The following is a 230,686-nucleotide window of genomic DNA, read 5'->3' as shown; positions in this document are numbered from 1 at the left end:
CATCGAAGAGAAACGCTGCCCTGCACTTGTTCAATGCGCACCTCAAGCAGCGATCACCACTGCCGTATTCCTTGAGAATGCGATGCCGCGAATCGTCTAGTCAGCAATGTCAACGAATGGCAAATCGCACTCGGCAACCGCGCTTCGATAGTCCGCCCTATGACGCACCAGAACATCGTCAATCCTGGCAACACTCTGCTTAGCAGGCGCATCCACACGTGCCCAGCCAATCACCCAGACATCATCGTGCGCCTAGCATTGACGCAAATGCAGCAACACGTCCCCCAAACTGAGCAAACCACTATCTACCTCGCTGCCAAGCGTGATGACACGGTTCAAATGAAGCTGCAACGCACCATGAAATACGAGATACGCCATATTGCTCGACACGGCGTCATAGAAACGGCAGACAGCAGAATCCAGCCAGGGTCGCCTGCCCCTGCCAGCCGATCCACCAGAGACGACACTGCTTCTGAAATTCGCAGATAAACAGCACTCCAACCCGGCAACGGACACCTGAATCCAATGAAGCGATATCAGCGCCCGTTAGAGCGCTGTAGCATCCGATTGAGCACGGGCATTCACCCCACACCCGCCTCTTTCGCTTGACGGTCCGCGTGATAGGAAGAACGCACCATAGGGCCTGAAGCAACGTGGCTGAAACCCAGCGCGGTACCGTAGTCCTCCAGCGCCTGATACTCATCCGGGGTCCAATAGCGCAACACCGGATGATGATGCGAGGTCGGCTGCAGGTACTGGCCAATCGTGACCATGTCCACGTCATGGGCACGCAAGTCGCGCAACGTCGCCTGTACCTGATCCAGCGTCTCCCCCAAACCGAGCATGATGCCGGACTTGGTGGGTCGCTGCGGATGCTGTGCTTTGAAGCGTTTCAAGAGAGTCAGCGACCATTGGTAATCCGCTCCCGGTCGCACGTTGGGATACAAAGCGGGCACAGTTTCGACGTTATGGTTGAACACATCTGGCGGACAGGCCGCCAAAACTTCCAGCGCACGATCCATACGCCCTTTGCCCCGGAAATCCGGAGTCAGAATCTCGATGCGAGTGTGCGGCGCGCTATGGCGGATCGCAGCGATGCAATCGACAAAATGTTGGGCGCCACCGTCGCGCAGGTCATCACGGTCCACACTGGTGACTACCACGTACTTCAAGCCCATATCAGCCACGGTGCGGGCCAGGTTGGTTGGCTCATGCGGGTCCGGCGGCTTGGGGCGACCATGCGCCACATCGCAAAATGAACAGCGACGCGTGCACACCTCACCCAGAATCATGAAGGTCGCCGTACCATGGCTAAAGCACTCGTGGATATTAGGACAGCTCGCCTCTTCACACACCGTAACCAAACGATTCTCACGCAGTTTGGTTTTAAGAGTTTGCACCACGTTACCCGATGGAATACGGACCCGGATCCACGATGGTTTACGCAACACCGGCACGTCTGCAAACTGCACAGGCGAGCGACCAATCTTATCCTCACCCCACTGCTTTGCTCCAGGCTGCAATGGAGAAGATGGAGGATGATCAATGGAGACAACATGCAATGGGATAGAACGGACAGTAGGTTGAGTCATCGCAATACCAAATCGGCTAGACCGCACATAAAAAACCAGAAGATCCGGAGGTGGGTTGCAACACGAAGCCAAACTGTCGGGCCAACTCAGCCAGCAACGCAGACGTCACCACGTCCATTCCAGAAGGACCACCCAAGTCTAACACCGAGGTCACCCGCAGCCCCCGGTAACCGCAAGGATTAATGCGTTGGAACGGCTTCAGATCCATCGCAACATTGAACGACACACCGTGGAAGCTGCAACCACGGCGCACACGAATACCAAGCGCAGCAATTTTGGCACCACCAACATAGACACCGGGCGCATGCTCACGCCGCTCACCCAGAATATTCCACCCAGCCAGCGTATCGATCACCACCTGCTCAATCGCGTATACATAATCACGCACGCCAAGCCCCAGACGACGTAGATCCAGCAATGGATAAACCACCAACTGACCAGGGCCGTGGTAAGTGACCTGACCGCCGCGGTCCACATGTACCACTGGGATCTCTCCAGGATCAAGCACGTGCTCAAGCTTCCCAGCCTGTCCGAGCGTGAACACCGGGTCGTGCTCAACCACCCACAGCTCGTCAACGCTGGCATCATCACGTACATCCGTAAAGCGCTGCATCGCATGCCACACCGGCACATAAGGCTGGCTACCTAACATACGCAGCAGCACAGAACGCTCAACATGAGAAGGCGCAAAGGCGCCACATGCATTCACAGCGTCCACTTGACTTCTGGATGGTCACGCAACACTTGGTGAGCAGCCGCGTACTGCCCCCGGTCTAATGCACGGAAGCTAATCCGCACCAACACATACTTGCCGGTTGAGGAATGCTTCCAACTGATACTCTCCTGCACCAGTGCCACGCCAGCCACCGCAAGCAAACGTGGCAATTCAGTCTCCAACGCCTTGCCAGCCGTCCCTACCGCGCTCAATGTGAAGGTGCCGGGGAACTGAAAACCATGCTCAGGATTATCGGACTTGATCTCCATAGCGCCATTATCAGGGCAACTCCGCACAAACCCAAGACCAGCAACACCTGTGGAAAAACAGCAATCCAACCTATCGCACACTCAGAGTCAGTGATGCGAGCCATCGCACTCACCAATGTCTGAAACGCCATATTGTCCGAATCAAGGCACCCAAACAAAACATGCTGCTGCCGCGAGTGATCAGCTCATCAAATGCTCCAAAGTACCCTGCTATTTTTTTGAATGCCCAGAATCTCACCCGTTGGATGTGCATTGAAATCGCTAGTGGTCACTGCGTATCTTCGACCACGCTGCCGTTCTACTCCGGAGCATGCCCAAAGATCACGTTTCCACAGCTGGACAAGCCGGTGCCACTCAGCTGTTCGATGCCGCCATACTGAGCCGGCTTCACCCGTTGGTAATAACCCAACGCAACCGCATGGTTCTCTCGTGTGTTCCAAAGCAGTTCTGATAAACGACAGACCGTTGCATTGCAACGCTGCAAAGAGAACTACAGCACCAAATGCAACACGTCCAATGTCTGCTCAACAGCGTGAGTAATTCATCTGTTTTAGTTTACTTTTCAGCTGAATTGTTCTTCCTTCATGATCAGGATGATCTGCATTCTTACGGAACTTTGCATTTCCCATGCGTATGTCCTAAGAAATTGCATTCTTCGCGAATCACCACCGTATGCAGCCTCCCCAACACTCCCGATGATCTGGAATGATTAACGCACGTCAAACCATAACAACGCGCTAAGCGCTGCCGCCAGCAATAACGCACTAAGCAACAACCACGGCCAACGGGCAGCACGATGCGGCGTTAGAACAGACACAGCCGCCGGTGCCAGCGGAACGGCGACTTCCTCTGGCATCGAACCCAGCATTGGCGACAACAAAAAACGCGGGCTCTCCAGCACAAAACGGTGCTGACCGTCGAACACAACTTGATCACCCGCCTGCAACCAAGCATCGCGGACCTTGCAACCATTGACCATGCTACCGTCCTCCGAACCAAGATCACGCAAGAGCACCCGGTCACCATGCCGCTCTAACTGGGCATGACGAGCCGCGAAAACCGGATCATCGATCAAGATATCAACACCTCGCTCCTGCCCGACGATACATGGTGTCTCCAGAGTGAAACTGCGCCCATAGTGACGTCCACCAACACCACGCAACACCAAGCAGTTCCCATCAAGCGTGGCGGTGTCGTCATCGGGTGGTCCAGCTTGAACACCAAGCACGAGCATTTCCACACCGTCGGCATAGACTGCATCGCCGGGACGCAACCAGGCCATACGCCGCACCGGACGGCCATTGACATGAATGCCACGAATGCCCTTGGCCACTTGTAACCAAAGACCACGGTTATCCAAGGAGAACTGCGCCAACACAACCCCTCCCCCCGGTGCGTCATCGGCAAAGGCAACGATTCCGGACGCATGCCTGACGATACGATGCACTCCCGGAGAGAGAGCATGATCAGGCTGTTGCTGCTGAGAAAAATGAATTTGCAGGATATTCACCGCCGGGAGCCTAGCAGTTTGAACTCACTTGCTGAAGCACAAGCCTCTTGGAGTACATGCCACTGGCGGCATCAAGACTGGTCAGACACATACACTCACCTGGATGAACCCGATACTGCCATGCCCTGGATCACGATGACCAATATCCACTCCCTGACGACGGCACACATCTGCCTCAGCATCGCCGCATGAGCTACAAAGCTCATCTCGCACTTTCACATACACTCATTAAAAAACGGAGCCGCATTACCCTTCTCCGGAACGATGGTATCCAGGGCAATCACACCGCAACCAGGACCGATCCGGGTTCATGTCAAGCTCCATTCTCTGTTGACCTGATCACAAAGCGTCATCAACACCAAGGACACACTATCCTCGCCGTAACGCCCTGCAGAATCGCCACAAAGACACCACGCAAGATATTCCACCTGACACTTGACATTATGTCCCTTGGAAATGCTGCTAGCAGCGTATATTTGGGTATCCCGCTTTTATCCCGGACGAGGAGAGTCACCATGATCCATACCAATCACCATGAACACACCTCCCACCAAGACCCAAACAAGCAGACAGACGGTCATGACAACGAAGAGTTCACGCAGCGCTTGGGCAAATCTGCGGAGCAGATCTGGCTTGCAGGGCTCGGTGCCCTCGGGCGTGTGCAGTCCGAAGGTGCCCGCGTCTTTGAAGCACTTGTGCATGAAGGCGAAGCAATCAAGCAACGCAACCGCGAAAGTGTGCGTCACGGCGCAGAAAACATACGTGAACAAGTCGAAGTCAAACTCGAAGAAACATTAGAAAACACGCAACGCAACTGGCGGCGGATGAACCAGCTATTCGATGAAAGGATCCAAGGTATCCTGCATACCCTCAAGATACCAAGCCGCGATGAGATTGAGGCATTACGCCACGAGATCGAGATGCTGCGTACTGAACTACGGAACGAGAAGAAAACACGCGCCCCGTCATCAGGCACGCCAGACAACGCCAAACCGCATATAGACGACTGAGTGCATACGTCGCATCGACGCAAAGCCTACATCACCACACAGCGGTCTTGGTTTTTGGAACTGACACGCGGACCACCAGACATCCATGTATTGCTTTTCGTTCTTTGCTGATGCTGAAAGCAACGCGACTCACAACATGCATGCCCATCTTCTAGGCATGATCCGCATACTGCTGCTCCTGCCAGCGCACAGTCACTCCAGTGACCCAACGATTCCAGGTAATGTATCGGCCAGCAACGAAAATGCCCCAGAACAGCCTTTCACATGCGTCTGTGCTACACAGCAAAGCCAGGACAGATCATTGCAATCGCCCATCAGGTGCCAGTGCGGAACGCAGGCAATGAATTTTAAGCCAAGCGAGCACATAGGCACCGATGGTTTTCTGGAGAGTGATTTACAAGCAGCATGTCCAACAAGGCATGAGCTTTTGCAGTACACACTTCATCCAGATTGATGCACGGACACCGCCACACACTCCTACGCTGGAAACACGGCTCACCTGCAACACCATCGCACGTGTTAAGACGTTGGATGTTGATGAGTCCGATCTTGAAATGCAATCCGTTGGAGATAGCTAACACGTCCGTTCACCGACCAAAACCAATCAACCCTTGCACCGGGGACGCGTTGCTTGACCGCATGATCCAGACTGGCCCATCTACCAACTTGATCACTCAGGGGAAGCGCTGTATCCCAGGACCTCTTCGAGGAGCTCCTAACATCGATTAGACGTGAGCACCACACACCTGGAGCTGTTGACATCCGTATTTTGCGAGCAGACTCAGCATGGCCGTTACGTTGCTGAATCATGACGTATTGATGTAGGCCAAAGGATGCATCTCTCACCAGGTAGGTGACAGCACCAATAACACTCACCACCACAGCCTCCTCCACGCCGGCTCCGGTATCCGTGGTGAAGCGTGCCGATGGAATTGAGTCGCTAATACACCGTTGACATACATTTTCCCGATAGCGGCCAAACGATGTTTTGCACCGGATGACGCTTTAAATGACAAGGGTCGTGAAAGCCCAACACATTTCGATCGACACGACGATGACGCACCCATATCACCATGGTCGCTTACACCTCAAACACAGCCAAGCGCAATGGAGCGAAGATGCCAAAAGCGCTGCAAATCCTAGTGCACCTCTTGGAGTGGACATTGAGGACAAACAACTGTGATTGATGGTGACCCCAGCAGCAGCGCACAACACTGGCATGCAAGTGAAAACGTGATTGAGTGCGTATTCAACCGTATCACGTCTGTTGACCGCATCTCCACGCATGACAATGACAATAAACGCACCAACCATGATCTGGTGTTCGCATTACTCCCTGATGCGTTTGGAGCATACGTGAAAATGTAACCACGGCCGCACAGCCTCATCACCAGCATCACTCAAGAACCGCTCACGGTATGACAGCGCCTCCAGCATCCCCGCATCATGCGGATTGGCGCCCCACTTACTTACACTTGGAGGATGCCCGACTCCCAACACGCTCCTCCAGCCATTGATTCTCGCTTACGCCAGCTACGTTTCATGAAAGTGATGGCGCTGCTGCTGCTGCTGATCATGCTCGGCGGCTTCGTGCTGGCCCATACCCAAGGCAATCGTGGTATCTGGCCCTGGATTGGTGCTTTCTGCGAGGCCGCCATGATAGGTGCACTGGCCGATTGGTTTGCGGTGGTGGCGCTATTCAGGCATCCGATGGGACTACCCATCCCTCACACGGCCATCCTGCCACGTAACAAGGATCGCTTGGCCGATGGTCTGGCACACTTCGTGCGTGACCATTTTTTAGCGCCGCAGTCCCTTCTTGAAAAATTGCGCCTCTTCAATCCCGCAGCACGCCTGGGCCAATGGCTGTCAACACCTAAGCAGGCGCATGTGCTGACGCAGATGACGCGTGGCTGGGCCATCCAGACACTGAATCTACTCAACGAAACAACGGTCCGGCATGCGATCGAAAACCTGGTCATCACACATCTGCGTGAATGGAATGCCGCAACTACCACCGGCGACCTCATGACGCTACTCACCACCGATAGACGCCACCAACGCCTGTTCGACGAAGCGTTGCTGCGTTTAGCGCGTTGGTTAGACAACGACAAGGTCAAAGCACAGGCCTCTGCATTAATCGTGCGCTATGCGCGCCGTGAATGGCCAACACTGATGGGAACCGTGAATTGGATCACCTCAGTGGATGACATCGGCGACCGTCTCGCCGAGCGCATCGCACGCGCTGGACTGGAGGAACTGCAACTGATCCTGACCACGCCCAAACATCCACTGCGCCAAGAGTACGAGACGTGGTTGCGGGATTACATACATCGCCTGCGCGACGATCCTGCATTAGCCAAGCACGTCGAGGAATTCAAACAGCACGTGATCAACCACTCAACCATACAAACCTACGTGCGGGATCTGTGGACACAGATCAATACCGCATTACGCACCGACCTAGAAAGTGCCGACTCGACATTGGCTGGACATTTGGAAGGTGTGCTGCAATCACTAGGCAAGGCGCTCTCCGCAGATCCAACGCTGTGCGAAACATTGAACACGCACCTTCTCGATGCCAGTGAACGTCTCAGCGAACAATTACGCGACACTGTCACCCATCACATCGCCTCGACCATGAGAGGCTGGGACGAACATCACCTAACACGGCAACTGGAACTGAGTGTGGGCCGCGACCTGCAATACATCCGCTTCAACGGCACATTGGTCGGCGGGCTCATCGGACTGCTCCTGCACGCATTGCTCAGATACATCGCACCATCAAGCTGACATCAGCAGACGATCGCCCAGGCGACCGCATGTGCACCTGCTTTGCATCATGCCGCACACCATATCTAACCGGCATAAACCCATCAAATCAGAAAATCTCAAAGAAATCGCATGATGTCAGGGATATGCACGATGGCAGCTGATGCACTTCACAGATGGCAACACTCCGATATCCAGATACATGTCAGCCAACGGTCGCTTGAGTCAGTGGTTCCCCACTGCCACCGCCTTCAACCATTTGTCCGCATCCTTCATCTTTATGTGTGCCCTCAAGAAGGGTAAACACCGTTGCGCCCTATCGACGTGCTGGGGATGCAGCACTGTTTTCCATATCCCCTTTAATGAATTGAAAGACTTGATAACGTCCATGAATGCGCTCTCCAGCGGCACGCATTTCACAACATGCTCTACCTACCGCTCCCCCTTCAAGCAGCGCATCAGCAGTGCCATATCCAGCCTGACAGCCATCAGGCACAACGTAAGCTCACTGTGAGACGGGTCATATCAACAGTGCAACTCATCAACACCGAGTAAGCACACTGGCATCAAATGTGCAGCAATAGCATGGCGCTCACAAAGAGGCTGCCGCGCGTCCGCATGCGTCAACATCACCGCAGCAATGTGGGTACCACAGAAAAATCAGTGCATCCCCGATCAAAACGAACTCACTGAAGGATCGAAGTAACATCATCATCAAAAACATAAACAACAGTAGCGTCGGCAGCAAATAGCATCATGCAGACTCAATCCAAATACTGTGTGCAAGTATCAACCCTCAGGGGTGTACCCAGCATCGTCAACGCGAATACCGCACTCCACTCCCGCATCACAATAAAAAAATCAGGATCGCAACCGCCAGCATCACATTAACCCGCCATGCCACACTGCCATCGCTGCATTCAGATGGTCATATCAACGGCACCTGTGAAGTCAGGGATACTGTAAAACGCGTAGAGCGCAACAAATCGATCGTTTCCCAACGTCCATACCGAGCCATGATGGCTGTATCTTCATGACACCTTCCATTGTCATAGCGCTGCACCAAACAAAAATAAAAAGCACACCACCACAGCACATCACGAAAACAACGTAATCAGAAGAAAAAATGGCAATTCGCCAGCAACGCTCATCCAATCTCTTCTGATCAGCGACATTTCGCAGCATGGTGTTGACTGTAGAAGAACATGCGCATTCGCTTTTCATGCCATCTATATCAAAGGAACAGCCCAGCTAGAAGGATCTCACCCAAGACAACAACCGCAACACCTCCATCATCTCCAGGCAGATCCATACAAACGGTATGCACTGCAAGCAGATATGCTGAATCCATACCCAGCATCCCTCCACCGAGGTCTGCAGAGAATGTCAACGCTTTGACGGCCAAGCACGGTGTGGTATCAGGACATCACCCATCCGAGAACACGAATAACGCGACATTAAACAACCTCACACAATAGAGACAGCCGGAATCACGCCACATGGATAACGGCGGGCTCGCACACTCTGGGCAGAATGCACCGCGTGCTATTGAATGTACCGGCTCAAACCACCTGTTGCAGCGACTTGACCATGAGCGTCCGAATATATGCTTCAAGATATATTCGGACCAACGCTCCATCACATTTTTGCAATATGTTTGAAGCGGTATCATCACATTTGAATCGCACCGTATTTCGAATGAGCACATGATCAAAATACTATTGTGATCTTCAGGCACCACGTTCAAATGGCTGCTTATGACTTGAATGCGCAACAGCTTGTGTAAGAGAGCATGACGTAACGCAAGCGCGCCTGCATCTTTCATCTCGAATGCATCTCGCTCCAATGGTTAGACAAATCGCACTGCCGCGTCCCGCAAGGCATACATCGCGTTGCCATCCAGGCGATCAGAGAACACACATTCATATAAAATATGATGGAAGTTGCAAAAATTTGGACTATTATGGAGTCTCAGTCATCAGAATGAGTCATAGATACGACTTTAGTCATTCCTTAGGATCGCTGACTGACAATCGCAAAAAACTCAAGGATATTTTATGGAAAGAAAGAGTCATAAAAAAACAACGTTAGCCACGCTCATCTCCGTTCTACTGATGGGAAGCGCAGGTGCCGCCTATGCAGCATCCATATCAGAAAAACTAGATCTGTCGACACAACATCTTGATGGTGCTGAAGCCGCAGGCAAGACCATCTCCTCCGATGGAAAAACCATAGGAATAATAAGCAATAATCGTTCAACCCTATTATCCGGCGACAACTGGGCAACAAAAACCGACCTCGAAACATTAAAAAGCGATCATTCGGGTGCCTCTTTCGTTTTCGCGCTTTCCGCCGATGGGAAAATCGCCGCGGGGCTTTCGGACTCTGATTTGAGTTCTACATACATGCGCGCCACCATTTGGTCAGGCGACAACTGGGCAACAAAAACCGAGCTCGGAACATTAAAAAGCGATCATTCGGGTCTCTCTAAGGTTACCGCGCTCTCCGCCGATGGGAAAATCGCCGGCGGATATTCCGAAAACGACTTTAGCGATACGCGTGCAACCATGTGGTCAGGCGACAACTGGGCAACAAAAACTGACCTCGGAACAATAAGAAAAGACGGCTCAGATTATTCTGCAGTTTACGCACTCTCCGCCGATGGGAAAATCGCCGCTGGCTCTGCCTACTCTGATATCATCACCCCTGTTCCTGGTATCACTCCAGGACTAACATCTAGGCGCGCCATCATCTGGTCAGGCGAAAACTGGGCAGCAAAAACCGACCTCGGGACGTTAAGAAGCGATAATTTGGGGCAAGCAGGTGCCACCGCGATCTCCGCCGATGGGAAAGTTGTCGGGGGATTTTCTGACATTGACAATACGTTGAACGGCTACTCAACGGAAAATCGACAAGGAATCATCTGGTCAGGCGAAAACTGGGCAACGAAAACGCGCTTAGGATCACTCAAAAGCGATAGCTCATCAGGAGGATCCAACGTTACAGCACTCTCCGCTGATGGAAAAATCGCAGCCGGAAGTACTGTCAACGACTCTAACACCACGCGTGCCATCATCTGGTCAGGCAATCGCTGGGCAACAAAAACGGATTTAGGAACACTCAAAAGCGATAACTCAGGAGCATCTGCGGTTGCCGCACTCTCCGCCGATGGCAGCGTCGCCGTGGGAACGGCTGCCACTGATTCAGGTCAGTCCCATGCCACCGTCTGGAAAATGACCTATCCAGCACAATCAGAAAGCGAATCAGACACCCACACCCAAACGCCGTCTCAGCCTCAGCCTCAGCCTTCGCAACCGGGAGTCATCGCGGTCGATGCGGTCAACACGGCAAGCGCTTTATCGCGGTTGGGTGCAGAAACCTTCTCCGTCATGGACTTACAGCGTCAAGGGCTGAGCCGCCTGCAACAACACTGCCAGATAAACACGGCGGGGCAATCCTGCTGGGCGGTACAAACTGCTCTCACCTCCATAGACGGCAACCGGGATAAAGTCGCCGGTTTCAGGGTGGGCCATGGATTCACCGAAACGCTGTCTGCCGGCCTCTCGCTGGACCGTTCGCTGTCACGTTCCATGCCGGATAGCTACCTTAAGAATAATGGCAATTTGGGCGCGGGCCTTTATGCGCAATGGAATACTTCTTTCAAAGGTGGGGAATGGTATGTACGTCCAGCAGTGGCGTTTAATCGATACAACGTCACCGTGCAACGTCCAGTCCTTGAAAATACAGAGGCAGGCATCGGCAACAGCCGTATGAAGGGCCGTGGCGCTTCGCTGGAAGGAGGGCAAACATTTAACTCCGATCATGGCGTTTCGTTGGGCTGGCATCTAGGAGGACGTTACAGCAACGTCTCCCGTGTCGGATACAGCGAGCAAAATACTGCGTTCCCAGCCACTTACGGCGAAGTGAGTTTCAAAAGGACGTCCGCTTATATTGGCGCAGACGTAACAGTGCCATTAACCACGAATCTAAAATGGATGGCCGGTATTGAAATAGACCGAGCACTGAAAAGCCGTGACCCCGCGTACAACGCACATGCCGATTACATTGGCAGCTTTAACCATAGTGCGGGGATAAAAAGCACCATAGCGGCACTGACAAGCGGATTACAATACACGCTGAGTGAAAAAGTATTCCTTGGATTAACGCTGGACGTTAATCAAACGGCGTTAGGAGATATAGCACGTGGTGGAGTGTTGAGTCTAGGCGGACGTTTCTAATAGCCACAATTCAAATTATCATTCTTCACATTGAATACAACTTAAGAGCCACGCATGTGGCTCTTTTTTTATCTTTGATATGATCAAGAAAAATTTAACTAAGGCGTATTAAGAGAACGCACATCACAATGCATACAACCCTCATACCGATAGATATCAGTCACTAACAAAGCAGGTATAAAATTACTTGATAAAATTAAAAGAGCGACATAATCATTTGTAAGTTCCCCTAACACCTCGTAAAAAACCAATCACAGCAATAGCATGTATTCAATCGCCCAGCACTGCCGCTCACCATCAAAAAAATAACAACGCAAAAAATGCACTATGAAACCTTGCTCATTCCGTCAGTCACTAACGCCCAGTCAGCCTGGGGCTGGATAATAAACAATGCTGTTTTATCCCGTTCGCCAGCCATCAGTAGTACATACAGCCAGTAGGCGGACATTCGCTTGATCGCTACACCACCGTGAAATCCATTCGCGACCAACTGAAGAAGTGTAGATACACTGTCGCGCCGATTGAGCAAACAAGATGCAATGCCAACGTATTCATCATGAATACAATGAATTCTCTATCTCGTCGATCATTCTCAGATCATGCCAATACCCTTTAGAGGCGAGAAAACGACCAAGACTGCATACGCCCCTCGCAGTAGGGCATCACCCCATGGAACGGACGTGGATCGTCGTCGAACACCAACGGCAGGAACTTGGCATCCCCCTCCCACATAGGCAATTCGAGTAAACGCTGGCGCTCGATCCATTCCAGAGTACCTTCAGCATTGTGAGTCTTAGGCTCGCCCTCAAACGAGTCAATCACAAACACAAAACCAAACCAATCATCGCCCTGCTTGCTGAAGCCCGGCCAACTGATCGTGCCACGCAAACGGATTGATAGGCAATGAATCCCTGCTTCCTCATATAGCTCACGGCGCATACCAGCCAGGACGTCCTCGCCTGGCTCGATCTTGCCACCCAGCCCGTTGTACTTGCCCAGATGCAGATCTCCAGAACGCGCATTACGGTGAATCATCAACACACGGCATCGGTCCGGTGACAGCACATAACCGAGGGTGGCAATAATTGGGGTATAAGCCATATGCACGTTCAACAGCAAGATGAGGAGGCGAGTATGCCTGCTTTCACAAGAGCAGCCGTCTTAGCCGTTAGTCACGCACAACACACGATGCCGATTGTACCGACCGGCCAATAGCACACAAGGTCGCCACGCCGTGGCCGCGTTCGGCCAAATAGTCCAACCACTTGCCAAGAAAAATATTCATGCGCATACGATGATGCATCAGCTGCCCCGGAGGGGGGGATAAACCAATCACATCTTGCCAGCGACGTCCAACGTAGCAATGAGTGGTTTCGACCTGTAATGCGTCACGATATAAGCGCACGTAAGCTGAGGGATCCGGCACACCGGTAAGGGGGTCACATAACTCGTAGGTTAAACGAAGATCGACCGTATATCGGTGACGTTCGATCACATCCAGACGCAGGTCCAAGCCGTCACCAATCACCGACAAGTAACTCCCCTCCTCCAAGTCACCCGGTGCGAACAGCCTGTTCAAATGCCGATAATTTTCCGCGTACAGCGCCATGAGCCAACTGAAACGGCTCAGCGGGGTATGCATTGATGGAGCATCATGACGTTCAGCATCGGCAGATGCTACACGGTTCACTGCACCAAAAGCAGCATCACCATGCCGGCAATAACGATCCGGAATACCGGCATATGACTGACTTCAGAACATCTCTCGCTGTAACCCCAGGGTTGCCAACACCTTGCTGGAAATTTCTTCGATCGAGGTATGCGTCGTACTCAGCGTCGGAATATGCTCTGTAGAAAATATCTGCTCAGCCGCTGCCACCTCACGTCTGCAAGTATCCAGTGCCGCATAACGTGAATTCGGCCGCCGTTCTTGACGAATCTGCTGCAATCGGTCCGGATTGATCGTTAAGCCAAACAGCTTTCTCCGATACGGGCGTAAGCATAACGGCAATCGATCACTGTTCAGATCCTCATCAACAAGAGGATAGTTGGCAGCCCGTATCCCGTAGTGCAGGGCCAAATAGATGCAGGTTGGAGTCTTGCCAGCACGCGAAACAGCCACCAGAATCACTTCCGCTTCACCATAACTCGCCGCAGCCCCGTCGTCGTGAGTCAGGGCAAAATTCATCGCATTGATACGGCGGTGATAGGTTTCAAAATCGACCATACCATGCGCCCGACCAACACGTGAATGACGGGATGTGTTGAGCTCACGCTCCAACAGCCCGATGAACGGGGCAAACACATCCAACATCAGCGCTCCGCTCTCGGCCAGAATCACACTCAGATATGGATTCACACAGGAATTGACTACAATCGGGCGGACTTGATACCGCTCACTTGCCGTTAAAATGCGTTGGCTAGCATCGCGTGCCTTGTTTGGATCATCAATGAACACCATACGCTCGGTGACGAAAGTAAAACCGCTGAATTGGGTAAGCAAGGAATGCCCGATGGTTTCAGCGGTAATACCCGTTCCATCGGACACATAGAACACTGGCCGGATTGTCGACATGCAAACCCCCTCAATTGACTGGCACCGACAAACCCCACCAATTCAAGCTTGTGCAGGCTCGTCCGTGCACTGCATCATACGAGCACTTTATACGGACGCGGCCATGCAGCCCTCCTCCAGGCGATGGCCCCAAACGGAGCATCGTACTTGAACGAAAACATCCTTTGGTTGCATGAACTGCGCTTGGCCGATCTGGCCCGCGTCGGCGGTAAGAATTCATCGCTAGGCGAAATGATCGGCAACCTCACCGGCCTTGGAGTCTCTGTTCCAGGTGGCTATGCCACCACCGCCGCAGCGTTCAAAGCATTCATCGCTTACAACAACCTGTCCAAGCGGATCTACGACAAACTGGCCACCCTTAATGTCGAGGACGTCAAAGCGTTGACCGCCGCCGGCAAAGAAATCCGCAGTTGGGTCACTGACGCTCCATTACAACCAGACTTGGACAAAGACATTCGCGACGCCTACGACAGACTGTCAAAAACCAATGGCAGTGGCGACGTGGCGGTGGCGGTGCGCTCTTCAGCGACCGCCGAAGACTTGCCAGACGCTTCATTCGCTGGCCAACAAGAAACCTTCCTTAATGTCACCGGCGCCAACCAGGTCGTACACAAGATTAAAGAAGTATTCGCCAGTCTTTACAACGACCGTGCCATTGCCTATCGCGTCCATCACGGCTTCAAGCACGAGGACGTCTTCCTCTCGGCCGGAGTACAACTGATGGTGCGCTCGGATATCAGTGCCTCTGGCGTGCTGTTCACTCTGGACACTGAATCCGGCTTCCGCAATGTGGTGTTCGTCACCGCCAGCTTCGGCCTTGGCGAAATGGTTGTGCAGGGCGCCGTCAACCCAGACGAATTCTATGTCTACAAGCCTACGCTCAAGACTGGAAAACCAGCCATCCTGCGCCGTACACTCGGCAGTAAGTTGATGCGCATGGTTTACTCAGACATCCCCGGAGAGCGCGTCAAGACCGAAAACACTCCAACCGAATTACGCAACTGCTTCGCAATCAGCGACGCTGACGTACAGGAGTTGGCTAAGCAGGCACTGATCATTGAGGAACACTACGGCCGCCCGATGGACATCGAGTGGGCCAAGGATGGAGTCAGCGGCAAGCTGTTTATTGTGCAGGCACGTCCCGAGACAGTGAAATCACGCAGTCAGACCACCCAAATCGAACGCTTCGCACTGCAGCAACACGGCGAGGTACTGACAGAGGGGCGTGCGATTGGCCAGAAAATCGGCAGCGGCACCGCCCGCGTCGTGCACTCACTCGACGACATGCACAAGATGCAACTCGGCGACGTCCTAGTCGCAGACATGACCGATCCAGACTGGGAACCTGTGATGAAACGCGCCAGCGCGATTGTCACTAATCGTGGCGGACGTACCTGCCACGCCGCCATTATCGCCCGCGAGCTGGGTGTGCCAGCGGTGGTTGGCACCGGCAATGCGCTGTCAGTGATCAAAGAGGGCCAAGAAATCACGGTGAGCTGCGCCGAAGGTGACACTGGCTATATCTACGCCGGCAAGCTGTCGTTCGAACGCACCACAACCGACCTCGGCGACATGCCACCAGCACCGCTGAAAATCATGATGAATGTCGCTAATCCGGAACGCGCGTTCGACTTTGGGCAACTCCCGAACGCCGGTATCGGCCTAGCGCGCCTGGAAATGATCATCGCCGCACACATCGGCGTGCATCCCAACGCACTGCTGGAATACCACAAACAAGATGCCAACACGAAGCAGAAGATCGACGCCAAGATCGCCGGTTATCCTGATCCGGTGAGCTTCTACGTCAATCGCCTCGCCGAAGGTATTGCGACCCTGACCGCCTCAGTCGCACCCCATCCGGTCATCGTGCGCCTGTCCGACTTCAAATCCAACGAGTACGCACACCTGATTGGTGGCCAGCACTACGAGCCACAAGAAGAAAACCCGATGCTCGGCTTCCGCGGCGCCAGTCGTTACGTCGATCCTTCATTCAGCGATGCCTTCGCGTTAGAGTGCAAAGCCGTCTTGAAGGTCCGCGATGAGATGGGTCTGGACAATCTCTGGGTAATGATTCCATTCGTACGTACCCTGGAAGAAGGTCACAAAGTAATCGATGTACTACGGCAAAACGGCCTGAAACAAGGAGAAAATGGTTTAAAAGTAATCATGATGTGCGAAGTACCCTCCAATGCGCTGCTCGCTGATGAGTTCTTGGATATCTTCGATGGTTTCTCGATCGGCTCCAACGACCTCACCCAACTCTCGCTGGGTCTGGACCGTGATTCCTCAATCGTCGCCCATCTATTTGACGAGCGGAATCCAGCCGTCAAGAAACTCCTGTCAATGGCGATTAAAGCGGCCCGCTCCAAGGGCAAATATGTCGGCATCTGCGGTCAAGGCCCATCCGACCATCCAGACTTGGCCGAGTGGCTAATGCAAGAGGGCATTGAATCACTGTCACTGAACCCCGATACCGTCGTTGATACCTGGCTACGCTTGGCTAAACTGAAAACGGTGTGCTGATGGACTGGATAAAACTGCTATCAAACATGGCATCGCCCGCAACAGCAACTGCGATGCACGGTAAATTCGACTGGACAAGGATCGATTGGATCCACATCCTGATGAACCTGACCGCAGCGGCGGCCATCGCCATCCTCGGAACATGGCTAAGCAAACGACTGAGCAACGGACTGCATCGCGTCCTGATCCGCGCGGGAGTCGAGATCACACTTGCCAACTTCCTAAGAAATATCGCATACGCGCTGCTTTTAGTCGTTGTATCGGTCAGTGTGCTCCAACGCATCGGTGTTCCAGCAACCTCCCTGGCCGCAGTGATCGGTGCGACCGGATTGGCAGTCGGCCTTGCACTGAAAGACTCGCTGTCCAACATCGCCGCAGGAGTGATGCTCATCGTGCTGGGCCCAGTCCGTGATGGTGACCACGTTATCATCGCAGGCCAAGAGGGCGTGATCGACGAAATCCGGATATTCCAAACCCGGCTGCGTACCTTTGACCAGCGCATGATCACCTTACCTAACAGCACGATCACCACTGTACCCATCATCAACTACAGCACCTTGCCAACCCGACGGCTCGAAATTATTGTCGGCGTCGGCTACCAAGACAACTTGAAAAAGGCACAGGAAGTGCTTCTAAAGGTTGCCCGTGACAATCCCAAGATCCTGGATGACCCGGCACCTTCCGTGTATGTCCATAACCTTGGTGAAAGCACGGTAGACCTCATGCTGTTCGCCTACACGGAAAACGGTAACTTCAACACTGCTAAGAGCGAGACGCTGGAGCACATTCGCAATCAGTTGCTCGAAAACGGGGTGAATATCCCCTATCCACAACGTGACCTGCACTTATACCACCACGACGCCGACGGCCGCCCAATCGCCGAACTGCTATTGCGTGGCGTGGCCGAGGAAGGCAACACCAACAAAGGACCGTCGCTAGCAAGCTAAGGCTGGGAGGGTGTAACCACGCCCACTCTAGCGAGTGTCAACCCGCCTCCAACCCCACAAGGCCACTTGAACGAAACTAACATGCCCTCCCTAAAGTATGCTCAAGGCCAATAGGTCTGTTGTCTCCTCCTATAGATGCAAGGCCAGTAGAACCCCTACTGTTGCCCGGGTTGTTAGACTGCGGGCAAGCCTCCGAATGCCCCCATCGATTTCCTGTAGTGACGCAATTCAGCGATTGAATCATAGATGTCGCTGAGCGCCGTGTGGCTGGAAATCTTGACCACACCTTCCAGGATACTGGGAGCCCAACACCGTGCAAGTTCCTTAAGTGTGGACACATCCAGATTACGGTAGTGGAAATAGCGTTCCAAACATGGCATCTGGCGATGGAGAAAACGCCGATCCTGACAGATCGAATTACCACACATCGGTGAGGCACCGGTGTCGACCCATTGTTGCAAGAAAGCAATTGTGTTTGCTTCAGCCTCGGCATGTTGAATCTCACTATGAAGCACACGCTGCCATAAGCCGGAACGGCGGTGCTGATTGCGGTTCCACTCATCCATCGCTTCCAACATCTGCAACGGATGGGTGATGGCAAAGTCCGGGCCTTCTGCAAGCACATTGAGCTGGGCGTCAGTCACCACCGTAGCGATCTCAATAATGGAATCTCGATCGGTATCCAGCCCGGTCATCTCCAAATCAATCCAAATCAACCTCTTATCGCCTTCGACTACGGGGAACTCCGATGCCATATCACCATCCTACGCACTTCAATCACGCATACCGATTGTATGAGCCAAATATGATACGCCTGACCGTCCACCGCAAATCTGATGTAAACAGCAAATCAGCGACTCCAACAAGATCAGATAAACATCATTGACGACACGTCAATTTAAGTATTTCCCTGACCGAACTACTGCCAGACTCGTGTGAGGATCCTTCGCCACGCATTGCAGAAAAAGGCAAGGCACCAAACGAACGGAAGCCCAAGAACACCGAGGTCTCACTCAAGAAGGAGATTCGGATTCAAGATACATCTGGAACGCTCCCAATCATCTACCATTGCAAAGTTCACTGATACGACTCACACACTTCACTGCTCAGCTTCAGAAAAAAAGCCAGGCACTCCATGCCGATCTGAACTTGACTGCGAAACACTGCAACACCTTATTAAAGCAGCCAAATCAATAAGCAACTCACGCTTTTCCATGATTTGAACATAAGAAACAGGAAATCTCAGGAAACATTCCATGTTGATAACAGCACTGAGAAATCATTCGGTTCATACTGAACATGAGCAATGAGCGACTCAATCAGATGTCTCCGATCTGAGAGGCGACAAAATCAACCTCCTCGGCCTCAAGGTGCTGGTATACATGACGATGACTACCGGATTTCATATCCCCATGCGTGTACTTGAAGCTACTTGAAAATGTTTGATTTCTTTAAGTATTGCTCAAATTCATGATCATCCCTTTGCTTCACGTCTTTCATGCAGTGTAAGGTCAACGTGTCGGTGAGATGAATGGTGAGCTCATATGCATTTTTAGTATCAAATATGAAGATAGCCTCTTTCGAAGTTTCTCCATAGAAACATTAAGAAGAATCCGCAGATTCATCCTGGTAGTATTTTAAAAACACCTAAAAAAGAAGCGCTTGCTGAAATTGATCTCTCTTTAAACTGTGCCTAATGCCGATTTTATCCGACATACACATTTTCTCATGGCACTTACACTCTCTAAACGTTGACCTGTAACCAAGGAACTAAGCTGATGAGCTACGGTATCATCCCCCCGTATATCTTGCGCAACATCATCGATAATGGTTCCGGCAACCAGCAAAGCTGCGCCCGCAACACATTAGCGCATGTGCAGATGTTGATGACCAACACCAAAACAAAATCAGAAGATTCACAGACCGCCACTGCTGGTAAGGTACAGCGTGAAATTTACGATGCTCAGCAGACTCAAAACCTTCCAGGCACGATGGTGCGCAGCGAAGGTCAGCCAGCCCTTGATGATGTCGCAGTCAACGAAGCTTACGATTATCTTGGGGTAACCCATGATTTCTTCTGGCAGGCTTATCATCGTGACTCGCTTGACAACAAAGGGCTGTTACTGAAAAGCACTGTCCATTATGGCAAAGACTATCAGAACGCTTTCTGGGACGGTCAGCAAATGGTCTTTGGTGACGGCGATGGCGAGATTTTTAATCGCTTTACAATTGCCCTTGATGTGATCGGTCATGAGCTGTCACACGGCGTGACCGAAAGCGAAGCAGGACTCATTTATTTTAAACAAGCCGGGGCACTGAATGAATCTCTTTCCGATGTATTTGGCTCACTTGTCAAACAGTTTAGCAAGAAACAAACCGCCGACCAGGCTGACTGGATTATTGGTGAAGGGCTGCTAGCGAAAGGAATCAATGGCAAAGGACTTCGCTCCATGTCCGAGCCTGGCACCGCCTATGACGATCCATTGTTAGGTAAAGACCCGCAGCCCGCAGATATGAACGGCTATGTGCAAACACGCCATGACAACGGCGGTGTTCACCTCAACTCTGGCATCCCTAACCGCGCTTTCTATCTTGCGGCCATTAGACTGGGCGGTTATGCTTGGGAGCAAGCAGGTTATGCCTGGTACGATACAGTGTGCGATAAAACGCTGCCACAGGATGCAGATTTCAAAACATTTGCCGATTTTACGATAAAGCATGGCGAAGCTCGGTTTAATACATCGGTAAGTCAGGCTATCGAAGCTGCCTGGAAACAGGTTGGTGTGTTGTTATGACAACCATTCCGGAACTGACAGATGACGCAGTCATTTACGTTGCACGCGAAGGTGGCTTTGCCTGGATTCCCAAACAGGCCAAGCCAAGGCGCATTCCGCTGGACCAAATGAGTCCGCCACAGCGGGAACGCATCTGTCACATACTGCGTCAGGCATTACCGCTGGGCGTAACCCCGGCCGCGCAAAGCCCCATCGGGCGAGGCGATCAACGCTATTACTGCATTGAAATCAGCGATGCCACGCAGAACCAAGCCGAGAACACTGTCATTTTGATTCCAGAGAATCAAGCTCCACCCGAGGTGATACAACTCTGGCAGGAAGCGGAGTAACACCAAGTCAGTAAACTCCGCCCTCACCCAATAAATGAAAGCTAATAAACAAAGCAACTTCCATCATGAAGGAGCTTTTTTTATTATCTGTTAAACGCCAAACTGCTTTAGGAAGATACACGCCAATCCAAACGATTCAATAACCGATATTTCCAGGATTTCAAGCATTTCCCACTCAACATCTTACCAATGAAGTAACCGGGTACTGACATTTTCACTTCGAAGAAATCCTATTACTTAAAAAAAAAGCAATGACCTCCAGGAGATTCCTCTACTTTACTTGGCTGACCACCTGGAAATACTTGTTGATCAACCCCATGCGCATGAATGGCTAAACAGCACTGGTACGCAACACCTAAAAGAAATTCTGGAATTTCCTAGTATTCACCCTGTATCAATGGACACAAAGCGCGTGCCTGATATTCTCCAGCACATCATCCGATGGGTGCACCACCAGCCCAGAAATAAGCCATTCATGATTGTGCCTCCCAAGGATTCGAGAGGATGACGCTAGCAACACCTTCCAAGTGATGCGTAACAACAGCCATACCATGCATCAATAAGCACATCCCTTTCGGAACACCAATCTGGTACGTGTATTACTTGAAGTCAGTCATTCGAGTTTGAATATCGATGCACAATGGATTGAACGCAACGTTTTCGATGCTTGGCATTTCGAGTGTGTCTGAAATATTGCGATGCTGGTGAGTGCAGCTTTCGATATCCATCGGGACTCAACAGCATACGAGCCGATTTACCACGATCTGTGATAAACACTGGAGCGTTATTTCCAGTCATCTTCTTGGCTTGCATCCCATCCTGATCGCGCCCGTCGGCTTTATAAAGTAGTGTCATCACCATGATGAAACCTTTGCTGCTTTATCACAAAGACAATTGAAACGCTCTTTTGACAGACACGCACACACTCTGCAACGTAGCGTGGTCAGAAAATATGGAAGTTAATGAAGCGCTTCAGATAAAACCAAAGCATTTGGAAAAAATAATTTTCCCCATTCCAAAGAAAATGCATTGGCACACCATGCCACGAAAAAATCTTGAGGTAAACTCTAATAACCTGCATAGGTTTACTTTTAATAGGTTGAAACTATCTTGGAACACTCCATCAATGAAATCAGTCATGCAAATCACTGATACATCACCTGCTCCAGTTGGAAAGATCAAGTGCTTTAAAGCATTCAGGCCGAATGCGCTACTCTGATGACAAGGGGATGGTTGCAGTCACGACGATGCAAAAAAATGAGAAGAAAAAGTACTGTCTAAATCGCCTGATCGACGCTAAAGAAACTTGTGGTTTTCTCATAAAAGATACATAGAAATATGATCCTCATGGAATCAAACAGTAGAATGACTTCACGTCGGTGATGAAGGAATTATCCGAATCAGTGGACGAAATCTAATTGAATCTATCGAATGCATCTATCTCATTCCTGATTGTTTTTTTATATAAAAAGATCATATTAATCAGTGAAAAATACTTTGGCGCGCCACAAAAAAGAAATTTTAATGAAAAAAGCATAAGTAGATCACTACACATTGACATAGAACTAATGGTGCGTTTGGTAAATCAAGACTTGCCGGTCGATGATAGATCGGTCCCTTTCCCCCCAATAACGCTGGGAGATTTTTAATGAGAACTACAGCAATGACCAAAGAACTGGCAAGCGAATTTGCATCTGACCAGATGCGCGAGCTGACCGAAACCGAGCTGAACTCTGTTGGCGGTGGATACGAAGACGCTTATAAAAATTACTTCGATGACAAAAACCCTCTAAAACCTATGTTCGAGGACTATGTCAAAAGCTGACATGAAAATCAAAGTGACCAACGGCAACTGAGTGCCACGGACGCCACACCATCTCTCGTGTGGCGTCCTGTATCCAATAAAGGGAACGGCGTCATCATTGTTGTTTCTTCGGATGTTGATCTACCTGCCGCAGCAACTGTTTGCTCCTTGCACGAAGACAGAGATTCCAGCAACCATCGTAGAGACCTTCTTTGGGTTGAATCAGCATGACGAAGATACCGTGCGATGCGAAGAAAATCCCATTGATCGTGGTCAATACAGACCAAGCTAAGATGACAAGGGAACACGGCTGACATACTTTTTTTAACGAATACACGCCGCACGTAGATCTTGACAATAACGACGAAAACTTTGCTCCCCTGCATCGTGAAAAGGCGCTATATCAAAGGTTACTGTTCCACACGATAAAAAATGAGCCTTTAAGACGTTTCATCAAGCAAGCCATCGCATACCATACGCGCCGACAACAAGATCATTCGGTCGTGCGCCACACACCACTCTGGATGTGTTGTCCCTACTACTTACTTTGGAGTCTGTTCCGAGCAGGTTGCAGACATTTTCCAGGCCCTGAAGAACATTGGGGTCAAGCCATTGGAACCCCTTACCTGAAGGTATGCAGAAAGGCGGCATGCCGTCACGGCCATCTATAGGGTCGTACACCAGGAGATTCATGCCGGCTGCTGCAATTTCCCAAGCAGAGATCCGGAAGAAACACAACCTTCGCGTGTTGGTAGGCGGTAAGAAAATCCATGCCTGCAAAATCACGCAAACATCCGGATGTCTGACCTTCCAGTTCCGACCGTCACCTTGATTAAGTACAGGGACTTGCCGGTGCAGGATCGCAGATCAAGTGTTCAACCTAATATGAGAGATGAGTATCGATGTCTCCTGCATGGACATCATCCCAAACCTGGGGAGAAGCTTGCATTTTGCAGATTTAAATCCTTCTGGACACTGGATGTTCCTAGAAGCTCATGCACTGGAGTTTCGGCTTTCGAGATGGTGTACCCGTCTCGCTCGTCAGGCGGGTATGGCGTTTCAGGCAGACCCACCCTGCCACTTTAAGCCGGTATTGCGCTTGCCGATCAGCGACCACCGAATGCTCCTAAGACCGACAACACATACCATCTATCTCATGCAATGCAGCGGGCAAATTTTAATGCGCGATCTGGACCAATATTGCCTGCGTACCAACACATTTCCTTCCAAAAGCCCTGTCACACCTGTTGGCTTGAGTCGCCGTCCCGCATCTGCCGCCACTCACGAGGCGTCATACCACATTGCGCTTTAAATGCACGGGACAATGCAGCTTCACTACCGTAACCGACCTCAACTGCAATCGTCTTTAACTGCCGTCCTTGCTGTAAGGCAAGTTGCGCCAGTCTGACACGCCAACCTTGCAGATAGACACCAGGCGTACAACCGACAACACGGCGGAAGGTACCAGCGAACACACTCCGAGACATCCCTGCGAGATCGGCTAATACCTCCAGTGACCACCCCCATCCCGGCTGCTCGTGCATGGCAACCAGCACCTTGCGCAGCTTGGGATGCGACAAACCGGCCAACATGCCACCGGCAATCTGACCGGTTTCCATCAGGTGTCGCAACATCTGAATCAACACAACCTCGAACAATCGGTCAAGCAACGCACGCCGACCACAATGGTCGCCGAACGCTTCATTAAACAGCAGTGTCAACACCTGGCCAGCGCCATCGATGTTCTCCAAGGGTAAACAGATGACATCTGGTAACGACCCTGCCACCTGATTTGCACTCCCCCCCTCGAAGTGAAGTTCCGCACACACCAGGTCAGCACCATGTTGAGGGTCAGCGACAAAGCAGCGGGGCATGGATCGCGGATAGAACAGCAAGCTGGGAACGTTCACCCGAAGCGCGGCCCTCCCGGGATGGATGACATCCAGCTCCCCCCTCCTGACCAGATGTATCTGGCCACCTTCCCCCGGAGCGGAGACATCCGTGATACCGCACAAAGCGCCCGCATGGAACATGCGCGCACGGACCGGAAAGTGATTCAGTAGCGCCTCCAGGCGATCCGTGCATGCACTCGCCAATTCGATACTCATTATCAAATTTTAACTACTATAAGTGACTTTAAGTACTAATTTTAGCCATAAAATTCATCTTACCAAACGGTTCCAAGCAAACCCATCAAGTCACTAGGAATACCTCAAATCAAAGACCCATCTCGTCTGCCCGCACTCCAATGTCACCCGCAACAACATCGACGTGCGTTTGAACATCGCTTGAATGTCCCAGCTATATCCAGCTTCAACCAAGGATCAATACTATGAAATTCACCCACACACTCGCCGCCGCTTCCACCCTGGCTCTGGCATCCACCCTGTGCCAGGCGGCTGGCAGCCCCGGTGTCGAACGCAACACCCAAGCCTTCCTCGAAGCCCTGGCCAAAGGAGCGGGCGCACCCATCGAAACCCTATCACCTGCCGACGCACGTCAGGTACTTGTGAACGCACAAAAGGGAGCCAAGCTGCCACCTGCCGACGTGAGCGACAAGACGATTACCGTTGATGGCAAGCAGATTGTGCTGACCATCGTGCGTCCAGCCGGTGTCAAGGGGATCCTACCTGGCTGCATCTTCGTACATGGTGGTGGCTGGATTCTTGGCGATTTCGCCACGCACGAACGCTTCGTACGTGATCTGGTCTCCGATTCCGGTGTAGTGGCGATCTTTGTGAACTACACACGATCGCCAGAAGTGCACTACCCGGTCGCCATCAACGAAATCTACGCAGCCACCAAGTGGGTCGCCGAACACGGCGCGCAGATCAACGTTGACGGTAAGCGACTGGCCATCGCGGGAAACAGCGTGGGCGGCAATATGGCCACAGTAGTGGCACAGATGGCCAAAGCCAAAGGCACCCCAGCACTACGTGCACAAGTGCTGTTCTGGCCAGTCACCAATGCAAACTTCGAGAATGCGTCTTACGACGAATTCGCAAACGGTCACTTCCTCACAAAAAATATGATGAAGTGGTTCTGGGATGCCTATACCACCGATGCGAAACAGCGTCAGGAGATCTACGCATCACCGCTGCTCGCCACGTCCGAACAATTAAAGGGCCTGCCACCCACACTGATCCAGACGGCTGAGAAGGATGTGCTGCGCGATGAGGGTGAAGCGTATGCGCGTAACCTCGACGCCGCCGGCGTGGACGTCGTCGTCACCCGCTACAACGGCATGATTCACGACTTCGGCATGCTCAATGTACTCGCCGATTTACCTGCCACTCGCGCCGCGTTGCACCAAGCCAGCGCAACACTGAAATTGCACCTGCGTTAACGTCTTACGCTGGCCCGACATGTGATTACTGTTGGGCCAGCCCCCCTGAATGTTTTAAAGACGCTGCGATCAGCATTTCAATTGAAAGTGCTGAACATGAACGACTTGAAGCAGTGCTTGCTCCCCAACACGGCACCAAGCGAATCAATCAGCGGCTTCACCGCAACAATCCGACATGACTTGTCTGGGCTCCGCCGACTTCAGCAAGGATTACATTGCGCCATGCGACGTGATCGGATCCTTCAAAAAATAGCACGTGCATCGCCGCAGCTGATGACACCATGCCGATATTGAGAATACAAATCGCCTTACCCACAACACAGCCACATCCTTATTGCTGTCGTCGGTTGCAACCGACACCGGACACACTGCTGTCCTGCGTACCCCTGAAAAACTTAGCGAGTGACATCACCCCGGACATCACGAGTGCAACGTCCCTTACGCGGCAGCATGGCGAAGATTCCCAGTTTTCTGCGAGATCCCCCCCACACACAACCCCATCCAATGTCACAAAGCTCATGAGCATTGCGGCCACGTACACCATCGAACCAGCGACACTTTGAAAACCTCTTATACAAAGATTGAGACATCGACAAACTCCTTGCCGATGCCAGTGACTCACGTCTTGGCAGAAAATGCGCAAGCCACACTCCAGCCCACCCCGAAACGACACTGCGTACACGTCTCTCTCCTTTGTACATGGCATAAACACCGAGAAGCACCGGAAGTTGCACTGCAACCATCATCGGAAAACCCACACCAAACGCATGAGCCCACCTGAAAAACGGCGTGACCTTGACCGAGATTGCACCGCAACCAGCTAAAGCCGCGACCAACGCTCGAAATGAATATCTAACGTCCTGCGATGACTGCAAAGACGACGCTTCGCGTTGCAATCCGACAAGCGACATGTGCCATCAAAGCACTTCCCCCTGGAGTTCAGTCCTCGCTTTTTTTGTCACATGCTATATCCTATAGTGGAGGATAGGATATAGAACGATATGATTCCGCTCACTGAACTTCTCCAACAAAGCGCAGCACATACTTGGCTTTTCATCCCTGCCGCCATCATGCTTGGTGCATTGCATGGGTTAGAACCTGGCCATTCGAAAACAATGATGGCCGCCTTTATCATCGCCATCCGTGGCACCGTCCGGCAGGCCGTGCTACTAGGAATTGCTGCAACCGTTTCACATACCGCTATCGTTTGGATCGTTGCACTTGGCGGAATGTGGTTATTCGGCGGATTGAATGCCGAAGCGACCGAACCCTATTTTCAATGCATCTCTGGACTGCTGATTGTGAGCATTGCCGCATGGATGCTTTGGCGAACTTGGCGTGAACAACACACCCATGACCATGATGAACATCACCATCATCACAGCGATTCGCCGGATGAATTGAACGTCATTAACGACGGATATGCCGATGCACATGAACGTTCCCACGGCGAAAACATTCGGCGTCGCTTTAAGCATCGTCACGTCACAACATGGCACATCGTGATGTTTGGCTTGACGGGTGGACTCATTCCATGTCCTGGCGCAATCACCGTCCTATTGCTTTGCCTGCAATCGAATCGATTGGTCCTTGGCGCGGCCCTTGTCGTATCGTTCAGTATCGGGTTAGCAATCACGATGGTCGCATCAGGCGTCATCGCCGCACTGAGTGTTCGGCACATGTCGAAGCATTGGTCTGGCTACGGCGTAGTCGTTAGAAAGGCCCCCTACATTTCAGGCATCATGATCCTGATGGTCGGAACCTATGTTGCACTTCACGGATGGACAGCAATCCCACACTAGAGGACTCACCGCATGAGCCACAGCGTCCACCCAGACTTGATGAAACGGTTGAAACGAGCCCAAGGCCATCTGGCAACGATCATCGACATGATCGAAGCCAACCGGGATGCACTGGACATCGCGCAACAGCTTCAAGCCGTCATTGGTGCACTCGACAAAGCAAAATCAATCCTCGTCACAGATCATATTGAACATCACCTTGAAGACGTCGTTGGCCCCCTGTCACGTGAAGCGCGAGAAAAACTAACCAGGTTAGGCGATTTGGCAAAATATCTTTGATCAACCACCGATCCACCCCATACATTAAGCAATACCCACAGACAGCTACACCTATGTACCCTCGTTTAGCACATTCGCCATGAGTAAACACATGAACGGCGTGAGTGAAAAATGAAGATGAGATCGCAGCTCGAGTGATTGAGACTGACGCAAAGGACAGCATGACCGGTTGGACCGGGATGATGATAGATGCAGCAACTCTTGCGCCACCCCCGTATCCCTGAGCGTGCATTGCGTCCTGCACAACACGCAACGCCACACAATCAATATTGACCTCACATACGGTGAGTCATCAATCACACGCCACCACAGCACGCCTGAAGCGAGCAAGAGAAGACCCTTTCCTGCCCGCCGCAGGTAGATCCCCACAGATAGATCCCCACAGATAGATCCCCATATGCTGCAACAGCCACAACACTCGCCCTGCCACAAACACCCTGTGGATCTCTCCTGCGCGTGCCGCAAACCAAACACACGCCAAGCCAACAGCGCTGCAACATAGCTTCCAGCGCGCGGCTGACCTATCCACACCGCGCTCCCAACCTGCTACTAAGGCTGTGACACCGTGATCGTTGCAGGAGCGACCCGCCCGATACCACGCAACGCCGGTCGGTACATATCCTCCACCAAAGAGGGCGGCACGTTGTAAGACCCCGGAGTCACCGCCCGAACCAAATAGAAGAGATGGGCCGTATTACCGCGCGTCAACTGCAACACCGCAACATAACGATCCTCGCGGAACTCCTCGTGCTTGATATCCGCAGCAGCAGTACGCTCACTGAGCGCAATGCCATCCACCATCACATCAGCCCAATGCTTGGTATCGCCAAGATTGAAATTCTCGATCTCCAGACCCGCCGGTAACAGATCGGTCAGCAATGCATCCGGCATATCTTGCTTCGAAGTGATACTCACACGCACGATCAACGCCTCCCCTTCCTTCAGCGGGCCTGGTGTCCACGGCTTGCCAGCGACGGTGTACCAACGACGCACCACTGACAGTTGACTATCATCTGATGCAGGCGCCTGACGCGGGATACCCGCAACCTCAAAACTGGCGTACAGGGGCATGTCCCCCTGAGGTACGAAACGCACGCCACGCGCCAAAGCAGCTGCATCGAAACTGCGCCCAACCAGCGTGGTTGGAGCAATCGCCTCGCGCTGCTTGCCCACATGCAATGTCCCGGACACTTGCTTTTTCTGATCCACCAACAGCGCCCTGCCCAGTTGCGCCAGCGCCACCTGCTCCTGCGTGCTCAACCACAACCAACCGCTACGCCGGCGCACCTCCACATCGCGCCCCAACACCATCACGCGGGCGTCATAAGCCGGCTTCGCCAAGCCATGGGCATGCACCAATGCAAGCATCAGCGCGTTGTCCCGAATCGCACTGCCGTAATCATCAAACATCTGCGGCGACTCGGCCCCAGATTTGGCAAAGCCCGCTTGAATGGCCGCTTCGCCACGCTTGCGGTCCCCCTGCAGACTCAGTGCAACACCCAAATGCACCAACGCCAGACCGCTGCCTGCCTTGCCACGCTCATTGTCATACAGCGTACGCAACGTCCCCAACGGAGCGCGGTTGACTCGTGCCAGCACATAACCCGACCACGCTTGGTAAGCAAACTTCCGTGCCTCGCTCTGGTCATCGCCGTAGAACATGTTGCTCCCAGACAGCAGATCCTCACTCAGCCGGTTCAATGCCTTCTGGAGTACTGCCTCGGACACCGCAAAACCAGCCTCCTTGGCATCCAGTAAAAAACCGGCAATGTAAGGAGTCAGGACCGGATTGACATCGCCGTTACTCCCCCACATCGAGAAATGGCCGTTCGTGGTCTGCATCGACGCCAACCGCCCCAAAGCGCCTTCCAAGCGTTCGCGGCGCTGCACCGAAGTCACCCCCTGAATACCTAGCGACTTGATGGTGGCATCGTCCAACCACAGTGCAGCATAGCCCTTACTGGCCGTCTGTTCGGCACAGCCATATGGGTACTCAAACGCCCCCTGCAACACACTGGCAAACGGGATCGGTGCCACTGCACTGACCGACAAGCGCGCATTGACTGAATCAGACATCAGCCCCTTGGCCAACGCCGGATCGAAATCGATCGGCGCTAGAACGTTCAGCACGCGCGTCTGCATGCGCAATCCCTGTGGCCAAGCCGCACGCACCGGCAGGTCATAGCGGTGTTCAGCCTTGAAACCATTCCCATCCACCCGCACCCGTACCTGCGCCACACCATGCCCCTCCAATGCACGCAGCGGAAAATTAAGCGTGGTCTTGCCATCCATGCCAAGCGTGACACTGCGGCCCGCTTTACCCATCTCCAACGGACCGATCCCCTCGACCTTGACCGCAAATACGCCCTGCTTACCCGTGAAGTTCTGCACATCTAATGTCACCGTACTGCGATCACCCGGCGCCATCACCCGCGGCATGCTGGCTTCGGCCAGAATGGGCGCACGCACCACTGTCTCAGCATCGCGGTGACCGTAGCGGGTGTCGCCATAGACCAACGCCGACACACGCAAGGCACCGTTGAAGTCAGGCACTGGCAATTGGACATGCGCATTCCCTTTGGCATCCAACTTGACCGCACCGGAAAACAAGTCCACGGTCTGTGACCGCGCTGTCGGACGTTTGGCCTGCAACAATGGGGGCAGTGCCATGTCGCCACCGAACTTAAGCCTGCCGGTGCTGCCCTCGAAGCTCTCAATCACCCGTCCGTAAATGTCATACGCGTCCACACCCAAACGGCGCTGCGCAAAGAAATGCGCCGCCGCATCCGGCACCGGGAAGCCGGTCATGTTGAGGATGCCGGCGTCCACCGCAGAAATCGTCACATGCGCCTGTTGCCCAGCCAGCTCCGGGACGCTGACAGTCACCGGCAACGGCTGTGCCGGGCGCATCTGCTTAGGCACCACAAGACCAACCGCCACACGCCGCTCCTTGCGCTCCATCGGCACATAGGCCACGCCAACCGCACGTGCCGGAGTGATATTGCTCGAAGGGCTGCCGCCACGGAATACCAATGCGGTGACGTAGACATCATGACGCTCCCAGTCGGCGGTCACCGGAATCTCGAAAGTGCTGCCCGGGTTGGCGTCGATCGCCTGCACGTACAAAGGCTTGTCGCTCTCCACCAGCAACAGCCCCTTACCAGAGTGCGGCGGAGTCACCGTGACCTTGAGCGTATCGCCGGCACGGTAACTGGTTTTATCCAGGGCCAGCTTGATCTTGTCCGGACGCGCATCCACACCGCGGTTGTCATCTCCCCAGCTCCAGCCGGCGCGGAATGGATAGCGCATCGTCAAACCGGTCGCCGGGTCGAATACCTCCAACCGGTAATCTCCCCATTCCACCTGCAACGCTAACTTGGTGGTGCTCCCCGCCGGAATGTCGACAACCCGTGTGTCCTTGTTCTCGAAACGCCGCGTAAAGTCATAATCCCAACGACCGTCGCCGTAACGCCAATGGTAGTCACGCAACTCACGGACCAACGTCGCCTTCAGCCCCTTGGCGGATTGAGGCTTACCGTCAACATCAACCCGAGTCAGCTCAAAGCGCGCCATGCCGTTGGCATCAGCGCCCGCCGTGGCATCAAAGAGCGGACGCACCCCCACCAATGCGTCAGCCGGCCACAGGACACGTTTGATACTCCGGGTGACGGTGCGCCCACCGCTCTCGTAGACACTCCCTGAGACGACCACGGCCATCGGGCTGACCGGCTTGGCCTCTTCAGGGAGCACCAGGTCCCGGACCAAATGGCCATCAGCGCCTAGCGTCATGTCGATGGCCTCCTTAGCCCCGCGCGGCAGCTCCAGCGTGGCATCGCCGAAAAACCAGCCGGGCATGCTATCCAACGGATGTTGTTCGACCGCCACGGCAAGGTTTGCAGTGAAACGATTGCCTGCCGCCGGCGCGCCGTACAAGTACGCCGCATCAGCCTGCAGCGTGAATGGTTGCTGCGCTCGCAGTACCCGCGGCGCACTAGACAGTTCCAGCTTCATCCGCTCGGGCAGGAATTCCTCGACCCGCACAGCTAACCCCTGTACCGCCTCCTTGCTGCCCGGATCGGTACGGAACTCAACCCGCCAACGCCCGGTCGGGACATCGGACGGGATCGTCTGTGAGAACTCCAGATAACCCTGCTCGGCGGGCTGCAACTTGGTTTCCCGGAAGGTTTTACCGTCTGGTTGCTTCAACCGCAGGAAAACGGGCTGCAGCTTCACTGGCTTGCCATCGCTGTCACGTAACAACGCCGATATACGCAACGTCTCCCCCGGACGGTATACATCGCGCCCGGACCAAGCAAAGACATCAAACCAGGGGTTCTCACGCCCGGCCACCGCAAACTCACTCAGGTCCAGCGCCGGCTGGTTAAATGGCAAAATCGATACGTCGCTCCCATTGCGTGATACCAGCACATGGCCAGCATCCAAGGTGTAATTGAGCAACGCGTTGCCATTATCGTCGGTGGCCCCCTTCAGCACGGTCTCACCTTTGGCGTCAAGGATGAGGAGTTCGACCTGCTTATACGGATTGCCGCTCCGCAACGAGGCGGTATGCACAAACAGCTTATCTTTGTAAGCACGCGTATGCAGACCAATATTGCTGACACTGAAGAAGGCCGTTGCAAACGCATCGTTGAAGCTGCCGGTACGCTTCATCACCGCGAAATACAACCCCGGCTCCCGCAGCTCCTTGATGTTCTGGATGGGCAGATAGGTCAGAGTGCGTTCGTTCTTCTTGCCATCGAGTATGAAACGGGTCACGTAGACAGGATCGGCCAGCTCCGATAACCGCTTCCTGGCATCGCCTTGACTACTCAGCTCCCAACTGCTGCGCTGCCCGCCACGCCGGTATTGGGCCAGAAACGCCGGCAGCGCCTTTTCGCGCACACGCAGAAACTCAACATCCACCTCGGGAACATTGATCGAGACAACTGGCACACCGCGGCTCGCCCGCGCCGGCAAAATACTTCCCTGAGAAGCAAAACCAACCACCGGCTCCAGCTCGCCGGTATAGACCGTCTCCTTCCGATCCTTGCCCAAACGGCTGCCGGCCGCAGCAAGTAAGTCAGCAGAGATCAGCACGGTATAGTGCTTGTCTGCCTCAACATAAGGATAACGGAGTGTCTTGGCGTCATCGGACAGTGACCAACCACCATCGTGATGGCCGGTACTCTGCTCGAAACGCACCAGAGTGTCGAATTCCTGAGTCCCTGCCAACGGCTGCGAAAATTCCAAGACCAGCGCCAATTCACCGTCACGCTGATCCGGATAGGCACGCACCAGGGTAAACCCCTTGACCGGCTCTTTGGCCACAACAACCGGCTCGCCGCTGCTCTCAGGCAACTGGCCGCTGTGATTGCGGTTACAGCCGAATGACAAGAGAGCCATCAACAACAACACGGCTCGCGGGATCCAGACACGGCTCAACGGACGCAGCAGCATTGCAGCACGGTCTCTCATACCAGACACTCCACAGATAATCGCCTGGAGTATAGCGATACCGATCACGTATCTGTGTCGTAGAACCCGAGATTGGCAGATCAGCACCCACTAACAGACATGACACGTTCAATCCAGCACATCATGCCTGCTCAACCCATCAACAGGCTCCCGTACCCATCCGCCACACCACCGCGTTTATATGGACCGCCTGATGCATCGCGCTCAATGCACATGCCCTGAGTTGCCTACAGCACCGGCAGCCCTCCAGGCAACCGAAAGCACACCGTACAGCGCCACACTGAGACTGACCCAAGCGGCAAGCAGGTCACGCGAATCAAGACCATCGTCATGCGCCTGCCTCCGTCCATCACAGCAACACCTGACGGAGCAGACCACCCAGCGGATACAACAGCGACGCAGACACAATCGCAGCGCGTGATGCCAACACACCTCCCATCCAGCGTCCGCCACGCTCACGGGATGAGACAGCACCACCGCGACACTCTGGACACCACACTGCAAGCTGTGATTGCAGCACCTCACCACACCCCAGCATCCACCAACCCCCGATACCCCTACTCCTAGAACAACGCCGGCAAAAAAACCGCCCGCACCATACGCACCGCTCATACCTGCACATACCTCATGCCCAAGGCTGAATCGGCACACCCCACGATGCATGACGAGCGCAACAGCAGCCGCAGTGGACACACCGCCCGCACCACACGCACCGACGGCCCATCCAGCCGGCCTGACACCGTGACATCGCTCACATATGCCGGATACCGATCAAGCGATCTTCACTCACCAGCCCCCCTGGCATCCTCCCCCCTCCGTATCACGCTGGCCACTCCCGGACAGCCAACACTTCCTGCACAACCAACCCATCCACGCCGCCCTCTATCGCCACGACCTTGAGCACAACCGCCACTTGGGCGCGGGTCGCAAGAGCAGCTAACTTAGGTTAGGCTCCTACCCTAGTGCTTGTCTCTTATATGCAACCATTGATCAGCAAGCACTATTTAATTCACCCGGAGGGAAACATTTTAATGAGGCATATCCACATTGGTTTAAAAGGTATTTACGCGCTTTTACTGTGTTTAATGATGACCCAGGCATGGGCCGGCCCCGCCAAACCTGCACACCCGACACTCTTTGAAGAAATCATTCTTGAAGCAGGTATTGAAAATGATTTAAGGCAAATTCTCGGGGAGCATTACCAAACATTCAAAAACAACTTTGAAATGGTCGCCAACCCGGCTCAGCTCAAAGATGGCGGTATATTTTTAGATGGCTGGAAAACCGGACAACCGGATAAACAGGCCGCCGCCTTTGTATATTACCCTGGGCAAACAGGCAGAGTGTCTGCGGCCTATTATGACGGACGCCAAATAGTCCATTTTGGTGTCCAAGGGTCACAGATCCATCCTGCGATACAAATCTGGGCAAAACGGTTCTTACCTCCCTCCAAAGTGATATCGCAAGCCAGAGAGCGCGCTGCTCCCGCACCGCGTTCTTTCATCAAGCCGCGTGCCATGTCGAATGAGCCCTCTCCGCAAGATCAGTACAAATTGCGTCAAGTGGCCACCTCTATCTGGCACCCATGGATCGTCAGCAATTGGGAGATGAACGCCGCGGTCGGCGATATTTTAGCCACGGTGACGGGAGAAATTTTGAAATGTTCAAAACCATACGTCGTCGTACAGGCAATATATGGGCTACTATTCCCTTATAATAAACCTGAAATTACTTGGAGAGTTTTAAATACCTTCTTTAAGGATATTAAGAATACCATGCTGGAAATATCACAGAACCAACGCTATAAATCATGTATCGACACGGCCGCGGTGAACTGGCGCAGCCCGATTGAAATGGCTTCCGCAGGGATATAAACAAGCCCGTCCGTGTCAATTTTGGAATCGGAGCCGGTGCGTTATACATTCTCCTCCGAGTGCATTGCACTCGGAGGAGATAATACAACCCACTCCCTTGACCGACTCAGACACCTTGAAACCATAGACCACGACATAGCCACCCAACAAGCACCCTTCCTTTTATGGCTGATATAAGCGAGCCGCTACCTGATTGGACGGACAAAGCCCCATTAAAATGGCTTGCGCACGCATCCACATTCTTTTGAACAACATACTCCATGACATTCTCAAAAGTAATTGAAGCATTGTTTTATTTATTTGAAATTACGTTAAATGCAATCTCATACGCACTAGGAGATAAGCGCTTAAGTCATCAGATGGTTCATTTTATTATTGTCCTGATCATTTGCGGCCTGATATTTCACTTCGGCAAGCGGGATCGCTCCGCCATACATTCACCTCCAAGTGCGATTCACTCGGAAACGAATCATACAACCCACCCCACCCGATCCCCAGATGGGACACCTTGAAATCATCACATGACTACCCCACAGGCGCCCCTGCTTTTTTCGCTTATATTAAGCATAAACATATGCATAAAAATATGTGGACACTGCCACACTAAACAGGAAAAGCTCTATTTTAATGGCTTCTGTAATCATCCAAATGCTTTCGGAAAATATTTATGCTATTCGAAAAATTAATCAATGCAATTGTTTCTTTATTTTTAACGTACTCCGATTTAACCAGCCATAGGGATAACTTACTTGAATATGTCATCCGAACTATTATTATTATTATCATGTGCGGTCTTGTTTACGGACTTGTATATTATTTTAAAAGATAAGACTCATTCACCTCTGAGTAAAACTCACTCGGAAACAAGTGATGCCACTCACTTCAACAAGCCGGACACCTTGAGCCACTAACCATGACATAGCTACCAAACCAACGCCCCTCTTGCGGCTTATATCAGCTGGACCTATTAATAAAAATACCTGGACGCTGCCGCACTGAACGGGCAAAACATCAAAATATCGCTGAAATCACTTCCGCAGAAATCTAATCATCCATTTAGAGATCAACATAGTAATGGTATTTGGAATCCTTATTTTTTCATCCTGGTTTACATCTTCGTTTCACCTAGCAGCAGCGCTTTCTCTCGGCTGACACTGTTTGGCCCGATCCTGGCCTGTATTGGATCCAGCTGTATATTCCACAGCGGCGGTCGGGAAGATGTCACCGTGGATTCGCCTGCAAGTGCAACTGACGCTGCAGCAAGCCATACCACCCACTCCACCAGATCACCAGACACAGCCGATTAACAGCACACGTCCTTTCTGCACTGATACTGATACTGATACTGATACTGATACTACCTGAGAGTATCCAGCGGACCCCGGATCACACCGCATGATCGATATCACAGCGGTCGTGCACCGACATTGCCGCACTGCACTGGCAAAGCGTCATGCGCTGGAATACACGATAAGCCTGCGTCATTGAAACAACTCCATCGCCCCCATAGGCATTTAAAAACATCGTGCTGCTATCCGGTCTTTTCGCTTCGCGGTCCGGATGTGCACAGCCACTGATCTACACGCGCCTCCCACCCAGAGCAGCAACGACGACAGGCACGCCAGATGAGCAGACACCCCAAAGAGATCGCATCGCAAACAGCGTCAGCCATACTAACCAAAAACAGTGGAGTGATTATGGCAAGCACCAGCAATCCATCACGGCCATGACACAACCGCTGCACCGCTGCACCGCTGCCCACGCTCACCTCACAACACGCTGCACACATTGAGCGTAGTGATCGGGCCGTGCCAAACATCCGCATGGCAACGCTCAGCTCCCCTGCAATGGCTGCAAGCACAGACGCGGGCGCGCCCACCCACGTCATCTAGCGCCTGACTCTACCGATGCAACAGCTCAATCAATGCTCCAACCATCATCGACACCAACCGACGCGATCACTGCCAGCCGCAGGCACGCTGACAGCGCACCGACCTGATGCACCGCATATCGGGCACGGGTACCGCATACGGAACAACGCGACACAGACGGTACGCAGTTGGCCGTTACCCGCGAAGATGCCGTGACACCACGCTGCTATCGACAGACCATTGACCGCCCAAGGCAAAAAATAGCGCGCAGTCAGGAATCACGCCAACACGCCAACACGCCAACACGCCAACACGCCAACACGCCAACACGCCAACAACACCAAGGATGGCCCCGCAATACACCATGCATCTCTGCATTCAGTACAACCGGCAACGGGGCAGCAACGCGCGCTACCGCATCTCAGCACTCAAGCGACGTTCTGCACACTCTCTGCCGGCACCCGCACCCAACCTTCCATCAGCACCCGCGCACTACGGCTCATCAGCACGTTGGTCACACACCATTGCCCGTCCACCTGGTGTACCTCAGCGCCCACCTGCAACGTACCGGACGGATGGCCGAAACACACCACACGGCGCATACCGCCGCCCGCCGCACGATTGACGACAGTGCCGGGGATGGCCGCCGCCGTCCCCATCGCCACGGCGGCAGTGCCCATCATTGCGTGATGCAATTTGCCCATCGACATCGCCCGGACCAGCACATCAATCTCTGTGGCATACACCCGTCGGCCACTCGACGCGACGTAGTCCGCCGGCGGGGCAACAAAAGCAAGTTTAGGGGTGTGCTGCCGCTGGGCAATGTCTTCCACATGCCCGATCAATCCCATACGCAACGCGCCGTAGGCACGTAAAACCTCCAGACGTGCCAACGCTTCTGGATCACCGTTGATCGCCTCCTGCGGCTCCGTGCCGGTGTAGCCCAAAACATGCGCATCCACACAGAGGATCGGAATACCCGCATTGATCAAGGTGACCTCGATCTGCCCCAGCCCTGGCACCTCCAATGTATCGACCACGTGCCCGGTTGGAAACATCACCTCATGTTCCCCCGCATCGGCAGGATCGAGAAACTCTAGGTGCACTTCAGCCCCCGGGAAAGCAACGCCATCCATCATGAAATCACCGTCCTCCTGCACGTGCCCATCGACGATCGGCACATGCGCAACGATGGTCTTACCGATATTGGCCTGCCAGATCCGCACACTGCAGGTCCCGTGGCGTGGCACCCGCGCCGCATCGACAACACCAGCAGCAATCGCGAATGGCCCCACCGCCGCGGACAAATTGCCGCAATTGCCCGTCCAATCGACATAGGCACAGTCAATCGCCACCTGGCCAAACAGATAGTCCACATCGTGGTTAGGATGCGTACTCGGCGCGATGATCACCGCTTTACTGGTACTTGAGATGCCCCCTCCCATGCCATCAATCTGCTTGCCATAGGGATCTGGACTGCCGATCACCCGCAGCAGCAACGCATCGCGCGCCGGGCCCGGCACGCGGCACGCCGCAGGCAAATCCTCCAAGCGAAAGAACACGCCCTTGCTGGTGCCACCACGCAGATAAGTGGCAGGGATACGACATTGGGGAAGAGATGACATGACAAGACTCAAACACGGTACGGGAAAAGGGAAAAGACAGCGCCACTCCGTCAGCCTCTGTCAGACATATTCACATCGACAAGATGCAAGAGTAAGGACTCCTCCCTAACAAAGGTAGCCACACCGGCATGGCCACCAGAACAAGCAAGACGCAGCCGCCCGGCGCGGCGCGCGGATCCAGCCCTCAGTACCCGTCGGACTCATGGACGCACTGATCAAGGGGAATCGCATACGGCATGACCACCTCCACAGCCGCCACATGCAACACCTGCCGCAGGCGAAACAAGCGACACCCTGATCAATTATGAGGATTTCATATGACATGAGGATCTCCTACGCCGTGCACTGGATCAGGACAGCGCGCGGATCAAGCGCGTTGCGACGTGTCGGACGTAGTCGCCAGCCTATCCTGCGCAAAACGCTGCAACACGCCACCGGCCGCATAGATCGATACCTCCTCAGCCGTATCGAGCCGACACGTGACCGGCACCTCTGCAACACGGCCATCGCGCCGCTGGATGCGCAGCGTCAACACCGCACCGACACTCGGCACGCCGCGCACCTCGAACACCTCAGTGCCGTCAATACCCAACGTGATACGGGTCGCACCGGGGTGAAACGTCAGCGGTAACACGCCCATGCCGATTAAATTGCTGCGGTGGATCCGCTCGAATCCTTCAGCCACGATCACCTCGACCCCCGCCAGGCGCACGCCCTTGGCCGCCCAGTCACGCGAGGAACCCTGCCCATAATCAGCGCCCGCAAAGATGATCAACGGCTGTCTACGCTGCATGTAGATGTCGATGGCTTCCCACATACGCATCACGGTGCCATCCGGCTCAAGCCGCGTCAGCGCACCTTGACACACGGTGCCATCGGCACCACGCACCATCTCGTTTAACAGCATCGGATTTGCCAAGGTGGCCCGCTGCGCGGTCAAGTGGTCGCCGCGGTGTGTCGCATAGCTATTGAAGTCCTCCTCAGGCACACCCATGCTCGTCAGATATTCGCCCGCCGCGCTATCAGGCAGGATCGCATTAGAAGGGGACAGATGATCGGTGGTGATGTGATCGCCCAACACCGCTAACGGGCGCAGCCCCCGCAGGGTACGCGCACCCGCCAATGCCCCCTCCCAGTAAGGCGGACGGCGGATGTAAGTACTCTGCGGACGCCATGCGTACAACGGCGACACACCCTCACGCCGCGCCGTAGACGCTTGCAACATCGGCGCGTATACCCGACGGAATTGCTCAGGATGCACACTGCTGCGCACCAGCGCATCAATCTCCGTATCACTGGGCCAAAGATCTTTGAGCATCACCGGGCGGCCATCAGCATCATGGCCGAGCGTGTCCCGCTCGATATCCACACGGATCGTGCCGGCGATCGCATACGCAATCACCAGGGGCGGTGAAGCCAGAAACGCGTGTTTGGCGTAAGGATGAATGCGTCCATCGAAGTTACGGTTACCCGACAACACCGCCACCGTGTATAGATCACGGTCAATGATGTCTTGCTGGATCAGTGGATCCAGTGCCCCGCTCATGCCATTACAGGTGGTGCAGGCAAAACCGACGATACCGAAGCCAAGCTGCTCCAGTGCCGGCAGTAGCCCAGCCGCCTCCAGATACAACGGCACCGCTTTGGAACCCGGCGCCAATGAGGTCTTGACCCAGGGCTTGCACCGCAATCCGCGGGCATGGGCGTTACGCGCCAACACACCAGCCGCGATGAGGTTACGCGGGTTGGAGGTATTGGTGCACGAGGTAATCGCCGCAATGATCACCGCTCCATCCGGCAAACGCCCGGCCGCTTCATCGGCCCGCGCCTGGGCCAAGTCGCCTGCAATGCCGCGCTCAGTCAAAGCACATGTCGGCAATCGGTGGTGCGGGCTGGATGGGCCGGCCATGGTGCGCCCAACGCTGGAGAGATCAAAGTGCAACAGACGCGCGTACTGCGCATTTTCAAGGGCGTCGGCCCACAGTCCGGCATGCTTGGCGTAGGTTTCGACCAGGTCCACCTGCGCTTTGTCGCGTCCGGTCAGGCGCAAATAGTCCAAGGTCTGCGCATCAATACAGAACATCGCTGCCGTCGCCCCATATTCCGGGGCCATGTTGGCCATCGTGGCGCGGTCGCCCACCGTGAGCGCACGGGCGCCTTCGCCACAGAATTCCAGATAAGCACCCACCACACGCGCTTGGCGTAGAAACGCCGTCAGCGCCAGCACCATATCGGTCGCCGTGATCCCGGGACGTGGTTGGCCGTGCAGTGCCACCCCCACACTATCCGGACAGCGCATCCACACGGCACGACCCAGCATCACGCTCTCCGCCTCCAACCCACCCACACCGATCGCAACCACCCCCAGCGCATTCACATGCGGGGTATGGCTATCCGTGCCAATACAGGTATCTGGGAACGCTACACCGTCCTGGACAGCCACCACGGGCGACAACGCCTCCAAATTGATTTGGTGCATGATGCCGTTACCCGGCGGAATCACGGTCACATTGTCAAATGCGTGCCGCGTCCACTCGATAAAATGAAACCGATCCGCATTGCGGCGCGCTTCAATCGCACGGTTTTTGGCGAACGCTTCCGGATCGCGACCACTGCACTCCACAGCCAACGAGTGGTCCACGATCAACTGTACCGGCACCACGGGGTTGACTTGGGCTGGCTCCCCTCCCTGCGCCGCAATCGCGTCACGCAATCCGGCCAAATCGACCAGCGCCGTCTGACCAAGGATGTCATGGCACACCACACGTGCTGGAAACCACGGAACATCGGTATCGCGCCGCCGACCAACCAGCTGGCCGAGATACTCCTGCAACCGATCCGGAGCGGCGCACCGCACCACATTTTCGGCATACGCGCGCGCGGTGTACGGCAACGCGGCGTAAGCCCCAGGGTATATCGCATCAATGGCGGCACGGGCATCGTAGTAATCGAACTCAGTGCCCGGCAGGCGTTTACGATACTGGCTGTTCATGGGAGGGCAATGTTGATGCGCATGGCGCGGTATGCACGATGGCGATACGGATGCAATACCCCTGACAGCATCCACGGCGAACCACTGGCTCTATTGGCTCCCATCAAGCGCGGGACCGACATGCTTAAGTCCTTTGATCCAGAGGCACAACAGCGCGCGCCTCCGAACCCGTGTCATGCGCGGCTGGGGGGATCATCTTGTCATTGATGCACTGTGCGATGTTGGGTGCACTCCAGCCGGCCGTGGATGCGATCACGAACAACGGTGTGAACCTCGTGGTCGGTAGGTCCATCGGGTGATCGCTGGCCGCACTGAATCCATCCAGGTTAGGGAACATCTTGTTAAGATCTCCCATCACCGTCCCCAGACGCTCAGTAAGCGCATCCATCTTCATGCAACCTTGCTCCTCGGAGCGCTGTCGTACCACCTGCTTGATGACCTGGTGACGCGGATCGGACACGATGTAGACCGCATGGCCACAGCCGATCATCACTGCTTTGCACTCCATACGCACCTTGATATCGCGGGGTGCTGTCGCGGGTCTGCACCTTGAAAGCAAGCGCATGAGCAGCGCCATGCTTGGATCCACGTCACGCACCACTGCCCCCGCGATACAGGAATACGGATCGCTTCCTGTTCCGGCAATCACAGGGCAGGCACACATACGTGTGCTCGGCCTCCAGGAGCAACGCGGTATGCAGGGCGGTGTTGCCGACGACAGTAGCGGACAGGGCGACGGATTTTTTCAGCTTGATCCCGGTGACGGTGCCATTCATACCAAGATCTCCCAGGTGCCGCATGGCTGTCGTGCTGGCCACAGCACTAGCAACACGGGCCAACAGGTGTTGCAGCCCGTCATCCTGGAGGTGCTGCTGTCCCGCCCCGCACGATCCAGTTTTGCTCGCGCAACAGATTGAACATGTTTCCGGCGTACTTCCAGCACCACCGTCACCTGGGATATGCCTGGAGAAGCTCCTGACATGCGGAATGGGAACGCCGCAACCATCATGGGCGCTTATGTGCGGACAGCGCATCCAAGCGCTGCTCGAACGCATGGTAGCCAATCCGCTCGTACAGCTCTTCGCGGGTTTGCATCTGCTCTAACACGGCCTGTTGATGGCCATCGCGGCGGATGGCCACATACACGGCTTCAGCGGCTTTGTTGGCGGCACGGAATGCCGATAACGGAAAGAGTTGGATCGCCACGCCAACCGAATCCAATTGTTCACGGGTCAACAGTGGGGTTTGACCGAATTCGGTCATGTTGGCGAGCACCGGCACGCCTACCTTGTCGACAAAATGCCGGTACGTCTCCACATCGGACACGGCCTCGGCAAAAATACCGTCGGCACCCGCCTCCACATAAGCCAGCGCGCGCTCAATCGCTGCCTCCACACCTTCGACCTGAATGGCATCGGTGCGTGCGATCAAAAAGAAGGCCGCATCGGTACGGGCAGCGGCGGCCGCCTGCACTCGGTCTGCCATTTCACTCAAGGACACGATGTCCTTGCCGGGACGATGACCACAGCGTTTGGCACCCACCTGATCCTCAATGTGACAAGCGGCCGCACCCGCCTTGATCAGCGACCTGATCGTCCGCTCGATATTGAGTGCACTGGGGCCAAAACCAGTATCGATATCCACCAGTAGGGGGAGATCGCAGACATCGGTGATGCGGCGTACGTCGATCAGGACGTCCTCCAAAGTATTCATGCCCAAATCCGGCATCCCCAGTGAACCGGCAGCCACTCCGCCTCCAGACAGGTACAGGGCACGGTAACCGGCACGCTGGGCCAATCGTGCGTGATGGGCGTTCGTCGCACCGATCGCCTGCAAGGGTCTCTCAGCAACCAAAGCGGCGCGGAAACGTTGGCCTGGTGTCTGCATGAGGAGAGATTCGGACATGAGGCCATTCCTATTCGGTAGAAAACATGGGCAGGCGAGCACCATCAAGGTGCCAAACCGAAGCCCTCAATCATAGGGAACACCACGTTGCACCGTGATAACGCATGCAACAGGGCAACAGCACTGCCATGAAACGGTCGCTCGTACAGTCTGCCTGATGTCGCGTTCCATTCGTAGACAGGACAAACAATAAATATCCCAATCCCAAGCCTCGCGGAGTCTACTCAGCCGCGTGGTACCGGATGCCGGATTTGAATGCATGTTGGCAACACTTACAGAGCAATCCAGGTTGCACCGCAGGATATGGACATGAGCAACCAGTAGTTGCGCTCCCGCGTGTTGCAACGTATCACTGACGGCCCCACAGCTGCCTACTTACGCTGATACCTGAATTGCTGCGTGTGCTGATTCAGGCAAGCGGCTTGGATCTGTTGGAAACGCGGAACCAACACAGCGCATGGGCACATGTATGACGGGGCCACCCGCAGCAATGTGAGGTTCCTTGCGAATCAACGCCGCAACACCCTGGGCCGATGGAGATCGCACCCTGCCGCTGCAGCGCCGCCAAAGACACACAACACGATGGCATCGCTCATTGACGCGCACGCAGCATCACGGGCAGCCGCAGCCGTATGGTGATCGGCTGCGGCAATCCGTTGATCACATCAGGCAGACGCTTATTGGCCCTGGCCCTTTTCTGAAACACCTTGCACACCAGATGGTGTGTCACCTGTCCCTGTAAGCATCCGCCCGTTTGAACGCCAACCCCTAGAGTGAAGCCCAAAGGTGGATGTGGCGTGATCCGGCAACAATGGATGTATTAAGCAACGGCACGATGTCAAGCCAGCAGTGACGCTCTGCCGACATGTCCTCCACCTCGACACTATCTCTATAACACTCACCGTCTGCACATCTGTCTCTGTGATCGATCAGCCACCGTTTATCGGAAAGGCTATGTGCTGCAAGCCTCACCGGGTCCGCTGACATGTTTGGCCTTCACCAGAAGGCTGCATCAACAATGGATGAGCAACGCGCTGCACGGTGAAGCAACCCCACACACGCGAGATATGACAGCTATTTTTCCTTACGCCAATTGACCGACCCCTTGGTCTCTACCGTGCTCGATTCCACTTCCAGATCAAAGCCGCGGCTCAACAAGTACTTGAGGGTCAGCACTGAACCACTGCCGACCATTGAAACACCGTAGCCTACATAGAGTTTAGGCGAGAGATATTTTCCGAAACCCAGAACAGAGCCGCCCAGCGTGCTGGATTGGCTGATACCGGCGTCATCCAAACCCAATTTGGCGCCAAGCTGGGAGGCAATCAAACCGCCGCCTGCCGAAAGTGCCGCCGCCGCGGATGCCACCTGCTGGCTCTCATCGCTGCTGGCCGTGGACAGCTTACGTCCAAGGACTAGATAGGATAACGCCTCGGACTGCGACATCGCCGGATCCGACCAGACTTGGGCACGTGGTGATTGGGCGCGGCCACTGACATTGATCCCCGCAGTGACATCGCCTACACGGCGCTCGGCACGGATATTCACTCGTGGATCAGAAATAATATTGTTGTTCCAGACCAGTTGACCACGCGTAATAGTCAAGTCCTGACCGTAGGCTTTGTAGCGGCCACGCACATCCAGGCCACCATTGGCGGTCATCTCACGGCCAGGGCGCGCGCGGATCTGCATCTGTCCGGCAAGCCCTCCCTTCAAACCAAAACCGCTCATGTTGACTTTGTCGCCAAGCACGATGCGTAAATCCATATCCAGCGGTGAAACTGGGGTTTGCTCCGGATCCACCGGATCGAGTACGACGACATCTTCAGACACCGAGGTGCCACGCTCCAAACGCTCCAAATCAATGTCAGCCTGGGGCACTTCAACCTGACCGCGCAGTTGCATGGTGTTATTGATGAGGCCAAATCGCAAATCCGGGTTAGCGATGACACGCAGCTCACTCGTGTTATAGGCAAGCACGTTTTGGCCACGGATATCGAGCTGCAATGGCGTGCTCTCTCCGAACCAGGATAGACCGCCATTGACATTCAGGGTGCCATCCCCGGATTTGACAGAGGCCAGAATCCGCGCCGATCCGTCAGGCTGCGCGGTGAAGCGCCCCTGGCCCTGGCTTAAGGTCAGTCCCATTGACGGATATTCAGCCGTAAAATCCCGCAGGGTGGCTTCACCGCCGAGCAGCGGCCCGCTACGCGTACCACGCAAACTGATATGGCCTTCAACCAGGCCACGTGGATTAACAATGTCAGCGACAAACATTTCCAGCCAATACAAGCGCGACATATTCATATACAGATCCCCAGTCAGGGGCGCGTAGGGATCCCAGCCGGTGTTGAACTTGGCATCGACGAAGCCGTTACCCTGAAAACCGATGCCGAGTTTACCGACGATCGTCTGCGAGGTTAGATCGACCTGGACGCTAAACTGGTCGTAACGCAGCAATTCACCACGATCCTGGACACCAAGCACGTCAGCGTAGCGCGGCTCGCCTAGGCGAATACCGCCTTCCAGGGAGGAAGCGCGGAAGCTGCCTTCCCAGGCATCACCATGCGGTCGCAAGTGACCATCCACAGTGAGTTCACCACGCAGGTTGATCAAGCGGCCATTTTTCCTAGGCAGCCACGGATGAACCAGGGTCAGCGGAAGTGCCCGGCCCTTGAGTACCAGCCCTTCGTGCGGCCAGTCAGCATGCACACACAGCGCGCCGCCGCCTTGTGCATCTAAACACGTGTCGGACAGGCTGAAAGCAGGGCCGTTCACTGCAAACTGTGCTGGTGCACGCAGCGCCCACACGGCGCCCTTGACTGGTTCAATGCGCAATTGTGAAAGATCCCCCTGCCAACGTACACCGTCGCGACGGACGCCACCATGCAGGGCAAACAGAGCCATTGCGTTGCGCACCTCGGCCTGAAGATTCAGATGCTCGACCGCACCACCGGCCTGGATCCGAACACTGTCAAATCCAGTACCGATCTCAAGTGCCTGTGCCTGCAGAGTGAGCTTGCCGCCGCTGCCACGCCACGGCAAATGTCCATGCAGTGCCAACTGCTTGGCACGATAGTCATTCCAGCGTAGGTCGCTGCCACTCAGATCGACAACCAAATCCGGGGTCTGCGCCGGCCCTCTCAACAGCAGGCTACCCTTCAGGCTACCCTCCTCCCCAGGCAACAGGTCGTTCAAGTGCAACGACTGCAACTGCACTGCCAGATCCACATGCGGCCCGAGCTTGCCTTTAGCACTCACGTGGCTATCGCCGATGCCTAGTTGGAGTGCTCCTTCACCCTGATTGCCTTTCAGCACGAAGCGACCACTGGCTTTAAGCGGCCGCTGCCGCAGCTGTCCATGCAGTCCCGGCACGGCCACGATGGCCTCGACGCCAGGCGATACACCACCAGCTGGCGCCGGTCGTTGCCGGCCTTGAGAAGTCAATTGACCAGAGACACGACCATTCCAACCGGGCATGAAATAGCCCGGATCGAACTGTGCCAATTCTGCCTTCAGGTCCCAGCGCAACGCAGGCGCCCAAGCCACACTCCCAGCGAAATCAAGCACACCGCCTGGAGTAGCGGCCTGCACTTGTTTGAAGGTGGCATGTTCAGCATCCCCGCGGACATCGAACATCAAACGGGCCTGCTGGCTCTCGCGCGTCAGCCGTGCACGGCCAACCGCAGCCCAGGCACGGGGCGTACCAGTCACACTCAGTTGCGCATCTTCGAGAACGACGGGGACGGCTTGCGTCTTAGTCTTCCCAGGTTCTGGAGAAGGTTTGAAGCTTAATCCACGCGCGTTGGCTGAGAAACGGAAGCGAGTATTACCAGGATCACGCAGGTCAACACTGCCACGTACATCGGTACGCCCTCCAAATGCATCAATCACCAGCGGTTCGACCATCAACATTTGACTGGCCAGTTGCACGCGTGAAGGCTGCAGCACGATCGTGCGCTCTCCCTGTTTGAACTGTCCCTTGAGGTCAGCGTGACCGCCGCGTCCCTGCACTTGCACGTCGAACGCCAACGATGCAGCTGACGCAGCCGTGGTCAAGTCACCAGGGAACAACAACCCAGGCTCCAAGTGCTCACTGACAGCACTGAAAGTCCAGCGAGGATCGCTGCGGCCGTTAATGACCAAGTCTGCACGCAAGGGGGCCGGGGCACGTCCGGCAAGTGCGACCTGCATCCGATCCAGATCACCACGGATCACCAATCCCAGACTGGCTGGGGTGCGACCACGCAACGCCGGCAACACCGCGGTACCCGTCAAGTCGGTGGAGTAAGCCTGACGCGGGCGGTAGTAACCGTCGACACGGATATTGCCGCGATCACTGTCCACGGCAAAGTGTTGCATCTGCAACTCGCCATGAGTGACTTTGACAGCCCCCCGTATGCGGTGCAGATGAATGAGTGGCTGCTGTAACTTGGCAATGCGCAGGTTATCAACCGCGATGGTATCGACCTGCAAGGCTAATGGCACTTTTATCGGCGGCAATACGTCCGGCCAACTCGGTAACTTGAAGGGTTCCTCGCTTTTACCCAGGTTGAGGGTGGCATTGCTCATCTCCAGAACATCAAGACGCAACCGAAGTATGAGCAGCGGCCAGATGTCCGGGTCCAAACGCAAGCGCACTGCACGGAAATGAATGTCTTGGTAGCGGAAGTCGACATTATGTAAGGTCAGCGGCCCAGCCACAGTCCCTTCAGCGCTGTCCCAGGTAAATGCAGCTGCAGCCGGTAGACGGGCAACGACCTGAGTCAGCAACATGTCCCGCCCAGACGCTGTCTGCAATAACCAGTAAAGCACCGCGAACAATGCGAGGAACAAGCCAGATACAATCAGCCCCATGCTGCCCCCAAAGCGAGGTCGACGCAGGGTAGCCATAGACTGAGGAGCATTCACAGATTTGCTCCAATATCGATATACAGTTGAATCTTGGAATCTGGGTTATTCAGGCCACGCGCAATATCCACACGTACCGGCCCCACCGGGGAGCGGTAACGCAAGCCAATACCAACGCCGGTATGCCAATCCGCCCGGCGATTGAAAGCGCTGCCGCTATCCACGAACACGGCGCCGCCAAACGGACCACCCTTGTAATAGTGCTCATACTCAGCGCTAGCAGTGAACACATGCTTGGCGCCGAGTGCGAATGTATCCGGCTTGGGAGTGCGCGGACCAACCTCGCGGAAAGCGTAGCCACGAATACTGTTCACACCTCCAGCGAAGAAACGCAAGCTCGGCGGCATCGCCACCAAATCGCTGGCCCAGGTGGCACCTGCCTCACCACGCAGAATCATGCGGCTACTAGTCCCCAGTCCGTGAAACCAACGCAGTTGGCCATACACTTGGGTAAAGTTACTTTTTGAACCCAGGGCACTGGCACCACCACGCACGAGCAGTGTGGCGGCACTCCCATTGCGGGGGAAGGTGGCATCGTCAACATCGACATAGCTCGCTTCTAACTGCGGGTAGATCAGCGTGGAATGCTGGTACTCCACAGTGTTGGAGCCCTCCTCAGTGCCATAACGCCAGCGTTCACGCAGCGCGTTCAGCGAAGCCGTGGCGGTCAAATGCTTGTTGATCTGACCACTGCGTGCCGCTGACAGCCTCACGTTACGCAGGTCGATGTACTTGGTTTGCTCATCATAGGCACGTGCGGAAAACATGTACCAACCATCCAGCCATGTGAACGCGGGGATTTGATAGGCCGTGATCAGGCTCTTGCGATTCTGCGCATAGTCCAATCGTGCGTTCATTTTGTGGCCACGTGCATTCATGTAACGCCGCTCCACACCAGCACGCATACCGGCACCACTTTCGCTGCCATAGCTGATGCCAGCGGTGTAGAGCCTGCTCTTAGCACGCTCGAGCTTGACATCAACCGGCACCTTCCCTTCAGGGTCGGCTTCCTCGGGCTTGGGTTGGATATCGATGCTGCTGAAATAGTCTAACTTGGTCAGGGACTCACGCAGGCGATCAAGCTTGCCCTCGTGGTAATAGCTGCCTTCGTCCCAGTACACCAGTGGGTCAAACAGCCCCTCGTGAAAATAGTCGTAATGGAAACGGACCGGCCCCATGTCGTAACGGCGTCCGCTGTCCCAAAGCAAATCGATGTCTGCTGCATACGCCGCACGGGTCACCTCGACCCGGCGACGGGTGAAATCGGCATCGAAATAGCCACGCTCAGCCAAGCGCCGGGTGATGCGAACCTTACTCGCTTCGTAAGTTGGATGGTTGAATATCTCGCCAAGCTTAGGCTTGAAGTCCTCCAAGTCACGCTGCAGATAATGGTCCTGGGCGGCTGCGCCTGTCATCGCAACGTGCGCCTGGCGCACTCGGACTGGTTCTCCTTTGTCCACGTGAATGACCACGGTAATGTGATCATTCTGGCGCGGCGCGTCGATGCGAATGGTCGGAGCATAGTAGCCAAACGGCTCCAACGCTTGGCGGGTCTGGAACTCGGCTTGGCTGAGCAAGTATTCCAACCGGGATTCGCCCTGCTCCTTGCCAACCACACTATAAAGTGATAGTGAGACATTAATGTTCTTCCTCATCTCGACGTCATCACCTTTATCCAGACCCTTGATCTGAATTTCGTCTACGGTTGCGCCAGCGTGAGCCAAGGGACCTAAGACCAACCATAAGCTCAACGTCGGCGAGATAAAGCGTCTTAACATTTTCGCAGTATACCCAGGCGATACACGATAGAGTGATAAATTTCACATTTTAAGAACATCTTAGAACTTTCAAATCCTGCAACGGCAGCGACAATGTCAAACAGCATGCCAGCCCACGAGTAGTAAAACTTCACCTCCACTTTCAACTTAGACGGAATCTGATGCTTGGAGTTGGACAAACACCGGCACCGATCCAGAACCATGTAACACCCTCAATGCACTCCTCACTCATACTTCTTTTTTAGGCAGGAGACGTGGGGCTCTGATCCATTCCGAATGAAAAATCAAAAAATAAATCACGCATCGCAAGTAAGCATGCGTGCCAGATCTCATCCAACAAGATGAAGAAAGATGTTGATTCAGGTGCACCAACAATTCGACCTAAGGGCATGGCACATTGAGGACTGAGTGGAAGACAGGATAGGGATAGAGACCGCTGTAAAAACAAGACATGGGACCCAGGTAGCAGCCGTACAAACGGCCAGTTAAACCGCTACGTGAGTCTCCAGTGAAACGCTGTTTGGACAGCTCAGCAGAACAAAGAACAGTCATCATGCTGCAAGGAATAATGTCAGCTTACAAAGTAAAGAAAATGGATTCCGCATGTCGATGGTGAAGCATCAATGCCGTTCGCATCATATGGCACGGCGCAACGTTTTTTAGACACCTAAGGCAGCAACGAAGATTGAAGAGAGAACCAGGAAGCTACGGTACTGAGCCTTCGATCAAGATAGAAAAATAATACCTCCAACATGTATAACAGCCCAAGATATATGCAAAGCAGCCACCGCATGAAACACGGAACAATGTATATTGACTGAAATAAACCAAGGCCACTTTGGCCTTTATAAAAACATACTTGATGATCCCAACAAGTATGTATTGAGATACCGGTGAATTCACCGATAAGGTATCCGTTTCATCAACGCAACCCCACTCATGACACACTATAGGATGCGTACTTTAACTTGATCGTTTTCCATCCTATAAAGCACGAGAGCTTCAAGAAATCTACATTCCTTGCATCATACTTATCCGACTGAAGCATGTTATTCGCTTCACGCCTATCATTAAATGTATATAAGGATCGATATTTTAATTCCACCGTGCATTAGCTTTTTAAAGCATGAAGCTTGACACGCTTACAAAAGCGCCGACTCACACCCATCACACACTCTAAAGGCTTTGCTGATGTTGGCTCCTTGCATACTCACCGGCAATAAACCAGAGCAGTACGCCCAACTCGAGGTCCAGGCCAAGGCACTGATACACGGTGAGACCGACCGGATTGCGAATGCCGCTAATCTTGCAGCACTCATATTCCATAGCCTGCCTGCGCTGAATTGGGTCGGCTTCTATTTTTACGACGGCCGCGAATTGGTCGTTGGTCCATTCCAAGGACAACCCGCTTGTATACGCATCCCACTCGACAAAGGTGTATGCGGTGCTGCCGCACGTACTCGGCACACTCACCGCATTGACAACGTGGATACATTCCCTGGACACATCGCTTGCGATTCGGCTTCACGCTCTGAACTGGTGGTTCCACTCCTCAAAGACGACATGCTGATCGGTGTACTCGACCTGGACAGTCCAACATTGGCTCGCTTCGATATCGAAGACCAGAGCGGGATTGAATCACTAGCACGCGTGTTCGTCAGCAGCTTAAGATGACTGCCATGAAATGGGGGAACATCGCTCCAAAAGAAGACTCCCCCACCTGGTCAAGTCAGCTAGCACACGGCGACCTAGACATACCAAGTGTGATCAGCATCTTCGTTAACATCCGCCATGCTGACCCCAAGCCCCACCTGACCTTACCGTTGCCTGCTGGAGGCAAGAGAAAAATGCGCTCCACTGTCCTCTGAAAAAAGCTGCAAACACAGCTCAGAACAGCAGCCATGATCGCCGTAGGAATCTGCCCCAAAATCAATCCGCCACGCTTATCGGATATCGGACTGAAACCGTACAAATCGGCATCAGCCATATGCCAAGCACCGCCGCAGCATGGCTCGCTGCGCCTCAGGCGATCAGACATCACATCGGCGCATCTCTGCAGCGCATCTTCACACTGAACCTGCACTCGTGCAGAAAATCACCATAGAGTGCAGTCAGCAACGATCACATCGAGTCCAGATCAAGCACCTGTGACGCATGAACCAGCCGCAAGAGAGTGCTCACGCAGTGTTGCACCACCCGTAAGGATGAACTGTCCAACAGATGCAGACCAAAGCAGGACATCAATGCTGGTGACGATCACTGCGTTACCACAAGAGACAGACACTACGTCGCACGTCCCGTCTTCGACACGTTAAGAATGGGCGCGGCCATCGTGACTGTAACGCCCCTACCACCGGAAGCAGGCTACCCATTACCCCACTAAGAACGGACCTCAACCAGCGCTGATCAATCAAGCCAACGGCGATGCTGCCGCTGTTGATTTGCATCATGACGCAAGACGTACCTGCAACGTGACCACCACAGACAACACGGTACTCTTGTCGCTCGTTTGACACAGATAGGCTGATCTTCCTCCCATGTGGAAACCATACCGACGCATGCTGCCATCTGTTTTGTGTGACCGCTTGCGTACCATCGTACCGATGGACTTGGATCCGTTTTGATTCGTCCATGGTAAGCGTCCGCAGACGCCGGAATTGCCTGTCCACTGTAGGCGTTGCGCCTGGATTGGGGTGGTCACATGGGTCAATATGATGCGGCTGGCAGTACTGAAGACACAGGCGCGGGGAAAAGGTGATGACACCTTGTAAGCAATCAGTGTCATGCAAGGCATGGATATAAGAACGTTCACGCTGGTTTGAGTGGCCAGTCCACATGGGCCGTGGGGCGCTTCACTTGGCAATGCAACCGCTCAAGTCAACGCCCTCCTTTGATTCTCTTCATCACTTGATGTGATGGGATCAAACATTGAATCCGCCCCATGATTCCTAACTACATCGGACAGAACCACACATGAGGATTGGGTCGTGAAGCGATGTCTATCATGAGTCCTCTCGGGCACTCCCTTCTATCAAAGGATACTTGCAGGGCATGTCGTGCTGTGAAAGACGTTTCAGTTAAACATCCGTTTGCAATGCGATGTTGCGGCCAGCGAAACCCCGAACGTCATTTAATGTTTCGCACTGCAACTTGCATAACGGCAATATGATTTCAAAATCAACATCGATACCGCATACAGCCCACTGCAAAGCCAGTTCTAGTGAATCAGCGTGCTCAACCAAGCAGCACACATTATTGCCGATTTAACGTTAGACATCACCTGTGTCTGCTGTCATTGACATGCGAAAATCCCCATGTTGGCGACAAACGGCATACTGATTGCACTCGGCATATCACACCCATTGGCCAGTCCCCACTTCTTCAAATCACTACACGTGTTGTTCTGATGTGATGGGCAAGGCAATCCCGCACCACATCGCCACAACTCCCATATCCGTTGCACCGCATGAATAGCTACGCCTTCCCAATTGCTACGCTGCTGCCAGCGATCACAACTAGCTTGTCCAATCATCCGCGCCTGATTTTAGAAGCACCGCCCGGGGCCGGAAAAACCACCCAGGTGCCGCTGGCCTTGCTCGATGCACCGTGGCTTGATGGGCGCAACATCATACTTTTAGAACCACGCCGGGTCGCCGCACGCAATGCTGCACTGTTCATGGCGCGCCAATGTGGTGAAGACGTCGGTGGGCTTGTCGGCTATCGCATCCGTTTTGAAAATAAAGTCTCTGCACGCACCCGCATTCACGTCGTCACCGAAGGCATCCTGACCCGGATCATCCAGGAGGATCCGCTACTGGATGGCATCGACGCGCTGCTATTCGATGAATTCCACGAGCGTCATCTGACCAGCGACCTTAGCTTGGCGTTGGCGCTGGATGTGCAGGCACAGCTACGTGGGGATCTGCGTATTGTCGTGATGTCAGCGACGCTGCAGGGTGAACGCTTAGCGCAATTCCTCGATGCACCACGGCTGACCAGCGAGGGGCGTGGCTATCCTGTTGAGATCACCCACTTTCCTGCGCGCCGTGATGAATCACTGGAACCACACGCACGTCGCGCCATCGAGCACGCTTTGACCACGCACCAAGGTGACGTGCTGATCTTCCTGCCCGGCCAGCGAGAGATCACCCGGTTACAAGCCACACTGGAGAAAACACTCGACCCGGCGTTGCAAGTGCTGCCACTACACGGGGAACTGCCGCTGGAACAACAAGCACACGTGCTACAACCGGATCCCAATGGACGGCGGCGCATCGTGCTGGCCACCAATGTGGCTGAATCCTCAATCACCCTACCCGGGATATCGGTAGTGATCGACAGCGGATTAGCGCGTGAGCCTGTCTACGATCCGAATACCGGCTTCACACGGCTGGACGTGGTGAGCATCGCGCAGAGTTCGGCTGACCAACGTGCTGGGCGGGCGGGCCGCGTCGCCGCGGGTTGGGCCTATCGGCTGTGGCCTCAATCACAGCGACTGGAAGCACAACGCCGGCCGGAAATGACCCAGATCGAATTATCTGGTCTGGCACTAGAACTGGCCGCCTGGGGCAGTACCACGCTGCGCTTCATCGACCCACCGCCAGCCGGTGCGCTGAGCGCCGCACGTGAACTGCTACAACGACTGGGTGCTATCAGTGACACGGCCACCCTGACGCCCCTGGGGCAACGCATGCTGACACTGGGCATCCATCCACGCCTGGCAGCCATGCTGTTGGCCCCACACGATCCGCAAGAGCAGGCACTGGCGTGCGACTTGGCCGCATTACTCGAGGCGCGCGATCCACTGCGCGGCAGCAGCGACGCGTTGATCACGCGCTGGCGCGCGTTAGCAGGATTACGCAGTGGCCGGATCTCTCACGACGCCAGACGCAACACACTGAGCACCATTGACGTCGCAGCGAAACAATGGCGACGGCGCATACGCTGTGAGGTCACACCACCGGATGAGGTCGAAGCACACACGCTCGGCAACCTGCTCACACATGCTTTCCCTGAACGCATCGCCGCGCGCCACTCCAGTGACCCACTGTATTACGTACTGGCCAACGGCCGCCGTATGCGCCTGTTCGACAACAGCGACCTGCATGGCGAACCTTGGGTCATCGCCAGCGAGCTGCATCACGGTATCAAAGACGTCCAACTGCGATGCGGTGCCCCTCTGGACGAGGGACGGTTGCACGCTAACTTCCCCGAACGCTTCACCCAACACGATGTAGTACGCTGGGAAATAGATAAACGCGCCTTGGTGGCGCAGCGTGAATGCTGCTTCGACCGCATCGTGCTCGACGTACGCCCCGCCGGGCACGTAGATCCGGCACAGGCTGCAAACGCATTAACCGGAGCCATACGCACACTCGGCTTAGATACGCTGTCGTGGACAAAGCACCTACGCCAGTGGCAGGCACGTGCCGTGGCACTGCGTCAGTGGATGCCGGAACTTGAACTCCCAGACCTGTCCGACACAGCGTTACTAGCAACACTGGACACTTGGTTAACACCAGCCTTAGCCGGGAAAACCAGATTGGATGCACTGGACCAAACGGCACTCGAGGAAGCACTGAAATCGCTACTGTCATGGGCACAGCACCCACTGATCGACCGTCACGCGCCCGCACGCATCATCGTACCCTCCGGGATGGAACGCCACGTTGACTATAGGTTGGCCGACGATGACACGCCGCAACCGCCTGTCCTTGCCGTCAAACTACAGGAATTGTTTGGTCTGCCCGATACCCCGCGCATCGCCAGAAACCGTATACCTCTCACTCTACACCTGCTCTCACCCGGCGGCCGGCCGCTGCAAGTAACTCAGGATTTGAAAAGCTTTTGGACTAACACGTATCCGGAAGTGAAGAAAGAAATGAAAGGGCGCTATCCAAAACACCCATGGCCAGACGATCCATGGACAGCAATCGCCACCTACCGCACGAAATCACAGGGAAGGTGATATAGCTGCCATGGTAACGGTGCCACCGCACTCCATATAGACTCTCACTGGATAATTCCATCTAAGACCACACCAAATCTCCGCAGCGATCGTTTAGCATACGTAGAATGGCATTTCCGCTGTTACCCTGCCATACACGGGTGTAGAGCATGCTTGACTTAGCGTCAGCTAAAGATATAGGCACCCGCTAGCATGATATGACCTATATATTGCAGCACACACACACTAGCCGCTTTTCACTGGACAAGGAACCCATTAATGAACAAGCTCACCACCATGACCGACCGTGCTCTGAAACACACCATGGATCTAGCTCAGCATGCCAATAACCGCCTCCGCTCCACTACACCGCATGCTAGCAACTGGTTGAAAAGCGGTGCTGCCTTGGGTGCAGTCAAAACCAGCGGAAAAATGACCGGTAAGTTCATCAAGCGCAACCCTAGCATCGCCGTTGCTGTTGCAGTGGTAGGCATCGGGGTGGCTGGCTATATGCTCTACCGTAAATATAAGATCAAGAACAAAAAGAACATCGTCATCAATGGCCAAGCCGAGCATCTGCTCAATGAGCATGCTGACAACGTTGAAGTACGACGCAGCACTCACCACAACCGCAGTGCAGTCGCTCCTAGCGATACCAACGGCGAGTAAACCTCGCAGCATGCAAATTCGCTGTACACACAAAAACACCTCACTATGTATCATTACAGCTCTACCAGAGGGTGTTGTTCGCATTCAAGAATGAGTGAGATAGAACCGGCCTTCATAAAAGATCTGTCTTTTCCAGATGATGGCTCGGTCGTACTCCATTTTCTATTGAAGTTAGTTTCAATTTATTCCCAGATACCGGACTTTGTTGCACACATAGGCATACACGTTGCTGGACTGGACATGTGTGCTCGAATAGACCTGATAAAGCCGACAGAAAAGAAGTACCGAACGACGGACTGATGAGCGGATAACACAGCACTCAAATCCCGAAGCTTGCAAGGTCTCTGACAAGACAAGAGACCGCATGGTTTGCCGGTAGTGACAGCACACGTGGCCAGTCACCACCGCATAACGCTGAAGTGTTTGTTTGGCCTGTCATGACATCGAAGCATTGGCTGGCAGACAGTCTGCCGAGATTGGCAAGCCTGGATTGGCCGGCACCGGATTTCAACACGATCTCTTGGCGATAAAAGTACTTGCAGCTCGCCATACCCTAGGTGGCAGGAGCGATGTTTGGGAACGGCTGGTGGATAGCACGGGTGTCAAGATACCCAGTGAAAGAAAAATAAAAAACAAAGCAGTGCGGTACTGACTACTGCCGTCAGTGGCGCAAGGTACATCTGAGATGTGACGTCCAGACCATAGGAAATACGCGCCATCGAGACCACCAACAGAAGAAATGCCGGGCGATGGAAAACATATCCTCCGAGTGCCCACAGGCCATGAAACCCTCGGGAATCATCAAGGCAACACCGGGCCTGGGTCGGAGGATAAGCGTTGACCATCAATGCTACATCGTTGCAACCATAAGTGTGGTATTTGGAATGGCTGGGCACGCACATGATGTCTGGTGACTTTGCCCATCAGATTACAGAGCTTCAGGAACAAGCTGCATTGCTCGACCGTTTCACCCAACTCTGAACCCCTAGTGATCATCACCAAGCCATCAATCCGTCCTGGATTGGTTAGGCTGACTTTTCGCTCAATTTGTGTAACAAAACCAAATCAGCTAGTCAATTAACTAAATTTAATCTCACCGCATAGGAAGCTGGGGAAGTGCAAATCCTGTTCAAGCACGATTTTCAAATCAAATGACTGCATGTCCCAAGTGATGAGGCTAAATTATAATCTGGCTCGATAAATGATTTTTTAACTTAATATTGAGAATAACCTAACGCCCCCTTTAGACAGAGATTTAATATCTAAGCAAGCTGCCAGCTTAGATTTCAAATCGGAACACACTTTAGTTAGTACATATTCGAATGCAATGTTAAGATTCTCTCATTTTATTCATATCTCAATTAAAATTGGTTGAAAGCGTAGCAACCGCAGTCTAAACTGCAATGACTTTCAATCCAGCGGATAAACTTCACTATGCTGCGTTTCGCTACAGCTGGTTTTTTGTATCTCTTAGTGACTTCTGTCGTAGAGGCTTCCACGCCTCAGTATTCTGTCAACACCCCTTTTAATCAATTGGTTCCAGCGACGGTGGTTACACAAGTAAACACTGTGTTCTACAACCCAAACATCGCATTAGGCATACCCAGCAGAGTACTGTCAAAAACTTACAACAGCGAGTATTTAATAGACCCCGTGTTGCTACACTTGCGGGTAAATAGTCACCAAAGCATTGCCAAAGCGCCTTCACTCGAAAGTGCAGTCAAGTTAAATAACAATACCGATTACAAGCAGCAAACCATTTACGACAACACGCCCTGGCGCTTCAACATGAGCCAAGAAGGTAAGCGCATGACAGCGGATGAGTTCGACGCATGGATGAAAGCGCGTGGAGTGCATGTTATCCCGAGTCAACCTAATAACAGCGTGCAATCGGTATCTGAAGCCAAGTAAGCGATGCTGTGCGGCAGACTTTGCCCTTCCCATACCAAAGCCAGGCTAAGTTGTGCGCTGTTTCTTTTTTGCCCCCGGTGACAGGCGGTTTTTTCACTCAAGTAAGCACAATAGCGCTGTGCTACTTGAAAAAAGGAAGAATGAAAATTTCATTCGCAAATGAAAAGGATTTCAGTAAACATAATCAAAGTAAGAGATCATAATTAAGCTTCATGGATTGCGGCTTGTAGTCATGCATCTTAAGAGGGCAGACCTGCTGCATCTCAATACAACATATTGAGATGCAGCTTGGTCATGACCGTAAAGATAACTGATACGACATAGCAACAACTAAGTAATCTTTATTGAACTCGGCACACGAAATCACCCGGCATACCATCATTTGCCCCTATCGCCATGTGCTGGATTCGCCCCTGTGTAACCCTGGGCAATGTTAGAGCAGTAGTTGATTATCCATCCAGCCTCAAGGGGTGTAGTAAATAGCCCGTTACGTACTACATTTGCTAGATCCTGTGAATGCACCTGGAAGTATTTTTCTCCTTGGTGAGCCTAATCTGCACGGTTGGTCACTGCCGCTGAGGGGATAATACGCTCTTTAAGAGCTTCCAAGCATTGTAGAAATAATCCAGATGATGGAGCACCTCTATCCATTATTTTTTCGTAAATTCAGACCTCAGGATTTCACGCCATGAGACACGGCTCATGTTGTAGCCACCGCTGGAAGGCGGTGTCTTGAGCGACGTGACCGTGCCATCATCAGTCCCCACCTGCATGATGTGCCCGGTAAACACCGGACTATTCGGCGCACTGTCCACACCCACCCCGGATACCGGATTGCCATTGAGCGTACTACCACTGCCCGCACCACCGGTGTTGCCTAAATCGAAAAACCATTGACGCAATCGCCCACCTGTGAACGGATTAATCGCCATCACAAAACCCTTGCCACTGGGCTTGCAGACATTGCTGTTATCCGGGATTCGGGTGGTCCCGATCAGCACCCCTCCACGGAACATGTTGGATACGATCATCCGTTCTCCCTGCTTGCCGGACTGCGGCGAGATCAAATCCATGTACCAGCCATCAGCACCAACATTGCCAGGATCGGCCACCACACGAACGGCATCATGATTGACTTCGCCCTCATCAAGAATCTGCACCTGGCTGAGCGTGCTGCGCCCTTTGATCGTCGTCCCCTGGTCAATCAAGCCATACCAGCTCTGGACCTCCTTGTTACCCAGATCATGCGAAGACAACGCACGGCCCGTCCCAAAGAAGATCCACGTGCGTCCAGTGGATCGCTCGATGGCCCCCAGCGGCGTTGCGGTGATCGGCTGCGCCTTTCCCTGATACTCGGCATTGAACATCGGCTCCGCCTTCCACACGCGATCGGTAAGACTGAAGCGCCACAGCGTGCCCAGCAGGTCCCCGGCATACACGCGATCCGTGATGCCGTTGCCCTGACTGGACCAAGGCAGCACACCCGACAGTCCATTGCTTGAAGCCTTGCTCACAGCTATTTGGGTTGCTTGGCCAGTCAGCAGGTTGATCACGATCAGTTGGGCGTTGTCTGCGGTGCTGTTGGGACCATTGCCAAGCAAAACGGACCATGTCCCATCAGACGTCTGAACAATCATGGGTTTGTTTAGGATATTTCCCAGACCGCTGATGTCCGTAGACGTTTTGTCCCATAGCACACCAATATTGGAAGGGTCGGTCACATCCAAGGCGAACACGCCTGTCCCGCCACGGCCCAGGGTCCCCACCAGCACCGAACGCCACGTCCGTAAAGTCGTGTCGTAAATATCGGCCGCGGTCAGCTCCCCATCAACGTAATACTGGTGTACGTAGTTCTGATCGGTGTACTCAAGCAATCTGGGCATCGCCGCTTGAGGGACAAAGGCAAAGATCTCTGTACCGTTATTGGCATTGAAGGCATGCAGCATGCCGTCATTGGCCCCCACGTAGATCACCGGCACGCGGTTGGCCTGCACGGCGGCGAACGCTGCATAAGCCGACGCCCCGCTGAAGCGCGCCGCTGTGTATAGCCGGGGGTTGGGCGCGCCCACATACAACGGCTGGGAGTTGACAATATCCCCCATGAGGCCGCTGCGTACCCGGAGCTTGCCCGGCCCGCTGCCCTCCTGGCTACGATTACCGCGCAGGTAATCAATCTGCGCGGCACTGGCCGATGCCAGTGGCGTTTGGCTTAGGTTGTTTTTGGTGAAGTCTTTCAGTGTGGCGGCACTAGAAAACTTGATGACGCGCCGGTCCCACGCCGGGAAGTTCGCGTTCGCGCTCCAAAACGGAGTGAGCGCACCGGTCACTTTGTCCACGTGATAGGCGCTCAGATCGCCACGCCAGGTGCCGCTGAAAAACTGTGTCTGGTAGGTGACGGCGCCGGTTTCAAGCCTGGCACCATTACTGGACAATCCGGTGCCTGAGCCCTTTGTCTCGGCCACGATCCGCGAGAATGCTTTGTTCAGGCTGGACACCATCTTTTCTGCGTCAGCAGCAATGTAGAAATTGTCCGCACGCTTGAAGGTACGATTGTTTTTATCGTCAGTGAAGTACTCGCGGCTACTCCACCAGGTAGCCTCTGGCAGAGCTTTGAGCGTCTTATCCGGATCGTAACCGGCAGGCACTTGAAATCCGCCATATTTCGCGGCCAACCAGTATTGGTTAGTTTCTACTGGATTTTTGTAGTCCTCAGCCTCCACCACGTCGACCCAGTAGGTCGTTAAAAACTGATCCCCTTCAAGATCAGGACGCATGTCCTTGGTATGGGCATCGTAAGCCAGCGCTGCAATATAAGCCGAATTTTTATTATGAAAGTTGAAAGTAGATGCCCGGGCCGCCGCCAGCGCATCAGCCCGGCTCCTGCCCTCCATCTGGAAGATCTGCGCCATACGTTTAACCACGTCAACGCTTGTATCGTTTCTGACCAATTGCGGTTTGGCAGGCTCTCCCTCGGTGTTGGTATCACCGGGCAGATTCTTGTCAAAATTGGTGTGAGTGTCACCAATTCCAAGGACAACATTGCTCTGGCAGGCATAACGGATAGGATCATCCCAGGTCGTAATCACCGGGAAGGCATCGGCCTGCTGGTACTTTTCGTTTACCGAACCGGTCAATACTGAATATTCTGGAATATCGCCCAACCCTTTGAAATAGCGAACTACCGTGTAGTAGAGCTCACTGACAGGGTCATACCCTTTTGCGCTCTTACCGGTATTCATCTGAGAAAATCTATTCAAATAGTTGATCACACCGGAATGAGCGATCGTACGGCCCACCCGCTGGGTGGTCGCCGCGGCATCAGCAGGATTGGGATTGGGATAGAAGATGCCGGTCTGCGCATCCCATTCCGCATAGGGATTGGTTTTCTCGCCTTCATTCGGATAGTAGGTCTTGGGTCCGACAAACTTCTGATTGGCACGCAACACGCCTCCGTCCACCACAGTACTGTCATCATTTTTATAACCGAAAATGCTATATCGGATGCGCTTGGAATATTGCTGGATCAGCCCCTCGGGCTTGTAGGAGCCACTGGGATAGGCCACACAGTTGGGCTCCAGGCCGACCAATGGATCACACACCTTGACCCGGACGCTGACTTCGTAAATGCCATTATCATTCCAGTTCAATGCGTGCTTGGAAGGATCGTAAAATTGACCGTCCTTCTCTAAAGGTTCTTGCCACCAATTGGAGAAGGCGGGGGTCGCCTGAGTAAACCGCATTGTGTTGCCGAGGCCATCGATGCGGATACGGAATCTGCCCCACTGCGCAGGCACTGAAGCGGCGAGCAAATTCCGGCCTTCGAGCGTGCGACGCGGGTAATTCACCTGATACGGGCGATCCATGTCTGCTTTTTCCAGAATTGTCTCGTTGGTCGTGTCGCGCACGCGATAACCGCCGGTCAATGCGGAGCGGAACGGATCGATCGTCTGGGTGGCGGCCCAGTTCAGAAAATTCCCGGCCCACGCACCCCGGGAGGTATCGCAACTGTAATCGGCTTTAGGCCTTGGAGACGCAACGGGATAGAAGTAACGCTGGCGCTCATCAGCACTGTAATTGTATTGGTAGCACTTGTTGGAATCGAAGTACCCAACATACCTAACTCCTTGCGTGTAGGTGCTGGCAAGGTTAGCCACACTGACCAACGTGGGATACTCGACAGACGCAACAATGGCAAGATTGCCAGGCACTTCGCTGCCAACATACAACGGGGACTGAGAGATCTCCACTCCCGCCTGCACCGCACCGCTTATACCAGCGAGTGTACCGATGCATACCGTGGCCACACACCTCAAAAATAAGACGTTGTTAAGAATCATCTTGCTCATGCCTACTCCTTGATTCCCTCCCTTGGATAAATTCAATCCGCTAGTTAATCACGCACCATCGCACACCAATGAACCGTAAAAGTTCATATAAGACATGCAATGAAAGTCTTTAAATCAATGAATAATTGAATAAAAAATTTTATTGCCGCGATTTAACGGCGCACAGTAGTATCTAACGTACCATTATTTTTAGCGCCATGAAATTTTGAAATTGCATTAATATCTCTAACAACCCATACCTGATGAAAATAAGAAGTATCATGATCCAAATTAAAAATTCATTTATAAATAAATGCAAGAAATAAAATAAAAATGAATTTAATTTATAGTTAAAACATTAATCAAGCTCAATATCAACCCTAACAGTAATGGTACAAAAAAGAAAGAATTACTAACAATCTGTTTGAGTCTCGTTAAAACATATGATCAACACTGGATCGAATACCTCAAGAATCGAAACTTAACAGACGTTTCACACGTCACGATCTACACAAAAAATGATTTCGAAATGCATCGCACGCTCCAGTGACAGATTCAAATGGGTGCGGCAGGCTTGTGAGACCGAAATATATTCACAGAGAAAATCCCTTGTACGTCGAAAAGACACACCACTTTTCTTGCTGAGATCAACCTATTAAGAAAATACTCATTGAAGCGTGTCGTCACAAATGACCACCAACGAATAGCCAGCCGTGCTTAGCCCCAGTACCATCAACATGCACACAATAAACCTGCACGCACTCACCATCGCTGAAAATCCAGGAATGAGCCGTTATCCCATATAAAACGGCAGTAAGCCAAGGTAGGCACAAATCATGCAAAGATCGGGAAAACAAGTGATTCAGGAGACATTGAACAGTCATGTACGATTTTGAAACAGTCCATGATCGGACAAGCCCCGCACGTCTTCTATAATTAGCGCCGCAATCTTCGTCATGCTGCCACTCAGGCACTCAAGGAATTCCACTTGAACTCAACTGTCCCTCATGCACCCGCTCTGCACGTGCATCATCTGCACAAGACCTACAGCAATGGTACGCAGGCCCTGAAAGGGATCAGTCTGGACATTAACCCAGGTGATTTCTTCGCTCTACTTGGTCCCAACGGCGCCGGCAAGTCCACTTTAATCGGCATCGTCAGTTCGCTAGTCAATCTGAGCAGCGGTAACGTCGAAGTGTTCGGCATTGACTTGGTACACGAACGTAGTGCGGCAATGCGACTGATCGGCCTAGTACCACAGGAGATCAACTTCAACCTGTTCGAAAAACCTTTAGACATTCTGATCAACTACGCCGGCTTCTACGGCATACCGCACGCTGAAGCTGAAGCACTGGCAGAGGTTGAGCTCAAGCGCGCGTACCTGTGGGAGAAGGCACAGGTGATGAGCCGTACCCTGTCCGGTGGGATGAAACGGCGTTTGATGATTGCCCGTGCGATGATGACCCAACCGCGTTTGCTTATCCTGGATGAACCTACTGCTGGTGTGGACGTCGAGATCCGCCGCGATATGTGGCGCGTCCTACAGGAGATCAATGCCAGTGGCACCACAATCATGCTCACCACGCATTACCTTGAAGAAGCCGAAAGCCTCTGTCGTAATTTGGCCATCATCGACCGTGGTCAGATCATCGAGAAGGGACCTATGCGTACACTGCTCGCCAAACTAGACGTGGAAGGCTTTCTTCTCGACATCGACGGAACACTACCGATGCAACTTCCAACAATTGAGAACACTACGCTAAGCGCGTTGGACGATCACACATTGGACTTGAACATGCCACGCGCAATGGACCTGAATCGCGTGTTCGCTGCGCTGAGTGCCGCCAACATCCAAGTACGCTCGATGCGTACCAAGAGTAATCGTCTGGAAGAGCTGTTTATACGCTTGACCAGTACAGAGAACCGTAACATCACTGAAAGCCTGCCAGCGTACGCTGCCACACCCTAATCATTCTCCCACCGTCGCATCCCGATCCTTACCGTGACCAATACACCAAGCAACACCCAGCGTAACCTGACCGCTCTGGGCACCATCGTACGCCGCGAAGTGCAACGCATCTTGCGCATCTGGATCCAAACACTGGTGCCACCAGCCATCACCATGGCCTTATATTTTTTGATCTTCGGCCAGTTGATCGGCACACGCGTGGGCTCAATGGACGACTTTGACTATATACACTTCATCGTACCTGGCTTGGTCATGATGAGTGTGATCCAGAACAGTTACGGCAACATCAGTTCTTCGTTCTTCGGTGCCAAGTTCGGCCGACACATTGAGGAACTGCTGGTGAGTCCGATGCCAAACTGGGTGATTCTATGGGGCTACGTCACCGGAGCAGTGCTACGAGGACTAATGGTCGGCACTATCGTGATGGCAATCGCGATGTGCTTTACTCCAGTACGGCTACCGTACCCATTGGTCACGTTGAGCACAGCGGTACTGGCTGCAATCATTTTCTCACTGGCCGGCTTCATTAACGCTGTCTACGCCAAAAAGTTCGACGACATCACGATCATACCGACGTTCATTCTGACTCCGTTGACTTACCTCGGAGGAGTGTTTTACTCAGTGAAGCTGCTACCCGGCTGGGCTGAAACCGCCACTTACGCGAACCCGATTTTCTACATGGTCAACGCCTTTCGCTACGGTTTGCTCGGCCATAGCGACGTCCCACTATGGATAGCATACGTACTGATGCTCACGTTCATCGCAGGGCTCAGTGCATTATCACTCTGGTTACTACGGCGGGAAATAGAATAGGTCAGGATTGCAAGGCTGAAATCCTCTTGAATTGATTGCTTTGTACCAAGCCTAGACTCTGTGAGAGTTTAATAATCACTACGTACTTGGGAGACCAAACATGCAGATTGTTATACCCCTCTGAATTTATGCGCAGATGTAACTTCCAAAAGGAAACACGAATAAACAACGAAGTGACGAACAAAAAAATAGATCAAACGCCGAATTGCTGTTGGGGATATCCATCCATCATGAACAACCATGACACAAACACAGCCTATAGTTCGGGTTTGTTCTTGTCGACATCGGCATCTGAATCAATGAAGCCCAGAGCACGGGCTATGGGCCAAACATGAGCATTCAGCGTAACGTGTATGACAAACCCCACTGATCTGGTCCAATAGATCCCGGGGGTGATCGAAACCAAGCTATCATCCGACTATCACACGGTACCCTGATGACTGCAATTAACAACCACAGGAGTACAGTAACGCTTCCGTGTTAAAGGTTGGCATCTCGGTCAATCATAATCACCGCTAACGGCAAGATTCAGGTAAGCACAATATCGACATGCCACAATCACCTGATTTTGTAAATCAAGCGAGTCAAGGAGCCGCTTTTGCTGTGCTTAGATAATCAGCCGATCTTCGTCAAAAAAAGTTAACCCATCATCCACACATAAAACAAATACCCTGAAGAAACAGTCATTTTCCAGACAGATTCTTTCTCAATCAAAATATCCTGATTCACTGGCAACCCAAGCATAGATGCCAGCAAGCGGGGCACAACCAGATGAACGATAGCGGCGTTATTACACTGACACGGCATCAATATAGCCACGTTCTACACTTAGCAGCCCAATGAGACGCCTCATAAACAAGCGCAATTCTCCATCCAAGCTTTCAAGGCTTTCAAATGAGCCAGATATGCTATGGCGATGAAACGCAACACAATGCTGAAAACGATAAGATGATCAAGCATTTAATGATTGGACCGCTGCATATCACAGCAATCGCCATCATCATTGTCACGTGTTCTGCACCATTTCGATTGACTCTTGATGATCTGTTGGCATTGCCACTGTTTGCACGATCCGTCCATGATCCAAAATGACGACACGATCCGTACTAGCAATGGTCTCCGGGCGGTGTGCCACAATCACTTTGGTCAGTTTTAACTGGTGTACCGCCTCGTTGACTAAGCGCTCTCGCGTGACGTCCAAATGGCTGGTTGCCTCGTCCAGGCACAGCAACTTGGGGTGGCGGTAAAGCGCACGGGCCAAGATAACACGTTGCTTCTGTCCGCCGGATAGCGCACTGCCCATATCGCCGATCAACGCGTGATACCCCATTGGCATCGCGGCGATATCGTCATGGATTGCGGCTAACTTCGCTGCCGCTTCAATACGCTCCAGGTCGAAGTCCGGATCAAAAAAACTGATGTTATCAGCGACGCTACCCGCAAAGAGTTGATCATCTTGCATCACCGCACCAACAACCGAACGCACATTACGTGCGCCGAATTTATGTAAATCCCGCCCACCAATACGTATCGTACCTGTGGTAGGTTTCAGCAACCCAAGCAGCAACTTCATCAGTGTCGTTTTACCGCAGCCCGAGGCACCAATGATTGCCACCGATTCGCCCGCTGCGATTTTGAAGCTGCAATCTTTCAATATCCATGGTTCACCTTCACCATAGCGGAACGACAATCCATCCACTTCGATATCTGGTTCTTTTTTCGGTAGCTGCATTTCCGGCAATTCGTAGTCCTCCTCCGGAGAGGTCAAGACGATATCAGCCAACCGTTCGCCATGTAGGCGCAACATGCGGAACTCAACCCACTTATCAATCAAGCTAGAGATCCGCGAAGTGAACTGATCTTTGTAGGATAAATAGGCGATCAACATGCCGACCGAGAATACGTTGTCCAACGCCAATTTCGCACCTAACCAGATCACTCCGATGCGCTCCAGTCCGAACACAAGTTGGCTAGCGCTCGAGAAACCCAATGACATGCGTGCCAATCGCACTTCTTGGTTGACCGTGTTGTTGAGTAGGTTGTCGTAAGTAGAACGGCGTAGCGACTCTTCACCTGCCACTTTCAAACTTTGAATGCCACGTAGTGATTCCAGCAAATGGCTCTGCTGTTTTGCACCAACAACTAATTGCTGCTCGGTACAGTCGCGTACTGGCCAGTATGAAATGGCACGGATGAGCAGGTACAACACCACCGCTACCAATGTGACCAATGCCAGCTTCCAACTGTAAACGAGCATCAAACCCAGTGTGACGATCGTCATCAGCCCGTCAATAATCGCTTCAACGAAACTGGTGGTCAACGTTTTCTGGATCGATTGCACCGAAGACATGCGAGAAGTCAAGTCTCCAAGATGGCGCTTTTCGAAGTACTCCAATGGCAGCTTCAACAGATGTGCGAACACGTTAGCCATCCATTGCAGGCCAAGCCTTGACGACAGGTAGACCACTGACCAGCCACGAAACAAACCGATGGCGATCTGAAGCAACAGCGCCAATCCGAAGCCCAATCCCAGTACCACCAGCAGATCGCGATCAGCCGAGACCAATACCTGATCCACGACCCATTGCATGTAGAAAGGCGACAGCACTGCAAAGACCTGTAAAGCTAGCGACAATAACAGAATCTGGGCCAAAGCCCTCCACAATCCTCGGATCGGACCGGTCAACTGACGTGCTGAGATCGAAGGAGGTGCTTTCTGTTGCTTGAATTCGGTCGTAGGTGTCAATTCAAGGGCTATACCAGTGAAGTATTTTGACACTTCATTGAGTGAAAGCTTTCGCTTGCCGATGGCTGGGTCATAAATGGTGGCCTTAGTGGTACCGACTTTTGCCAGCACCACAAAGTGGTTGAGATCCCAGTGCAGAACGCAAGGCAGTTTAAGCTTATTCAGATCTTCCATATCCAGGCGCAGTGGACGAGTAGAAAAGCCAAGCTGTTGTGCAATATGAACCAGATGAGTCAGTTTGGCGCCTTTAAGGGATGAAGGAAAACGCTGACGAAGCTGGGATAGGCTCAGATGCTTGCCATGAGCGTTCGCTAGCATCACCAGCGAAGCCAAGCCACATTCACTGACCTCAGATTGCAAAACAGGTCTCATTTTAGATCCATTATGGTAAATTGACGCCTCAATGACATTTGAACAGCATCATCAAACATGATGAAAAATTTTTGTTAAAATGCAATCGAGTACATTTCAGGCGATTCATGTTAAAGCTTCATCTTAATATGTTGCAAGTTAAGTAATAGAATATAAAGAAATTTTCAAATTAAAAAGAAGAGGCGGCATCAGTTCTTAATACAGCCCCGCAAAATTCCAAAGAAAATCAACGCTCCTTATGATGGTTGATTTTTTCTAAGTCATTAAAATTTATATTTAAATTAGTAGTGTTAGTATTGAAAGTACAGTGTTTTTTTATGTTTCTATAATCCCTACATACCCTTTAGTATTCACCACCTTCACCGATTTTAACTAGGAACGACCATAAAACCAACACACCAAATCTTCAGGTTGGTTAATTTAGTCCTCGGGTGACACTATTTACATTCATATTTGACAACATTTTGACTGCAACCATTATTGGAAGCACAAGGTTGGAGATTGAACGCAACGTTTCCCCAATTCCAATAAAGAGCTATAACTCTAATAGCAACAGTTGTAACAACAGCTGCTCCTACAACTACGGCTCCACCAATTGCGCATCCAATAATAATTCCACAGCAACCATCCTCAACGTTTTCGATTTCCTGGAAAGAAAGTTCACGCATTTAATTAATACCAACAGTAAATATTAAGACAATGAAAATTAAGGGGAGATTGCAGGAAGCGATAAAGAGTCACTCCATTAACAACAGGAAGTTTTCATCTTAATTATGCTTAGATTACCCCGCATACCCCTTAATAATTCATCATCTCTGTCTATTTTGACTGAGAAAAACTATAAAACCAATACTTCGCTGAATTACTTCTTGAGTGATGTTATTTATTTATTACTTGAGTGATGTTATAAACATTTACACGTCGCACAAAAAACTCTTGTACGACGAGTTTTCCAAGATTATATCCCAAAAGGCTTGCACTGGATCCATCAGATTTAAAAGGAAACCCCCCAGACGACGGATAAGGGCTGAACGCAACAGGTGAAACAGGCGAAATAATTTCAGGGGAAGATATACCTGAGGAAACAAAGAATAAAAAGCCGCCATCAACGTTTTTTACTTCTTGGACAGAAAGTTCGCGCATTTGATTCATTTCCATGATCGATTATTATGAAAATAAGGAGGAAAGTTGCAGAAAGCTTTCATTTCATCTTCTTCCTTTGCTTGGATCATTCTGCATGCTCCTTAATGATTCATCATTTTTACTCAGATTTAGCAAGAACTGTTATAAAATAACGGCTCCAATTTTAAAATTCGCTGAGTTATTCCTTGAATAAGGTGATGTTATAGAGTGATCTGTTGGTCAATATTGTAAATATTTACGGTGCCGATAGAAACATGTCGGCTGGAAGTCCTTAGAAATCCAGTGCCAGTTCCAAAAATGCCTATTCCGGAGGAAATAGGTCCGGAGACAACAGGTTCTGGTATCGAAAGAGATTCAAACGGACGAGTTCTACTCGGAATAGATCCAAACGTAACAGATGAAATAGTCGCGTTTGAAAAACTCTCAGGAAAAAGAACAAAGAAAAAGCCACCACCAACGTTTTTGATTTCTTGGACAGAAAGTTCATGCATTTGATTCATTTCCATAGTCAGTTATTATGGAGATAATGAAAATAAGGAGGAGGATTGCAGAAAATAATAAAAAGCAACCCCATCAGGAGTAGGAAGTTTTCATCTTCCTTGCTTCAATCGCTTCTGCATGTTCCTTAACAATTCATCATCTTCCCCAGATTTAGCGAACGGCTATAAAACAACGCCCCAATCTTCAGACTGGTTGATGTATTTCCTGAGTGACGTTAATAACATTTACATTGTCGATATTAAGTGTTGGCCTGCTGTAAAAGGAAGATCCACCTCGACCAAAGTTTACCGCAATCGCCGTATTTCCGATCCCCAAAAATGCTAAAAAAGGATTTCTTGAAAAACCTCCATAATTTAAATTCAATATGTAAACGCCACCATCAACGTTTCCAATTTCTTGTGCAGCGAGTTCACGCATTTGATCCATTCCTATAAGTTGGTCTAACACAGCTTAATTTTGAAGAGTTGAAATTACATAAGAAAATAAAAAGGAAATAAATAAAATTAATTTATTCTTAGAAAATATCTCCTTACTTTCGAAGCTCAGCATCTTACGCATTTGCGTATAACAAAATAATACCTAAAAAACATACCCATTTATATATTCAAACCCATTTCATATTATTATTTGAAAAATCAATTATTACTAACCTTTCCTCGCAACGAGTACAATGGTTCGAATATCCATTCGATTAATCGACGTTTTTCGCTAAGAATATCAGCATCAATCAACATTCCAGGTTTTAAAGGTTCCTGCCGACCATAGGCTGTGATGGACTGTTGGGGAATCTTCACTATAACTCGGTAATACGGTTCGGCTTGTCGGGTATCACCGATTAATGCTCCAAGCTCACCTGAAGTCAATGCACTACGACTAATTCTAGACACTCGACCACGTTGATGACCGAATTTCTGATACGGATAAGCTTGGTAACGTAAACGAACCTCATCACCTTGCTCAATAAAACCAATGGCGCGACTCGGCAAGAGGAGTTCTGCTTCCAACTCACCATTTACTGGTAACAAACTCAACATTGGTTGCCCTGCCTGCACTGTTTGCTGAGGCTTGACAATCTGGGTAGCAATGACTCCATCGATTGGGGAAACTACAGAAAGCGCACCACGAGCCTCGGTTTCTACCTGTTCCTGCTCCAGTTGCGCCAGTTCGCGTCGGTAGTTTGCCTCGGAATTCTGATACTGCCCCGGCAATTCCCTTAAGGATTGTTGCAACTGAGCAATAGACCGTCGAGTCATGATGGCTTGGCGTTGCATTGCCTGCATTTGGCTGGTGTAGTCCAGTACGGTGGACTCCTGTTGTTTGATTTGCAGTGTGCCCACGTAACGCGCATCCTCCAACTGCTTCAAGCGCTGTAAAGTTTCGTTGGCAATCTGTATCTGTTTCTGACGAGTCGCAATCTCAATTTCGATCTGTGCCAACTCACGTTGTGCGGCACTCAGTTGCGCTTCAATGCCTGATGTTTGCGCGGATAGCACTTGCATCTGAGCTTGTTGACTCATCGACAACCCCTGCCTCCGCTCCTGTAACCGCTGTTCCAAGGCCCTGGTGGCATCACCACTGGTAACAGTAGTCCGCGGCACTGTCACCAATGCAAGTATCTGCCCAGAAAGTGCATTAGTTCCCTCGGACACTTTGATCTGGCTTACTGTACCCGTAGCAGGTGCTACTACCGTCACCAGTCCTTTAGATGACACGAGTTGCCCCGTTACGCTGGACCTACGGGTGTAAGTCCCTAAGCAGAGAAACAGCACAACTAACAGCGCCATCATGCTGGATGCCAGCACTAACAACCATGCTTTAATTGGTTGGATCAAAGAGATACCACCAAGCCAACTTGTGCGCTTTGCCTCAAGTACTTCTTTGCGGAACAGATCCTTCACTATTGATGGCTGTCACATTTTTATTGGAAGAGTTATATCAACTTCTCAATAAAAAATGCAAATCATATTTTCGTTAATTTCATTTATATTTTCTTCGCTATTACGCATATTGATTAGCAATTCAAATGGATTAACAGTTGATAGCCCATTCAGATGATGTGGATAGCAAGAATTTCTAACCTTCCAGTTCAGAGAACTTACAAAATAACCATTACGTCGTTCAATATTGATTTCATCTTTGCCCCCAACAGGTTGAACTACTTGTTGTACGGTCATTGATACACATCAATTGTCTGAATTTTTCAACGGTACGCGGCTTGACATTCCCCATCTGAGCCGGAATGTAAACACAGGTGCGTGCTACGAGATCAGGCTACGGCATCACGTGCTCCCTATCATCAGGCAAAGCGCTCTAGCACGTATGTTTTAACATCACTCCAAAGAACAGGGTTGATTTCATCATACCCTTGATTATCTCTACACTTCGAAAAATCGTGCCACGGACAATAAGCGGCTTATAGACAAAGATCCTTCAAACTTGAATGTGATGATGAGAAGTGAATCAGATTGCATATCAGCTAACGCAGCGCTGAGGCAGGCGACGCCGAATCAAGTCACGAGTTAAGACTCCAACCACTAACAGGTTGATCGCTAGGACGCTCCAAGAGGGCCACCCGGGATGATGGACAATCGCGTAGATGTCAAATGGCAAGTAGATCGCTGCCGACACGCAACCCAGGAGCGAGGCCCAAGCCTTAACCCGCCACAGCCCCCAGGATTCGATCAGGTGCAGCACGCCGTAGGCTAACATTGCGGCTGCGGCCAAATGCACCGCGTTGGGGTCGATCATCTTCAACAACGAAGGTAAAGCACCATGCTCTGGATCGAGATGGAGAAGCCGAATCAAATTGGATACGATGTTCTGCAGCGGCAACGGACCAAGTAGTTCTAGACCAGTAGCGCCAACCAACGTAAGCAAACCCTTAAATGCTTCCAATAGGGCGATGGCGTGAAGCCCCGGATGTGCGTGCGCATCGGGATTATAGGGTTTGTCAGTCATACTCGATGACCTCACTTTTTCAGCCAGTGCGACTGGCACGCTTACGATCGTTTTCGCTGAGATATTTTTTCCGCAAACGGATTGCCTGCGGTGTAACTTCGACCAGCTCGTCATCTTCGATGAACTCTAGCGCCTGCTCCAGGGACATCTTGATTGGGGGGGTCAGCGAGATCGCGTCGTCCTTGCCAGCAGCACGGATGTTGGTCAATTGCTTCTCGCGAAGGGCATTGACGGTCAGGTCATTATCCTTGGCATGGATGCCAACCAACATGCCTTCGTAAATGTCCTCACCAGCATCGATCAGCAAGCGCCCACGTTCTTGCAAGCCCATCAACGCATATCCAGGTGCTTTTCCATGTCCATTGGAGATCATGACGCCGTTGGGACGTTTGGCAATCGCACCATCCGCCTTCGGACCATAGTGGTCAAAGATGTGAAACAGTAGACCACTCCCAGAGGTCAGGGTCTTGAACTCAGTCTGAAAACCAATCAAACCACGCGCTGGGATGATGTAATCCAAACGTACGCGACCCTTGCCATCCAATTCCATGTTCGACAACTGAGCCTTGCGCGTGCCAAGACGTTCCATGACACCGCCTTGGTGCTCCTCTTCCACGTCAACCACTAACTGCTCATAAGGCTCCTGGAGTATGCCGTCGATTTCCTTGATGATCACTTCCGGGCGGGACACGCCCAATTCATAGCCCTCACGGCGCATGGTCTCAATCAACACCGACAAATGCAGCTCGCCTCGGCCGGAGACTTTGAATTTGTCAGGATCTTCGGTGTCCTCCACGCGCAACGCAACGTTGTGTAAGGTTTCGCGGGTCAAGCGTTCGCGGAGCTGACGGCTTGTCAGGAATTTCCCCCCTGAATACTCCTTCTGTCCGGCGAATGGCGAATTGTTGACCTGAAAGGTCATACTGATTGTCGGTTCGTCCACACTTAATGCTGGCAAAGACTCTGGAGCCGTTGGGTCAGTCAAGGTATCGGAAATACTGAGTGCCTCAATGCCAGAAATTGCAACGATATCACCCGCTTTGGCCTCTGCAACCTCATGACGCTCTAAGCCAAGGAAACCAAGCACCTGGAGAATTTTACCGTTGTGCTTATTGCCCATGCGGTCAATGACCGTCACCGGCATGTTGGTACGTACCTTGCCACGTTGAATACGGCCAATCCCAATGAGACCAACGTAACTGTTGTAATCCAATTGGCTAATACGCATCTGAAATGGGCCATGCAGATCCACTTGCGGTGGCTGGACGTGCTGCATGATCGCTTCATACAGCGGAGTCATATCGCCTACCCGTACATTCGGCTCCAAGCTGGCATAACCATTCAGTGCCGAGGCATAGACTATCGGGAAGTCCATCTGCTCCGACGTGGCACCGAGACGATCGAATAAGTCCCAGACCTGCTCAACAACCCAATCTGGACGCGCACCAGGACGGTCAATCTTGTTGACCACCACAATCGGTTTGAATCCCATCGCAAAGGCCTTCTGGGTCACAAAGCGCGTCTGCGGCATTGGCCCATCCATTGCATCCACCAACAGCAGGACTGAATCAACCATCGACAACACGCGTTCAACCTCACCACCAAAATCAGCGTGCCCAGGAGTATCAACAATGTTGATGCGGTTGCCATTCCAATTGATTGCCGTGTTCTTAGCAAGAATCGTGATGCCGCGTTCCTTTTCTTGGTCATTGCTGTCCATCACGCGCTCACCCATTTGGGTACGTTCGCTGAAGGTCCCAGATTGCTTAAGCAACTGATCAACAAGAGTGGTCTTGCCATGGTCAACGTGAGCAACGATGGCGATATTGCGGAGATTTTCTATGGACATGCGAAACGACCCGGGTCTGGCGCCCGTCGTGAGGAAGCTAGGAAAGGCGAGGATTATACCGGTTTAGATTAAATTCGCGTTGGACAATCACTCGTACAAGCAAACTAAAGCTATTCCAGACTTGCTACCGGCGTTGGTAAGGGGATCTGGACGAAGAAGCAACAATTGGTCCCCAGGTGTATTCTTATGCCCTTACTTCATGCGAAACCACTCATTTTAAGGAAAGGATCTGCATGCATCTCATTGCTCATTTCGATACTGCCCGCGGTCCGATCAAGATCAATCTATTCGCTGACAAAGCCCCTTTAGCCGTCGCTAATTTCGTCAATTTAGCCAAACGTGGCTTCTACGACCGCTTAAACTTCCACCGTGTGATTGCCAATTTCATGATTCAGGGCGGTTGCCCCGAGGGTTCCGGCCGCGGTGGTCCAGGCTACCGTTTCGAGGATGAAACCAACAATGGCGTGCGCCATGAGCGCGGCTCCCTGTCGATGGCCAATGCGGGTCCTAACACAAACGGCAGCCAGTTTTTCATCACTCATGTCCCAACCCCATGGCTGGACGGCAAGCACACGGTATTCGGGAAAGTACTCGATGGCCAGGACGTGGTCGACACGATTGCCCAGGGCGACATCATCAACAAGATCACGATTGAAGGCGATGTTGATGGTGCACTAGCCCTTAAAGCCGATCGCGTCATCGAGTGGAACACGATTCTTGCTACCTGATGTTGAACGTCCTTCTCGCCACGGGCAGCCTTATTCCACTTGTGTGGACATTCCCTCCCACAGTAATTGCCGTGTTCCCAAAGCATCCCCCCCCCCCCCCAGCTCTAAATCACTTCATTCAGCACAGAGAAACATCCTATGAAAGCACTTATTCGTGTTGCTGTGACCGGCGCTGCAGGCCAGATCGGCTACGCATTGCTGTTTCGCATCGCTGCTGGAGAAATGTTTGGCAAAGACAGGCCCGTGATACTCCAGATGCTGGAACTACCCAACGATACAGCACAGGCCGCACTTAAGGGCGTGATGATGGAGCTTGAGGACTGTGCGTTCCCGTTACTAGCCGGCATGGTCAGTACCGATAATCCAGAAGTCGCATTCAAGGACGCCGACGTGGCGTTGCTAGTAGGTGCCCGCCCCCGTGGCCCAGGGATGGAACGCAAAGACCTGCTACTGGAGAACGCCAAGATTTTTACCACCCAAGGTGCAGCCTTGAACAAAGTCGCTCGACGTGATGTCAAGGTACTGGTCGTTGGTAATCCAGCCAACACCAACGCCTACATCGCAATGAAGTCGGCCCCAGATCTGAATTCGAAGCACTTTACCGCGATGCTACGCCTAGACCACAATCGCGCATTGAGTCAGTTATCGACCAAGCTGGGTAAGCCTGTCGCCAAAATTGAAAAACTCATTGTGTGGGGCAATCACAGCCCGACTATGTATCCGGATTACCGTTTCGCCACCGCCGATGGCACTCTGGTCGCCGAGACGATTAACGACCAAGCATGGAACGCTAACAGCTTCATTCCCACTGTCGGCAAGCGTGGCGCCGCGATCATAGAAGCGCGCGGCTTGTCTTCAGCAGCTTCGGCAGCCAATGCAGCCATTGACCACATGCGTGATTGGGTGCTGGGCAGCAACGGCAAGTGGGTCACGATGGGAGTGCCATCGGACGGTTCCTACGGCATTCCTGAAGAGATGATATTTGGTTTCCCAGTCATGACAATCAATGGTGAATACACCATCGTCAAAGATCTGCCCATCGACCCCTTCAGCCAAACGTGCATCGACAAAACGCGAGCCGAATTGGAAGAAGAGCGTGCCAGTGTCGCCCATTTGCTGCGTTAATTGAGCTGTAGCAGCTACTGGGCGCCGACTGATATCCGGCGCCCATCGCTTCCTAATTTACTTGGAACATTGGCTTCCCTGGATTGAAACTGCTCAAGACATTCCGTCCTGACTTGGCAACCACACTGGCCGCAAGGCACCCACGCACGAAGACGTACCTTGCTATTAACAGTCAGATCAGCCCTTCCGCCTGTAAAGCAGCATGTACCCCAGGATCCGTCTCCATGCGCTGAAAGAACGCCTCTAACGCATCCAAATTAGAAAGATCTACACCGACCTTTTTAGCCCATCGCAGTGTCACGTAGAGATACGCATCGGCACCGGAACGCTGTCCGTTAGCAAGCCACTTGTGATGTTTTAAATGTGTATCAGCACGCTGGTACAACACGCGTAATTTCTGCCGAGCATTGTCCTGAGTGCGTGCGATCAGTTGTTGATCCTGCAAATAGGCAGTCCCCCCAAAGAGTGGCCAAAACGTGGGATGTACATCCGCATTGGCGAAAGCGATCCAGCGGTTGATCTCCGCCCTCGCCTGCGGACTACCATCGCCAGCCAACCCACACTCGGCAGGAGCAAGATCAGTAATGTAATTGAGAATAGCTGCATTTTGAGTCAGTACCCAGTCGTCCACTTGTAACGCTGGCACCGCACCTGCGGGATTCAATGCAAGGTATTCGGGTTCCTTCATACCTTTATGGTCGAGAACCTGCAGGTCGAACGAAAAACCAGCCCACCGCAGCAGAATATGGTCGGCCAAAGAGCAAGCGCCTGGCGAGATGTACAGCTTCATTAAAAGACTCCGTAGTAACAATAGAATTCAATTATGCGCGCTTATTTAAACCCGGAACGGACTTTTGATGAGGCGTGATGCTTTTCAGTCACTGTGTCAGTGCAACACCTGCAATCAAGAAAACATGGTCACCGCTCACGTTCATTTGGCAGGCATTGCATGAGTGTTAACTTAGGAATGGTCACAAAGCACTATCACCGCACATGATCTACTTACCGACTGTCGATGGGTCATCCTCAATGACACTCACGCAAACGCAAAGCGGGGCCAGACATCGTTTCGTTATCATTGGACAATGCTCATGTACACGGTGTATCAGGGATCCAATTCAGCTGGTGAGTGGCGCCACGCACCGCCTTTACGAGCGACCCATCACAGGACTTTGGAGACCACCAACAATGGTTGATTGGCATTGAACCTGGGCCGGACTGGCACACGCCTTCGCCCCACTTTCACACTTCATCACTCAACAGCATAACGATCATCCTGACTCATTCGCTCCCAATGCAGTATGTCAATATCAGCGAATACAAACGAAATCTGACATACCCTGGGTTGCACGTTGCCGCCATCGCTCAGCAGCAGCAAAGATAAACCCGTTGGCCTCACCGTCAGCGGTGGCACATCCTTCAAGATGTGGCTATCTGGCTAACGATGACCATCTCATCCAGAAGCAACACGCTGAGGCATCCAGCCTGCTTACATCGCCCATGAACTTCTGAATCGTCCAACGTATTGAATAAATCCGGCAAACCGATCAGAGAATCGGTCCGCAAAAACAAGTGCAGCAGTGGATGATGATGTATTAGGAGCAATCACTAGCGAACAGTATCGAAAAGAACACGATAATCCCGAATTCGACCAGGCATACGCACCGACAACGGATTAAAATTACTCGGCTTGGCATGATGGCAGGGTTCTGAAAGATATGTCGACCACACAATCTACACACTCACATTGGCATCCAAGCGGGGGGCATTATTAGCACGGGCACCCAAGCAACGAACGCAGCAGCCTGAACACACAGTTAGAGGATCACCCGATTCTCACTCAGCCGCCAGTGTGCTGGTTATCAAGCGCACACCGTTGTCGATCAGGACGACTACCCAGGCCGATCGTTACCTCATTCGAATCGGTATCCAAACCAATTTCATACCGGCGAGATAACATGTACCGGCCATTGAGTCACTGCATAAAGAAGCTCACGCATCACCTGCACACATCGCTCCACATCCGTTGATTCACCACCGTGTGCGCCCCATGATGCTGAGCCGTGACACGTATCGACCATCAGGCAGACACCGGCACCGGATCCAGGCGACTGCACTACATACCCAGTTAACCACTGGTAATGCACCAAGTGCTGCATGGGACGACGTTGATCCAGAATAACAGCCAATACCACCTGTCCGAGCAGATGCAACCAGTCCTGCACTACCAGCCAAAGCAAGCCCGCAGCCACAGGTGTTTAGGCAGATGATGCCTGCAAGTATGCGCATAACAGCAACATCCGTCAGAACTGCAGATATAGAATCCGACCACGGCTGTACCAACATCGGCATGCAACAACAAGGCATACCATGAATCAGCGACGATGCTGGACATACACGGTATCGACCAGTTCCGGAACACCACGCGCCCAGGTCACGCCCTGGATGCACGCGCCTGGAATCGCGCCGCTGCCCATGTCCGTTTTTACGTCCCGTCCTAGCAAGATGCGCTGCACGCCGCGGCGGGTGAGTTCTCCTGTTTCAGATCCAGCCAGCCCATGATTAGCGCGGGCAAACCGTTTACCCGTCCACCACGGCGGATAGCGTCCCGTCAGGTGCATTGCCACTTCATGCCCAGCGCACAGCGTCTTGCCCAGCTGATTACCCGCCGCCAGCAGCCGTTCGCGTACGGCGGCGCCCATCGCGTGAAACTGGCGCTGTTTCGGATAGGGCCGGTAGTCGGTCAGGCGATCGGTGCGGCGGCGGCGGGCGCGTTCCTCCAGCAGCAAGGCTAACGCCTGCTTCGGCGGCCAGTGCTGCAATGGCGGCATCAAGTTCAGCGTCATCGGTCTCTTTAAACGTGGAGTGCTCCGGTGACATGGGTTTCAGTGGGGATCAGCCGCGCCGCCAGCTTGTAAAACTCTGTCTTGCTCTTCTCACCCCAGGCCACCAGTGCGGGAACGCCACCGAGCATGTCGAATGCTTCTAGAAAGGCATGCTTCATCGCGGCGGTGTGCTTGTTCTTACTACCCACCGTCCTGCCGCTTGGATTGCCTGATTGCCCCTTTTTCCAAGCCATCACTCCGTCTCCAATGCGGCCAGTCGTTTTCGGGCCACCTGGCAATAGCCCGGTGATAGTTCCATCCCGATAAAGCGGTGCCCGGTGCGTAAGGCGGCCACGCCCGTTGTCGCACTTCCGGCGAACGGATCCAGCACCGTCGAGCCCGGCGGCACGATCCGCAGCAAATGCTCCATTAATGCCAGCGGCTTACCCACCTGATGCTGTTTCTCATGTGCGGTAACGTTAACGCTGAACACGCCGTCCAGAATCACGGGATGCGCTTTGGTATTTAGATGCCCGCGCGACGCCCACACCACATACTCGGCTTGGCTGCGGAACCGGCCCACATGAGGACGGCAGGCAGGCGTCTTGTCCCACACCACAATGCCTTGCCACACCCAACCGGCACTTTGCACCGCGTCGGTCAGCGTCGGCAACATGCGCCAGTCGATAAAGACTAACAACACGCCGCCAGGGCGGGTCACGCGATGGCACTCAGACAGCCATTGACTGGACCAAGCCAGGAAACCGCGATGGTCGCGGAAGTCACATTCAAAGTCTGGAAACCTACGTTGAGTATCGGAGTTGAGGTATTTGTCGCCCGTCGATTTAAATCGATCCGCCATTCGCATCCCCCCGGAGCAATACGGTGGGTCGGTCATCACCGCATCGACACTGGCGCTCTCCAGTTCGCACAGCAATCGCAGCGCGTCTCCCTCGTGAAGGGTATAGGCCGCCGCTGGCGTGGTGCTCATGTCCATGCGTTCACTCCGGCTCCAATGCGCCGCACCCGTCGGGCTGCCAGGCTTGATCACGGCTAGCCGCCTGGGTCCACGCCGCAAGACAACGCACTTGAGCGGCGCAGTGCGCATAGGCCACACGCCATGACAGCGCATGCTCAAGCACATCACGCACCGTCGCCACACGCGGCAGCACTGGCTCCTCGCAAGGGCGTAATAATTCCTGTGGCGGGGCAGCCACCTCAACGCGGCTCTGGACGACCGTGATCGTCTTGACAGGTGCTCCCGTCGAGCAGGCACCCAAGCACGTCAGGCACATCAGTATCCAGAAAGGTTTTAGCCTCATCGTGCAAATGCTCCAGGTGGGTGAGGCGCTGCCGTAAAACGCGGTCCCGGGAGGTGATCCGGTTTAAATCCGTATGCAGGCCCGCAAGGGCGTGCCTGTCGATCTCGCGTAAGGAGCGCAGCCGTGCAATCGCTTCATCCTGATCACGGTTAATCGCGATCTGCTGCTCCAAGGTGCTTTCCACACGGGCCAGTTGCTGCGCCAGGTGCGTGGCACGCTGCGCTAACTGGCTACGTTCAGACCACGCCAGCACCGCATGACCGATCAGCGCCACTAGGGCCCCAATCATCGTGTACTCGATCAGCAGGCGCACACTGGGCAGATGCTGACGCATCCGGCGTATCCGTTTAACGATCATCAGAGGGTCTCTTTTTAGAACTCATTTTTGGGGAGATGCAGTGTTGGATGAACTCCAGACTATTGGAGGTGCCGATCAACCCAGACACCCCGACCGTGGCAAACGTGATGGACTGGCTCATGTCGAGCGCGTCACACCCCCACATGACACATAAGCCCACCAGCCCCGCGCTGAGGGTTTCAACCAACACCCGCGAACACAGCAGCTTCCCGCCTTCATCAAGCGTGCGCATGCAATAGCCCAGCGTTCCGGCCATCATCGCCAAGCCCACACAAAACAATTCCTTCCATAGGGGCATGTCGGTGAGGTCAAGCACGCCGGTCCTTCACTGCATGACGCTGCTGCTTCCGCTTTGCAGCATGCGCGGCACCCAGTTCCTGCGCTAACGCGCGCCAGTCCTTGCCTTCAAACAACGCACGTTCGACGGCGCGCCGTATGATCAAGCCGTCAGAGATACAGCCACCGGCGTATTTCCACACTTTGAACTGCTCCGCCGCGCCTGTGACATCTCCCGCATTGAGCTTGCGCAGCAACGTTGAGATCCCCAAATTCCCCAAGCCGATGTTGTAAGCCAGCGAGACCAGCGCATCGAATTGATATTGGGTGACAGGCACGCGCAGCCTCCGACGCACCCCCGGCACGAATTCCTTAGACATCCGGGTGTGAAAGCGCGTCTCGGCTTCTGCCTGCGTAATCCTCAAACCAGGCACCACGCTAGGCCCGGTATCACCATAGCCAATGGTCCACTTGCCACCCGGGCATTTGTACGAGGTCAGCTTGCACCCTTCAAAATATTTGATGAGGGCGATGCCTTCGGTTCCTAGGTTCATAGCCGTTCTCCGCAACGCAAAAAACCGCCCGGAGGCGGTCTGTGCTCAATAAAAAAAGCCCTGCGGGTGCACAGGGCTTGGAGGGAAATCGCGCGATGGCGGCAAAAACAAATGTGCGGGATCACCACTCAGGCGCGTAGATTAGGGGGGAAAGTGCGGCAGCATCAATGCCGCACTACGCTACATCTCAATAACACGCACCACATGAGGATGTAACGACTTATTTCTGGCGCGGCCTATGCGCTTCCACGTAGGAGCGTAGTACCGCATTGATGCGCGTCTGATAGCGCTTGCCGGTGTGGCGGAAGAAGTTCAGAACGTCTTCATCAATGCGCAGCGAGATCAATTTTTTTACATGCGGGAAGTCGACGGCCTTCGCCCAAACGGCATCCGGTTTGAACGGCGCATCGCTTGTGTCGATCTGATCGTCAGGCATCGCGGTTAATGCAGCCAGTCGCGTCTTTTGTTCGTCATTCAAAACTGGAGGATTATTTGGGTCAAGCGTTAGCTTCACGGTATTGCTTTTGCTCATGAGAAAGCGCCCTTCGTGCGGAAATGATGCGGATAGTGTCTTCATGCCTGACGGTGTAGACCACGTACAGCACCGCTGTATAGACCTGTCCGATAGTGGCCCAACGATCTTCCCCGTAAGCCTCGCGTCCGTCGTAGCTTTCAATACGCCCACCGTCAAGAAAAACACGGGTAGCATCCTCAAAAGCGACACCGTGCTTTTGCAAATTCAGTGCCGCTTTTGCAGCATCCCACTCGAGTTTCATACAGCAATTATATCTACGTTCGTAGCTACATACAATTGATGGAGAATATAGCCTTAACCCTCACGCCGCTTCCCTACGCAATGCCTCGTGCAGCTCCAAGGCGGCCTGTCGTTCCGCGTGGCGCATCTGCTCCAGCAACCACTCGTACACGCCACGCCATCTCCTGCGGTATGCCGCCTCATCCCGGCCAATGGCCGCCGCACGCCTACAGTCGCTCATCGCAACAATGCCGCTACCGTTACAGACATCACACACCTTGAGCAGTGCGCCCACACGCCGTTCCCCCCGGCCATAGCAAGAGGGGCACAAAGAAGGCTGCGCCATCTCCGAGATGACCGCCGCGACCAGGGCGGGCAGCATGTCCAACGTCGTTTGTGGCCAGAGGCTGTCTTTGACCTGCTCCAGCCGTAACGCGGCACGGTCACGTTCGGCACGTTGCGCACTGGTCACCGGACCGCTCCAGCCCAAGCACGCCTTGGCAATGCCTAGATCGGTGCGTGCTTCGGCCAAGCGTTGCTGCTGGCGCTGGATCTCTCGCACCACCAGGGCCACGTCCGTATCGCGTAAGTGGCTGCGCCGCAACGCCGCGCCATCTGGCCACCAGCACGCTTCCAGCACATCACGCCCTAAACCGGCAGGCACTAACGCCAGTCCATGCGCAATGTCCTGTGCGGTGAGATCGGGCGTGCCGCCGTGGGGCACGCCGTACCGGACCGTGCCCGGGGTAAGACGGGCCAGTAATTCACCAGGGTTGCTCATTGCAGAATTCCTGTTGTTTACAGTCGGACACGGTGACCTCGATCAAACTTCCCTGCCTGCGGATTTGGTTGGTCACCGTAAAAGCGCTCGTGCGGCGGCTTTGAGGCGTCTCGCCCATTCAATAATCAATGCGGACCTGTCCACTATTGAGGGGCGGGTGCTGGCGTGGCTGGCCGGTGAGCAAGGCAAACTGCACGCCTTCAGCGCCTTTGACACCTGCCAAGGCGTGGATGGGCTGTGGTATAGCGGCGCGGCCATCACGGAGGCGGCACGGTGCGGCGCGCCCATCGCCCTGCATCGTGATGCCCAGGGGGAGCCGGTCCGACAAGGCCCGGATCTGTACAAGCGGGCCTACGCCCAATCTTTCGGGATCGCCCAAGAGGCTGTGACCAAGCAGCAGCGCCACATCGGCAAAGTGCAAGAACTGGCGCTGGGCTATGGCGGCGGGGTGGGGGCCTTCGCCGCGTTCGCCGCCCTATACCGCATTGACCTAGATGACATGGCCGCACAGGCCCACGCCACGCTGCCGCCGGTGCTGCTCCAGGAGGCCGCTCGCGCCCTGGAATGGACCAGGGACACCCAGCGCCCCACCTTCGAGCTGTCCGAGCGTGCGTGGTTGATGTGCGATGTGTTCAAACGCGCCTGGCGTCAGGCCCACCCAGCGATCGTCACCTTCTGGAGTGATGTGCAGGCCGCCGCTGTACAGGCCATCACCCACCCCGGCACGGTCCGCTCCTGCCGCCGCTTGAAGCTGCACTATGCCAATGCCTGGTTACGTATCCGTCTGCCGTCCGGACGCCTGCTCCATTACCCAGCAGCGAGAGTAGATGCGGACGGGGCCCTGTCCTACATGGGACCCCACCCCGCCACCCGTCAATGGACCCGGATCGCCACCTATGGCGGAAAACTGGTCGAGAACATCACCCAAGCCGTGAGCCGTGACGTGCTGGCTGCCTGCATGCCGCGCATTGAGGCCGCCGGGTATCAGATCGTGCTGACGGTGCACGACGAAATCATCACCGAAGCGGCAACCCACAGCGCCTTCAATGCCGGGCACCTGGCGGCGCTGATGACCACCGCGCCCGCCTGGGCCGCCGGGCTGCCGCTGGCCGCTGAAGGCTTTGAAACCCAGCGCTATAGGAAGCACTAGCCCATGAACGTATTACATGAACGCAGCATCGAACGCTATTTAGTGGCGCGAGTCAGGGCCAAAGGCGGTGAAATCCGCAAGGTGAAGTGGATCGGTCGTCACGGCGCGCCCGACCGCATCGCCATGCTGCCCGGCAGCACCCTGTGGATCGAACTCAAAGCCCCCGGTGAGCAGTGCAGGCCACTGCAACTACGCGAGCACGAGCGCATGCGCCGTATGGGGCAGCGCGTGGAAGTCGTCGATTCCTTTGAAGGCGTAGATCAGGTGCTGCAATGACTCAGAAAAACGCTTTGGCAATGAGCGTCGCAACGCCCGCCACAAGAACACCAAACATCCACTTGAGTAGCAGCATTTCGCCTTTTATTTCAGCGAAACCTTTATCTATTTTCGATTCAAGCTTCAGCTCCAACTCGCGCAGATCGGCCTTTGTCGCAAGTTGTTGCAGATGCGTTTCGAAGACCTCCGCTAACGCTTCGGCTTGTGCCTCGGCGTGCGCAGGAGGAACCCCCGCGTTTTTAAGCTGGTTAGCAAAACTCAATGTATCGAACGCCGCTAATGCCACGAATAACCCTACCTTACCCGCATGTGATGGCGAGTATAGCAGCGCTCATCTGCGGCGGCATGGACGAGGTATCACATGACACTACGCCCCTACCAACACAGGATCGTTGATTTCATTCTGACCCATCCGCGCTGCAATCTGTTTGTGCCGATGGGCCTGGGCAAGACGGTGTCGACGCTCACCGCCCTAGATGTGCTCATCCTGGCCGAAGCGGTGACCCCCATCTTAGTTGTGGCCCCGCTGCGCGTGGCCGCGAGCACCTGGCCGGATGAAGTGGCCAAGTTCCCGCACCTGCGCCACCTGCGCGTGGCCGTGGCCGTGGGCAGCGCCGCGGTACGCCGCCGTGCCTTGCAGCAGCAGGCCGATATCTACTGCATTAATTACGACAATCTGAAGTGGATGGTGGAGTTTTTCGGGGAGCGCTGGCCGTTTCGCACCGTGGTTGCCGACGAATGCTCCAAGCTGAAAGGTTTCAGACTGGGGCGCGGGACCCAGCGCGCCCGCGCCCTGGCCAAGCATGTACATACCAAAGTTGAACGCTACATCGGCTTGACCGGCACCCCTGCGCCTAACGGGTTACAGGATCTGTGGGCGCTACTGTGGATGGTGGATCGGGGCGCACGCCTGGAGAGTAGTTTTAGCAAGTTCACGGATAGATGGTTCCGCCCGATCCGCATCGGCAGCGATCCCCACGCCGTGCGCGTGGTGCCCACACCCAACGCCTTTAAAGAGATTCAAGACAAGGTGCGTGATGTGTGTCTGTCGCTGGAGCCCGGCGACTATTTCGACCTGCGCCAGCCAATCGTGAATACCATCCGCGTCACGCTGCCGGAGCATGCCAAGCGCATGTACAAAGCGATGGAGCAAGAAATGTGGCTGGCGCTGGAATGTGGCGCTGAAGTTGAAGCCTTTAACGCGGCCAGCAAAACGATCAAGTGCTTGCAACTGGCCAATGGCGCGGTGTACACCGACGCCACACGCCGCGCCTGGGCCGATGTCCACGACGCCAAACTGCATGCCCTGGACGCCATTATCGAAGAGGCCGCCGGTATGCCCGTGCTGGTGGCGTATCACTTCAAAAGCGATCTAGCCCGTTTACAGCGCGCCTTCCCTCAAGGCCGTGTCCTGGACAAACACCCCGACACGATCAGGGACTGGAACGCCGGACATATCCCCGTGTTGTTCACCCACCCGGCCAGCGCCGGTCACGGACTAAACCTTCAGGACGGCGGCAACATTCTGGCCTTCTTCGGTCACTGGTGGGACCTGGAGCAGTACCAGCAGATCATCGAGCGCATCGGCCCCACACGGCAGGCCCAAGCCGGACACAACCGCCCGGTGTTCATTCACCACATCATCGCCGCCGGCACGGTGGATGAGCTCGTCATGGCGCGCCGCGAATCCAAACGCGAAGTCCAAGACCTATTACTTGATGCCGTGAAAAGGAGGGATTCGCTATGAAAAAGCAGCAAGGGTTTCATTTAATCGAACTCATGATGGTGCTTGCGATTATTTCCATTCTCGCAGGTACCTCTGTGCCGATGTATCAGCATTACGTCGCTAAATCTCAAGTCACGGCGGCCCTGGCTGACATTACGCCTGGGAAGATAAACACCGAGATACGTATGGCACATGGAATGCCGCGCACCAGGCTTGCCAATGATATTGACCTGCGTGCCGTCACGACGCATTGCCACCGCATTGATGTCATTGTCGAGGTTGCCATCACGCAGTCCTATACCGACCCAGACGGCCATCCCAGAGTAGGGAGTGTGAGCGCTCCTGATTCAAGCATCACCTGCACGATTCATGGCAATGCGCAGGTCAACAATAAAATCATCCAGTGGATTCGTATCAGCGATGCGCATAACGCCAAGTTTGATGATGCGGGTAATGGTTTTGACGGCCAATGGTTCTGTGTCACCAACGTGGATGAAGCGTTCAGGCCAATACGCTGCAAAGCCTCTCTGCCTGCAATGAATAGCTGGGCGTAATCCCTATCAGGGCCTTTGCAACACCGAACACATAGCACGTTGAGGAGTCCGCTAATGACTGAGCACCGAGCAAAACAAATACGTAACACAGGTCCCGCCATCGGCTTATGCCTTTCAAGAAGTGAGGTGTCCCAGTTGTGCGGGACACCGCAGCGCACTCGACAAGCGGCGTTTCTTAGAAAGAATGGCATTCGGCATTATCTGGATGCACATGATTGGCCGGTTGTCCTGCGTGCAGCCATTGACGGGGTGTCACCTCCGGTGGCGGTTCCGTCTGTCTGGAAGCCTAACAAGGTTGCTTGATGGGACGTAAACCAACCAAAGTAGGCGCGATTCCAAGATTCCGCGTGCGTCGTCAAAAGTCCGGTGTGGTGCATTACTACTACGATCATGGCGGCAAACCCCGGAAAGAGACGCCCCTGGGCCGCGACTATGGTTTAGCCATCAAGCGTTGGGCTGAGCTGGAGCGTGAGCAGATTGCTCCTGCAATTGCAGTCACATTTCGCCATGTCGCCGACCGTTACCGCGCTGAGGTGCTCCCCACCAAGGCATTCAACACACAGCGCATACAGCTTCGCTTCCTAACTTCACTCCTGGAGTTTTTCGATGATCCCCCAGCGCCGTTTGAGTCCATCAAGCCGGTGAATATCCGGCAGTACCTGGACTGGCGCACCTCAAGGGTGAGTGCCAATCGTGAAATATCGGTGTTTTCGCATCTGTGGAATTGGGCGCGGAGTAAGGGCATCACGGACCTTCCTAACCCTTGTGGGGGCATCCGCCGTCACAAGGAACGCGGACGTGACGTGTATGTAGACGATGCGACGTACCGTGCGGTTTACAGCGCCGCGGATCAAACGCTGAAAGATGCAATGGACCTTGCCTACCTGACCGGGCAACGTGTGGCCGATGTGGTCGCGATGGATGAGCGGCAGCTCATGGATGGGGCGTTGGTGATTCGCCAAAGCAAAACGGGGGCCAAGGTAGCGATTGAAATCTCTGGTGAACTAGCAACCTTGCTGGATCGGATCCTCGCCCGCAAGCGCGGGCTGAAGCTGCGTAGTACACGTTTGATTGTGGATGCAAAAGGCCTGGAATTAAGTTGTTCAGGATTACGCTACAGGTTTAATAGCGCGCGGGCTACGGCGGGGATAGCGAAGGACGCCTTTCAGTTTCGGGACCTGCGCGCCAAGGCGGCGACTGACAAGGCCGATTTGGCCGGGGACATTCGTCAAGCACAGGCACAACTGGGACACGCATCAGTGACGATGACAGAACATTATGTGCGTAAGCGCAAGGGAACCAAGGCCACGCCCACGCGGTGAATTGCGGAGCGATACCACTATTGCGGAGCGGGCATAGCTTTGCAATTCATTGATTTTATTTGGTTTAACAATGAAAATCGAGTATGGTGCAGTTCTGGACATGCAACATCACCACCATGCCGACCATCCTCAGTCCAGCAACGATGATTGCAACCATAGTCCACACTGCCATATCCCAAGCATCGATTCTGCAGCTGGGGCAGTGTACTGGCCACCGCATAGCGGCAGCGAACACGGCATATTACCGATCCACTGGACCACATGGTGCGCACATATAGCCCAGCCACCACCATCGTCACGTGCAAATGAGTAACTTAATACAACACCAGAATTCGCCCCACACCCGACACCGTCGCACAAACTACACGCTACCGCTACAGGAAGCCGCCCAAGGCAGGTCGTCAGCATCATGGAGCCTGGGAACATCAACTTGCACCCACACTCCTCAGACAAGATGCTTAAGTCATCAATGAAATCATCAGGCTAATCACGCCAAGCGCTCATATGGTCAGCGAGGACATTAAGCAAATACTGGACATAGGCCACCCTCTCCACCAACGCCATAGACAGTTCGATCAAGCACAACCATCACGGACTTCTGCAACATGAAATAGCTGAAGCACTGGCGCCACACCTGCAACATCACCCAAGATAGCTACATCGCAAGCTCAGGTCATTGGATGACTCATGACCAGAGTGCAAAAGGGATAACACGCCGCGCACATCCACAACACACTACATTAAGGCATCAGCCAAACGTGCAATGCCCTCACGGCTGCGACGCCAAGCCGGACGTTGCTGCCACTCGACCAAGTTAAGCTGGCGCGCATTAGCTAAATAATCACTCTCCACTTCACGCAACCGAGACACAATCTGAGAGTCGTAACAAATCATGCCAATCTCCGCGTTAAGCGCGAACGAACGGATATCTAAATTAATCGAGCCGAACAATGCAATATCCTCGTCCACGCTCAGATGCTTGGCGTGCAGAAAATGGGGACGATATAGTGCGATTTTGATTCCGGCACGCAGTAACTCCTCGAAATACGCCTCCTGAGCCCAGGCTATCAGGGACTGGTTATTGCTCTCAGACAAGATCAACTGCACGTCCACTCCAGACGTGCCGGCAATACGCAACGCACTGAGTGTAGCCTCATCAGGTACAAAGTACGGTGTCACCAGCACAACGCGTCGCCGTGCCAGGTGGATCATTGTATTAACCGCATCACGTGCATTCTCATACGGGTAAGCCGGCCCACTGGCTACTAATTGGGTCGGCACATTCTGCACGCACACGGGAGCATCGAGCCGCATCTCCAAACGTTGACCAGTTTCAACAAACCAGTCACTGAGAAACACCGCCTCCAGATGATTTACCGCAGGACCGCACACGCGCGCGACCAGTTCACGATTAGGGAAGTGAGGCACGAAATCTGGACATGCCAAATTCTGCGAGCCGATATAAGCAACACGGTTGTCGATCACAGCAATCTTACGGTGGTTGCGCAAATCCATACGCCCACTGCGGCGCCAGCGCAACCCACCAGGCAACATCGCGTGAACCTCGACACCGTGTGAGCGGAGACACTGCCGGTAGGCACGCAGACCGCGTTTAGCACCAACGGCATCCAGCAGCAACCGGCAAGACACGCCACGCGCCGCGGCACGCTGCAACGCAGCCACCACCGCATCGCCAACCGCATCGTCAAACATCAAGTAATACAGCAAGTGCACGCGTTCGCGCGCACCATCAATATCATTGATCAACAGACTCAATGAAGCATGGTAGTCATCCAATAGCTCCAAGGCATTACCGCGTGTTGGCATGAAATCACCCTGATGCTCAACCAACGGCACCAATTCCGCGGCAACGCTATTCTCATGAGGCTGCCAGCGCAACTCAGTCAACCCACGCTGCCACTCACGGATCACTTGCGAAGCCAACGCCTGGCGCAACACGCGCTTGCGTGACAGCCAAGGATGGCCAAGCGCTAAGTAAAGCGGCAAGCCAAGCACCGGAACAAAACCAATCAGCAACAGCCAGCTGCGTGCAGCACTAGGGGTGGTTCGCGCTGGAATCCAAAGCAACGCAGCCAAACGGATGATCCAATCCAATGCAAACAGCCAAGCTCCTTCCATCCAAACCGACAAAGAACTTTCCTCAGCACAAAGTTAGGATGGCCACATCACAGAATCTGTTCTGACTCAGAACCAAGTACACAACGAACCCCTGACAGCAACCAACACAGGGATGCGCCATACCACCTAAGAAAACACCAGCTCGGCTTTACAACAAGTTCCCAAAACAAGTAGGAATCCAGCAATCACTTGATCTTGCCTTCCTTGTAAATCACATGCTTACGGGCCTTGGGATCATACTTTTTAAACTCAAGCTTCCCAGGAGTGTTCTTTTTGTTCTTGTCAGTCGTATAGAAGTGACCTGTATCGGCCGAAGAAATAAGGCGTATCTTGTCGCGCTTGCCTGCCATGATGGATGACTCCTTAGACCTTCTCGCCGCTGGCGCGCAGCTCGGCAAGCACGGCATCAATGCCATTCTTGTCAATGGTACGCACGGCGGAGGTGGAAACACGAAGTTTAACCCAGCGGTTCTCGCTGGCGACCCAGAAACGGCGCTTGTGCAGATTCGGCAAGAAGCGACGGCGGGTCTTATTATTGGCGTGGGAGACGTTGTTACCCGTCTGCACACGCTTGCCAGTAACTTGGCATACGCGTGACATTGCGCACCTCAATTCGTTAGTGAGTCCGGCCACCACAGCCGGGCCCTGACAGTGTCCCCCATGATCTGAGAGACGGCAGTCCCGACGGCACGCAGTCCACCACGCGACATCGGGAATCAAACACTTATGCTGCGACAGAGCAGCCCGGGGATTACACTCCCGCGCCCCATACAAACCGAACACAGCAAGCTGCCCATTATGTGCGGCTATCCCTTACATCGCAAGCATTTAGCGAAACATAGCGGAATTTTTGCTAACCGCAACAACGGCGACATAGCAAATCGGACAGCAGGGCACTAGCGATCAACACATCTGGCGAGGCACTAACGAAACCTCGCATTCATACCTAAAACGCTCCCTACGACGCACCTGTAAACATCATTGAAAGCTCCCCAGGTCCAAATCAGGGTGCAGTCGGAGAAAAAATCAAGCTGCTCCCCTCAGTTCAGCAACGCCCTAATCCCATCGCTCTCAAACAGCAGCACATGCAGATGCACCAAATTCCAAGCAATCTGCGCAGCAATAGCCACCACGTTGACACCAACCACAGTCACACTCAGCACCGTGCAACACACCATTGCAATACTGCAACTGCACATCAGGTTTTGGTTCAAACGTATCTGCAACTTCTTTATTTATCTGGTAACGCTTCACAAAGCAGCCGCCACGGTCCACTCATCTTGCACAACATGAAGACCACCTGGCACCTCTTACGTTTCACCAGCATACGGGGCCGCCTGGAGGAGAGATAAACGACTTGTCTTCCTGGTGTGCTGACACCAAACGCACCCCAACACCTTCAAAACGGTGTGTGATCCGGAGCATCTCTGAGATAAACGCTTACTGCTGCTGTCACGCATCGGCAACCACACCCCAGTGGTCCTTATTCCCGTGAATCATCCTCCGCCTGAATCCACTATGTGTTGGACGTCAAGCATTCCTGGCTGTCAATCCGGAGCCTGCACCAATAAGCATCAAGCAGCAATATGCCCCTTGGCTGATGGTCAAAAACATCATACAACGCGTTTCCATCGGCCAACCTATGTGACCGCTTGCGCCGCTAGCAGCTGTCATCGACGGTAAAGACCGCATTCCAAAGCCAATGACTAACATTATTGGATGTCCCGGCAACCGCGCCACTGAGCAGTCAAACAGGCAGGTCACCTCCGACATGCAATCATCCAATCATGCCTACCACGCACCCCTGAACAATGAAAGTCAGGTACAAATAAATCGCTTGAATCACATCTCACTTCATATACATCAATTCATTGCCATAAGCGTGCGACGTTTGTTCAGAAGAGACTTCACCTTCACCTGAAAATTCTTGGCACAACATCAAAACATCCAGAAATACGGGTGTCACATTGAAATGCCGCACCGCAGCTGCTGCTTCAGTGCAAAGCACCGCAATGCAGCAATCGACTGCTTACTCTGAAACCAATCAGCAATCAAACCAACTCGCTCGTATCTTTTCTGATATCTCGAAGTGCCCTCCTCAGTCCAGAAACAAGCTCAACAATCGCTCCAGTGGCTCATGCTACGCGCACCCGCAAGTACAACAGCGGGATGAACGACTCCTGCAACCCTATAGAAAACAATCCATAGCGATCCAGCACACCACTCAATAGCCCAAAGCAAGAAACGAGACCATCGAAATAAAACCTAGGTGATACTGACAACAATGAGCTCACCCAAACTAACAGGGCCCGCTTGTAACCTCCTACAATTTCGACTCTTCACCTTCAAGCCGCAACGATGACCGCCACCCTAGCCGATCCGTTAACACTGACCCGCCAATGGATCGAGCGCGCCGTCATTGGCCTTAACCTGTGCCCATTCGCCAAGGCCGTTTACATCAAGCAACAACTGCGTCTGGTACTGAGTGACGCAACCACGCCTGAAGCACTCCTAGAACATCTGGCAAAAGAATCACTCCTGCTGCGTGACACACCCGCCGAACACATCGACACCACACTCATCGTGCATCCGCACGTCTTAACCGATTTCCTCGATTACAACGACTTCCTCGACCATGTCGACGCGATGATCCAGGCACTAAATTTACAAGGCGTGTTGCAAGTGGCCAGTTTCCACCCGGAATACCAATTCCACGGCACCGCATCGGATGATATTGGCAACTACACCAACCGCGCCCCATACCCAGCTCTGCACCTGCTGCGTGAGGAAAGCGTGGACCACGCCGTCGCCGCATTCCCGGATCCAGACGTCATCGTGCAACGCAATCTTCAAACACTCAAACGTCTTGGCCACGCAGGCTGGCAACGAGTGCTGGCTGGCACTGACATGGAATGAACCACATTGCCGCACAGCAACTTCATTGAGAGCGAATGGCCCCACGTGCCTATCAACCTTGGTGACATCCGTCGCACTGAACGGACGCACCTCAATATGCACTGGCATGCACACACCGTGTTCAAACTCCAGCGTCGCCTCAATAGACTGTCCAGCAACACATCGCTTACCAAGCGACATCAACACCACATGGGTGCTGCCAGGCCGCAATATCACCTGACCGTGTGGCGGCATCTTCAAGCCTTGGTCGAGCATGCACATGTGGAACACCCCATCTAATTCGCACATCTCATGTCTTGCAACATGACGTACCACTGACGATTCCACCGCACCCAAGGGCAACGGCACATCACCACAGTTCTGCAACGTCATGTAGCCAGCGGCGACAGACACTGACGGCGGAGTGGCACGCACCCAAGCTCCACATCCGTCAAAACCGCAGCAACGGAATGCACATCACAGGAAGCGGCCCCAGTGCACATCCTCAAACCAATAACACATGAGAACAGCAGAACAACCGAGGTCTTCATAAGCGCTTCCCACACTACTTAACGGATAACGTGTGGGACGCACTTCCCCCAACAGGGGCAAAACGCAATACCAGAACAAACATCAGCACACCGGGCCATCATGCTGCCAACGTGGCACTGCACAGCACACTCCAGGTTCTGGAAAAGGACAACCAGAATGCTGACCGCATCATATGCAATGCAGGCTATACCGAACTAAAAGTGATACAGCACTGAGCACTGCGAACAGAACCCACCCACATCACTGACACAACCAACGTATACACAACACAAGACGGACAACGAACCAATCACATCTACCACACACGACCTGAAAAAACGCTCAGACATCGAAGCACACTTCCAACAGGCGCTGCACCTCTATCAATGAAGCAACAATCCGGTGCCCCAACGCGCGTACCTGGGCATCCGGCATGAGCAAATCAGGCACCTGAATCGGCGTCATGCCAGCAGCCAACGCAGCACGTACTCCAATCGGTGAATCTTCTACCACCAAGCAGCGCGCCGGAACGATGCCAAGCGTGTGCGCCGCCAACACATAAATATCTGGCGCTGGCTTAGCATGAGCGACATCACTGGCCGTACACACCGCGTCGAAACGCCACAATAAGCCGGCTGCATTAAGCTTACGCAACGCCAGCGGGCGCCGCGTCGAAGTACCAACCGCGCACGGTATACCGCGTACGCATAACCATTCCAATAACGTGATGATGCCGGGCCGGTGCGGCACCCCCATGGTCACCACGGCGTCATACAAGGCATCACTGCGCGCCAACAACGCTGCAGCCGACACAGCACCAATCCGTGCGGCCAGCAGCGCGTGACAGGCGGTATCACTCATCCCGACCATCTGCATCCAGTAATCTGGCTCGATCTGCTGCTCAAGATCGGATGCCGCTCGACGCCGGCATTCGATACTCGCACGCTCGCTATCAAGCATCAGCCCATCCATGTCGAAGATCACCGCCTCAGGCACGAATGACAGCGGAGCAATCACAGTCATCGGTTCTCCTGTGAAAACAGCATGGCAAGATCACGGGCTTCAAGCACACGCCACTGCCCTTCCGGCAGGCCATCCAGCACCAGGCCACCGATACGACTGCGATGCAGCGTTTCGACACGGTTTCCCGTTGCACCAAACATCCGCCGCACTTGGTGATAACGGCCCTCATACAACGTCAACCGTACCCGGCATGGCCCCAGTACATCCAAATCTGCTGGTCGCAGCGGCTTCGTATCTCCATTCAGCAATAATGTGCCGCTGGCGAACAGCGCTGCTTCATCCCCCCGCAGCGCTTGCACGAGTGTGGCCTCATAAACCTTGGGAAGATGTGCCTTGGGTGAGATCATCCGGTGCAACAGTGCACCATCATCGGTCAGTAACAACAGACCACTAGTATCGCCATCAAGCCGGCCAACAGTGGACAGCAACGGCGAGCGCAAACGGAAGCGGGGTGGCAACAAGTCATACACCAATCGTCCCGTGTCCTTGGTCGAACAGATGTAACCGGCAGGCTTATGCAGCATCACCGTCAACCCGGGCGGCGGATCTAACGGTTCACCATCAAGACGGATCGTGGGGTGCTGTACCTGGTCGTCGGCATACAACACTTCGCCCTCGCAATTCGTGACACGACCTTGGCGAAATAGCCAGGCAACCTCCTTACGGCTGCCATAACCAAGATTAGCAATGTACTTAAGTAGTTTCATGCGAACCTGCTATGCGCATCATGCCGAAACTCGCGTTGAACGTCTGCCCGTATAGTAAATGGCACAAAGAATCAACTGCGTGACTGTGATGCCTGTGCGACCGCGGCGATGCAACATTTAACACATATCAGGCTGGCAACCTTGACACCCTAGGATGTCTCACGAGTGAACATCGATACCGCCGCTGTCATACCAGTGAAATCCGAGCATGGGCACAACACACAGCAACTTCACATGACACCGTGCCAACATCAGCACACACGCCTCGTATGAGGCCAATGGCGGTGAGTATGCAAGCAACGGTGCAGACGATCCACATCAATACTCTCGACCCGCACCAAGGGAAACAACACGGCCCATACAACCAGTCGGAAGATACTCGACCAGCAGGACTGAAGTCAGATCGACGCGATGCCAAACAAACAGACATGGTTGGCTGAAGAAACAACCGCCAGAATCGAGCGTACTGCTTCCAACGCCCCCCAACACACCTAATACATCGTGATCGCCATGCAGCGGTGCAGTCCAAAACATGCGGTCATGATGCTTGCTCAGCCATCCAGCAAGATCAATCAGCTGCGTAAGGTCAACATCGCCCACATGATGGCCACCTCAGTCAGTCACGTACCTCGTCACACTGGCACAGCAACAGAATAAAAATCAGAGCGTCATGGAGCGGATCAATGTCGATCACATCCTCGTCATACACGCGCCAAGCACTGCGTTCTAGTATCTGAGTCACTGAACGGATGCTGCGCACACACCAAAAGCGCGTCCACCCACATATTCACGCAACACCCCACCATCAGGTACATCGGGAAAACACTCACCTTACAAGCCAACTCGAAACACGCTGCACACATGGAAGCAACAGCGTTTGCAGCGGAGGATCCTGGGCGGCAGACATAACGAACCCTCGGAACGCGCATCTAGCATTCCAAGAACTGCGCAAGGTCACCTCCTTTACGGCAAGGTGAACGAAACATTGATACATGCCAAACATCCACGGGCCCAGTAAGAAACCGTCATCAAGGAAATAAACAACACTTGCATCTTTCTTTTCGATAAACGCACTGTTCCATGAGCCACCACGACTGCCTTCAAGAGGATTGGCAGCAATACATCCCACGTTGTTGTCACGTCTCCCCCTATACCGGGGTGAGTACACAAGAAACTGCCTACTTGTCGAAACGCTGCTGCATCGCTATCACAGCGGTATCACTGATGCAATCTGCACGAACGCCGCTATGACATCCACGACAGTCGACAGTCACTGGGGCGTCTGGACATGCGTGTTCCAAGCGCTATCGCAACAAGCCAACAACACGTATGCAATGATCGCTTGGATCATCGTCAAGACCTTGCATCGCCGCAACGTGGTTTGGCTATCGGCGATGACAAGATGGCTTACCACGTCCTCGGACATTGGAACTATCAAGTGAGTAGCTATTCCTATGTGACTGAGGTCGAGTAATGAAATACCGTAAAACGAGCGCTGATCACATCTTAGAGATACGTCTGTACAGCCGCCTCGATCTGAGCCAGCGACTGAAACCCAAGCAAACGCGAGACCTCCAGACCATTGTTGAACACTCCCAGGGTCGGAGTTTGCCGCAGCCCCAAACCACGGAAAAAATCCTCGCCGATCGTCTCCAGGCGGATCTTCAACACCACCACACCAACGGCTGCTTCGGTCGCAGCAAACTTGTCCAGGGCTATGTCGAGCATACGACAGCCAGGACAATGGTCCTTATAGAAGTCCACCAACAGGCGCGCATGAGCCTTCAGAGCAGCATTGAATTCGTCAGGCGACGTAGCGGTAATGATCTGCATCGGAATCCGTCTTGCACTGATTCATGACTTGGTCGGTCCATTCAACAATGGCACGCACATCGCGCTCGCCATGAGGCATCTGTTCGATCAAGAGACGTGGGAATCGGCTAGCGAAGAAATCTGCGATCCGGTGCACCGCACCACAATAATACTCGTGCCCCCATTGTGTTTCGCCCGTACCAAAGACAGCGACACACGCTGGCTTGCCAATCAGCTCTAATAATTCAGCAATGCAACGCTTCATCTCAAACGGGGTACGACCACCGTTATCGGTCCACGTACCAAACAGAAATAACGTGTAGGTACGTGGATCAACATTTTGTCCAGCAAGCGTCTGTAGGTCGGTCTCGATCCAATCTACGGTATGGCCTCCCTCCTCACAGCGCGCGGTGACTACACGCGCCACTTCGCGTGTGTTGCCGCTGAGGGAAGCAAGAGCCAGAAGAATTCGCATGGCAGCAGCAACTATAAGTCGTCAAAGCCATTGTCGAGGTTAGTCTTCTTGTAGCTGGCATTACGCATCTCGAAGAAATCCGTTTTTGTCTCGGTGAAATTATCTGCATAAGCCTTGATCCAAGGCATGACGTTATCAGTGGTCTCGGTGTACAGCTTCTCGATACCAAGCATGCCGGCCATTTTATTGGCGCGGTACTTCACATAGCGAATCATCTCCTCTACGTCGATACCGTCGATGCCATCGAGCACCTCACCAGTCCACTGTGTTTCTAGCTCAATCGCGTGTGCAAATGCTTGATGGACGTAGTCGGTCAACGCATCCGTTTGCAATTCCGGATTCTCGCCAACGATGGCACGAATCACCTCGCTGATGAACTTGGTGTGGGCCAATTCATCACGGTTGATAAAGCTGATGATCTTGCCGGTGCCCGTCATGCGGTTCTGCCGCACCAAGTTGTAGAAATAGGCAAAGCCAGAATAAAAATTAATCCCCTCAAGAATCGAGGATTGAACTAGCGAGCACAGCAGGGTCTCAGCGGTCTTTTCACGGATGAAGTCGTCGTATGCCTGCATGATTGGCGCGTTACGCTTGAGAATGGTCGGATGAGTCCGAGCGATCTCAAATACGCGATTCTGGTTAGCCAAATCAGTGATCGAGGCCAACACATAGCTGTAGCTCTCGTTGTGGATCACCTCTTGCTGACCGATGATCGCTGCATTGGCATGCGCCGCCGGGTCAGTGATGTATTCAGCAACGTTGTAGATGAAACGTGTCTGTGGTGAATCCAATGTTGCCAGCAACCCGATGATCGCGTCATAAGCATATTTCTCGCGCCCCGACAGTTCGCTGTATTGGCGCGCGTCGACCTTCATATCCACCTCATCCGGGATCCAGAAGTTGGTCGACAACTCCTTGTACGCCCGGTAGAAGGATGGGTACGGAATATCGTTCCAGTTCAGGATGCCACTGGTCTTACCGTTAATAATCCCTGTCGAACGGTTAGGATTGCGTGGTTCCAGGATCTTAATGCGATCAAGTGAGATAGCCATGTTACTCATTCGGTCAAACTAAATGGAGGACACCGGTACAAGATCGATGTACTACGAATTCAGACGGCAAGCGCCATTAGCTTGAACACCACTCGCATTCGCTGATGTCGATGTCGTTAGAGCGAACGTAGTAAGTGGTCTTCAAGCCCTCACGCCAAGCCGTCATGTGCAGATCCAACAACGTGCTGGCACGGATAGTGCTTGGTACATAGAAATTGAAACTCAGCGATTGATCGACATGGCGCTGGCGGCGGGCATTCTGGCGTATGCTCGCAAACTGGTCGAGCTTGTAGGCTCCCTTCTCATAGTACGGCCACGTTTCCAGCGACAACCCGGGCGCCGCAACCGGACGGCGGAAATCCTTCTTTTCCTCGTAGTAAAACGCGCTGTAAATCGGGTCGATTGATGCAGTGGAGCCGGCAATCTGCGCCGTGCTCATGTTCGGCGCTACCGCCACCATATAGGCATTACGCACGCCATTGACGGCCACCTGAGCAGCTAATTCAAGCCATTGTGGGCTGTTGTAGTCACGCGCGCGAAAATATTCACCGGTTTGCCAGTCACTGCCGGGAAATACTGCGTAGGTACCCTTCTCCTTAGCCAATTCCATGCTGGCTTGAATCGTCAGGTAATTGATGCGTTCGTACAGCTCGTCGCTGTATTGCTCGGCCTCCTGCGAATTCCAGTGAATCGCCTGCTGTGCGAGCAAGTGATGCCAGCCGAAAGTACCTAAACCAATGGCACGGTATTTCTGATTGGTAATCGTGGCTTGTGGGACCGGCAGCAGATTCAAATCGATCACGTTATCGAGCAGACGTACCTGAATTGGGATCAGGCGTTCCAGCACGTCAGCACCAAGCAGATCAGCCTGCACCATGATCGCACGGCCAAGATTGATCGAAGACAGATTGCACACGACAAAATCGCCAGCCTGCTTGGTCGTAACAATCTGATTGCCGCTGATCATCTCCTGTATGAGCCGGGTTGGAGCCATGTTCTGCAGGATCTCAGTACAGAGATTAGACGAGTACACCATGCCGACATGCTTGTTCGGATTCTTCCGGTTCACTTCATCCCGGTAGAACATGAACGGGTTACCAGTCTCTAATTGGCTAACCATGATGCGCTTAAAGATATCAATGGCCTTGACTGTCTTACGGCTGATACGTTCGTCAGCAACAACGTCCTCGTACTTACGGCGGAAGCTGCCGTTGGGGTCACCCCTCTTCTCGTCATAGAAATCCTGCAGGTACCAACCTTTGACCCGCTTCACCTCGTATGGATCGAACAAATACCAATCACCGCGGCGTTCGACCGCTTCCATAAACAAGTCAGGAATGCAGACCGAGGTAAACACATCGTGCGCACGCAAACGCTGATCGCCGTTATTCAGACGCAGATCCAAGAATGCTTCAATATCGCGGTGCCAGATATCCAAATAAACCGCAATCGCACCCTTGCGCTGACCCAGCTGATCCACGGATACAGCCGTGTTGTTGAGTTGTTTGATCCACGGCACAACACCACCAGAAGAGTTAGGCACACCACGAATCATCGAGCCGGAGGAACGCACGTAACCCAAATAAGCACCAACACCTCCGCCATGCTTGGACACACGCGCAATATCGGTGTTGGAGTCGTAAATGCCTTGCAAGCTGTCGTCAACGGTGTCGATGAAGCACGAAGACAACTGGCCATTGATCTTGCCGGCGTTGCTCAAGGTGGGAGTCGCCACTGTCATGTACAAGTTAGACAGTGCCCAATAAGCTTCACCAACCAGTTGCATGCGGCGCTCGCGTCCACCTTTACCGGGACCGTACTCGTCCTGCATCAAATACAAGGCGATGGTGAGCCAACGTTCTTGCGGCAATTCAAAGACGCCGCGCGAAGCATCCGTCGCCAAGTAACGTGTTGCCAATAAGTACAAGCCGTTATAGGTAAACAGCTTATCGCGCTCAGGATCGATCATCTGACCAGCCTCGATCAACTCCTCCTTGGAGTAGCTGCGCAGGATGTCGTTGGAATAGACATTGCGGTCAGCCAAGCTCTCCTGCAAACCGACAAACGAGCCGTACTTCTGGCTAGCATCGTAGAAGCGATTGCGGCTGGAACGCTTGTACAAGCGACGCAGATACAAACGTGCCGCGAAGTACTCCCACTCCGGCGCGGTCAGGTCGACACGCGCCTCAGCCTCCCGGATCAATAGATCGACCAGGTCGTCGGCATTGACACTCTCCTTACGTTCAACGAACCCAAACACCGCACGCTTGTAGTCAGCCACGTCCAATTGTGGGAATTCTTCGTGGATCGTATCGATAGCGCACTCCAAACGCACCCGGTCGAACGGCATCCGGCGGTTACCTGCTTCCTTGGTAATCCAGGTAGAGACATTGACTTCTTCAATCATCCGGGTGTGCATTGTGGCGGCTTGGCGTGGCAAAGGAACGTCGTCCTCCAGTTCCTGGGCATGAAAGACGGAGACGGCAACACCGCTAGAATTTGGTAAAGAATCAGCGGTAGCCGCAGCAAGTTGCTCTTTGGGAATCATGCGTCCTCCATCGTGTGATGCACGGATCTACTCAACCTTTGAAGCAGAAACCAACTCAGGCAGGCCGGGGCAACAACGGTGGGATAGCCACACAACTCGCACAAGCAGGGCTACGAGCAGCATTCGCACACCGTCTATCCCTTAGGGAGACGCCAAAGCAGGCACCGCGTGTCGTGCTATGCACGCGGTTGTCGGCAGTTTTACGCAACGGAGACCGGCAGGCAGGAACCGCGCCGATTTAGCCGCCGCCTCCCGGGCGGACAGCCACGGGCGACAATCAACACTTCCCAATACCGCTGGGGATAGTCGTACCCAACCCTGTCAGGCGGGGTGCTATACCTCCAAGCGCTCCGGAAGATATGATATCAACCGAGGCCAACGACCACAAGATAATGGGGAAGAATGGCATCGTCAACACAAAATGCTGTGAAATCATCCAAACCTTTGACAAGCCGTGGGTTTTATTTTGCGCATCGCAACCTATCCACCGGATAACCACATCAATAGGTTGCACGTCAAGAATATTGGGAGCGTTTCACAGTCATCCGAAAAGTCCTTGACAGCACACAGGCCTTCCCAGCAACTGCTCAGCAATAACACGGAACAACTACCCACTCCTGCTCAAGGCAAGTCAGATGGCAAGAGATGCCAACCAATCCCAGATTCCAAAACTCGCAGATCGACTCCTGAAGCAGGAACGTCCACTCCGCCTGAAACAGTGTAAGTGTGATACCACGGTGAGGAATCGAAGCACGTCACAACAACACGCCCGGATGTCACGGTACAACACAAGCAATTCATAGAAGCAACCTGCCGCTCCGCGACAACAGCACATGTATCAACAATGCGACTGAGTACAGGAAGATCGCAAAGCACGGATAACCAAGGCCGTTATGCAAGCGACACAGCAACACCACCACACGCGCCTCTAGGAGAGGGCCACAATCCACCAGATGCAGATAATGCCCAGTTCATAAATTTCAGAAATGTCAGCCGCTAGTTGCGTAAACCCTAGATCAGGGCAAGCGTTACTGCACGTTCATCGGTCACCGGCAGGTCGCGACAAGCCTTCAGAATGGGCGAGACATGGGTGCAACTGATGACTCATCAGACGCAGGTCCAGTGGCGACTCAGCTTCACCACATGGGCACCGCAACCAAACACGAACAATGGGCAACATTACCAGCAATTAGTTCAAGCGCACCTTCAGCCAAATAATAGTCGGTTGCACAATCACGACCTCGATCCTGGCCTACGGCGCTGCAGCACGAAGGCCCATCCAGAATGGATTGCGCAGTTTGGCGTACGGGGTTGCCACCCCAGACAGCTTCAAGCACGTGTACCCGAGCTCGAACATACATTCGATATCACACAACAGCAACTTCAGCGTTACCATGCAATGCGACCTGTGATCAGTCACTGCTCAGCTAACCACACTGTCTCATCGGCGATAGTCGCAATCTGTATCGGCACGCATGGATAGACACTGGGTCGCTAGTAGGTTCAACTAACGCTGATCATGGTTTTCTATAACATCACTTACACGACTGAGGTATCAACCATAAAGTCCTCCGGAAAGTTCCGCGGCGTCTCAATCAAAGCAGTCTGAGCCTTACCAGTAGCGGACCAGATGGTTGAAGACACTCATTGCATCAACTTTGGCAGCCTAAATCGGCACATGCGCAGCGTTTATAGAGTGGTGATGCCACATCATACTGACCAAACCACACCGCAAAACACAGGCTTCTCACGCCAGTCAAACGTGTTGAGCAACACCCATTCAATTTCACCGAGGAAGCAAATGCAATGGAGACATTGACGATCGTCACCGCATCATTATCCAAGTGCTCTATCGCATGCGGCGACAACTCAGCCAAGGTTCCACCCAACTCGGTCAACGGTTTTATGGCCAACCTCCCAACCCCGCCAGGGATTGCTCACAATCGCAAATCGTCGTCCAGGAAAACAATCGCACCAGATCGGGGGGCTCGGCAGTAGAGAAGGGATCATCATAAGATGTCGATACGCAGCAGGTGAACACGGGCAAACATCGAAGAGTACGCCGCATCGGCATCAACCAGGAGCTAGGCATAGGCCTGCATGTACAGGTCAATGCTGAACCGGTGTTCGAATTTCCGTACTACTACTACTACTTGCTTATGAACTTATGCGCATCGTAAATCCACGCGACGTACAGATCGTTAACAAAGTAGATCGAACAAATGACTAAAACCTGCATCTATGGCGTCACCAAGCAAGACGACGGCTGAGAATCCAACCAAGCGGTCTATACCCATTCCACCATCGTGGTTGCAATAGGACTGGGTTTAGAGATTAGCGCCAGATAAATCGAAGCATTCAAGCGTGCATGCGGGGCAATCACAGCCAGGAAGTATGGACAAAAGATGCGTAAGTCCTTGGAGCGTGCAGCAACTGTGGCCCACACTGCCACAAAGCCAAGTCACTAGCCCCAATCCGGTAGCCAAGATCACCGTAACGGTTAAACCACCGATTTCTTTGTAAGAAGGACTGACCCAACCGACCGATCTTTACCGAGGAAGCCAGTCTCAAGCAGGTGTTGCACCACCTCATACCCAACCAGCTACCACCAACAATCGCAACTCAACCGAGACGGGCAATCCGTTATAGGTGGCAGGTACTTATGCGACACACGTGGGATTAAGCAGCGACAGAAATAGACGCCGCTCAGCTATCAACAGTGGTCAAACGCTTACGGTATTGGAAAGAGGACCACAGTGAAGCGGCGATTAAAGCCACGCCTATCAGGCCAGTCACTACCTCAGGGACATGATATACGGTACCGACCAGCATGATGATCGCAAGCATGCCGATCGCGTAATGGGCACCATGCTCGAGAAAAACAAATTCATCCAACGTCCCCTTGTGCACAAAGTACACAGTGATCGAACGCACGAACATAGCACCGATAGCGAGACCAAGCATAATGATGACGACATCACGGGTAATAGCGAACGCACCAATCACCCCATCGAACGAGAACGAGGCATCAAGCACTTCCAGGTACAGGAAAGCAGCGGCACCCGAGCGTTTCCCCGGACCCATCGCCCCATCCTGGCCGTCCAGCTTGAACAGCACATCGACACTGTCCACTACCAAGTACAGCAGGATACCGCCGAGACCGGCAAACAAGACCTCCTGAAACACTTCATAGGGTAAGAACAACTTGGTGCCCATCAGACAAGCGAGTGCGACAATCACTGCCATTGCCTCAGCATTGCCAAGCTTTCCGAGCATACGTTCGATCGGACCCAACCAGTGCAGTTGTCGTTCCTTGTCGAACAGAAAGTTGAGGAACACCAGCAGTAAGAACATGCCACCAAACGCAGCAATCGAAGGGTAGTGATCCGTCAGCACTTGGCTGTATTGCTCAGGTTGTTCCAACGCCAGCTTCATCACTGGAATCAAGCCCATACCGGTCGCGACCGCCACGATCACAATCGGAAACACCAGACGCATACCAAACACAGCAATCAAAATGCCAACCGTGAGAAACAGCTTTCGCCAAAATTCACTCATGTGCTTGAGAATGCCGGCATTAATCACCGCGTTGTCAAACGACAGCGAGACTTCCAGCACACTCAGTACTAAGCATAACCACAGTGCCTCCCAGACACCGAGAGCAGTGCTATGACCCCACCAGGCAGCCAAACCGAGGCAGAGGACGGTAACGATGAAAGAAATTCGGAAATCGCGGAGCATAAATGATCCAGAAGAACCAGAAGCAGGAACCAAATTCCCTTGCGTATGTGCTACTGCAACAGCACTTGAAAAGGAAAGCACAAGGCTGGCATCGCCCACACGCATAAGGTAGGCGTAACAGCGGGAAACAGAGCACACTGGACGGAAACACCGTGCCAGCCAAGTCGAAACAGGAACAGTCTAAAGGGATTGCCTAATGGGTGCCAGACACTGAACCGCAACTCAGAGCGAGACCCAAGCTGATCATGACTCCGTTTCACAACAGAAACCCAGCCATAATCAGTGCTGCTATTCACCTGAAGCCAGGACGACGTACCATGCAGGATTAATTCCGTGATTCTGAAGTCGACAATCAAGTGAGCAACACACGGCGGAAATCTTCGAGTAGAGCAAACGTTAAAAAGGAGCATCTCTCAACAGCATGAACTTCCGATACTACATAGCTGTCCAATAAATAGTAGACAAAGTCGGAGCAAGGTAACCCAGCCATGTCAAGCAAGGTAAACACTTTCACCCATTCAATTCACAAAATAATTAGCGCCTAGATCCCTAATGTAAAATCTTCGGTTACCAAAACTATTCAAATGCGTAGTGAATGACGCGCTGCAGAGCAATATTTAAAGCCTGCTATGTACGATGATGAAAGCGATCACCAGCCAGAGAGCGTCCCTACTCCGAATTGTGATCAGATCAGAAGAGGCTGAAGAGAAACGATCGGCTATCGAGAAGCCCCTAAGTCTCCTATAGAAACCAAACAAAAAGACGCTGTTATCGACTGCGTTACAATTGTGATTCATCAATGGTCACCTTAAAGCGCTTACGCATCATATCAACGTAAGCATGCACCGCTAGCGTACCCTCGATCTGACCAAGCTGTTGTCTAAGCATCGCCTTCTGCTCCTCCGGCAATTGAGTTAGATCCCCAGGGATCACCTTAGTGATCATAAACACAGCATAGCGACCATCGTCCAAACGCACCTTACCAACCGTCGGCTTGCCCGCAACCGGAGACAATGCCGAAAAGATTGCACGGTTAGCCGTGAGCGTCGGAACCGGTGCAGTACGTTGCAGGCCGTTAAAAGGGGTAATCTGCAACTTCTCTGTTTTTGCAAGCCCTTGTAAGCTTTCACCTTTCTGCAGCCGTGCTACCAGGACATCCGCTGCAGATGCCCCATCCTTGTCAACACGATCAGCGCGTACCGCAGCAATGACTCGCTCACGCACCTTATCCAACGGCAGCTGCTGCTCAGGAATGCGCGCAATCACGCGCAACACCACACTGTGATTTGGCTTAATCTGAATTGGATCGCTAACCCTACCCTCCTGGATGAAGTCCTCGCTGAATAACACACGCTGGACCGCCGAATCAGCAGCAATGCCAATAGCATTACGACGTGACACCGGGCCAAGCTTCCGCAATGGCAACCCCAATTGTGCAGCTGCTGAGGAAAGATCATTCGGATTTTTGACCAATAGATCCATCAGTTTGCCGGTGACATCGTTAAATGCCTTCTCAATGTCCTCTTTGGTTTGCTCTGCAGCAAGCTGGTCCCGCACCGCCTCGAACGGCAACCTCTTAGCAGCCTTAATGTCTTCCAGCTTGATCACGTGATAGCCAAATTCTGTTTCGATAGGGCCTACCACTTCTCCCACTTTCATTGCGAAGAGTGCGTCCTCGAAGGGCTTAACCATCATTCCCCTCTCCACCCAACCCAAATCACCACCAGCATCTTTAGAGCCAGGATCCTGTGAATTGATGCGGGCCAGCGCAGCAAAATCGGCACCTGGCTTGCGAGCTTCCTCAGCAAGTTTGGCAGCCTTAGCCTTAGCTACTTTTTGCGAAGCAGGATCAGCACTTGTAGTAATTAAAATATGCGCAGCCTTTCGTTGCTCATTTTGAACCCCCGCCCGCTGCAGGGCAGCGTAGCGTTTGCGAAGGACAACCTCCGCAGGCGTCGGCGCGGGTAAGTTAGCAGCATCCAAATCAACATACTCGAACGAAAGTGTCTCCGGCTGATGGAAATCATTGCGATGCGCGTCATACCACTCTTTGATCTGGGTATCACTGACCTCAGCCGTATCAGGGTTCAACACCGGCAAAGTCACTAGATCAACATTGCGAGTCTGGCCAAGTAGTGTGAGTATCCGCTCCGATTCTGTGTTCGGTACGAACCCAGAATCAAAAATCGCGCTGGGAATCATGGATAGCTGCATCATGCTGCGCACATAACTCTCGTACATCTGCGGGGTACGCATCGTCGGCCCCTGTGCCAACACCATACGATAGCGATCTTGATTGAACTTGCCTTTAATCTGGAAACGCTGATCGTTAGCAATAATGTCGCGCACTGCCTCGTCATTTATCACCACACCAGCGTCCTCAGCTACTAAACGCATCACATGCTCTTCGATTAACTGGTCCAACAACTTGAGCTTATTATCGAGGGTCTCGAACTCACGTGCATCGAAGCCTTCGCCCTGCTGGGCACGCTGCTGCATGCGCGCCTGATCAAAGCGGCTCTGGAACTCTTGCTTGCTAATCTCTTGGTGCTGCCACAACAACGATATCGGCCACAAAGCCGGTGCCGACTTCCACCAAGTCGGCGAAACCTTTACCTGGGCTACTTTGTCCTTGCCACCACCCCCTATGTAGCGAACGTCGATCACAAAGAGGAAAGGGATCACCAATAATCCGATGATCGCGGTCGCAATCCACCCAGATGTTTTTTCACGGAGTTTTTGCAGCATTAGATATTTGAGAATCGTAAGATCTGAGAGCGTATTCTAGAGTTTAACTTGCTTCAAAACAGGTCGGGCACTTTAGTGACTCACAACACATACTCCGAGCACTATGCACGAACGCACCTACACCACGTACATGAGCTCACGGATAACATTATAAAGACTCACTGTTCGATGCCTGAGCTCGGGACACATAGCTGAGCAAACGTACTGAAGCACAGAACCTAAAGCGCGACAGACTAGCATCGTAACCACTTGAACTACCGCTCCGCGCTTTAGAAGTTCCTCTTTAACAACAGGAAGAAACTATTGCTTTTAAAAAAGAAATCCTGAAAAGAGCGCTCCAGAGGACTCAGGTACAGATGGCGGAGCGGACGGGACTCGAACCCGCGACCTCCGGCGTGACAGGCCAGCATTCTAACCAGCTGAACTACCGCTCCACACTTACAAACCTTTAATCATTGATGCATTGGTGGGTGCTGAGGGTTTCGAACCCCCGACCCTCTCCTTGTAAGGGAGACGCTCTACCGCTGAGCTAAGCACCCCCTAGTCGGCGGGGAAGTTTACGGCATCTTTTAGGGCTTTACCAGGCTTGAATGAAGGATTATTAGAGGCAGCGATCATGATAGGTTCACCGCTCTTCGGATTGCGTCCGGGGCGCTTCGCGCGTAAACGCACCTGGAAAGTACCGAACCCTACCAACGTAACAGAATCACCCTTCTTGAGGGCCTCAGTAATTTCGTTCACGACGGCATCAATGGCACGACCCGCCTCGGCCTTGGACAAATTAGCAGCAGCAGCAACGCCATCGATCAATTCGGTTTTATTCATCTAAAAACTCCCATTACGGCATCGAGCCGCGGAATCGAAAATCGGTCTTTTGCCTCATAGGGCAAGGAATCTAAACCACGTCCCTGATTACCATGGCGCACACAACCAGTACGCCTACAAGTCGCATGCTTTTATACCAGCGCCCATCCAAGACACGCAAGCTGAACATCAACAATCACTGGTGGGGCAACTTTTTTTACACACATTTAAATAACGCATATCAGTGCTTGACACGCGCATTGTTTGATCCTTTGAACTTGCCGCGCACGTTAGCCACACGCGAACGCACCTTACGTGGCTTATCCTTGCCTAAGTGAGTCGCAACTTTAGGTGAAAGCGGACTTTCAAGAGCTAAATCCAAAACTTCATCGATCCACTTCACTGGAACGATCATCAGACCACGTGTCACATTAGCCGGGATATCAGCCAAATCCCTACGATTCTCTTCAGGGATCAATACTGTGCGGATACCACCACGCAACGCAGCCAACAATTTCTCCTTCAAGCCACCGATCACCGAAACGCGCCCACGCAGCGTAATCTCACCAGTCATCGCTACATCAGCACGCACAGGCACCTTGGTAAGCATGGACACCAAGGACGTAACCATTGCGATACCTGCACTTGGACCATCCTTCGGCGTGGCGCCGTCAGGCACATGAAGATGAACATCTTGATTATGCAGAAAGTCCACGTCTATACAGAAGCGATCAGCACGCGAACGCACCACTGTCAAAGCCGCCGACGCCGACTCCTTCATCACATTACCAAGCTGGCCAGTCAAAATCAGGTTACCCTTACCCGGTACAAGAGTCGATTCGATTTGCAACAAATCTCCACCGACCTCGGTCCAAGCCAAACCAGTGACTAGACCGATTTCGTTGGCTTCCTCAGCGCGGCCAAAATCAAAGCGGCGCACCCCCAGATACTTTTCCAGATTTTTCGAAGTCACAGTAAGCAATACCTTAGACTTAATCTTCTTAGGAAAAGACTTTGCACCAACTAACGCAATCTCCTTGACCACTTTACGGCAAATTTTAGCGATCTCGCGCTCGAGGTTACGCACTCCAGACTCTCTCGTGTAGTAGCGCACAATGTCGCGGATCGCATCCTCACCGATCGCCAACTCCTCAGCAGCCAAACCATTGGCTCTAATCTGTTTAGGTACCAAGTAGCGGGCAGCGATGTTGAACTTTTCATCCTCTGTATAACCCGGGATACGAATCACTTCCATGCGATCGAGTAAAGGACCAGGAATGTTCAGGGAATTAGAGGTAGCCACGAACATCACCTCGGACAAATCCAGGTCAACATCAAGGTAATGGTCATTAAACGCGTTGTTCTGCTCAGGATCTAGCACCTCCAACAGAGCTGCAGAAGGATCACCTCGGAAGTCCATCGACATCTTATCGATCTCATCAAGCACAAACAAAGGGTTTTTACTGCCAACTTTGTTGAGGTTCTGCACAACCCGGCCCGGCATCGAGCCAACATAGGTACGTCGATGCCCCCGAACCTCAGCTTCGTCACGCACACCACCCAAAGACATGCGCACGAACTTGCGATTGGTCGCCTTAGCAATCGACTGACCGAGCGAAGTTTTACCTACGCCAGGTGGGCCAACCAAGCACAAAATCGGACCTCGTATCTGCTTCACTCGTGACTGGACTGCGAGATACTCGAGGATGCGGTCTTTGACCTTATCCAGGCCATAGTGGTCAGCATCTAGTGTACACTGGGCGATTTGCAGGTCTTTTCGCACCTTAGTGCGTTTCCTCCAGGGCACACCCAACAACCAGTCAAGGTAGTTACGCACCACTGCTGCCTCAGCTGACATTGGGGACATCTGTTTGAGTTTGTTGAGTTCGCTCTTAGCCTTGGTCTGCACTGACTTGGGCATGCCGGTTTCGGCAATCTTGCGAGCTAACTCCTCCAATTCACTCGGGACATCGTCTAAATCGCCCAACTCTTTCTGGATCGCCTTCATCTGCTCATTGAGATAGTACTCACGCTGGCTCTTCTCCATCTGCGACTTAACTCGACCACGGATACGTTTTTCCATCTGTTGAACGTCGATTTCACCGTCGACTAGACCAATAAGTATTTCAAGTCGGTCACCAATTTCGATAGTCTCCAGCAGACGCTGCTTGTCCGCCAAACGCACACTCACGTGCGCAGCAATGGTATCGGCCAGGCGACCTGGGTCATCAATACCAGTCAAAGTTTGTAACAATTCTGGAGGAAGCTTGCGATTGGTCTTAACGTACTGCTCGAAGAGCGACAACAGCGACCGAACAATTGCCTCAATCTCACGTTCTTCGCGCGCCTGAGTCGAGGCAATCTCAATACCGCAGCCTCGTAACGTACCGTCATGCTCGACTACTTGGTCCACACTCACACGGGTTAGCCCCTCGACCAACACTTTGATCGTGCCATCAGGAAGCTTTAGCAACTGTAACACCTGAGCCTGAGTACCGATGCCATGCAAGTCGACCGCACTCGGATCGTCAATATCAGCCGATTTCTGTGCAACCAACAGGATGCGCTTGTCGGCCTCCATCGCCTTCTCAAGTGCCCGCATTGACTTGTCACGACCTACGAACAATGGAATTACCATGTACGGAAATACAACCACGTCACGCAGCGGCAACACCTGCAGATCGAAAGCTTTTTGAGAGGACTGAGTCATGAGCACTCCAGTGTAATGCATTAAATTAAGACAACAGAAACGCCAACGGCCCCGTTATGAGGCCATTTGGGTAAGCTTGCAAGAGCTTTCTGTAAAACGGTTGGCTCTCAGTCGGTTATGCGAATCGCAGAGAGACTATAAGCGAGGATTCATTCACCCGAAGCAACCTTGGCAGGCATATTTTGATAAATCAGATATGGTTCAGATTTATTTTCAATCACCGATTCATCGACAACAACCTTACTAATACCTTCCTGAGAAGGAAGCTCATACATAGTATCCAGGAGCACCAACTCAACAATAGTACGAAGACCACGCGCACCAGTCTTACGCTTGAGGGCTTTCCTAGCCACTGCAGAGAGCGCGTCCTGACGGAACTCTAACTCTACGTTCTCCATTTCAAACAGCTTTTTGAACTGCTTGGTAATAGCGTTCTTTGGCTCAGTCAAAATTTTGATCAAAGCTGACTCATCTAGCTCCTCAAGTGTAGCTACCACTGGTAATCGCCCAACGAATTCAGGAATCAATCCAAACTTAATCAGGTCTTCCGGCTCAACATCGGCTAGCACTTTACCGACATCCCATTTACTCTCCGAGCTTTTGACCTTAACACCGAAGCCAATACCACCTGCTTCTGTGCAACGCTGCTGGATCACCTTGTCTAAGCCGGCAAAAGCACCGCCACAGATGAATAAGATATTTTTGGTATCGACCTGAAGGAATTCCTGCTGCGGATGTTTGCGCCCACCCTGAGGGGGCACCGAAGCAACCGTACCTTCTATCAGTTTCAGTAATGCTTGCTGCACACCTTCCCCAGAAACATCTCGGGTAATCGATGGATTCTCGCTCTTACGCGAAATCTTATCTATTTCATCTATGTAGACGATCCCATGCTGGGCCTTTTCAACGTCGTAATCACACTTCTGCAACAATTTCTGAATAATATTCTCCACATCCTCGCCGACATAGCCTGCCTCGGTCAGCGTGGTGGCATCGGCAATCGTGAAGGGCACATTCAACAAACGCGCCAAAGTCTCAGCTAGCAAGGTCTTGCCGGACCCTGTTGGCCCAACCAGCAAAATATTGGATTTAGCCAATTCGATATCGTCATTCTTCTGCCGGCTTTCGATCCTCTTGTAATGATTGTACACAGCAACAGCAAGAGTCCGCTTAGCACGTTGCTGGCCAATGACATACTGATCCAAAACCTCAAGGATTTCCTTCGGCTTAGGCAAACTCGAACGGGCAGATTGCGACTTCTCTTCCAGTTCCTCGCGGATGATATCGTTACACAACTCAACGCATTCATCGCAAATGAACACACTTGGACCTGCGATTAGCTTACGAACCTCACGCTGGCTCTTACCGCAGAATGAGCAGTAAAGAATTTTATTTCCGTCACCAGAACGACTTGGCCGGTCTTCACTCATGCTTCTGTTACCCACTTCACGCGGTATTATGGAGATTTAGCTCCGAAGCATAACACAAGGTGAGTAGAACGCCAGCACAGAGTTCATTCCGACTGAATATTTTCCAATTCATGTAATTAATCAAGAAGATTGGATCAACTCTTCAGGGCGCTGCCCGAGCACTTGATCTACCAAGCCATAAGCTTGGGCATCAACAGCACTCTTAAAGTTGTCACGCTCCGTGTCATGAGCAATAGTCTCCAGTGACTGACCCGTATGCTTAGCCAATATTTCGTTTAGACGCGCGCGTAACGCCAGTATCTCACGCGCATGGATGTCAATGTCAGTGGCTTGGCCCTGGAAACCACCCAACGGTTGATGGATCATCACACGCGAGTTCAACAAAGCATAACGCTTACCAGTCGCACCTGAAGCCAATAGCAGTGCTCCCATAGAAGCAGCTTGACCAACACAAATAGTACTGACGGCCGGTTTGATGTACTGCATCGTGTCGTAAATAGCCATACCTGCAGTAACCACACCACCCGGAGAGTTGATATAGATACTTATGTCCTTCTCCGGATTCTCCGCTTCCAGGAAAAGGAGTTGCGCCACGACCAAGTTGGCCATGTAGTCGTCAATAGGACCTACCAAAAAGATTAGTCGTTCCTTTAGCAAACGCGAATATATGTCGTAAGCACGCTCACCCCGGCTGGTCTGCTCGACCACCATCGGCACCAGATTTAAAGCTTTTGTCACATTATCCACGTAGAGATCTCCGACTCTAGTTTAGATATCCATACGTTCAGCACAGAACGTACGCAAGAAACTCGTTTGGTTATTGGGAACAGCAAATATGCCTTATATCTGCTATCAGATCAGGATTTAGAGAACATAATCCAAAAGCTAACAGCTTATTGCTGGATCGCTTCCTGGAACGACAACACCTGTTCAGTATGCTGGGCGCGCTCGGCTATCCATTCGATCACTTGCTCCTCCATCACCAAGCTCTGCACACTCTCCATCAATTTGGGATTGTTTCGGTACATTTCCAATACCTCTTCAGGCTCCTCGTAGGTTGAAGCAATCAAATGGAGCGTCTCAGTGACACGCATGGGATCCAAGCGCAATCGGTTGCGTCCAGCAATCTCACCGACTAACAATCCAACCAGCACACGCTTGCAAGCAGCATCCATAAAGCCAAGGTGGGCATCATCAGGGATATCAACCGGATCACGGCCACTCAGCCGAATCTGCTCAACCTGCTTAGCTAACATTAAGCGAGCTTCGCTCTCAACCAAACGAGGCGGCATTTCAATATGCGTGTAAGCAGCAATTAACTGTTCACCCACCTCCCGACGCAGGTGATTCACCAATGCCCCCTTCAACTCACGTTCTAGATTTGCACGGATATCAACGCAAAAATCCTCTAACTTGCCGCTCTTCACCCCGAAACTCTTGATAAATTCTTCATTCACTTCCAGCAACACTGGTTCAGAAACTTCGATCACTTTGACATGCACCTGCACAGCCTTGCCGGCAAGCTGCGTTACACGCCAATCATCTGGGAAAGCCACATCCAAAACCTTCTCCTCCCCCTTGAATGAGCCTTCCAACGCACGCTCAATCTGTTCAAACATCACACCAGAACCGAGAACGGTACTACCGGCTTCCATACCTTCAGTCGGCAAACGCTCATCGCCAGCTTGCGACCAAGTCTCCAGCGTTACCAGATCACCCACCTGAGCACCGCGCTCGGTAACACGCCAAATGCGCCGCTGCAAACGCAAGTTTTCGATCATTTGATCAATATCAGCGTCGGTTACTTTGGCGACACGCCGAACCACACTAAGTTTGGACACATCAATCTCACCGAAGTCCGGCATCACTTCGAAGGTGGCAACAAAGTTAAACTTTCCTTCGTCAGCACGATTGATGTGCGTTGCACCGGCTAGACGCAATGAATTCGCGCGAATCGCAGAATCGAGAGTCTCACGCAACAAGCTGTCCAGCACCTCGGCGCGCACCTTCTCACCGAACCGTTGCTCAATCACCTTAGCCGGCACCTTACCAGGACGGAAACCATTGATACGTGCGGTACGCGCAATTTCACGCAAGCGCTCATCAACATGAGATTCCAAACGGTCTTCCGGCACGGAGAAGGTCAAGCGACGCTCCAAATTGCCGATGGATTCGATCGAAACTTGCATGCTGACTCCTGCCTCAACGACCTGTTGGTCATTACGAGCTTTAGTAAAAGTGTGGTTGAACGGATAAAGGCAGCCACACCGCCCTCACCATAGCGAGCTAGTTTCGCCGATAACGCCGTCCACTTCCAGCACTCCCAGCAAACACGCAGTAACGCGAAAGATCAAGACTCAAATCTCCACGTCAATAATGTCCAATCCAACTTTACATTCAGTAACAATTGTCGACACTTAGTCAAACACTGCTGTGCTAGCCCCCCCCCCTTGTTCACCTCTTCAAAAACACCCCCTTGGGCAAAGAAGAATTTACTCTCATATCAAAAACTTATTACAAAACCACCGTTTTCAGATATGAGGCTACGTGCCTTAACTTTAATGATTCAGGTATACTTCTTTTTCTTACAAAGTATGCCGGTGTGGCGGAATTGGTAGACGCAAACGGTTTAGGTCCGTTCGCTTTTAGCGTGCAGGTTCGAGTCCTGTCACCGGTACCACAAGCTGAATAGATGTGAAAGCAGGCTTCGTACACATCGACTATCTCAAAATTTCAAAGTTCGCATAGTGAGATACACGAATAAAACCATTCAAACCATGTCCTAGAACAATTCGTGGAACAAACGCCAGAAATGTACGTGACAAGCTCTTGGCACCGCACTCATATGCATCTATATCTCTTGTTGTATAGAGTAGTTTTGACTTGATAGCCGTATCAATTACGCTGTAAAAATGAAGGCAAGATGAGTGTTAAGAAAGCTCTAGCTCATCATTTAATTAAAATTTCGCCACTGACCTTCTTTTTGAACAATATTAAAGCTTCTGATTTAGTATAAAGTGGCTATTCTCATAGCCAAATAATAAACACACACATCTATATTATCCACCCCTATCATTATACCTCTCAAATAAACATACAAAGATAAACCAATTTATGTGACTTGCACTAAGTTCCTTCACAATAAACTCCTGCAAAGAGACAAAAACAACGCAGCATCCTCAGAGGAGGCTTGGTAGATTTACGAATATTTCCCCCGAAAGAGCATGAGAGCTAACCGTTGATTATGGGATCAGCAAGATTAAAAGCAAACAATGGCTAGCAAAAATATCAATTGATTTAGCAAAAAACTCTACTATGTACTGTTGAGCCATCTCCGATGGGGTGCCCAATCTAATGATCAGTCCAAGCTATATAAGCACACGGAAGAGAATGCAAATCTGCCACATCGGTGCGGTCAACCTTTTAAGATATGCTTGCCACTCTATCCAACGTCAGCATTGGTTAATTAATCTAATGCTATCAGGCGTAACACCTTACCTGCGAATATTGCCTGATTATGTCCTTGATTCTTTACAAGCAGCAAAAACTATCGAGTTGTACCATTATCAGCGGCTCGACCGAGTCTACTCAGGAAGCCACTCGATCATTTTCCAGAAGCACACACAAACAACCATCCATTCAAGCCCACACAGCACACCATATATTGCTCAACAGCGAACTACTCAACAAGGACGGCGTCGCTTCCAAGAAACGAATCAAACTGTTCAATATAGACTAAATTAGGCTAAGGCTAATCTTGCAGCGCCACTATAGATTTCGCATTGAAACACCGTCCTTCTACCCTGGCAACGTGCTCAAGACGTTCCAGCATCACAAGGTCTCAAAAAGAGTTAAAGATCCAAAGAAAACTACGACGCTATGTCGACAATATCCGAGCAATTGTCAAGTTGCTGTCGCTTCGTTATGGTAAGGAAATCGGCTCCGCTCCTGTTGTATGGAGTCGCTGCGTCGGGGATGCGCCAAGGAGCGTCGATCGGGCTATTGGGGATCACCGGTCCGGCGAATACACAACCATGGCCTGCACATTCCTGTGGACCACATTCACTATCTCGGGGAAGCATGTATGAAGCGCATACACGCATTGGTCGTTCTTTCACTTTTTTTCATCGCAAGTGCGCAAGCACAGCAAGGCACACTTTTCTGCCCGCAATTGCCTCCTACAGCCAAACTGCACTGGGATCAGAACGTCGGCATTGGCTTTCTATTCTGCAAAGCCAGCAACGAAGAGGGCCGTATGGTGCTAGGTGTCATTCTAACGACGCGCGATCCTAATATCCCGATGACTCGCAACCGTCGTGCCGAGAAGAGCCAAATCGGTTCCGAAAAATTTTACTGGTACAAACTGGACCTAGGCGTAAAAAGCACGCCTAATCAAGAAAACCACCGTATTACTGTGGTTACTTTAGGCAGAAAACGCTATGCACAGATGTGGATCAACGCACAGGACGAGCAGGAACTGGTCATGATGCAATTTGTGATCAGCAAGCTCGACCTCGAATCGGCAAGCCTAGCGCTGCTGCCCTAAGTTCACGACCGAGGCCTGAAGAACCTGAAAAACCAACACCCTCAAGGAATATCTAGCCATGAAAGCGTTGATACGCTGGTCCTGTGTCACCAGCCCTAATTAATCCTGAGCCACATCAGTGGCTGCAAACTGTCTCCCGTCGCTTTCTCCCTTGTGCAAGGCCATCTTTAACTCTACAGGAAGCAGCAAAAATCAAGATATTGTCCTATTCGGCAACAAATGAGGCTGACATAGTCAGCACAGCAATGTAGGACTAATAGCGTGAAACTGCTAACGCTCACATAGTCCTCCAATATCTCCTGCCCCACCAGAGATAGATCGAATTACCGGCATTGCCGAGATCAAGTTGGAGCACTTCCAACTTCAATACTAATCACAGAAACAATTTATGACCTGTTTTGACTTGGCCTTCTAGAACATGCAGAGCAGAGGATCAACTAGAGTCGAACGAAAACGAAGCACAAAAAACAGTACCGATACCGGCTAACAGACTTTACTCATCGCAATATTATGCAGATTGACTGACCACAGTACCTAAGGTGCGGCGCAGACATCGAGAATATGATCTAGCCACCGTCCTCAGTCGATAACTAGAGAAGTGATCATCAGGGATAACAGAGTTAAAACTGCGGGTGGAAGTGCTATCTAAACCCCACGCTCGAACACTTAGGCAAGCCACAGAACGAACACAATCACGATGAACACCTACATTAATGTGTGACACGCGTAGGTACAGCACATGATCACCAAAGCAATCAACCTGGATACCTAAAATCGAGGACTAAAAGCGGTTGCTCCACCCGAAGTAGCCCCCTCGAGCGATGTAGCAACAAGAAGAAACATTTTTCGTCTTCGGCACACGTGATCACCCGCAATGTCATCGTCTAGCGCCTGTGATGACAACCCGCCTGTATTGTCAATGAGATGCTCACTGCTGTACCGGTGAATACACCTGAAGGAACTCTTGCTCGATAGCAAGCCTGATGTGGACCGTTCAACAAGCAACCAACCTGCCCACCTCCATACGTACCTTACTGCCATGTATTGCGTGTGCAGTCACCATGCACTGCACTCACAGGTGGATTGCAACATCCTCCCACAGAATCACTGCACTGAAGCGGCACATCAGGACCGCTGTCAGACCGTCTCCAAATAACGAAAACAGTGGTTATGGAAACCTGAAAACACCGGATACACCATCTCAAGCAACCCATTGAACATTCCCCTCTGCGTATACATGGCCCACAGCATCTGTTCATGCATCAGCACACCACAAAAGCCCATGCGTCAGGGGAAATGTTGATCGGAACCTAGTCGCGGGCAATCACGCTCCTACGTTCCCCTCATCAGTGGATAATCTCCATGAACCTGGAGAGCTCAGTAAGATGCCAGCTAACTAGGCATTCGCAGGTCACTGACACCCGAACAACATCACATCAGCTAGATGGAAGGCAACGTATCAGCAAGCACAACGAAAAAGCATCGGGTTACTACATCCAGAATACTTAATTCATCCGACACATAATTAATGCATGGCAAGAAAAGCAGAGCCGAAACAACTTGTCCAAATTCTGAACCCACTCAGGAAAGTAGGTAACACACCAGCGGCAACTAACACCACAAGAATGTGCCATCACACCATCACTGGTATTCACAACCAACGGCAGCCACGACTATAACTACCATTACTGTCAGTCAACCAGAACTGGATCCCGTGTCTCATAAAACACCATCGTTTAAAAATCACGTTGGGAACGTAAACTTGTCCCAACCACTTATGATCGACCATCGACACAGCCGGCTGGTTGCACCTCTCCCTCGATAATGCCTGCCCGACCAATTTTTAGAATATCCACACCTAAGATTCACTATCCCGCGTTCCGAAAAATGGCAAGTAAATCACCTGGTACAACCAAGCAGGACTCACAGTAACCGTTTACAACACAAATTCCTGAGCACATGTAGACCGCAAACATACGGTGAGATACCTGCACACTGTAAGAGCACAACCTTACATCGGAAACTAATTGTTTATAGACGATCAGTCACCGCTGCACGCGGCCACACTGATTTCACGTCATAAACCACCGCATGCGGCTTACCTAGTGCTGCGATAGCGGCTATATCGTACGTTCGGTATTGCGCATGCGCCACCGCTAGCACGATCGCATCGTAAGCACCCATTTGGGGTACTGAACACAACGTAACAGACTCATGCTCCAACGCCTGCTGTGGATCAGCACAAGGATCGCAAACATCGACCTGCGCACCCAAAGCCATGAACATGCGCACCAAATCCAAAGAGCGGCTGTTACGTAAATCGGGGCAATCCTCTTTGAAGGTTGCACCTAGCACAAGCACCCGCGCACACGCGATTGGCACATGATGCCCATCAAGTAAAGCCACAACCCGGTCCACCACATGCCGACTAACACGACTGTTGACACGGCGTGCAGTGTGAATCAAATCCGGGTAATAACCCACACTCTCAGATTTATGCAACAAATAGTAAGGATCCACACCGATGCAATGACCACCAACCAAGCCTGGTCGAAACGGCAAGAAATTCCACTTGGTTTCTGCCGCTTCAAGCACGTCCAACGTGTCGATACCAAGCCGGTCAAAGATCAATGCCAACTCATTAACCAACGCGATATTAACGTCACGCTGAATGTTCTCGATTACCTTAGCCGCCTCGGCAATTCTGATCGACGGAGCACACCAAGTACCAGCAACGATGATCTGCGCGTACAACGCGTCCACGACAGCAGCAATCTCAGGAGTCGAACCTGAAGTAATCTTTCGGATGTCATGTAACCTGCGCTTACGATCACCAGGGTTGATGCGCTCAGGGCTGTAACCACAATGAAAATCGACATTGAAACGTAGCCCAGACTCAGCCTCCAGCAATGGTACACAGACCTCCTCCGTGGTGCCCGGATAGACGGTGGACTCATAAATCACTAAATCCCCAGGCTTAAGTACCGAAGCAACCAACATACTGGCCGAACGAAGCAGCCCCAAATCCGGCTGCTCAGCCCTATCAATGGGGGTAGGTACTGCGATGATGAAAATGTGACAATCACTCAACTCACGAGGATCGCTGCTATAGCACAAATGCCGCGCTGCTTGGAGTTCCTCAAGCTCATTTTCACGTGTAATGTCGTGACCGGCACGCAACTGCTGTACCCGGCCTATATCAATGTCAAACCCAAGGGTAGGACGCTGTTGGCCGAACGCAACCGCCAACGGCAACCCCACATACCCTAGTCCAACCACAGCGATGCGCGGCAACGCTGGATCCACTTGTTTATCACCAATCATGCTACTCTCAAATCTCTGTCCGCCTGCACGATAACGGTGGGATTGCTGAAAATAATGTACCGGCCACGAATCATATAGGTGCCTTTGGGTAGTTCACATTCCTGCGTCAATCAGGCACCCTATCATTTCTAGCTTGCCCGGGTGGCGAAATCGGTAGACGCAAGGGACTTAAAATCCCTCGACCTTTAGGTTATGCGGGTTCGACTCCCGCCCCGGGCACCAATCGATTCAATCACTTGCATACCAGTCCATTATGAGCGTTGGCAGAGTGGATCAAACCATCCTTGGTAGGATGGGACCTTACGCGATTTGTATCAGCTAAACCGACCTGACACTGCTCAAGCACCACACGAGTGTGGGCAAAGGATCAAAGCCACCAGCGTCAGACACATCCAGGATGCGGCAAAAATCAAGAAATCGCTACAGCAGCATCTAAGGACATTGCAGCGCAAACACGACACCCATATTAGGGTCTGACTCATCCAGTAGGTACTGATCCTATTTTCGCTACATAATGACCGGTTTACTTAGCCCTTTGCGCACAAAAAACCCATACACATCATTAATTTCATCGAAGGCTAATAACACCATTCATCAATCACTTAAACCTAAGGCGTTCACAAAAGAAACGAAGAAATAAACTGCGCGGATTCCAAGACCAAGGGCGTTTTGCTAAGTAACGTATATGCAAACATCATTTGTCCCGTTCGCCACGGTAGACAACCAAGAAGCTATTTCCATCTGTACCACTGAGGCTCTCACGACGTGTATAACGCACATGCCTGCGCACAAAACCTCTGACAAGCACCACACAGCAACGCTTAAACACCTTTGTACACTAGAAAATGTCCTCTAGCACCAAGGGGATAAATCAAGAAAGCAGAATAAAAAAATATCGTCAACACTTTACTGATCAAGCGATGCAGCACGCAACGCTTCACCTAGCTTGGTGGAAATTCGCTGCCGCAGATTTTCGATCTGTACCTGGGGTTCTCGCGGTTCCAGTACCTGTGCCTGGATTTGCACGCGCTGCAGGGCGTAATGCTTATATTTTTCCTGCCATGCCTCATCCTCCCTTTTCATCTTTGCAACACGATTGGCAACCTACGGACCAAGCAAGCCCAAGATTTGCAAGCGCATCCCATCAGGGGTCACCTTATCCTTCTGCAATTGCGTAATCTTCGTGACATTATCCTGCTGTTGTTGAATTTTTATACGCTGAGCCTGTACTTCTGAAGGCAGTGTCTGTTCGAGAGCAAGCAAGCGCTCCTTCTTCTGCTGATCTGTCAGCACGTGATCGCCAAAGATATTCAAACGCTCAAGATCGTAATCCTGCCGTTGCTGCTCCGCACCGAAAAATGGCTTGCTCCAGTCACCAAGCGTCCGAACTGCCAGAGATGCGCGTTGATCGAGTGCACGCTGTATCGCCACTAAATCCAGCTTGTCGCCCACTACCATACACATGTCCGGCAGCTTTGCCAGCTCCGAAAAATACGCACGGTAGCGCTTCCAAACGCTCTGCGCCTCAACCTGCGCAAACGTGCCATGCAGTTGCCTAGCAATCTCACGTATGACAAGTTCATCAAGTGCCGCAGGGATTAGATCATTCTGTGCGGTCAGAAAGTAATCGAAAAAATCCCGCACCGCACTCAATCTTGCAAGATGACCAGATGCATCCAGCAACAACCGTGGCGCGGTGGAGCCAGCCAGTGATTGAGGAAGCGCCCTGGGCACAGTAAAGTCAACATGCAACTTGGGTAGATGACCTGTGGTCTTCACATCTCCAACCGCTACTTCTTTTAATAGATTTTCTGACATCGGCGGGACCGATAAATCGACTGCACGAATATCTGTTGCTTGCCGTGGATTGAACCAGTACCAGGTACCACATACAGCTACGCATCCTAATACCAGGTAAAGCACAATAAGATTCACAGCCGAATGCTTCTTTATCACTCAAAGACAATGCATTTTCAGACAATTGACATGCGTACGTATTACTGCCAAAGGATTCTCCGTGTACACACCCCGTATACCAAGAATTTGGTTAATTTGATCAAGATGGTTCCAATTAAAATAACTGCTTATTACCTTGCCAAACATGGAACTGCAAATAGAAACCATTCCATCATTGGTACCAGAGTTGCGATAGATCATCACAGTCCCTGAGCGATGCAAAGCTTTTGTAGTCAGATCGATAAAATTTGCAGCATCAACAAAAGGAAGGACACCTGTATCGATAACTTTGGTACCTAAGATTGATCGTTTTTCCTTCATCGCTGCCCCCCATGAGTATAGGTATTGACGCTGATTACCTAAGGTTTCAAATTCTGCTCCCCCCTGGCATGAACCAAGTTTACCGAGACCAGCACTTGGATAATTCTTGTTGAAGACCGCCACTTCCGAGGTCGTTAGACTCTTCAACGCAGCCAACATATCCTGGTTCGGATTGTCAGTTGCCATGAAGGCAAACACATTTGTAAGGCCAGCCAACACCGGTGACAACAGCCGCCCAGCTGGATTCTGCTGCAACTGCTCCTCATAGTAATCTGCTAATTCCGAACCATGATGAGGTGTGCCAATAGTCGTGACGGAAGCAACGAGATCGGGTGCAACAGCCGCTACGTAACGAGCACTCAATCCACCCTGGCTATAGCCAATCAAATTGACCTTTTCCGCCCCGGTAACAGCGAGAACTGCCTTAACATATGTGAGTAATTGTTCACCACGACTATTGCGGCCATCAGGTCTCTGCAAAGCAGACGAAGTGGATAGATAAACATTCGCACCATGCTTCCGCAAATCCTCAGGAATACGGTACCAATAATCAATAAGAACAAATAGCTTATCGGTTGCTCCAAAACCCGGCTCGAGAATGATCGGATACTTTGTCGCCACATAACTGTCACTTGATGCGGCCGTGCGACATCCATACCAACAAGGATTATTAAACTACTAATATTAACGAAAAGAACTGCACTCATAACACATGCAAATATTCGCGTTATTAATTTATAAAAAAATAAAATTAACCAATTTAATTCACCTCAGAAGACTCACACCAAGATAATACAAGGAAATAATTCTCAAACCATGAGAAAATATTATTTAAAATAAAATCAAAACTAACCTATAGAAGAAACTGGGAATTAGTAAAGCATTATGGAGATACAAAATAAATTTCATTTTTCCTATCACAACAACGATTCGATAATTTCTGTAAATCGCACAATTCTTAGATTAAGCAAAAACTCTCGTAGATCTGAGATTCCCTAAGAACTGCAACCTTACCAAAAGCATTAGCATAAAAGCGCGTATAACTAGACTTGAGCACTGGAAGGAAGCAGCCATCACTAAGATATCGTTATCGGGCGATGGCGTCGTATTCGAATAAATTAGTCAACAACCAACGCCACCACAATCTCTCAGACAACCGCACAATGCACCAGAAGTTCGTGAGTGGCTAAAACAGTCCGGGCCACCGAATTGCCCGTTGCACGTGCTCATGGACCGCACCGATGAAGGTCACCAGTCAACTTTGATTGCCATTCATATCAACAAAATCATCCGTTTCCTCTTTCATCTTGCCTTACCTACTTCACTTAGCTCAACAAAATCTCATGCTGCTTAAATTGAACAGGCGATTCTTGTCAGCGGCTTAGCTCCGGAAACTTTTTCTGGATCCTGTCATTCGTTTCATAGCTAAGTTGCTTGTTCCGTGTACGGTATTTCCTCAAATCGATAAATCAGATGATCGATCTTCAATTCTACGACTGGCAGCTTCGATCTATTACGGAACTTGTATTCTTTGAGCACACTTCACACTTTAAGTGTTTCATCTGCCCGCAACGCAATTTATTCTCGGAATATATCTGGATCAACAACCTTAAGCGTAGTCATTTTTTTCTTCCTTAAATCTTCGTTCCTATTTACCCAGAACTACCTGCAACGAACGATACTTGGCTACCAGCACTCTGGAGATCTCAGAGAATAATATATTCGAGAAGTGCTCCACGGGTATCATAGCCATTAGGTCATTGCAACCAAACATATACTACTGCCGTGAACGATCAATGATAGGCATGAAGCCAGTGTTCTTAGTTTTTCCAATCGGTGAACACCATGGCAATCAGACTTGCAGCTCATTGGTATTCGTTCATAGAAATAAAGACTTATTTTTCAGGTCATCTAAGACAATTGGTCGCGATGATTGAAGCAAGACCAATTCATTAGTCACATCGTGCTGCAAGATTTCATCACTAATCACCATTATCTTATCTTTCATCTCAAAGATCACGCCTAAGTCAAGCAAGGTTTTTTCTTCTTCAGATGCGATCTATGTAGTAATTGTGGTGATACGACCGTTAAGCAGCTCACAAGCGATTTCATATTTCAAGGTTTAATGAACAATATTAATTCATGAATTAAATCTTTCTAAAATCGACATCACCAACATATGAAAGCTGAGCTCGAAAAACCATTTTCATTGGCTACAGGGAGCGCTTGTATTCATGAGGAACTCTCTTTTAAAAAAGTCTGAATAGAAAATTTTGCTCGTGATCCAGGTATGTACAGAAACCAACACATAGCTACCACGTTGGAAAATCACATTAGACTGCCTAACTTACCAGTGCTCAAGCCATGTCCATGGTAGTACGGTCGAATCGGCGATATCCAATTGCCTCGTGTAAGTGCATGCTGGCGATTAATGTGCTTCCATCCAAGTCAGCAATCGTGCGTGCTACGCGTAAAATCCGTTGCATCGAACGTGCCGATAGCTGCAACTGTTCGATCGCACGTTCCAGCAACTTCTGGTCAGCCGTCTCCAAATAGCAGTGACGCTCGGTCACTGCTTGACCCAAATGTGCATTAAGCCCCCCCTGCCGACTATATTGTAAAGTACGGGCATCAGTGACGCGCCGCCGAACTGTAGCACTATGTTCACCACGCGGTGTGTTAGGACGTAGTACATGCGGTGCCAACCGTGGTATTTCCAACTGTAGGTCAATGCGGTCCAGCAACGGCCCAGAAATACGGCGACGATAACGTCGAATTGCATCCAAGCTACATTGACAACGTCCACTCGGATCACCTGCCCAACCACAGGGGCAGGGGTTCATCGCAGCAACTAACTGAAAGCGGGCAGGATAATCCACGCTACGTGCGGCACGAGCAATCGTCACTACACCAGACTCCATGGGCTCACGTAACCCTTCCAGGGTTTGCCGTTGCCATTCGGGCAATTCGTCCATGAATAGCACACCATGATGGGCGAGCGAGATCTCACCCGGACGTGGCTGTCCCCCGCCACCAATTAGTGCAACCGCACTGGCACTATGGTGGGGAGTACGATAGGGACGTCGGCGCCAATGAGCTAGATCCAAACTACGCCCACTAACCGAAGCAATCGCCGCACTCTCCAATGCTTCTTGCTCGCTTGCTGGTGGTAGTAGGCTTGGTAATCTCGAAGCTAAAAGAGTTTTACCGCAACCAGGACTACCAATCAACAACAGGTGATGACCACCAGCTGCAGCAATTTCAAGGACACGGCGCGCCTCCTCTTGACCACGCACGTCAGCAATGTCAGGCATGTCATACAACGCATCAGCCACATCGTCGAGCCTCTGAGCAGCGAGCAGTAGTGTTTTGCCGCACAACCCAGCGCAAACCTCGAGTAGAGTGCGGGCGGTGTAAGCCTCACAACACCCAGCGATCGCTGCCTCGGCACCATTGCTTTCTGGTATCACCAGCCGGTGTCCTGACTGTGCTGCAGCCAGAGCCGCAGGTAACACACCGTCAACCGCACGAAGTTCTCCAGTGAGTGCAAGTTCACCGAGGAACTCCTGCCCTGCTAAAGAATCGAGTGGCAGTTGACCACTAGCGGCTAGGATCCCTAATGCAATCGGCAAATCAAAGCGTCCGCCTTCCTTGGGCAAGTCAGCGGGCGCCAAGTTAATGGTGATGCGCCGTGCTGGATATTCAAAGCAAGCACACAATAATGCTGCACGTACTCGATCTCTGGATTCACGCACAGCAGCCTCAGGCAAGCCGACGATCTGTGTGGCAGGCAGACCGCCGGACAAATGCACTTCAACCCTAACTGGAGGTGCAAACACTCCAGCACGGGCACGGCTATGCACCAACGCCAAGCTCATAGCAGGATCCTCAATTTGTGGTCTGATTAGTCATGCGCTCTTCAAGGAGGACCAGTGTCTGCTGTAGCGTTTCAAGTTTCTCGCGAGTATTGAGAAGAATTGCACGTTGAATATCAAACTCCTCACGTGTTACCAAATCCAGCTTCGCTAGCCAGGCTTGCAACACATCTTTAAATACGGCCTGTAACTCCAGCCGCGACTGATACAAAGCAGGAGGCACTAGATCAGTGAGATGGCTGGCGATAGTGTCGAGATGGTTCAAGTCGATCATGGTTATTGAAACTCTACAGGAGAATACCATCAGAGTAGCGTCTGCTCGAGAAACAACACATCGGTATACTAAAGGCTTGCGGTTAAGAATAATCTGTTTACGTACTCCGATTTTGGAACATTTAGCTAAAGTAATGACATATGACACTCCGCTCCGTAACCAGATTATAGGGTACGCTATCAAATAGAAGATATTAAATGATCTTACACTCCTTTGATCATCAATAAGCTATCCATGATCGCTGTTACGATCCTTCAAAGATGGCTCCCCTGCCCCCGCTATTGGGCCACACAACAGTAAATGCCAAGACAACAAAACGACATAAAACACCTGCTCGTCGCATTCGTACTGTATATTACTATTGTCCTAACCTCCATTGATACCATCTGCGTACACATATTCAATAATATCCGAGGCGTTCATAACCACTTATAACACTGAAGCTGCTTGAATGTCAGAGTCAATTCTTTGTGGAGAAAAGACGCGTTACTGCTAGATACTGTGCAACAGTAACAGCTATCTACACAAGACAATGGTTTTCATGAAGCCTTGTTCCGCACTCTAAACTATTCTCTTCGTAACTGTCATCATTTCGAATGATTCTAACTTGGAGCAAGAGCATCACACCATTGTCTAGATCTTGGAAAACACTACAAACCAGTTATTTTGAGCAACAACATCTTGAATTTCGATCAATGTACACAAGAAAAATTATTTTCAGCGTTCTCAACTAACACGAACCTATATTAACTTGAAGCTCTCCAATAACATTGCATCTTAGATAAATTGATTATAATAACCATAGTCAATACATTAAGACTAGACATCTTCAATCATTCAAGATCAAACGCATCTTTTATTTAATCTATTTACAGCAAGTAAAATTTTCATTCACGCAGTTTTACTACCCTTCATCAGCCAAATACTTTCAAGAAAAAAATATTAACAACCATCAAGGAAAACGCACATAAGAAAAATAAAAGCTATCAATATCTAACATTACGGAGAGATTTGATTCGCCATCTTAACCTGGAAGAAAAATAAGGTCGCGAACCTAATTAAGATTTTCTCAGATCGTAAAGATGCTGGTAATAAGTTAAGGAATCAAATAATTCTTATTACAATCTTGAAAATAAAAAAAGAAACCGATAAATATAGAAATTAGGGAAACACAAGAAAAGATTATGCCCAAAAACTTTAGAGAGGAATCTAACAAAAGATAACCGATACTTCCTGACGCTTTACTTCTCCATTCAGCATAATTTATAAAACAAAGACCTATCAAAAGAAATTAAATTACCACTAAGGTACCATTAAGAGCCATCATCAGATAACAACTATCAACCACTACCAATTAACAACACGGCAAACAACTGTTGAAAAAACAAAGAATAATCTCTAACACAAGCTAAGAAAACCGCATTTGCATCGTATCTGGGAAAAAACAGATGATTACTCAGCAACTTCCTGAACAATCATAGGACGTTCAAGCATCTCGACATAGGCCATCGGCGCATTATCGCCAGCACGAAAACCACACTTTAGCAAACGGAGATAACCACCCGGGCGAGCCCGATAGCGTGGCCCCAACGTGGAAAACAGGATACCCACGGCTTCTTTATTTCGCAAACGTGCAAAGGCTAAACGACGATTGGCGACACTATCAACCTTCGCCAAAGTTATCAACGGCTCAGCGACACGACGAAGCTCCTTAGCCTTCGGCAAGGTGGTCTTTATCAGCTGATGCTTGAATAATGAGGCAACCATATTGCTAAACATAGCTCCACGATGAGCATCAGTACGGTTAAACTTACGGCCCGACTTCTGGTGACGCATATTTTTTATTCCTATTGAATAGTGAAATGGCCAAAGCTCGCTATTCCCAATCATAGCCCATGCATTAAGCAAACACCGCAGGTAAATGCACCTACTAATTCAATTATGTAGGCCAACTCCAATATGCCTAGCTTACTATGATTCCGCTGCATCAAACAGCATGAATTGAATGATTTCAAAACATAGCAACACGCTAACTGGACGAACTACAGAAAAAATTAAATATTAACCAAGCATTCCATATTGAGAAACACCAGGAGGTGGCCAATTCTCCAACTTCACTCCAAGCGCCAAGCCACGCTGACTAAGCACTTCTTTAATCTCGGTAAGTGATTTCTTACCTAGATTGGGAGTCTTAAGCAGCTCAACCTCTGTCTTCTGGATAAGATCACCAATATAGTAGATGCTCTCTGCCTTCAAACAGTTGGCCGAACGCACTGTCAACTCCAGATCATCGATTGGGCGAAGCAATACCGGATCCACACCACTGCTAGTCGGTTTGACCACACTACGATCACGGTGCGTGAAGTCGCCAAAGACTGACAACTGATCAGTCAGAATATCAGCGGCAACACGAAGGGCTTCCTCAGCATCTATAGTACCGTTAGTTTCAATATCAATAATGAGTTTATCCAAATCAGTACGCTGCTCTACGCGTGCTGCCTCAACGACATAAGCGACGCGGCGAACCGGGGAAAACGAAGCATCCAAAATCAAACGACCAATGGTTCTGTTTTCCTCATCAGGGCGACGACGTACAACAGCAGGTTGGTAGCCAAAGCCACGCTCAATTTTCAAACGCATATTGATCGCAGTATCCTTAGTCAAGTGGCAGATCACATGTTCATCATTTATAATTTCGACATTATGGTCTGTCTTAATATCCGCAGCAGTAACTACCCCTGCCCCTCGTTTAAATAGAGATAGCGTAGCACTATCACCACTGTGTATACGGATTGCCACATCCTTAAGATTTAACAGAACTTCAAGCACATCTTCCTGCAGACCTTCAACCGTGGTGTACTCATGCAACACACCATCAATTTCGACCTCTGTGATCGCAAACCCAGGAATCGAAGAAAGCAGGACACGACGCAAAGCGTTACCCAACGTATGGGCATAACCCCGTCCCAAAGGTTCAAGCACAACTTTAGCACGGTTTTCAGTAAGACGTTCGATCTGCGGACCGCGAGGACGCAGAACTTGACTGACGGTAACCGTCATGTGGCGAGATCTCCTGTAACCCTCCTGTAACAAATGGAGGATTTCCAATGTAAATTATTTCGAATACAACTCGACGATCAAAGCTTCATTAATGTCCGAAGGCAAGTCGGCACGATCTGGAAGAGTCTTAAAGAGACCACTGAACTTATCTGAGTCAACCTCAACCCAAGAAAATGCCAAACCTTGCTGATCTTTAATAGTCAATGCTTCCTGAACACACAGATGCTTTTGTGCGCTGCGAGAGAGGGTAACCACATCGCCAGGTTTAACTTGATATGAAGCAAGGTTTACTGGTTTGCCATTTACCAACACACCACGGTGTGAAACCAACTGACGAGCAGCAGGACGGGTAACAGCAAAACCCATACGATAAACAACATTGTCTAAACGAGTTTCCAACAACTGAAGTAAATTTTCTCCGGTGTTGCCTTTTCTAGTAGAAGCATTCTTATAATAATTGCGGAACTGACGCTCCAAAACCCCATAAATACGCTTAACCTTTTGCTTCTCACGCAACTGTGAAGCGTAGTCGGAGAGCTTAGACTTACGTACGGCACCATGCTGACCAGGTCTCTGGTCCAATTTACATTTAGAATCTAAAGCTCGAGATGGACTCTTCAACATCAAATCCGCACCTTCACGGCGCGCAAGCTTACAGGTAGGGCCGATATAACGAGCCATTTTTTAATGTTCCTTTAGACACGACGCTTTTTGGGAGGACGACACCCATTATGCGGGATTGGTGTCACATCAATGATGTTGGTAATTTTATAACCAATGTTATTCAACGAACGCACAGCTGACTCTCGACCTGGACCAGGTCCATTGATGCGGACTTCCAACGATTTCATACCATAATCCAACACAGCACGGCCAGCCTTCTCGGCAGCAACCTGTGCAGCAAAAGGAGTCGACTTACGTGAACCACGAAAGCCGGAAGCACCTGAAGTGGACCAGGATAACGAATTACCCTGACGATCAGTGATCGTAACTATAGTATTGTTGAAAGAAGCGTGGATATGCGCAACACCATCGGTTACAACACGTTTAACCTTCTTCTTAGTCTTGACAACAGACTGCTTGACCATTACTTGTATCTCTCTACTTCTTAATTGCTTTGCGCGGACCCTTTCGAGTACGAGCATTGGTTCTGGTACGCTGACCATGCAATGGAAGGCCACGGCGATGACGCAGACCTCGATAACAATTCAAGTCCATTAGACGCTTGATCGACATAGCAACTTCACGACGCAAGTCACCCTCGATAACATACTTACCAACCTCAGCTCGCAGACGTTCAATTTCCGGCTCAGACAAATCACGAATTTTGGCAGTCATTGCAATGTTCGCGGCATTACAAACCTTTTTGGAACGGGCACGACCAATGCCGTAAATACTTTGCAATCCTATCCAGACATGCTTTTGAACTGCTAGATTGACGCCTGCAATACGCGCCATGAGGCAACTCTCCAAATTAAAGATGGCCGCAAATATCGTAATGAGATATACCCAATAGATATGGACCAGTAAAGACTATTGGCCAGATTCTATCAAAATTTCCACTTACTTGGAAGCGTCAAAGGTTTAAGGAAGCCAGACCTTGCATGTAAAAATTAACAGAAATAAAGGGGAAAAAATACCGCTTTGAAAACCACAAAAACTTAGAGGAGAGCTATTCAACCGGAGATACAATTAACTAAAAAAGGCCCATCGGAGCGCCAAGAACAACAAATTAAGATGAAATGCAAATTTTCATTAATTCACTAACTCACAAAACGACGGCCCCTTGCCACGCCCTTAAAATTAGCTTTCTTCAAAAAACTCACGCTTTCATACTGGTGAGACGTCTGGTGAACTTGTATTTGAGCAATAAAGTCCATCACAACCACCACCGCAATCAACAAAGACGTACCACCAAAATGAAAGGCAGCCCCCACCCTTGACTGCATGAATTCTGGCAACAAACAAACAACAACCAAGTACAATGAGCCCACTGCAGTCAAACGAGTCAATACACCATCAACGTAATCTGCAGTAGCCTTACCAGGCCTGATACCAGGAATCAATGCACCAGACTTTTTAAGAATATCAGCAGTTTCCTGCGAACTAAATACCAAAGCTGTGTAAAAGAAAGCAAAACCAATGATTAACACAGCAAACAGAATCATATGCAACGGCTCACCCGGGCCTAAAGCATTAGCCGCACGCTGTAACCAAGCACCAAAAACACTATTGGAAGCAGCCTGCCCAGACCACATCGACAAAGTGACAGGAAACGCCAAAATACTGGAAGCAAAAATAGGTGGAATCACACCCGCCATGTTAAGCTTTAGAGGCAAAAAGGAACTCTTATTCATGTAAGCGTTGCGACCGTCAACGCGGCGAGCATAGTTTACAGTAATTCGACGCAAACCACGCTCAACAAAGACAACTAAAAAAGTAAAGGATACCACAATAAAAACAATCGTCAATAACGAAATGAAACTCAATGCGTCGCTACGGAAGGCATCAATAGTTTGCAACACAGAACCCGGTAATCCTGCGACAATGCCAGCAAAAATAATCATCGACACACCATTACCAATGCCGCGTTCCGTAACTTGCTCCCCCACCCACATTAGAAAGACAGTTCCTGCTGTCAAAGCAACAACGGCAGTCATCACAAAACCAATACCAGGAGCATATACCACAGCACCACCACCAGGAGCTGTCTGATTTTGCAACGCCAAAGCGATACTACCACCCTGAATTACAGCAAGAAGAACAGCACCAATACGTGAATACTGGGTAATCTTGCGCCGCCCAGATTCACCTTCCTTCTGTATTGCTTTCAGCGAAGGGAAAATATGGGTAGCCAACTGCACAACGATGGAAGCAGAAATGTAAGGCATCACATTTAAAGCAAAAACACTAAAGCGATGTAGAGCACCACCGGAAAACATGTTAAACATGTCTACGATGCCCCCCCCTTGCTGCTGCATCAACGCCAGCATGGCATCTGGATTGACACCAGGAACTGGAACGTAACAACCAACCCTATAAACGATCAATGCCCCAAAAAGAAAAAACAATCGCTGACGAAGTTCGACAGACTTGCCAAACCTACCACCAAGGTTTCCCATACCAGCTTGCGCCATCTGCATGTTACTCCTGAAAACTGCCACCAGCAGTTTCGACCAAAACCCTAGCACCTGCAGTTGCAGCTATACCTTTTAGTACAAACGCCTTGGTCAATCTACCTTTTTTAACGATCTTCGCCTTCTTCGCCGTCAAGGGAACTAGCTTTGCCAAACGCAAGAAAGAAAAATCAATCTCACCTGGCTCCAAATTATCTAGCTTGTAAGAAAGCACTTCAACAGTACTAGCAAGCAACCTGGAACGAAAACCTATCTTCGGCAAACGACGCTGCATAGGAGTCTGACCTCCTTCGAAGCCGGCCTTAATCTTGCCCCCCCCCTTGCGAGCAAAAGAGCCTTTATGGCCACGACCTGACGTTTTACCCAAGCCAGAGCCAACACCACGACCAACCCGAGCGCGTTCAAAGCGCGCACCACAAGCAGGCTTTAAATCGTTTAGACGCAGAGTCATTATTAATTAATCCTGAACACGAACAAGGTAATGAACCTTCTTAATCAACCCACGTACCTGCGGACTATCCTTCACCTCACGCACATCATTAAGTTTACGCAGCCCCAAAGCACGGACCGACAAACGATGATTAGAAGGAGTTCCAATCAAACTACGCATCAAATAGATTTTCAGAGTCTTATCGCATTCATCAATCATAGCGAAACTCTCTAACGCTCTTACCACGTTTGAGAGCAATATAAGCTGGTGATCTCATACCTCCCAAACCCTTTAAGGTAGCGCGCACTAGATTGATCGGATTACGTGAACCAATAGCCTTAGCAAGAACATCTTTCACACCGACCGCCTCTAATACGGCACGCATAGCACCACCAGCAATCACACCTGTACCCTCCGAAGCCGGTTGCATGAAGATGCAAGCAGCACCGTGATTAGCTTTGACAGGATGCCAAAGGGTACCGTTATTCAAATTGACACTGGCCATCCTCTTACGAGCATACTCCATAGACTTTTGAATAGCGACAGGGACCTCACGCGCCTTGCCGTAACCGAAACCAACACTACCTTCACCGTCGCCTACAATAGTCAATGCAGTAAAAGTGAACTGACGTCCACCCTTAACGGTTTTACTGACACGATTTACCGCAACTAACTTCTCTATCATGCCATCATCGATCTTTTCTTCACGGGTACGATCCCGGCTTCGTTGTGGACGTTCTTCTGCCATTTTAATTCCTTAGATTGAACGGATATAGCTACGGCCCTGGTCCGGTCCAGAGACAGTTATAAAATTATAGCTTTAAGTATTGAAGCCGTAATTCCATGAAGACCAAAACACTCAACAACAGGTAGAACAAAAAAAATCGCTCCAATTTAAAATCCACTAAAGAAACAACCTGAACTTTTAGAAGTTCAACCCCCCATCACGCGCAGCATCAGCTAACATTTTGATGCGACCATGATAAAGGTAACCAGAACGGTCAAAAGCGATCCTATGCACACCAGCAGCCTTAGCGCGTTCAGCAATCAATTTGCCAACTTTGGTGGCGGCCAGACTGTTCTTACCATTCTTAAGCCCATCCTTAACATGAGCTTGCAGAGTATTAGCAACAACAATAACTTTCGAACCATCGGCAGTAAAAATCTGTGCATACAAATGCCGACCGGTACGCAACACAGAGAGACGTGGTATACCCAATTCACGTATATGAGCACGCGTCGATTTGGCACGACGCAAACGAGGAACATTCTTGCTAACACTCACAGATAAACTTCCTAAATACTAAAAAAATGGGGGTAGCCATGCGCAAAGATGCCCACATTATGTTTTCTTAGCTTCTTTGCGCATGATGACTTCACCAACATACTTCAAACCCTTTCCTTTATAGGGCTCAGGACGACGGAAATTCCGAATCTTAGCAGCAACTTCACCAACACGCTGTTTGTCAACCCCCTGCACTACGACTTCGCTCTGAGTTGGAGTCAATAAAATTATGCCTTCAGGGGGAACAAATACCAACGGATGCGAAAAGCCAAGTGAGAGATTCAAATCCTTACCCTGCATTGAAGCACGATAACCGACACCAACGAGTTCAAGCTTACGCTCAAACCCTATAGAAACACCCTTAATCATATTCGACAAAATAGCACGTACGGTACCAGCCAAAGGAACATGAGAAAGATCATTAGCCGAAAGTGTCACGATGTCACCATCCACAACAACGTTCACAGCATCTGACTTCGAGAAAGTTAAAACGCCCTTCGACCCCTTAACAGTTAGCAGGCGAGATTGCACCTTAATTTCTACACCCTTCGGAAGGACAATAGGTTTCTTGGCTACCCGTGACATGTAAATCAAACTCCTTTCCTTAAGCCACGAAGCAAAGAACTTCACCACCGACACCAGCTTCATGAGCCTTAGCATCGGTCATAATGCCCTTAGAGGTGGAGATAATAGCAACACCCAAACCACCCAAGACTTTCGGAAGCTTGGTCTTACCACAATATTTACGCAACCCAGAACGGGAAACACGCCTCAAAGTTTCGATCACAGGACGACCTTCAAAGTACTTCAGTAGAATCTCGATCTCTGACTTACTATTTTCACCTTGAACCACCTTTAGATCAACAACATAACCTTCGTCTTTCAGGACCAAGGCAATTGCAAGTTTAATCTTAGAAAATGGAAATTTCACCTTAGGTTTACCAACCGATGCCGCATTTTTGATTCGAACTAACATATCAGCTATAGGATCAGTCATACTCATGTAAACACCTTATATATAGTTGCATCGATATCCGCTTTTGCAAAAATTCTACTATGAGAGAGCAACCTTGATCCTCTTTAGCAAATCAAGTATCAGCTTTTCAAATAAAGCAAGCTTCAATGTCTGATATTCTTAAAGTTGACCACACTACCAACTTGCCTTACGTAACCCCGGTATATCACCCCGCATAGCAGCTTCTCTGAGTTTGTTACGACCTAAACCAAACTTGCAGTAGACACCACGCGGACGACCAGAAATTTCACAACGACTACGTTGCCGGCTTGGCGAAGAATCTCTAGGCAACTTCTGCAATTTGCAAGACGCTTCAATTTTTTCTTCATAAGACGACACATGACTCGAAATAACCCTCTTTAAGACAAGACGCTTATCTGCAAATTTCTTAGCTAATTTTTTCCGCTTAAGATCACGATTAATCATGGAGATTTTTGCCATATCTTTATCCTCCAATCAATTACGGAAAGGAAAGTTAAAGGCATCAAGCAAAGCCTTAGCTTCGGCATCCGATTTCGCTGTGGTTGTAATAGCGATATCCATGCCACGTATAGCATCAACAGCATCGAAATCGATTTCAGGGAAAACAACCTGTTCCTTTACACCCATATTAAAATTACCACGACCATCGAAGGAACGATGAGGAACGCCACGAAAATCACGCACAGAAGGCAACGAAATATTAATCAACCGATCCAAAAATTCATACATCTTCGCGCGACGTAAAGTAGTCTTGCAACCAATCGGCCAACCGTTACGGATTTTGAAAGACGCAACCGAAATACGAGATTTAGTAACCACCGGCTTCTGGCCAGAAATTTTAGCCATATCAGCAACAGCGTTTTCTAAAACCTTCTTATTTGTAGCAGCCTCACCTACACCCATGTTTAGGGTAATCTTGATCAGCCTAGGAACTGCCATCGGATTGGTGTAACCGAACTTCCTAATCAAAACAGGCACTACTTTCTCTTTATAAATTTTTTCCAAACGGGTCATAAATTCATCCCTCAAGCACCAACAACTTCACCATTGGAACGGAAAATACGCAACTTACATCCATCATCTAAGATCCTAAAACCAACACGGCCACCTCTACCAGTCGTCGGATTTAAAATCTGAACGTTAGAAATATGAATCGACGCTTCACGATCAATCAAACCACCAGAGATACCCAAGCTAGGATTAGGCTTTGTGTGCCGTTTAATAATATTTATATTCGAAACAAACACGCGCTGACCATCAACACGGGTAATTTCCCCTTGCTTACCCTTATCTTTACCAGCAATAACAATCACTTGATCACCCTTTTTAACGCGACTAGCCATTTCGATATCCTTCACTCACAGCACTTCGGGAGCAAGAGAAACTATCTTCATAAACTTCTCAGAGCGAAGCTCTCGAGTCACAGGTCCGAAGATACGAGTACCAATCGGTTCTTGCTTGTTATTCAATAAGACTGCAGCACTACCATCAAACCGAATTAACGAACCATCTGGACGGCGAACTCCACTACGAGTACGAACGACGACAGCATCATAAACCTCACCTTTTTTGACTTTGCCACGAGGAATGGCTTCCTTTACAGTCACTTTAATTATATCGCCAATACTTGCATAATGACGCTTCGAACCTCCCAACACTTTAATGCACATCACTTCTTTGGCACCAGAATTATCGGCAACTTCAAGGTAACTCTGCATCTGGATCACGACTTAGCTCTCCAAAAATTTATTTAACCTGCGCGAGTAACAATCTCAACTATCCGCCAGTTTTTTGTTTTTGAAATTGGAGCGACTTCAGCCATAAGCACCACATCACCTTCACTACAAACATCGTCCGCATCATGGGCATGGAGCTTAGTCGAGCGCTTAATATATTTACCGTAAAGTGCATGTTTAACCTGACGTTCAACCAAAACAGTAACCGTCTTTTGCATTTTATTACTGATCACACGACCTTTGACCGTGCGTAACGGCTTTCTTTCGTTGTTGTCATTCATCACGCCAGCACCTTATTTATGCAACATAATACATATTTCACGCGAGCGATACGCCGGCGCACCCGACGAATCTCATGAGTCTTTGGAAATTGGCCGATAGCTAGCTGCATACGCATTGAAAATTGCTCTTTGCGCAAATCAACCAGATGAGTCTTCAACTCATCAAGCGATTGACCACGAAGTTCTTTAATATCCATCAACGCACCGTCCTGGCAACAAAAGTGGTAGTCACAGAAAGCTTGGAAGCAGCCAAACGAAAAGCCTCACGGGCAACCTCCTCCGAAACACCTTCAATTTCATAGATCATACGGCCTGGTTGAATTTGAGCAACCCAATACTCAACGTTACCCTTACCTGAGCCCATTCTGACCTCTATAGGCTTCTTGGTAATCGGTTTATCTGGAAAAACGCGAATCAACAACTTGCCACCACGTTTAACGCAACGGCTAATAGAACGTCGAGCTGCCTCGATTTGGCGAGCTGTCAATTGACCGTGAGCCGTAGCCTTCAAACCATACTCACCGAAACTGACTACATTAGCACTCCAACTCAAGCCACCATTCCGGCCTTTATGCATCTTGCGATATTTTGTTCGCTTTGGCTGTAACATTAACGTCACCTCACCTCACGGACGCGACGAGAGGACCGCTCAGCACTACGATCACCGCGCGAACCTTCATCCTGCTTTTCCTGACCAAGGTTCGAAAAATTGAAAACATCCCCGTTGTATATCCAAACTTTAATACCGGTAACACCATAGGTGGTATACGCTTCAGCAAAACCGTAACCGATATCGGCACGCAAGGTTTGGAGCGGGACACAACCTTCACGGTACCACTCCGAACGAGCAATTTCAGCACCATTAAGCCGCCCAGCTACATTAATCTTGATTCCTAAGGCGCCCAAGCGCATTGCGTTACCCACAGAACGCTTCATCGCACGACGAAACATGATCCTACGCTCTAGCTGTTGCGCGACGGATTCAGCGACCAATTGCGCATCAAGCTCAGGCTTACGCACTTCAATGACATTGATGTGGACCGGAACACCCATAAGATTACTGACTTCCCTGCGCAACATTTCAATATCTTCACCACGCTTACCAATCACTACACCAGGACGAGCAACGTGCATGGTGACGCAAGCCGTATTCGCTGGACGCTCAATCAGTATTTTGCTGATACCTGCTTGAGCCATTTTTTTGCGCAGCATCTGACGAACTTTAAGGTCTGCAGCCAAGTATCCGGCAAATTCAGCCTTGTTTGCATACCATTTAGAATTCCAATCTGTGGATATACCTAGACGGATTCCAATCGGATGAACTTTGTGCCCCATAATATTTTCCTTCCCAACTTACTTGACCGGGCCCACAACTACGGTAATGTGACTGCTACGTTTAACAATATGGGAACTACGGCCCTTGGCTCGCGCCATGAAACGCTTCAGCATTTTCCCCTCATTAACAATTATGCTATTGATTTTCAACGCATCAATGTTAGCCCCATGATTGTTCTCAGCATTAGCAATAGCTGACTCAACCACTTTCTTAATTAAGCGCGCAGCCTTCTTACTCGAAAACCTTAAAAGATTAATAGCACACTCTGCAGACAATCCTCGAACTTGCCCGGCAACTAAACGAGCCTTCTGGGGAGAAATACGCGCAGCACGCAAAACAGCACTAGCTTCCATATTCATATCGCCTTACTTACCCGATTTTTTATCACCACCATGCCCCTTAAAGACGCGAGTGATAGAAAACTCGCCAAGCTTGTGACCCACCATATTCTCATTAATCAGTACTGGAACGTAATTTTTACCGTTATGTACAGCAATTGTAAGACCTACCATTTGAGGTAAAATAACTGAACGTCGCGAAGAAGTCTTGATGGGGCGTTTACTACCTGCAGCAGACTCAACCTTTTTGATCAGGTAATGATCGAAGAACGGACCTTTTTTTGTTGAACGCGTCATTATGGACTAGCCCCTACGATCACGGATTATGAATTGCTGAGTGCGCTTGTTTTTACGTGTTTTATAGCCCTTAGTAGGAACACCCCAAGGGGTGACAGGATGAGGATTACCCTGACCTGATTTCGCTTCACCGCCACCATGCGGATGATCAACAGGATTCATGGCAGCACCACGCACGGTAGGACGAACACCACGCCATCGGTTAGCACCGGCCTTACCCAGCTTCCGTAAATTATGTTCTTCATTGCCTACCTCACCGATAGTGGCACGACATTCAGCCAACACCCTACGCATTTCTCCTGAACGCAAACGCAGCGTAGCATAGATGCCTTCACGCGCAACCAATTGAACAGCAGCACCTGCAGCACGCGCCATCTGAGCCCCTTTACTTGGCTTCAATTCGACAGCATGAACCGTAGTACCAATTGGAATGTTGCGCAGGGAAAGAACATTACCAGCTTTAATCGGCGCATTCGGACCAGAGATGACTTGATCACCTTCCTTTAGTCCCTTCGGAGCGACAATGTAACAACGCTCACCATCAATGTAACACAATAAAGCAATATGAGCAGTCCGGTTCGGATCATATTCGATCCGTTCCACACGCGCAGGAACACCTTCTTTATCACGCTTAAAATCGATAACACGGTAACGCTGCTTGCAACCACCGCCGAGGTGACGAACAGTGATACAACCATGATGATTACGACCACCAGACTTACTCCGCGACTCCAACAAGGCAGCGTGAGGAGAACCCTTATGAATATCCGGGGTAGCAACACGGACAGCAGAACGGCGACCAGGAGAAGTCGGTTTAAACTTTATCAATGGCATGGGTCACACCTCAAACATTGGCTGCAACATCAATGGATTGTCCATCGACTAAGCGAACATAAGCTTTACGCCAGCCGGAACGAGAGCCGCCACGATTTCGAAACGACTTACTCTTACCTTTCACATTCAATATCCTAACGACACCAACCTTCACATCAAACAGCCGTTCGACTGCAATCTTTACGTCAACCTTGGTAGCGTCACTGGAGACTTCAAAAACATAGCAATTAGAAAGCTCCTGAAGACGGGAGTTCTTCTCGGAAACTCGCGGAGCACGCAGTACACTGAAGACCTTTTCACCACTATTATTCATGCCAACCATCCCTCGATCTTTTTGACAGCAGCAACAGTGAGGACAACCATATCGGCCCCAACTAGCGCTACTGGATCCAGAGCCTGAACATTACGCACATCAACATAGGGCAAATTACGAGCCGACAAGCGCAAGAACTCTGAAACTTCATCCATCACAACCAGCAAACGAGAACCCACCTTGAGCGGTCTAATTTTCTCTACAAACACCTTCGTTTTAGGAACTTCAATATCGAAGGCATCTATAACCTTCAAACGCCCCTGACGGTTCAACTCCGAAAAAATCGAACAGATTGCACAACGATACTGTTTACGGTTAATTTTTTGTGAAAAATTGCGAGGCTTGGCAGCAAAAGTTACGCCACCACCAACAAAAATCGGCGCTGTTAAGGCACCATGACGGGCACCCCCACCTTTTTGTTTCTTCGATTTCTTAGTCGTACCAGAAACTTCCGAACGTGACTTCTGGGCCTTAGTTCCAGAGCGCGCCGCGTTGCGATAAGCAACAACGACTTGATGGACTAATGCTTCACTAAATTCGCGAGCGAAAACAACATCCGAAACAATCAGATTGTTATCGCTACCAACGATAGCTAAATCCATCACTCCACCTCTTATACCTTACTAGCCGAACGAAGGAGGACATCACCACCTGCAGCACCTGGAATAGCCCCACGAATAGCAATCAAGCAACGCCCAACATCAACTTTAACCACTTCCAAATTTTGAACAGTTTGCTTCACAGCACCCATGTGACCAGACATCTTTTTCCCTGGAAACACACGCCCAGGCGTCTGGCGTTGCCCTAATGAACCCGGCGCACGATGCGACAGCGAGTTACCATGAGTAGCATCGCCCATCCTAAAATTATGACGCTTGACAGTACCTTGAAATCCCTTACCTTTGGTAAAACCCTGGACATCCACTTTCTGACCAACTGCAAAGATATCCACCCCAACTTCAGCCCCAACCTTATAGCTACTAAGCTGCGCTTTTTCGACTCGAAACTCCCACAACCCCCGACCAGCCTGAACCTTTGCCTTAGCAAAATGACCAGACTTCGGCTTGTTTACAAGTACAGCACGACGAGAACCAACAGTTACCTGAACAGCATCGTAACCATCAACATCAGAAGTTTTTATTTGTACGATCCGATTCGAGGTTGCCTCTATGAGAGTAACAGGAACCGAACAGCCGTCCTCAAGAAAGACTCGGCTCATGCCAGCTTTGCGACCCACAAAACCCAACGAATAGTTCCCCATGGTTACAGCCCTCAAGTCAACTTGATTTGCACATCGACACCCGCCGCCAACTCGAGCTTCATCAATGCATCGACTGTCTTATCGTTTGGATCAACGATATAAAGCACGCGCTTATAAGTACAAGTTTCGTACTGATCACGCGCATCTTTATCAGCATGGGGAGAAACCAGAATGGCGCATCGCTCAACCTTCGTCGGCAAAGGAATCGGACCACGAACATGAGCACCTGTACGCTTGGCCGTCTCGACAATTTCGCCAGCCGAACGATCAATCAGCCGACAATCAAATGCCTTCAATCGAATCTGAATCTTTTGGTCCGCCATGAAGGAGTTTCCATCAATTATTTAAAGAACGCAGCCAGAGCACTTAAACACCAGACCCAGCCTAACAATACTAATGAGCAATCAATCATTACTAATCACTCAAAACAAGCAATAACGCCCCAACACAAACCATCGAATAAAGAGCAGCACAACATCTTTATCTGTCCTACCAAAGCAAGACAGAAAAGCATATGCCACCCGAGAAGCATAGTCAACAACCCTAAAATATGCTTAATGGCAGCGCACAACAAAAAAACACCTTCTCAGGACCAACGAAAGCTCTGTCAGAATGGACGCGCCCGAGCTCAAGAAGCATAAGGAAAAACAAGGCGGCTGATAATACGTCTAATCCACCCCATACACAAGAAGCATAACCCAAGCAAATCACAGACTAACAAACACACCAACTTTCTTACGAAGCAAGCGGCACAGTGACCGAATGATGCTGACGCTCAAAAGACCCAAACCGAATCGCAAACACAACACATAGGCAGAGAAGATCAGCAAGCCGCAACAACTACTACCGTTTAGTGGAGATACAGATCCACTTAGCTCACGCTCCGGACTAAAGTCAGCTATCAAACTAAGCATATGGATGCTCTACTTGGCGAGCTATCATCTTCGCGTAGCAGATGACATGATAAGCGACACTTGATGCGCTAAATATTAGTTTTATTCGGATCTCAACAACCTACCAGCATCAGACTGACCGGCCCACGCGACATCATTATCCAGGCACACTACTGTTGCCCAGGTCACAACGAAAGAAGGTTGCACCGGATGTTCTATAAAATTAGGACTTACCTGACAAGAATTTCGAATGGAATCATTATCTTCATCGCATAGCATAAATGAGTACTGGAAGCGAACCACGACAATGTCCGCAAACAACACTCAGCCTCACATCGAAATATTCGCATACTGTGACGTTTCCTCAATGCAGTACCATGCAATGCTCCGTCATTAGTTGTCTCATAAATTGTCTGATTGCTATAATGCAATCTGGTTAAGCTGGGCTTGCACCTTCTAACTAAACAAACCAAACCTAATGCAGGGACTTACGTGCTGACTTCTGTGCACACTGCTAGAAAACTAGCACTGCGGGCCTCTTTATATTCATTCACTGCTGTAACTATAAGCAGTTTCGGACTACTGATAATGGATGTAAAGTATGCATGTGGGGCAACCTTGACCGGTTTCGCCGCGACGCTGGGTACTTGGTTAGCAGGATACATCGCGCTAGGTGGCGGAGCCCAACGAGGAGTAGCTGTAATGACCAGATTGATGCTTGCAATGCTGCTCAAATGGGTGTTTTTGATTACGGCTCTCCTGCTTGGCTTCGGCCTTTGGCGGCTGCCCGCATTAGGGCTGCTAAGCGGCATGGCAATTGGCTTGTTTTTTCAAGTCTTAGTTATTACCAGACGACAATCATAAAGATTTTCAGACTGAAGGTTCCTGACACATGGCGGGCGAGGAAGCAACTCCCACCTCATACATTCAGCACCACCTGCACAATCTAACTTTTCAAATGCAGGACGGCAGCAAATTCTGGGTGCTTCATATTGATACCCTGATCATGGCTGTCTTGATGGGGTTGGTAATGGTGTTTGTATTTTGGAGCGGTGCTTGCAAGGCCACTTCAGGCATACCAAGCAAATGGCAAGCGTTCGTAGAGATTTGCTTAGAATTCGTTGATCGCCAAGTCAAGGATACCTATCACGGTCCGAGCAAGCTGGTCACGCCAATCGCGATCACGCTGTTTTTTTGGATATTCCTGATGAACCTCATCAAGATGATCCCTGCTGACTTCATAGCTATCCCATTCGGCTGGGCCGGTGTGCATGCTTGGAAACCAGTTCCAACGTCCGACGTCAATGCCACGCTTGGTATGTCAATCAGTGTCTTTTTTTTGATGCTCTTCTTCTCACTCCGTGCTAAGGGTATCAGCGGCTTCATCAAAGAATTTCTGACAACACCTTTCGGTAAGTGGATGATACCATTCAACTTTGTCCTGAACATTGTCGAATGGCTAAGTAAGCCGATTTCACTGGCGATGCGACTTTTCGGTAATATGTTTGGTGGCGAGATCGTTTTTCTATTGATCTGGATGCTGGGTGGTGCAGGGATTGTCGGAATGCTTGCTAGCAGCACGTTTGGCCTGGGTTGGATGCTATTTCACTTACTGGTGATTCCACTACAAGCATTTATTTTCATGATGCTCTCAATCGTATACCTGAGCCTGTCAGAAGACTCTCATTGAGTTTCGATATCCACTTCTTTTGCTTTCTCACTCTCAATTAAGTTCATTCCTGGAGAAAATCATGTCTATAGACATCCTCGCCAATTTCGCTCAGATCCAGAGCTTCACCGCTCTCGCCATTGGCATCATGATCGGCTTAGCAGCACTGGGTGCGGGTCTTGGTCTAGCCATAATGGCTGGCAAATTCCTAGAGTCGGCCGCACGTCAGCCAGAGTTGATCCCACTGTTGCAGGTCCGCATGTTTATAACCGCTGGTCTGATCGATGCCGCGTTTATTATCAGTGTCGCCGTTGGTCTGCTGCTTGCTTTCGCCAATCCGCTCTCTTCCACTCTTCTTGTAGCCGTCAGCAAGGCATTAGCCGGTTGATCGATTGTAACCAGAATGTGACTAACACACGCATGAATTACTTGCCACACGATGGAAGGTTGCTGGGGCACACACGCTTTCTTGTGACGCGACCATCATCCGTAACGACCAATTGAGAGCCCCATGGACATCACTTTTACTATCTTTGCCCAAGCTCTAGCCTTCGCAGGTTTGATTTGGATCGTCGCAACCAAAATTTGGCCGCCATTGATACAGATAATCGAGGAACGGCAGCAGAAAATTGCGGAGGGTTTGGCCGCCGCTGACCTTGGCCAAAAGGAATTAGCTCAGGCACAAGGAAAAATTAACGAATCATTAAAGGAATCACGCATAAAGGCCAACGAAATCATCGAACAAGCCCATGTGCGAGCACATCAAATTATCGAAGCAGCAAAAGCTGAAGCGATTGCCGAAACCAATCGTCAGCAGAATCTGGCACAGGCTGAGATAGAAGCAGCTGCAAAACGTGCCCGAGAGGAGTTGCGTAAGCATGTGTCTGTACTAGCCGTCAACGGTGCCGAGAAGCTGCTCAAGCGTGAAATCGACGTTAACACACACAAAATGTTACTCGATGAGCTCGCTGCGGAGATTTGATTGATGAATCAAGCCCTTACACTTGCTCGTCCTTACGCTCGTGCTGCGTTTGCGATCGCATGTGAAACAGGTAAGTCTATGCAGTGGTCGCAGGCATTGGCATTCTCCGCACAAGTCGCTACTGATCCGCACGTAGCTGCATTACTTTCCCATCCGCGACTGGAACGTGGACAAACCACAGCACTCCTGGCGCCCGAAGGAGCCGATGCAGTTTATGTCCGCTTTCTAGAGATAATCGCCGAAGGACATCGGCAATCTCTATTGCTAGAGATTGCGGGTTTGTATGAACAACTACGCGCCGAAGCCGAACATGTCATCAAAGCGAAGGTCACCGCTGCGATTGCGCTTGCACCAAATGAACTAGAAAAGATCACCACTGCACTGGAACGACGCTTTGGCTGCGCGATTGAAGTCAGCACTGAGGTTGACCCCTCGCTGATCGGCGGCGCGGTGATCGACACTGGTAACGTGGTCATTGATGGCTCGCTCAAGGGCAAGCTCGCGCGTCTACAGATCTCGCTGGCCCACTGAAACTAACAAACTGTCCTTCCCCAGGCCGACACAATTAGGACTCAACGATGGCAACCACGCTCAATCCTTCCGAAATCAGCGAATTGATTAAGACCCGCATCGAACAGGTCAAACTATCCGCAGAATCCCGTAACGAAGGCACCGTGACCAGCGTGTCCGATGGCATTGTGCGCATCTTTGGTTTGGCAGATGCGATGCAAGGCGAAATGATCGAACTACCGAACAGAACCTACGCACTGGCACTGAACCTGGAGCGTGATTCGGTCGGTGCGGTGGTGCTAGGTGATTATGAACATTTACGTGAAGGCGACATCGCCAAAACCACCGGACGTATCCTTGAGGTGCCGGTCGGCAAGTCACTACTGGGCCGCGTAGTCAATGCTTTAGGTGAACCAATCGATGGCAAAGGTCCACTGGGTACCACTCAGACTGCGCCGGTGGAACGCGTGGCACCAGGGGTGATATGGCGCAAATCAGTCGATCAACCGATACAGACTGGTTATAAGTCGGTTGATGCGATGATCCCGATCGGACGCGGTCAACGCGAGCTAATCATTGGGGATCGCCAAACCGGGAAAACCGCAATGGCAATCGATACGGTGATCAACCAAAAAGACACCGGCATCAAGTGCGTTTACGTAGCGATCGGCCAAAAAGCCTCGACCGTCGCCAATATCGTGCGGAAACTTGAGGAGAATAGTGCGCTGGCCCACACTATTGTCGTCGCCGCGACGGCCTCTGAATCAGCCGCACTTCAGTACATCAGTGCCTACGCTGGCTGTACCATGGGCGAATACTTCATGGACCGTGGTGAAGACGCACTGATCGTCTATGACGATTTGTCCAAACAAGCCGTCGCATACCGCCAAATTTCACTACTCCTGAAACGCCCTCCCGGCCGAGAAGCTTACCCGGGCGACGTGTTCTACCTGCACTCACGTCTACTAGAGCGCGCCGCTCGCGTATCTGAAGAATATGTCGAGAAGTTTACCCAAGGTAAGGTAAAAGGCAAAACAGGATCGTTAACCGCACTACCAATCATCGAAACCCAAGCTGGCGACGTGTCGGCCTTTGTGCCAACAAATGTAATTTCAATTACTGACGGCCAGATCTTCCTGGAAACCGACCTGTTTAATGCCGGCATCCGCCCAGCTGTCAACGCTGGTATCTCCGTATCGCGTGTCGGTGGCTCAGCCCAAACTAAAATCATCAAGAAATTGTCGGGGGGCATCCGTATCTCACTTGCACAGTACCGTGAACTTGCGGCATTCGCGCAGTTTGCGTCGGACTTAGATGAGGCGACCCGCAAACAGCTCGAACGTGGCCAACGCGTCACTGAACTAATGAAACAGAAACAGTACGCACCTATGTCGATAGCCAACCAAGCGTTGTCAATCTACGCAGTCAACGAAGGCTACCTGGACGACGTACCAGTAGACAAAGTATTGGCATTCGAAGAAGGCCTGCACGCCCATTTTGCCAACACTCAGGGCCCGCTGATGGAGAAGATCAATATCTCCAGTGGCTGGGACAACAACATTGAGACTGCTTTCAAGCAGCACATCGAAGAATTTAAGACCACGGGCAGCTGGTAACCGTAGCGGTTGTGGCGGGCTTCAGGTCCGCTACTTTACCGACTTGAATGAGCTGCGGCTCAGCCTTCCCTATGAATTAAGCGAGCGAGCAATGGCAAGCGGACGCGAAATTAAAACCAAGATCAAAAGCGTGCAGAACACCCGTAAAGTGACCCGTGCGCTAGAGATGGTTTCGGCCTCAAAAATCCGCAAGGCACAGGAGCAAATGAGGATTTCACGCCCGTATGCACAGGCGATGAAGCAAGTGATTGGCCATTTAGCCCAGGCAAGCACTGACTACCCGCATCCATTTCTGATCGCACACAATCAAGTCAAGCGAATAGGCTATATCGTGATCTCCTCCGACCGTGGCTTGGCTGGAGGTCTCAACAACACTCTTTTCCGGAAGATGCTTGGCGAAATGCGCCAATGGCAAAATAACGGAGCCGAAGTCGACGTCGTTACGATTGGGCAAAAAGCATCAGTATTCTTTCGCAGAATCAAAGTCAACATACTCGGCAGCGTGACCCATCTAGGAGATACGCCACACCTAGAACAGCTCATTGGCGTCATCAAGGTCATGCTTGATGCATACACAGAAGAAAAGCTCGATCGCGTCTACTTGGTCTATAACCGTTTCGTCAACACAATGGTTCAGAAGGCGAACTTCGACCAACTACTGCCACTGTTGGCCGCTAAAGACAAGGTCGCGCACCATGATTGGGATTACTTATACGAACCTGACGCCACAACAGTGCTTGAACACGTGATGACACGCTACATCGAATCGCTGGTATACCAAGCGTTGCTAGAAAACATAGCATCCGAGCATGCGGCCCGCATGGTGGCAATGAAGGCTGCCAGCGACAACGCCAGCAAGCTGATCGGCACCTTACAATTGGTCTACAACAAAGCACGCCAAGCAGCGATCACCCAAGAAATATCAGAGATCGTTGGCGGTGCCGCTGCCGTCTGATCTGAATCCCATTTTCCCAAGAGCCTGTGCCATCCGGCCTGGACTTACAAAAAATTTAAAATGCTAGAGGGTTCCATCCATGAGTCAGGGTAAGATCGTTCAGATCATCGGCGCAGTTGTCGACGTCGAATTCCCACGCAACGATGTACCGAAAGTATATAACGCACTGAAGATAGACGGCACAGCCATCATCCTGGAAGTGCAGCAGCAGCTCGGCGGCGGTATTGTGCGTACCATCGCGCTTGGCTCCACCGACGGCTTAAAGCGCAACCTGATTGCCATCGACACCGGCCATGCAATCACAGTCCCTGTCGGCACTGGTACATTGGGCCGCATCATGGATGTGCTAGGCAACCCAATCGACGAGGCTGGTCCGATCACGCATTCGGATCGTTGGGAAATCCATCGCACCGCTCCTTCGTATGAAGATCAAGCCTCAACCACCGAACTGCTGGAAACTGGAATCAAGGTCATCGACCTTATGTGTCCATTTGCCAAAGGCGGCAAAGTCGGCTTATTCGGCGGTGCCGGTGTCGGCAAGACCGTCAACATGATGGAGTTGATCAATAACATCGCCAAAGCACATAGTGGGCTTTCCGTGTTCGCTGGTGTTGGCGAGCGGACCCGCGAGGGTAACGACTTTTATCACGAGATGAAGGACTCCAACGTTCTCGATAAGGTAGCCATGGTGTATGGCCAGATGAACGAGCCTCCGGGTAACCGTTTGCGCGTTGCGCTCACCGGGCTCACCATGGCCGAGTACTTTCGCGACGAAAAGGACAGTAGTGGCAAAGGCAAGGATGTACTGTTATTCATCGACAATATCTACCGCTACACCTTAGCCGGTACGGAAGTATCCGCCCTGCTCGGCCGCATGCCCTCAGCAGTGGGCTACCAACCAACCCTCGCCGAAGAAATGGGGGTGCTGCAAGAACGTATCACCTCAACCGCAAATGGTTCGATCACCTCGATCCAGGCCGTGTACGTGCCTGCCGATGATTTGACTGACCCATCGCCTGCGACGACCTTTGCACATCTGGATTCAACAGTGACCCTATCGCGCTCGATCGCCGCATTAGGCATTTACCCAGCAGTAGATCCATTGGATTCGAGCAGTCGTCAGATGGACCCGCTAGTCATCGGCGAAGAACACTACTCTACCGCTCAGCGTGTCCAACAAACTCTGCAAAAGTATAAAGATCTGAAGGACATCATCGCGATCTTAGGAATGGATGAACTTTCCGAGGACGACAAACTAGCCGTGTCACGTGCACGCAAGATTGAGCGATTCTTCAGTCAACCATTCCATGTCGCAGAAGTATTCACCGGCGCCCCAGGTAAATACGTACCGTTAAAAGAGACAATCCGTGGCTTCAAAGCAATCGTCGACGGCGAATATGACCATCTGCCCGAACAAGCCTTCTATATGGTCGGCAACATTGAAGAAGTTGTCGAAAAAGCTAACAAGATGACAGCCTGATTTACTGCGTCGATTGGTATCCACGACGGGTCGGATAAACCTCGGCTCGTCATCTGTCCCCTCTGCTGTATTGGAACAGGATTCATCCTACGAGACACATGATTCCATGAGCACTATCCGTTGTGACATCGTCAGCGCTGAGCAAGAAATCTTTCATGGCGAAGCCACCCTTGTCGTGGCCACTGGAGAACTCGGCGAACTGGGGATCGCCCCAAAGCATGCGCCGCTGATCACTCGTCTGAAACCTGGCAAAGTCGTCGTTACCACCCTCAACGGCGAACAGCTCGACTTTGCCATTTCTGGCGGCATCCTTGAGGTGCAACCGCAAGTTGTAACGATTCTGGCCGATTCAGCAGTACGTGCCGACGCCATTGACGAAGCAGCCGTCCGTAAAGCAAAGGAAGAAGCCGAACGCATCCTAACCAATCGTGGCGAAACCATTGACGTAGCTAAAGCACAACAGCAATTGGTTGAAGCTGTCGTACAGATGCAAGCATTAGAGCGCCTCCGCCGCACCGTCAAGCATTGATGTTCTTCCCGACAGGGGATCAAAGCCCATCACCGATTCCACTACCTAGGTCAGGTACCAACATCGGTATTTCTCTAGCCGCTGCATACATCAAGGTTGTGTCCTGACACCAGTTCTGCATCGCAACTCACGGGCGTGTTGTTTTTAAACAAGGCGCATGAGCATATCGTGCCGCAATGCACACCTTGGATCATGTGACATCGGCAACATAGGGCGCTGCCAAGTTGAGCCACACCGTTCCCTCATCCATCTGCTAGAGAAAACCCATGTCATTGTCTTCCCTGTTGCGCCGCAACATACATCTTGCTGCATTCATTATTAGCCTGAGCCTTTTCGGGTATGCGGGCCAAGCACGCAGTGTCCCCACTGCATTGACGACGTTGCTGGGAACAGTGGCCACACGCAACGCGATCGGCGACGAAGTCGCACTAAGCAAATGGGACAGCGGTAAACCAGTGCTTGATGCCTCACGCGAGGCAGCGGTGTTACAAAGTGTACGCGACCAAGCACCACAGCACAGATTGGACCCAGATTTGGCTGCGCGCTTCTTCTCCGCACAGATTGAGGCCAATAAACTGGTGCAATATCAACTGCTGAATCTCTGGCAATTACGCGACAAGGCTCCAAATCGGACACGTCCGAATCTCATCACCCTGCGTGATCGCTTAGATCACCTGCAAATCGAGCTGCTCGACGCACTCGCACAGAGTGTACCGCTACGTGAGCAGAGCAACTGTCCATCTGAAATTGCCCGTGCAACCGAGACATATGCGCAACAATGGCATCTGGACAATATCCATCGTGTTGCCTTGATACGCAGTTTCGGCGATTTCTGCCACTGAATCCGATCATGCAACACGACCTAGTGGTCAGTCCGTGGACGACGAGTATGAACGCAACCACAGATGTGCTGTGAGTGGTGCCTCCAACACGTGGAACTAGTCCTCCTACAAACCAAACATCTGCTGGATGAACGAGATCAACAAAAGTGCTGCTCAGATGCAATGAGATCCAGCCAACTCACCAAAACGCACTCAGCAACACCATTCCAAGAACACCACCACCAACACATGTGTTACCTCTGCTGAAATAGGATCACCGGTACGTTTTACTAAGAATGACGCACCATAAGCAGCACTCCTCCCAGTCATGGCTGGAGTGCCTAGAATGCAAATTTCACTGAAACCGGACGCTACCCATGCCCCTGTCCTTACCCCTACACATCGTGATCCTCGCCGCCGGTGAGGGTAAGCGGATGAAATCGGCACAGCCCAAAGTGCTGCATCCAATCGGCGGAAAACCAATGCTCGCGCATGTGATCACGACTGCACGTGCACTCGCTCCAGACGCTATCCACGTGGTCTACGGCCATGCTGGTGACCAAGTACGCACGGCATTTGCAGATCAGATCGACCTGCACTGGGTCGAACAGACTCAGCAGCTGGGCACTGGGCACGCAGTACAACAAGCGATGCCGGCTATCCCGAATGCAGCACACGTATTAGTCCTGTATGGCGACGTACCGTTGATTCGTGCCGAAACCCTGAAACACTTGCCAAGAGCATCTACACCGATAGCCGTACTGGTGACAGAACTAGCAAACCCGGCCGGTTACGGCCACATCGTACGCAATAGCGAAGGCAAAGTCGCAGCCATCATTGAAGACAAAGACGCCAACGAGGAACAACGCCGTATCCATACTGTTAACACTGGCATCCTCTGTGCTGAATCAACAGCGCTGCGCCTCTGGCTAGGCAAACTATCGAATACCAATGCGCAGAGGGAGTACTACCTGCCCGACATCTTTGCCAGCGCCACAGCCGAACTCACACCAGCCAACATGATCGTGGTGACCGATCCACAAGAAGTGGCAGGTGTCAATGATCCCTGGCAGCTAACGCAACTGGAACGCACCTGGCAAACGTACGCAGCACGTGCATTGTGCCTACAAGGCACACGTGTGGCCGATCCAGCACGGCTGGACCAGCGGGGCCAAATACGGATCGGGCACAATGTGCACATTGATGTTGACGTGGTGCTGGAAGGCGAAATCGAGCTTGGCGATGACGTCGTCATTGGCCCATTCGTGCGGCTGAAGAACGTGAAACTTGGACCTGGTACCGAAATACGCGCGCACTGCGATCTGGAAGGCGTCATCACAGAAGGCGCAGCACTGATCGGCCCATTTGCGCGCCTACGCCAGGGAACAGTGCTAGCCGACGGCGTGCACATCGGTAACTTTGTTGAGACAAAAAACACATCCCTAGGTACCAACACCAAAGCCAATCACCTGACCTATTTAGGCGACGCACAGATCGGCGCCAAGGTGAACATCGGCGCCGGCACAATTACCTGCAACTACGACGGCGTCAATAAATCGATCACACTGATCGGTGATGGCGCCTTCATTGGCTCACATTCAGCACTGATCGCTCCCGTCAGCGTAGGAGCTGGCGCTACGCTCGGTGCCGGTACGGTACTGACCCGTGATGCACCAGCCCATCAGCTGACTGTGGCACGCACACCTCAAATCACCCTGGCTGGCTGGCAACGCCCGAGCAAGAAAGTCTAGATACGAGACGCGACCGGCTACTAAACACCCCACCCTGGTAACGTTTTTAATTCCTGCTCTGTACGATCCCAACTCGCAATGGCGACATGAGATTAGGCAATACCAGCGTACAGATCCCCCTGCCTAGACTGACTCAGATGGCCAAAGGCAAGCCTATTCAACAGCAGTCGCCACAGATCACCTTGCACCGCAAGCAGATAGCAGAGCAACCACCTCCGTACCATCATCCCATCGTCACTGGTACCACACATTGAAATGCCTATGGCGGTGTGCCGGTTTGATCAGACACTTGAATATGGCCAGCACGTTATACGTAAGCAGCACCACCATAAAACCCAGCCACGCCGATCACCGATGATTCAGCCATCCGATTTCACTGCGCAACACCGATTTCAGCGGCATGTACTCACGCTGAATGCACAACCACACGATGGCGGCTCAATGAATTTCACAGCGTAAATCACTCCACAAACAACCACCCTACCCCTTAGACAACATCCCCAGTTGCAATGCTGGTCCGCTAGAAGCCGCAACCGTCCCAATCATCTCGTCATTCTCGCTCTTGTCCTGCACCCAACTTTGGTAACACACCAAGTGGAACGCAGAGATATCTCCCCCGTTCCACTATTTACGTAGCAACCAGATAGCCTCACTACTTCTCAGCAAGCGCTTCCGATACCGCCGTAGTCTTGAATTCTTCTGGATGGCACGCCGCTCGCCAACTGGCTCTGACTCACGACATCGACCAACACGCTTGCGTCTCGCCTCAAGTGCTAAGACACCTGCGCCTGCTATCGGCCATTCAAGATGTTCTGTCAGCGTTGACCGGCAACCTGCCCCATGCGATCACCGTTGACGGTGGCAGCATATTGCCCGCGAATGCAAACACAGCGGACGTAGCATCCATGCTCTGCACGTCATAGGCCAGCACCCTGCGCTTATACCGTCAGATGTTCGGTTCGGTCATGACAAACGATTGACGATGTTGCCGTGGAGATCCCTCAGAGTGCACGCCTGGTGCATCAGCATCTGCACTTCGTTCTGGAACTGGGTGACCTGGTTGTTGATCTGCTCCAGAGGAATGCATTTTCAGGACAACATAAGGATGTCGCACCGGCACGGCTGCCATCACAGGAGCGCTCCATACCGGCTCAGCAACCATACCAGCCGACGTTGTTGAATTGGACGAACCCTGCATCGTACAGCTCGTCATACAGTCCCTTGATCTGCTGCAACAACAGCACCTCGAAAAAGCGAATTTCAACCTCCGGTTCCTGCCGACAGAACGCTAGCAAGGCCAACAAGTGTGACGGTGTGATGCCATCGGACCGGAGCACAACTGGCCGTTAAACCCATGGGTGGCGGCCTTCATACTTATCGCGAGCCTGCTGTGCTGTAAAGCCATGCAGACACACGGCACATGCTCCAGAAACAACTTACTGACACGGGTCAACCCAGTGGAGTGCGTGGTACGCGCGAACAGCACCACACCACTTCTTATTCCAGATCCTTGATGACACGCGACAGCGAATGCAAGCACCCTGCCGCACGCACAAAATAAAGTGCTTCGGCAACCGCCAGAAAATAACGTAAGCGCCGCTGCCGGCATTCCACATCCCAATTCCCCTTATTTCAGTGACATCGCCGCCCTACGCTGAAGGTACGAAACACTAAACATAGGGACACCAAAGACTTCGGTTTGAGGTCATTTGTGTTGTTTAATCCGCCTCATGCCGTGCCACCCCGGCACACAACCTCTCCCCGTTCTGATAGGCAAACCCCCATCAAATGCCCGTTCATCCACAAAGCGCTTCGCATCGCCTCCTGGCCGGTACTGATAGGGATCATCAATCGATAAGAGCATACAATCCTGCCCAACAACGTTGACCGCACGCTGTAGATAGTCCGTGCTGAACATACCGCTAGCTGTCAGATAGAGGTTGTTGCGGACATATTCAAACAAAGGCTTGCGCCGTTTGGATACCCGATCCAGCAAGGACTACCTCGCCCCAGTGCCCCAAGATGACCTGTAGATTAGGGTAGCGATCGAAGACACCGCCCAGCACCATCCGGACGAACTCAATACCGGCCTCGTAGTGCCAGCCCAGACCGAAGGTCGAAAAAGCAAGATCGACCGGTGCAGAAAAACCTGTGTAGTAGGCATCGCGTACCGACGCCGGCGGAATCTGCGGATGGATCAACAACGGAACATTGAGATCGGCGGCACAAGCAAAAGTCGCCTCGAACAGCGCATTGTCCAAGTGCTTGTCGCACAACCGGCCATACAAAATGGCACCCTTGGCACCCAGTGTCACTACTGCCCGCCGCAGTTCACTCGCGGCAGCTTCAGCATTCGCAAAAGGTAACGTGGCGAGCGTCTGGAAACGCGCCGGATTGATGCGCACGGTCTCCGCCAGTAGATCATTGACGTGCCGGGCCAGATGAATCCCGAGCTCCCCAAGATTGTTTAATCCCGGTGTCGTCAACGACAACACCTGCACATCGACACCTGTCTCGTCCATCAAGGTCAGCCGCTTCTCGCCGAGGTCGGCGAGACGTTCATCGGTGATGGGGGAGGAATTGAGCACCAAGGTTCAATTGAGCACCAAGGTTCCATCATCGGCACCCGTCATGGTCATCCAGGCACGCTTCACTGCGCCTGGAAGGACATGTTCTTCGATCGCCACAATCTTCATGGTCAAACGCCTTGACTGCAATTGAAGGATCTCTATCAGACTTAGGCTATGCGTGCGGTTCAGCCGTCTCCGAGAAGATTAGGATTGTTTATTCCACACGGCTGCGCGACATCTCACCGACCGGTGAAACGCAGAGTGGTCTCTGGAGATCGAGCACCCTGGATGACGATGTTGGCCTGCTGAATCTCATCAAGGTTCGCCTGATGGAGTGTCACGCGCAACGCACCGATGTTTTCCTCGAAGCGTTCGAGCTTGCGCGTACCGAACACCGGAACGATCCACGGCTTCTGCGCAAGCAACCAGGCCAAAGCCACCTGAGCCGGCGTCGCCCCATGCGTTTCCCCAATCCTACGGATGAGATCGATCAGCTTCTGGTTGGCGGTTCGGGCCTCCTCGGCGAAGCGGGGCACTTGCAAACGAAAATCTGAACTGTCAAACGTCGTGTTGACGTCGATCTTGCCGGTCAGGAAACCCATGCCCAGCGGGCTGTACGGCACCAGACCGATACCCAACTCCTCCAGCGTCGGAATGATGTCCACCTCGGGTTCGCGTGTCCACAGCGAGTATTCGCTTTGCAACGCCGCAAGCGGCTGCACAGCGTGCGCCCGGCGGATCGACTGGGCGCTCGCCTCAGACATGCCGAACCAAAGCACCTTGCCCTCGGCGATCAGCTCTTTCACCGTCCCCGCCACGTCTTCCATCGGCACATCGGGGTCGACCCGGTGCTGGTAATAAAGATCAATGTGATCCGTGCGCAGCCGCTTCAGACTGCCATCAATGGAACGGCGGATCTGTGCGGGCCTGCTGTTGACACCACTGTGACGCTCTCCAGTGTCCTGGTCGACATTCCAGCCAAACTTCGTCGCGATTTTCACCTTGTGGCGCACAGGCGCGAGCGCTTCGCCCACCATCTCTTCGTTAGTCCAAGGGCCGTAGACCTCGGCGGTATCGAAGAAGTCCATACCGTGATCGACAGCGGTCCGAATGAGGGCCATCATGTCCGCCCGATCCGGGATTTCCCGGGGCTTGCCATAGCCCATTGTTCCCAAAGACAGGGCCGACACCTCAAGTCCCTGGCCAAGTTTACGTTTGATCATGCTGTATCTCTTTGCTTTGCTGCACGTGGAGTGATACGAACGGTCGCGGCACGTGCCCGCTCACCGATCATTGGAACCAAGTAGTGACTTGTCTTGTATGGGCGCGATAGGCATCGCCGCTGCGGTTGTTGAGCAGCCCTACAAACAGCCCGAAAGCGACCTCCCAGAGCCAGGTCAGGGTTCCGGCGGCGGCGCCATCCTCGCGGAACGACACGATCTTCAGATCGTCAGCACAATCGATTTTTGCGAGCTCATCCCGTGTCCAACGCATAGAGTTGACCTCCATGACGGCGAAAGCGTCGCAATCAGCCTCGAAGCTCGGATCGCTCTGTGGCGGATATAGAGTGAATGCATACGATCAGTCCACATACTTTGAATATATCTTTAGCAATAGCACTTTCCACGCCTCACACGTTTCTCGGATCGAAGCGCCCGCCTCCGGTGGCATTCCACCAGAACAAGTAAAACATCAGCCACATATTTGCTTGGATGGATATCGTGCTTAGCGATCACTATCAAGCAAACAGGCGCCGCAATGTAGCGATTTCTTCCTCTGCCGACGGTACAGGTTTTGTCAATTCGAGGTTGAACTACCCCTCCCCGCCCATCCATGCTGTACCAAAATGACACCGCACCCTGGAAAACGATCATGGAGACGGGCGTTCTGGTCGCACTCTGGGAACCCGACAGCCATTGCAGCCACGTCGATCATCGCGATGTCGCCAAAACCGCGACAATCACGCTCACCGAGCACCGCCTAGTTTAAAGAACTTGCGCTCTGTGCCCAGCGGGCATCCTGTTCCAACCGGATCTGGCTGCAATACTGACTGCAATCCTCAGACAGGATCTTAACGTCGGAACGATCAAGCGTCACAAGCTGGGGCACGTTCCACACGGCATGATCGCCATGTTCGAGCACCACGATCATGGTGGCTTGCTGGGCAATCCTCTCACTCTGGCGACGATGCTTGACCCCAAGCCACACACAGCGCACCTAGTTTGAGGAACTGACGGAACAGAAAGTGACCGACGCGAGGACACCGCGCACCTCTGAACGGCCCCGGCACACCGGAGCGGACATTGCAATACACCGTGTTCTGGTCGCCGACACCACTCAGCTCCGTCGTCAGGCCCTGACCTTGAGCTGGTCGACGACCCCCTGGCCAACACCGTGCGCCGAGGCTGGATTCTGGCCGGTGATGAGGCGTCCATCGATCACAACATTTTTGGCCCAATTGGGTGCGGGCTGGTGTAACGCACCGCGCTGCTTAAGCGTGCTTGCCAGCAAATAAGGCACGACATTGGCGTACTTGACCTCGGTCTCCTCCGCGTCGGTGAAAGCCGCAACCTTCTTACCGGCGACAAGGTAACTGCCATCGGAGAGTGTTGCGTTCACTAAGGCAGCAGGACCGTGACACACCGCGGCAACAATACCTCCGCTTTCCCAGATATCACGGATCACCTTCTGCACTGCCAGACTGTCGGCAAAGTCCCACATCGTGCCATGACCACCGACAAAGAAGACCGCCGCGTAACGCGACGGATCGAGATCGCCGAGAACGAGCGAGTGGGCCAGCGCATCACGGAACGCTTGGTGCTTCCAAAAGCGGGCGTTGACTGGGTCGGAAAGGTCAAAAAAGTCGATCGGCGGGTGGCCGCCACGGATGGAAGCGATCTCCACCGGGATACCCGCCGCTTCGAAGACCTCAAGCGGATGGGTGAGCTCGACCATCGCAAACCCTGTAGGCTCGCCGCTGTCGCCCCGAATCGGATGGCTGGTCACTACGCACAGGATGGGTTTGATGTGATTGGTCATGGTTTCAGTCTCCTAATGATGTAAGCGAAGCCATGTCGATGACGAAACGATACTTGACGTCACTCTTCAACATGCGCTCATAGGCTGCGTTGATTTTCTGGATGGGGATGATCTCGACGTCAGAGACGATGCCGTGCTGTCCACAGAAATCGAGCATCTGCTGGGTTTCAGGCACGCCGCCGATGAAGGACCCCGAAATGGCCCTGCGGCCACGTACCACACCTCCAGCATTCACCGGCGTGCTGAGCGGTCCCATATAGCCGACGAGTACAAGTACACCTTCCAGTGCCAGGGTAGGCATGTAAGGATTGACGTCGTGGTCATAAGGAACGGTGTCGATGATGACGTCAAAGCGACCGTAGACAGCTTTCATCTGCTCCAGATCGCCCGACAGCACAACATGATCAGCTCCGAGACGCAATGCATCTTCCTCTTTACCAGCGGAACATGTGAACAGGGTTACGTCGGCACCAAGAGCCTTGGCCAGCTTCAAAGCCATGTGCCCGAGGCCGCCGAGACCGACCACGGCAACCTTGCTGTCTTTGTCAACATTCCAGCGGCGCAGCGGCGACCAAGTGGTGATGCCGGCGCAGAGTAACGGTGCGGCTCCGGCTGGATCGAGACCATCAGGCAACGACAGTACAAACTTATCGCGCACGACAATGGCATCCGAATAGCCGCCATAGGTGATACTGCCGTCCTGCCGATCAGCGCTGTTATAAGTGAAGGTCGCACCTTCAATGCAGTCCTGCTCCCACCCTTTGAGGCAAGGCTGGCAGTGCTGACAAGAATCAACCATGCAGCCGACACCGACCAAATCGCCAGCCTTGAAGCGGGTGACTGTCTCACCGATCTCGCGTACACGCCCGATGATCTCGTGGCCAGGCACGATCGGATACGTCGTAAAGCCGCTGTGGTTACGAGCAAGATGCAGATCGGTGTGGCAGACACCGCAATAGAGGATATCGATGACGACGTCATCCGACCTCGGCACGCGCCGTTCGAAAGCGAACTGTTCGAGCGGGCCGGTAGCCGATTGAGCGGCGAAACTCATGACATGCATGGTGTGTATTCCTTCATTTTCGTACCAGGGTTGCCAACCAGCCACGCCACTGCAACGTGGCCGGAAACCAACATGGCACGCTCAGATCTCAAGCGTTACCAGCAGTAAAAAGCGCTTCCCAGCCCATGAAAGGGCCCAACGGAATCACTTCCCAATCGATCAATCCGGCCTCGGCGAGAGGAAACTTGGCAAGCAGCTTTCTGGCGGCATCGACGGACTCAGCTTCCGCAATGATGGCCACACCGGGGCGGTCTTGTCGGAAATAGATGTCGCGGATGATACCGCCCTTGTACATCTTCCAGGCGTGGCGGGCTTCATCCAGCATGTACGGCTGGTATTTCTCCAGACTCGCACCGGGCTGGGGAACGTCAAGACACAGCAGTTTCATGTTTTAACTCCTTGATTAGGGATTGGGGTACAACGGGTCACACGGGCTGAAAGCGGCGCACGGTCTCCGCCACACGCCGGCCGAGATGCTGCGCCGTCTTCAAATCGCTGGCGGGCGGCGCGATCTCCGGAGACTCGTTGTTATTGGCCTGCGTCATCACACCGAGCCAACTTCCGATGCGGTTGAGATCGTCAGAGCTGCCAGTACTGCTGCTGTGACCAGGCATCAGGTCGAGTCCCACCCAGATCATTCCATGCTGAGCCGCGAACAACACCATCGACACAAGCGAGTTGAGCTTATCGCCATGCTGTGCTCCAGAATTGGTGAAGCCAGCGGCGATCTTGTTGCGCCATTTCTGCGCCACCCAAGCTGGCTTGGTGGAATCCTCGAAGAACTGCTTGAGCTTCGCACTGATCAGGCCGTTATAGGTTGGCGAACCGAAAACGATCGCTTCACTCTTTTCCAGAATCTCCCAGTCCACCGGTCCGTCGGCAACGGCCATGAGCCTGACGTTGGCGCTTTGTATTTCCCGGACACCTGCCGCAACGGCCTCAGCAACCCGTGCGGTGTGTCCATAACCGCTGTCATATACGATCGAAATCAACATTTATCTCACCCTTATGTACACGTTCTTTAGAAAGCGGAAATGAGGAAGATCCTGAGCACTTTCCAAAGTTCCGTTTGCTTGTCAGCCACTATAAAGCAGAATTTTAATCAACAATAGTGGATATATTTCCACTCAATGCTTCCTAAATTTCTACAATGATGTGTGTGAGGATATGAGCATGCGGGACATGTTCGATGGCGTGCAGCTATTCGTTGAGGTCGTCGAGGCCGGCGGCTTCACCAAAGCAGGTGAACGGCTTTCACTGACGCGCTCGGCAGTCGGTAAGGCCATCGCGCGCTTGGAAGTGCGGCTCGGCGTCCAGCTTTTTCAACGGACGACGAGGACACAGGCCCTCACCGAAGAAGGCCAGCAGTATTACGAACGCTGCGTGCGTGCGATCGAGGAGTTGCGCACCGCTGAAACCATACTTGAGCACGGTCGGCGGGAAGTAGCCGGTCGGCTGCACGTGTCCTTGCCGGTACTGTTCGGACGGTACTGTGTTGCGCCAATCCTGCGCAACTATGCGCACCAGCACCCCCAGCTCGAACTCGCACTGAACTTCAACGACCGTCATGTTGACCTGATTGCCGACGGTTTCGACCTTGCAGTACGCAGCGGGCCCCTCGGCAATGGCACGACGCTGCGCGCGCGCCGCCTGGGGAGCCAACGTAAGATCCTGTGCGCCTCACCCGATTACTTGGCCGCGAGGGGCGAACCCCGCACGCTTGCAGATCTCGCAGACCACGACCTGCTCGCCTACTGGTGCCATGACCGTGGCATGGTCTGGCAGCTTCCCGACGCGACAGGCGCCCTGGTCAACATTCAAGTCACTTCCCGGCTGCGCTTCGATGATCTCGAGGTGCTTGCGGATACCGCGGCCGAGGGAATGGGCCTTGCCTGGCTGCCCGACTGGCTGCTCCGGGAACGGATACGACGCGGTGAACTCATCGGCATTTGGGGGGATCGTCCAGGCGCGACGCTGGAGTGTCATGTAGTCTGGCCTGCCGCCCAGTATCTGCCACTGCGCTGCAGGCTGGCGATCGACATGCTTGCCGCTGAATTGCCTAAATACCTGAAAGTCCAAGACATATAGCGACCTTTAAATGATATCTCCACGTACCCGCTGACTCCATTGCGGAGTTCGAAGTGACCAATAGAGAAAGGGACTATCGAGCACACTGAATCGACTTTTGCACCCTGCAGCGGCCACGACATCGCCCGTGGCGGTCAGATAGACCGGCTCGAAAGCAATCCAGCCACACCGCGAAGGGTCTGCATCACCTTCGACAGCCTCGCCCAAACGCACTTGGTAACACTCACCGGAGTACGCCAGAATCCGGTCTATCCGGCAGCATCCCGACCATAGCAACGCTTACATCATTGCAGGCTTGCCGTAGTAATGAAGAGGATTGATGAACATCTTGACCAAGACAATAGGAGTGTTCGCCATGACCATGTCGATGCTCTTGAACGCGAGCCAGACAGCGATGGCAGCCGAGAGCAATCCACCCATCATGCGTATCTTTGAATTCGTGCTCGCACCCAGCGACGTGCAACCGATCCTCGAAGCGGGCAGGAAGAATATCGAGGCTTCAGTGCGTGATGAGCCTGGCGTTCTTTCGATGTATTGCGCCGTCGATAAGGACAATCCGACCAAGGTGTATGTGGTCGAGGTCTACCGCAACCAGACGGCTTATCAAGCCCATGTGGAATCCGCACACTTCAAAGCATTCCTTGAAGCCATCAAGGGCAAAGTGCGTTCCCGGCGTGTCATAGAGACGACTCCCGCCGTACTCGGCGCCAAAGCATTCCATTGGCCATGACATCCTTTGCTTCAGTCACAGTCTGACGAGTCAGAATGCTCAGGCAAGCCAATGGACGGCACACGAGTGTGAGTATGAGTGACAGCCGCACACACAGGGATGCGGTCAGAGAAGATAGCTACGCAGGCAACGCGCGTCTCCATGCGCCAACTGCACGCCAGCGAAGCACGCAAACCCAATGTTGGAAATTGGGCCGTAGACGCCAACGCAGTGAGGAAACAATGGAAGCCCGAATGGAACGAGACGTGGCAGGCGGCTCGATACGCAACACAGCAGACCTGGCCATGCTCTCTAGCCGAGGAGTCCCATGCAGGAAAAGCTGGATAGGCTTGATGCCCTATGCAGTAGGTATACGGAACCGGAGAAGCCGCGCCGTACCACAGCATACCGATGCACGTTTTAATTCATCAGATGCAATGCAACCGCGGGGAAAGTGCATCGTCGTGACGCTGCCTGCAACGGGTGCCGCACGGTGCTCATCGTCGTAGCTGGGTCGGCTACGGGGCAACACAGGCTGCGATCACCGCCTATAGGGTACTGGCCGGCACCGTGGTACGGCCTGTCGTACCCACGCTTGACTTGCAGCCATATGCACGACATCACGGCATGGCTACGGAACGATGTGAAATGCCCATTGACAGCGACTTTCTGGAACACCTCGACCAGGGCGGCAAGGTGAGGACCACACCCCGTCACGGACAGACGCGGCGCGTAGGTTCAGCGAGACAGACTGAGCACATGACCACACAGGGCGTGCACCGCACCTGCAAGACAACGAGAAACTGGTTGCGATGATGCTCGCCACGCTCATCGTGAAGACCGGGGTTGAGGTAGAAACGGACGTTGCCCTGGTGAAGCACATCATTGTCGGCGGGCACTATGGGGCACTCGGCTGGGAAATGCCGGGCGTTTTCCACGGGCACGCTGACCAGCAGAGCTGCATCCACTGCATCGTGGACGTGCTCGATATGTGGTCATGTATGAAAGCAGCATTCGAGACGATGGGCGCAGCAGATCAGGCGCACCTTGCCAAGGAAGCAACGCCGTTCGGGGAGCATGTGCAGTTCCCCAGCTTCGATGGGCACAACGGGGGTGAATACCTCAGCATCATGCGTTTCCTCATCAATGACTTAGATAGGTTCAACCGCTTCCGTGACGGACACCACGACCTGAATTCGCATTCCCTGACGCTCAACAACGACGCCAGGATGCTTCGGGTGTTTGAGCCAATGCGCAAGACGCTGATCAGTCAGCATTGAAGCGTGAATGAGCTTACGGGGATCCTAACAGCGAGAGGACAAGCGAGGCGCAGTGCGGTGAATGACGGTAGATGCGAGATTCAAACTCATGGAGGGGGACTCGCCCTCGATCGTTTTCAAGACGACTGCCTTACACCGCTCGGCCAACCCAGCATGGCTAGAAGTGCTTACAAGTTACTGATGGTGGCGCTGCTGACTTTGCTGCGATACTGCTGCGACACGTTGTTTTTACTCATTTTCATCTGGTGTTCTACCGTGTCGCATCGGAGTTCCCAAGTTTTATGCTTTCTCTTGTGTGATCTTCGAAACTGCTCCTTGTACCGCACACGACAGCACGTTTGTTAGGAACTCGGCAACGTGGATGCTCGACGTATCCAGTTGCAACAATCCGATCCACTCGCACTTCTTGCCGACGCAGCAGATGATGCCCAGCGACACGGCTTCTTCTGGCTCGTGTCGGTGCTTGTGGAGCCAGCGCAGGTACAGCGCCATCTGACCTTGGTACGCTGCCGGGCACTCGACAATCTTCAGCTCCATCACTAACCGCTGCCGCAACTTACGGCGATAAAACAGCAAGTCAAGGTGGACATCCGCATCATCGATCTGGATGTGCTTCTGCCGGGCGACGCAGGACCAGCAAGAAGGATTCTATTTCGCCGATGATGGCTGCCTCCAAGTCGCCTTCCTTCAGGTATGCCGTAGACCCAGGAAAGTCAAGAATGTAGGGGTCGCGGATCACCAGTACGGGCAACCTCGCTGCACATCACGCATAGTCGCCAGATCCTGCGCGATCGTCCCATCCGGCTTGGGGCAACGCTATGCATTCGTACAACATCAAGTCGCTGCGCTCATGCCGCATCTGCCCCCCAGCATGCGGCGTTGAGGATCTGCACGTCGTAGTCCCGCTGGAGCAAGTCTTTCAGCGGGAGCAGGGCAATGCAGTGCGTCCAACCCCATGCCGGTATCAGTGATGACGAGCATGTGCTCGTCAGGGAAGGTGGCAACACACGGCACCATCCAGCACAGATCCTGCTCTCAAAAGCGGCTGCCATACTCCCTCACTCAATCACTGCTTCATCTACGCGATGCAATGCAATGGACCCACATTTGCCGCAGACAAACGCTGTACATCGACATGACATCAATCGTTACCAGCCACGGTCATCCGCCCAATCAGCAACGAGCCCATGCTTACGTTTGAGCGCCGATCCACATCGGCTCCCACCGCCTCAATGGCAGCAAACATCTCACGCAGGTTGCCAGCGATAGTCAGACCATCCACCGGGTAGGCAATCGCCCCATTCTCGATCCAAAAGCCAGCCGCGCCACGCGAATAGTCACCGGTCACCGGATTCACCCCGTTGCCCATTAATTCAGTCACCAGCAAGCCACGCGGCAATCCGACAACAAGGGCATCGAGACCAGTCGCATTGGCCATCACCTGAAGATTGTGCACACCGCCTGCATTTGCAGTGGTCTGCAAGCCAAGTTTGCGTGCCGAGTAGCTGCTCAATACATAGCGCTGCAATACTCCGCCCGCAACAAGAGGAGCGTCGCACGTCGCTACGCCTTCGGCATCGAACGTCGCCGAGCGAAGCCCACGGCGCAGATGGGGGCGCTCATCAATCGCAAACCACTCTGGGAACAACCGGGTCCCAACACTGTTCAGCAGGAAACTGGCACCACGATACAACGCCCCCCCGGAAATCGCGGTGATCAGGTGACCAATCAACGAACGTGCTACCTCTGGAACGAACAAGACTGGTAACTGAGTCGTGGTGAGCGAACGCGGCTGCAACCGCGCGACGGTGCGCTCGGCCGCCTTACGTCCCACTGCGGCCGGCGACTCCAGATCCTCTCGCGCCAAGGCGTGGGTATACCAGCCATCACGCTGCATGCCATCGCCCTGACCAGCGATCAAGGCGCAGCTCATCGAATGCTGAGTCACGCGCTCGCGGCCGACAAAACCATGCGAGTTGGCATAGACAGACAAAGCAAAACGAGTACTGACTGAAGCACCGTCAGAATTGGCGATACGCGAATCAGCGGCGCGGCCTGCTGCTTCGCAAGCGAGTGCCAGATCCAGCGCAGCACCGACCTCCAAGGCCCACGGGTGCCAACTGTCCAGGTCTGGGAATACCGTTGCCATCCGCGCTGGATCAGCCAACCCGGTCGCCGGATCATCCTCGGTGTAACGAGCAATAGCGCACGCTTGGGCGACCGTGGCATCCAAGCTTGCTTCTTGCAAATCAGCAGTACTGGCACTGCCCTTACGCTGGCCGAAATAAAGCGTGACCGCAATGCTGCGATCGCACGTGGACTCAACCGTCTCCACCTCGCCCATACGCACGTTCACATCCAACCCGCGGTCCTCACTACACCCCACTTCGGCCTGGGTGGCGCCACAAGCGCGGGCGCGCTCCAGCAACCGCTGGGAAATATCCGCCAGGACATCCAGACGCACCTGGCTGTCAACAACACTATGGAGGTCTGTGGAACATGCGTTCAATGTCTTATCCTGTTGAAGTCAGCGTGCATACGTACACGGTCGATAAAGTTTATTTTCAAATGCGGAAGAATGGTGCGATGCGTGGATGTAATAAAGAAACCGGCGAATTCCTTAGTCCCAGCCGCAGCCAACAACGCCGCACATCACTGGAGGTACTAACACTCGCCGAGAAGCTGGTAGCACTCACCCCGGCTCAGCTGGCCAAGCTGCCCATCCCCGAGGCACTGCTGCCGCACATCACCGAAGCCAAACGGATCACATCACACATTGCGCGCAAGCGCCAGCTTGCCTTTCTCGCCAAACACATGCGACGTGAAGACCCCACAACACTTGATGCGATCCGCGAGCAACTCGATGCCAGCGGCATGCACGCACAGCGTGAGGTTGCAATCCTGCATCGGATCGAACACTGGCGAGAACGCCTGCTCGAAGAGGGTGACAGCGCGCTCACTGAACTGTTAGACGAATATCCACAGGCAGATTGCGCCAGACTGCGCCAATTACTGCGCAACACCAAAGCCGAACAAACCAGGAACAAACCGCCACACGCATTCCGCGAACTGTACCAAGTACTACACGCGTTGATCATCACCCAAAGCAGCGAAGATGAGTATCGAGGAGCACAATGATCGATCGAATCATACTGCGATGCACACCATCTTTTGACCTCGTGCACAAGAGTAAAGGTCGCTGAATAAATATTGCCGTTTCAATGCCATACCGACCCGAATAAAAAAATTTTCGCCGTGCTCCACCGGCAACTATCAGAAACGTAATATCAACAACATCTTGCATACTCTCTAAAAAAATCTCACTGCACCGCAGCACACAACCGAGTCTGAATCACCAAGGGCGGTGCTGCCAAAATGTAGAGCTGCAATTTAAAAATGACACCATCCAAGGCCAAAGAGGCATTCATGCAACAAACGGCTATAGATAGCCAAGCAAACCTCACTCAAAGCGACCTCCGCTGTATCTGGTTTCAATCACATCCTCTCTCCTGTTCGATCATTGATTGAAACACCTGCCTCTGCTGTGATTGCGATAACAACAATCAACAGCATTCAATGAAAGACAGTACTTCACGCGGCAGAATCAGCAAAAGCGCTTCGAGCATCTTACGTCCTAACCGCATTCATGCCTGGGTCCCACCCACGGTTAATGCATCAATCAGTAACGAGGGTTGGCCAACACCGACAGGGATACTCTGTCCCTCTTTGCCACAGATACCCACCCCCGCATCCAAAGCCAAGTCATCGCCAATCATGCGGACCCGCTGCATCGTCTCAGGACCGTTGCCAATCAGCGTGGCCCCCTTGATCGGGGCAGTCACCCGGCCATCCTCAATCAGATAGGCTTCTGTCGCCGAAAACACGTATTTACCGCTGGTAATGTCGACTTGACCACCACCGAAATTGACTGCATAGAGGCCCTTCTTGACCGAACGGATCATCTCCTCGCGGCTATGTGCACCAGGACGCATATAGGTATTAGTCATGCGTGGCATCGTCAAGTGCGCAAACGATTCACGGCGACCATTGCCCGTCGATGCCACACCCATCAACCGAGCATTCAATGTGTCCTGCATGTAGCCGACCAACACGCCATCTTCAATCAATGTGGTGCATTGGGTGGGCGTGCCTTCGTCGTCAATGTTGAGGGAACCACGACGGCCATCCAAGGTACCATCGTCAACGATCGTTACCCCAGGCGAAGCGACGCGCTCACCAATACGACCAGCATAAACACTGGTGCCCTTACGGTTGAAATCGCCCTCCAGACCATGACCAACCGCCTCGTGCAACAACACACCAGGCCAGCCAGCACCGAGCACAACCGGCATGACACCAGCGGGAGCAGGGATCGCCTCAAGATTGACCAACGCTTGACGAAGCGCCTCCCGTGCAAACGCGTCCGGGCGGCCATCGGCGAACAATTCAGCATACCCATAACGCCCACCACCACCGGCATAACCGGATTCACGGCGACCATGATCTTCAACGATCACCTGCACGTTCAATCGCACCAACGGACGCACATCGGCAGCAAGCACACCATCACTGCGCGCCACCAACACCACATCGACACCACCAGACAAATTCACCATCACCTGGGTCACACGCGGATCAGCAGCACGCAATAACTGATCGATACGCCGCATCACCGCAATCTTCTCAGCGTTATCCATCTCACCTACCGGATCCAAGGCCGGGTACAAGCACAGCGCCCGTTCCTGACTGCGCAACAACGCATGTGTCCCTTGCACTCCGTTCCCAGGTGAACGCGAAATCGCACGCGCTGCATATGCCGCCTCAAGCAACGCTTCGCGGTGGATGTCATCGGAATAAGCAAAGCCCGTCTTCTCACCGGCAATGGCACGCACACCTACACCCTGCTCAATCGAGTGATTTCCATCCTTGACAATACCATCCTCTATACTCCAACTCTCACGTCGGGCGTGCTGAAAATACAGGTCACCAAAATCGACGCCCGGTCCGAGTAAGGTTCCGAAAATAGAATCAATTTGGCCGCCATCCAAACCGGAAGGCAGCAACAGCTGGGATTCAGCTACAGAGAGTGCGGTATTTTTCATGAGCCAAGGATGGGGGCGGATCAAGAAACACGCAAGCACTCGCGTTGCATCAGCACGATTGAGTCAGATGAACGCGGCAAATACCCGCCTCATCATCAGAATACATCTGCCAACCAGCACCACCGGTATTCTCCTACTTACTAACAGACGGCTTGTCATGCTGACGCGACTCCCGGTTGAGCACCTCGACTTTTGGATCATTCCACGGCCCGCTCACATGGTAGGTCTTGGCACCGATCGCACCTAATGGCTTGCTAAGTACCATGTTGGCTGCCGCACCAACCGCCGCGCCAACCGGACCTCCAGCCACCGCACCGACCACGGTTAACAGGTTGCCACTTTTGGGATTCACATCCACGATCTGATCGAACGTCTGCGCAGCCAAATCGGCCTGACCACGGATCGCAATATTCACTGCTGGGCCCTCGATCTTGAGTCCATCTGTGCGCGCCTGCCCATCGCCAAAGTGCACTTCACCGTCGAGCCGATTAAACGCCAGCCCCTTAGAAAAGAAATCGCGGAAGTCGAGCATCAGCCGCCGTGGCAGCTGAGTCACGCTGAGTAATCCAAGGACCCGACCAGCCCCAGGCTTGAGCTCCAGTAACTGACCATTACGCGCAGCCACTTTCAAATCACCGCTCAGTGAAGGCAAGTGGAAGCCAATCGGTGATCCATTCCAACCAGCATTAAGCTCAATACCCCCCTCACCACCACGCAATTGCGCTCCGTAACCGATCGTTTGTGCCAACTCTCCAAGATCACGGCTGTCTACCCGCAGCGACAGCCGGGTGCTAGCGGCCTCCCCCTTGCCCCGCCAAGTGCCGACCATCGATAGCCGCTGATTCGGGGAATTCATCTGCAATTGATCTAACTGCATCGCCTCAGGCAGACGCCGGGTACGTAGCTCCATACGCCCGAACTTGGTCTGGCCGAACTTCACATCGTCCACCTCGAACGCCAAGGATGGGATCGAAGCTGGATCGACATCAGCCATCGGACGCTGCACCGCTCCAGGTCCCTTCATCCACGGAGCCTGCGCAGCCTGCCAGTGCAGTACACCTAAAGTGCCAGTGACAGTACCGTCATTTGACTCGGGAATGTTCAGTTGACCAGACAGTGCCGACCCATTCACCGTCACCGCTACTGCCTGATGCACAGGACGCAGCTGCAATCGAGTATTCGGAAATACCCCACCCAATAGCAACAGACGATCGATCTGCAGGTCAATCAGTCGCAACGGCAAATCAGAGGAAGCCGCAGACCCACCACGCACTAATCGGATCCAGTCGATCGCATCCAGCGAAGCGCTACGTCCAATGAGAACCAAGCCATGCTCGGGCGGTGCTTCGCGCACACTGTCACCTCCCATGACCACACGCACACCGATGCCACTCCCACGATTGCGCACGCGCGCCGCAGCCAATTTATCCAATGTCAAAGCAATATCGCCCTGCTCCATTGGTAAAGCAACATCAACATGAGTAGGCAACAGTCTGCCGCTCCCTTTGTCCAACGGTGCCGGCAAGTTGAACCCAGTACCAACCAGGTCCGAATCCAGCGTTAAGTGACCAGCAACCTTGTGTGCCTCAGCCACACTCTTGGCCAGATCTAGACCGATCCGCCACTGCGAAGTGCCATATACATAAGGCCGCAACCAATCCATCTGCGGGGCATGATGCAGCAGAGACTTGACGTTGACCGCTGCCGACAGCCGCGCCTGGAATACCTGTGCTGGATCATCGACCGCATCGCCCGCACGCAAACTTAAGCGCCCCTCCAATCCCTGATGCAGGACATGCAAGCCCTCAGTGCTGAAACCACTGCTGCTGTAGCGCACCGGGCCACGCACATTCTCAAAAGTGAGGTTCCAACGCCGTTCGGTAAAACGCACATTGCCCAGCATCACCTCACCGCCCAAATGGCCATAGTCGGCATTTTCCTTATGGCGCAAAGGTAGCTGCATATCGAAACTGACATTCGCTGGGCCGGCGGCACTGACATTGTCCAAAGTATCAGCATAGTGTCGATGCAACGGACTGCGCCGCAACAGCCCCAGCAGCTGGGTGGCATCGCTCTGGACGCGGGCGCGTACATAGAGATCGCCCCTCTCAAAATCCTCAATACCTGCCTCGCACTGGATGGCCGGCACACCAGCAAGTTCGCTTCTTCCATGCAGCGAGAAACCAGTACTGGTAAAGGCGACGTCAGCATCGAGCTTTTCCAATGCGGGCCACTCACGCTGAAATCGCATCACCCCATTATGAATACGGCCAGCCGCCTCAAAATAACCGTTGTGGTTCTTAAACGGCCAGTCCTGCAATTCGCCCTCAATGATGGCAAAGCCACCACTGGCCAAGCCATCCACCAGAGCACTATTAAGCCAACCAATCAGCTCATGGCTCATCTTGGAACGAACCCAGAAGCGCTTGGCCACCGGCACCGCGACATCGTCCAGCTGCATGGCCATTGAGATACGCGGCAAGGTGCCATGGCCTTCGAACCACAACCCACCACGCACATCTGCCCCGTAATCGGCCGCCTGCACTCGCAACGCTGGCGTTGCAACTTTCCAACCATCACCTTGACGCCAACCGACAATCCGCCCAGTCAAGTGGATTTCATGGCTGCCTCCAAACCCGGAAGGCCAATCAAGACGCACGGACGCAGACGGATCCGGAGTCAACACTCCCCCCTGTGCATCGGCCTCCAACGTACCACGGACTCCACTCAGACCAGGCGCATTGTCCACAGGCAGGAAACCAAGCCGGTCAAAGCGGCCAGCCACCCATAGCCGGCCATCAGCCTGGCTCCGCACGTGTAATCCAGCAACACTTAGCTGTGGCCGTGCACGCTGTAACCACGTGCGCAGATCCGGCGCAAGCCAATCGCCGAGCGCCAGCACCGCTAGTACTGTTCCAGCATCCAAAACACCTGGTGCACTGAGCGTATAAAACGAACCACCCTCGATCACCAATCCATCCAATCTCTGTAGCCGTTTCGATTCACCCATCCGCAACCGAGGCACCACAATGCGCCAGCCGTCACCCTGACGTTGCCAGCGTGCAAGCGCCTGTAGCTGCGGCCAAAACACACTCGGCACCATTGTCTGTCCAGCAAGATGCATACCCTCGAATCGGATCCGTTGTAGATGCGCTTGCACCGTCACCCGCTCGACCTGGTGGCGATGCAACTGCGTCCAGACTTGCACATGGCCATCGCCATCACGGATGCTGATACCTCCCATCACACCAGTAAGCAATGGAGACCAAGACGCCAACTCGGTCGGCAGCGCCTCAATATAAGCAGCGCCATCCCCACTGACACGATTGAAATCGAGCACCCCTGTGACCGGCGCACGCACTGAATCCAACCAACCATGAACACCAGCGCGTAGCCGCTCTCCGACCACACGCACACGCAGGTTGATCCGCGACAACGTCGTACTCAATCCGAACGATGGGGCATCGACACTGAGCCGACCCCCAATCACCTGTAACTCACCAAGCCGTCGCAATACATCCAGCGGATCGCCGCCGACGTCGCTAGGCAACCCATAGACCGACCAGCGCCCAGCAGCATCGCGATGTACAGTCAGCGCCACCCCACGCAGACGCAATTCGATCAGCGAACGCCCTGGAAGCAATCCGGTATACATCGCCACCAGCACCTCCGCTTCCCCAATCCCCACCTTCCCCTGTGGACCGATACGCACTCCCTGCAAACGCAGCAATGGACCGCGCTGAGTCCAGCATGTACTCAGCGCATCGAAGCGCACAGGTTGACCGGTACGTGCACTGAGCCAGTCTGCCACTTGCTGTGGATGACGTTCGACGAGTGGCAGGAGCTGGCTGAATATTCCCACCGCCAGCGCCACTGCGACAAATACACCAACGCAAGCGTACGCCGCATAACGGAACACACGGGGAAAGCTCAACAGAGCAGACATCCTAGACAACAGTAATCTTGGAAAAATCGGCCGCATGGGAAGCCATCATGTCCATCTGCGGTGAAGCAAGCACCTTGCCACACACGCGATGAACACCCACAGCCATACATCCACTGCGCATACCACAGATCCCGCCAAGTCATTCACAACAGCACCACGTCATACTGTTCCTGCAAATACTGTGGATCAGCCTGAAAGCAAATCGCCTTACCAAGCCCCCCCTCCAGCTCAGCAACTGCGGCGGACTCCTCATCCGTCATCCTGGACACCACCTTGGGTGCAGCAATCACCAACAACCGCACTGCATCGAATTGGGACACTGCTCGGGTGATCTCACGGAATATTTCGTAGGTCACCGTCTCAGCCGTTTTTATCGTGCCACGTCCCCCGCATTCCGGGCACGTTTCAGACAACTGCCGCTGCAGGCTCTCGACCGTACGCTTACGCGTCATCTCAACCAAACCCAGTGGTGAAAAATCGTACACTGTGGTCTTGGCATGGTCACGCAGCAATGCTTTCTCCAACACACGCAACACTTGGCGGCGGTGTTCCAGGTCTTCCATGTCGATAAAATCGATGACGATAATCCCTCCCAGGTTACGCAGCCGCAGTTGACGCGCCAACACCTGCGCCGCCTCCAGATTAGTACGGAACACCGTTTCTTCAAGCGTGCACTGACCGACAAACGAACCAGTATTTACATCCACCGTGGTCATCGCCTCGGTTTGCTCGATCACCAGGTAGCCTCCGGATTTGAGCGGGATTTGCCTATCCAAAGCACGTCTGATCTCTTCCTCAACACCGTAAAGATCGAAGATCGGATGGTCGCCAACATACAATTCCAGTTTCTCTGCAAGCACCGGCATATATTTCGCCACGAATCCCTGCAACTGGCCGAAAGCTTCCTTCGAGTCCACCTTGATCTTCTCCACATCTTTACGGATCAGATCACGTACCGAACGTAACGAAAGACTCAGGTCCTCATAGAGGAGGCTGCACGAAGGCAATTCACGCCCACGTCGCTCCACCACACTCCAGACTCGCGACAAATAGGCGAGGTCCTCGGCAAGCACATCGGCCGGCTGGCCTTCGGCATTGGTACGGACGATATAACCGTAGCAACCATACTGAACCGCCAGATCAGTAACGACTGATTTCAACCGTGCACGCTCGGCTTCGTCCTCGATCCGAACTGAAACCCCGACCACCTTAGAGTGCGGCAGCAATACTAAATAGCGCGAAGGAATGCTGATGTGAGTAGTCAGACGCGCACCCTTCGTACCTATCGGCTCCTTCAGCACCTGCACGATCACGTCCTGTCCATCGCGCAGCAACTCAACAATCGGTATCACGGATGAAGGCGGTGGTAGCGTGGTTTCCTCGGTATCAATCACACTGGGAGCAGCAGGCGCCGCCCGTATCACATCGTTAACATGCAGAAACGCGGTGCGTTCCAGTCCCACATCAAGGAAGGCCGCCTGCATCCCGGGCATGACCCGCTGCACTCTGCCTTTATAGATATTCCCAACCACGCCACGGCATCCATCGCGCTCGATGTGCAGTTCCTGCAGCAGGCCATTTTCGATGACTGCCACACGAGTCTCACTGGAAGTCACGTTAACCAGTATCTCCTCTGACATCTAAATATCCTCAAACGTCGCCAGCAATTGCGCGGTTTGCTGCAGCGGCAACCCCATCACCCCAGAATAACTACCGACCAGATGGCTTACAAAACACTCGCCGCGCCCCTGAATGGCGTATGCCCCGGCTTTACCCATCGGCTCGCCACTGTCCACGTAACGCACGATCTGTATTTGACTCAACGACGCAAAGCTCACTTCCGAAACGACCAACACCTGCGCCGACACACCTCCAGGTGTCACCAGCGCTACCGCTGTCATCACCTGATGAGTACGCCCGGATAAAGCCACCAACATCGCGGTTGCTTCAGCAAAATCGGCCGGTTTGCCGAAGACACGGCCATCAAGCACGACTTCGGTATCCGCACCCAACACCTTCGGCGCCAACGCATCCCCCAGCCTTGCCAAACCCGCCTGCGCCTTTTGTTGTGCTACCCGGCGCACATAATCCTCGGGACATTCGTCCGGCCCACGCACCTCAGGAATGTGCAGATCAAGGATTTGGAAAGGAACGTCCAGACGTTGCAGTAATTGCTGACGACAAAGCGAGCGGGAGGCAAGATAGAGCATGCGGTGAAGAATAACCCGCGCGCGCACCAAACTACGTTACCCTTCTCAGATCACGATGTATTCATTAGCGACACACCACGCTGACTCACGGTGTATTCACCATCGAAGGAGAAATTGATGCGTATTGCATTACTACCACTGCTGATTGCCATGTCCCTGTTCACGGGATTGGCCATCAGCGCCCATGCTCACACCTCTTCCAACTGCAACCTGCCCAGCGACGGCACCTTGCTGAGCATTTCCACAGAGGGAGAGAGCAAGCGCACTCCAGACATCGCCACTCTATCGGCAAGCGTGTTCACCCAAGCCCCCAGCAGCAGCACCGCAATGGGCCAGAACGCCGAACGAATGAGCCGTGTGATGGCCGGCATTAAGACCGCTGGCATCGCCGATAAGGATGTACAAACCAACAGCGTTTCGCTTTACCCGCAATATGTGTATCAAGAAAAGCTTGGTCAAAAACTCACCGGCTACCAAGCCAGCAATACCATCAACATCAAGGTGCGCGATCTTGCCAAGCTCGGTAAGGTCATAGACGTTTTGACAGCTAACGGCATCAGCCAGCTCAATGGCCCTAACTTCGAGATCGACCAGATTGAGTCGGCCTACGACGAAGCACGCTTCTCCGCGTTACAGAAAGCCCAAGCCCAAGCCAAATCCTATGCAGACCGTCTGGGTCTTAAGGTACGTCGGGTCATTGATCTCTCCGAGAACCGCAGCGGCGGCACACGCCCAGTGAGGATGATGGTCGCCCGCGCTATGAACATGAAGGCCGATATAGATACCCCGATCTCGCCGGGTGAGAACAGTGTAAACGTCTCACTCAATATGACCTTTGAATTAGGGAAGTAGAAGACAAAAAAGACTGCAATTTCCCACAAACATTGCAAAAGGCTCAGGAATTCTTCGACCAAGCACCGTAAGCATGTCTCTGATTCGGACGCAAAGTATGCTTCTCGGTGTCTTGCTCGGAGCATCCCCACCTATCCCACTACCCATCGTACTCAACCTGGGTGGGCAACCTTAGCGAAGTGCTGAATCGACCCCACATACTCTCTGTTCAATCGGTCATTGCCATCCCTCCCCACCACCTTGCAGCACACGTGCTCGATGATCGACAACACATCGTCGACATAGCAGCGTTAACGATGCTGACGTGGCCACCATACCGCCTCTACTCGCGCGCCGCAGACCGATCAAGTACACCGAATGAGGACAGAAAACATTGAGGGTCATCGCTGTGCTCAGTATTCACTTAGGAAAACAGGACCGTGGAATCTACCATCACTGGCAAAACCTCTGAATACCGCCTCTTGCATGGATGATGGCACGCTCACCAGCATCGCCAAGACGGACTTATTCCGAGTTAATTCAGACGTGCAGTACGCCACACAAGCCAGCAATGACAGCAAACCACCGCAGAGACCACACGTCCAAAACCACCGCCCCTCTTTTAAAGGCAAGTCATGACACTCATCCACCGTCAAGACCAAAGCCATTGTCCCCACCCGCCGTATTGCATTGTCCACGCAATTTTCAACAAGGTGGATTTCACCATTGCATGATCGTCCAGCGATCTTGCGTATCTTCATGCCAATCAACGCTCGCTTGCTGCTGTCACGCTTCTACCATCGGCAATGCGTGGAACCCTACATGACATCTCGGCTCATCGCCGCTGTGGCGTGATGTTGGCAACACACATGGTGTCCACACCTTGAAGCAAACATGACGATGGCGGAGCGTTTCACAGAAAAATCTACCGCAGCGCCTATGTCGCATTGTGCTGTACGCCCAAGCAGCATCCTGTGGTGTATCGCCCAACACGTTGACGTAACAGAAAAAACGTCCGTATCACCGCATGCAGAGAGTGATATGCATAAAAAAATGCACAAACACGGCCCCTACTCCATAGCGTCACCAACGCGGATCCTACTTCCAGAGGCATCGCTCCAGACACCCCATTTCACATTCATCCGGATGAAGAGATAAAATAGCCCAGCCTCGCCGGTCACGTTGCCATGATTCCCATCAGCTTCGAGTTTTATCCACCCAAAAACGACGATCAACGCTCGCAGTTGGACAGGACCGCAAATCGGCTGCACGCATTCGCGCCAGAATACGTTTCCTGCACCTTCGGCGCCGGTGGTTCCACACTCCGTTACACCTCAGAAACCGTGCGTCATCTCAGTCAACACCATGGCTTCGACGCGGCACCGCACCTGTCCTGTATGGGCGGCAGCCGCCAGGAAATCCGCGAACTTCTCAAGCTGTACCGCGCCATTGGCTGCCAACGCATCGTGGCGCTACGTGGTGATCTCCCCTCGGGCATGGGCCACCCAGGCGACTTCCGCTACGCAGCCGACCTGATTGCCTTCATCCGTGGCGAGCACGGCAATCACTTCCACCTGGAGGTCGGCGCATACCCGGAAACCCATCCGCAAGCCAACAACGCACTGAGCGACCTTAAATACTTCAAAGCCAAAGTAGACGCCGGTGCCAATGCAGCCATCACACAGTATTTTTATAACCCAGACGCCTATTTCCACTTCGTCGATGCAGTACAGCGGCTGGGCGTCAACATCCCCATTGTTGCTGGGGTCATGCCAATCTCAAACTTTGACCAATTGCGCCGCTTCTCCGAACAGTGCGGCGCCGAGATCCCCCGCTGGATTACAAAAAAGATGCAGGCTTACAGCGACGACACCAAATCGGTACGCGCATTCGGCGCCGACATCGTCACCGCATTATGTGAGCGACTGATCGCTGGCGGCGCACCAGCATTGCACTTCTACACGCTCAACTTAGCCAAACCAAGCACCCAAGTCCTACAACGCTTAGGCTATTGAAGACCGCGAGCGATCCCTGCTTCAACGTCATGCCTCCACCGCTGACCAGCTGACCCTAGCCTTGATTCGCCGTATCAGCGCAGCCCAACCCATGATCCACAGGCAAATAAGATCTACAAAGACCTTAAAAACGACCTCACACCTGCCACGACTATCGCATCCAGACAGGCAGACTGTCTCAACGATCGGGTTGCAGCATTGCACTAGGCACTTCTCATGACATACAACGCCAATTGCCTGCAACACCGATTTTCTATGAAACCCTTTTCCTAAGCACCACTTCTCCAACATGCCGGCACGTTTGGCGAACATTGCGCAATCTCTTTTATTGGGTCGGCACAACATGCCGGACTATCCGCCTACCGCAGCAAAGCACATCACTACCAACCATCCCCCAGCCAATCGTGCCACCACGACACTGCCATCTAAGCGGCTCCATGAGAATCCCCCGGTAACACCACTTGACAGCGGCATACCGCCAGGCATCAAGCCGTCATGCTGATCGCTCAGACGGCTCCCGCATCGGCCTGACCAGCGCCCATAACACCCACTGCCAGCCCAACCAACAACACCCAACCCCAACAGCGCACGCACCACACACAGTAACAGTGGCCACAACATGTCTGCCTCCACTCACCCCGGCCACAGACCACGCATCGCAGTAATCCCTTGAGCGCCGTAACGCCGTGCTTCCTCGACCTGATCAGCACGCATCCCACCGATCGCATAGATTGGCAACGCAACCTGCTCGCGCAACCGCTTAAACCCCTCCCAACCCAGCGTCGCTGCACCAGGATGGCTATCAGTCGGTAACACAGGGCCCAGCACCGCGAAATCGCAACCAATGCGCTGCGCATGACGCAACTCGGCCAAGCAATGACACGAAGCACCGACCGGCAATCCAGTCGGCAACGGCCGCGCATCCAAGACAGCCAACTGTTCAGCCCCCAAATGCACCCCAACACCCAACGCCTGGGCCAAAGCAATATCCCGATTCAGCAACACTTCCACATGTGCACGGCCACGACATTGCAATGCTTCGCGCACCAACCCCGACCAGCGCGCTGGATTGTATTGACGCATGCGTAGCTGGATCCGCTCGATCCCAAAACGATACGCACGCTCCACGCCTTCCAGCCACTCACGTTCCTGCTCACCCGGCTCACCCGGCTCAGGTGTGACCAGGTAGCGGGCGGGCTGACACAGCATACCCACCACTGGTTGGTCAGCCGGAGGCATCGAATAACGCATCAATTTATCGGGATCGACCCAAGTCAACGCCTGCCCCTCACGTCCCCGCGGTATCCCTTTCCAAGCACGTACCCGCCGCACTTCCAAGCACAGACGTTTGTCCGGATACAACTGTGGCACCTCCATCAACCAATCGCCGATTTCAGCATTGATCCCCAGTTCCTCATACAACTCGCGCATCAACGCCTGCTCGGAAGTCTCACCAAATTCACGCTTGCCCCCTGGAAATTCCCACAAGCCCGGCATGTCGCTGGTTTCGGTACGCCTGCTCAACAGCAAACGTCCCCGCACATCAGCAATCACAGCGGCTACAACATGAATAGATCGAAAAGAATCAGCCATACTCGCAAGCTTGCCGATATCGCGTCATCGCATGCAACAGGATGACTCATACCGGCTGTTTTCTTCACCCATCGAATGGTTTCCCAAAGACACCTGCCTCCCCATCATCGACAAGGACGCGGTCACCACGTCAATACACCGACGGCATAGGTACCGCTGGTGGAGACGATCATGCAAGTAAATCAACATCTTCCCGAAGAACAGACGCCCCCTGCGCTGGATTGGATCGTCGTCTGGACAGTGGAATAGATGACGCCAATGCTTACAGACAACAACACCTGGGAAACGATAGATCGGTACCAAATAACTCAGTGTCTTAGATGTCTTTTGCATCCCTACTTGGTCAAACATACGAAGCGCCCCCCTATCATGTATTCGTGCCTAGATGCATCTCCAGCTGCGCACTTCATAGCACATCACTCAGTGAGCATCGGATGAGCATCGCAAGATCCGCTCTGGCCACCTGAAAAAACACCGCATTGTCATAGCCGCTGTTTACGCTATCTCACCGTACGCAAGTCACAATGCGCATCGCCACACCATCTATAGCGACAGGCGGGCATGATGCATCGCTACCACACGACACCTCATCAGGCATAGCACCCCTTCCATGGCTTACGACACCAGGGGGGAGCACTACCGCTTGCTTGACAGGGCTTAGGGGGCTTTTCATAATCCATCCCCCTGAAAAGCCCAGGTGGCGGAATTGGTAGACGCACTAGTTTCAGGTACTAGCGGGTAAAACCGTGGAGGTTCGAGTCCTCTCTTGGGCACCATCATCCGAATCCGGCAAACCACCCGATTCACCCCGAAACGCTTGCCTACAAAGGTCTCAGGCGTTTCGTGATCAACCAGCAATACGATTCAGCCGAATCTGCCTAAAAATCCCTTCATACCATGCTCCTCATCGTAGGGATCCAGATGCGATCACCCGCCGCGCTCGATCTTCGAGGCAGTGTGCCAGGAGTGGCACTGAATCCGTAAACACCTGAGACAGCCAGCACACAGACCTGTGCCGCACCAGTGATCGCCACCACATTGCCAGCACAAAGACATTCGTTATCTGCTGCGATCATAAATAGATAGGATGCTCTAACGCACCCGAGAATCTTTGCACAGCACGCCAGCAGCACAAACATCGTTGGAACAATACAAGTACGCAAACCAACCTGCATCGACAGCCAGTATCATCTTCATCTTAAGTATCTTCTCCACCTGATCCATCAATACAGATGCATACAGGAATCGAGTGATGGAGTCAGGTTCCAAAATACGACCCATTCAATTGCAGACACACCAGCCATCGTCACTGTTACGTTCACACTCGGCGCTTATCCACCTGATACATATCCCATTCCTTTCCAGGATATCCCTCACTCCAAAACATGGATGACATGTTCCATATCCAGACAGCCATCTAAAGAGGTGCTATGACACTCACACTACTTTAGTACTGTCCATCACATGATTAAACAACCAACTCCCTATATACATGAATCCTCACAATGATCGCAGGAACGTGAAATTTCATAAACAGAGATGACTGTAATAATGAACTTTAATAAGGAATAAAAATTCTTGTCTTCACATCGGAACCACAACGTACCTTGAACATCATCATACGAATTCGGAAACCAACTAGCAGGTTTAAAATGAATCTTAAAAATTTCTCATTCCAACAATCCCGCTAGCTGGCATAAGAAACATCCCTGTACAGACACCATCTCGCTGGATATCGACATTCGTCCAGAAAAAAAATCCTGTAGGACTTTGTTTGAGGTCAGAATGATTTTTCCATCATTTTTTCAGATTGTTCATAAACAACGTAAAACCACTTTAAATGCAACCTTGAAAACAAGTTTGCTATTGAATCACAGTGACACTTGAAGCGATAAATTTTTATAAAAAAACATATCTCAGCAATGCCACTCCCACAAAAATACTAATGAGAAGGATAGAAATTGCCAAAAGTAATCCAACCCGATCAGCACCTTTCTTAGTCATGTTTCCTGTCACTTCAAATTGTGTTTTGAGATTAAAGATATTCACGGTAGCCTCGTGCACAGTTGAGTGAAATAAAAAAACAGTTCCTTGACTTGTTTCGAGATGAAGAAAGAAATTTTGAGATACATCACCTCTACCACTTCCCTCTTTTCTTACTTCGTTTGTGTTGTTCTTTTTTCATTTTGTTCAATCCATTCTCCTAGCAAGCGTGAGCTTTAAGCCATAATTAAGTTACACCCGACAAGTCATACCATTACAAGCATTATGAATAGCTGATCCACTGGATTAAATGCAGTAATAAGGATAGAAAATTATCTAGTTCAAGATTTCTTTTTCATTCAGAACATTATCCCGCCATCAAAGTGGATAGATAGACAAGGCATCTTCCACCTCAGCGACATCCCACTCTACGCACAATACGTGGTTCCATATCTACTCAATGCATGAAGCACATATTGCCTCTGACACTTGATTGTTTAAATCAACCAGTGTTGAGTCATCTCTTTATCGGTCAACTCGTGATACAGAGAGACTGCGCCATCTCAGCCTGCAGCCGCGATACCGGGCTGGCCATCCACCCCTTGCTGATCTGTAGCAGCTTCTCCAGGCCGGCCACCACTCGTTCACCCAACAGATGCGTATGCTTCGTATGCACGAGGTAGGTGGTGTTGAGGGAGGTTGAGCCTGATCACTTGATCGCATCCTGATCCGGATGCGTCGGCATCATCTGCAAGGCCAGTCCAGCCACGCGGCGCATGGGGTTGAGAATGCCGTCGGCGCACACGGTGGTGTCGCTCTTCTGCTCGTCCGACAATCCGTTTCAGAGAGGCAATGTCCACCAGCAGCTGCTGAATAGTGCTGATGCGGTCTTTGGAGAGCAGCGAGTCCTCCTCCAAGCACGTGCTCGCCGGGGATCACCTGAGCCACTTTAACCGGGCCCAGGTCGCCGTTAGCGTTGTATTGGGTGGCCATCAAGTCCACGACGGCCTGTTCCCAGAGACGTGTACCCGCCCCGTGCGGATGGGCTGCGGTGCGGGTATTGAGGTATTGGTGCAGAGTTGCTGGATGCAGAACACCTGGAATACCTGCGGGGTGAACAGGTGACTGATGCCCTGGTTCAGAAGCAGCCACCCGCTATCGCTCAGCAGTGTCCAGGCTTGGCTGCTCTGTTGCACCGCCGCTTGCCTGCCGCCACCAAAGGTTCGTGTAGGTACCGATGGGGTCGTGGCAGCGCTGCATACAGGGCTTGTTAGTCAAGTGAACGGAAAATCGTACAACACCGGATTTGACCGATCATCACCACTTTTTAATCAATCAAAGGTGAGGTCAAGCGATACCAAGCCCAGGAATGGCGCTGATCACGTCCGGATCGAAACCCGCCAGGATGGCAAAGTGGCGGCCTCGCGCCACATAGTCCTGATAAGCGCCAAAACTCGGCGCTCCAGGCGAAAGCAGCAGCACCCCTCCCTGTGCGCCCAGCGCTGCACGTGCCAACGCTATCGCCTGCGGGAGATCCACAGCCGCATGCAGTCCAAATCGGCCTGCGGCCAATGGCGCCAGCAGTGCGTGGATATGCGGCCCGTTGGCCCCCATCGTGATAATTTCCAGTGGCGCTCGCTGCACCATCCGGGCAGCAAAGCTCTCCCAATCCACCCCACGATCATAGCCCCCCACCAGTACCGCCACGCGGTGCTCGGGGAAGCAATCCAACGCCGCCAAAGTGGCATGTGGCGTCGTACTGATCGAATCGTTGACCCAGAGAACGTTGTCACGCTCACCCAGCAGCTGCAAGCGGTTGGGCAGTGGACGGAAGTGCAATGCAGCAGGTGCCAACGCCACCGCATTCAACCCCAGCGCTTCGAGTGTGGCCAGCACTGCACATACATTGCTGCGGTTGTGCACTCCAGGCAGGGGAATCGACGTGGTATCAAGCACGGCCTGCTCACCGCGATACACCATCGGTCCGCGCACGTGCCAGCCATCACGCCGGTTGAACCAACGCAACTCACTGTGTGGTAATGCCAACGACGCCAAATGCGGATCGGCGGCATTGAGCAGAGCGATACGCGGTCGCGCCGCCGTCACCAGACTGAGCTTGTCGTTGATATAGCGCTGCTCATCGCCATGCCAATCCAAGTGCTCGGGAAACACATTCAACACCAGCGCCAGTGCGGGTCGTGCCCCACTGCGTGCAACGTCTCCAGTCTGATAGCTGGACAATTCGATGGCCCAATATTCGGGGGCCGGCTGCGGTGTCAGCAACTCCAGCAACGGCACGCCGATGTTACCGGCCAGTGCTGTGCAATGGCCCCCCGCACGCAACAGGTGCGCCAGCAGTGCCGTCGTCGTGCTCTTGCCCTTGGTCCCGGTGACGCACACGGCACCAGGCACCAAACCATCCGCATCAGCATGCGCTGTGAACCACAATTGGGTACCGCCAATGAAATGCACGCCAGCAGCGGCAGCGGCGACAGCCACCGGGGTGTAAGGACTGATACCGGGCGACTTGATCACCGTGTCGAAGGCGGCAATTCGGGAAACACTGACCTCGGTTTCGATGCACAGTGCAGGGTCAGCCAGTGCCTGCACATCAGTCGCTTCGGCCATCGTGCAGAACAACGTCAATGGCTGCTTCGGGAACGCGGCACGGAGTGCACGATAGGCGGCGCGGCTTTCGCGCCCCCAGCCCCATAGTGCAATACAGCAACCTTCAAGCGCAGAAATGTGCACTCACGCGCTCCCATAGGCCTGCGGGGATGCGATGCTCATCAGACAAGGTCAACAAGGGGGCCAGGTGTAACTCGGCAGGATCCAGGTGCGGTTGGATTTCACGGATGAAGCGCATTACCAGGGCATCTTCCTGCCATTCAGCGCGCGTCGCCAACACGGCCAGCGCCGTACGGGACTCGCGTGCTTCACCTACACACTCGAAAGGCTTGTAATCCAGCCATTCAAGCAGAGCATCGAAACCACCCGCCTGGCTAGCATCATCCAACAAATTGCGGCCAAAAATGCCAACCAGACGCGTTTTTGGCATGAACGGTGCTAGTGCCAAGAACACGAAGTGGCACTTGGGACATTGCCCGCACCAGCGATGCACAGGGCGTTCACCCAGGATGTGAAAATTGCGATTGCAACTCGAAAAATAGGCATCGTAGCGGACACAGTGTGCAAACTGCCGCGCCACTGCCAATTCCGAAAGAGGACGTAATAAGGAGTAGTAACGCAAATCGGCAGCAACACGGCGCTGTACATAGTCACTGAAATGCTGCTCGAATGCCCAGCCCTTGGACCACTGATGGTTCACCTCGCCTGTACCCGGGATGACACTGCCATAGCTGGCTGAACGCTCATTGGAAAACACAACCTGGTCGACACCATGCAGCAATGCAACCAACACCAAGATCGCCGAGTTAATGGCGGTCACCGGGATATGTCCATTCCAGGCACCTTGGCGGTTCAACTCGAATAATTCTGGAGCGAGCATGCGTCCAATGTTGAGCAGCGGAAGACCTGTACGGTCAGCGCAGGCACGGATCAACTGCGAACCACCGATCCACACCACACTCTGATTCATACCGGCCGCGCGCAATGTCTCGATACTGACCAACGAATCCTTACCGCCACCCATCGCCACCAGCGCGTGTTCACGCAAACCGGCCGCCGATGCAGGGACCGTTGACACGGTGGCCTGCACCGGCAATTGGAATCGGCCATGCAAATTCAACCCATTACGATAGGCGAATTCGCTCAATCCGTAGAAGTACACTTGCTCCACCAGAGCAGCGGTCTCGGTATCAATCGCATCATCGTCGATCGCCACCGTAGCCGGCACGACTGCTTTGTAATAACTCACGCCAGCGATCAGGTGCAGCAGGCGCAATGCCTGCCGTACCGCCGCGGCACGCGCGCCCTCCAACACAAACGGGGCACCAGGCACCGTGATTGTTTCCACGAATTCCGGTCCCCGGTCGAAGGCATACACCAACGCAACAACACCAGTCTGTGCATCCAATGTGCAGCGAACAAAGCGAAATGTAGAGACCTGGGATTTATCGAAGGTGGCCGTCATGGAAACTCCAGAAACTGACAGGTCAACAGTCCCCGTACAGCAAGATACACGAGCAATATGATCGTGGTTACAACGGGACCGTAACACCACTCAGGCATCAAGCACGACCTCGCCCGGAAGGCCACGCAGATTGTAGGTGCTGGCCATCGAGAAACCATAGGCGCCGGTATCGGCAACCAACATCAGATCGCCAGGAACGGTGGCGGCTGGAAGGTAGCGGCGGCGGCCAAACACGTCGGAGGACTCACAGACAGGACCCACTACATCGCATAGTACAGATGGTGTCTCCCCCAAGCGGCTGAGGTTCTCTATGCCGTGCCAGGCATCGTAAAGTGCAGGGCGGATCAGAGTATGCATGCCAGCCTCCAAGCCAACGCGACGGATGCCATCCTTTTCAATCACCTGGGTCACCCGGGTCAGGAGCACACCTGCCTCAGCAACCAGGAAACGACCTGGCTCGATCACCAATTGGAACTTCGGATGCAACGCTTTGACTTCGGCCAAGCTGAGCGCCCACGCTTCCAAGTCAAACAGTTCGTCATCAGCTCTGTACGGGATCGGTAAGCCACCACCGATATCCAGCGTACAGACACTGCCTATGCGGCGCGCAAAACCAGCCAATTCATCGTACATCCGAGCCCAATGGTTGCCGGTCTCCACACCGCTGCCAAGATGGGCATGCAAACCAGTCACGGTGATGTTCAGCGTCTTGGCAACGTCAATAAATTCGTCGACACGCGTTGCCGAAAGACCAAATTTGGATGCCTTGCCGCCTGTGGTGACTTTCTCGTGATGACCCTCTCCATGACCTAGATCAATGCGTAACCAGAACGTACGGTTACGGAACACTTCCGGCCAGAGATGCAACGCCTCGACATTGTCCAAGGTCACGTTGACGCCCAGCGCGAACGCCTGCTCATACTCAGCACGCGGAGCAAAGCTTGGGGTGAATAACACGCGCGACGGAACTATCTTCGGTACCACAGCGAACACGTGGCGCAGTTCACCCAATGACACACACTCCAGTCCAAAGCCTTCCTCAAGCAATGCACGCAGAATCGCCGGATGTGGGTTGGCCTTGATGGCGTAGTAGCGCTGATCCACGGCACCCACCGCCGTCAGCTGCCGTGCACGTTCGCGCACCGTCGGCACATGGTAGACATAGCAAGGGCCGGTGTCCTTTTGATCCATGGTCAGTAAACGGGTGCGGGCATCGTGCCACCAAGGCGTCACGCGCGAACGTACGTGACCGATGATTTCGCGCCAACGCAGACCGAAAACTGCACGTTCTTGCACTGGCATCGCGCCGCTATCAATCAACTTGGAATGCAGCACCGCCAGTAATCCATCAGCATCAGTCTCATCGATCACAAATGTCAGATTCAGATCGTTGGAGGACTGCGAGATCATGTGGACACGTTCCTTGCCGAACGTGGCCCATACCGCCGAGAGTTTGTGCAGTAGCGAACGCATACCACGCCCTACCAAAGTGATCGCAGCGCAAGGCACGATGATTTTGACTTTGCAGATCTGCGACAAATCGGTTGATAACGCCGCCAACACGTCAGTGTTGACCAGGTTCTCGGACGGGTCCAACGACACGGTCACATTGGTTTCTGCAGAGCCGATCAGGTCCACCGACAAACCGTGTTTCTTGAACAATGCGAACACATCGGCAAGAAAACCAACCTGCTGCCACATGCCAATCCCCTCCATCGACACCAATACGATGCCGTCACGACGGCTGATCGCCTTCACACCAGGCACTGGCTCAACCTCAGCATCAATACGGGTGCCCAACAACTCGGGCCGCTCAGTATCCAGGATAGCCATCGGCACGCCAGTATCACGGCATGGCTTGATCGAACGCGGATGCAGCACCTTCGCGCCAGTCGTGGCGATTTCCTGTGCCTCGTAGTAATCCAGGCGGGTCAGCAAACGCGCGTCAGGGACTTCCTTCGGGTTCGCACTGAACATCCCTGGCACGTCGGTCCAGATTTCGACGCACGCCGCACCAAGCAATGCACCGAAATACGCAGCTGAAGTATCCGAGCCACCACGCCCCAGGATGGCAGTGCCACCATCCTGGTGGCGCGAGATAAACCCCTGAGTGATGAGTACCGGAGACGGCTGCGCGTCGAAACGTGTACGCCAATCTCCATCAGCCTGCCATTGACAGGACACAGACAGACGTTTCGACCATTCACTCTGGTTCGGCTGTGGTGGTAACGCTGTCAGCCAGTCACGTGCATCCGTCCAATTGATGTCCACCCCGGAAGCACGCAGATAAGCTGCACCAAGTGTGGAGGACAACAATTCACCTTGCCCCAGCAGCTCAGCCTGCCAATCCAGTGAGCGCGTCACCGCACGCGCATCATCGAGAAGGTCCCACAAGATGGTGAAGCGTGTGCCAAGCACCACTTCTGCATTCAGTCCAAGCTCAGCCAAGAAATCGCGATGACGCTGTTCCAATGCAGCCACGCGCTGCGCGCTGTCAACGACTCCTTCAGCAATCGCCGTCAGCTCGTTCGTCACACCAGATAGTGCCGAAACCACAATCAGCACGCGTGCTCCATGCTCCTCAACGCGTTTCTTCACCAGCATCCCAATGGTGTCCCAACGATGACGACGCGACACGGAAGTGCCGCCAAATTTAAGAACAATCCAGCGATCTGCAGTAGGGGAAGCTGACATTAGCGTTGATGTTTTAACTCTAGAGTAAAGCCACCTGCGGTATGTGGCATCGCTGGCCATTCTACTGTCAATCTGACGATGGATAACCGCAAGGCTCCTGTCACTAGATCTATTCGCAACAAAATTTACCAAATGAAACTATAAAACCTGTCGAATGCAGAGAACCGAGATCGAAAAAAACATCATCTCATCCCACGATCAACCAACAAGTTCATCAAGGCGCTGGAAAGGATATGAACATTTTGCAACTAACCACACAGTAAAGTTTCATTCGTCTCACCTCTTAAGTGTGGCAGAAGCAACAGCAACCACAACAATGAAGCTGTCTTCCTTGAGGTTAAACACGTCTTCTGTGTTCATCCGCGGAAAATACTCTTTTTTGCGCACATAGAATCAAACGTTGGCCAACACCGCCACTTTCTGTTTCTACGTCCGCAACATGGCCGACCGGACGGTCACCACGGAGAAAAACGAATGTCCGCTGTACATCCCATTACCCATCCCATGTGCGAATCTTCCATTCGCATCATCGAAGAAACTCATCGCAATGTGTACTGGATCTATATGCATGCTCATCTCGCCAAAACTGCAGGGCGCGCCTGCTTCTCCTTAAAATTGATTGACGACATGATGAATTATCAATCCGTACTTAAACAGCAATTGCACGAACAAGCCGTTCCATTACCATTCGTTGTGCTCGCCTCAGACACCAATGTGTTTAATTTAGGCGGAGATCTGCAGCTCTTCTGTGAACTGATACGCCAGAAGGACCGTGAAGCATTGTTGGACTATGCCTGCCGCTGCGTGCATGGAGCGTATGACTTCCATGTTGGGCTCAATGCTAACGTGCACAGCATCGCGCTGGTCCAAGGCAATGCGCTAGGAGGAGGTTTCGAGGTTGCACTCTGCTGCCATACTATCGTCGCCGAGGAAGGAGTAATGATGGGTTTCCCTGAAGTATTATTCGATCTGTTCCCAGGCATGGGGGCCTATTCTTTCATGCGCCAGCGCATCTCTTCCAAGCTGGCCGAACGCCTCATACTCGAAGGCAACCTCTACAAGGCCGAAGAATTGCTGGCGATTGGGCTGATCGACAAAGTAGTCCCTCGCGGCAAGGGGACAGAAGCAGTCGAACAAATCATCCGTGACAGCAAACGCACACAATACGCTTGGCCGGCGATGCAACAGGTGAAAAAAATCGCAACTGAAGTCTCATTACAAGAGATGATACGCATCACCGAGATCTGGGTGGACACTGCCATGAAACTCGGTAACAAATCACTCCGCACCATGGAACGCCTGATCCGCGCCCAGGAAATCCAGAAAACACCGCACTGACACATTGAGACTCAAAACTTCAAGCAGTGCTGATGATCACGGCAACGTCTCCCCGCGCCGGCGTTCTTGCCGGCGCGCATCAAGTGCATCACGACCACACATGAGTGCTTCATGCAGTACCCGTACGCGGTCGCACCACTCGGATTTCAACTGCCAATCTGGAATCCGCATCAACTCTGCAACGAGCGACGAAGCACGCATGAAGCCAAGATGACCAAGCACACCATGCAGTGCATGCGCCTGTTCACGCACCTCCTGCCACTGGTTGGCTTCGGACGCGGACAACATTGCCTGCTGACAGTGTTCGGCATCGCGCAAGGACTGCACTATGAACTGCTCTTCGAAACCATCGCCCATATTTAACTCAGCAAGTTCGTCCAAACCTGCAGGATCAAACACCTGACGCTTCTGGACTGGATATGGCGGTAATGCATCACAGAGCAATACACTGCCCTCATCCTCAGCAATTTCGGCAAGCACATCCAGAAGTTTGGTAGCAAGCACTGGTTTGGGCAAAAAGGCACGTGCCCCTGCCTCTTCACAACAGCGGATCGAGTCTGACGTCACATCTGCACTGAGCACCAGTACCGGTGTATAAGGCATACCGCTACTCTGCATGACGCGCAACTGTTTGAGCATGTCCAAGCCGCTCATTCCGGGCATGTGCAGGTCGACGATCACTACATCGAACTCCATACCAATCAGAGAATCCAGCACTGCCTCGGCACCGTCCACGCATAGCACCTTGTGTCCAGCCTTATCGAGTATCCGGGATAACACCATGCGGTTAGTTTCATGGTCATCAGCCACCAGAACACGCATGCTCTTGACACGGGCGCGATGCCGCAGGAATGGATTGGAAAACGCGATGACATTGCTCGCTTCTAGCAACTGCGATTCCTCGGTGACCTCTTGCGCCACCACCGGCGCCTGCCCCAGTTCGAACGGCAACTCAAACCAAAACAAGCTACCACACGGCACGTTCTCCTCGAACCCAATCCTTCCACCCATCAATTCAATCAAACCCTTGGCGATTGTGGTACCCAGCCCGCTTCCTTGATAGCGACGATCCAAACCAACATCAGCCTGCTCGAACACGTCGAACAGCCGAGACCGCATTCCCAATGGCACACCAATGCCAGTATCAGCAACTTCGAAACGCAACACCACACTGTGGTGACCAGATCTACGGTTCAACACGCTGACACACAACGTGATCCAACCACGCTCGGTGAACTTGACCGCATTGCCGGCAATGTTCAATAACACCTGACGCACATATCCCGCATCACCCAACAACCATTCGGGAACATCCAATCCCACATCAACGCGATACTCTAATCCTTTATTACGGATCTGTGGCCGAAGGATCAGACCAACACTGCCAATCACCTCCTGCAAGGAGAAGGTATCGTGAAGGATACGGATTTTGCCTGCCTCAATTCTTGAGATGTCCAGCACTTCCTCGATCAAGGACAACAAACTGTGTACGGATGCCTGAATCGTATTCAAGCACTCCCTTTGCTCCGCGTCCAAACGCGTCGTGGCCAGCACTTCTGTCATACCCGACAAACCATTCAGCGGCGTACGAAATTCATGACTCATGTTAGCCAGGAAACGACTCTTGGCCTCGTTAGCCTGACGCGCATCCTTGAGGGCATGGATTAATGCCTTAAGCAGCGACTGAAAGTACAACGGGATGGCAACCAAACCAATCAGCAAACCCCAAGCCAAAAAGGGATTGGACTTCCAATACGCTGAGATGAGGATCACCGTCAGAAAACTCAGTGCACCGATGGTAGTGGCTGCCAGCAGATACGCACTGCCATAGCGCAGACCATTACCAATCGTCACCCACAAGCACACTGCATACACTGGCGAACCTGCTTCACCCATCAGCAGCATCACCACCGTCATGGACGTGTAGTCGGTCATGATGCCGATGCAGCGCCGAACGTGTGAGATCTGCGGACGCATGATGATCGCCACCATCAGCGCAAGTGACACGCCAAGATCGGAAAGCAGCACCAACCAGATGATCCGCCATTTATTGAGATCAGTCCCGGCATACCAACATGCGCTCAGGTAGACGATAAAGAGCGAGACGATGACAAGCCTGATCAGGTTTTGCACATGCTCACTATCCGGCCGGTGCGACAGCCGACCGCATATCCATTTAACTTTCTTTAGCATCCCAGACTCCCGGCCCGGCCAAAGCAAAAGCAGTGGAGAACTTAACGCAGATGCGTTGCAGCTGATCACGGCCGCGGATGAGAGCATCAACGCAGTGTGGATCGAATAAACGCCCACGCTGAGCATACAAATAGGTGATGGCCGCATCCATGGTCCACGCCTGCTTGTAAGGGCGCAATGAGATCAATGCGTCAAATACATCAGCCACCGCAACGATACGTGCCTCCAGAGGAATCGCCTCACCAACCAAGCCATCTGGATAGCCACTGCCGTCGTAACGCTCATGATGGCGCAACGCAATCAATGCACCAACCTGGATACAGCGGTTCTGACTGCCACTCAGCAACTCGCAACCAATACGCGGATGCCGACGCATCACGGCCAGCTCCTCCTCATTCAACGTGCTCCGTTTGAGCAACACCGCATCGGGAATGGCAATTTTGCCAATATCATGCAGCGGTGCGGCACTCTGAATAACCCGGACCTCTTCGTCGGACAGACCAAGTTGCTCAGCAATTAATCCGGCCACCTGCGACATGCGCTCAAGATAGGCACTGCTGCTGCCATGACGATACTCGACCGCACGCGCCAAACGTGAGACGGTTTCACGCTCACGTTCCTCGACCTCATTCATAACAGTCCGCAAGCGCTGCTCCAAAGACAGCACGCGTTGTTTCACCCTTTCACTGTGCTGGCGTAGCTGCAACAAGTTGTTGCAACGGGCACGTAATTCACGCGGACGGATCGGTTTAATCAGAAAATCGATGACACCAGCATCCAACGCAGCCTGACGGATCGGCTCATCACCAACGATGGTAATCAATAGAATCGGGATATCACAGTGGCTGGGCAATCGACGTAGGCGCCGCGCGAATTCCAAACCATCCATATCCGGCATCCGGTAATCGAGCAGCAACAAGTCAACTTGGTTGGCCTCACACCAAACCAGTGCTTCTAACGGGTCACCGAAGTCGAAGACTTGCAAATGAGGCGCAATATTTTCGATCACATGACGCAGCATCGCCCTAGCCGACATCTGATCGTCGACGATCACAATGTTCAACCCCACATACGCCTTTTCATAGCCATCCAGGTGCTGTACCAAAGACAATTCACCGGACTGCATAGCAAAAATATTATGCATACGCCCTCCGGGCACTACATTCGCACGTCCCCTGTTCCACACTGTGAAAGTGGGAACACATAGGTAGAATAGGTCGAATCCGACACACGATATCGTCGTTTTGTCACATTTTGATTCGCTGCGACTTATCGTTCTGGACGCATGTAGGGGAATAACAGCACATCGCGGATGGAGGTACTGCCGGTCAGGAGCATCACCAGTCGATCGACACCAATACCTAAGCCCCCCGTTGGTGCCATCCCGTACTCAAGAGCACGAATGTAGTCAGCGTCGTAGTACATGGCCTCATCATCACCACCTTCCTTGGCTTCGACCTGCTTTTGGAAGCGCATCGACTGCTCCTCCGGATCATTCAACTCTGAAAAACCGTTAGCGATTTCCTTGCCATTGATGAACAGCTCAAAGCGATCGGTATAACCCGGCTCGACATCGCTGGTGCGGGCTAAAGGAGAAACTTCAACCGGATGATCCGTAATGAAGGTCGGTTGAATCAGGGTATGCTCGACCGTAGCCTCGAAGATACTCAACAGCAACCGGCCCCAACCGTAGGACGACTTGACCTTGATTTTCAGCCGCTCACAATGAAGGAGCAGCGCATCGCGGTCAGTACACTCGGCAACACTGATCTCCGGATTATGGTGGCAAACAGCCTCATCCATGCGCCAACGCCGGAATATCGGGCCCAGATCGATCTGGGCACCATCCCAGATCATCTGGGTGGTGCCGAGTATAGACTGTGCAGTATCGCGGATCATCGTCTCCGTCAGATCCATGACCTGATGGTAAGTGGCATAGGCCTTGTACAACTCCAGCATCGTAAACTCGGGGTTGTGCCGGGTCGATACACCCTCGTTACGGAAGTTGCGGTTAATCTCGTAAACCCGTTCCAACCCACCCACTACCAAACGCTTGAGATACAACTCCGGGGCCACGCGCAGATATAAGTCCAGATCCAAAGCATTGTGATAGGTGACAAACGGTTTGGCCGCAGCACCTCCTGGGATGTAATGCATCATTGGCGTCTCTACTTCCAAGAAAAGACGTGTATCCAGCCAAGTACGGAGTGCACGAATGATCCTGGAGCGTTTGATGAAAATCTCACGCGATTCTGGAGTAACAATGAGATCGACGTAGCGCTGGCGGTAGCGCTGCTCCACATCGGTGAGTCCGTGCCACTTGTCAGGCAATGGACGTAACGACTTAGTCAACAGGCGCAACGCCTTCACCTTGACCGACAGTTCGCCAGTCTTGGTACGGGTCAGGCCTCCTTCGACAGCAATGATATCGCCGACATCCCATCCTTTGAACGCGGTATAGCTGGCCTCGCCAAGCACGTTGTTCTGCATTAACAGCTGAATGCGGCCGGACTCATCCTGAATCTGAGCGAAGCTGGCCTTACCCATGACACGCTTGGCCATCAGCCGGCCAGCCATACGTACGTGATGGCTGGAAGCTTCCAAGACTTCGGCAGTCCATGTCTCGACGTCGGCAAATGATGTCTGCACCTCAGCGGCATAGTGCTCGCGTTTGACATCATTCGGATAGGCCACGCCTTGTGCGCGCAATGCTAAAAGTTTGGCGCGGCGCTCAGCAATAAGTGCGTTCTCGTCGAAGGAAACCTGGGACGTAGGGAGATGCTCAGTCATGAAGATGATCTATCGATAAGGGAAACCGGACGTTCCATATCCGAGATAGGGATGACACCAGAGAAACTCAGGTGCCGTTTTAAATCGGACGGCCCAGTCAACGCAACGTCCGTCGTCATACCGGAAGCCGTATACACTCCAAGAAACGATACGGTGGGATAGCAGCATCAGAAACTGTAGGTGAATCAGGCGTCGACACGTTTAGCGCCTGCTTCCAGACCGGCCTTCAGACTCGCCTCGACGAACTCATCCAAATCACCGTCGAGTACTTTCTGGGTATCGCTGCGCTCAATGCCAGTGCGCAAGTCCTTAATACGACTCTGATCCAATACGTAATTGCGAATCTGGCTCCCCCAGCCGATGTCGGACTTAGATGCCTCCAGTACGTCTTTCTCGGCATTCCGCTTCTGGATCTCCAACTCGTACAATTTGGCCGCCAGCATTTTCATCGCACGATCACGATTGGCATGCTGGCTACGTTCAGTCTGGCAGGCCACTACAATCCCACTCGGTACGTGCGTGATACGTACGGCAGACTCTGTCTTATTAACATGCTGACCACCAGCGCCGGAAGATCGGTATACATCGGTCCTCAAGTCGGCCGGATTAATCTCAATGTCGATGTTGTCATCGACTTCCGGAGAGACAAAGACCGAGGTAAAACTCGTATGACGACGGTTATCCGAATCAAATGGCGACTTACGCACCAGGCGATGCACACCCGTCTCCGTTTTCAGCCAACCGTAGGCAAAATCGCCCTCAACGCGAAACGTGGCTGATTTGATCCCGGCCACTTCACCACCAGAGACTTCCAGTAATTCGGCCTTCCAACCACGCCCTTCGGCCCAACGCAAGTACATGCGCAGCAGCATCTCCGCCCAATCTTGAGCCTCGGTACCTCCAGCACCCGCCTGGATATCGACAAACGCGTTGGCACCGTCCATTTTCCCAGAAAACATGCGCTGAAACTCCAGTTTCTCGACCTTGAGCTGATATGCGTCCAAGTCAATCACCACCGCCTGCAACATATCCTGATCTTGCTCTCCTTCAGCCAGATCGAGAAATTCGCTGGCTTCAGCCAATCCCTTCAGCACAGTCACAATGCCGGTGACGGTTTTTTCCAATAGCGAACGTTCCCGACCCAGTTGCTGCGCGTAGTCGGGAGTGTTCCAAATATTGGAGCTTTCCAGTTCACGGGTCACTTCTTCCAAACGCTCCTTCTTGGCGTCGTAGTCAAAGATACCCCCTCAGCGAGATCATCCGATCATTCAGATCGGCGATTCGCTGGCGGATCAGATTAGTTTCAATCATCTCAAGATTCCGGAAAACAAGCGCATCAGTTTAGCAAGCCAAACCAACCTAAAACGGCCCGCAAGCACACCGTTTGCCGTAACCAAGGGACACAATCCAACTGAAACTGGCATACAACCGCTGCCTGCAGCTGCATCCATTTCACCTGTGTGTTGCCTGCCTCACAACATTCCCAAGTCCAAGACTGATATCGGATGCCAAGATCTGTTCCAGACCCAAGACGAGTTGTGGGCTGTCAACACAGGGGAAGTGATCTACTTACCAAAAAATTTAAGACAGACAAAAGAAACGAAACATTAAGAATTTTAACGTCCCATCAAGGAATCCCATAAAAGTCCAACCAAGCATTCTGAAACACAGACGATTTGAAGCGATACCTAAGGATACGAATACCTCAGAGGAGCAAAAGGCAACTAAAGTGATTCAGCGATCATCAGCAACGCTGTACCGCAATGCGATTGAAATGGATGGTGCATCGTGGGTTCCCCCCACTTCTGCGTATCCTCAAGCCGCTTCTCGCCCTCATCATGGTGTGACCACGCTCATACGCAGCGCACCACCTGCACCAACGTACAGGTCAAACACTCCACTGGAGACTGTTAGAAGCCCGATCAATCGCGTTCAGTGACTTCCCAATGTTCCACGATCAACTGAATCGCATCACCACCGCGGTAATCGTCGCACACCAACCGATAAGCCAAGCGCAGTCGCCGCGCTGGAGGATCGCCGCGCCAGCCGTTGAAATGGATCGCGCTCAGGGCTTCATGCCGTCCCGCATGACGCAGCTCCATTTTCAAATGACGCCCTTTGAGTACCCGCCATTGCAGCACCTCAAACTCGCCGTCGAATAATGGCTCTGGGAAACCCTGTCCCCATGGCCCACCCAGTCGCAGCGCCCGCGCATGTAAGGCGTCCAGTTCATGCGCCGCCAATTCACCATCGCTATGCAACTCAGCATGCAACACACTCGTGTCGACCATGATTTCGACTTGGGCACGGAATGCACGTTCGAATGCCGGCAGCGCCTCGCCATCCAGAGTGAGGCCAGCCGCCATCGCATGACCTCCAAATTTCTGTATCACCCCGGGATGGCGGCTATCAAGCGCGGCCAACACATCGCGGATATGCAGCCCTGGAATCGAGCGTGCCGACCCTCGCAACAATGTGCTGCCCGGCTCAGCCGGGGCCAAAGCAACCACCGGACGGTGCAGTTTGTCCTTAAGTTTAGACGCGACCAAGCCAATCACCCCTGGATGCCAGTGCGGATCGAACAGGCAGACGGCCATTGGCAACACGCCGTCTGACTGCAACATCGCTTGCTCCACTACCTGCTCGGCCTCATCACTCATGCTCTGCTGTACGACACGGCGTGTGGCATTAATCTCCTCAAGCATGGCCGCGATACCACGCGCCTGAGTCCAATCCTCACTGAGCAATAGTTCAATACCCAACGCCATATCCTCCAGCCGCCCAGCAGCGTTCAGACGTGGACTCAGCGCAAAACCGATATCGCTGGCGGTCAGTTGCGATTCATCACGGCTACTCATCTCGATCAGCGCACGCAACCCGAGACACCCCTGACCGCGACGCAGGCGGCGCAAGCCAGCAGCAACCAAAGCACGATTATTAGTATCTAACGGTACCAGGTCAGCAACAGTGCCAACCGCCACCAAATCGAGTAAGGACGTTAGATCAGGACGGCTTTTTTGAGCACTAGAGCTGTGGATAGCCGTTTTTTGACCGTCGTGCTCAAGATGAGCACAAGGATACAGCCGCGCACGCAGGGCAAGCAGCACATAAAAGATCACCCCGACACCAGCTAGGGCTTTACTCGGAAACAGATCACCAGGCAGATTTGGATTAACAATGACATCGGCGAGTGGCAAGGTTTCACTGGGCAAATGGTGATCGGTCACTAACACCCGCCAACCACGCGCCTTAGCAGCAGCAACGCCAGCATGGCAAGCAATACCGTGGTCAACCGTGACAAGCAACGCTGGCTGCAACGGTGCCAGCTCCTCAATCAATGTCGACGATAAACCGTAGCCATGCACCATACGATTGGGGACCGCGTGCATCACGTTGCGCGCCCCAAGCAAACGCAAACCACGTACTGCAACCGCACAAGCCGTTGCGCCATCGCAGTCAAAATCACCGACGACCAGGATACGCCCATCGGCCTTGATGACCTCGGCCAGCAATGCAGTAGCTGCATTCATGTTACTCAGCGTGGCTGGTGACAATAACTGGGCGAGGCAAGGCTGCGCGGTCACCCAATCGGCACAACCACGTGCAGCGTATAAACGTCGCAACAATGGCGGCACATGGTCAGGCCAAACGCCCGCCGGCAAGGAGAGACGACGAATGATCCTGGGCACACTCACTCGGCCAGTTTCGTGCGCACACCACACCAAAAACGCCAACGGTGCGCACGGGTCACCGTCAAAATTTCGCCATCCCGAAAATCCAGCACCAATCGCCCGAGCTCGCCACGTCCCATGGCCGCCAACAAAGGAGTAACCACTTCATCACTGAATTGCGTCAGGGAACGCAGGTGACGCAGATCAACCAATGCATCGACCATATGCGGACTGTCGACATCAGCTCCAGATGCCTTAGTCAAGGCACGCAGGAGTACATCACGGCTACGCACCTGTCGGTGTGGCGTAGTCACCGTGTGTGGTAACACACCCTCCCCCCAGAACCACAGCGAGTTGACCATCCGCTTGCCACATGCAACACGCTCACCGTTCCATGGATGTTGATGTAACAGCACCTGCACCTCGGTTAACAACCCCCGCCAGCGACGCCCCGTGTCGCCATCCGGCAAGTGATTGAACAGGTCATCACCCAGTACATCATCCGGCGAGACGAACGTGGGTAGACGAGCCTCCGGTGTAAGCTGCAAGTACCACCGTGCTGGCGTTGGCGCATCTAGCAACAAACCAGCATCACTGAACAACGTCTGCAACGCTGGCAACAATGCGGCCCGGTCCTGGGCGTTCAATGCCAACATCTCACCACACGCCACAAGCCGCGCAGCCCCCATATCCGGAACCACATAGGCAGGATCAGCACGCACCCAAGCGGAACCTGCCGCGTCACCAACATCTATTTGGCGAGTCAAGGCGGCCACTGGCCAGTGTGCCGGGGTGAGTTCAAAGTGACGTTCCAGTTGAGCACGCCCACCGCTGCCCCCAATAATGCGGTCAGCACGCGCTAGCGCCCGGGCAACTGCATCGCCTGCCAGCGTACCAAGCAAGCAAGTACGCTCCGGCAACAACAGCGTAGCACTGGACATTAAAGAATCAACTGATGTATTCGACCGCAACCACCTCGTACTCACGCCGTCCGGCCGGCGCATCAATCACGATCGCATCGCCCTCTTGTTTGCCAATCAGCGCACGCGCTATAGGCGAGGAAATCGCAATCAGCCCCTGTTTGATGTCAGCCTCAAGATCACCCACGATCTGGTAGCGTCTCTCTTCATCGGTCTCGACATCGGCTAACGTCACCGTGGCACCAAACACGATCTTGCTACCAGCGTCGAGCTTGGCGACATCGATCACTTCAGCATGCGAAAGCTCGCCTTCCAACTGCTTGATGCGACCTTCAATAAAGCTTTGTTGTTCACGCGCAGCGTGATACTCGGCATTCTCCTTGAGATCGCCATGTGCGCGCGCTTCGGCAATCGCATTGATGATCTCTGGACGCTTGACCGATTTCAGATGATCTAGCTCATCACGAAGACGACGTGCACCCTTCAAAGTCATGGGGGCTCTCATACCTGCAGCTCCTTGTGGAGTTCCTGTAGCGACCAAACCGGGCCGGTACCGCGGAACTCAAGTGAATTCACTAGCGCCTTGGCGCCAGCAATAGTGGTCGAATAGGTCACGCGATGTTGAAGTGCCTCCCGACGGATCGAAAAGGAATCAGCAATCGCCGCACGCCCTTCAGTAGTATTGATGATGTAAACAATCTCGCCGTTCTTGATCAAGTCAACGACGTGCGGGCGCCCTTCGGCTACTTTATTCACAACCTCACATGCCACTCCATGCTGCTGCAACCAAGCATAAGTGCCAGCAGTGGCAACAACACTGAATCCGCGCTCAACCAAAGCCAAGACGACAGGCAACACACGCTGTTTATCCGGATCACGCACCGAAACAAACGCCCTGCCTGGTTGGGGAGCACGAATATCGCCGGCTTCCTGGGCTCGGGCGAACGCCGCGGCAAAACTGCGGCCCACACCCATCACCTCACCTGTAGAACGCATTTCCGGACCAAGGATCGGGTCCACACCCTGGAACTTAGTGAACGGAAAGATTGCTTCCTTCACCGCATAATATGCTGGCACAACCTCGCAAGTCACGCCCTGCTCGGCCAAGGTCTTGCCAGTCATGCAGCGGGCGGCAATCTTAGCAAGCGCCACCCCCGTCGCCTTAGAGACGAACGGTACGGTGCGCGCAGCGCGCGGATTCACTTCCAGCAAGTAAACGGTGTCGCTACCATCAGCATTGGATTGGATCGCAAACTGTGTGTTCATCAAACCAATGACGTTTAATGCCTTCGCCAATCTGATGACTTGGCGACGCAAATCATCCTGAGTCATCGCCGATAAGGAATACGGTGGCAAGGAGCACGAGGAATCGCCTGAGTGGACGCCAGCCTCCTCAATGTGCTCCATCACCCCACCGATCAGCACCCGCCCCTCTCGATCAGCAATGATGTCAACATCGACCTCAACCGCATTGTCGAGGAAACGGTCCAGCAACACTGGCGAATCATTAGACACCTTCACCGCATCACGCACATATCGTGTCAAATCGGACTCACCGTAAACAATCTCCATCGCACGGCCACCAAGCACATAACTCGGACGCACTACTAGGGGATAACCAATATCACGCGCCAGTACCAATGCCTCATCAGCGGTACGCGCTGTACAGTTTGGTGGCTGCCTCAAACCAAGCTGGTGAACCAGTTTCTGGAAACGCTCACGGTCCTCGGCCAAATCAATCGATTCCGGGGAAGTCCCAATCACCGAAACGCCGTTGGCCTCCAACGCCTTAGCCAGCTTCAGAGGCGTCTGGCCGCCGTATTGTACGATGACTCCAATAGGGTGTTCGACCTCAACAATTTCTAACACGTCCTCTAACGTCAAGGGCTCAAAGTAAAGGCGGTCAGACGTGTCGTAATCAGTAGAAACGGTCTCCGGATTGCAGTTGACCATGATGGTCTCAAACCCATCCTCGCGTAATGCCAACGCTGCATGGACGCAACAATAATCAAACTCGATGCCTTGACCAATGCGATTCGGCCCTCCACCCAAGATCATGATTTTGTGACGATCACTCGGTGCAGCCTCACACTCTTCTTCATACGTCGAATACAGGTAGGCAGTGCCCGTAGCGAACTCGCCAGCGCAGGAGTCGACACGCTTGTATACCGGCTTAACCTTCAGCACACGGCGCAACGCACGCACCGCAACTTCATTCGTGCCTGTCAACTGCGCGATGCGCGCATCAGAGAAACCTGCACGCTTGAGCTGGCGTAACCGCACCGCATCAATCGAGCCGAGACCATCCGTGGCCAGCCGGCGCTCAGCAGCGACGATCTCCTCAATCTGATCCAAGAACCAGGGATCGATATAAGACAGCGCGTAAACCTCCGCAACTCCGAACCCAGCACGAAACGCATCGGCCACATAAAACAGTCGCTCGGCGCCCGGTACTTTCAACTCGCGCTTGAGCACAATCAAGTCATCTTCGCTGGCCAAATCCAAACCGGTCGGCTCCAAACCAACCTTGCCAGTCTCCAGCCCACGCACCGCCTTCTGCAACGACTCCGAGAAGGTCCGCCCCATTGCCATCACCTCACCCACAGATTTCATCTGCGTGGTCAGGCGTGCATCCGCTTGCGGGAATTTTTCGAACGCAAAACGGGGAATTTTAGTCACCACGTAGTCAATCGATGGCTCAAACGAAGCCGGAGTTTTACTCCCGGTAATCTCGTTCTTAAGCTCATCAAGGGTGTAGCCTACCGCCAGTTTGGCCGCAATCTTAGCGATTGGGAAACCGGTCGCTTTGGAAGCAAGTGCTGAAGAACGCGACACGCGTGGATTCATCTCAATCACCACCACACGGCCTGTCCGCGGATGAATACCGAACTGCACATTCGAGCCGCCAGTATCCACGCCGATCTTACGCAATACCGCGATCGAAGCGTCACGCAAACGCTGATACTCCTTGTCGCTTAATGTCTGCGCCGGAGCAACAGTGATCGAATCCCCGGTGTGCACCCCCATCGGATCCAAGTTCTCGATCGAACAGACAATGATGCAATTGTCCGAAGCGTCACGAACCACCTCCATCTCGAACTCTTTCCAACCCAGCACTGATTCCTCTACCAGTACCTCATGTACCGGCGACAACTCCAGGCCGCGTTTGATGATGTCCTCGAACTCCTGGCGATTGTAAGCAATCCCTCCTCCGGTACCACCCAGGGTGAAACTCGGTCGGATAATCGTCGGAAAACCAACTTTGACCTGGATCTCCAAGGCCCGCTCCAAACTTTTAGCCACTTCGGCCTTCGGGCACTCCAGGCCAATCTCCTGCATCGCCACGCGAAACAACTCACGATCCTCAGCCATACGGATCGCCTCACGCTTAGCCCCGATCAATTCGACGCCATATTTTTCCAAAACACCGTGATCAGCCAGGTTCAATGCACAGTTCAAGGCCGTCTGACCGCCCATCGTTGGCAACAGCGCGTCCGGCTTCTCTTTGGCGATGATCTTCTCAACCGTCCGCCAGTGAATCGGTTCAATATACACAGCGTCAGCCATGTCCGGATCTGTCATGATCGTCGCCGGGTTACTGTTTACCAAGACGACGCGGAAACCTTCCGCACGCAACGCCTTACAGGCTTGCGCACCAGAATAGTCAAATTCACAAGCCTGACCGATGACAATCGGGCCAGCACCGATGATAAGGATGGTACGAAGGTCAGTGCGCTTGGGCATGAGGTCCTCAGTAAAATCGATCCTGTTACGCCTCAGAAGGCAACCAAGTCACCTGATCGGGCAATTCGATTGCGACGCGAATCTCACGCTGCATCGCAACCCCAATGACAACGGAAATACCGATACGCACACCCACTCAGTTACTGTGATCATTTATTGCCCCTCCTGCGCGCCGCAGCATCACACTCCATAGCGTTATCACCCCATTTCACGCAACGCGGGGAGAGGATGTAAGCAACAATAGGTCTCGCCAGACTATACCGATAGGCATCGCAAAAAGCCCATCGCACCCAACTGGCAACGTGACGGTACACCATTGCGACTGCACAGCATCCAACAACAAAGGCCGAATAGGCAACGAATACCAATGCCATCGCCACCAATGCAACCAACCACCAGCAACAGCGCATCAACATAGCGTACATCAAAACCATCAGGATTGGGCCGCCATCATTGCCGTGAACCTGTCAAACAGCAGGCCAACGTCGTGCGGACCTGGCGAAGCTTCCGGGTGCCCTTGGAACGAGAATGCCGGTGCATCAAGCAACGCGATACCTTGATTGGTCCCGTCGAACAGCGAACGATGGGTGACACACACATTACTTGGTAACGTCGCCTCGTCAACGGCAAAGCCGTGGTTCTGTGAAGTGATCATGACCCGTCCGCTACTCAGGTCCTGCACCGGATGATTAGCACCATGGTGACCATGCCTCATTTTGACGGTCTTGGCACCAGCAGCCTTGGCCAGCAACTGGTGGCCCAGACAAATGCCGAAAATCGGAACCCGGAGCATGATGAACGTCTTGATCGCCGCAACTGCATAATCACAAGGTTCTGGATCACCTGGGCCATTGGAAAGAAACACACCATCCGGGTGCAGCGCTAGCACCTCGGCAGCCGGAGTCTGCGCCGGTACCACGGTAAGATCACAACCACGCTCAGCCAACATCCTCAGGATATTCAGCTTCACGCCGTAGTCATAGGCCACAACCTTGTATTGCGGTGCAGCACGCTTCCACTCGTTACGATCCAAGTTAAGCTGGCCTTCGCACCAAGAGTAAACCTGCTTGGTACTAACCACTTTGGCCAAGTCCATGCCTTTCATACCTGGAAATTGGCGGGCAGCATCCTGCGCTTTGCCAACATTAATCTCGCCAGCCATCAACGCGCCATTCTGGGCGCCCTTCTCACGGAGAATACGGGTCAGTTTGCGTGTATCAATCCCAGCAATAGCCACCACGCCGCGTGCGACCAACCAGGCTGACAACGCAACCTGGCTGCGCCAACTGCTCGGACGACGTGGCACGTCCCGCACAATCAAACCAGCCGCCCACACCTTGTTGGCCTCATCGTCCTGATCGGTACAGCCTGTATTGCCAATATGCGGATAAGTGAGTGTGACTAATTGGTACGCATACGAAGGATCGGTCACGATCTCCTGGTAACCAGTGAGGGCCGTGTTGAAGACTACTTCACCCACGGAAAGCCCATGAGCGCCTACGGCATCGCCCTCGAATACAGTACCGTCTTCGAGAACTAAAATTGCGGATTCTGTCACTGGTGGAGTCTCGCTCTGGCTGCCTGGGACGCCGATGCCGCCACCTGAAATCAGGTTGCAGGAAAGTGCGAACACGACCCTGAGGCCGGTCCAACGCTAGATTCGGGCAGGCTGGGATTCTAACGGCAAGCATCTCCCCGTGCCAGCCCGACATCAGAGTACACACAGCACGCGGAAGCTGAAACGCGAGTATCACTTCACACAATCAAGTCACGCACTCGGTAGCATCCCGGCAAACGCCCAACCAAACGCCGAGCTGCATACAACGCGCCACGTGCGAAGACATCACGATTGGTGGCACGGTGTACCAGTTCGATGCGCTCGCCCAACCCAGTAAACTGCACCAGATGCTCGCCCACGATGTCACCAGCACGCAGGCTTGTATAGCGCGGCAATGCACCGTTGCGCGCAACCGCCTCGCCCAGCGTCAGCGCACTACCGGACGGAGCATCCTGCTTGTGGACATGATGCGACTCAACGATGTCGCAATCCCAGCCAAGCAATGCATCACCTGCACGTTCAACCAAATTAATCAACACCGCCATACCCAAACTAAAATTGGCCCCCCACACCAGAGGAATCTGCGCACTCGCCATGACCAGAGACTCATGCTGCTCCAGATCAAGACCGGTAGTACCTGAGACCAACGGCGTGGCACGCTGCACACACAATGCCAGCAACGGTGAAAAACCTTGCGGCAAGCTGAAATCGATCGCGACATCGAACGCCGGTACAGTCGTCAATTCGCTAGCAGCAAAAAATGGTACGCCATCGATCGCTTGGTGATCCAATGGGTGCTTCACCACCGCACCAGTCACCTGAAGCGTCGGGTCTTCTGAGGCCAGCCGTAACAGCGCCTTCCCCATACGCCCGGAAGCGCCATGAATAAGAAGTTTGAGAAAAGAATCCACTGCAGCAATCTAACCACGGTATTAACACCGCACAAGATAGCACCACGTCCAGCACAGCGAGTCCCCACAAGCACAGTGCAAATCAAAAGCAATAGTGATGCCTTCCGTTGCTCACATCATGCAAAACTGGCCACCACGCCCAGAGGACTTGCAATCCCACAACAGAGATCAGAACATCTCATTGATCTCAATGAAGCGATGCCGACCGATGCAATGACTGGCACCGGGGACTTTGCAAGCAGTCTATCGCCGCCAGTGACAATGGCACTCGCTAAGCAAAGATTCGTGTTCGACCAGATAACAAAAATAGGAACCCCCTAACCAAACTTGAGTACCTTCCAAGTGATGGGCTTGCCCAAGCATGAAGTGAAATCCTGCAGATGGGACCAATGCGTTAACCATGACTGGATATTATTGTTCATCCCATCCCGGCGGCATCCGGTCGTCTGCCCCCTCATTTTCTGCCGTAATGCTGCTGGGCACTCAAAAAAATAGTCCAATCGATGACGATTTCTGAGGTGATCGGCATCCTGTAACAATGACAACTCTTTGGAACAAACATTCCAATACCTTCCCATCAGCGGTTCCCATCGCAAGAATGACGTATGCACGCCCCGAAAATTACCGCTCCTCCCAAAAATCACTCCAACCACATCGTGTTTATATTTTTACGTATGCTCCAAACGCACAGGCAAGCGACATAAACACGACTTGGCAACCCACCAAACACTGTAATTGCCATCTCATCAAAAGCAATATGGCAGCAATGATGACGCCACCGAACATCCACACAACAACATCAATCCAAAGTATCTCAAGGACAACGACCTATCACCATCGCAATACCTCAAACCACTACATTGCTAAAAATTCTGATGAAGAATCGATAAAAGGCCCCGCTGACCAAGGAAGGTCGGCGAGGCCGGAGAGCGGACACTTGGGGATGAGTGCCCGCTCCAACGATCTTCCCCAGGGGATTGGGAGAGATCCTACAGGCAAGCATTGCACCTGCCAGGAGCTATCACACCACATATACACATTGATAACACGTGAAGATATCAGTTAACAATTCATTAGATTAAGGTGAAATTCATTCTCCAGCGTCGCATCCAAGATCATGTATGGATCACTGTTCGACAGCTCTTACACCTGACTCAGTGCGCCTCATCCCAGTTATTACCGATACCAACATCGACAACCAACGGCACGCGCAACTGTGCCGCCGAAGCCATCCGCGTCGACACTTCATGTACCAAAGTTGGTACGAAATCCTCATCCACCTCGAACACTAATTCATCGTGTACTTGCAAGATCATCAGCGCCCACTCCCGATACTTCGCCAACCAATCATCCACTGTGACCATGGCACGCTTGATGATATCAGCGGCAGTCCCCTGCATTGGCGCATTGATCGCTGCGCGCTCGGCACCGGCACGCTGAGTCTGGTTACCACTGGCAATGGAGTTTAAATAGAGACGGCGACCGAACACCGTCTCTACGTATCCTCTATCGCGTGCCTGCTGACGTGTGTTTTCCATAAAATCACGCACCCCGGCAAAGCGGCCAAAGTACAGCGCAATGTAATCCTGCGCCTCACTGCGGCTGATACCGAGCTGACGCGCCAAGCCAAATGCGCTCATACCGTATATCAGGCCAAAATTGATTGCCTTCGCCGCACGACGCTCGTTAGGCGTCACCTCATCAAGGCTGCGACCAAACACCTCCGCAGCAATCGCACAGTGCACGTCGACGCCAGACTCGAAAGCATCAACCAGCCCTGCATCACCGGATAGATGCGCCATGATCCTCAATTCGATCTGTGAATAATCGCAAGCAATCAACTTACGTCCAGAAGGCGCGACAAAAGCACGGCGGATACGCCGACCATCATCGGTACGAATCGGGATATTCTGCAAGTTGGGATCGGATGAGGACAACCGCCCGGTGGCAGCACCGGTCTGATGATAATTGGTATGTACACGCCCAGTGTCCGGATGGATCATTTCCGGCAGCTTGTCAGTGTAGGTATTGCGTAACTTGGCCAAGCTGCGGTATTCCAGAATGACACGCGGTAGCTCATGCTGATCAGCAATCGACTCCAACGCCTCCTCATTGGTCGATGGCTGCCCCTTAGGCGTCTTCACCACTGCTGGCAGCTTCAGTTCATCGAACAGCAGTACCTGTAACTGCTTAGGCGAATCCAAGTTGAAGGTGCGCCCTGCCAGTTCCATCGCTTTCTGCTGCGCAGCAATCATACGTCGCGACAAATCAGCACTCTGCTTATACAGCTGCTCTGCATCAATCTGCACACCGTTGGCCTCAATGCGCTCAAGCACCGGTATTAGCGGCATTTCGATTTCACGGTAGACTCGCTCCAAGCTTGGCTCGGCAATCAACTGCGGCGCCAGGATGCGGTGCAAGCGCAAGGTGATATCAGCATCCTCAGCAGCGTACTGAGTCGCCTCGTCAACCCCCACGTGGGAGAAAGGAATCTGTTTGGCTCCCTTACCCGCCACATCGACATACTTAATGGTCTCGTAACCAAGATGGCGCCTAGCCAAGGTATCCATGTCGTGACGGGCATTGCCGGAAGTGAGTACAAAGCTTTCCAACAAAGTGTCGTCAGCATAGCCAGCCAGCACGATGCCGTAGCGGCGCAGCACATGCATGTCATATTTGCCATGCTGGCCCAATTTACGCACTGTTGCATCCTCCAGCAGCGGTTGCAGTAACGCCAGCGCCTGCCCGCGATCAAGCTGCACCGGCGCACCAGGATAATCATGACCAAGCGGCAGGTAAGCCGCACGCCCCATTTCAGCAGCAAAACTCAGGCCAACGAGTGCTGCTTGCATCGGATCAAGACTATCGGTCTCGGTGTCGAAAGCAAACTGACCCGCCACCCGTAACCGCACCATCCAATCCTGTAACTGTTCGATTGTGAAAATCGTCTCGTACTCTCCCTGTGCAGACAGCGCTGGGTCGATGTCCATTGCAACCGATGGGTCCGGAGCAGCACGGAAACCTGCAAGCCTCGCACGCCCAGGCTCCTGCTCGACCACAGTGGCTTCAACACTGCGGCCATCCAGCTCCTTCAGTGCCTGGGTGAAGCCATAGCGCTGGTAAAAGCCACGCAGCGCGTCAGTATCACGCTCACGCAGCACCAAATCCTGCGGGTGCTTGTCTAGTGCCACATCCGTCTTGATCGTGACTAGCGCGCGGTTTAACAAAAGCCGTGGCAGCGCAGCACGCAGATTGTCACCAATTTTGCCTTTGATCTTGTCAGCATTGGCGATGACAGCATCCAGTGAACCGTACTCCCCTAACCACTTCGCTGCCGTCTTCGGCCCGCATTTATCCACACCCGGTACGTTATCCACCGCATCGCCCATCAACGCGAACAGATCAATGATCTGACTCGGAGCAACTCCGAATTTATCGATCACTGCCATATCGGAATCCATCCGACTGCCACTCATGGTGTTGACCAATACCACGCCTGGACGGACCAACTGAGCGAAATCCTTGTCACCCGTAGAAATTGTCACGGCAATCCCGTCAGCAATGGCAGCCAAAGCCAATGTACCGATAACATCATCGGCCTCAACCCCATCAATACACAGGATATCGATGCCTAACGCATGCACAATCCCGCACATCGGCTGCACCTGCACACGCAAATCATCAGGCATTGGTGGGCGATGCATTTTGTATTCGGGATCAAGATCATCGCGAAATGTCTTGCCTGGTGCATCAATCACAAAAGCAGCATAGTCCGGGCGCTCCTTCAGCGTAGTACGTAACATGTTGACCACACCAAACAGAGCACCGGTGGGTTCACCTTCTGCGTTGCTGAGCGGCGGCAATGCATGAAACGCACGATAGAGGTAACTGGACCCGTCGATCAAAACTAATCTGCTCATCAACACATTCTACGCCGCACACCACAGTGACATCGAAAGCGCATACTCTTACCTATTACTACTGCCGAATCTAGATCGATCACGATGAAACACGTCTTTCTGATCTTGTTGTCCCTACTGATGTTTGCCGGCTGTACCACAACAGGCCGCGCGCATGCCGATGCACCCTTAAAATTACGGGGAGCTGTAATGACCACCAAGATCATGGGAAATGGTGATCGCGTCGATGAATTCCGGGTCAGCGGCCAGCTACGTATGGTCAAGATCACTCCGAAGCACGCACCGCCATACTATTTGTACGATCGTAACGGGGACGGGCACCTCGACGGTGATCGCAACATCGTTTCACCGGTATATTGGAACATCTACAAGTGGTGACAGAATGGTCTTTACCTAAGAAGCGTCACCTATGACCTAACTTATCCACCGGACCACCATCGACCTCAACCATATCACTGGAATCCACTGTGGCTGGTGTGCTGGGCAAAATGCTCCCAAAGAAACTCATGAGTCGCCTGCTCCCCAGTCAGTGGAGCAGCGGCATCTTCCTCAAAAACAACATATTTTTCATCGAAATGGTGTTGTACTGGCCAATGCAACGTTCCTTAGACTTTGTTAAGGATAAGATCTGTAGGCAAGATACAACAATCGCATATCCCTCCAATTCGGATACTCACCATACATCCGAGAGATAAATATTTATCCACTCGGTGCATATAAACATTGCTAAACATGCGAAAACAGAAAAAAACGTCGAGTAATGAAGGACTCAACGCACAATAAGCTTATTGTTATAAGCATGCCTGTATCTGATCGACGATAAAACCAGCAAAGCATGATTTCAGATCAAGCTTGAAGTCTCCGTAACAGATCACTTTCATTTTGATACGAAAAATTGAGAAGAGCATTTTGTAAAAATCAAGTCCCTGTAATTACCTGGACACATCGGACCATATACCTTGACAGTCAATGTGCAATAAACATGACGCGACTGCATCCGGCAACGGCAACCTTATGTTCTTCCGAAAACACTCAATCAAGTCAATCCGTTTCATCCGAACTGTTGTCACGAAGGAATGCCAATATCGCGTCATGAACCTCACTTCATTTCAAAAACTCATAGAGAACAAAGAAAGATGCAACGTGGAACCTTACGCCAAACAATAGATTTCTAATGGAAATATCGAAGCACAACCAACATTTCGTGTAGTACTCAATAGTTAAGCTCTTCTGCATAGACAGACCCGTGCTGACGCACAATGTGCGCACTCAACTTCATGTCAACCTCATTCCAAACCGTAATGTGTCAACCCCAGCCTAGCTACATGCTCTGACTGAGCGTAATAAACCTGTTCCCAGGCTTCGACTCGTTGCTTGTCCAATGGATCCATTGCCGCAATGATGTCTTCTACGCTAAGTAACGCCAGATCTTGCTCGAGTCGCCCAAACAACCCATTCAATCCAACAATCGCTTGGTGCAGTTGGTGTGCGCCAATCACATCCAGTGCCTGCAACGCATAAGTACGGGTAGCTTCATCACGACTGTCAAAGAAACGTGCAAAACCACCACCGCTCATATCCATATCCAATCGGTCCAACCCAATTAACTCGCGATGCTGCAACGTGAGCATATCGAAACAGCCATGCAGGGTACGCAGACACAACTGTGCCTGCTCGATACGCCGCTTCCACAGTAATTCCAGAATATTGAGTAAACCGGCCGTGGTAGGCACCGCCAAGTCAGGCCAGTTCACCCCATAACCGTCCTCAGTGAGCTGCCAATGTGGACACAATGCGGGCTTGGCACGTGCCAGCGCTGGATAACCGCTCAACAACACATCTACACGCATGCCATTGACCAACGTGAACAACAGGCGTGTCTCGTCCATCTCCAAGCGCCTGATACGCAATCGTGATAGATCCATAGAAGTAAGTTGTGCGTGAGATATCCCAACCTTAACCAAGAGCAGCGATGCTGTCGAGCCGAGAGCAGATGCATTGTGCTGCGATGATGGCCACGGAATACCCATGCGCTTCAACGACGCTCACTCGAAATACTAAAACCGGGGTACCACGGTCCCACTGTCATGCTGCTCTCTGCAGGCCACAAAGCCACTTCATCTGTGACGAGCAATGGAGCACGCACTGGATCGGCTACAGCAGGATACCGATCTTAAAACTCTATTTTTCTTGCAGAGGCTGGAGAGGCATACCACAGAAACCAAAATACATCGGCATCTGAATCAAGAAGGTACAGCAATACATTGTTATGCGAGCTTCAAATCTTCCCTTCCTCATGCCTAATACAGTAAACAACAATTCCTAACAGGAAAGGAAAGCAACTCAACAAGCGATTCTGACATAGACAAAATTTGGTTAGCACAGCCACTGTCGTGCAGCATCCCTAGCACACAGCACACGTATTATGTCGATTTACCTGCATAGCAGCCTTGCAATCAATGTTCTCTGTCATCGTTGAGAGGAATCTACCCACATCTGAAATTTGATTCAAAAAACGTCTTGCATGCATCATCCCTCTTCCTATTTTTCATATCAATTTTCATAGTCACCTACGCATTTACAATCGAAAACGCATTGCTAACATCATTCTCTATTATCTTCCACCAACGGTACCACCTCGAATTTTTTGAGCTCCCGTTGTGTCAGGCTTATTTTTCGAATCATTTTAATTAATTCACTCTATTCGTGAATACCCTTATACAGCGTTGCATCTCTAAAAAATTTATTTACATGGCATCGTTTAAAACTCACAACGCATGCAGCGCGATACACCCTACTGCGTCTCAATCCTCTATTCGTGGCTTAGTGTACTTACACATCTGTTTAAGCAATCATAAAAACCATTTGAGCCATTAAATCGAAACATCTGATGTCTAATGTCGGTGACCAACACGCCAAACCAACGCTCATCCTTGAAACTGTGTCAGCTATGCAGCATCTTAGAGTCTGACGGAGACGTGGCGTGACCAGCGTCTGTTAACACACCTGATGCCGAAGCGATGTCCCTGCGGCGGTGAGCATCTCAAGATCGCAGCTCCGCCCAATTCAAACAGATCACACTCTCCTTTTTTTAAGCACTCTGCCGAGACAACGCAATAACGCCATTCCGACGAATCTACAGGCGCTCGACACCATCCTGTATTCCACTGAGCACGGTTCTGCAAATGGTGTGGCCCGCCCAGGCGCTTTTGACTTAGCATCTTCATCCCTGCTGTACCGTCGCTGCACACGCACATCGAGCCTTAGAAATCCGAAATACGATCGCAAGATGTACAAGTGCCACAATAAGATCGAACACATGTTCCGTAGACTCAAAGTTATCCCAGGATTTGCTACAGAGACGAGAAACTCGAAATCATGTTTATCGCTTTTATTTGCTTGACTCTGATGATGGATGAGTGGCAATCGTATTAACAGACTCTAATCAACAGTGAAATTAAGAAATGATGAACCGAGACATATCTCAAATCATAAAAATACGCATGATATCCATGAACCAAGAACAAACACTTCTCCCTACTTCATGACACTGAGCGTGATTCAGAAAGTCTATTTGCTGCAAATAAATCAACAATCTGAAATTTACTTGGGCAACCGCTTGGAAAAATCCGTATACCGACAAGCGACTCGCAGCAACATGCTTAGCAACATATCCGCACAGGACATCAGTAATAGGATTCACCGATTTCAGACATTCGGCATCCAAGCCTGAACCGACTCTCAATCAGTATCCTATCCATGCAAGATGCCAGGAGCGCATGCACTCCAGCAAGCAATTCGCTCACAATTGCAACAAATACAGCCCCTTCACACCATCAAACTAACCAAGCGCCGTCATCGGTATTCGCCAAGACCAGCACAAATGACACAATCGAGAATATGATGAGCGTAGTACCTCAATGTCATTTGCATACCCTTACCACACTCATGTGACATCATGCTTGGGCATGTCCCTCGCGATACGTTCGTTCCTGCTCCTTAACCATCCTTCTTCCCTACATCGCTATTTCAATAGCGCCTGCTTCCGAGGTGAAGAGCAAGCCCTGTCTACCCTATTGCCAAACCAAGATCGTTCTATCTACTACGTTGCAATACCAAGTATTCACAAGTACTAGGCAAGTGAAGAACATACGCATGGGTAATACCATCGAAATTCACCACGTGCTACAGCAACCCAAACCACGGCGCATGCTCACACAATCGCTCAATGATGAGTATCGCTACGATGTAGTGAAGCAATAGCCATTGATCCGTACTCCTGGCGGAGCGTGTGACGATGATGCAAGCATGGGCCGACTGTATCGACAAGATCGCGGTTAGTGCGCCGCAGATCACACGTTTAGCGAAGACACCATGACCTCGTTGGCCGCGTCATCGTCACGTTGCTTGATCTTGGCATCGCCCCAAGCATCAATCTCGCGCTCGACCCATTCAGACATATTTGGCCCGAGCTTCACCGGCTTCAGGAAATCCTCGCGCGAATAGATGCTGCTCCGGCTCAAGCCGTTGCGTAGGATCACTTCGGGCAGGCGCATGATACGTTCGCTCATGGTCGGCCTCCTATTCTGCGAAGTGCTTGAGTAGCACCTGCAACGGTGTAACCTGCTTTCTGTTGCCTCGAAATGCACGTATTTTTCTATTTATTTTTAAGAAACTCCTAGGTGGAATGATCATCCCGTCTTGGATATTTACTTCGAAGTATATGAGCGCGCATTTTCCAATATAGGCACGACTGCCGATCTTCAACTGACATCACACAAAGGTGACATCGTGAATGCTGGAGTGATCACCCATGTGAACGCGATGACCGATGTCAGTGGAATGACCAATCCTGACTGACTCGCCGCTGCACACCCTAGCGCCCATACGTTTCTCCTTGCCGATGCCGGTTTTTTTACCAATGAATACATTAAGAAACACCACGGTGCCTCTCCGATCAAGACAGAAGGATCTATGGCGGTATCGACAGCAACGATGCCGCCTTGGCTACCATCCGGATTAATCTAACAATACGTTGGTGCAGTTAATTGATTAGAGAATTTATAATCGAAGATGTCGTTCATACTGCTATCTCCTGATCCGCGTCTGATTCGGCAGCAATATCGTTTCTTTTGTATGACTCCGGATAAATGCGTCGAAGAAACTCAATTAATTTAAATTGCACCACCCATACCCAAGGCTTGACTTCCCAATCAATGGAGGAAGAACGCCGCCATAGATCATGAAAGGCTGCTTTTGCTGTCTTTCTTGGAATCATGTTTTTTCCGACGCTGTATTTATTTCCTGGATCAGCTGTTATCCATATGCCCTCTGCAATGGCATCTTCCTCGGTGATGTCTTGTCACCACTCCATTCGCACATGCTTGATGCCTAATACCATGCGTTTGCAGGAAATGAAGCTTCAAGAAGCTTACATAGCAGAATTTTTAAATCTCTAGTCTCATTGATCCGTATACGCTCGAAGAGCGTGCTCGGCTATCTTCTGGGAAACATTGACTAGAGATGCAATGGCAAAAGGTAAATCACGCCATGCGACTGGCTTGGTACTGAGGATGCCCTTTGAGCATTTGATGCCAAGCTTCTGAGCCACCATCTTGATTGTTTTATCAGGGTTTTCAATCCTTCCTCCTGATAACTCAATTGATAGGATTACGTTGCATGCATCGGGCACAATGAATGATTCTTCGCCGTCATAGATACGGACAGGTACACACTCCCCAGTAGGATAGATACCGTGTGTCGTGATTAACACACCATCGCTATACTGCTGGGCCTGATACGCGGCCGACATGGATCCCAATAGCGATTGAGTCGTGATCATATGAGTAAGATGCCGCTATATGAGAATTTAATCTCATGAGCACCAATCGTCATGTTGCGTACTTGGCAAGACCACCGCAAGCAAGCATCGAAGCTGCGTGTTTGGGTGAACTTTACAGCATATGGTAATCACGCAAAGCGAGAATCTAGTTTGCTACATTCTTTACGGTTCAGTTTCCATGAATGCCCGCGGGGGCCATTTAACAAATGGTGGTAAATCTGGATCCCATTTATTGCTATGTGTTGCCCAGGGATCATTGTCCAGACGACATACGCACCCTTCATCAAACAAAATGCCGATCATGAATTCATGTGGGCGATGATCAGGATATACATCTATGCTTATGTGTGAACCTGGAAGTTCCCCACCAACTTCGATAGGCAATTTTAGCTGAACTGCATAAAGTATCACCGGCGTTCTGCCACATTGGGTTAGACGTGCCATGCAGCGTTTTAAGTGCTTGCATAAAGGCATCTACAGTTTTAACAAAGTGAACGTCTCTCGCCAAAACATGTCTCCATTATCTCCATGTGGAACTCTCCTGCACTCCACCCATTCACCATTCCAGCAAACCAGCTTTAAGCGAGGTTGTTTAGGTTTTTTTCGCATTCCTAGCGCCACATGTGCGTCCTGTTCAATTAAGTGCCCCCCTCCCTCCCGATAGTGCTGGAGGTGCAGCGGAAAGTATTGCCTCACGCTGCCGCACGGGTTGCTGCTGTGGCCTGCTGATATACACCCCATGCCACGGCGCTGGTGTCGATTGCCATACTCGGCTTTTCGTGGCTGTGGTCAATGTCAAGCCAGCCAAGCGGTTTCCCACACTGAATTTCGATAAACCTAGCTGTGTCCGCACCCATTCCGTGCGGCTTTCCAGTAGCGGAATAGGTTGCCCCATGTACCCACTGATTGACCTGCGAATCGGAACGGTCAAGCCGCTTTGCAAGCGCGGTGATTGAGCCGAGTTGCTCGGCGAGCTCTACCAAGTTTTCCCGGCAGATGTCATCTATCAGTTTCACAAGGTAATTAGATTGCCTAAGGCTAACAATATTAATTCGCTTCAGGCTTGCATGTATTTTTAGCCTATAGCTAAATCTAGCGATGCATCTTTAATGAATGGACAAATCAAGAACCGCGACGTGCATCGCAATTGGCGGGGATGCTGGCCGTGACTGCGACGCCCGTAGCCAACTGGCTTCGGGGAACCAGCTTATCCCACCCGAACGTTGTCCAGCGATTGAGTGGCTGACAGCGCGCACTGTGAGCTGTGAAGCACTACGCCCCGACGTTGATTGGGAATGCCTGCGCGGCACAGTCGTCGCAGCTCAGGCGGAACCCAATCCAGACATCTTCAGCCTCACAGAAGCACCGCCTTCGCAGGAGGTCGCCTGACATAGGCCTTTTGACCCGCCTAAGAAATGCCGCAAAGCGCCTTGCTGCATTCAAACGCACCTTGCCGCTTGCCATTAAGCGACTGCGATATCACAAGTGGAAGAACGAAAACACCTGCTCATTGAACTGAATTCGGCTCGCGGGCTCATAAGCACCCCGATGCAATGTAAGTGGGCGAAAAATAACGGATCATCGCGCTCCCAACTCAGGATTGCTGCCACAACAAATATTCCAATCATCCAAACAGGATAGTCCTGTGATGAATGACAACAGAAAAGAAAAAGAGCTTGAAGAGAAATTACTTGGTCTGGCCTCCCTGGCCGATTCCGTCATTGACTCTATTAAAGATGACATGACGCCGGCACAACTCGAATCCCTGCGGAATGAAGTTTCTTCGATGAGGGGACAAATTTTTTCCTCGAAGGAAGAATAAAATGCGAGAGGGAAACTTTTAAAAGGAATTAGTTATTTTCAGGATACAGCTTCATCTTTTCAAAAATATATTTGGATGTATTCCAAGATTGCATCTCTTTACCAGGAGATTTTAGAGGCGAAGAAAAAAATCAGAGAAGAAATTGAGATCCTTAGAACACAAATAGAAGTTTTGATAATTCATCATCAATCAGAATTCTTGATGATGCATTACCAATCTGTTTTGAAATTCGTCTCATGAGGAGCTTGATACACCAAGGAAGAATCATTTTTTGAATCGGAATGGAGTGCTTGCAGTTGGGGAAACTCAGCGAGAAAAGGTGGCTTTGCTTGCAATTTTTACCCTGCAATACGAATTTGATCCCTTTATCGAAGCACCCTTGGCATACATAGTGGTCAGGCTCCCCCGTTTCTTTTTTCACGCGATAAGCGACTTGATTTTTGTGAATTTCTGAAAGCACATATTTTTCCTTTTCTTTAAGTGCTTTTTTGGTTTCTTCCAATTCATTTATGTATTTAATGTGGTCCGCGTCATGCATAGAAAGCTCCTTTTGAGTGCTAAGAAGTTTCTCTTGGACCTGCGAAACAGCAGCAGCGATCTTTTTGGAATCGCGGATGCCTATAAGGGAATCCGCGAGTTCCAAAAGCGAATTTAAGGACTAAAAAGTTGCGGTGATAGAAGTTAAATCCATGCTGATCTCCGGTAGTGATTTAGTTGGCTTGCACCACCAAGCTTACCGGCAGATCGGCTCCAAGGTTCTTGCGAGCGGCGTTATTACGTCCCGTGACGATAACGTTCCTGTGCACATTTCTCATGAATTCCACGACTTGGTATCCTCTGGAGGTCGAACCATTTTTATAGTCCTAGGAGCGTATCCCACGCTTTCCCACTGAAAGGAAACAAGAGTGAAAAACCTGCAAATGCCTTTGTTTTATGAGTCTTACGAGGATAAGATCCGCGATTCCGTGACCGCTATAGGTGGGTTCAAGAAGGTGGGTAACATGCTTTGGCCTACGATGGCGACTGACGATGCAGGGCGTAAGTTAGCCGCCTGCCTCAACACCAATAAGCGCGAAAAGCTGGATTTGGAGGAACTACGGCTGATCCGGCGCGAGTCCCGCAAGGCCGGGATTCACATCCTGGCGCACTACGAAGCACGCGATGCCGGTTATACAGAACCGCAGCCGCTGAACCCGAAAGATGAATTCGCGCAGTGATAGCGTGAGTTCATTGCCGCGGTCAAAGCGCTGGAAGTCTTAGAAGCACCCATGGCACGAGTGGCGCTGTGAAAGTCCTCGACCCTGCGCCCCGGTAGCGTCTGTACCGTAATAAGCCTCTGCGGTGGGGGTCGCCTCATCGCCCACCAGCGCAAGCACCGCAACGCCGTTAGACACCACCCCATCAACATCAATGGACTGTCGGCTCAGGATCGATAGCCGCAAGCTCTGCCCGTTTTGGATCTGGGCCACCGTCTTATCCAGGGTTTCGTACAACGCCCGTAAGGTGTCGCTGTCCTGGGTCAGACTCAACCGGGCCAGATAGTTTCGCCACGGTGGGGTGATCCGTCCGGCGCTGTCCAGCGGCACCAGATTAGGATTGGGCACGGACTTTTCGCGATCGGACCAGGTGAGTTTGGGTGTGGTGGTGCCACGTTCGTAGAACTGTAGGTGCCCACCGCCCAGTGGCCGCAGGGCCTGTACATCCTGAGTACCGGATTGGAATCGTAAAAGCGGAAAGTCATGAAGATCCCAGACATGAAAAACCCCGCCGGGGCGGGGTTTGAACAGGTGTGTACTCACGTGATTGATGAGGCACTTGCCTACAGAAACTATAGGTCTTAGACCGGCCGTCTCAGGGAAGGGGCAACATGTTCGCCAAGAAGCTGGTGCCGTTTAGGTAAAACGAAGCCGCTGCAAAGCGGTTCTTGGTGCAGATTACCGGCACAGGCACGTGCTACGACTGGTACGGATGCACGACTGCTCGCCGTGGTCTTCTTCCAACTCTTTGATGGTTCGCGACAGCGGCGATTGCTCGGTGTGCAGCCGCTCCGCAGCGCGAGCGAAGCGGAGTTCTGCGGCGACAGCAGCAAAGATGGCGTAATTTCATTAGAAAGTTCCATGTATATGGAGAGCCCGCACAGTCTCAGAAATCGCACGCTGCGGCCGCTGGCAGCGTAACGCAGATGTTTGAAGCAACATTCCCTGATTCGTGCAGCCAGTGAAAAGCGACCATTCTGGTCATGGCATTACATGTCTCGCCGCTGTCAAGTCGGATATGTAACGCCACAGCACATCAGTACACGCTAAAACAAAACCATTGATCAATAGCGCCGGCTTGACAGCTTCAAACTCGAGCAGAGCCACAGCTGTATCGCAGATGAAGATACAGTCAGGAGCCAGCACCCAACTTACACCTACATGACACGAGATTTAGGTTGTAATGCGCTCATAACCGCCGGGGACGCCCTCTTTACTTAATACCCACTGCCAGAGCTGAATATCGCGCGCGCGCGAAGCGCCTGCGCATGACAAGAGGTAGTAGCGCCACATGCGGTAAAAGTCCTTGCCGAACATGCGGGAAAACTCCTTGCCGAGTTTGTCGGAGAATCTGGGCCAGGCGTGTTCGAAGTTTTTATGCCAGGCCATGAGGGTGGGGCAGTAGTCAGCGCCGAAGTTGTGCAGATCTTCGATCACGAACAGGTTATCCACGGCATCACCGATCTGGCCTGCCGATGGCACATCTAGGTTTGGGAACACGTACTTACCTATCCATGGGTCACGCATGTTGTTGCGCCCACTTGTAGCGGTAGAGTGCAGCAGAAACAGACCATCGTCCTTCAAGCAGCGATGCGCGACCTCCATGAAGGTGCGCATGTTCTTTCGTCCGACATGATCTAACATACCCACGCTAACAACCCGATCAAATCGGCCTGTGGTCTCTCGGTAATCTTGTAGACGAAACTCCAAAGGCCAGCCCGCGTAACGGGCTTTTGCCCACTTAATCTGCTCTTTGGAAATGTTCACGCCTGTGCACTCGACACCGTAGCGCTCGGCGGCAAAGCCCATGAGGCTGCCCCAGCCACAGCCGAAGTCGAGCAAGCGCATGCCTGGCTGCAGTTTTAGCTTGCGGCAAATCAGATCCAACTTGGCTTCTTGTGCCTCATCCAACGTCTTAGCGCTGCGCCAATAGCCGCAAGTGTAGGTCATGCGGGAATCGAGCATGGCAGCGAAGAAGTCGTTGTTCAGGTTGTAGTGTAAATTGCAGACATGCAAGGATCGCTTGAAAGTTTGCAGGTTTACGAGGCGAGGGAGCCAAGTGTGAAAGAGCAGCCGCAGGGGCTTCACTTGTCGATCGAGACGCGCCTTGAGCAGCCGATGAAAAAATTCATCAAGTTGTGGGACATCCCAAAGACCGTCTGTGTAGGCTTCGCCTAGGCCAAGACTGCCTTGGGAGAAAATTCGCTCAGGCAGTCCTGGGCCATTAATCTGCATGTCCCAGGGGCGATCTCCACCTACGCGGATATCAGCTTTCTCCAGCAATTCCAGCATCAAGCGATGCAGGCTGGAGTCCTTACGAAGATAGTTGATGGTTGACGAAGTAGTTGTTTCCAACACGAATGAATTTCTCTTGTAAGAGTAATCTCGCACTTCGAGGATCTAGTAACGAAGCCCCCCCTGGATAGGATGTAGATCCTAACTGTGAAAGCTCCCGTGACGGCGGACCTCCATCACAGGGATGCTAATCAAATGCTACTGGCCGTATATTTCCAGTACATCCTCAACATCGCCCTGGCTGATTGTTGCGTGGGTCGTGTCGCCAGCCTGTGGCAACTGGTCCCTCGCCCAGTCACGTTGCGCCTGATGTTCGACCGATGGCTCGACAACCATCAGAAGATGGCAATTGAGACCTGCGAGCCGTGGGCGCTGTACTAGGTACGCAACCACACGACGGGCGTTGGCGCTGCCGTCGAAGGCGATCAGAAAGCGTTGTTAGTAGTACTACGAGCACCGGACGATGCCGCGTACGTATAACGTTCTCAACATCGCCACCAATGGGTTCGAGCACACTTTCGCCATGCTTATCCTGGCGGCCAATGACCAGCAGGCGGATATCGTCTTTCATTGCTTTGTGGCTATCGACCAAGTGGCCATGCCATTGCAGCCACTTGGGATGCACGATCCCAAGTTGGTCTAGGTGAAGCTGGGCCACTTCAAACAGGTGTTGGCCGTGCTCGCGCGCCCAACGAGCGCGTTTCTCGTCCAGATCGGCCGATTCTTGCAGCAGGTGTTCGCGGCTGCCAAGACCAATGCTGGCAGTGAAATAGGAAAGCACCGGCGAAGCCCCTTCCATAATGTGCAGCAGGGTCAGGGGAGCCGCGATGCACACGCTGGCCCAAGCGGAGTCGTCGCATACGGCGATTGCAGACAGCGATCCGTCGATGCAGGAAACGATTGTTTTGATGAGCGTTCCTCTTAGCCTCCATGGGACATGGAGCGCATGAGTGGTAGAGACTGCTCCATGTGAAGCAGCATTCCGAGAGTCGGCAGGGCTTAATGCACCATCGACGTGTCCAAGGCAGCGGGTTTGTCGTACACACCGAAGCGGTCGACGAGGGTGGCGCTGGCCTCGTTCCATGCGAGCACTTCAACTTCGGTGTTTGCTTGGCGGAACTTGATGACCACGTCCAGTGCCGCCACGGCCCGGTGATATCCCAGAAGTGCGCATGCGTCAGATCGATCGTGACCTTCTCAAGCGCTTCCTTGAAATCGAATGCTGCGATGCACTTGTCTGCCCAGCTGAAGAACACCTGGCCGGAGACCGTATCGCTGCGGTGTTTACCAGCTGCGTCCAGTGATGAATTGATGCGTATGTAATGGCCAACCTTATTGGCAAAGCACATCTCGGCCAGCAGCACACCGAAAGCTAGGTAATGTGTGGTCACGACAACCACCACAATGACGACCATGGCAATGTTCGTCGACAACGGATGCTTCTTGAGGTTGCGCGGCGAATCCCAACTGAAGATGCCGATAGACACCATGATCATTACTGCCACTAGCACCGCCATCGGGATCTGCTTCAGTCAGTCGCCCAGGAACACCACCATTAACAGTAGGAATACGCCAGCGGCTAGGGACGACAGACGGGAGCGACCGCTTGATATGAGGTTGAGGATCGACTGATCAATCATCGCGCAGCCAGCCCCCCGTGCACGCGGCACAGGCCACGCCTAGTGACTGCGCTTACACCACGGCGCTCATCGCTTTAAAGGATATGGCCGTTGAACATGGCCGCGATTCGGTCACTCACGTATTAGGTCGGTTCGGCGCGGCTAAGTTATCCGACCTGGACCCGGCGCGTTTTCCAGAGGTGACCCAAGCCTGTAAAGACTATCCGGCCTGTGTAAAAGCGGTTGTTAACGCGGGTGTCTCGCCATGAGCCAGCACGCCTTGCTATCCCCGAGCAGTGCGCATCGCTGGCTGCATTGCCCGGCCAGCGTCCCCCTGGGGGTGCAGTGTCCGGATGAATCCAGCGCCTTTGCTGATGAGGGCACCGTGGCGCATGAACTGGCGGCCTCGGCCTTACGCAATGACCGGCAAGCCAGCGAATACGTGGGCTTCCGACAGGAAATTAACGGCGTTGCGTGGGACATCACCGCCGAGATGGCCGCGTACGTGCAGCAGTACGTGGACTATGTGCGCGGTATCGAAGCCCCCCGGTTTTTTGAACTGCCGTTACTCCTTGAGGCGATCACGGGGGAGCGCGGCGCGCAAGGCACCGCGGATGCCGTGATCCCGTCTGTGGATGAATTAATCATCGTCGATCTCAAATACGGCAGAGGCGTCAAGGTCGACGCAAAAGACAACGAGCAACTCCAGCTTTACGCGCTCGCCGCCTTGGAGGCATTCGATTTTGCCGGCCCCTTCCAGCGCGTGCGCCTGGTCATCGTCCAACCCCGTCTCGGTCACCTTGACGAGTGGGTATACAGCGTTGCCGAGCTGCACGCGTTTAAGCAGACGGTTGCGCCCCGCGCGCAGCGCTGCATGGACGCCGTCAAGAAGTACGGTAACGCTGGCGCATTACCTCAGGAGTACTTCGCCCCCGGAGAGAAGCCGTGCCGGTTCTGTCGGGCCAAGGCGATCTGTCCGGCGCTGAGGGATCACGTGCTATCCACCGTGGCGGGGGCGTTCGTCGACGTCACGCAGCCGGTGGTGCCGCCGCTCGAATCGGTCCTCATGCGCACCCACGACAACGCCACGCTAGCACGCCTGCTGGGTGCCACAGCTTTAATTGAATCCTGGTGTAAGGGTATTTACGGCAAGGTCGAAGCTGAACTGTTGGCAGGTCGGGCCGTGCCTGGATACAAACTGGTGGAAGACCGCCGCGGGGCGCGCCGCTGGACCGCCGCGACCGCCGTTGAAGCCATGCTCAAACGCATGCGCGTGAAGGTCGAGCACATCTACGAGCGCTCCCTGATCAGCCCCACAACCGCCGAGAAACTCCACAAGGCCGGAACCCTTGGCGATCGCCAATGGTTCCTATTGCAAGACCTCATGACCCAGCCGGACGGCAAGCCCAGTGTGGTGCCTGAATCGGACACACGCCCGGCGCTGATCCTCCAGGACGACGCGAGCCATTTCCAAGATCTGACCCAGGTAACGCCGCACCACCCCCAAAAAGCCCCCCCCTTCTTTCAGGAGTCGCTGTCATGAAACTAAAACTCAACAACGTGCGCTTGGCCTTCCCTGCGTTATTTGAACCAAAAAAAGTCAATGGTGAAGGCACGGCGGCGTATTCGGCCTGCTTCATCATCGACCCCGCCGACCCGCAAGTAGCCACCATCAACCAAGCCATCGAACAGCTGGCCAAGGACAAGTGGGGGGTTAAGGCCGCAGACATCCTCAAACAGATGCGCCTTGCCGACAAGGTCGTGCTGCATAACGGTGACCTCAAAGCCGCCTATGACGGGTTCGCTGGACATCTGTACATCTCTATGCCAATGCCTGGTTACGTATCCGTCTGCCGTCCGGACGCCTGCTCCATTACCCGGCAGCAAGAGTAGATGCGGACGGGGCCCTGTCCTACATGGGACCCCACCCCACCACCGGCCAATGGACCCGGATCGCCACCTATGGCGGAAAACTGGTCGAGAACATCACCCAAGCCGTGAGCCGTGACGTGCTGGCCGCCTGCATGCCGCGCATTGAGGCCGCCGGGTATCAGATCGTGCTGACGGTGCACGACGAAATCATCACCGAAGCGGCAACCCACAGCGCCTTCAATGCCGGGCACCTGGCGGCGCTGATGACCACCGCGCCCGCCTGGGCCGCTGGGCTGCCGCTGGCCGCTGAAGGCTTTGAAACCGATCGCTATAGGAAGCACTAACCCATGAACGTATTGCATGAACGCAGCATCGAACGCTATTTAGTGGCGCGAGTCAGGGCCAAAGGCGGTGAAATCCGCAAGGTGAAGTGGATCGGTCGTCACGGCGCGCCCGACCGCATCGCCATGCTGCCCGGCAGCACCCTGTGGATCGAACTCAAAGCCCCCGGTGAGCAGTGCAGGCCACTGCAACTACGCGAGCACGAGCGCATGCGCCGTATGGGGCAGCGCGTGGAAGTCGTCGATTCCTTTGAAGGCGTGGATCAGGTGCTGCAATGACTCAGAAAAACGCTTTGGCAATGAGCGCCGCAACGCCCGCCACAAGAACACCGAACATCCATTTGAGTAGCAGCATTTCGCCTTTTATTTCAGCGAAACCTTTATCTACTTCAGCGAAGCCTTTATCTATTTTCGATTCAAGCTTCAGCTCCAACTCGCGCAGATCGGCCTTTGTCGCAAGTTGTTGCAGATGCGTTTCGAAGACCTCCGCTAACGCTTCGGCTTGTGCCTCGGCGTGCGCAGGAGGAACCCCCGCGTTTTTAAGCTGGTTAGCAAAACTCAATGTATCGAACGCCGCTAATGCCACGAATAACCCTACCTTACCCGCATGTGATGGCGAGTATAGCAGCGCTCATCTGCGGCGGCATGGACGAGGTATCACATGACACTACGCCCCTACCAACACAGGATCGTTGATTTCATTCTGACCCATCCGCGCTGCAATCTGTTTGTGCCGATGGGCCTGGGCAAGACGGTGTCGACGCTCACCGCCCTAGATGTGCTCATCCTGGCCGAAGCGGTGACCCCCATCTTAGTTGTGGCCCCGCTGCGCGTGGCCGCGAGCACCTGGCCGGATGAAGTGGCCAAGTTCCCGCACCTGCGCCACCTGCGCGTGGCCGTGGCCGTGGGCAGCGCCGCGGTACGCCGCCGTGCCTTGCAGCAGCAGGCCGATATCTACTGCATTAATTACGACAATCTGAAGTGGATGGTGGAGTTTTTCGGGGAGCGCTGGCCGTTTCGCACCGTGGTTGCCGACGAATGCTCCAAGCTGAAAGGTTTCAGACTGGGGCGCGGGACCCAGCGCGCCCGCGCCCTGGCCAAGCATGTACATACCAAAGTTGAACGCTACATCGGCTTGACCGGCACCCCTGCGCCTAACGGGTTACAGGATCTGTGGGCGCTACTGTGGATGGTGGATCGGGGCGCACGCCTGGAGAGTAGTTTTAGCAAGTTCACGGATAGATGGTTCCGCCCGATCCGCATCGGCAGCGATCCCCACGCCGTGCGCGTGGTGCCCACACCCAACGCCTTTAAAGAGATTCAAGACAAGGTGCGTGATGTGTGTCTGTCGCTGGAGCCCGGCGACTATTTCGACCTGCGCCAGCCAATCGTGAATACCATCCGCGTCACGCTGCCGGAGCATGCCAAGCGCATGTACAAAGCGATGGAGCAAGAAATGTGGCTGGCGCTGGAATGTGGCGCTGAAGTTGAAGCCTTTAACGCGGCCAGCAAAACGATCAAGTGCTTGCAACTGGCCAATGGCGCGGTGTACACCGACGCCACACGCCGCGCCTGGGCCGATGTCCACGACGCCAAACTGCATGCCCTGGACGCCATTATCGAAGAGGCCGCCGGTATGCCCGTGCTGGTGGCGTATCACTTCAAAAGCGATCTAGCCCGTTTACAGCGCGCCTTCCCTCAAGGCCGTGTCCTGGACAAACACCCCGACACGATCAGGGACTGGAACGCCGGACATATCCCCGTGTTGTTCACCCACCCGGCCAGCGCCGGTCACGGACTAAACCTTCAGGACGGCGGCAACATTCTGGCCTTCTTCGGTCACTGGTGGGACCTGGAGCAGTACCAGCAGATCATCGAGCGCATCGGCCCCACACGGCAGGCCCAAGCCGGACACAACCGCCCGGTGTTCATTCACCACATCATCGCCGCCGGCACGGTGGATGAGCTCGTCATGGCGCGCCGCGAATCCAAACGCGAAGTCCAAGACCTATTACTTGATGCCGTGAAAAGGAGGGATTCGCTATGAAAAAGCAGCAAGGGTTTCATTTAATCGAACTCATGATGGTGCTTGCGATTATTTCCATTCTCGCAGGTACCTCTGTGCCGATGTATCAGCATTACGTCGCTAAATCTCAAGTCACGGCGGCCCTGGCTGACATTACGCCTGGGAAGATAAACACCGAGATACGTATGGCACATGGAATGCCGCGCACCAGGCTTGCCAATGATATTGACCTGCGTGCCGTCACGACGCATTGCCACCGCATTGATGTCATTGTCGAGGTTGCCATCACGCAGTCCTATACCGACCCAGACGGCCATCCCAGAGTAGGGAGTGTGAGCGCTCCTGATTCAAGCATCACCTGCACGATTCATGGCAATGCGCAGGTCAACAATAAAATCATCCAGTGGATTCGTATCAGCGATGCGCATAACGCCAAGTTTGATGATGCGGGTAATGGTTTTGACGGCCAATGGTTCTGTGTCACCAACGTGGATGAAGCGTTCAGGCCAATACGCTGCAAAGCCTCTCTGCCTGCAATGAATAGCTGGGCGTAATCCCTATCAGGGCCTTTGCAACACCGAACACATAGCACGTTGAGACGGCCATGAGCGCAACAGAATTTCTAACCGCCGCAGAACTGATTGAGGTGACAGGCTATAAGCACATCGCCAGCCAACGTGAGTGGCTCGACAAAAACGGGTGGGCCTATGTGGTCAATGCGGCGGGCCGCCCGATTGTAGGCCGCTGGTTTGCACGCTTGCGCTTGGCAGGGGTACACCCACACATGGACGGGGGCGGTATGTCCCCAGCGGGCCGCCCTAATTTTGCGGCCTTGGACTAAGGTGTTGTTACGATGCGTCCCAAATCAAGCCATCGCGATTTGCCGCCCCGAATGCTACGCCGTGTGCGCGTGTTAAACAGCGGCAAGGTGTGGGAATCGTTTTACTACAACGGACGCACGGCGCAAGGACGCCGCATTGAAATCCCGCTGGGACGGGATTTAAACGAAGCAAAACGCAAGTGGGCCACGTTGGAATGTTGTCAAGCGCCGGCAGACACTAGCTTGCTGCGCTTCATATTTGATCGATACGCGCGTGAAGTGATCCCGGCCAAAGCCCCCAAAACGCAGAAATTAAATAAAAACGGCCTGATCACGTTGCGTAAGGTCTTTGATGCGGTGAATATCGATACGGTGACCCCACAGCACATTGCGCAGTACCGTGATAAACGGGGCCTTAAAACGCCGGTCAGCGCTAATCGGGAAATCGCGCTGTTATCCCATATATGGAATATGGCGCGCGAATGGGGGTATACGGCCAAAGAAAACCCGGTACGCGGCGTGCGTAAAAACAGAGAAAAGCCCCGCGAGTTTTACGCCGACGATGCGGTGTGGGCGGCGGTGTATGCCAAGGCAAGTCATGAAATCAAGGATGCGATGGATCTAAGCTACCTGACCGGGCAGCGGCCTGCTGACGTACTCAAGATGCGCTTTTCTGACATCAAAGACGCCGCCCTTGAGGTGCAACAGAACAAAACCAGGAAGAAACTGCGCATCCTGCTGGAGAGTGACGGCGTGCGGACAGGACTTGGTGAGGTGATCGACCGTATCAAGGCACGCAAACGCAAGGTGGTTAACCTATTCCTCGTCGCTACGCCAACTGGGAATGAATTGAACGAGCACATGCTACGTTCCCGATTCGATCGGGCCAGGAGCGCTGCGGCTCAAGCCGCCGGACAAGCGGGTGATATCGCCTTGGCAAAAAGAATTCGCACCTTCCAGTTCCGCGACATCCGCCCCAAGGCCGCCAGCGAACTACCGCTGGAGCATGCCAGCAAACTGTTAGGTCACACCGAGCAGGACATCACCGAGAGGGTCTACCGGCGCGTAGGTGAAGTGGTGAAGCCCACTAAATGAGCATTAACGCAAACAGGAACGGGCTTGGTCAGTTGCGGAAATCTAGAGGTCAGTTGCGGAAATGACGATTGAAAAGTCTTTATAAATCAATGGGTAGTTAATTTATGAAGTTGTCTACTAAACA

Annotated in this window: 202 protein-coding genes, 6 tRNA genes and 3 pseudogenes (1 of these 211 cut by a window edge); 68 read left to right on the top strand and 143 right to left on the bottom strand. The window is 52.5% G+C overall.

Annotated features, from left to right (window positions below; translation table 11 throughout):
• The 5 genes from PLS229_RS03440 to PLS229_RS03420 form a co-directional block, all read right to left on the bottom strand.
• On the bottom strand, positions 1 to 34 hold the 5' end (the start) of the coding sequence (locus PLS229_RS03440) for a hypothetical protein (RefSeq protein ID WP_038270624.1). 149 nt of this gene lie to the left of the window's left edge; only the first 34 of its 183 coding nucleotides appear in the window; it begins with the start codon at positions 32 to 34; its stop codon lies off the left edge, out of view.
• A gap of 547 nt (positions 35 to 581) precedes the next feature.
• Positions 582 to 1,592: a lipoyl synthase gene (lipA, locus tag PLS229_RS03435; RefSeq protein WP_038270623.1), complete on the bottom strand. Its 1,011-nt coding sequence runs from the start codon at positions 1,590 to 1,592 to the stop codon at positions 582 to 584.
• Between the two features lie 16 nt (positions 1,593 to 1,608).
• Positions 1,609 to 2,310: a lipoyl(octanoyl) transferase LipB gene (gene lipB, locus PLS229_RS03430; RefSeq protein ID WP_038270622.1), complete on the bottom strand. Its 702-nt coding sequence runs from the start codon at positions 2,308 to 2,310 to the stop codon at positions 1,609 to 1,611.
• A complete protein-coding gene (locus PLS229_RS03425) occupies positions 2,298 to 2,576 on the bottom strand; it encodes a DUF493 family protein (RefSeq protein ID WP_038270621.1) in 279 nt (92 codons plus the stop codon). The genes lipB and PLS229_RS03425 overlap by 13 nt, the downstream gene beginning before the upstream one ends.
• Positions 2,577 to 3,285: 709 nt before the next feature.
• A complete protein-coding gene (locus PLS229_RS03420; protein WP_038270619.1) occupies positions 3,286 to 4,086 on the bottom strand; it encodes an FHA domain-containing protein in 801 nt (266 codons plus the stop codon).
• Between the two features lie 515 nt (positions 4,087 to 4,601).
• Here PLS229_RS03420 and PLS229_RS03415 point away from each other — a divergent pair.
• The 3 genes from PLS229_RS03415 (at position 4,602) to PLS229_RS03405 (ending at position 12,106) form a co-directional block, all read left to right on the top strand.
• Positions 4,602 to 5,096 (top strand): phasin family protein, encoded by a 495-nt coding sequence (locus tag PLS229_RS03415; RefSeq protein WP_038270618.1) that lies wholly within the window; start codon positions 4,602 to 4,604, stop codon positions 5,094 to 5,096.
• Between the two features lie 1,482 nt (positions 5,097 to 6,578).
• Positions 6,579 to 7,889, top strand: a complete 1,311-nt coding sequence (locus PLS229_RS03410) for a DUF445 domain-containing protein (protein WP_038270615.1) — start codon at positions 6,579 to 6,581, stop codon at positions 7,887 to 7,889.
• 2,036 nt (positions 7,890 to 9,925) lie between these two features.
• A complete protein-coding gene (locus tag PLS229_RS03405; RefSeq protein WP_038270614.1) occupies positions 9,926 to 12,106 on the top strand; it encodes an autotransporter domain-containing protein in 2,181 nt (726 codons plus the stop codon).
• 612 nt (positions 12,107 to 12,718) lie between these two features.
• Here the strand turns inward: PLS229_RS03405 and PLS229_RS03400 are convergent.
• The 3 genes from PLS229_RS03400 to ppsR form a co-directional block, all read right to left on the bottom strand.
• A complete protein-coding gene (locus tag PLS229_RS03400; protein WP_038270613.1) occupies positions 12,719 to 13,207 on the bottom strand; it encodes an NUDIX hydrolase in 489 nt (162 codons plus the stop codon).
• 67 nt (positions 13,208 to 13,274) lie between these two features.
• Positions 13,275 to 13,748 carry a DUF1249 domain-containing protein gene (locus tag PLS229_RS03395; protein ID WP_038270612.1) on the bottom strand — a complete coding sequence of 158 codons (474 nt, stop codon included), beginning with the start codon at positions 13,746 to 13,748 and terminating at the stop codon, positions 13,275 to 13,277.
• Positions 13,749 to 13,859: 111 nt separating this feature from the next.
• The gene (gene ppsR / locus PLS229_RS03390) at positions 13,860 to 14,681 is read right to left on the bottom strand and encodes a posphoenolpyruvate synthetase regulatory kinase/phosphorylase PpsR (RefSeq protein ID WP_038270611.1); all 822 of its coding nucleotides are present in this window, start codon (positions 14,679 to 14,681) and stop codon (positions 13,860 to 13,862) included.
• A gap of 147 nt (positions 14,682 to 14,828) precedes the next feature.
• On the opposite strand from ppsR, the gene ppsA reads away from it, so the two are divergent.
• Together ppsA and PLS229_RS03380 are read left to right on the top strand one after the other, a co-directional pair.
• A complete protein-coding gene (ppsA, locus tag PLS229_RS03385; protein ID WP_038270703.1) occupies positions 14,829 to 17,204 on the top strand; it encodes a phosphoenolpyruvate synthase in 2,376 nt (791 codons plus the stop codon).
• Positions 17,204 to 18,151, top strand: coding sequence for a mechanosensitive ion channel family protein (locus PLS229_RS03380; RefSeq protein WP_038270610.1), 948 nt, complete (start codon positions 17,204 to 17,206; stop codon positions 18,149 to 18,151). Before ppsA ends, PLS229_RS03380 begins: the two co-directional genes overlap by 1 nt.
• A gap of 173 nt (positions 18,152 to 18,324) precedes the next feature.
• On the opposite strand, the gene orn is transcribed toward PLS229_RS03380, so the two are convergent.
• The gene (gene orn / locus PLS229_RS03375) at positions 18,325 to 18,906 is read right to left on the bottom strand and encodes an oligoribonuclease (protein WP_038270608.1); all 582 of its coding nucleotides are present in this window, start codon (positions 18,904 to 18,906) and stop codon (positions 18,325 to 18,327) included.
• A 1,023-nt stretch (positions 18,907 to 19,929) separates the two neighbouring features.
• Here orn and PLS229_RS03370 point away from each other — a divergent pair.
• The 3 genes from PLS229_RS03370 (at position 19,930) to PLS229_RS03360 (ending at position 23,100) form a co-directional block, all read left to right on the top strand.
• Positions 19,930 to 20,946: a M4 family metallopeptidase gene (locus tag PLS229_RS03370; RefSeq protein WP_038270607.1), complete on the top strand. Its 1,017-nt coding sequence runs from the start codon at positions 19,930 to 19,932 to the stop codon at positions 20,944 to 20,946.
• On the top strand, positions 20,943 to 21,275 hold the full coding sequence (locus PLS229_RS03365) for a protealysin inhibitor emfourin (protein WP_038270606.1): 333 nt from the start codon (positions 20,943 to 20,945) through the stop codon (positions 21,273 to 21,275). Before PLS229_RS03370 ends, PLS229_RS03365 begins: the two co-directional genes overlap by 4 nt.
• Before the next feature lie 1,663 nt (positions 21,276 to 22,938).
• Positions 22,939 to 23,100, top strand: a complete 162-nt coding sequence (locus tag PLS229_RS03360) for a hypothetical protein (protein ID WP_160165137.1) — start codon at positions 22,939 to 22,941, stop codon at positions 23,098 to 23,100.
• Between the two features lie 1,217 nt (positions 23,101 to 24,317).
• On the opposite strand, the gene PLS229_RS03355 is transcribed toward PLS229_RS03360, so the two are convergent.
• Positions 24,318 to 25,187 carry an AraC family transcriptional regulator gene (locus tag PLS229_RS03355; RefSeq protein WP_038270605.1) on the bottom strand — a complete coding sequence of 290 codons (870 nt, stop codon included), beginning with the start codon at positions 25,185 to 25,187 and terminating at the stop codon, positions 24,318 to 24,320.
• 224 nt (positions 25,188 to 25,411) lie between these two features.
• Here PLS229_RS03355 and PLS229_RS03350 point away from each other — a divergent pair, with 224 nt between their 5' ends.
• The 3 genes from PLS229_RS03350 (at position 25,412) to PLS229_RS03340 (ending at position 28,506) form a co-directional block, all read left to right on the top strand.
• Positions 25,412 to 26,425, top strand: coding sequence for an alpha/beta hydrolase (locus PLS229_RS03350; RefSeq protein ID WP_038270604.1), 1,014 nt, complete (start codon positions 25,412 to 25,414; stop codon positions 26,423 to 26,425).
• Between the two features lie 1,001 nt (positions 26,426 to 27,426).
• On the top strand, positions 27,427 to 28,227 hold the full coding sequence (locus PLS229_RS03345) for a nickel/cobalt efflux transporter (RefSeq protein ID WP_038270603.1): 801 nt from the start codon (positions 27,427 to 27,429) through the stop codon (positions 28,225 to 28,227).
• A gap of 12 nt (positions 28,228 to 28,239) precedes the next feature.
• Positions 28,240 to 28,506: a metal-sensing transcriptional repressor gene (locus PLS229_RS03340; protein WP_038270602.1), complete on the top strand. Its 267-nt coding sequence runs from the start codon at positions 28,240 to 28,242 to the stop codon at positions 28,504 to 28,506.
• Positions 28,507 to 29,055: 549 nt separating this feature from the next.
• Here PLS229_RS03340 and PLS229_RS03335 read toward each other — a convergent pair.
• Complete coding sequence (locus tag PLS229_RS03335) at positions 29,056 to 33,981, bottom strand: alpha-2-macroglobulin family protein (protein ID WP_038270601.1); 4,926 nt, start codon at positions 33,979 to 33,981, stop codon at positions 29,056 to 29,058.
• Positions 33,982 to 34,330: 349 nt separating this feature from the next.
• Positions 34,331 to 34,519: a hypothetical protein gene (locus PLS229_RS03330; RefSeq protein WP_038270600.1), complete on the bottom strand. Its 189-nt coding sequence runs from the start codon at positions 34,517 to 34,519 to the stop codon at positions 34,331 to 34,333.
• A 219-nt stretch (positions 34,520 to 34,738) separates the two neighbouring features.
• Between PLS229_RS03330 and PLS229_RS03325 the strand changes: the two genes are divergently transcribed.
• Together PLS229_RS03325 and PLS229_RS12140 are read left to right on the top strand one after the other, a co-directional pair.
• Complete coding sequence (locus PLS229_RS03325; RefSeq protein WP_152536584.1) at positions 34,739 to 34,921, top strand: hypothetical protein; 183 nt, start codon at positions 34,739 to 34,741, stop codon at positions 34,919 to 34,921.
• 37 nt (positions 34,922 to 34,958) lie between these two features.
• Positions 34,959 to 35,855: a hypothetical protein gene (locus PLS229_RS12140; protein WP_230430822.1), complete on the top strand. Its 897-nt coding sequence runs from the start codon at positions 34,959 to 34,961 to the stop codon at positions 35,853 to 35,855.
• A 1,917-nt stretch (positions 35,856 to 37,772) separates the two neighbouring features.
• Here PLS229_RS12140 and PLS229_RS12425 read toward each other — a convergent pair.
• The 5 genes from PLS229_RS12425 to PLS229_RS03305 all read right to left on the bottom strand — a co-directional run bounded on the left by PLS229_RS12425 (position 37,773) and on the right by PLS229_RS03305 (position 43,007).
• Complete coding sequence (locus PLS229_RS12425) at positions 37,773 to 37,901, bottom strand: hypothetical protein (protein ID WP_267903174.1); 129 nt, start codon at positions 37,899 to 37,901, stop codon at positions 37,773 to 37,775.
• A 253-nt stretch (positions 37,902 to 38,154) separates the two neighbouring features.
• On the bottom strand, positions 38,155 to 39,351 hold the full coding sequence (gene prpF / locus PLS229_RS03315; RefSeq protein WP_038270598.1) for a 2-methylaconitate cis-trans isomerase PrpF: 1,197 nt from the start codon (positions 39,349 to 39,351) through the stop codon (positions 38,155 to 38,157).
• Positions 39,352 to 39,718: 367 nt separating this feature from the next.
• On the bottom strand, positions 39,719 to 42,343 hold the full coding sequence (gene acnD, locus PLS229_RS03310; RefSeq protein WP_038270597.1) for a Fe/S-dependent 2-methylisocitrate dehydratase AcnD: 2,625 nt from the start codon (positions 42,341 to 42,343) through the stop codon (positions 39,719 to 39,721).
• Positions 42,340 to 42,465, bottom strand: coding sequence for a hypothetical protein (locus PLS229_RS12420; protein WP_267903173.1), 126 nt, complete (start codon positions 42,463 to 42,465; stop codon positions 42,340 to 42,342). The genes acnD and PLS229_RS12420 overlap by 4 nt, the downstream gene beginning before the upstream one ends.
• A 2-nt stretch (positions 42,466 to 42,467) precedes the next feature.
• Positions 42,468 to 43,007 carry a citrate/2-methylcitrate synthase gene (locus PLS229_RS03305; RefSeq protein WP_081755406.1) on the bottom strand — a complete coding sequence of 180 codons (540 nt, stop codon included), beginning with the start codon at positions 43,005 to 43,007 and terminating at the stop codon, positions 42,468 to 42,470.
• Here PLS229_RS03305 and PLS229_RS03300 point away from each other — a divergent pair.
• Positions 42,919 to 43,260: a hypothetical protein gene (locus PLS229_RS03300; protein ID WP_051482270.1), complete on the top strand. Its 342-nt coding sequence runs from the start codon at positions 42,919 to 42,921 to the stop codon at positions 43,258 to 43,260. The two genes, PLS229_RS03305 and PLS229_RS03300, sit on opposite strands and share 89 nt — an antisense overlap.
• A gap of 88 nt (positions 43,261 to 43,348) precedes the next feature.
• Here PLS229_RS03300 and prpB read toward each other — a convergent pair whose 3' ends face one another.
• The 3 genes from prpB to PLS229_RS03285 all read right to left on the bottom strand — a co-directional run bounded on the left by prpB (position 43,349) and on the right by PLS229_RS03285 (position 50,898).
• Complete coding sequence (prpB, locus tag PLS229_RS03295) at positions 43,349 to 44,248, bottom strand: methylisocitrate lyase (RefSeq protein ID WP_038270595.1); 900 nt, start codon at positions 44,246 to 44,248, stop codon at positions 43,349 to 43,351.
• Between the two features lie 1,074 nt (positions 44,249 to 45,322).
• The gene (locus tag PLS229_RS03290; RefSeq protein ID WP_051482269.1) at positions 45,323 to 49,141 is read right to left on the bottom strand and encodes a translocation/assembly module TamB domain-containing protein; all 3,819 of its coding nucleotides are present in this window, start codon (positions 49,139 to 49,141) and stop codon (positions 45,323 to 45,325) included.
• 14 nt (positions 49,142 to 49,155) lie between these two features.
• Complete coding sequence (locus PLS229_RS03285; RefSeq protein WP_038270701.1) at positions 49,156 to 50,898, bottom strand: autotransporter assembly complex protein TamA; 1,743 nt, start codon at positions 50,896 to 50,898, stop codon at positions 49,156 to 49,158.
• Between the two features lie 1,230 nt (positions 50,899 to 52,128).
• On the opposite strand from PLS229_RS03285, the gene PLS229_RS03280 reads away from it, so the two are divergent.
• The 5 genes from PLS229_RS03280 to PLS229_RS03260 all read left to right on the top strand — a co-directional run bounded on the left by PLS229_RS03280 (position 52,129) and on the right by PLS229_RS03260 (position 59,464).
• On the top strand, positions 52,129 to 52,611 hold the full coding sequence (locus tag PLS229_RS03280) for a GAF domain-containing protein (protein ID WP_038270592.1): 483 nt from the start codon (positions 52,129 to 52,131) through the stop codon (positions 52,609 to 52,611).
• The gene (locus PLS229_RS03275) at positions 52,608 to 52,805 is read left to right on the top strand and encodes a hypothetical protein (protein WP_038270591.1); all 198 of its coding nucleotides are present in this window, start codon (positions 52,608 to 52,610) and stop codon (positions 52,803 to 52,805) included. The genes PLS229_RS03280 and PLS229_RS03275 overlap by 4 nt, the downstream gene beginning before the upstream one ends.
• A 1,598-nt stretch (positions 52,806 to 54,403) precedes the next feature.
• Positions 54,404 to 56,905 (top strand): ATP-dependent helicase HrpB, encoded by a 2,502-nt coding sequence (hrpB, locus tag PLS229_RS03270; protein ID WP_038270589.1) that lies wholly within the window; start codon positions 54,404 to 54,406, stop codon positions 56,903 to 56,905.
• A 258-nt stretch (positions 56,906 to 57,163) separates the two neighbouring features.
• On the top strand, positions 57,164 to 57,553 hold the full coding sequence (locus PLS229_RS03265; protein ID WP_038270588.1) for a hypothetical protein: 390 nt from the start codon (positions 57,164 to 57,166) through the stop codon (positions 57,551 to 57,553).
• A 1,434-nt stretch (positions 57,554 to 58,987) separates the two neighbouring features.
• Positions 58,988 to 59,464 carry a hypothetical protein gene (locus tag PLS229_RS03260; protein WP_038270586.1) on the top strand — a complete coding sequence of 159 codons (477 nt, stop codon included), beginning with the start codon at positions 58,988 to 58,990 and terminating at the stop codon, positions 59,462 to 59,464.
• Positions 59,465 to 60,114: 650 nt separating this feature from the next.
• Here the strand turns inward: PLS229_RS03260 and PLS229_RS03255 are convergent.
• Positions 60,115 to 63,801: a pilus assembly protein gene (locus tag PLS229_RS03255; RefSeq protein ID WP_114867210.1), complete on the bottom strand. Its 3,687-nt coding sequence runs from the start codon at positions 63,799 to 63,801 to the stop codon at positions 60,115 to 60,117.
• Between the two features lie 976 nt (positions 63,802 to 64,777).
• Between PLS229_RS03255 and PLS229_RS03250 the strand changes: the two genes are divergently transcribed.
• Complete coding sequence (locus tag PLS229_RS03250) at positions 64,778 to 65,758, top strand: ABC transporter ATP-binding protein (RefSeq protein ID WP_051482378.1); 981 nt, start codon at positions 64,778 to 64,780, stop codon at positions 65,756 to 65,758.
• 33 nt (positions 65,759 to 65,791) lie between these two features.
• Positions 65,792 to 66,571 (top strand): ABC transporter permease, encoded by a 780-nt coding sequence (locus tag PLS229_RS03245; RefSeq protein WP_038272700.1) that lies wholly within the window; start codon positions 65,792 to 65,794, stop codon positions 66,569 to 66,571.
• 1,006 nt (positions 66,572 to 67,577) lie between these two features.
• Here PLS229_RS03245 and PLS229_RS03240 read toward each other — a convergent pair.
• The 9 genes from PLS229_RS03240 to typA form a co-directional block, all read right to left on the bottom strand.
• A complete protein-coding gene (locus tag PLS229_RS03240; RefSeq protein ID WP_038272702.1) occupies positions 67,578 to 69,689 on the bottom strand; it encodes a peptidase domain-containing ABC transporter in 2,112 nt (703 codons plus the stop codon).
• A gap of 437 nt (positions 69,690 to 70,126) precedes the next feature.
• Positions 70,127 to 70,357 carry a hypothetical protein gene (locus PLS229_RS03235; protein ID WP_152536657.1) on the bottom strand — a complete coding sequence of 77 codons (231 nt, stop codon included), beginning with the start codon at positions 70,355 to 70,357 and terminating at the stop codon, positions 70,127 to 70,129.
• 211 nt (positions 70,358 to 70,568) lie between these two features.
• On the bottom strand, positions 70,569 to 70,832 hold the full coding sequence (locus tag PLS229_RS03230; RefSeq protein ID WP_081755482.1) for a hypothetical protein: 264 nt from the start codon (positions 70,830 to 70,832) through the stop codon (positions 70,569 to 70,571).
• 200 nt (positions 70,833 to 71,032) lie between these two features.
• The gene (locus tag PLS229_RS03225; protein WP_230428171.1) at positions 71,033 to 71,323 is read right to left on the bottom strand and encodes a hypothetical protein; all 291 of its coding nucleotides are present in this window, start codon (positions 71,321 to 71,323) and stop codon (positions 71,033 to 71,035) included.
• A 193-nt stretch (positions 71,324 to 71,516) separates the two neighbouring features.
• Entirely contained in the window at positions 71,517 to 71,750 is a 234-nt protein-coding gene (locus PLS229_RS03220) for a hypothetical protein (RefSeq protein WP_230430678.1), read from the bottom strand.
• Between the two features lie 218 nt (positions 71,751 to 71,968).
• Positions 71,969 to 73,231: an HlyD family secretion protein gene (locus PLS229_RS03215; RefSeq protein ID WP_038272708.1), complete on the bottom strand. Its 1,263-nt coding sequence runs from the start codon at positions 73,229 to 73,231 to the stop codon at positions 71,969 to 71,971.
• Between the two features lie 45 nt (positions 73,232 to 73,276).
• On the bottom strand, positions 73,277 to 73,507 hold the full coding sequence (locus tag PLS229_RS03210; protein ID WP_152536658.1) for a hypothetical protein: 231 nt from the start codon (positions 73,505 to 73,507) through the stop codon (positions 73,277 to 73,279).
• A 298-nt stretch (positions 73,508 to 73,805) separates the two neighbouring features.
• On the bottom strand, positions 73,806 to 74,291 hold the full coding sequence (locus tag PLS229_RS03205) for a DUF2127 domain-containing protein (RefSeq protein WP_038272710.1): 486 nt from the start codon (positions 74,289 to 74,291) through the stop codon (positions 73,806 to 73,808).
• Positions 74,292 to 74,310: 19 nt separating this feature from the next.
• Entirely contained in the window at positions 74,311 to 76,140 is a 1,830-nt protein-coding gene (gene typA / locus PLS229_RS03200) for a translational GTPase TypA (protein ID WP_038272712.1), read from the bottom strand.
• Positions 76,141 to 76,373: 233 nt separating this feature from the next.
• On the opposite strand from typA, the gene PLS229_RS03195 reads away from it, so the two are divergent.
• Both PLS229_RS03195 and PLS229_RS03190 read left to right on the top strand, forming a co-directional pair.
• Positions 76,374 to 76,868 (top strand): peptidylprolyl isomerase, encoded by a 495-nt coding sequence (locus tag PLS229_RS03195; RefSeq protein WP_038272714.1) that lies wholly within the window; start codon positions 76,374 to 76,376, stop codon positions 76,866 to 76,868.
• 138 nt (positions 76,869 to 77,006) lie between these two features.
• Positions 77,007 to 77,993 carry a malate dehydrogenase gene (locus PLS229_RS03190; protein WP_038272716.1) on the top strand — a complete coding sequence of 329 codons (987 nt, stop codon included), beginning with the start codon at positions 77,007 to 77,009 and terminating at the stop codon, positions 77,991 to 77,993.
• A 172-nt stretch (positions 77,994 to 78,165) separates the two neighbouring features.
• Here PLS229_RS03190 and PLS229_RS03185 read toward each other — a convergent pair whose 3' ends face one another.
• The 12 genes from PLS229_RS03185 to PLS229_RS03130 all read right to left on the bottom strand — a co-directional run bounded on the left by PLS229_RS03185 (position 78,166) and on the right by PLS229_RS03130 (position 84,863).
• Positions 78,166 to 78,783 carry a glutathione binding-like protein gene (locus PLS229_RS03185; protein ID WP_038272719.1) on the bottom strand — a complete coding sequence of 206 codons (618 nt, stop codon included), beginning with the start codon at positions 78,781 to 78,783 and terminating at the stop codon, positions 78,166 to 78,168.
• A gap of 1,150 nt (positions 78,784 to 79,933) precedes the next feature.
• Complete coding sequence (locus tag PLS229_RS03180; protein WP_038272721.1) at positions 79,934 to 80,245, bottom strand: hypothetical protein; 312 nt, start codon at positions 80,243 to 80,245, stop codon at positions 79,934 to 79,936.
• A gap of 123 nt (positions 80,246 to 80,368) precedes the next feature.
• A complete protein-coding gene (locus tag PLS229_RS03175; protein WP_051482379.1) occupies positions 80,369 to 80,839 on the bottom strand; it encodes a terminase large subunit domain-containing protein in 471 nt (156 codons plus the stop codon).
• Between the two features lie 8 nt (positions 80,840 to 80,847).
• On the bottom strand, positions 80,848 to 81,072 hold the full coding sequence (locus PLS229_RS03170) for a DUF5681 domain-containing protein (RefSeq protein WP_038272724.1): 225 nt from the start codon (positions 81,070 to 81,072) through the stop codon (positions 80,848 to 80,850).
• A complete protein-coding gene (locus PLS229_RS03165; protein WP_038272739.1) occupies positions 81,072 to 81,809 on the bottom strand; it encodes a DNA-methyltransferase in 738 nt (245 codons plus the stop codon). The genes PLS229_RS03170 and PLS229_RS03165 overlap by 1 nt, the downstream gene beginning before the upstream one ends.
• A 10-nt stretch (positions 81,810 to 81,819) precedes the next feature.
• The gene (lysC, locus tag PLS229_RS03160) at positions 81,820 to 82,113 is read right to left on the bottom strand and encodes an Rz1-like lysis system protein LysC (protein ID WP_236632890.1); all 294 of its coding nucleotides are present in this window, start codon (positions 82,111 to 82,113) and stop codon (positions 81,820 to 81,822) included.
• Positions 82,037 to 82,498, bottom strand: a complete 462-nt coding sequence (locus tag PLS229_RS03155) for a hypothetical protein (RefSeq protein WP_038272730.1) — start codon at positions 82,496 to 82,498, stop codon at positions 82,037 to 82,039. The genes lysC and PLS229_RS03155 overlap by 77 nt, the downstream gene beginning before the upstream one ends.
• On the bottom strand, positions 82,488 to 82,814 hold the full coding sequence (locus tag PLS229_RS03150) for a phage holin family protein (protein WP_038272732.1): 327 nt from the start codon (positions 82,812 to 82,814) through the stop codon (positions 82,488 to 82,490). The genes PLS229_RS03155 and PLS229_RS03150 overlap by 11 nt, the downstream gene beginning before the upstream one ends.
• Entirely contained in the window at positions 82,807 to 83,328 is a 522-nt protein-coding gene (locus PLS229_RS03145) for a lysozyme (protein WP_114867080.1), read from the bottom strand. The genes PLS229_RS03150 and PLS229_RS03145 overlap by 8 nt, the downstream gene beginning before the upstream one ends.
• Positions 83,329 to 83,548: 220 nt before the next feature.
• The gene (locus PLS229_RS03140; protein ID WP_038273331.1) at positions 83,549 to 83,860 is read right to left on the bottom strand and encodes a BrnA antitoxin family protein; all 312 of its coding nucleotides are present in this window, start codon (positions 83,858 to 83,860) and stop codon (positions 83,549 to 83,551) included.
• Positions 83,826 to 84,104: a BrnT family toxin gene (locus tag PLS229_RS03135; protein WP_038273333.1), complete on the bottom strand. Its 279-nt coding sequence runs from the start codon at positions 84,102 to 84,104 to the stop codon at positions 83,826 to 83,828. Before PLS229_RS03135 ends, PLS229_RS03140 begins: the two co-directional genes overlap by 35 nt.
• A gap of 60 nt (positions 84,105 to 84,164) precedes the next feature.
• A complete protein-coding gene (locus tag PLS229_RS03130) occupies positions 84,165 to 84,863 on the bottom strand; it encodes a hypothetical protein (protein ID WP_114867079.1) in 699 nt (232 codons plus the stop codon).
• Between PLS229_RS03130 and PLS229_RS12135 the strand changes: the two genes are divergently transcribed.
• Both PLS229_RS12135 and PLS229_RS03120 read left to right on the top strand, forming a co-directional pair.
• Positions 84,820 to 86,013, top strand: coding sequence for a DNA polymerase family A protein (locus tag PLS229_RS12135; protein WP_230428169.1), 1,194 nt, complete (start codon positions 84,820 to 84,822; stop codon positions 86,011 to 86,013). The genes PLS229_RS03130 and PLS229_RS12135 overlap by 44 nt on opposite strands.
• A gap of 3 nt (positions 86,014 to 86,016) precedes the next feature.
• A complete protein-coding gene (locus PLS229_RS03120) occupies positions 86,017 to 86,289 on the top strand; it encodes a PDDEXK family nuclease (protein WP_114867070.1) in 273 nt (90 codons plus the stop codon).
• A 1-nt stretch (position 86,290) separates the two neighbouring features.
• Here PLS229_RS03120 and PLS229_RS03115 read toward each other — a convergent pair whose 3' ends face one another.
• The gene (locus PLS229_RS03115; protein WP_114867078.1) at positions 86,291 to 86,575 is read right to left on the bottom strand and encodes a DUF1640 domain-containing protein; all 285 of its coding nucleotides are present in this window, start codon (positions 86,573 to 86,575) and stop codon (positions 86,291 to 86,293) included.
• 75 nt (positions 86,576 to 86,650) lie between these two features.
• Between PLS229_RS03115 and PLS229_RS03110 the strand changes: the two genes are divergently transcribed.
• The 4 genes from PLS229_RS03110 to PLS229_RS03095 are packed head-to-tail and all read left to right on the top strand — an operon-like array spanning position 86,651 to position 89,891.
• Positions 86,651 to 88,036, top strand: coding sequence for a DEAD/DEAH box helicase (locus PLS229_RS03110; RefSeq protein ID WP_114867068.1), 1,386 nt, complete (start codon positions 86,651 to 86,653; stop codon positions 88,034 to 88,036).
• On the top strand, positions 88,033 to 88,569 hold the full coding sequence (locus PLS229_RS03105) for a pilin (protein ID WP_038273354.1): 537 nt from the start codon (positions 88,033 to 88,035) through the stop codon (positions 88,567 to 88,569). Before PLS229_RS03110 ends, PLS229_RS03105 begins: the two co-directional genes overlap by 4 nt.
• 54 nt (positions 88,570 to 88,623) lie before the next feature.
• Complete coding sequence (locus PLS229_RS03100) at positions 88,624 to 88,872, top strand: DUF4224 domain-containing protein (protein WP_081755423.1); 249 nt, start codon at positions 88,624 to 88,626, stop codon at positions 88,870 to 88,872.
• Positions 88,872 to 89,891, top strand: coding sequence for a tyrosine-type recombinase/integrase (locus tag PLS229_RS03095; RefSeq protein WP_038270998.1), 1,020 nt, complete (start codon positions 88,872 to 88,874; stop codon positions 89,889 to 89,891). Before PLS229_RS03100 ends, PLS229_RS03095 begins: the two co-directional genes overlap by 1 nt.
• A 735-nt stretch (positions 89,892 to 90,626) precedes the next feature.
• Here the strand turns inward: PLS229_RS03095 and cls are convergent.
• The 3 genes from cls to rpmB all read right to left on the bottom strand — a co-directional run bounded on the left by cls (position 90,627) and on the right by rpmB (position 92,630).
• Positions 90,627 to 92,030, bottom strand: a complete 1,404-nt coding sequence (cls, locus tag PLS229_RS03090; RefSeq protein ID WP_038270996.1) for a cardiolipin synthase — start codon at positions 92,028 to 92,030, stop codon at positions 90,627 to 90,629.
• 185 nt (positions 92,031 to 92,215) lie between these two features.
• Positions 92,216 to 92,383 carry a 50S ribosomal protein L33 gene (rpmG, locus tag PLS229_RS03085; protein ID WP_171898073.1) on the bottom strand — a complete coding sequence of 56 codons (168 nt, stop codon included), beginning with the start codon at positions 92,381 to 92,383 and terminating at the stop codon, positions 92,216 to 92,218.
• A 10-nt stretch (positions 92,384 to 92,393) separates the two neighbouring features.
• A complete protein-coding gene (gene rpmB, locus PLS229_RS03080) occupies positions 92,394 to 92,630 on the bottom strand; it encodes a 50S ribosomal protein L28 (protein WP_038270994.1) in 237 nt (78 codons plus the stop codon).
• A gap of 1,758 nt (positions 92,631 to 94,388) precedes the next feature.
• Here rpmB and PLS229_RS03075 point away from each other — a divergent pair.
• Positions 94,389 to 94,946: a DUF1415 domain-containing protein gene (locus PLS229_RS03075; RefSeq protein WP_038270993.1), complete on the top strand. Its 558-nt coding sequence runs from the start codon at positions 94,389 to 94,391 to the stop codon at positions 94,944 to 94,946.
• Between the two features lie 147 nt (positions 94,947 to 95,093).
• On the opposite strand, the pseudogene PLS229_RS12670 reads toward PLS229_RS03075, so the two are convergent.
• The 5 genes and pseudogenes from PLS229_RS12670 to PLS229_RS12415 all read right to left on the bottom strand — a co-directional run.
• Positions 95,094 to 95,318: pseudogene (locus PLS229_RS12670) on the bottom strand (copper chaperone PCu(A)C); the annotation flags it as partial.
• 480 nt (positions 95,319 to 95,798) lie between these two features.
• The gene (locus PLS229_RS03070) at positions 95,799 to 96,479 is read right to left on the bottom strand and encodes an HAD family hydrolase (RefSeq protein ID WP_038270991.1); all 681 of its coding nucleotides are present in this window, start codon (positions 96,477 to 96,479) and stop codon (positions 95,799 to 95,801) included.
• Positions 96,476 to 97,186 (bottom strand): pseudouridine synthase, encoded by a 711-nt coding sequence (locus PLS229_RS03065; RefSeq protein ID WP_038270990.1) that lies wholly within the window; start codon positions 97,184 to 97,186, stop codon positions 96,476 to 96,478. Before PLS229_RS03065 ends, PLS229_RS03070 begins: the two co-directional genes overlap by 4 nt.
• A gap of 318 nt (positions 97,187 to 97,504) precedes the next feature.
• On the bottom strand, positions 97,505 to 97,720 hold the full coding sequence (locus PLS229_RS03060) for a class I SAM-dependent methyltransferase (RefSeq protein ID WP_152536602.1): 216 nt from the start codon (positions 97,718 to 97,720) through the stop codon (positions 97,505 to 97,507).
• A gap of 82 nt (positions 97,721 to 97,802) precedes the next feature.
• Positions 97,803 to 97,928, bottom strand: a complete 126-nt coding sequence (locus PLS229_RS12415) for a hypothetical protein (RefSeq protein WP_267903172.1) — start codon at positions 97,926 to 97,928, stop codon at positions 97,803 to 97,805.
• Positions 97,929 to 98,474: 546 nt separating this feature from the next.
• Between PLS229_RS12415 and PLS229_RS03055 the strand changes: the two genes are divergently transcribed.
• Positions 98,475 to 98,660 carry a hypothetical protein gene (locus tag PLS229_RS03055; RefSeq protein WP_038270988.1) on the top strand — a complete coding sequence of 62 codons (186 nt, stop codon included), beginning with the start codon at positions 98,475 to 98,477 and terminating at the stop codon, positions 98,658 to 98,660.
• Positions 98,661 to 98,692: 32 nt separating this feature from the next.
• On the opposite strand, the gene PLS229_RS03050 is transcribed toward PLS229_RS03055, so the two are convergent.
• From PLS229_RS03050 to tig, 13 genes are all read right to left on the bottom strand, one after another.
• On the bottom strand, positions 98,693 to 99,019 hold the full coding sequence (locus PLS229_RS03050; protein ID WP_038270987.1) for a thioredoxin family protein: 327 nt from the start codon (positions 99,017 to 99,019) through the stop codon (positions 98,693 to 98,695).
• Positions 98,991 to 99,473, bottom strand: a complete 483-nt coding sequence (locus PLS229_RS03045) for a flavodoxin (protein ID WP_038270986.1) — start codon at positions 99,471 to 99,473, stop codon at positions 98,991 to 98,993. The genes PLS229_RS03050 and PLS229_RS03045 overlap by 29 nt, the downstream gene beginning before the upstream one ends.
• A gap of 11 nt (positions 99,474 to 99,484) precedes the next feature.
• On the bottom strand, positions 99,485 to 100,525 hold the full coding sequence (locus PLS229_RS03040) for a ribonucleotide-diphosphate reductase subunit beta (protein WP_038270985.1): 1,041 nt from the start codon (positions 100,523 to 100,525) through the stop codon (positions 99,485 to 99,487).
• A gap of 76 nt (positions 100,526 to 100,601) precedes the next feature.
• Positions 100,602 to 103,073, bottom strand: coding sequence for a ribonucleoside-diphosphate reductase subunit alpha (locus PLS229_RS03035; protein WP_038270984.1), 2,472 nt, complete (start codon positions 103,071 to 103,073; stop codon positions 100,602 to 100,604).
• Between the two features lie 2,706 nt (positions 103,074 to 105,779).
• Positions 105,780 to 106,814, bottom strand: coding sequence for a DUF475 domain-containing protein (locus PLS229_RS03030; RefSeq protein WP_038270983.1), 1,035 nt, complete (start codon positions 106,812 to 106,814; stop codon positions 105,780 to 105,782).
• Positions 106,815 to 107,594: 780 nt separating this feature from the next.
• Positions 107,595 to 109,562, bottom strand: a complete 1,968-nt coding sequence (locus PLS229_RS03025) for a peptidyl-prolyl cis-trans isomerase (RefSeq protein WP_038270981.1) — start codon at positions 109,560 to 109,562, stop codon at positions 107,595 to 107,597.
• A gap of 357 nt (positions 109,563 to 109,919) precedes the next feature.
• A tRNA-Asp gene (locus PLS229_RS03020) sits at positions 109,920 to 109,996 on the bottom strand.
• A gap of 30 nt (positions 109,997 to 110,026) precedes the next feature.
• Positions 110,027 to 110,101 (bottom strand) — tRNA-Val (locus tag PLS229_RS03015).
• A 1-nt stretch (position 110,102) separates the two neighbouring features.
• On the bottom strand, positions 110,103 to 110,387 hold the full coding sequence (locus PLS229_RS03010) for an HU family DNA-binding protein (RefSeq protein WP_038270979.1): 285 nt from the start codon (positions 110,385 to 110,387) through the stop codon (positions 110,103 to 110,105).
• A 220-nt stretch (positions 110,388 to 110,607) separates the two neighbouring features.
• A complete protein-coding gene (gene lon, locus PLS229_RS03005) occupies positions 110,608 to 113,076 on the bottom strand; it encodes an endopeptidase La (protein ID WP_038270977.1) in 2,469 nt (822 codons plus the stop codon).
• Positions 113,077 to 113,225: 149 nt separating this feature from the next.
• Complete coding sequence (clpX, locus tag PLS229_RS03000) at positions 113,226 to 114,506, bottom strand: ATP-dependent Clp protease ATP-binding subunit ClpX (protein WP_038270976.1); 1,281 nt, start codon at positions 114,504 to 114,506, stop codon at positions 113,226 to 113,228.
• Positions 114,507 to 114,626: 120 nt separating this feature from the next.
• Positions 114,627 to 115,253, bottom strand: a complete 627-nt coding sequence (clpP, locus tag PLS229_RS02995; RefSeq protein ID WP_038270975.1) for an ATP-dependent Clp endopeptidase proteolytic subunit ClpP — start codon at positions 115,251 to 115,253, stop codon at positions 114,627 to 114,629.
• A 146-nt stretch (positions 115,254 to 115,399) separates the two neighbouring features.
• Positions 115,400 to 116,695, bottom strand: a complete 1,296-nt coding sequence (gene tig, locus PLS229_RS02990; RefSeq protein ID WP_038270973.1) for a trigger factor — start codon at positions 116,693 to 116,695, stop codon at positions 115,400 to 115,402.
• 407 nt (positions 116,696 to 117,102) lie between these two features.
• Here tig and PLS229_RS02985 point away from each other — a divergent pair.
• Positions 117,103 to 117,186: transfer RNA gene (locus PLS229_RS02985), tRNA-Leu, on the top strand.
• Positions 117,187 to 118,590: 1,404 nt separating this feature from the next.
• Positions 118,591 to 119,052 (top strand): hypothetical protein, encoded by a 462-nt coding sequence (locus tag PLS229_RS02980; protein ID WP_038270971.1) that lies wholly within the window; start codon positions 118,591 to 118,593, stop codon positions 119,050 to 119,052.
• Positions 119,053 to 121,083: 2,031 nt separating this feature from the next.
• Here the strand turns inward: PLS229_RS02980 and PLS229_RS02975 are convergent.
• Positions 121,084 to 122,376, bottom strand: a complete 1,293-nt coding sequence (locus PLS229_RS02975; protein WP_038270969.1) for a nucleotide sugar dehydrogenase — start codon at positions 122,374 to 122,376, stop codon at positions 121,084 to 121,086.
• A 135-nt stretch (positions 122,377 to 122,511) separates the two neighbouring features.
• Here PLS229_RS02975 and PLS229_RS02970 point away from each other — a divergent pair.
• Positions 122,512 to 122,598, top strand: a tRNA-Leu gene (locus tag PLS229_RS02970).
• Between the two features lie 684 nt (positions 122,599 to 123,282).
• Here PLS229_RS02970 and PLS229_RS02965 read toward each other — a convergent pair.
• The 31 genes and pseudogenes from PLS229_RS02965 to rpsJ form a co-directional block, all read right to left on the bottom strand.
• Positions 123,283 to 124,332, bottom strand: a pseudogene (locus PLS229_RS02965) (lipase secretion chaperone).
• Positions 124,333 to 125,274 carry an esterase/lipase family protein gene (locus tag PLS229_RS02960; RefSeq protein ID WP_230428167.1) on the bottom strand — a complete coding sequence of 314 codons (942 nt, stop codon included), beginning with the start codon at positions 125,272 to 125,274 and terminating at the stop codon, positions 124,333 to 124,335.
• Positions 125,275 to 127,010: 1,736 nt separating this feature from the next.
• A complete protein-coding gene (locus PLS229_RS02955) occupies positions 127,011 to 128,531 on the bottom strand; it encodes a YifB family Mg chelatase-like AAA ATPase (RefSeq protein ID WP_038270967.1) in 1,521 nt (506 codons plus the stop codon).
• 10 nt (positions 128,532 to 128,541) lie between these two features.
• On the bottom strand, positions 128,542 to 128,802 hold the full coding sequence (locus PLS229_RS02950; protein ID WP_038270966.1) for an accessory factor UbiK family protein: 261 nt from the start codon (positions 128,800 to 128,802) through the stop codon (positions 128,542 to 128,544).
• Positions 128,803 to 130,254: 1,452 nt separating this feature from the next.
• Positions 130,255 to 130,638 carry a 50S ribosomal protein L17 gene (gene rplQ / locus PLS229_RS02945; protein WP_038270964.1) on the bottom strand — a complete coding sequence of 128 codons (384 nt, stop codon included), beginning with the start codon at positions 130,636 to 130,638 and terminating at the stop codon, positions 130,255 to 130,257.
• Between the two features lie 225 nt (positions 130,639 to 130,863).
• Entirely contained in the window at positions 130,864 to 131,862 is a 999-nt protein-coding gene (locus PLS229_RS02940; RefSeq protein ID WP_038270963.1) for a DNA-directed RNA polymerase subunit alpha, read from the bottom strand.
• A gap of 54 nt (positions 131,863 to 131,916) precedes the next feature.
• The gene (rpsD, locus tag PLS229_RS02935; protein WP_038270961.1) at positions 131,917 to 132,543 is read right to left on the bottom strand and encodes a 30S ribosomal protein S4; all 627 of its coding nucleotides are present in this window, start codon (positions 132,541 to 132,543) and stop codon (positions 131,917 to 131,919) included.
• 14 nt (positions 132,544 to 132,557) lie between these two features.
• Positions 132,558 to 132,950, bottom strand: coding sequence for a 30S ribosomal protein S11 (gene rpsK / locus PLS229_RS02930; protein ID WP_038270959.1), 393 nt, complete (start codon positions 132,948 to 132,950; stop codon positions 132,558 to 132,560).
• A gap of 13 nt (positions 132,951 to 132,963) precedes the next feature.
• Complete coding sequence (gene rpsM, locus PLS229_RS02925; RefSeq protein WP_038270958.1) at positions 132,964 to 133,320, bottom strand: 30S ribosomal protein S13; 357 nt, start codon at positions 133,318 to 133,320, stop codon at positions 132,964 to 132,966.
• Between the two features lie 305 nt (positions 133,321 to 133,625).
• Positions 133,626 to 134,999, bottom strand: a complete 1,374-nt coding sequence (secY, locus tag PLS229_RS02920) for a preprotein translocase subunit SecY (RefSeq protein ID WP_038271017.1) — start codon at positions 134,997 to 134,999, stop codon at positions 133,626 to 133,628.
• Between the two features lie 7 nt (positions 135,000 to 135,006).
• Positions 135,007 to 135,450, bottom strand: a complete 444-nt coding sequence (gene rplO, locus PLS229_RS02915; protein WP_069636208.1) for a 50S ribosomal protein L15 — start codon at positions 135,448 to 135,450, stop codon at positions 135,007 to 135,009.
• Between the two features lie 6 nt (positions 135,451 to 135,456).
• A complete protein-coding gene (gene rpmD, locus PLS229_RS02910; protein ID WP_038270956.1) occupies positions 135,457 to 135,648 on the bottom strand; it encodes a 50S ribosomal protein L30 in 192 nt (63 codons plus the stop codon).
• Complete coding sequence (rpsE, locus tag PLS229_RS02905) at positions 135,641 to 136,177, bottom strand: 30S ribosomal protein S5 (protein WP_051482296.1); 537 nt, start codon at positions 136,175 to 136,177, stop codon at positions 135,641 to 135,643. The genes rpmD and rpsE overlap by 8 nt, the downstream gene beginning before the upstream one ends.
• 177 nt (positions 136,178 to 136,354) lie before the next feature.
• Positions 136,355 to 136,714 (bottom strand): 50S ribosomal protein L18, encoded by a 360-nt coding sequence (rplR, locus tag PLS229_RS02900; protein ID WP_038270955.1) that lies wholly within the window; start codon positions 136,712 to 136,714, stop codon positions 136,355 to 136,357.
• Positions 136,715 to 136,771: 57 nt separating this feature from the next.
• Positions 136,772 to 137,299: a 50S ribosomal protein L6 gene (gene rplF / locus PLS229_RS02895; protein WP_038270954.1), complete on the bottom strand. Its 528-nt coding sequence runs from the start codon at positions 137,297 to 137,299 to the stop codon at positions 136,772 to 136,774.
• 19 nt (positions 137,300 to 137,318) lie between these two features.
• Entirely contained in the window at positions 137,319 to 137,717 is a 399-nt protein-coding gene (gene rpsH / locus PLS229_RS02890) for a 30S ribosomal protein S8 (RefSeq protein WP_038270953.1), read from the bottom strand.
• 147 nt (positions 137,718 to 137,864) lie between these two features.
• Complete coding sequence (gene rpsN, locus PLS229_RS02885; RefSeq protein WP_081755425.1) at positions 137,865 to 138,170, bottom strand: 30S ribosomal protein S14; 306 nt, start codon at positions 138,168 to 138,170, stop codon at positions 137,865 to 137,867.
• Positions 138,171 to 138,185: 15 nt separating this feature from the next.
• Positions 138,186 to 138,725, bottom strand: coding sequence for a 50S ribosomal protein L5 (gene rplE, locus PLS229_RS02880; RefSeq protein WP_038270952.1), 540 nt, complete (start codon positions 138,723 to 138,725; stop codon positions 138,186 to 138,188).
• Between the two features lie 11 nt (positions 138,726 to 138,736).
• The gene (gene rplX / locus PLS229_RS02875; RefSeq protein ID WP_038271012.1) at positions 138,737 to 139,054 is read right to left on the bottom strand and encodes a 50S ribosomal protein L24; all 318 of its coding nucleotides are present in this window, start codon (positions 139,052 to 139,054) and stop codon (positions 138,737 to 138,739) included.
• A 15-nt stretch (positions 139,055 to 139,069) separates the two neighbouring features.
• The gene (gene rplN / locus PLS229_RS02870; protein WP_038270950.1) at positions 139,070 to 139,438 is read right to left on the bottom strand and encodes a 50S ribosomal protein L14; all 369 of its coding nucleotides are present in this window, start codon (positions 139,436 to 139,438) and stop codon (positions 139,070 to 139,072) included.
• A 23-nt stretch (positions 139,439 to 139,461) separates the two neighbouring features.
• Entirely contained in the window at positions 139,462 to 139,728 is a 267-nt protein-coding gene (rpsQ, locus tag PLS229_RS02865) for a 30S ribosomal protein S17 (RefSeq protein ID WP_038270948.1), read from the bottom strand.
• Positions 139,728 to 139,925, bottom strand: a complete 198-nt coding sequence (rpmC, locus tag PLS229_RS02860; protein WP_038270947.1) for a 50S ribosomal protein L29 — start codon at positions 139,923 to 139,925, stop codon at positions 139,728 to 139,730. Before rpmC ends, rpsQ begins: the two co-directional genes overlap by 1 nt.
• Positions 139,925 to 140,338 carry a 50S ribosomal protein L16 gene (rplP, locus tag PLS229_RS02855; RefSeq protein ID WP_038270946.1) on the bottom strand — a complete coding sequence of 138 codons (414 nt, stop codon included), beginning with the start codon at positions 140,336 to 140,338 and terminating at the stop codon, positions 139,925 to 139,927. Before rplP ends, rpmC begins: the two co-directional genes overlap by 1 nt.
• Positions 140,339 to 140,343: 5 nt before the next feature.
• The gene (rpsC, locus tag PLS229_RS02850) at positions 140,344 to 141,063 is read right to left on the bottom strand and encodes a 30S ribosomal protein S3 (RefSeq protein ID WP_038270945.1); all 720 of its coding nucleotides are present in this window, start codon (positions 141,061 to 141,063) and stop codon (positions 140,344 to 140,346) included.
• A gap of 18 nt (positions 141,064 to 141,081) precedes the next feature.
• Entirely contained in the window at positions 141,082 to 141,417 is a 336-nt protein-coding gene (rplV, locus tag PLS229_RS02845; protein ID WP_038270944.1) for a 50S ribosomal protein L22, read from the bottom strand.
• Between the two features lie 12 nt (positions 141,418 to 141,429).
• Positions 141,430 to 141,699 carry a 30S ribosomal protein S19 gene (rpsS, locus tag PLS229_RS02840; RefSeq protein ID WP_038270943.1) on the bottom strand — a complete coding sequence of 90 codons (270 nt, stop codon included), beginning with the start codon at positions 141,697 to 141,699 and terminating at the stop codon, positions 141,430 to 141,432.
• A gap of 6 nt (positions 141,700 to 141,705) precedes the next feature.
• A complete protein-coding gene (rplB, locus tag PLS229_RS02835; RefSeq protein WP_038270942.1) occupies positions 141,706 to 142,533 on the bottom strand; it encodes a 50S ribosomal protein L2 in 828 nt (275 codons plus the stop codon).
• Between the two features lie 10 nt (positions 142,534 to 142,543).
• Positions 142,544 to 142,846 (bottom strand): 50S ribosomal protein L23, encoded by a 303-nt coding sequence (gene rplW / locus PLS229_RS02830; RefSeq protein WP_081755424.1) that lies wholly within the window; start codon positions 142,844 to 142,846, stop codon positions 142,544 to 142,546.
• The gene (gene rplD / locus PLS229_RS02825; RefSeq protein WP_038270940.1) at positions 142,843 to 143,448 is read right to left on the bottom strand and encodes a 50S ribosomal protein L4; all 606 of its coding nucleotides are present in this window, start codon (positions 143,446 to 143,448) and stop codon (positions 142,843 to 142,845) included. Before rplD ends, rplW begins: the two co-directional genes overlap by 4 nt.
• An 11-nt stretch (positions 143,449 to 143,459) precedes the next feature.
• Positions 143,460 to 144,107, bottom strand: a complete 648-nt coding sequence (gene rplC / locus PLS229_RS02820) for a 50S ribosomal protein L3 (protein ID WP_038270939.1) — start codon at positions 144,105 to 144,107, stop codon at positions 143,460 to 143,462.
• A gap of 11 nt (positions 144,108 to 144,118) precedes the next feature.
• A complete protein-coding gene (rpsJ, locus tag PLS229_RS02815; RefSeq protein WP_038270938.1) occupies positions 144,119 to 144,430 on the bottom strand; it encodes a 30S ribosomal protein S10 in 312 nt (103 codons plus the stop codon).
• 1,062 nt (positions 144,431 to 145,492) lie between these two features.
• On the opposite strand from rpsJ, the gene PLS229_RS02810 reads away from it, so the two are divergent.
• From PLS229_RS02810 to glmU, 11 genes are all read left to right on the top strand, one after another.
• On the top strand, positions 145,493 to 145,864 hold the full coding sequence (locus PLS229_RS02810; RefSeq protein ID WP_038270937.1) for a hypothetical protein: 372 nt from the start codon (positions 145,493 to 145,495) through the stop codon (positions 145,862 to 145,864).
• Positions 145,865 to 145,892: 28 nt separating this feature from the next.
• Positions 145,893 to 146,690, top strand: a complete 798-nt coding sequence (gene atpB, locus PLS229_RS02805) for a F0F1 ATP synthase subunit A (protein ID WP_038270936.1) — start codon at positions 145,893 to 145,895, stop codon at positions 146,688 to 146,690.
• Between the two features lie 61 nt (positions 146,691 to 146,751).
• Complete coding sequence (atpE, locus tag PLS229_RS02800) at positions 146,752 to 147,057, top strand: F0F1 ATP synthase subunit C (RefSeq protein WP_038270935.1); 306 nt, start codon at positions 146,752 to 146,754, stop codon at positions 147,055 to 147,057.
• 123 nt (positions 147,058 to 147,180) lie between these two features.
• Positions 147,181 to 147,651 carry a F0F1 ATP synthase subunit B gene (locus PLS229_RS02795; RefSeq protein ID WP_038270934.1) on the top strand — a complete coding sequence of 157 codons (471 nt, stop codon included), beginning with the start codon at positions 147,181 to 147,183 and terminating at the stop codon, positions 147,649 to 147,651.
• A 3-nt stretch (positions 147,652 to 147,654) separates the two neighbouring features.
• Positions 147,655 to 148,182, top strand: coding sequence for a F0F1 ATP synthase subunit delta (locus PLS229_RS02790; RefSeq protein WP_038270933.1), 528 nt, complete (start codon positions 147,655 to 147,657; stop codon positions 148,180 to 148,182).
• A 47-nt stretch (positions 148,183 to 148,229) separates the two neighbouring features.
• Entirely contained in the window at positions 148,230 to 149,777 is a 1,548-nt protein-coding gene (atpA, locus tag PLS229_RS02785; protein ID WP_038270931.1) for a F0F1 ATP synthase subunit alpha, read from the top strand.
• Positions 149,778 to 149,868: 91 nt separating this feature from the next.
• A complete protein-coding gene (gene atpG, locus PLS229_RS02780; RefSeq protein WP_038270929.1) occupies positions 149,869 to 150,732 on the top strand; it encodes a F0F1 ATP synthase subunit gamma in 864 nt (287 codons plus the stop codon).
• Between the two features lie 79 nt (positions 150,733 to 150,811).
• A complete protein-coding gene (gene atpD, locus PLS229_RS02775) occupies positions 150,812 to 152,212 on the top strand; it encodes a F0F1 ATP synthase subunit beta (RefSeq protein ID WP_038270927.1) in 1,401 nt (466 codons plus the stop codon).
• A gap of 106 nt (positions 152,213 to 152,318) precedes the next feature.
• The gene (locus PLS229_RS02770; protein ID WP_038270925.1) at positions 152,319 to 152,741 is read left to right on the top strand and encodes a F0F1 ATP synthase subunit epsilon; all 423 of its coding nucleotides are present in this window, start codon (positions 152,319 to 152,321) and stop codon (positions 152,739 to 152,741) included.
• Between the two features lie 266 nt (positions 152,742 to 153,007).
• Positions 153,008 to 153,583 (top strand): chorismate mutase, encoded by a 576-nt coding sequence (locus PLS229_RS02765; RefSeq protein ID WP_038270923.1) that lies wholly within the window; start codon positions 153,008 to 153,010, stop codon positions 153,581 to 153,583.
• 362 nt (positions 153,584 to 153,945) lie between these two features.
• The gene (gene glmU / locus PLS229_RS02760) at positions 153,946 to 155,313 is read left to right on the top strand and encodes a bifunctional UDP-N-acetylglucosamine diphosphorylase/glucosamine-1-phosphate N-acetyltransferase GlmU (protein ID WP_038271011.1); all 1,368 of its coding nucleotides are present in this window, start codon (positions 153,946 to 153,948) and stop codon (positions 155,311 to 155,313) included.
• Between the two features lie 1,151 nt (positions 155,314 to 156,464).
• Here the strand turns inward: glmU and PLS229_RS12665 are convergent.
• From PLS229_RS12665 to PLS229_RS02720, 8 genes are all read right to left on the bottom strand, one after another.
• Positions 156,465 to 156,617, bottom strand: coding sequence for a hypothetical protein (locus PLS229_RS12665; RefSeq protein ID WP_216651945.1), 153 nt, complete (start codon positions 156,615 to 156,617; stop codon positions 156,465 to 156,467).
• Between the two features lie 651 nt (positions 156,618 to 157,268).
• Positions 157,269 to 157,901, bottom strand: coding sequence for an amidohydrolase family protein (locus PLS229_RS11890; RefSeq protein WP_200866193.1), 633 nt, complete (start codon positions 157,899 to 157,901; stop codon positions 157,269 to 157,271).
• Positions 157,902 to 158,122: 221 nt separating this feature from the next.
• A complete protein-coding gene (locus PLS229_RS02745) occupies positions 158,123 to 159,106 on the bottom strand; it encodes an aldo/keto reductase (RefSeq protein ID WP_038270920.1) in 984 nt (327 codons plus the stop codon).
• A gap of 67 nt (positions 159,107 to 159,173) precedes the next feature.
• Positions 159,174 to 159,377, bottom strand: coding sequence for a hypothetical protein (locus PLS229_RS02740; protein WP_051482293.1), 204 nt, complete (start codon positions 159,375 to 159,377; stop codon positions 159,174 to 159,176).
• 855 nt (positions 159,378 to 160,232) lie between these two features.
• Positions 160,233 to 160,922 (bottom strand): type 1 glutamine amidotransferase domain-containing protein, encoded by a 690-nt coding sequence (locus PLS229_RS02735; RefSeq protein WP_038270918.1) that lies wholly within the window; start codon positions 160,920 to 160,922, stop codon positions 160,233 to 160,235.
• Between the two features lie 4 nt (positions 160,923 to 160,926).
• Positions 160,927 to 161,985: an NAD(P)-dependent alcohol dehydrogenase gene (locus tag PLS229_RS02730; protein ID WP_038270917.1), complete on the bottom strand. Its 1,059-nt coding sequence runs from the start codon at positions 161,983 to 161,985 to the stop codon at positions 160,927 to 160,929.
• Positions 161,986 to 162,073: 88 nt separating this feature from the next.
• The gene (locus PLS229_RS02725; protein WP_038270915.1) at positions 162,074 to 162,373 is read right to left on the bottom strand and encodes a YciI family protein; all 300 of its coding nucleotides are present in this window, start codon (positions 162,371 to 162,373) and stop codon (positions 162,074 to 162,076) included.
• 37 nt (positions 162,374 to 162,410) lie between these two features.
• On the bottom strand, positions 162,411 to 162,980 hold the full coding sequence (locus PLS229_RS02720; RefSeq protein ID WP_038270913.1) for a flavodoxin family protein: 570 nt from the start codon (positions 162,978 to 162,980) through the stop codon (positions 162,411 to 162,413).
• A gap of 178 nt (positions 162,981 to 163,158) precedes the next feature.
• On the opposite strand from PLS229_RS02720, the gene PLS229_RS02715 reads away from it, so the two are divergent.
• The 3 genes from PLS229_RS02715 (at position 163,159) to PLS229_RS02705 (ending at position 166,062) form a co-directional block, all read left to right on the top strand.
• Positions 163,159 to 164,073: a LysR family transcriptional regulator gene (locus tag PLS229_RS02715; protein WP_038271010.1), complete on the top strand. Its 915-nt coding sequence runs from the start codon at positions 163,159 to 163,161 to the stop codon at positions 164,071 to 164,073.
• Between the two features lie 319 nt (positions 164,074 to 164,392).
• Positions 164,393 to 164,803 carry a putative quinol monooxygenase gene (locus PLS229_RS02710; RefSeq protein WP_201745835.1) on the top strand — a complete coding sequence of 137 codons (411 nt, stop codon included), beginning with the start codon at positions 164,393 to 164,395 and terminating at the stop codon, positions 164,801 to 164,803.
• Positions 164,804 to 165,594: 791 nt separating this feature from the next.
• The gene (locus PLS229_RS02705; RefSeq protein WP_038270910.1) at positions 165,595 to 166,062 is read left to right on the top strand and encodes a YfbU family protein; all 468 of its coding nucleotides are present in this window, start codon (positions 165,595 to 165,597) and stop codon (positions 166,060 to 166,062) included.
• 65 nt (positions 166,063 to 166,127) lie between these two features.
• Here PLS229_RS02705 and PLS229_RS02700 read toward each other — a convergent pair.
• The 4 genes from PLS229_RS02700 to pmbA form a co-directional block, all read right to left on the bottom strand.
• Positions 166,128 to 166,213, bottom strand: a tRNA-Ser gene (locus PLS229_RS02700).
• Between the two features lie 128 nt (positions 166,214 to 166,341).
• On the bottom strand, positions 166,342 to 166,638 hold the full coding sequence (locus PLS229_RS12545; RefSeq protein ID WP_051482292.1) for a PDDEXK nuclease domain-containing protein: 297 nt from the start codon (positions 166,636 to 166,638) through the stop codon (positions 166,342 to 166,344).
• Between the two features lie 19 nt (positions 166,639 to 166,657).
• Positions 166,658 to 166,813, bottom strand: a complete 156-nt coding sequence (locus PLS229_RS12540) for a DUF1016 domain-containing protein (protein ID WP_230428166.1) — start codon at positions 166,811 to 166,813, stop codon at positions 166,658 to 166,660.
• Positions 166,814 to 167,203: 390 nt separating this feature from the next.
• A complete protein-coding gene (gene pmbA, locus PLS229_RS02690) occupies positions 167,204 to 168,571 on the bottom strand; it encodes a metalloprotease PmbA (RefSeq protein WP_038270909.1) in 1,368 nt (455 codons plus the stop codon).
• A 77-nt stretch (positions 168,572 to 168,648) separates the two neighbouring features.
• On the opposite strand from pmbA, the gene yjgA reads away from it, so the two are divergent.
• Positions 168,649 to 169,200, top strand: a complete 552-nt coding sequence (gene yjgA, locus PLS229_RS02685) for a ribosome biogenesis factor YjgA (protein WP_038271008.1) — start codon at positions 168,649 to 168,651, stop codon at positions 169,198 to 169,200.
• A gap of 506 nt (positions 169,201 to 169,706) precedes the next feature.
• On the opposite strand, the gene tldD is transcribed toward yjgA, so the two are convergent.
• The 4 genes from tldD to PLS229_RS02665 form a co-directional block, all read right to left on the bottom strand.
• Positions 169,707 to 171,164 carry a metalloprotease TldD gene (tldD, locus tag PLS229_RS02680; protein WP_038270908.1) on the bottom strand — a complete coding sequence of 486 codons (1,458 nt, stop codon included), beginning with the start codon at positions 171,162 to 171,164 and terminating at the stop codon, positions 169,707 to 169,709.
• Positions 171,165 to 171,297: 133 nt separating this feature from the next.
• A complete protein-coding gene (locus PLS229_RS02675) occupies positions 171,298 to 175,146 on the bottom strand; it encodes a YhdP family protein (protein WP_051482291.1) in 3,849 nt (1,282 codons plus the stop codon).
• 107 nt (positions 175,147 to 175,253) lie between these two features.
• Positions 175,254 to 176,750 (bottom strand): ribonuclease G, encoded by a 1,497-nt coding sequence (gene rng / locus PLS229_RS02670; protein ID WP_038270906.1) that lies wholly within the window; start codon positions 176,748 to 176,750, stop codon positions 175,254 to 175,256.
• Positions 176,751 to 177,320 carry a Maf-like protein gene (locus PLS229_RS02665; RefSeq protein ID WP_038271007.1) on the bottom strand — a complete coding sequence of 190 codons (570 nt, stop codon included), beginning with the start codon at positions 177,318 to 177,320 and terminating at the stop codon, positions 176,751 to 176,753. It lies immediately after the preceding gene.
• A gap of 117 nt (positions 177,321 to 177,437) precedes the next feature.
• Between PLS229_RS02665 and PLS229_RS02660 the strand changes: the two genes are divergently transcribed.
• Together PLS229_RS02660 and metF are read left to right on the top strand one after the other, a co-directional pair.
• Positions 177,438 to 178,172: an SIMPL domain-containing protein gene (locus PLS229_RS02660; protein WP_038270905.1), complete on the top strand. Its 735-nt coding sequence runs from the start codon at positions 177,438 to 177,440 to the stop codon at positions 178,170 to 178,172.
• Between the two features lie 1,166 nt (positions 178,173 to 179,338).
• Positions 179,339 to 180,166, top strand: coding sequence for a methylenetetrahydrofolate reductase [NAD(P)H] (gene metF, locus PLS229_RS02655; protein WP_038270904.1), 828 nt, complete (start codon positions 179,339 to 179,341; stop codon positions 180,164 to 180,166).
• A 351-nt stretch (positions 180,167 to 180,517) separates the two neighbouring features.
• On the opposite strand, the gene PLS229_RS02650 is transcribed toward metF, so the two are convergent.
• Positions 180,518 to 180,787, bottom strand: a complete 270-nt coding sequence (locus tag PLS229_RS02650) for a hypothetical protein (protein ID WP_038270903.1) — start codon at positions 180,785 to 180,787, stop codon at positions 180,518 to 180,520.
• Positions 180,788 to 180,799: 12 nt separating this feature from the next.
• Complete coding sequence (locus PLS229_RS02645) at positions 180,800 to 181,759, bottom strand: Nudix family hydrolase (RefSeq protein WP_038270902.1); 960 nt, start codon at positions 181,757 to 181,759, stop codon at positions 180,800 to 180,802.
• Between the two features lie 691 nt (positions 181,760 to 182,450).
• Here PLS229_RS02645 and PLS229_RS02640 point away from each other — a divergent pair.
• A tRNA-Leu gene (locus tag PLS229_RS02640) sits at positions 182,451 to 182,535 on the top strand.
• 1,739 nt (positions 182,536 to 184,274) lie between these two features.
• On the opposite strand, the gene PLS229_RS02635 is transcribed toward PLS229_RS02640, so the two are convergent.
• Together PLS229_RS02635 and PLS229_RS12405 are read right to left on the bottom strand one after the other, a co-directional pair.
• Positions 184,275 to 184,418, bottom strand: coding sequence for a hypothetical protein (locus PLS229_RS02635; RefSeq protein ID WP_160165159.1), 144 nt, complete (start codon positions 184,416 to 184,418; stop codon positions 184,275 to 184,277).
• A 33-nt stretch (positions 184,419 to 184,451) separates the two neighbouring features.
• The gene (locus PLS229_RS12405) at positions 184,452 to 184,577 is read right to left on the bottom strand and encodes a hypothetical protein (RefSeq protein WP_267903171.1); all 126 of its coding nucleotides are present in this window, start codon (positions 184,575 to 184,577) and stop codon (positions 184,452 to 184,454) included.
• Positions 184,578 to 184,618: 41 nt separating this feature from the next.
• Between PLS229_RS12405 and PLS229_RS02630 the strand changes: the two genes are divergently transcribed.
• Positions 184,619 to 184,867, top strand: coding sequence for a hypothetical protein (locus PLS229_RS02630; RefSeq protein WP_152536600.1), 249 nt, complete (start codon positions 184,619 to 184,621; stop codon positions 184,865 to 184,867).
• Positions 184,868 to 185,089: 222 nt separating this feature from the next.
• Here PLS229_RS02630 and murD read toward each other — a convergent pair whose 3' ends face one another.
• From murD to PLS229_RS02615, 3 genes are all read right to left on the bottom strand, one after another.
• Positions 185,090 to 186,493 (bottom strand): UDP-N-acetylmuramoyl-L-alanine--D-glutamate ligase, encoded by a 1,404-nt coding sequence (gene murD / locus PLS229_RS02625; RefSeq protein WP_038270900.1) that lies wholly within the window; start codon positions 186,491 to 186,493, stop codon positions 185,090 to 185,092.
• Positions 186,474 to 187,835, bottom strand: coding sequence for a UDP-N-acetyl-alpha-D-muramoyl-L-alanyl-L-glutamate epimerase (murL, locus tag PLS229_RS02620; RefSeq protein WP_038270899.1), 1,362 nt, complete (start codon positions 187,833 to 187,835; stop codon positions 186,474 to 186,476). Before murL ends, murD begins: the two co-directional genes overlap by 20 nt.
• Before the next feature lie 90 nt (positions 187,836 to 187,925).
• Positions 187,926 to 190,529 (bottom strand): bifunctional aspartate kinase/diaminopimelate decarboxylase, encoded by a 2,604-nt coding sequence (locus tag PLS229_RS02615; protein ID WP_038270898.1) that lies wholly within the window; start codon positions 190,527 to 190,529, stop codon positions 187,926 to 187,928.
• A 474-nt stretch (positions 190,530 to 191,003) separates the two neighbouring features.
• Between PLS229_RS02615 and PLS229_RS02610 the strand changes: the two genes are divergently transcribed.
• A complete protein-coding gene (locus PLS229_RS02610) occupies positions 191,004 to 191,867 on the top strand; it encodes a crotonase/enoyl-CoA hydratase family protein (RefSeq protein WP_038270896.1) in 864 nt (287 codons plus the stop codon).
• Between the two features lie 36 nt (positions 191,868 to 191,903).
• Here PLS229_RS02610 and PLS229_RS02605 read toward each other — a convergent pair whose 3' ends face one another.
• From PLS229_RS02605 to polA, 11 genes are all read right to left on the bottom strand, one after another.
• Positions 191,904 to 194,060 (bottom strand): histidine kinase dimerization/phospho-acceptor domain-containing protein, encoded by a 2,157-nt coding sequence (locus PLS229_RS02605; RefSeq protein ID WP_038270895.1) that lies wholly within the window; start codon positions 194,058 to 194,060, stop codon positions 191,904 to 191,906.
• The gene (gene rpfG / locus PLS229_RS02600) at positions 194,044 to 195,204 is read right to left on the bottom strand and encodes a cyclic di-GMP phosphodiesterase response regulator RpfG (protein WP_114867075.1); all 1,161 of its coding nucleotides are present in this window, start codon (positions 195,202 to 195,204) and stop codon (positions 194,044 to 194,046) included. Before rpfG ends, PLS229_RS02605 begins: the two co-directional genes overlap by 17 nt.
• A 125-nt stretch (positions 195,205 to 195,329) precedes the next feature.
• Positions 195,330 to 196,850: a lysine--tRNA ligase gene (gene lysS, locus PLS229_RS02595; protein WP_038270894.1), complete on the bottom strand. Its 1,521-nt coding sequence runs from the start codon at positions 196,848 to 196,850 to the stop codon at positions 195,330 to 195,332.
• A 185-nt stretch (positions 196,851 to 197,035) separates the two neighbouring features.
• Positions 197,036 to 198,161, bottom strand: a protein-coding gene (gene prfB / locus PLS229_RS02590) for a peptide chain release factor 2 (RefSeq protein WP_114867074.1) whose coding sequence is annotated in 2 segments (ribosomal slippage) — positions 197,036 to 198,085 and positions 198,087 to 198,161 — 1,125 coding nt in all. Because the reading frame shifts where the segments join, the coding sequence is not laid out codon by codon here.
• Between the two features lie 611 nt (positions 198,162 to 198,772).
• Complete coding sequence (gene recJ / locus PLS229_RS02585; RefSeq protein WP_425511077.1) at positions 198,773 to 200,545, bottom strand: single-stranded-DNA-specific exonuclease RecJ; 1,773 nt, start codon at positions 200,543 to 200,545, stop codon at positions 198,773 to 198,775.
• Entirely contained in the window at positions 200,542 to 201,462 is a 921-nt protein-coding gene (locus PLS229_RS02580; protein WP_038270892.1) for a phosphoglycerate mutase, read from the bottom strand. Before PLS229_RS02580 ends, recJ begins: the two co-directional genes overlap by 4 nt.
• A gap of 7 nt (positions 201,463 to 201,469) precedes the next feature.
• The gene (greA, locus tag PLS229_RS02575) at positions 201,470 to 201,946 is read right to left on the bottom strand and encodes a transcription elongation factor GreA (protein ID WP_081755418.1); all 477 of its coding nucleotides are present in this window, start codon (positions 201,944 to 201,946) and stop codon (positions 201,470 to 201,472) included.
• Entirely contained in the window at positions 201,943 to 205,185 is a 3,243-nt protein-coding gene (gene carB, locus PLS229_RS02570) for a carbamoyl-phosphate synthase large subunit (RefSeq protein ID WP_038270888.1), read from the bottom strand. Before carB ends, greA begins: the two co-directional genes overlap by 4 nt.
• Positions 205,186 to 205,618: 433 nt before the next feature.
• Positions 205,619 to 206,743, bottom strand: a complete 1,125-nt coding sequence (gene carA / locus PLS229_RS02565) for a glutamine-hydrolyzing carbamoyl-phosphate synthase small subunit (protein WP_038271004.1) — start codon at positions 206,741 to 206,743, stop codon at positions 205,619 to 205,621.
• Positions 206,744 to 206,940: 197 nt separating this feature from the next.
• The gene (locus PLS229_RS02560) at positions 206,941 to 207,609 is read right to left on the bottom strand and encodes a 4-hydroxy-tetrahydrodipicolinate reductase (protein ID WP_051482290.1); all 669 of its coding nucleotides are present in this window, start codon (positions 207,607 to 207,609) and stop codon (positions 206,941 to 206,943) included.
• A 1,199-nt stretch (positions 207,610 to 208,808) separates the two neighbouring features.
• Positions 208,809 to 211,574 carry a DNA polymerase I gene (gene polA, locus PLS229_RS02555; RefSeq protein ID WP_038271003.1) on the bottom strand — a complete coding sequence of 922 codons (2,766 nt, stop codon included), beginning with the start codon at positions 211,572 to 211,574 and terminating at the stop codon, positions 208,809 to 208,811.
• Between the two features lie 84 nt (positions 211,575 to 211,658).
• Here polA and PLS229_RS02550 point away from each other — a divergent pair, with 84 nt between their 5' ends.
• Positions 211,659 to 211,952 carry a DUF2782 domain-containing protein gene (locus tag PLS229_RS02550; protein ID WP_038270884.1) on the top strand — a complete coding sequence of 98 codons (294 nt, stop codon included), beginning with the start codon at positions 211,659 to 211,661 and terminating at the stop codon, positions 211,950 to 211,952.
• 908 nt (positions 211,953 to 212,860) lie between these two features.
• Here the strand turns inward: PLS229_RS02550 and PLS229_RS02545 are convergent.
• From PLS229_RS02545 to PLS229_RS02520, 6 genes are all read right to left on the bottom strand, one after another.
• Positions 212,861 to 213,499 (bottom strand): DMP19 family protein, encoded by a 639-nt coding sequence (locus tag PLS229_RS02545; RefSeq protein ID WP_038271002.1) that lies wholly within the window; start codon positions 213,497 to 213,499, stop codon positions 212,861 to 212,863.
• Between the two features lie 2,427 nt (positions 213,500 to 215,926).
• Positions 215,927 to 216,145, bottom strand: a complete 219-nt coding sequence (locus PLS229_RS02540) for an AlpA family phage regulatory protein (protein WP_038270881.1) — start codon at positions 216,143 to 216,145, stop codon at positions 215,927 to 215,929.
• A 202-nt stretch (positions 216,146 to 216,347) separates the two neighbouring features.
• Positions 216,348 to 216,518, bottom strand: a complete 171-nt coding sequence (locus PLS229_RS02535; protein WP_160165158.1) for a hypothetical protein — start codon at positions 216,516 to 216,518, stop codon at positions 216,348 to 216,350.
• 136 nt (positions 216,519 to 216,654) lie between these two features.
• A complete protein-coding gene (locus PLS229_RS02530) occupies positions 216,655 to 216,852 on the bottom strand; it encodes a hypothetical protein (protein WP_038270880.1) in 198 nt (65 codons plus the stop codon).
• 183 nt (positions 216,853 to 217,035) lie between these two features.
• The gene (locus PLS229_RS02525) at positions 217,036 to 217,386 is read right to left on the bottom strand and encodes a hypothetical protein (protein WP_152536599.1); all 351 of its coding nucleotides are present in this window, start codon (positions 217,384 to 217,386) and stop codon (positions 217,036 to 217,038) included.
• Positions 217,387 to 218,108: 722 nt separating this feature from the next.
• The gene (locus tag PLS229_RS02520; RefSeq protein ID WP_069636207.1) at positions 218,109 to 218,432 is read right to left on the bottom strand and encodes a helix-turn-helix domain-containing protein; all 324 of its coding nucleotides are present in this window, start codon (positions 218,430 to 218,432) and stop codon (positions 218,109 to 218,111) included.
• 97 nt (positions 218,433 to 218,529) lie between these two features.
• On the opposite strand from PLS229_RS02520, the gene PLS229_RS02515 reads away from it, so the two are divergent.
• Positions 218,530 to 218,805 carry a transcriptional regulator gene (locus tag PLS229_RS02515; protein ID WP_051482289.1) on the top strand — a complete coding sequence of 92 codons (276 nt, stop codon included), beginning with the start codon at positions 218,530 to 218,532 and terminating at the stop codon, positions 218,803 to 218,805.
• Positions 218,806 to 219,064: 259 nt separating this feature from the next.
• Entirely contained in the window at positions 219,065 to 219,238 is a 174-nt protein-coding gene (locus PLS229_RS02510) for a hypothetical protein (protein WP_160165157.1), read from the top strand.
• A gap of 151 nt (positions 219,239 to 219,389) precedes the next feature.
• Here the strand turns inward: PLS229_RS02510 and PLS229_RS02505 are convergent, their stop codons facing one another.
• Positions 219,390 to 219,776 carry a hypothetical protein gene (locus PLS229_RS02505; RefSeq protein ID WP_160199351.1) on the bottom strand — a complete coding sequence of 129 codons (387 nt, stop codon included), beginning with the start codon at positions 219,774 to 219,776 and terminating at the stop codon, positions 219,390 to 219,392.
• Positions 219,777 to 220,239: 463 nt separating this feature from the next.
• On the opposite strand from PLS229_RS02505, the gene PLS229_RS02500 reads away from it, so the two are divergent.
• On the top strand, positions 220,240 to 220,455 hold the full coding sequence (locus tag PLS229_RS02500) for a hypothetical protein (protein ID WP_230428164.1): 216 nt from the start codon (positions 220,240 to 220,242) through the stop codon (positions 220,453 to 220,455).
• Positions 220,456 to 220,494: 39 nt separating this feature from the next.
• On the opposite strand, the gene PLS229_RS02495 is transcribed toward PLS229_RS02500, so the two are convergent.
• The 5 genes and pseudogenes from PLS229_RS02495 to PLS229_RS12660 form a co-directional block, all read right to left on the bottom strand.
• Positions 220,495 to 221,037, bottom strand: coding sequence for a hypothetical protein (locus PLS229_RS02495; RefSeq protein ID WP_038270877.1), 543 nt, complete (start codon positions 221,035 to 221,037; stop codon positions 220,495 to 220,497).
• A gap of 138 nt (positions 221,038 to 221,175) precedes the next feature.
• Positions 221,176 to 221,331: pseudogene (locus tag PLS229_RS02490) on the bottom strand (LysR family transcriptional regulator); the annotation flags it as partial.
• Positions 221,332 to 221,667: 336 nt separating this feature from the next.
• Positions 221,668 to 222,786, bottom strand: a complete 1,119-nt coding sequence (gene cfa, locus PLS229_RS02485; RefSeq protein ID WP_114867072.1) for a cyclopropane fatty acyl phospholipid synthase — start codon at positions 222,784 to 222,786, stop codon at positions 221,668 to 221,670.
• A 298-nt stretch (positions 222,787 to 223,084) separates the two neighbouring features.
• Positions 223,085 to 223,624, bottom strand: coding sequence for a hypothetical protein (locus tag PLS229_RS02480; RefSeq protein WP_152536598.1), 540 nt, complete (start codon positions 223,622 to 223,624; stop codon positions 223,085 to 223,087).
• A gap of 164 nt (positions 223,625 to 223,788) precedes the next feature.
• On the bottom strand, positions 223,789 to 223,935 hold the full coding sequence (locus tag PLS229_RS12660) for a hypothetical protein (protein WP_425511076.1): 147 nt from the start codon (positions 223,933 to 223,935) through the stop codon (positions 223,789 to 223,791).
• 26 nt (positions 223,936 to 223,961) lie between these two features.
• Between PLS229_RS12660 and PLS229_RS12655 the strand changes: the two genes are divergently transcribed.
• From PLS229_RS12655 to PLS229_RS02450, 6 genes are all read left to right on the top strand, one after another.
• Positions 223,962 to 224,093 (top strand): hypothetical protein, encoded by a 132-nt coding sequence (locus tag PLS229_RS12655; protein WP_425511075.1) that lies wholly within the window; start codon positions 223,962 to 223,964, stop codon positions 224,091 to 224,093.
• 353 nt (positions 224,094 to 224,446) lie between these two features.
• Positions 224,447 to 224,677: a hypothetical protein gene (locus tag PLS229_RS02470; protein WP_038270872.1), complete on the top strand. Its 231-nt coding sequence runs from the start codon at positions 224,447 to 224,449 to the stop codon at positions 224,675 to 224,677.
• Positions 224,674 to 225,951 (top strand): DUF2800 domain-containing protein, encoded by a 1,278-nt coding sequence (locus tag PLS229_RS02465; RefSeq protein ID WP_038270871.1) that lies wholly within the window; start codon positions 224,674 to 224,676, stop codon positions 225,949 to 225,951. The genes PLS229_RS02470 and PLS229_RS02465 overlap by 4 nt, the downstream gene beginning before the upstream one ends.
• Complete coding sequence (locus PLS229_RS02460) at positions 225,948 to 226,301, top strand: ssDNA-binding protein (protein ID WP_081755417.1); 354 nt, start codon at positions 225,948 to 225,950, stop codon at positions 226,299 to 226,301. The genes PLS229_RS02465 and PLS229_RS02460 overlap by 4 nt, the downstream gene beginning before the upstream one ends.
• 23 nt (positions 226,302 to 226,324) lie before the next feature.
• A complete protein-coding gene (locus tag PLS229_RS02455; RefSeq protein WP_051482410.1) occupies positions 226,325 to 226,624 on the top strand; it encodes a DNA polymerase family A protein in 300 nt (99 codons plus the stop codon).
• A 3-nt stretch (positions 226,625 to 226,627) separates the two neighbouring features.
• Positions 226,628 to 226,900 (top strand): PDDEXK family nuclease, encoded by a 273-nt coding sequence (locus PLS229_RS02450; protein ID WP_114867070.1) that lies wholly within the window; start codon positions 226,628 to 226,630, stop codon positions 226,898 to 226,900.
• Position 226,901: 1 nt separating this feature from the next.
• On the opposite strand, the gene PLS229_RS02445 is transcribed toward PLS229_RS02450, so the two are convergent.
• On the bottom strand, positions 226,902 to 227,207 hold the full coding sequence (locus PLS229_RS02445) for a DUF1640 domain-containing protein (protein WP_114867069.1): 306 nt from the start codon (positions 227,205 to 227,207) through the stop codon (positions 226,902 to 226,904).
• Between the two features lie 75 nt (positions 227,208 to 227,282).
• Here PLS229_RS02445 and PLS229_RS02440 point away from each other — a divergent pair, with 75 nt between their 5' ends.
• The 4 genes from PLS229_RS02440 to PLS229_RS02425 are packed head-to-tail and all read left to right on the top strand — an operon-like array spanning position 227,283 to position 230,562.
• Positions 227,283 to 228,668, top strand: a complete 1,386-nt coding sequence (locus PLS229_RS02440; protein ID WP_114867068.1) for a DEAD/DEAH box helicase — start codon at positions 227,283 to 227,285, stop codon at positions 228,666 to 228,668.
• The gene (locus PLS229_RS02435) at positions 228,665 to 229,201 is read left to right on the top strand and encodes a pilin (protein WP_038273354.1); all 537 of its coding nucleotides are present in this window, start codon (positions 228,665 to 228,667) and stop codon (positions 229,199 to 229,201) included. The genes PLS229_RS02440 and PLS229_RS02435 overlap by 4 nt, the downstream gene beginning before the upstream one ends.
• Before the next feature lie 50 nt (positions 229,202 to 229,251).
• A complete protein-coding gene (locus PLS229_RS02430; protein WP_069636229.1) occupies positions 229,252 to 229,488 on the top strand; it encodes a DUF4224 domain-containing protein in 237 nt (78 codons plus the stop codon).
• Positions 229,489 to 229,500: 12 nt separating this feature from the next.
• Positions 229,501 to 230,562, top strand: coding sequence for a tyrosine-type recombinase/integrase (locus PLS229_RS02425; protein ID WP_038273275.1), 1,062 nt, complete (start codon positions 229,501 to 229,503; stop codon positions 230,560 to 230,562).
• The last annotated feature ends 124 nt before the right edge of the window (positions 230,563 to 230,686 follow it).

The sequence above is a fragment of the Xylella taiwanensis genome, assembly GCF_013177435.1.
Lineage (GTDB): Bacteria > Pseudomonadota > Gammaproteobacteria > Xanthomonadales > Xanthomonadaceae > Xylella > Xylella taiwanensis.
The sequence above is the reverse complement of the archived record's forward strand: the minus strand, read 5'-3'. Positions and strand labels throughout refer to the sequence as shown.

Bases quoted from the DNA above. Each gene is read 5' to 3' on its own strand.
- lipA (WP_038270623.1), bottom strand. From the start codon at position 1,592: ATGACTCAACCTACTGTCCGTTCTATCCCATTGCATGTTGTCTCCATT.
- PLS229_RS03425 (WP_038270621.1), bottom strand. From the start codon at position 2,576: ATGGAGATCAAGTCCGATAATCCTGAGCATGGTTTTCAGTTCCCCGGC.
- PLS229_RS03415 (WP_038270618.1), top strand. From the start codon at position 4,602: ATGATCCATACCAATCACCATGAACACACCTCCCACCAAGACCCAAAC.
- PLS229_RS03410 (WP_038270615.1), top strand. From the start codon at position 6,579: ATGCCCGACTCCCAACACGCTCCTCCAGCCATTGATTCTCGCTTACGC.
- PLS229_RS03405 (WP_038270614.1), top strand. From the start codon at position 9,926: ATGGAAAGAAAGAGTCATAAAAAAACAACGTTAGCCACGCTCATCTCC.
- PLS229_RS03400 (WP_038270613.1), bottom strand. From the start codon at position 13,207: ATGGCTTATACCCCAATTATTGCCACCCTCGGTTATGTGCTGTCACCG.
- PLS229_RS03395 (WP_038270612.1), bottom strand. From the start codon at position 13,748: ATGCATACCCCGCTGAGCCGTTTCAGTTGGCTCATGGCGCTGTACGCG.
- ppsR (WP_038270611.1), bottom strand. From the start codon at position 14,681: ATGTCGACAATCCGGCCAGTGTTCTATGTGTCCGATGGAACGGGTATT.
- PLS229_RS03380 (WP_038270610.1), top strand. From the start codon at position 17,204: ATGGACTGGATAAAACTGCTATCAAACATGGCATCGCCCGCAACAGCA.
- orn (WP_038270608.1), bottom strand. From the start codon at position 18,906: ATGGCATCGGAGTTCCCCGTAGTCGAAGGCGATAAGAGGTTGATTTGG.
- PLS229_RS03370 (WP_038270607.1), top strand. From the start codon at position 19,930: ATGAGCTACGGTATCATCCCCCCGTATATCTTGCGCAACATCATCGAT.
- PLS229_RS03365 (WP_038270606.1), top strand. From the start codon at position 20,943: ATGACAACCATTCCGGAACTGACAGATGACGCAGTCATTTACGTTGCA.
- PLS229_RS03360 (WP_160165137.1), top strand. From the start codon at position 22,939: ATGACCAAAGAACTGGCAAGCGAATTTGCATCTGACCAGATGCGCGAG.
- PLS229_RS03355 (WP_038270605.1), bottom strand. From the start codon at position 25,187: ATGAGTATCGAATTGGCGAGTGCATGCACGGATCGCCTGGAGGCGCTA.
- PLS229_RS03350 (WP_038270604.1), top strand. From the start codon at position 25,412: ATGAAATTCACCCACACACTCGCCGCCGCTTCCACCCTGGCTCTGGCA.
- PLS229_RS03345 (WP_038270603.1), top strand. From the start codon at position 27,427: ATGATTCCGCTCACTGAACTTCTCCAACAAAGCGCAGCACATACTTGG.
- PLS229_RS03340 (WP_038270602.1), top strand. From the start codon at position 28,240: ATGAGCCACAGCGTCCACCCAGACTTGATGAAACGGTTGAAACGAGCC.
- PLS229_RS03335 (WP_038270601.1), bottom strand. From the start codon at position 33,981: ATGAGAGACCGTGCTGCAATGCTGCTGCGTCCGTTGAGCCGTGTCTGG.
- PLS229_RS03330 (WP_038270600.1), bottom strand. From the start codon at position 34,519: ATGCTGGGGTGTGGTGAGGTGCTGCAATCACAGCTTGCAGTGTGGTGT.
- PLS229_RS03325 (WP_152536584.1), top strand. From the start codon at position 34,739: ATGCCGGATACCGATCAAGCGATCTTCACTCACCAGCCCCCCTGGCAT.
- PLS229_RS12140 (WP_230430822.1), top strand. From the start codon at position 34,959: ATGCAACCATTGATCAGCAAGCACTATTTAATTCACCCGGAGGGAAAC.
- prpF (WP_038270598.1), bottom strand. From the start codon at position 39,351: ATGTCATCTCTTCCCCAATGTCGTATCCCTGCCACTTATCTGCGTGGT.
- acnD (WP_038270597.1), bottom strand. From the start codon at position 42,343: ATGAACAGCCAGTATCGTAAACGCCTGCCGGGCACTGAGTTCGATTAC.
- PLS229_RS12420 (WP_267903173.1), bottom strand. From the start codon at position 42,465: ATGTCGGTCCCGCGCTTGATGGGAGCCAATAGAGCCAGTGGTTCGCCG.
- PLS229_RS03300 (WP_051482270.1), top strand. From the start codon at position 42,919: ATGCTTGGATCCACGTCACGCACCACTGCCCCCGCGATACAGGAATAC.
- PLS229_RS03305 (WP_081755406.1), bottom strand. From the start codon at position 43,007: ATGTGTGCCTGCCCTGTGATTGCCGGAACAGGAAGCGATCCGTATTCC.
- prpB (WP_038270595.1), bottom strand. From the start codon at position 44,248: ATGTCCGAATCTCTCCTCATGCAGACACCAGGCCAACGTTTCCGCGCC.
- PLS229_RS03290 (WP_051482269.1), bottom strand. From the start codon at position 49,141: ATGGCTACCCTGCGTCGACCTCGCTTTGGGGGCAGCATGGGGCTGATT.
- PLS229_RS03280 (WP_038270592.1), top strand. From the start codon at position 52,129: ATGTTGGCTCCTTGCATACTCACCGGCAATAAACCAGAGCAGTACGCC.
- PLS229_RS03275 (WP_038270591.1), top strand. From the start codon at position 52,608: ATGACTGCCATGAAATGGGGGAACATCGCTCCAAAAGAAGACTCCCCC.
- hrpB (WP_038270589.1), top strand. From the start codon at position 54,404: ATGAATAGCTACGCCTTCCCAATTGCTACGCTGCTGCCAGCGATCACA.
- PLS229_RS03265 (WP_038270588.1), top strand. From the start codon at position 57,164: ATGAACAAGCTCACCACCATGACCGACCGTGCTCTGAAACACACCATG.
- PLS229_RS03260 (WP_038270586.1), top strand. From the start codon at position 58,988: ATGCTGCGTTTCGCTACAGCTGGTTTTTTGTATCTCTTAGTGACTTCT.
- PLS229_RS03255 (WP_114867210.1), bottom strand. From the start codon at position 63,801: ATGATTCTTAACAACGTCTTATTTTTGAGGTGTGTGGCCACGGTATGC.
- PLS229_RS03240 (WP_038272702.1), bottom strand. From the start codon at position 69,689: ATGAGACCTGTTTTGCAATCTGAGGTCAGTGAATGTGGCTTGGCTTCG.
- PLS229_RS03235 (WP_152536657.1), bottom strand. From the start codon at position 70,357: ATGCGTGAACTTTCTTTCCAGGAAATCGAAAACGTTGAGGATGGTTGC.
- PLS229_RS03230 (WP_081755482.1), bottom strand. From the start codon at position 70,832: ATGCGCGAACTTTCTGTCCAAGAAGTAAAAAACGTTGATGGCGGCTTT.
- PLS229_RS03225 (WP_230428171.1), bottom strand. From the start codon at position 71,323: ATGCATGAACTTTCTGTCCAAGAAATCAAAAACGTTGGTGGTGGCTTT.
- PLS229_RS03220 (WP_230430678.1), bottom strand. From the start codon at position 71,750: ATGCGTGAACTCGCTGCACAAGAAATTGGAAACGTTGATGGTGGCGTT.
- PLS229_RS03210 (WP_152536658.1), bottom strand. From the start codon at position 73,507: ATGACCGTACAACAAGTAGTTCAACCTGTTGGGGGCAAAGATGAAATC.
- PLS229_RS03205 (WP_038272710.1), bottom strand. From the start codon at position 74,291: ATGACTGACAAACCCTATAATCCCGATGCGCACGCACATCCGGGGCTT.
- typA (WP_038272712.1), bottom strand. From the start codon at position 76,140: ATGTCCATAGAAAATCTCCGCAATATCGCCATCGTTGCTCACGTTGAC.
- PLS229_RS03195 (WP_038272714.1), top strand. From the start codon at position 76,374: ATGCATCTCATTGCTCATTTCGATACTGCCCGCGGTCCGATCAAGATC.
- PLS229_RS03190 (WP_038272716.1), top strand. From the start codon at position 77,007: ATGAAAGCACTTATTCGTGTTGCTGTGACCGGCGCTGCAGGCCAGATC.
- PLS229_RS03185 (WP_038272719.1), bottom strand. From the start codon at position 78,783: ATGAAGCTGTACATCTCGCCAGGCGCTTGCTCTTTGGCCGACCATATT.
- PLS229_RS03175 (WP_051482379.1), bottom strand. From the start codon at position 80,839: ATGACGCTGAACTTGATGCCGCCATTGCAGCACTGGCCGCCGAAGCAG.
- PLS229_RS03170 (WP_038272724.1), bottom strand. From the start codon at position 81,072: ATGGCTTGGAAAAAGGGGCAATCAGGCAATCCAAGCGGCAGGACGGTG.
- PLS229_RS03165 (WP_038272739.1), bottom strand. From the start codon at position 81,809: ATGAGCACCACGCCAGCGGCGGCCTATACCCTTCACGAGGGAGACGCG.
- lysC (WP_236632890.1), bottom strand. From the start codon at position 82,113: ATGTGCCTGACGTGCTTGGGTGCCTGCTCGACGGGAGCACCTGTCAAG.
- PLS229_RS03155 (WP_038272730.1), bottom strand. From the start codon at position 82,498: ATGATCGTTAAACGGATACGCCGGATGCGTCAGCATCTGCCCAGTGTG.
- PLS229_RS03145 (WP_114867080.1), bottom strand. From the start codon at position 83,328: ATGAACCTAGGAACCGAAGGCATCGCCCTCATCAAATATTTTGAAGGG.
- PLS229_RS03140 (WP_038273331.1), bottom strand. From the start codon at position 83,860: ATGAGCAAAAGCAATACCGTGAAGCTAACGCTTGACCCAAATAATCCT.
- PLS229_RS03135 (WP_038273333.1), bottom strand. From the start codon at position 84,104: ATGAAACTCGAGTGGGATGCTGCAAAAGCGGCACTGAATTTGCAAAAG.
- PLS229_RS03130 (WP_114867079.1), bottom strand. From the start codon at position 84,863: ATGAGCAACCCTGGTGAATTACTGGCCCGTCTTACCCCGGGCACGGTC.
- PLS229_RS03120 (WP_114867070.1), top strand. From the start codon at position 86,017: ATGAACGTATTACATGAACGCAGCATCGAACGCTATTTAGTGGCGCGA.
- PLS229_RS03110 (WP_114867068.1), top strand. From the start codon at position 86,651: ATGACACTACGCCCCTACCAACACAGGATCGTTGATTTCATTCTGACC.
- PLS229_RS03105 (WP_038273354.1), top strand. From the start codon at position 88,033: ATGAAAAAGCAGCAAGGGTTTCATTTAATCGAACTCATGATGGTGCTT.
- PLS229_RS03100 (WP_081755423.1), top strand. From the start codon at position 88,624: ATGACTGAGCACCGAGCAAAACAAATACGTAACACAGGTCCCGCCATC.
- PLS229_RS03095 (WP_038270998.1), top strand. From the start codon at position 88,872: ATGGGACGTAAACCAACCAAAGTAGGCGCGATTCCAAGATTCCGCGTG.
- cls (WP_038270996.1), bottom strand. From the start codon at position 92,030: ATGGAAGGAGCTTGGCTGTTTGCATTGGATTGGATCATCCGTTTGGCT.
- rpmB (WP_038270994.1), bottom strand. From the start codon at position 92,630: ATGTCACGCGTATGCCAAGTTACTGGCAAGCGTGTGCAGACGGGTAAC.
- PLS229_RS03075 (WP_038270993.1), top strand. From the start codon at position 94,389: ATGACCGCCACCCTAGCCGATCCGTTAACACTGACCCGCCAATGGATC.
- PLS229_RS03070 (WP_038270991.1), bottom strand. From the start codon at position 96,479: ATGACTGTGATTGCTCCGCTGTCATTCGTGCCTGAGGCGGTGATCTTC.
- PLS229_RS03065 (WP_038270990.1), bottom strand. From the start codon at position 97,186: ATGAAACTACTTAAGTACATTGCTAATCTTGGTTATGGCAGCCGTAAG.
- PLS229_RS03060 (WP_152536602.1), bottom strand. From the start codon at position 97,720: ATGTTTTGGACTGCACCGCTGCATGGCGATCACGATGTATTAGGTGTG.
- PLS229_RS03055 (WP_038270988.1), top strand. From the start codon at position 98,475: ATGCGTGTTCCAAGCGCTATCGCAACAAGCCAACAACACGTATGCAAT.
- PLS229_RS03050 (WP_038270987.1), bottom strand. From the start codon at position 99,019: ATGCAGATCATTACCGCTACGTCGCCTGACGAATTCAATGCTGCTCTG.
- PLS229_RS03045 (WP_038270986.1), bottom strand. From the start codon at position 99,473: ATGCGAATTCTTCTGGCTCTTGCTTCCCTCAGCGGCAACACACGCGAA.
- PLS229_RS03040 (WP_038270985.1), bottom strand. From the start codon at position 100,525: ATGGCTATCTCACTTGATCGCATTAAGATCCTGGAACCACGCAATCCT.
- PLS229_RS03035 (WP_038270984.1), bottom strand. From the start codon at position 103,073: ATGATTCCCAAAGAGCAACTTGCTGCGGCTACCGCTGATTCTTTACCA.
- PLS229_RS03030 (WP_038270983.1), bottom strand. From the start codon at position 106,814: ATGCTCCGCGATTTCCGAATTTCTTTCATCGTTACCGTCCTCTGCCTC.
- PLS229_RS03025 (WP_038270981.1), bottom strand. From the start codon at position 109,562: ATGCTGCAAAAACTCCGTGAAAAAACATCTGGGTGGATTGCGACCGCG.
- PLS229_RS03010 (WP_038270979.1), bottom strand. From the start codon at position 110,387: ATGAATAAAACCGAATTGATCGATGGCGTTGCTGCTGCTGCTAATTTG.
- lon (WP_038270977.1), bottom strand. From the start codon at position 113,076: ATGACTCAGTCCTCTCAAAAAGCTTTCGATCTGCAGGTGTTGCCGCTG.
- clpX (WP_038270976.1), bottom strand. From the start codon at position 114,506: ATGAGTGAAGACCGGCCAAGTCGTTCTGGTGACGGAAATAAAATTCTT.
- tig (WP_038270973.1), bottom strand. From the start codon at position 116,695: ATGCAAGTTTCGATCGAATCCATCGGCAATTTGGAGCGTCGCTTGACC.
- PLS229_RS02980 (WP_038270971.1), top strand. From the start codon at position 118,591: ATGAAGCGCATACACGCATTGGTCGTTCTTTCACTTTTTTTCATCGCA.
- PLS229_RS02975 (WP_038270969.1), bottom strand. From the start codon at position 122,376: ATGATTGGTGATAAACAAGTGGATCCAGCGTTGCCGCGCATCGCTGTG.
- PLS229_RS02955 (WP_038270967.1), bottom strand. From the start codon at position 128,531: ATGAGCTTGGCGTTGGTGCATAGCCGTGCCCGTGCTGGAGTGTTTGCA.
- PLS229_RS02950 (WP_038270966.1), bottom strand. From the start codon at position 128,802: ATGATCGACTTGAACCATCTCGACACTATCGCCAGCCATCTCACTGAT.
- rplQ (WP_038270964.1), bottom strand. From the start codon at position 130,638: ATGCGTCACCAGAAGTCGGGCCGTAAGTTTAACCGTACTGATGCTCAT.
- PLS229_RS02940 (WP_038270963.1), bottom strand. From the start codon at position 131,862: ATGACGGTTACCGTCAGTCAAGTTCTGCGTCCTCGCGGTCCGCAGATC.
- rpsD (WP_038270961.1), bottom strand. From the start codon at position 132,543: ATGGCTCGTTATATCGGCCCTACCTGTAAGCTTGCGCGCCGTGAAGGT.
- rpsK (WP_038270959.1), bottom strand. From the start codon at position 132,950: ATGGTCAAGCAGTCTGTTGTCAAGACTAAGAAGAAGGTTAAACGTGTT.
- rpsM (WP_038270958.1), bottom strand. From the start codon at position 133,320: ATGGCGCGTATTGCAGGCGTCAATCTAGCAGTTCAAAAGCATGTCTGG.
- secY (WP_038271017.1), bottom strand. From the start codon at position 134,999: ATGGCGCAAGCTGGTATGGGAAACCTTGGTGGTAGGTTTGGCAAGTCT.
- rplO (WP_069636208.1), bottom strand. From the start codon at position 135,450: ATGACTCTGCGTCTAAACGATTTAAAGCCTGCTTGTGGTGCGCGCTTT.
- rpmD (WP_038270956.1), bottom strand. From the start codon at position 135,648: ATGATTGATGAATGCGATAAGACTCTGAAAATCTATTTGATGCGTAGT.
- rpsE (WP_051482296.1), bottom strand. From the start codon at position 136,177: ATGGCAGAAGAACGTCCACAACGAAGCCGGGATCGTACCCGTGAAGAA.
- rplF (WP_038270954.1), bottom strand. From the start codon at position 137,299: ATGTCACGGGTAGCCAAGAAACCTATTGTCCTTCCGAAGGGTGTAGAA.
- rpsH (WP_038270953.1), bottom strand. From the start codon at position 137,717: ATGAGTATGACTGATCCTATAGCTGATATGTTAGTTCGAATCAAAAAT.
- rpsN (WP_081755425.1), bottom strand. From the start codon at position 138,170: ATGGCAAAAATCTCCATGATTAATCGTGATCTTAAGCGGAAAAAATTA.
- rplE (WP_038270952.1), bottom strand. From the start codon at position 138,725: ATGACCCGTTTGGAAAAAATTTATAAAGAGAAAGTAGTGCCTGTTTTG.
- rplX (WP_038271012.1), bottom strand. From the start codon at position 139,054: ATGGCTAGTCGCGTTAAAAAGGGTGATCAAGTGATTGTTATTGCTGGT.
- rpsQ (WP_038270948.1), bottom strand. From the start codon at position 139,728: ATGAATGACAACAACGAAAGAAAGCCGTTACGCACGGTCAAAGGTCGT.
- rpmC (WP_038270947.1), bottom strand. From the start codon at position 139,925: ATGGATATTAAAGAACTTCGTGGTCAATCGCTTGATGAGTTGAAGACT.
- rplP (WP_038270946.1), bottom strand. From the start codon at position 140,338: ATGTTACAGCCAAAGCGAACAAAATATCGCAAGATGCATAAAGGCCGG.
- rpsC (WP_038270945.1), bottom strand. From the start codon at position 141,063: ATGGGGCACAAAGTTCATCCGATTGGAATCCGTCTAGGTATATCCACA.
- rplV (WP_038270944.1), bottom strand. From the start codon at position 141,417: ATGGAAGCTAGTGCTGTTTTGCGTGCTGCGCGTATTTCTCCCCAGAAG.
- rpsS (WP_038270943.1), bottom strand. From the start codon at position 141,699: ATGACGCGTTCAACAAAAAAAGGTCCGTTCTTCGATCATTACCTGATC.
- rplB (WP_038270942.1), bottom strand. From the start codon at position 142,533: ATGCCATTGATAAAGTTTAAACCGACTTCTCCTGGTCGCCGTTCTGCT.
- rplW (WP_081755424.1), bottom strand. From the start codon at position 142,846: ATGAATAATAGTGGTGAAAAGGTCTTCAGTGTACTGCGTGCTCCGCGA.
- rplD (WP_038270940.1), bottom strand. From the start codon at position 143,448: ATGGATTTAGCTATCGTTGGTAGCGATAACAATCTGATTGTTTCGGAT.
- rplC (WP_038270939.1), bottom strand. From the start codon at position 144,107: ATGGGGAACTATTCGTTGGGTTTTGTGGGTCGCAAAGCTGGCATGAGC.
- rpsJ (WP_038270938.1), bottom strand. From the start codon at position 144,430: ATGGCGGACCAAAAGATTCAGATTCGATTGAAGGCATTTGATTGTCGG.
- atpB (WP_038270936.1), top strand. From the start codon at position 145,893: ATGGCGGGCGAGGAAGCAACTCCCACCTCATACATTCAGCACCACCTG.
- atpE (WP_038270935.1), top strand. From the start codon at position 146,752: ATGTCTATAGACATCCTCGCCAATTTCGCTCAGATCCAGAGCTTCACC.
- PLS229_RS02795 (WP_038270934.1), top strand. From the start codon at position 147,181: ATGGACATCACTTTTACTATCTTTGCCCAAGCTCTAGCCTTCGCAGGT.
- PLS229_RS02790 (WP_038270933.1), top strand. From the start codon at position 147,655: ATGAATCAAGCCCTTACACTTGCTCGTCCTTACGCTCGTGCTGCGTTT.
- atpA (WP_038270931.1), top strand. From the start codon at position 148,230: ATGGCAACCACGCTCAATCCTTCCGAAATCAGCGAATTGATTAAGACC.
- atpG (WP_038270929.1), top strand. From the start codon at position 149,869: ATGGCAAGCGGACGCGAAATTAAAACCAAGATCAAAAGCGTGCAGAAC.
- atpD (WP_038270927.1), top strand. From the start codon at position 150,812: ATGAGTCAGGGTAAGATCGTTCAGATCATCGGCGCAGTTGTCGACGTC.
- PLS229_RS02770 (WP_038270925.1), top strand. From the start codon at position 152,319: ATGAGCACTATCCGTTGTGACATCGTCAGCGCTGAGCAAGAAATCTTT.
- PLS229_RS02765 (WP_038270923.1), top strand. From the start codon at position 153,008: ATGTCATTGTCTTCCCTGTTGCGCCGCAACATACATCTTGCTGCATTC.
- PLS229_RS02745 (WP_038270920.1), bottom strand. From the start codon at position 159,106: ATGATCAAACGTAAACTTGGCCAGGGACTTGAGGTGTCGGCCCTGTCT.
- PLS229_RS02740 (WP_051482293.1), bottom strand. From the start codon at position 159,377: ATGCGTTGGACACGGGATGAGCTCGCAAAAATCGATTGTGCTGACGAT.
- PLS229_RS02735 (WP_038270918.1), bottom strand. From the start codon at position 160,922: ATGACCAATCACATCAAACCCATCCTGTGCGTAGTGACCAGCCATCCG.
- PLS229_RS02730 (WP_038270917.1), bottom strand. From the start codon at position 161,985: ATGCATGTCATGAGTTTCGCCGCTCAATCGGCTACCGGCCCGCTCGAA.
- PLS229_RS02725 (WP_038270915.1), bottom strand. From the start codon at position 162,373: ATGAAACTGCTGTGTCTTGACGTTCCCCAGCCCGGTGCGAGTCTGGAG.
- PLS229_RS02720 (WP_038270913.1), bottom strand. From the start codon at position 162,980: ATGTTGATTTCGATCGTATATGACAGCGGTTATGGACACACCGCACGG.
- PLS229_RS02715 (WP_038271010.1), top strand. From the start codon at position 163,159: ATGCGGGACATGTTCGATGGCGTGCAGCTATTCGTTGAGGTCGTCGAG.
- PLS229_RS02710 (WP_201745835.1), top strand. From the start codon at position 164,393: ATGAACATCTTGACCAAGACAATAGGAGTGTTCGCCATGACCATGTCG.
- PLS229_RS02705 (WP_038270910.1), top strand. From the start codon at position 165,595: ATGATGCTCGCCACGCTCATCGTGAAGACCGGGGTTGAGGTAGAAACG.
- yjgA (WP_038271008.1), top strand. From the start codon at position 168,649: ATGCGTGGATGTAATAAAGAAACCGGCGAATTCCTTAGTCCCAGCCGC.
- tldD (WP_038270908.1), bottom strand. From the start codon at position 171,164: ATGAAAAATACCGCACTCTCTGTAGCTGAATCCCAGCTGTTGCTGCCT.
- PLS229_RS02675 (WP_051482291.1), bottom strand. From the start codon at position 175,146: ATGCGGCCGATTTTTCCAAGATTACTGTTGTCTAGGATGTCTGCTCTG.
- rng (WP_038270906.1), bottom strand. From the start codon at position 176,750: ATGTCAGAGGAGATACTGGTTAACGTGACTTCCAGTGAGACTCGTGTG.
- PLS229_RS02665 (WP_038271007.1), bottom strand. From the start codon at position 177,320: ATGCTCTATCTTGCCTCCCGCTCGCTTTGTCGTCAGCAATTACTGCAA.
- PLS229_RS02660 (WP_038270905.1), top strand. From the start codon at position 177,438: ATGCGTATTGCATTACTACCACTGCTGATTGCCATGTCCCTGTTCACG.
- metF (WP_038270904.1), top strand. From the start codon at position 179,339: ATGATTCCCATCAGCTTCGAGTTTTATCCACCCAAAAACGACGATCAA.
- PLS229_RS02650 (WP_038270903.1), bottom strand. From the start codon at position 180,787: ATGTTGTGGCCACTGTTACTGTGTGTGGTGCGTGCGCTGTTGGGGTTG.
- PLS229_RS02645 (WP_038270902.1), bottom strand. From the start codon at position 181,759: ATGGCTGATTCTTTTCGATCTATTCATGTTGTAGCCGCTGTGATTGCT.
- murL (WP_038270899.1), bottom strand. From the start codon at position 187,835: ATGACGGCCACCTTCGATAAATCCCAGGTCTCTACATTTCGCTTTGTT.
- PLS229_RS02615 (WP_038270898.1), bottom strand. From the start codon at position 190,529: ATGTCAGCTTCCCCTACTGCAGATCGCTGGATTGTTCTTAAATTTGGC.
- PLS229_RS02610 (WP_038270896.1), top strand. From the start codon at position 191,004: ATGTCCGCTGTACATCCCATTACCCATCCCATGTGCGAATCTTCCATT.
- PLS229_RS02605 (WP_038270895.1), bottom strand. From the start codon at position 194,060: ATGCTAAAGAAAGTTAAATGGATATGCGGTCGGCTGTCGCACCGGCCG.
- rpfG (WP_114867075.1), bottom strand. From the start codon at position 195,204: ATGCATAATATTTTTGCTATGCAGTCCGGTGAATTGTCTTTGGTACAG.
- lysS (WP_038270894.1), bottom strand. From the start codon at position 196,850: ATGACTGAGCATCTCCCTACGTCCCAGGTTTCCTTCGACGAGAACGCA.
- PLS229_RS02580 (WP_038270892.1), bottom strand. From the start codon at position 201,462: ATGTCCAGTGCTACGCTGTTGTTGCCGGAGCGTACTTGCTTGCTTGGT.
- greA (WP_081755418.1), bottom strand. From the start codon at position 201,946: ATGAGAGCCCCCATGACTTTGAAGGGTGCACGTCGTCTTCGTGATGAG.
- carB (WP_038270888.1), bottom strand. From the start codon at position 205,185: ATGCCCAAGCGCACTGACCTTCGTACCATCCTTATCATCGGTGCTGGC.
- PLS229_RS02560 (WP_051482290.1), bottom strand. From the start codon at position 207,609: ATGGGGAAGGCGCTGTTACGGCTGGCCTCAGAAGACCCGACGCTTCAG.
- polA (WP_038271003.1), bottom strand. From the start codon at position 211,574: ATGAGCAGATTAGTTTTGATCGACGGGTCCAGTTACCTCTATCGTGCG.
- PLS229_RS02550 (WP_038270884.1), top strand. From the start codon at position 211,659: ATGAAACACGTCTTTCTGATCTTGTTGTCCCTACTGATGTTTGCCGGC.
- PLS229_RS02545 (WP_038271002.1), bottom strand. From the start codon at position 213,499: ATGGATCTATCACGATTGCGTATCAGGCGCTTGGAGATGGACGAGACA.
- PLS229_RS02540 (WP_038270881.1), bottom strand. From the start codon at position 216,145: ATGAGCGAACGTATCATGCGCCTGCCCGAAGTGATCCTACGCAACGGC.
- PLS229_RS02530 (WP_038270880.1), bottom strand. From the start codon at position 216,852: ATGATTCCAAGAAAGACAGCAAAAGCAGCCTTTCATGATCTATGGCGG.
- PLS229_RS02525 (WP_152536599.1), bottom strand. From the start codon at position 217,386: ATGTCGGCCGCGTATCAGGCCCAGCAGTATAGCGATGGTGTGTTAATC.
- PLS229_RS02515 (WP_051482289.1), top strand. From the start codon at position 218,530: ATGGACAAATCAAGAACCGCGACGTGCATCGCAATTGGCGGGGATGCT.
- PLS229_RS02510 (WP_160165157.1), top strand. From the start codon at position 219,065: ATGAATGACAACAGAAAAGAAAAAGAGCTTGAAGAGAAATTACTTGGT.
- PLS229_RS02505 (WP_160199351.1), bottom strand. From the start codon at position 219,776: ATGCATGACGCGGACCACATTAAATACATAAATGAATTGGAAGAAACC.
- PLS229_RS02500 (WP_230428164.1), top strand. From the start codon at position 220,240: ATGCTTTGGCCTACGATGGCGACTGACGATGCAGGGCGTAAGTTAGCC.
- cfa (WP_114867072.1), bottom strand. From the start codon at position 222,786: ATGCTGGAATTGCTGGAGAAAGCTGATATCCGCGTAGGTGGAGATCGC.
- PLS229_RS12655 (WP_425511075.1), top strand. From the start codon at position 223,962: ATGCGTCAGATCGATCGTGACCTTCTCAAGCGCTTCCTTGAAATCGAA.
- PLS229_RS02465 (WP_038270871.1), top strand. From the start codon at position 224,674: ATGAGCCAGCACGCCTTGCTATCCCCGAGCAGTGCGCATCGCTGGCTG.
- PLS229_RS02460 (WP_081755417.1), top strand. From the start codon at position 225,948: ATGAAACTAAAACTCAACAACGTGCGCTTGGCCTTCCCTGCGTTATTT.
- PLS229_RS02455 (WP_051482410.1), top strand. From the start codon at position 226,325: ATGGGACCCCACCCCACCACCGGCCAATGGACCCGGATCGCCACCTAT.
- PLS229_RS02450 (WP_114867070.1), top strand. From the start codon at position 226,628: ATGAACGTATTGCATGAACGCAGCATCGAACGCTATTTAGTGGCGCGA.
- PLS229_RS02440 (WP_114867068.1), top strand. From the start codon at position 227,283: ATGACACTACGCCCCTACCAACACAGGATCGTTGATTTCATTCTGACC.
- PLS229_RS02435 (WP_038273354.1), top strand. From the start codon at position 228,665: ATGAAAAAGCAGCAAGGGTTTCATTTAATCGAACTCATGATGGTGCTT.
- PLS229_RS02430 (WP_069636229.1), top strand. From the start codon at position 229,252: ATGAGCGCAACAGAATTTCTAACCGCCGCAGAACTGATTGAGGTGACA.
- PLS229_RS02425 (WP_038273275.1), top strand. From the start codon at position 229,501: ATGCGTCCCAAATCAAGCCATCGCGATTTGCCGCCCCGAATGCTACGC.